Source organism: Myxococcales bacterium, assembly GCA_016712525.1.
In the GTDB taxonomy this organism is placed as follows: domain Bacteria; phylum Myxococcota_A; class Polyangia; order Polyangiales; family Polyangiaceae; genus JAAFHV01.
In genome coordinates, this window is sequence record JADJQX010000008.1 from 1082963 (window position 1) to 1313648 (window position 230686).

The following is a 230686-nucleotide window of genomic DNA, read 5'->3' on the forward strand; positions in this document are numbered from 1 at the left end:
GAGCTCCACGAGCCCGCGGCGGTCGCCGAGGCCGAGAGCTACGGCGCCGACGTGCCCGAGGACATGCTCGCGGGTCGCGAGGATCTCACCGGGTTTCCGCTCCCCACGATCGACCCGAAGGACGCGCGGGATCACGACGACGCGGTGTGGGTCGAGCGCACCCCGAGCGGCGGCTACCGCGCCATCGTCGCCATCGCCGACGTGTCGAGCTACGTGCGGCCCGGCATGGTGCTCGACGAAGAGGCGAAGCTCCGGGGGTGCAGCGTGTACCTGCCCGATCGCGCGGTGCCCATGCTCCCGCGCGCGCTCTCGTCGAACCTCTGCTCGCTCTTGCCCGACGTGCTCCGCCTCTGCCTCGCGGTCGACGCGACGCTCTCGGCGAGCGGCGAGGTGGAGTCGTTCCGGGTGGTGCGTGGCTACATGAAGAGCCAGGCCAAGCTCGCCTACGAGGACGTCGCTCAGGTGCTCGGCTTCATCGAGGTCGAGACGCCTCCTCACCCCGAAGCCGTGCGGCTCCTCCCGGGCCTCGAGGTGGCGTACGAGCTGTCGCGCATGCTCCGCGGGCGGCGCATGAAGCGCGGGGCGCTCGATTTCGAGCTGCCCGAGCCGAAGATCACGATCGGCGAAGGCGGCCTCCCCGAGGCGATCGCGAAGCGATCTCAGAACCCCGGCATCAAGAAGGCCTACTCGCTCATCGAGGAGCTCATGCTCCTCGCGAACGAGGTCGTCGCGCAGTGGCTCGTCGAGAAGAAGCTCCCGTCGGTGTTCCGTGTGCACCTCCCACCGGACGAGAAGAAGCTCGAGAAGCTCGCGGCGATGTGCGCGCTCCTCGGGGTCGACTTCGACGTCGAGGTCACCAAAGACCCGAAGACCCTCGCGGATCTCTTGAAGGGGTTCGCGAAGCACCCGCTCGCCCAGGTGCTGAACTCCCTCTTGCTCCGCTCGATGAAGCAGGCCACGTACGACGTCGAGAACCTCGGGCACTTCGGGCTCGCGTCGAAGGCCTACCTCCACTTTACGTCGCCCATCCGGAGGTACCCCGACGTGTGCGTCCATCGCACCGTGCACGCGCTCTTGAAGCACGAAAAGCCCGAGCGCGACCGGGACAAGCTCGCCGACGCCGCGCTCACGTCCTCGCAGAACGAGCGGAAGGCCATGGAGGTCGAGCGGAACATCGTCGACCTTTATCGTGCATTCTACATGAAAGACAAAATCGGCGACCGCTTCGTCGGCCGTGTGGCGGCGGTGGTCGGGAGCGGCATCTTCGTCTCGATCGACGACCCGTTCGTCGAGATCTTGGTGAAGCTCGAGGACCTCGGCGGCACCGACTACGAGGTCGACGACGTCGGCCTCCGGGTCGTGGGCAAACGCTCGGGGGAGGTCATCTCGCTCGGAGACCAGATGCTCGTCGAGGTCGCCGACGTGTCGATCCAGCGGCGCACCGTGCTCGGGCGACGGGTCATGGGAGCCCGCGCGGCGCGCGAGAAGCTCGGCAAGCTCGGCACGGAGCTCACCACGGTCGTGGACGATACCGGCCCGCGTCGTCGGCCCCGGGTCAAAGAGGGCAAACCGAAGAAGGGCTCGAAGAACCGCGTCGTCGGCTCGCGCACCCCGAAGAGCCCCAAGGCCAAGACGTTCGGGAAAAAGAAGGCGAAGAAGCGCTGACGGGGCCCGAGGCTCAGAGGCTTGGGACCGCTCGTCGATCGCTCAGAACGCGACCTTCACGGGGGTGAGCCGCTCGACCTTGGTGCCGTCGCCGAGCTGACCTGCCGCGTTCGCGCCCCAGCAGTACATCTCGTCGTCGTTCGTCTGCACGCAGGCGTGCCCCGAGCCGAAACACATGTCTTTGACCGAGGGGAGCGCCGTCGCCTTCGTGGGTAGCTCGGACGCGCTCTTTCGCCCGAGGCCGAGCTCGCCCGAGGCGTTCGAGCCCCAGCACGTGACCCCGCCGCCCTCGAGGATGGCGCAGACGCTCGCCTCGCCGACCGCGAGCCACTCCGCGTTCGTGATGCCGGGCACGGCCTCGGGCTTCTCGTGGGCGTCGTAGTCGGGGGCCTTTCCGAGCTGACCGAGATCGTTGGCCCCCCAACAGTAAATCTTCTTGTCTTTTCCGATCACGCAGGCGAAGGCGTCGCCCGTTCCGAGCCCGGTGGCGGGGCTCGGCAAGACCGGCCGGTTCATCGCGTCGGAGCCCGAGTTCGCCCAGCGCTCGGCGTCCCAGCATTGGACCTGGCCGTCGTCTTTCATGACGCAGCCGTGGGTGGACGCGACCTGGACGTCGATGGGCTTCCCTCCGAGGTTCGGGTCCGGGGCCTTCTCGGTGCCCCAACAGTGCACCTTGCCGCTGTCGAGGCGCGCGCACATGAGGAGCCCGCTGCCCGACACGTCGTTCACTTGCATGTTGGGGATCCGCTGCGGACGCGCACGCTCCAGCGAGCGGCCGTCGGGGCTCCGGCCCGTGCCCCAACAGCGCGCCGCGCGGTCACTCCCGAGGATGCAGCCGTAGGTGCTCGCGAGCCCGATGTGCTTGGCGTCGGAGATGCCCTCGACCTTGACGGGCTTTGGCTGATCGGGGCCGCCGCCGTTGCCGAGCTGCCCTTGGCTTCCGGCGCCCCAGCACGAGAGCGAGCCGCCCTTCAGGATCGCGCAGGTGAAGTGATCGCCGCACTCGAGGATCGCGACCGGCCCACGACCACCCGAGACCGGCTTGGGCGCGCTCGCCCCACCGCCTTCGGTGGCCGCACCCCCACACGCCACGACGGCGACGACGACGACGACCCCAACGAAGCGACGCATGATCGCGAACCTACCCGACTTCCTGAGCGCGCCACGGCCGAGGTGCACGCCGGGTCAGGAAATACCCGAGGCGCGAGCGCCGTGGCTTTACCTTCGCGCAAGCTCGCGCTCCACCTCAGAACGAGATGCCGTCGCGGACAGGGGCCTCGAAGTGGCTCTCGACACGCGCGAGGAGGTCGGCGAGCTCGGCGGACTCGTGGGTAGGCACCTGCACGACGAAGCGCACATAGAGATCGCCGGGCTCGTGGCCCTTGCGCACGACGCCCTTGCCTCGAACACGCAGCACCGTGCCGCTCTGGGTCCGCGGGGGGATCTTCACGGTGATGTGGCCGTCGACCGTGGGCACCTTCACCTTGGCGCCCTCGTAGGCCTCGAGCGGCGTCACCGGCAAATCGAGCTTCAAATCGTGGCCTTCGCGCGTGAAGTGCTTGTGCGGCGCGACGTGGATGACGAGCGTGAGATCGCCCGGTGGTCCGCCGTTCGGAGACGGGCCCCCTTGGCCCGCGAGGCGGAGGCGACTGCCCTCGGCCGCGCCCGGCGGGATGCGCACCTGCACCGAGGCCCCTTGCGCCGAGCGCATCTCGACCTGCCCGCCACGCACGGCGAGGGTGAAGTCGATCGTGACCTCCTGTTCGTAGTCTTGCCCCTTCGCGGGGCCGCGCCGCCGTGCCCCACCGAAGAAGTCGTGACCGCCGGCACCGAACAAATCTTCGAGGTTCACGGCGCCGCCGCCGAACGGGTTGCCCCCGGCGAACGGGTTGCCCGCCGCGCCGCCGCGCCCGCCCCGCGACTGCCACTGCGCGTAGGCGCGGGCCTTCTCCGGGTCGAAGCCTTCGCGGAGGCCCTCTTCGCCGAACTCGTCGTAGAGCTTGCGCTTCTGCGGATCGCCGAGCGTGTCGAACGCGCGGTTCACGGCCTTGAACTTGGCCTCGGCCTGGGCGTTCCCCGGGTTCTTGTCGGGGTGAAGGTCCTTCGCGAGGCGCCGGTAGGCTTTTTTGATGGTGTCTGCGTCGGCGGTCTTGGGGACGCCGAGCAGCCCGTAGAGGTCTTGCGCCATGATCGTGCTCGACGGCCGAAGGTATGTCGTCGATGGAAGGACGGCAACGGCCTCCGGCACGAATCGTGCGGTGAGCCCGTGGACGCACCTCGCACCGTTCTCACCTCGGCGCGGTACGCCGACCGCTACCCGCGCTCACCGTGGGCCGGCGTCGGGCCTGTGCTGCTGGATCGAGAGTGGGGGCATCTCGGGCTCGACGCGCCAGAGGCCCCCTTCGCGGACGCACACGACCTCGGCGCGCTCTTGCGGATCGGTGCCCAAGACTTCGACCGTAGCGATATCGCCGTCGATCTTGGCCGTCATCGATTTGGGCCTGAACCTCAGGCCGAAGTAGCCGGTCGCGAGCATGTCGCGCGGGGGGACGCGTTTGCCTTCGACGAGGCTCGCGCGTTCGGCGCGCTCCTCGAGGTTCTTCTTGGCGCTCTTGCCTAGCAGATCGTAGGCCTCGGCCATGGCGCGGGGGTCGTCGGTCGCGACCTCCATGCGGTCGAGGAAGAGCCGAAGGGCGCCGTCGGGGGTGCCATCAGGAGCCGTGCGCGAGCACGCCGCGACCACGAACGCGACGAGCAGCACGAGCGGCCACGCCACGCCCGCGCTCCGCGCCTTCGCGCCATGGAGCGCGCGGGAGGGAGGTCGACCGGGCTCGGCGGCGGCGTTCGGCATCTCCGGGTTCGTGTAGCAAAGGGCGGCCATTTTTGCCGGATATTTGGCCATACCTACATTGTATCCATAGTGTGGCCGTGTGCCCGACCGTCGCCCCGTCACCTTGTCCTGGTCAAGCCGGCCCACGTTGGCCTCTCCCGCGCGCCGCTCGTTCGACGGGGGCGTTCGCCGGTACCGCACCGAGTGCGGCGCAGGCGACTTCTTCTTCGGGGACAACGTCGCCGGCCTCGACGTGCTCCGCGAGGAGCGGCCCGAGAGCGTCACACTCGCGTACATGGATCCGCCCTTCTTGACGAACCGCGTGCACGAGCTCGTCCTACCCGACGATCGCTCGGCGCCGAAGTCGGAGCGCGCGAAACGAACGGCCTTCGACGATCGCTGGGACGATCGCGCGAGCTACCTCGAGTCGCTCGCCGAGCGCATCACGCGCGTCCGCGATCTCCTCGCGCCGCACGGCTCCCTCGTCGTGCACGTGGATCCGAAGACGAGCCACTACGTGAAGGTGATGTGCGACGAGATCTTCGGCGACGACGCCTTCGCGAGCGAGATCGTGTGGCGCTACCGCCGCTGGCCGAGCAAGACCCCGAACTTTCAGCGGGTGCACGACGTGCTCCTCCGCTACCGCAAGGACCCTCGCCACGCGCCACGCTGGAATACGACCTACGAGCCGCTCGCGCCGTCGACCCGCGCGGTGTGGGGAGACACGAAGCAGCGCGCGGTGTTCGCCGACAACGGCCACCGAAAGAAGTCGAGCGTGACCGAGGAGAAGTCGCTCGGCGTGCCGATGGGGGACGTGTGGGAGATCGGGGTGCTCGCGCCCATGGCCAAGGAGCGAACCGGCTACCCTTCGCAGAAGCCCCTCGCGCTGCTCGACAGGCTCGTCGAGGCCCTCTCGAGCCCCGGGGACGTCGTGCTCGATCCGTACGCCGGGAGCGGGACGACCTTGGTCTCGGCCGCGAAGCTCGGGCGCAGGTTCGTCGGACTCGACGCGAGCACGCTGTCGCTCGAGACGTCGATGGCGAGGCTCGCACGCGAAGGGTTCACCCTGTCTACCGAGGAGACCCCGAGCCCCGAGCGCGCCCCGGCCTCCGCGCCACGGCTCACGGCCGACGCGAGCTCGCCGCCGAGGTCGATCCGCAAGAAGAGGAGCGCGTGATGCCCGCCGGGATCCGTCGTAGGGTGGCCTCGTGAACCCGAGCCAAAAACAGGTGGCGCTCGTCCTCGTCCTGGCCTCGATCGCGGGGGCCGCGTTCGGCGCGTTCACCGTGAGGGAAGCTGCCCCGTACTTCGCGCTCGTCGCGCTCGCCGGCGCGGTCGCCGCGTACCTCGCCGGCACCGGGACATCTGGCACCGAGGGCGCCATCGAAGACGCCGTCCGGCGCGCGCGACGCGGAAAGCGCGTCGAGGCTCCCCCGGGCACACCCGCGCCGCTCGCCCGCGTGTACGAAGAGCTGTCCGAGCTCGGCGCCGCCCACGCGCGCCTCGAGGCCGAACGCGAGACGCGCACCAAAGAGACCGAAGCTTCGGTGAAGGCGCTCGAGGGCGCGACCGACCGCCTGAAGCGTGGCGTGGCCGAGCAGAGCCGCGCCGCCTCCGAGACCGCCGAGGTGCTCGGGCGCCTCACCGGGGCGCTCGGCGACATGTCGGGGAAGGTAGACGACGCGGCCAAAGGCGCGAAGCTCTCGAGCGACTCGCTCGTGTCGATCGTGCGCCGCAGCGCCGAGGCGACCGACAACCTCGGCGAGCTCGCCGACAGCGTGCGCGCCACGGTGAAATCGATCGAGGACATGACGTTCTCGATCAAAGAGGTCGCGAAGAACGCCGACGCCCTCTCGCTCACGGCCGAGGAGACGAGCTCGTCGGTGAACGAGATGGACGGGTCGATCGACCAGGTGCGCTCGAACGCGAACGAGACCGCGAGGCTCAGCGAGGAGATGGCCCAAGACGCCGACAAGGGCGCCGAGGCCATTTTGAAGACGATCGGCGAGATTTACCGCATCAAAGAGTCGTCCCAGGAGGCGGTGGCCGTCATCTCGAACCTCGGCTTCCGCATCGACGCCATCGGCCAAATCGTGAACGTCATCGACGACGTGGCCGAGCAGACGAACCTGCTCGCCCTGAACGCCGCGATCATCGCCGCTCAAGCCGGCGAGCAGGGCAAAGGCTTCGCCGTCGTGGCCGACGAGATCAAGGAGCTCGCTCAACGTGCGGGCGCGAGCACGCGCGAGATCACGGACCTCATCAAGACGGTCCAGGCCGAGTCGAAGAACGCGATCTCGGCCGTGGAGCGCGGCGCGTACAACGTCGACCGGGGCGTCGAGGTCTCGAACGAGGCCGAGCGCGCGCTCAAGAAGATCCTCGAGTCGACCCAGAAGTCGACCGGAATGGTGCGCGAGATCGCACACGCCACGGTGCTCCAGGCGAAGGGCTCGCGCCAAGTGACCGACGCCATCTCGCGCATCGCGCAGACCGTGCAGCAGATCGCGACGGCCACGGCCCAGCAGGCCCGCGGCGCCGAGCTCATCATGAAGGGCGCCGAGCGTATGCGCGTCATCACGCAGGACGTGGAGCGCAGCGCGAACGATCAGACGGCCGACGAAGAGAAGGTCTCCAACATCATCCGCAGCATCGCGACCACGCTCGACCAGATGAGCCAGGTGCACAAGGCCCAGACCGAGAGCGTGCGGAGGCTGCTCGCGTCCGTGGAGAGCATGGAGAGCCGCGCGCGCGCCGACGCTGCCGTGCTCGGGGATCTCGAGCGGGCCAGCGAAAAGATCAAGCGCGCCGGCTGACGTTGAAAGCTCGTCGGAGGCACGGCGCGCTCGGCGCCCTCGGGCTCGTCGCGGCGCTCGTGCTGCTCGCCTCGGTGCTCCGAGCGGCGCTCCACGACGTGTCGCAGGCGTTCGACTCGCTCTACTACCACGTGCCCTTCGCGGCGCGTTTCGCCGGCATCTCGAGCCCCGAAGCTTACGTTTTTTCGCCCGACAACCAGGAGCGCCTGAAGGGCTACGCGCTCTTCGCCGAGAAGCTCCAGGGCCTGCTCTACCTCGCCACGGGCCGGCCCGAGGGGGCGAACCTGCTCTCCTTCGCGAGCGCGCCGCTCCTCGCCATGTACATGGCGCGCCGCTACCGGGTGCCGTTCGGGCTCACGGTCTTCGCGCTCTTCGCGCTGCCGCTCGTGATGACCCACGCCACGAGCGCGTACGTCGATTTGCCGGCCAACGCCTGCGCTGCGGCGTTCGTGCTCGAGGCCTACGCGCTCGCCTCGAGGAGGGTGCCTGCGCGCGCGAAGGCCCTCGTGCGCGTGCTCGTCCTCGGCGCGGTCACCGCCGCGATGCGCTTCCAGCTCGCCCCCACGGTCGTCCTCGGCCTCGGGCTCGTCGCCTTCGCGGCCGTGCGCGCGAGGAAGGGCCGCGCGTCGCGCCTCGCGGTCGTCGTGCTCGGGGCGCCGTTCGTGTTCGCGAAGCCGCTGTCGAACCTCGTGCTCTACGGCAACCCCGTCTATCCCGTGGAGCTCACGGTCTTGGGGCGAAGCTTGCCGTTCCACGAGACCCGCTACGTCGCCTCGCCGGACTACCTCGCCAACTCGCCGCAACCTTTACGTTTTTTGTGTTCGCTCGCCGAGATCGGGCTGCCGCCGCTGGGGACGCCGTCGCGCTGGACCGTGGATCAGTACGCGCCGCCCGGCACCGACGCGAGCCGCATGGGAGGGACCTTCGCGCCCTACCTCTTCGCGATGCTCGCGCTCTTCGTGGCGCTCGCGCTCGTCCGCGGGAAGAAGGCGCGCGGGCTCGTGGCGCTGGTCGTGGGGCTCACGGCGATCGTCGCCCCGTCTCCTCAGTCGCACGACCTCCGCTACTACATGGTGTGGCCCATCGTGCTCGTATGCGCGACGCTCGTGCTCGCGGTCGAGACGTCACGCGACGGCCGCCTCGTCGCGCGGGCGCTCCGCGTGGCCGTGCCGATCGTCGTCATGGGTGCGTTCGCGGTCGTCGCCCACACGACGTCGTACGAGTGGATCGCGCCCAGCGGGAGCACGTTCGAGGAGATGCTCGCGAAGCGCGTCGACAAAGCCACCATCGACGGGATCAAAGAAGGTGAGACGGTGTGCCTCTGGAGGCCACCGCTCACCTTCTACTATTCGGCCCAATTCCACGGGCGCAGGTACCGCGTGATCGAGGGGGAGACCCCTGCCGCCTGCGGCACCGCGCGCGTCGTTCCGTGAGCTACTCGACGGTGACCGTCTTCGCGAGGTTTCGCGGCTGGTCGACGTCCGTGCCCTTGAGATCGGCCATGTAGTACGAGAGGAGCTGCAGCGGGATCACCGTGAGCAGCGGGAGGACCTCGGGCTCGGCGTGCGGCACCTCGACGATGTCCGACTCGGACGACGCGGACGAGCCTCCGCGCATGCTCTTCGGCGAGCTGCCCTCGGCGCACAGGCGCGCGACGTCCGTGTCGCCCTTGGTGCACACGGCGATGACCTGGCCCTCGCGCGCCTTCACCTCTTGGAGGTTCGAGATCGTCTTCTCGTAGTGGGCGTCCTTCGGGCACACGACGACGACGGGCATCTCCTCGTCGATGAGGGCGATGGGCCCGTGCTTCATCTCCCCGGCGGCGTAGCCCTCCGCGTGGATGTAGCTGATTTCTTTCAGCTTTAGCGCGCCCTCCAGGGCGATCGGGAAGCCCGTGCCGCGCCCGAGGAAGAGCATGTCGCGGGCGCGGAGGTGGCGCTTCGCGATGGCCTTGATGTCGTCGGCCGAGCCGAGCACCTCGCGCATCTGCGCCGGCACGTGCCAGAGGGCGTCGAGCACGCGGCGGGCCTCGTCTTGCGAGAGCGTGCCGCGGCGGCGCCCGAGGTAGACGGCGAGCATGAGCAGCGCCGCGAGCTGCGTCGTGAAGCACTTGGTCGACGCGACGCCGATCTCGGGGCCCGCGTGGGTGTAGAGCGAGCCGTCCGACGCGCGCGGGATGGCGCTGTCGAGCACGTTCGCGACCGCGACGACGTGGGCGCCTTGGGCCTTCGCGGCCTTCACGGCGGCCATCGTGTCGAGCGTCTCGCCGCTCTGGCTGACGGCCACCACGAGGTCGGTGGGGAGGAAGACCGGATCGCGGTAGCGGACCTCGCTGCCGATCTCGACCGTGGCCGGTACCCGCGCGAGCTGCTCGATCCAGTAGCGGCCGGCCATGGCCGCGTGCGCGCTCGTGCCGCACGCGACGAAGTAGACGCGGCCGATCTTCTTCGCGAGCTCCTCGGTGACGCCGATCTCGGAGGCGATGACGTCCGCGTTTTTCACGTCGACCCGGCCGCGGAGCGTGTCCTCGATCGCGCGGGGCTGCTCGTGGATCTCCTTGAGCATGAAGTGCTTGTAGCCGCCCTTCTCGGCCTGGGTGGGCGACCAGTCGATGCGCTTCGGGGCGCGCGTGACCTTGGAGCCGTCGGCGATCTTGGTGATCGCGATCTCGCCCTTGGTGAGGCGGGCCATCTCGCCGTCGTCGAGCAAAATGACGTCGCGCGTGTGGGCGAGCAGCGCGGGGATGTCGCTCGCGGCGAACATCTCGCCGTCCCCGAGGCCGAGCACGAGGGGCGAGTCTTGTTTGGCCACGACGATCTCCTCGGGGGAGTCGCCCGTGACCACCGCGATGGCGTACGCGCCGCGGACGCGGGAGAGCGCCTCACGGACGGCATCTTCGAGCTTGGTCTTGCCCGAGCGCTGCGCCTCGTCGACGAGATGGGCCACGATCTCGGTGTCCGTGTCGCTCGAGAAGCGGACGCCCTTGCCCTCGAGCTCACGGCGGAGCTCGACGTGGTTCTCGATGATGCCGTTGTGCACGACGGCGACCTTGCCGGCCACGTGCGGGTGCGCGTTCGCCTCGCTCGGGCGACCGTGGGTGGCCCAGCGGGTGTGCCCGATGCCCACGGTGCCGGCGAGCGGCGACTTGCGAAGGGCCGCGTCGAGGTTCGCGAGCTTGCCGACGGCGCGCACGATCTCGACGCCCTTGCCCGTGTGCACCGCGAGGCCCGCCGAGTCGTACCCGCGGTACTCGAGGCGCCGCAGGCCCTCGACGAGGATGGGCGCCGTGTCTTTGGTTCCGGTGTAGGCAACGATTCCGCACATAGGAGAGCTCCGTTCGACCGATCGACGCCGGTCACTTGGGTCCGTGCCACGTCTCGAGGCACGGCGACCGCGAGCGTAGCTTTCCTTTCCCTCGACGCGAAACCAAGAAAAGCGGCTCACGCCTCGGCGCGGGGCCGGGCCCGAACGGCGAGCCCGAACAGGCGCCTACCCATCGAAACCATTGGATTTTTCGCCCCGGCACCGGGCTCGCTCGTGTCAGTCGACGCGGCGACCGGTCACCTGGCCGATGCTCTCGGTGGCCGTGAGCTTCGAGCGGCCCGGCGCCGAGCTCCCGGAGGCCGCGCGGGTGAGCCCGGCGAAGAACGCCCGCGAAGGTGCCGCGGCCTTGCCCGTCGCCGCGACGCCCTGGAGCGCCAGGCGGACCGCGAAGGTGCGCTCGTCGAGCGTCACCCATCGCACACCGTCCACGGAGCCCTCGCCCTTCACACGCGAGCCCGCGCCTTGGGGAGTCACCGTGAGCCTCGCGAAGAACGTGCTCTCGGACGAATAGATGCCATCGGTCGGGTAGCTGGCGGTCGCCGTCGCCACGTTCGCGCTCGCCGTCTCTCGGCGAAACACGCGCACGGTGTCGACGTCGGCGGGGCGGCACACGGCGAAGAACGGCGCCCCCTGATCGATCGACGCGCGGGCCATGAGGCACCCCTCCGCGCCGCGATCCACGTGCGAGCTCGCGACCGAGATGCCCGCGGTCCACGTGACGGCGTCGGTGACGTTCGGCTCGTGCACGAAATAGACGCCGTCGGCCGCGCCGACGAGATCGCCCGAGCGCGCCTCGAGGCCGAGCACGTCGCCGAGCTCACGCCGACCCGGGCAGCCACCGAGGCACGTGAACGGGTAGCCGTCGGCCGAGGCCGTCGTCGCCCACGGGTCCTCGAGGGCGTTCACGTTGTTCGTCCCGAGGAAGTGCGCACCGGCGGCCTTCGCTCTTCCGAACGATGCGGAATCGTTCAGATTGTAGACACGTGTGAGGTACCGCGCCCTGGCCGCCTCGGACGCGGTCGCGGTGGCGCCGGCCTCGAAGTTCAAGAAGACCACGTGCTTCTTGTTCGCCTCGTACTCGGCGAGCGAGCACTCTTGCGACGTCTCCGGAGCGATGAAGCCGAGCCGCTTCTCGGCGCCGCCGGCCACGTACGCCTCGAGCTTCGCGCCAGCCCCGCACGACGTGCCCCCGGTGAGCGCGAACACGACCTTGCCGCGCAGCTCGTCGAGCTTCGGCATCGTGCACGGCGGCGTGATCGCGCCTCGCAAGGAGGGCGCGCCCGGGCACCGCGCGAGCCAATCGGCCGGGGTGAAGATGGTGGACCTCCCGAGCTTGAGGAGCTGGGCGTCGAGATCGTCGGGCGAGTGGAACGCTTCGAAGTCGTCTTTGACGTCGACGAAGACGGTGACCACATCATGCTCGGGGACGGCACGATGGTACGCCGCGAGCGCGCCGATGCAGTCGGAGAGCTTGGTGCAGCTCGTCCCGTCGAAGCCGGGCGCGTCGAAATGGTACACGTAGAAGTCGTTCGCGAGGCTCGGCTGGAAGCGCTTTCCGTTGTGGATGTCGAGCTCCAGCGCGCGGACCTTGTGGTGAACGAGCTGATCGAAGAGCGGCTCGTCGCGCTCGTACGAGTTGTGCGAGGCCTTGGCTTGAACGCCGTCGTAGGGCGGAGAAGGCGCGCCACCATCACCCCCGTCGGGTGCGGCGCCGTCGACGTCGGGAGGCACCGAGCCCGTGGGGGACGTCGTGCCCGTGGGGGAGCTCGTCGTGGACGGAGCCGCGTCTCCGCTGTCGGGCTGCGCCGAGGCTCCACACGCGACGGCCGCGGGGACCAAGAGCCCGATCGCGGCGAAGAGCCTTGTCAGTCGGTGCGCCATCTCTCGGATCTTTTTCCGTTTTCCGGACGCGCGCAAGCGATGGGCTCCCGGGCGCCGCATTTCCTTGTACCTTCGCGACCGTGAAGCACGCATCGCTCGCCGTCTCGTTCGTCGCGCTCCTCTCCGTCATGGCCCCCGCCCGATCCGCGCTCGCCGTCGAGGCCCCGACCGACTGCCCCCCGGTTCGAACGGCAAGGTGAAGGACGGCTTCGCGTGGTGCGAGCCCTCGGTGTGCCTGCACGACGGCAACTGCGCTCCGAACGAGGTCTGCCGCACCGTGCCTTTGTGTGTCGAGGTAGGCACGCTGGCCGACGCGGGCGGCAAGGGCGAGGAGCGCCTCGTCGCTACCCAAAGGTGCGGCGCAGGCGGCGCGTGCCCGTCGACCCAGACGTGCTCGACGAAGGACCGCTGCCTCTCGCGCGACAAAGCGCAGAAGCTCGGGCTCCTTGCCCCGGCCGCGGCGCCGAGCGCGAGCGCGGGACCTGCGAGCTCCGCTCCCGAAGCGAAGAAGTCGGCCTGTGGCTGCGAGGTCGCAGGCGCCCCCACGTCGAGCGGGCTCGGGCTCCTCGCGGCGGCCAGCGGCCTCGCGCTCGTCTTCGCACGACGCCGCCACCGCGCCGACGACTGACCTCTCCGCGGCTACGGCGCGGGCTCGATGCGGAAGACGTCGGAGCGGAACACCTTGCCGTCGATGGCGTTGCCCGACCCGACGAAGAGCGCCCCGCGGTGCGCCCACACGCACGCCGCGTGTCGCTCGACGAAGCCGGGGACCTTCTGGTCGTACCAATTCTCGCCGTCGGCCGTGTACCAGAAATCGCCTAGATTTCCCGAGGGCTCGTACCCCGCGATGACCCAGAGGCGGCCGTCGAAGGCGACCACGTTGTGCGACTGACGAGGCGCGAACGGCGGGGCCTCGCGGGCCTTCGTCCACGCCGCGCCGTCGGCCGTGCTCCACGCGTCGGCGCGAAACTCCCGCGCGTTGCGGCCCGCGGGAGGGTCCTCGTAGCTCCCGCCACCGACGACCCAGAGGCGACCGGCGTGCACGGCGGTGTTGCCCACGAACGAACGGGGCTCCCACGAGGGCCCGACGGGCTCGACCCGCTGCCACGCGGCCCCGTCGCGCGACGACCACACGTCACCGAAGAGCGCGGCCGAGAAGTCCTCGCCCGGGCGGGGCACGACGAACTGCTCGATGCGTTGGCCCCCCATGACCCAGAGGCGCCCGCCGAAGTGCGCGCTCATGTGGAGGGCGCGCGCGCCGAACCCGGCCGCGTCGGTGACACGCGTCCAGCGCTTGCCGTCGCTCGACCTCCATACGTCGCGTTGGTAGCGGCCCTGGAGGGGATCGCCGCCCAGGATCCACATCGCGTCGTCCATCACCTCGTAGCCGGCGAGGTGCCGCCCTTCCCAGTCGGCGGTGGCGTCGAAGTCGGCCGTGAGGAACGTGTTCGGCTTCTCCTCGCGCCAGGCGACGCCGTCCGCGCTGCTCCACACATCGTTCGCCGTAGACCGTGGGAATCGTTCAGGATTCCATCCTCCGATGAGCCACATACGGTCCCTGTGGACGAGCGCGCCGGCCCCGTCGCGCGGGCCGAACGGGGCCTCGGCGAGCAAACGGGTCGCGCGGTACGCACGCCGTTGGGAGGCCACGAGCGCGACGTCCCGCGTCTCGCGGGAGACCTTGCCCACGGTGAGGCGCAGGCGTAGGCGCGGCTCTCCGTCGGCGGGCACCGTGTAGAGGTACCGCCCGGCCCGCGCCTGAACGAAGGCGACCTCCGCGTAGGTCGCGCCGCCGTCCCGGCTCACCGCGAAAGAGCCTGTCTCTTCGGGCGGGAACGGCGCGCCGTCCCACGCGATCGCGTGCACGCTCTCGCGCGCCCACACGACGCCGTCGGGCACGGGCGACACCTCGAACGGGACGGCGCTCTCGCTCGCCGTGAAGAAGTTCGAGCGGTAGCCGCACCCCGGCGCGAGGCCCGAGACGAGCGCGAAGACGACGGCCCCGACGGCGCGCGCCTGGAACGTCGATTTCCGAAGGCTGTGCCCCATCGCACCGACCAGGGTACCCGAGGGCGCCCAAATCGCCCGAACCATCGACGTTTCGGGCTTGAAGACCGGGCGGGCTCGACTACACCTCGGGCGGTCACTTCCCGGGCGGCATGCCCGCCGGCGCCGGGTGAGCGGAGGGCACGTGCAATACAATCTGTCGACAGAGGACTACATCCACGGGGGTCTCCAGAAGGACTTCTACGGCCAGGACGACGTCGAGGCGTGCAAGTGCCCGCTGTGCGACGACTTCGTCCCGTCGACGGTGGTGTACCGCGAGCGAGGGAACCTCGCCGTCGTGCGTTGCGACCGCTGCGACCTCTTCTACGTGAACCCCCGCGCCAAGGCGTCGTCCGAGAACTACCACGGGGATCCGGCGGTCTACTTCGAGGAGGCGCGCCTCATCTTCGCGGGCAAAAAAGCGCACCACCGCGACAAGAACTACGAGTGGGAGATCCGCGAGATCCAGAAGCTCAAGCCGAAGGGGCGCCTGCTCGACATCGCACGAACATGGGCTTTTTCCTGCGAAAGTGCGTCGAGGCCGGGTACGCGGCCGAGGGCGTCGAGCCTTCGCCGTCGCTCTCGAAGATCGCGCGTGAGCAGTTCGGGCTCACCATCACGAACAGCTATTTCGAGGCCGCGGGCTTCGCGAAGGGCTCGTTCGACGTCATCACGATGATCGACGTGTTCGAGCACGTCGCGAACCCGATCGAGCTGCTCGGTACGGCGCGCCAAGTCTTGGCCGACGACGGCGTGCTCGCGATCAAGGTCCCGAACGGGAACTACAACCTCTTGAAGCAGCGCATCGCGGAGCGCACGAAGCGCGAGGCCCAGTACGACATCTGGGACTCGTACGAGCACATCGTGCACTACACGCCCGAGACCATGGAAAAGATGGCCAAAAAGGGCGGGTTCCGCGTCGAGAAGCTCCTGCTCCCGATCCCCATCCACTCGCCCGTGTGGGCCAACATGGTGGGCCACTACTACCAGTACGCGTCGCCGTTCTGGATGGACTGGAAGCGCATCACGCTTCGGAACCTGTTCTACGCGGCCGGCAGGCTCGAGCAGGCGGCCCAGAGGTCGCCCCACTTCGCCCCCGACCTCATGTTCATGCTCAAAAAGGCCTGAAATAACGCCTCCCGAGGGCCCGCGAAGGCGCGGGTCCTCGAGGCCTTTCACACGAGAGGAGAGCCACGTATGCTGGCTCGAATGCGCGCGCGTGCACTCTGCCTCGGTTTCGCCTTCGCCCTCGCTCTGGTCGCGCCGCTCGGCTGCTCGGCCGCGCTCGAGGAGGACGACGTCGCGCTCGACGAAGAAGAGAACGCCGTGAAGGTCGACACTCGGAGCCCCGCCGCGCGCGCCCAGTACGACGCCAACGTCGCGTTCGCGAACAGCTACCGGCCTCGGTGCACGGGCGCCGCCACGCCGGGTCGAAAGCGCGTGCTCGTGACGGGCTACGGTCGCTTCCAGAGCATCACGAACAACGCGACGGGGCGCATGGTCGCCTCGCTCGTGCCGGGCATGGCTTACCCGGAGACTGTGCCCGCACCCTCGGGGCAGGTCGATCCGCCAGCGCCGCAGCTCTCGGTCGCGCTCGGGAAAATGCAGCTCCCGAACGCGGGCGAGGTCGACGTGTGCGCCATGGTGTTGCCCGTCTTTTGGGACCTCGCCGCCATCCTCGTGGCCAAAGAGGCCGAGGCGTTCGGGCCGGATCTCGTGCTCATGAACGGCGTCGCGGGCTCGCGGCAAGACGTGTGGATCGAGCTCGGCGCGGTCAACCGTGCCGTGGCCCTCGAGGACGGCTCCGAGAACCTCCGCCCCCTCCCCGACGATCCCTCGCGCCTCGCGCCGATCCTGACGTCGGGCCCCTCCGAGCGCGCGAACCTCATGTCGTGGCGCACCGTGCTCTCGGCCGCCCAGCAGGAGCGCGACGCGTTGGCGCGCGAGACCTCCGACGACACGTCCTTCGGCGACGTCGTGCGTGGTGCGAAGCTCGCGGGCTTCCCTCGAAGCTCGAACACGTACCTGTGCAACAACGTCACGTACGCCATGGGCCACTTGATGGACAACCCCGGGCTCACGGTGAGCCTCCTCCGCGCGAGCCCGCGCGTGGCCGGAAAGCCCAACGACGTGCGCGTCCGCATCACGCGTGACCTTCGCAATGTGCCGCGCGCGTTCATGCACTGGCCGAGCGAGCTCGCGCGGGTGCACACGGCGTCCGGAGCGCGGGTCATGCGGGCCGTGATCGACGCCCAGCTCTCGCGCACGACGACCGACGCCCCGACCCGAGGCGACAAACGCGACGCCGCGCCCGACCTCGCCGGCGGCCCGACGTTCTAGCGACCGCACGCACCACGGTCCCACCTGCCCGCCCCCTGCGTACGGTCGCTGGGGGCGTTTTTTCGTGCCGCGTGCCCGATGGGAGACGCGTCATTTCCTTTTTCTTTCATGTACCTACGTGCAAAAGCGCAAAGTGTCGTGTGTCACTTGACACTTTTCACTAACGCGGTACGTTGAAGGCATGCTGAACGATGCGCTCTCGCAGCTCGGCCGCGACGTTCGAACCGTCGTCTCGTCGTTCCTCGGTCAGAAGCCCTCGCCGCTCGTGACGCGGCGATCGCGGCGCGCGCCTCCGCTCGTGACGAGCCCTTCGCTCGGGCGCCCCATGCGCATCGCCGAGAAGATCCACGAGACGGCCGAGACCGTGTCCCTCGTGCTCGAGGCCGTCGGCGGTGAGCCGATCGACTTTCGCCCGGGGCAGTTCTTCACGCTCGTCGTGCCGGTCGGAGGCACGCTCCACAAGCGGGCCTACTCGGCCTCGTCGCGCCCCGGTGAGCTCGGTGGGCGCGTGCGTGTCACGGTGAAGCGCGTGGGCGGGGGCCTCGTGAGCGGGCGCCTCGTCTCGGACGAGACCCGCGTGGGCGACGTGCTCTCGGTGCTGGGTCCCTCGGGCAGCTTCGGGCCAAGCGCCGCGAGCGGCCCGCGCGCCCTCGTGCTCCTCGCCGGGGGCAGCGGCATCACGCCCATGATGTCCATCGCGCGCACCCTGCTCTCCCTCGAGCCCGAGACCACGATCCACCTCGTCTACGGCAACCGCTCCAAGGCCGACATCCCCTTCCTCGGCGAGCTCGGGGACCTCGCGCGTGAGCACGGCGGGCGCTTCTCGGTGCGGCACGTGCTCTCCGAGCCGGCGGAGGGCTTCGAGCACACGCGCGGTGCCCTCACGAGGGACGTGGTCGAGCGCGAGGTTCGGCCGCTCCTCACCCCGAGCTCCGAGGTGCTCGTGTGCGGTCCCGAGGGCATGATGTCCGAGGCGCGCGCGGCCCTCGACGGCCTCGGCGTGCCGCGCGACCGGGTGCACGAAGAGGCGTTCGTGTCGCCGCGCGAGGACACGAGATCCCCCACGGCTCCCGTGGCCGTCACGGTGACCCGAAACGGCGCAAAAAAGCACGCGGTGCAGATGGTGGGACAGACCTTGCTCGAGGCCGGGCTCGCGGCCACGATCGACATGCCCTTCTCGTGCGCCATGGGCGGCTGCGGGGCCTGCAAGGTGAAGCTCGTCGCCGGAGAGACGACCCACGAGGGCTCGGCCCTCACGCCCCTCGAGCGGGAGCGCGGCTACGTGCTCGCCTGCGTCGACCGCGCGCTCGGCCCGTGCGAGCTCGAGGTCGACCCGTGACACTCCGCGAGAGGCCGGAGCCGAAGCCCAAGGGCGAGCGCGCCGTCGAGGCCCCGCGCGCCGAGAAGAAGCGCGCGCCGAAGCCGCACGACGTCCCCCTCAAGATGAAAGACCTCGTCGCGCGCACGGGCGTGCCACGCCAGGTCATTCACTTCTACATCCAACAAGGGCTCCTGCCCGAGGGCAAGAAGACCGGCCGCAACATGGCCTTCTACGACCAGTCGCACGTGGAGCGCATCGAGCTCGTTCGCAAGCTCCAGCACGAGCGCTTCTTGCCACTCAAGGTCATCAAGGCCATGCTCGACCAAACGGACGAGTCGTTCAGCCCCGCGCAGAAGAGGCTGCTCTCCGAGGTGAAGGGGCACCTCTCGGGCGCGTCGGCCCTGCTCCCGGACGAGGCCACGGTCGACGCGGACGCCCTCGCCAAGGCCCGCGGCATCACCGAGGTCGATCTCGAAGAGCTCGCGAAGAGCGGCTTCATCGTGCTCAATCGCGCCCCGAGCGGAGAGCGCACGATCGCCTCGCGTGACGCGTGGATCATCGATCTTTGGGGCGAGTTCCGCGCCGCCGGGCTCACGAAGGAGCTCGGGTTCACTCCCCAGGATCTCGCCATCTTCGAGGACTTCGTGTCGCAGCTCTTCCGCGCCGAGGTCCGCATGCTCACCGACCGCGTCTCGCACCTCCCCCCACAAGTCCTCGCTACGATGGTCGAGCGCGCCATGCCGCTCGTGAACACGCTGATCACCCGGTGGCACATGGGCAAAGCCCACGCCATCTTCGCCACTCTCGGAGAGCCCACATGACGGTACTTCAGCGCATCGCCGACCTCCTCCCGCTCAAAGTTCGCAATCAGCTCGAGGCGTACGGAGACGCGATCGACGTGCTCACCGAGGTCAAGGACCCGCGGGTGGCGCGGTCGCTCGGCCCCTCGGGCGTGCGGGGGCTCCTGCTCCAGCGCGGCAAACAGGGAGTGCCCACGAAGATGGCCGCGCGCCACGAGGCCCACTTCGACTGGACGTATCCGGCGGACAACCAAGAAATGGCCGACCTCTACCAGCGGGCGAAGGCCGGCCAGTGGAACGGCGATATGCTGCCTTGGCACATCGACGTCGACCCGCTCGACCCGAACGTGCCTATCGTCCCCGAGGACTTCGTCGACCTCGACAAGCTCCGTGGATACGGCGTGAAGCTCGACGCCGTCGAGAAGCAGAGGGTGTTTCACAGCCTCGGCGCGTGGATGCTCTCTCAGTTCCTCCACGGCGAGCAGGGCGCGCTCTTCGCCGCGGCGCAGGTCACCGAGGCCGTGCAATTCTTCGACGGAAAGCTCTACGGCGCGACCCAGGTGATGGACGAGGGCCGGCACGTCGAGGTGTTCCACCGCTACCTCGACACCAAGCTCGACAAGCTCTACCAGGTGAACGATAACCTCTTCGTGATCATGCAGATCATGGTCGAGGGGCTCGCCCTCGGCGCGTTCGGTGTCTTGCACAAGCGCACCAAAGAGCCCCTCTTGAAAGAGCTCTTGAAGAACGTGATTCAAGACGAAGCGCGCCACGTGCACTACGGCGTCGTCGCCCTTCGTGAGCACTTCACCAAGGCGATCACCGAGAGCGAGCGCCGCGAGCGCGAGGACTGGGCCTTCGAGGTGTCGCTCCTCATGCGCAATCGCTTCATGGCCTTCGAGGTCTACGAAGAGTGGTTCGAGGGGCGGCTCACCCGCGATCAGTGGAAAGACCTCGTCTCGACCTCTCCCGGAATGAAGGACTTTCGCCGCATGATGTTCTCGCGCATCGTGCCCAATCTGCGTGAGATCGGCCTGCTCTCGCCGCGCATTCTCCCGCACTACGCCGACGCGGGCCTCTCGCAGTACATGAACGGCAAGGCCGCCGACGCGCTCACCGCCGCCGACCTGCTCGCCGAAGCCTGACACCGAACGCCCACGAACGACGAGGCCGCCCCGGCGACGAGGCGGCCTCGGTGTTTTCGAGCCCGAACGTGCCCGCTATTTGCCGAGCAGCGCGACGCGGAACGGGTGCAGCACGGCGGTCATCACGCCGTCGCGCACCGCAGGATCGGCCTGCATGATGGCGAACGCCGCCGACTCGCTCGGCGCGCGCAGGATGGCGAGGCCCATGGTGGAGGCGTCGTTCTGGAGGGTGCGGCCCGCGAGCACCAGCGTGCCCGCGGCGACGAGCCCCTCGAGGTACACGAAATGCTCGGCCAAAACGGCGCCTTCACGCGCGTCGGGGCCCTCGGTGAGCATGGCCGGGCGCGTCACCGTGAGGACGTAGAGCCACTCCGGCAGGGGCGCTCCGTTCATGTGCGGGCGACCACGCGGCCGACGAAGAACGGCCCCATATGGGCGATGAACTCGCTCGTCTGGCGCGTCTTGCGCATGGCCTGGACGAGGTGCGAGAGCGGGTGCAGATCGTGGCCCACGAGCCCGATGACGAACTCGTTGTCGGCCGCGTCGATGCCGTGGCACGCGAGGCGGATGTCGTGGGCGAGCTCGCTCTGCCCGTAGGCCATGCCGAGCGCCGCGTGCTCCCTCATGATGTGGCTCTGCTCGATACCCTCGAGCTTCGCGAAGGTGCCCTTGCGGCGCAGCGGGTACCACACGTGCCAGCCGTAGTCGGCGTGCTGGACGTTCTTGATCGAGCGCTCGAGCAGCACGAACTCGAGGTCGGGCTCGTGGCCGGTGGAGTACGTGCGACCGAGCATGGCCCAGCCCGGGCGGTGCTCGACCTTCGAGAGCTCGGGGCCGTAGAAGAGCGGCCGCACGTTCGCGACGAAATGCGCCGGATCCTCGTTCCACGTGAGGAGGCCGAGCCCACGCGGGGCGTTGGCGTCGGCGTACACGACCGCGGGCACGCCGGCCTTCTTGGCGGCCGCGACGAGCTCCGTCTGGGCGGCCTCGACGCTCGCCCCGGCGGGGACGTCGAACACGAGGAGCTGCATGAAGAGGCGGCGGTTCAACGCCTGACGGACGCCGTCTTTTTTGCCGCCGTACTCGTTCATGTCGACCTCGGGGAGGCCGGGCTTCTTTTCTTCGGTCGTGGGGTGCTCGCTCATGGTGCCGAAGGTGTACCAAAAAAAGCCGCGCGCGCGGGCGCGGTGGGCACACGAAAAGCACGCGCAGAGGGCCGCGCCGGGCGCAGTCGTTGCGCGCACAACCCTTCGAATCTGCTCACGAATCGGCGAAACGAGGGAGGCTCAGACCAGGAGCTCGAGCGCGCCCCGCAGAAAGTCGCGGGCCACCACCACGTCGTGCACGGCGTCGGGCCCGTCCGCGATGCGGGCGGCGCGGGCGTACCGGTAGAAGAGGGCGAAGGGCGCGTCGTCCGAGTAGCCGAGCCCGCCGTGGAGCTGGATGGCGTCGTCGAGCACCTGGCAGAGGGCGTTCGCGACGTGGTTCTTCGCCATCGACGAGTAGGGCCGGGCCTCTTTGTCGCGCCCTTTCTCGAGGAGCGTCGCGCAGTGCCAGGTCATGAGGTTGCCCTGGTGGATGCGCGTGGCGTTGTCGGCGAAGGTCTTCTGCACGAGCTGGTGGTGCACGAGCTCCTTGCCGAAGCTCCGCCGCGTCATTGCCTGCATCTTGCACATATGCAGCACACGATCGGCGAGGCCGAGCCACCGCATGCAGTGCGTGAGGCGCGCGGGGACGAGCCTCGCCTGCGCGAGGGAGAAGCCGTCGCCCACCTCACCGAGCACGGCGCTCTTCGGCACACGCACGCCGTGGAGCTTCACCTCGCCCTCGCGGTGCGACAAGAGCGGCGGCGCGAGCACCGGGATGTCGCGGACGTACTCCACGCCCGGGGCGTGCCGATCGACGACGAACATGGTGGCGCCGCGCCTCGGATCGTCGCTCGTGCGGGCCATCACGATGAAGAACGCCGCGTCGTGCGCGCCCGTCGAGTACCACTTGTGCGCGTCGATGACGAAGCCGTCCCCCTCCTCGACGGCCGTGCTCCGGAGGTTCGACGGGTCGGCCCCCGCGCCCGGGGCGGGCTCGGTCATCAAGAAGGCGCTCGTGGTCTCGCCCCGCGCGAGCGGCCCGAAGTAGCGCTCGCGGATCTCCGGGCTCGCGACCCGCAGCAAGAGGTCCATGTTGCCCTGGTCGGGCGCGTCGCAGTTGAACACGTACGCGCCGAGGAGCGAGCGCCCCATCTCGCGGAAGAGCGCGCACATGCCGAGCACGCCGAGGCCGAGGCCGCCGTGCTCACGCGGAAGGTGCGGCACGAAGAGCCCTTGGGCGCGCGCCTCGTCGCGGAGGGCGTGGAGGCCCATTTTTTCGCCGCGGAGGGCCTCGTCGAGGAGGGTCTTCTCGTTCGGCAGGATGCGCTCGTCGACGAACGCGCGCACGCGGGAGCGGAGGGTCGAGAGCTCGGGAGAGAGATCGAAATCCATGGGGCCTCTTTCAGGTGGGCTCTTGGCTCGTGTCGAAGCGGGGCGAGGCCACGCGGAGCTTCGCGACGAGCGATTTTCGAAGGTGCGGGCGCATGCGATCGAGGGCGTCCCGCGAGGTCTTTGGGTCGTCGATGATCGAGACGAGGCGCTCCTCGAGGGCGAGCACCTTGGCCTTCTTCTCGCGGAGCGACGTGGGCAAGGGCGACGTGTCCAGGGTGAGCTCACGGAGGCGCGCGAGCTCCTCGTCGACGTCGGACTCTTCGTCCGCCGACTCCATGGCGCACGTGAACGCGAGGTACGCGCCGACGAGCACGCGGAACGACGCGCGCGCGTCGCCCTTCACGAGCGGCCTCACCTCACGGTCGAGGAACTTGGCGAGGCCGAATAGGATCGCCTCGCGGTCGGGGGCATCTTGCATGTTACACCGATCCCTTCTCGACGAGCCGTAGGGCCTCGTACTCCATCTCGGCGGCGCGCCGGCCGATGGCGAGCAGCTCGAGGTCCTCTTCGCCGTGGCGTGTGTACCGCTCCGACTGGCACGCGGCCCCGAGGGCCCACGACACGTTGCCCAAGATCTCCCAGTAGTGGACCTTGGCGAGGTCCACGGTCCGCCCGCTCGCCTCGGCGTACGCGGCGTAGAACGGCTCCCGCGCGGCGAATCCCCCGATCGGGAGGCCGAGCTGACCGAAACGCCAGTCGCGCACGCTCACCCAGGTGAGGTCCTCGTAGGGCGAGCCGAAGTGGGAAAATTCCCAGTCGAGGATGGCGGTGAGGCCGTCGGGGGCGACCATGAAATTGCCGGTGCGAAAGTCCCCGTGGACGAGCACGTCGCCGTCGTCGTCCGGGGGCTCGTTCTCGGAGAGCCAGCGCACGAGCCACGCGAGCGTCGGCCGCTTCCGCGCGAGGCCGTCCATGAACGAGCGCATCGCCGCGAGCCTTCGCTTCGCCGGAGAGACACGCGGGCCGGGCGAAGACGCCGCGCCCCCGAAGAGGTGTGGCGCGGACGCGGGCGTCACCGCGTGGATGCGCGCGAGCTCCTTGGCGAGCACGAGGTGCAGGGTCTCGCGGGCCTTGGCGAGCTCGGGCGCCTTCACGATCTTGCGCCCGATCGCGTCGCCCTCCACGAAGGGGACGAGGTACGCCGAGGTGCGAGGCCCGAAGAGCTCGGGGAGCAAGTCGAGCGGGCGCGGCGTGCGAACCCCCGCGTCGGCCGCGGCGCGCATGACCGCGTGCTCCGCGGCCCTGTCGATCGAGCCCGGGAGCGACGAGCGCGCGTCGCTCCTCAGGACCCACGACGTCGTCTCTCCCGAGGGCATCGTGCACGCGACGAGGTAGTTCTCTTGGCAGGCGCCGCCCGCGAGGCGCGTGACACGGGTGACGTCGCCGCCGACGACCTCTCGCACACGACCCTGGGCCTCTTCGGTGAGCGCAGTCATGCCCGTAGGGTACGGAAAAGCTGGCCGGCCGGAGCCCCGAAAGAGACGCCCCCGTTTCACCGCGGTTTTGGGCCAAAACGCCCCTATTTTCGTCAGTTCCTATGGATGGGCGCCGGGAATGGAGCAAGATGGGGAGTGATGGACAAGCCGGAGTACAATCCGAACGCGACGATCCAGCTCGACCGTCCCTCGCTCTTGAACACGGTGGTGCTCGACGACGACGACGACGCTGCGGCGCTCGTCGAATCGAGCCGTCCGGGGCCCCCTCCCCTGCCGCCCGGCGAGGCGCTGAAGAGCTCCGCCCCCGCGGCTCCCGCGCCCATGGCCGTCGCTCCGTCGGTCGCCCCTGCCCCCGCGAAGAGCCGCACCGGCCTCGCGATCGCCGCCATCGCCGTCGCCGCCGTCGTGGGTGTGCTCGCGGCGGTCACGCTCCTTGGCGGGAAAAAGAAGCCCGCCGAGGCCTCCCCCGCGGCGCCGCAAGCCGCCACGGTCGCCGCGCCCGCCACGTCCGGTGCGCCCGCGGGCTCGGCATCGGCCGCCCCGGTCATCATGCCGGTCGTCGAGATGAACGACCCGAAGTGAGCGCGCTCAGCGGCCCGAGGGGCCACGCGCTCGTCCCCTAGCCGAAAGGCTGGGAAGCCTGGTTCGGGCGCGCGGACCGTGGGTGCGGGCCCGCCCTCGACGAACGCCCGAGGAGAGTGGGCGCCGCACCGCGTAAAGGCCACGAAGACGGCCGAAAACCCGGTATGGTGCGCGCATGGACGAGAGCGCGTTCCAGGCCTTCCGCCCGGTCCCCAAGACGGGCGTCATCTACGTCACGAGCGAGGCCACGAAGCGTGGGTTTTCGCCCCAGAGCACCGACTGGTGCAACCTCGGCCAAGGCCAACCCGAGACGGGCGAGCTGCCCGGCGCACCGAAGCGCATCGAGTCGGTGACCATCCACATGGACGACCAGGAGTACGCCCCGGTCGCCGGCCTGTGGGAGCTCCGCGAGGCCATCGCGAACCTCTACAACACGCTCTACCGCAAGGGCATGGGCTCCAAGTACACGGCCGAGAACGTGTGCATCTCGGGCGGTGGGCGCGCGGCCCTCACGCGCGCCGCGGCGAGCCTCGGGCAGGTGAACCTCGGGCACTTCTTGCCCGACTACACCGCCTACGAAGAGCTGCTCGACATCTTCCACCTCTTCACGGCCATCCCGATCATGCTCGAGGGCGAGCGCGGGTACAGCTTCACGGCCGAGGATCTCCGGCGCGAGGTGCTCGGGCGCGGCCTCTCGGCGGTGCTGCTCTCGAACCCCTGCAACCCCACGGGCAAGCTCGTCGGAGGCGAGGAGCTCGACAAGTGGGTCGGCGTCGCGCGGGACCTCGACTGCACCCTCCTGCTCGACGAGTTCTACTCGCACTACATCTACCGCGGGCGGCCCGGGCAGCTCCCCATCGAGAGCGCGGCGCGCTACGTGCGCGACGTCGACAAGGATCCGGTCGTCATCTTCGACGGCTTCACCAAGAACTGGCGCTATCCCGGCTGGCGCATCACGTGGGCCATCGGCCCGAAGAGCGTCATGGAAGGCTTCGCGAGCGCGGGCTCGTTCCTCGACGGCGGAGGCTCGAAGCCCCTCCAGCGCGCAGCCGTGCCCCTCCTCGCCGAGGAGTACGTCGTCAAAGAGACGATGGCGATCCAAGAGACCTTCCGAAAGAAGCGCGACTACCTGCTCTCGAGCCTCGAGCGCATCGGCGTACGCATCGACCGCGCCCCCGACGGCACGTTCTACGTGTGGGGCAACGTCTCGGGCCTGCCGGCCTCGATCTCCGAGGGCATGAGCTTCTTCCGCGCCGCCCTCGAAGAGAAGGTCATCACGGTGCCGGGCGAGTTCTTCGACATCAACCCGGGCAAGCGCCGCTCGGGCCGCGCCTCACGCTTCCGCGACTACGTCCGCTTCTCGTTCGGGCCCTCCATGGAGACCCTCGAGCGCGCCATGGGCCGCATCGAAGCGCTCGTCGCCCGCTCGACGTGACCCACACGACACGCCCAAGGCACGCCCGAGCTCGCTGAGCGTAGTCAGCCGCCGAGCTGCTTCTTGCAGAGCGCCACGCACATCTTGTCGTTCTGCGTGGTGCAGATCTGGAGGAGCAGCTTGGTCTCTTCGGGGGCGGCCTTGCCGTCGATCACGCGGGGCTCGAGGATGGCGCGCGCCTCTTTGAGCTTCTTCTTGAGGTGGAGATCACGCGCCTTGGAGAACGGGGTCTCTTGAGGGTGCTCGTTCGAGATGGCCGGGCCCGGGGCCACGCCGCCGTCGAACGTGATCTTTCGCCCGAGCTTGTGCGCGCACTCTTGGACACACGGCGCGTCGCCTTGCGCCTTGCAGATCTCGAGCAGGAGCTCGGCCTCGTCTTTCGTTCCGGCGGGGGAGAGCGCCTGCTTCTCGACGAGGAGGCGCGCGACCCAGTTCTGGCCGCGCGCGTGGTACTCCTTGGCCTGCTCGTAGGGCGACTTGTCGTCGGGGGCGCCCGCGTCGCTGAACGCAGTCACCGGGACGGCCTTGACCATCACCTTGGGCGCGGCGTCGGGGCCCGTCTGCGCGCTCTCGATGGGCACCTTGGACGGATCGGCGTCGCCGTCTTTCGACGAGCACATGGGGGGCAGCGCGAGGAGGCCGACAGTGGCGAGGACGTACGATTTCACGGTTTTTTGATCCACAGCTCGACGTTGCGATCGTCTTTCTTGCCGACGCCCCCGGGCGTCCAACCGGCCTCGAGATCGACGACCCCGCGCCTCCGCCCTTCGGCCGCGACCGCGTCGCCCTCGGCGGCGTAGTCGACCGCGGTGCCGCGGAGCATGAGGTAGCCGTTGTCCTGGTCGAAGATCTCGACGACCCGGAACTGGTGAGGGAAGTCGGCGATGGCCGCGGTCATGACCTCCCAATAGCCTCGGCCGCCCGGGGTCTTGATCTCGCGCACTTTGTGCTCGTGCGAGTGCCCCACCATGCTGAACACTACGTTGGGGTAACCGCCGAGGAACGTGGCCCAATCTTCGGGGAGCACCGGGTCGGGCGCGTCGGTCCCGAAGGTGCCGCCGTTCTTCGTGAGGCTCGTCTGCGCGTGGTGCGACGCGAGCACGACGAGCTTCTGCTCGGCCTTGGCCTTGTCGAGCGCGGGCTTGATGACACGGTCGATCTCGCTCCGGCGAAGGAGACCATCGGCCCCGCCCGAGTCGGCCGCGGTGTCGATCACGAGGAACCGGAGGGGCGTCCCGTCGACGTCGAACGTGTACGTCGCCCGCCCCGACTCGCGCTCCGCGGGGCCGAGGCCGTGGCCGTCGCCGTGGCTCGCGACCTTGCTCATGAGGGCCTTGCGATCGAGGAGCGCGCGCCGCTCGTCGGCCACCACGTCCTCGCGGCTCACCGCGCCGAGGAGCCCATTTTCGTAGTGCCTCGTGCCGCCGTTCGGCGTGACCCCGAGGGCCTCGCGGCGCTTCACGTCGCCCACGCCGAGGTTGCCCTGGACGAGCACGTCGTGGTTGCCCGTGACCCATTTCCACGGCATCGCGAGCCCGTCGGCCTTGAAGGGATCTTTGCCGTCGTTGTTCGGGCCGGCGACCGGGTCGTCGTCGGCGCCCGAGTCGCACTCGATGCGGTCGGCGCCCGAGAGCACGCCGAGCACCCAGTCGACCTCGTTCGTCTGCGCGCTGTCGGCGTTGTCGCCCCCGAGCAGCGTGAACGCGATGGGATCGGCCTTGTGCAGCACGTTCACGGTGCGCACGGCGGCGTTGGCCATGCGGCACAGATAGCCGTCTTGAGGGCGGAGCGCGGCGTCGGTGAGCTCGGGGGCGTCGAAGTTGCCGAGCCTCGTGGGGGACTCGTCGTCGAGGATTTGCAGGTCGGGCATGTGCACGAACCGCACGAGGCGCTTCGGGTTCGGGCCCGGCGTCGGCACCATCTCCCCGCCGAGCGTGCGCATGACGTACGGCTCTCCCGCGCCCTCGACGAGCTCGCCGAAGCCCTCCGAGAGGTAGGCCGCGTACGCGTCCGGATGCGACGGGTTCTTTCCCGAGACGGCCTTCTGGGGCGCGCGTTTCGGTGAGTACGTTCGGTCGAACGTGGTCTTCACGGGGCCGAGCGGGGCGAGCGGGACCACCTCGGTCGGCTGCGGACCTCCCCCTCCTTCGGGATCGGCGACCGACGAGCACGCCACGACGAGAGCACCCAAAGACGACACGATCGCGCGTTTCACCGAGGACCTGACCCTTCCGAACGTAAGCTCTTCGAGCCAATTCTACACGTCTTCGGAGGCGACGCGAGCGGCTGCGACGTCAGCGGTAGACCGCGTACCCTTGCGCCCGATACACCGCCCGCCCGAAGAGCTCGCGGAGCATCTCGGTCGAGCGCGCGAGGTACTCGGCGCGAGGCAGGTAGGTCGCCGGGAACGCCGAGGGTGTGTAGGAGCGAAAGTCGACCGCGTACGGCTCGGGGTCGGCGCCGACCGCGCGAAAGCACCCGAGCGCGCGCACCATGTGGGTGGCCGACGTGACGAGCAAGAGCGTCTTGTACCCACGGGCCTCGGCGAGCTTCATCGAGAGCACGGCGTTCTCGCGTGTATTGAGGGACTTGTCCTCGAGCACGATGCGCTCGCGCGCGATGCCCCAGTCGGCGAGCTGATCGGCCAGGACGACGGCCTCGACGGTGCCGGGGCGCGCGGTGGGGGAGCTGCCCGACACGATGACGTCGCGGGCGACGCCGCGGCGCAAGAGATCGTAGGTGGCGAGCAGGCGCTCGACGTTGCCGTTGTAGGCGCGCTGGCCGCTCGAGAACATGGCGCGATCCTCGAGCACGCCGCCGAGCAAGATCACGGCGTCGTAGTGTTTGTCGCCCGTGTCTCCGCGCACCGTGTCGCCCTCGCACGCGCGGGTGAGCGCGTTCGCCGTCGGGTCGAGCGAGAACACGAGCACGACGACGAGCCCCGCGAAGGCCGCGGCGCGCCGACGTGGACCGAGCGGCCGCTTGGCCCGACGAAACGGGAGCGCGAGCGCCATGAGGCCGATGCCCCACGAGTACGGGCTGAGGAGGACGTCGAGGATCTTGGACAGGAGGAAGAACATGGGGCGATCGCGCCGCGACTTTGGCACCCTTTCGCGCCCAAGGCGATCCCACTCGGCGGCCGCGTCGGCTACCCTCGGTCCATGCAGCACGAGCGCCCCGTCGTCGTCCGAACCCTGCCCGAAAAAAAGCTCGAGAACGCCGTCACGTGCGGCCCGCACACGCTCGTGGCCGACGAGCCCGTCGCGCTCGGGGGCGAAGATCACGGTCCCATGCCGTTCGAGCTCGTCGCGGCCGCCCTCGGCGCCTGCACCAACATGACCCTCCGGCTCTACGCCGACCGCAAGGGCTACTCTCTCACCGGCGTGAACGTCGAGCTCACACAAACCGTCTCGGGCACCGACCGCCTCATGGAGCGGGTCATCACGCTCACAGGCGAGCTCGACGAGGACGCCCGCCAGCGCCTCCTCGAGATCGCCAACAAGTGCCCCGTGCACCGCGCCCTCGAGGGCTCCAAGATCAAGGTCTCGACGCGCCTCGCCGACTGACCACGCTCATCGAGGGGAGCGCCCGGCGCGCTTCTTGGGCGCCTTCTTCTTGGGCGCCTCGGCCGGGCCGAGCCCTCGCACGAGCAGCGTGAGCAGATCGCGGAGCGACGCGATGGCGCCCTCGGTCGACGAGAACCCCTGGAGCCACGCCGACAGAACGCTGAAGTAGAGCGCGAAGGCGGCCTGGGCGGCGAGCAGCGAGCCTACGTCCTCGCGCACGTCGCCGCGTGTCTTCGCCTGCTCGACGAGCCCCGCGAGCACGCCGAGGAAACGCATGGTCACCTCGAGCGCGTAGCCCGAGTGCATGGCGTCGAGCGCCGGCGCCATCGTCACCGAGAGGAAGGCCTCCGACACCTTGCGGTTTTGCCCGTAAAACACGAGGAGCCGCGAGAAGAGCCGCAGCCACTCGTCGACGAGGGCGCCCTTGCCGACCTCTTGGGTCCCCTCCTCGACGATGCGCTCGAGCTCCGTGTACACGACCGAGCGCAGGAGATCGGCCTTGTCGGTCGCGTGCACGAACACGGTGCCCGTGGCGACGCCCGCGCGCTCCGCGATCGACTTGGTGGTGGTCGCCTCGTATCCCACGTCCGAGAAGAGCTCCCACGCGGCCTTGCGCACCCGGTCTCGGGTCTCGTCCTTTCCCTTCTTCCGGCTCATCGGCGCCGACGGTACCCGAGCGGCGGGCGTTCGCGAACGTCAGGCGTGCACAAAATTATGACTACAGTCATTGACTATAGTCATTATTGCCCTAGGCTCTGGTCAGGAGGACGCCATGACCACGACGATGCGCGACGCGCTCGCGACCTACTTTCGGGACAACGGCTTCGGGGACGACGGCGGCTACGGGGACGCGTGGGTCGACTTCGAGCTCGGCCCGATCCCGATGCCCTTCCCCAACACGTCCGGCAGGAAGTGGGCGGTGAGGTTCCACGATCTGCACCACATCCTCACGGGGTACCGGACGAACACCGTCGGCGAGCTCGAGATCTCGGCCTGGGAGATCGGGGCCGGGTGCCCGAACGCGAAGACGGCGTTCGTCATCAACCTGTCGGGGCTCGCCTCGGGCATGTTCTTCGCCCATTCGCGCACGTTCGCGGCCTTCCGGCGCGGGCTCCGTTCGCGCACGCTCTACGCCGAAGACTACGAGCGGACCCTCGGGGAGGACGTCGAGGCCGTACGCGCACGGCACGTGGGGGAGCCTTCGAGCGCGGCCACCTTGGGCGAGCGCGCCCGCTTCGTGGCCCTCGGGCTCGCGGGCACGATCATCGGGCTCACCTTCTTCGCGCTGTGTCTGCCGCTCTTGCCCTTGGGGCTCGTGAACGTCTTCCGCAAGCGCGCCCGGATGGCCCGTGAGGCGAACGGGACTGCCTGACGTCCGCTGAGCGTGGTCAGTCGGAGGCGGCGGCGTCGGCCGGGCCGCCGTCGGAGGGCGAGGCGTCGCTCGCGCCGGCATCGGGCGCGCACGTGCCCTTGGGCCGGCCCCCCGTGACCCACGCGCGGAACGCGTCGACCTCGGCCTCGGTGGGGCGTGGGCGCGGCGGGGGCGGCATGAACCCGCGCTCGGCGGTGATGCGCCCGAGGGCCACCTCGGCGAGGGTCCTCGTGCCGCCGGCCGGGTAAGGCGCCGTGAGGTCTTCGTGGGTGACGAGCCTCGGGAGCGCGAGCTGCCCGTCGTGGCAGGCGTGGCAACGCGACGAGAGCAGCGCGTCGATCTCGCACGGCAGCTCGCGGGGCCCTGCGGGCGGCAAAGGAGGGCGTGACGTGTCACGCGCGGCGTCGCTCGGCGTCGAGGCGTCCGCGAGAGCGACATCGGGATCGGAGCTGCACGCCGCGGCGGAGACCGTCACGCTCGCCACGAGCGCGGCGACGAGGAGCGGAGCACGGAGCGCACGTCGGACCATGGGGGCAGTCGGAGGGATCAACGCCCCTACGATGCCGCTCGCGGCCTCCGCATGCAAAAGGTTGGCGCCGACCCCGCGATTTTCACGGGCGCGCCCACGGTGGAGAAGCCGAAGCGCTCGTACAGCGCCACGTTCGACGGCCGCGTCGTCTCGAGGTGCGTGTCGACCGCGAGCGCATCGGCGCGGGCGAGGACGGCCTCGAGGAGCCCCTTGCCTACCCCGCGGCCGCGCGCCGCCTCGTCGACCGCGAAGAGCTCGACCACCATCGCGCCCCTCGGGCGACGGGCGAGCACCGACGCGTACACGGCGCCCGCGGCGAGCGTGCGCAGGGGATGCGAGAGCACCGCGGAGGCGACGGCCGAGAGCGACCGCGGCGCCCCCGAGGCCGGGAGCTGCGGATCGTGGAACGCGATCACGCCGAGCACGTCGTCGCCGCTCGTCGCGACGCGGACCGTCGCGCCCGACATCGCGAACGAGAGGAGCCCTCGCGCGAGCTCGGCCCGAAGCGACGCTCGCGGCTCGAGCCACACGTAGAAGGGGTCGTCGTCGAACGCGCGAACGAGGAGCGCGAGCGCCGCGTCGAGCTCCTGCATGTCGGGCTCGCGTTCGATGAGCGTAGTCATCGCCTCCTCGCGCGAGGCGCGCCGACCGTTCACGGATCCTGGTACGGAACGGGCAGCTCGAAGCTCACGCCCCAGTTGTAGAGCGGGAGACCGCCCGTGACGCTCGTCGCCGGGTCGGAGTCTCGGAGGTTGCCGCGCACGCCCTGCGTAGGCCCGGGGCAGCCCGGGCGCGGCGGGGTGAGGCCCGCCTGGGCGTAGTAGTTCGCGTACTCGAGGCGCTGGTTCGCGCCGGTGGGCGTGGCCGCCAAGGTGATGGTCACCGTGTCGGGCGCGGTCACTTGGACGCTCGAGATCGCCTGCGCCGTGCCGCTCGCGACCTTGCCCGCCGTACCTCCGACGAGGTAACGGAAGCCGAAATTCCCTGGGTTCGAGACGTTGGCCGTGTCGAGCACGAGCGGCGGGACGGGCACGTGGAACTTGACGGTGACCACGTTGCCCGCGCGCGTGACCTGCGTCGGGCTCGTGGGCTGCCACTTCTGCCCCTCGAACACCCACTTGGAGTACGCCTTCGCGATGTACTCGCCGAGCCGCCGCTGGCCGAAGCCGTTGAAGTGGAGGCAGTCGTTGAAAAGGAGCATGTACCCGGGCGCGACGAGCACCACCTTCGGGTAGGCCTTGTGCGCCTGAAACTGCTGGATCGGGATCGGGCTCGACGTGGGCGGCACGTAGTCGGGATCGGACGTCGCGACGTTGGTGTTCGTCCAGCCCTGCATCTGGATGACGAAGAGGGGCACGCTCTCGGCCTGGCCGGTTTTGGCCTTGATGTCGGTCTCGTAGTCGGTCTGGAGCTCGTTCAGCGCCTCGCCGTAGTTCGCGAGGTTCCCGCCGCCGGCGCGCTTCGGCCAGGGCCAGAGATCGCCGTAGTTGTAGTGGTCGTCCTCGCCGTGCATGAACGTGACGCCGCGGACCACGTAGCTTCGGCCGGCCGCCGCCGCGAGCGCCATGCCCGAGTCGACCTGGCGCATGCCGTCGGAGTACGAGGGGTTGCCCTCGATCTGCCAGCCGCACCCGCCCTTACGGAGGCACGCGTAGTTGAACCCGCTGCGGCCGTGTTGGCTCACGAGCACGTCGTGTTTGGTGAACCCCGTCCCGGGGAAATACGTGCCGATCGCGAGATCGGAGATGCGGTTCGCCATGGCGCTCGAGATCGTCTCGACGCCGTACCCGAGGAACGGATCTCCCTCGCGGATGGGCATGAAGGACGCCGGCGTCCGCACGGTGCTCGCGTTGCATCCGCCGCCCGAGCACCCCTGCGACACGAAGACGCCCGTGTCGAACGTGAGGTTCGTGTGCGTGGGGTGGGGAGCCGTGAACTGGAACTGCGGCGCGCCCTGGTTGAGATCGTTGCGCGTGCCTCCGTTCGCCGTGGAGTTGCTCTGGCCCGAGCAGAGGATGTGGTTGATCGAGTAGTCGACGTAGCCGGGCAGCGGATCGTCGTCGTTCGTGAGCGCGACCTGCGCGGTGAGGGCCGCGAAGGGCGTGTCGACGCTCGTGGTGGGTCCGAGCCGAACGGTGTACGCGATGGCCCCGTCGCGGAGGGCGTCGGGTTGACCGGTCACGGTCACCGTCTGCGGTGTGCTCCAGTCGTTCGTGGTGAAGGTGAGCTGCGCCGGCGACACGGCGCCCTCGGTCGTGTCGGACGAGACGATGGGCACCACCACGTTGGCCGTGGGGCGCGCCGCCAGGGTCACGTCGAAGGTGACCGCGCCGCCGCGCTCGTTCGTCTTGGTGCCCGAAGGGGGCGACAGGACGAGGGCCGCGGTGTCGTCGTCGGTCGTGGTGACCATGGGCGACGCGGGCGATTTGCCCTGGTAGCTCGCGTCGGAGCTCGTCGCCGCGCCGAGCGTGACGGGGTACGTCACGTTGCCGTCGTCGTAGGCGTCGTCCACGCCGGTCACGGTCACGGTCTGCGGCGTGGCCCAGTTCGCGGTCGTGAACACGAGCTGGGTCACGTCGGTCGTGCCCTCGGTGAGGTCGGAGCTCACGACCGGGATCGTCACGTCGGCCGTGGGTTGCGTGCGGAGGCGCACCGTGAACGTCGCGGTGCCGCCGGCCTCGGTGGCCATGCCGGACACGTTGCCCACGAAGAACCCGGGGGTGTCGTCATCCTCGTTTTTGAGGGAGATCGGCGACGCGGAGACGCCGTCGTATCCGGCGCCCGAAGCGGGCCCGACGCTCACGGTGTACGCCTGATCCCCGTCGGCGACGGAGTCGTCGAGGCCCGTCACGGTGACGGTCTTCGGGACGTTCCACGTGGCCTTGTCGAAGGAGAGCTCGGTCGTGTCGAGCTTGGCCTCGGTGGGCCGCGACACCGCGAGCGGGACCTTAACCGTTCCGGTGGGCTCGGTCGCGAGGGCCACGGTGAACGTGACGGTGCCGCCGGCCTCGTTCGTCGCGGGCCCCGAGGGCGCGGACACCACGAGCTTCGCGACCGGAGGCGCGACGGAGTCGGGGACGTTGGCGTCCGCAGGAGGCCGTCCGCCATCGTTCGTGGGAACGATCACCCCGCCGTCGCCAGCGTCGCTGCCCGCGTCGATTTCTTCGGCGGGCCCCGGGTCGATCGACATGCCACACGCCGAGACCAGGAAGACCAAGAAGAGCGCGCGCGACGGTTTCATCGGACCTCATCGTGGGCCGTTCTCGGCCAAAATGCACGCGAGTTTCGCGTTATCCGAGCGTCAAGCGCACCTCCCCCGACACCTCGCCGCGCACGTCGTAGCTGCGCTCGACGAGCTCGACGCAAGACCTGCGCACCCGGACGACGGTCGAGGCGCGCGTGCCGTACCCGGCGCCCGCGAGCGCGTGGATGAAGACCGACGAGAGCGCCCTCTCGACCTCGAGCCCGACGCCGGTCGAAGGGAGCGAGTCGTCCTCGGCGATCGTGCGGTCGGCCAGGATGGCGAAGGCGTCGTCGAGCGAGCGGGGGCCTGCGAGCCACGCGGCGAGGTCACGTTTGCCACGCTCGACCTTGGGCCACGGCGTGTCGAGGCGCGCGTTCGAGAGCCCGAAGATGCCCGGCTCGAGCGCGCGCACGTGGCCCTCGTCGTTCGTGTACACGAGCGACGCGCCGTCGAAGTAGAGCGCGTTGTGGGCCGGGTACTCGCCCACGGGGACCGCGCGCGCGTGCTCCTCCGCCGAGACCTGGGCCGTGACCCCGCGCACGACGAGCTCCCCGCGTGAGCGCCCATCCTTCTGGGCGCCGGGCGCGCGCACGTTGGTGACACACGCGAGCCTCCGAGACCGCGAGACGAGCAGCCATCCCCCACCCTTCTCGAGGTCACGACCGCCATGGACGTCGTCGTGATCGGGCCACGAGGCCGCGGCGGCCGCGGGGCGCGCGAAGGTCTCGTCGCGGTTCGCGAGCACGACGAGCGGACAGTCCGGATCGAGACCGTACGCGACGAGCACGATGCACATGACGCGCATGGTGCCACGCCGCGCTCCTCGGCGCGCGCTCTGGTAGTCTTCGAGGCGACGATGCGCCGCACCGAACGCACGACGCCCCGCCTCTCGCCGAGGACGAGCTCGCGATGACGATGCTCTCTCCCGAGGCCGATCCGGAGGCGCTCGCGCCGCGCGACGAGCTCTCGATCGGGGTGCCCCCGCTGCTCACCGGAAAGCCGCTCGTCGTGATCTTCGGCGCGGGCCTCGCGGTCACGCTCGGGCTCGCGCCACTCTTCGGCGCGGGGGCGCTCTTCGCGCTCGTGGTCGCGTTCGTGGTGGCCTTCGCGGTGACGTCCGTCCCCGCGAAGCTCGTGCTCGGGTACGACGGGCTCGCCGTGGTCTGGCTCGGACGCCGCCTGTTCGTGCCCTACGACGCCCTCGAGGGCGAGGTGCGCACGGTCGAAGGCGCGGAGCTCCGCGTACGAGGAGGGCGCACCCTCGAGCTCCGAACCCAGCGCCCCGAGGAGATCCTCGGGCGGGTGGCGTGGCGAAAGAACGCGACGCTGTCGGTGGTCGCGCTCGGCGCCGAGGCCGATCTCGCGCACGACGCGAGCCTGCTCGGCCCTTCGGGGGACGCACACGACTGGACACGCCGCCTCGAGTCCCTCGCCCGCGCCGACTACCGCGCCGCGAGCCTCCCCCGGGATCGCCTGCTGGCCATCGTCGCGTGCCCGAGGCTCGGACCCGAGCTTCGCGCGGCGGCGGCGGTCGTGCTCGGCCCCCCACGCGACGACCACGAGGCGCACGTGCTCTCGAGGGCCCTCGCGTCGACGGCCTCGAAGCTCTTCGAGCGGGCGCTCTGGTACGCCACGAGCGAGGTGCCCGCGGAGAGGGAGCCCGCGCTGCTCCGTGTGCTCGCCGCGGCGCGACGCGAGGCGCGCGACCAAGCGCGGACGTAACCCCTCTTAACGCTTGGGTTTTCCGGCTCCCCGCGCGCCCTTGGGCGCCCCGATCTCGCGCGCGTTGGCGTACGCGACCTGAGCCTCACGAACGCTCGCGACCAGCACCGGGCGGCCCCCCGACATCGCGGGCTTCACGCTCACGAACCCCTCGCGCGCGGCGAACCCGGCGAGGTCTCCCTTGTGCTCGTCCATCCACGCGGAGAAACGCGCCCACATCGCGCGCGCCTCCTCGTCGGGGAGCTTCACACCATCGACCACGACCTCGAGCGCACCGGAGGACACAGGTCGAGCCTACCACACGACCGCACACGTGCGCATCGCAGAGCTCGAGCGTCGCCGCGACCGAAGCGTTCCTCCACGTGCCACGGTCACCATCGGCGGACCCGACCGACGGCCGATTCGGGCGCGCCGAAGACTCGGGGCGGGCCCGTGTTCCGCGCTATGGTGCGCGGATGGCACGTGGTCGCCCCGTGGGCGCGCTCTTGGCTCTCGTCCTCTTCTCGGCCTCCGCACCGGCGACCGCCGACGTGCCCAACGGAGCTGCGCTCTTGCGCGTGCTCGGCTCGCGCGCCGAGAGCGTGCTCGCGCCGAGCAAGGGTCACGTGTCCGCGCTCGTCGAGCTCCCTCGAGGGCAGACGCCGGCCTCCCTCGGGCTCCGTGAGGCCGCGCCGGGCTTCGCGTGGGTCGACGGGAGCACCAAGGCGCTCGCGTTCGCCAAGGCACACCCGAACATTCCGCTCGAGGTGGGCTCGCCTCTCCACCTCCTGAACGAGCGCGTCGGCCAGGTCGTTCGGTCGCGCATCGCGAACGCCTCGGGGGCCGACGGCGCGGGCACCCTCGTCGGTGTCGCCGACACGGGAGCCGACGTCACCCACCCGGATTTTCTCGACGAAAATGGCAAGGTTCGGGTCGCTTGGGTGCTCGATCTCTCGCGCCCGCCGCGTGGAACGCACCCGGACCTCGAGGCCGCGTTCGGCGTCAAAGACGACTCGGGCGTCCTCGTCTCGGGGGCCGTCTACTCGAAGGCCGATCTTCAGGCGCTCGTCGATCAGGGAAAGACCTCGGAGCTTCCCACCGACGAGGTCGGTCATGGCTCGCACGTGAGCGGCTCGGCCGTGGGCGGCGGTGGCGGCGGGCCCCACGCCGGGGTCGCCCCTCGCGCCGAGCTCGTCGTGGCGCGCATCACGCGCCCGGGCACCGACTCGATCGACAACGACGACCTCGTGCGCGCGGTGGGGTTCATGTTCGCCGTGGCCGACCGCATGAAGCGGCCCATGTCCGTGAACCTCTCGCTCGGCAGCGATTTCGGGCCTCATGACGGCTCGATGATGTGGGAGCGCGCGATCGCGTCGTTCGTCGGGCCGAGCCACCCGGGCCGGGCGATCGTCGCCGCGGCGGGCAACAGCGGCTCGGTGGCCGAGCAGGCGATCCACCAGAGCGTGCACGTCCCTCGGGGCGCGACGGTGCGCGTGCCCATCCGGTCGAAGACCGTGACGAGCGGCGCGGTCCAAGTGTGGGCGACGTTCCGCGGCGCGACCCGCATCGGCCTCGGGGTCGACTCTCCGCTCGGCGAGTGGGTTCCACCCGTCGCCGAAGGCGCGGAGGACGGCGAGCGCGGCGAGAGCGTCACCGTCGGCGTCGTGAACGGCTCGCTCGAGCCGCGGCGCCTCGTGCCCGAGGGCCACCGCGGCGCGGTCGCGGTGTGGTCGGGCGCGTTCCGCGAGGGCACGTACGCGATCACCCTCGAGAACCAAGGGGACAGCCCGGGCGACGTCGACCTCTACCTCCAAGCGCTCGGCGGCGCCGCGGGAATCACGCCCGTCGCGTTCACCAACGGCGTCCGCGAGGGCACGATCAACTTGCCGGCCGCGCATCCGTCGATCATCGGCGTCGGGTGCTCGGTCAATCGGGTGCGATGGCGGAGCGCGGCGGGCTCGGACGTCGCCCTCACGGTCCCCGAGACCGACGCCCTCGGGCTCGTCGGCACGGGAGTCGCCCGGGATCTCGTGGACGGCGAGGTGTGTTGGTTCTCGAGCGCCGGCCCCAACGTCGACGGCGTCCAGAAGCCCGAGATCGCCGCGCCCGGGGGCATCGTCGCGTCGACCGCGTCTCGCCAGGCCCCCCCGAGCTCGCTCCGCAGCATCTTCACGTCCGCGGCGTGCCCGAAGCGCGCCAAGGCCGACCCGAGCTGCCTCCTCGTCGATCGCGATCACGGCATCAGCGCAGGCACGAGCATGGCGTCCCCCATCGTCGCGGGCGTCGTCGCGCTGCTCTTCCAGCGCGACCCGACGTTGACCCAAGACAAGGTGGCCGCACTCCTTCAAGCGGGCGCGCATCCTTTCCGGGGGCCGGCCCCCTTCGACGACCAGAACGGGCCCGGCGAGGTCGACGTGCTCGGCTCGCTCGATGCCCTCGAAAGGCTAAGAGATCCGAAGCTTTACCTGCCGAACGCGGCCCAGAGTTGGATCGCGCTGAGCTCGTCGTACGTGCCGGCCGACGGCTCGCGTGCGGTAACCGCGCTGCTCGAGCTCCGCACCGAGGACGGAGAGCACCGCGCCGATCTCTTCGACGTCGCGCGGCTCGTCCCCACGGTCCGCATCGGCGGCGTCGAGAGGCAGGTCGGGCCCGTCACGCGCAAGGCGCCGGGGCTCTACACCTACACGTTCCGCGTCGGCGACGAGGGCCTCGGCCTCGAGCGCGCTACGTTCGGGGCGACGTTCGACGGGGTCCCCATCGTCGCCCCGCGCACCATTCCGGTCGCGACCGATCCGTGGAACGCAGGCTACTCGAGCCGCGTCGGAGGGGGCTGCGCGGAGCTCCCCCTCGCGCGTGACACGACCTGGGCCGGCTTCGCGGTGAGCGCGCTCGGCCTCGTGGTCGTGGCCGCGATCCGCCGGCGCTCCCGAGGCTAGTCTTGGCCCGCCTCACTCGGGGGCGATGGTGAGCGCGTACCCGTGAGGCTCGTGGACCACGTCGTCGGGATCGAAATGGAACGACGGATCCCCGAGCGCGACCACCGCCACGACCAGGCGATCGGTGCCCGCGAGGTCCGCGATGGTCATCTGCGCCTCGTGGGCCATCGGAGGCGCCGCGACGCGGGCGCGGCCGAGCTCGTTCGACGCCGCGTCGAGGCGGACGAACGCGACGCGCATGCGGGCATGCTCCTCCCATGACGCCTCGATGCGGAGCCGCGCGCCTTCGCGTAGGCCGGCCGTGCGCACGACCACGTACGAGACCCCCGTAGGCTCGACGGGGTAGGCCGGAGCGAGCCTCCGCGGGGCCGACGGGTACGGCACGTCCCAATCGACACGCGCACGAGGCACGCCGGACAGCGCCGCGGCCGCGCCCCCCTCGCCTGCTCCGAAGCGCGCGCGAGAGAGCGAGAAGTCGACCAGCAGATCGTCGAGCGTCGAGCCGTCGAAGAGCTTGTCGCGGAAGCTCTTGCCGAGCACGTCGAACGCGTCGGGCTCGTTGACGAAGCGGATCGCGCCCGGGGGTGTCTTGGCGGCGCGCAGCGCGAAGAGGCCACGGAGCAGGCTCCCGGGCTCGCGGGCGAACCCGCGCTCGAGCCAGCGGTAGAAGAGCGCCGTGCCGATGGCTTGCGTCGCCTCGCGGGACTCGTCGAACGGAGGGTCGCGGAGCGCCTCGAAGCGGTGACCGACCTCGAAGGCCGTGCGCGAGACCAGGGCTCGCTCGGGGTGCTCTTGGAAGCTCGTGTAGGCCGCGCTCGCGCGGATCGGCGCGCAAGGCTCGACGAGCTCGGCGACCGCTTGGGCCTCGGCTTGCGCGGAGCCTTCGTCCGTTCCCGGCGCGGTCCGGAGGAGCACGCCGCGGGTCACGGCGCGCGCCACCGCCACGTCGAGCGCGCACCCGGGGCGGAGCCTCCGCGACAGCACCACGTAGCCCGACGCCCGGTCGAGCGGCGATCGGGGATCGAGGTCACCCAAGACGACCTCGGCCTCGACCTCGTTCGTGTCCGTGAGCACCAGATCGAACGTGCCCTCGTCGAGGCTGCCATCGGGGGGCGCCATACGCAGCGGGCCACGGAGGACCGCGAGGGCGCGCTCGGCGGATCGGAGGGTGGCGAGGACCAGGGGCTCATCTCCCACATGGCCCCACACGCACACCGGCTCCGCGAACGAGCAGGCGTGGGTCGCGCGCGGCGGCCTCCTCGGGCCAAACCGGACGATTCGGCCCGTCGGCGCGTCCTCCGGGACCTTGGCCGAGAGGCCCGCGTCGTCCGCGGCCCGCGCTTCCCGCGTGAAACCGGCGCTCGCCAAGGCAAGACCGACGAGGGCGGCGCGCGCGCACGAGGCGCGCTTCGGGGGGAGGTCCATCACGCGCATTTGACACGAAGTTTTCGGCCCCTCTATAACGAAAGCCGGCCTTTTTTGCGGACCTCGCCCGAGTCGATTGCGTCGACCCGGTCTTCGGCCCCGGCCCCCGAAACGAGCCCTATGGTCTCCACCTTCGACCCCTCCCGCGCCGTCCGCCTCGACTTTCCGCGCGGAGCCGCGCTCGCCTCGAACGACGAGCGCCTCGTGTTGGTCCCGGCTGCCGCGCTCATCGAGCTCACCCTCGAGGCCCCCTCCGAGCTGCGTGTGACGCTCGGGAAGGCGGTCGGCGCGTCCCTCGGCGCGCGCGTCGCCAAGCGCCTCGGCGGGAGCGACGGCACCACCAAGGCCACGCTCGAAGCGTTCCTGAACGACCTCGCCGCCGAGGTGGCAGCGGCCGGCCTCGGGACCCTCGGGCTCGAGCGTTGGGGCAAGGCGCTCGTCGCCACGGTGGGCAACGCCGCGGTCGACGACGACGCGTTCCTCGCGGGAATGGTCGGCGCCGCCCTCGCGACGGCGACGGGCAAAGACACCCACGCCGTGCACATCGGCTCGGCCGACGGGAAGGCCCGGCTCCTCATCGCGAGCCGCGGCACGGCCGAGCGTGTTCGTGGGTACGTCGCGGCCGGAGAGAGCTTTGGCTCCATCCTCGAGAAGCTCCACGGGGGTGCGGCATGAGCCAGCTCGATCCGCGTGTCCCGAAGCTCGAAGCGCTGCTTCAGAAGGTGATGGCCCGCGCCGCCGAGCCCCGCGCTCGGCTCACCCCGGCGGTGTCCGCGCCTCCCGTCGTCGCACAGCCCGCGCCCCCCGCCCCCATGGCCGCCGAGCCCGCGAAGGTCGAGGCGCGATCCCCCGCCCAGACCCTCGTCGGTCCGCCGAGCCGCCGAAGCCACGGCGCCCTGCCCGCCGTGAGCGCGCCTTCGAAGACCCCGTCGTCGATCCCGGCGCCCGCGCCGGCCGACGCCGAGCCCGTCACCCCGGTGCCCGAGGCCGCCGCCGTGTCGAGCGGCATGGGTGGCCTCTCGTCGGTGCGCATCGACGCCGATCCCTCGGTCGACGCGCTGCTCGCGCACCCCGAGGACCACGACGATCCGACCATTCAGGCGAGCGTCCCGATCCGGGCGCCCGCGCCGGTGGTGGCGGCTCCCCCGCGTGCGCCGAGCGCCCCGCCCGTCGCAGCGGCCCCCCCCGCCCCGCGCTCGGCCCCGCGCGCCATCGAAGCCGCTCCCGAGCCCGAAGAGGACCGCCACCTCACGCCGCCCCCCGAGTCGGGCAAACAGCGGGCCTCGGTCGCTCCGCTCAGCGCGCGCAAGGCCGACATTCCGAGCCTCGCGCCCGATGGGGACGGCGACGAGGGCGACGGCGCGACCCTCGTCGGGGTCGGTCGTGGCGCGGCGGCGGTCGCGGCCAAAGTCACGGGCTCGGTCGTGCCCGAGGCCGGAGCCCAAAAGGCGCCGACCGGTCCGTCCGTCTACACGCCCAGTCTACCGACCGCGACGGTGAGCGCGGCCATCGAGGGGTCGACCACCTCCGCGGCTCCCCAGACGCTCGGCGGCGTGCTCGACGATACCCTCGGCCTCTGAGGCCAACGTTCACAAACGCCTGTTATCGTTGGATTTTTTGCCTCGCCCCGGCGAGACGCGGGGCACGGGGGCGAAGAGGACAGGTGCTCTCCTAAAAAATCGACGGGGTCGGGGGGAAGCCCTCCCGGCCCCCGGCGTATGCCCTCGTCGGAAGGGGCGTACCCATGGCGAGCGTGTCGAAGGTTCCCGTGTGGCTCGAGGTTCGCGGCGGCGCGATCTATCTGGACGGCTCGGGCACCTGCGCCGACGTCATCCCCCGTGATGCGGCCGAGCTCGTCGAGCTCCTCGGCGCAAGGTACGTCGCGTCGGTGGACCCGGGCTCGCCGACCGGCCTCGGCGACGCGCCGCTCGTCGGTACGCGTCCGCTCTTCGTCGCGAAGGATCGTCGAGGCGCGCAGACCATGCTCCGCGCGCCCGAGGTCCTGGGCCTCATGGAGCCCGCGTCGGCGCTCGCCACGGGAGAGCATGCGCTCCCCGACCTCGACGACGACGTGACCGCGCCGTTCGCCTACGACGCGGTGCCCGAGGACGACCGTCCGACGGTCAAGAACCTCGACGCGGTCCGATGACCCTCGTGCCCGGTCTCAGGAGCAGACGCCGAGGGCGATGAAGACGCCGACGAGGTACACGAGCGACACGAGGAAGAGGCCTCGCGCCCAGCGCCGGTCGGACGTCTTCCCGAGGCCGGCGACGCCCGCCGCGAAGAACATGAACCCGAGCAGCGAGACCGCGACGACATAGCCGAGGCCGTGCACGAGGCCGAGCGGCACCACGAGGAGCGAGCAGGCCACGACGGGCACGAGCCAACGCGCGATGGCGTGTTTGACGGCCACGTCGCCCGTCACGTTTGGCATGACCACGAGCCCGGCGCGCGCGTACTCTCCCTTGCGAAAGAGCGCGATCGCGAGCGAGTGCGGCACTTGCCAGGTGAAGAGGAGCCCGAAGAGCACGAGCCCGGCGGCGTCGATGCGGCCCGTGACCGCCGTCCACCCGAGGAGCGGCGGGATCGCCCCGGGGATGGCGCCCACGAGGAGGGCGTGGTGCGAGCGCTGCTTGAGCGGCGTGTACGCGAGCACGTAGCTCAGGTTCGCGAGCACCGCGAGAAGGGCCGTGAGCGGGTTCACGCCGATGGCCAAGATCGGCACCGAGAGCGAGGACGTGACGACGCCGAACCAGAGGGCGGCCCGGGGCGCGAGACGGCCCTTCGGGAGCGGACGGTTCTTCGTGCGCTCCATTTTGCGGTCGAAGTCGCGCTCGATGTACATGTTGAGCGCGTTCGCGCCCGCCACGACGAGGGACGTCCCGAGGAGGGTGGCCAAGACGAGCGCCCAGCCGACCGAGCTCGAGCCCGTAGTCGTGAGGTTCGTGCGGTGCGCGAGCCAGAGGCCGCCCGCCGTGGTCACGACCACCATGAACGTGATGCGCGGCTTCGCGAGCGCGACGTAGTCGGCGAGCCGGAACGAGGGAGCGAGAGACGGGGTCTCGTCGACCTTCTCGGACGGGGCGGCGGGCGGGGCGGGGGCGCTCATGGCTCGGGGAGGGGCGCGGGGCGCTCCAAGCGGGGCGTATAGGTACATGCCGGGCGTGCGTCAAGGAAAACGGGGTTCGACCCGGCGGGCCGCGGAGCGCGCGAAACCGTTCCGCATTTCCCCGTCTCCGCGCGGGAACGGATAACCTGTAGCCCCCTCGCACGCAGGCCTGCACGGAACACCATGGCGACCGATTTTCTCGCGCAGCTGAGCTCCCCCCTCGTCGACGAGGAGGCCCTCCTCGACCAAATGCTCCTCGCCCTCTCGCGGGGCGAGCTCCCTCCCGAGTCGTGGCGCGCGCTGAACGAGGCTGCCCTCCGGGACGATCGGGTCTCGGAGCTGGCGTTCGCGTTCGAGATCGTCATGCAGGGCAAGCGGCTGAAGAGCGTCGCGAACGCCGTCGCGGCCGAGTTTTTGTCCCACGCAGCCGACTTCTTCCACGAGAGCCTCGGGGACGAGCTCGGCGCGATCGGGTACCTCGAACGTGCCCTCGCCACCGCCCCCGCGTTCGCCCCCGCGTTCGACCGCCTCGACTTTCTCCTCACGAAGGCCGGCGACGCCAAGAAGCTCGCCGACCTGTGCCTCGCGCAGGTCCACTATCGCGTCGAAGTGTCCGATAAAATTGATCTTTTAAGGCGAGCCGCGACCCTGTACGAGCCGCTGGGAGGCCAAGAGGACCGCGGCATCGAGGCCCTTCAGCAGATCCTGAAGCTCTCCCCGAACGACTCGGACGCGCGCCACGCCCTCGAGGGCCGCTACGTCCGAGGCAACCGTCACCGGGACGTGACGAAGCTCCTCGAGGCGGCGCTCTCGGCGGCCACTCCCCCGCCCCCGGACGAGGTCGACGCGATTCGCCTCCGCCTCATCGACCTCTACACGAACCACCTGCAGGAGCCCGAGCGCGCGCTCCCCCACGCGGAGGCGGTGCTCGAGCTCCACCCCGCCCACGACGACGCGAAGCGGGTGGCGGCGAAGCTCCTCGTGAACAAGACCCACGCGGCGAGGGCTGCGTCGGCGCTCTCGCGCGCGGCGTTCGCGACGGGCGATCTCGCGGAGATGGAGAAATTCCTGGGCATCGAGCTCGAGCACACGCGAGGCGCGAAGCGCTTCGGCGTCCTGAAGCGCCTCGGTGTGCTCCGGCAAGACGCGCTCGCGCAGCCGGCCCTCGCCTTCGAGGCCTTCGACGCCGCCCTCGCGATCGACCCGACCGACGACGACCTCCGAGCGCGCTACGTCGAGCTCGCGGTCGCGCTCGAGAACCCGCTCGACGCCGCGAGGAGCCTCACGCGCGTGTCGAGCGCCGCGAAAGAGCCGGGGATTCGCTCGCGGATCGCGGCCGAGTCGGGGGCGCTCCTAAGGGTCGGCGGAGACATGCGCCGCGCGCGCGCCACCTTCGTGAGCGTGCTCGCCATGCCCCAAGCCGACGACGCCGCGATCGTGCGGGCGGCGAGGGAGCTCGTCGACATCTTCGGGGCCGAGGGAGACACGAAGGCCCTCATCGAGGTCCTCGACAAGCTCGGCGAGCTCGATCCCGATCCCGATCTCCGCGCGGCCGCCAACGAGAAGCTCGCCGAGATCGCGCTCTCCCGAGGCGACGACGCCCGAGCGATCGTCGCCTACACGCGCCTCGTCGACTCCAAGGCCCGCGCGAAGGCGCTCACGGAGCTCGAGCTCCTGCACGAGCGGGCCGGCAACCACGTGGAGCTCGCGGGCATCTTGCTCGAGCGAGAGAAGGAGACCTCGTCACGCTCCGAAGCGAGGCAGCTCGCCTTCCGAGCCGCCGAGATCCTCACGACCCGCACGGACGACGCGGCCCGCGCGGCCGCCGCGTGGAAGGGCATCGCCGACCGCTACGGAGCGACGCGAAACGTGCATCTTGCATGGATTCCGCTCCTCGAGACCCTCCGCGACTACGCCGGCCTCGCGGAGGTGCTCGCCGCCGACGCCGACATCGCCCCCGAGGCGGAGCGCGCGGCGATCCTGGCGCGGCTCGGGCACGTGTACCTCACGAAGCTGTCGGACGAGCCCCAGGCGTTCGACACGTTCTCGCGCGTGCTCGAGTTCGATCCCCAAGAGCCTCAGACGCGGGGGACGCTGGAGAAGCTCCTCTCGAGCAAGCCGCACCGCGCGAGGGCCGCCGAGGTGCTCGAGCCCGTGTACCGCAACGAGCGCAACACGGCGGGTATCTTGCGGGTCCTCGAGGTCCGGGTGGAGGACGCGGAGGGCACCGAGGCGCGGCTCGGGCTCCTGCTCGAGGCGTCGCGGGTGGCCGAAGAGGTGTCTCCCGATCGCGCGCTCGAGACGTCGAGCCGAGGCCTCTTCGAGGCGGCCCACGAGAGGCGCGACGTGTCTCCGTGGCTCGAGCGCGTGGAGCGGCTCTCGACCGGGCTCGACGCAAAGAGGCGGGCCTCTCTCTTCGCGCGCGCACTCGGAGATCTCGAGATCGCCGACGCGGGCATGCTGGCCCTCGCGCGCCGAGCCGGCGACGCGCTGGCCCTCGCCGGGGACGTCGCGAACGCCCTCTCGGTGTACAAACGAGCGCTCGCGTACGACCCGTCGGCCGAAGATCTCATGTCGCGCGTGGACGAGCTCTTGAAGGAGCAGGGGAACGCCGAGGAGCGCGTCGCGCTCTACCGCGCGGCGCTGGAACAGGGCACGCAGGATCGAGAGCGCCGGAGGCAGCTCCTCCACGGCATCGGCTCGATCGAGCGCTACGAGCTCCACAACCCGCAGGCCGCCATTTTGGCCTACCGCGCCGCCCTCCGGGACGACGTGCAGGACCGCGAGGCCTTCGCCGCGCTCGTGTCCCTCTACGGAGAGACGGCGCAGTGGGCCGAGCTATGCGACGTGCTCGACGGGAGCCTCGAGGTCGTGAGCCCCGAAGAGTCGAGGCGCCTCCGCGCGCAGCTCGCCGAGGTCGCCTCCGCCCACGGAGAGCCGGACCGCGCCCGCGGGCACGTCGAGATCCTGCTGGCCGACGCGGCCCTCTCGGGGGCCGAGCTCGACACGGTCGAGCGGGTCGCCACGGCGCTCGGGGACGTGACCCTCGCCGAGGCCGTGCTCGAACGTCGCCTCCGAGAGACCCCCGACGTCCGCGAGCACGTGCGCCTGCTGGAGCGGCTCGGGACGCTCGCGCTCGAGAGGAAGAGCGCGCCCGACGAAGCACGCGAACGCCTCCGCGCGGCCGCCGATCTCGCGAAAGCGCTCGGCGAGCACGACGACGCCGCGCGCCTCTACGACGCCGTCCTGGCGCTCTTCCCGAACGACGCAGGGGCAGCCGCCGAGCTCGCCGAAATCGCCGAAGAGTCGAGCAATTTCGAAAGGTTACCCGCGCTCATCGACGTCCTCCTCGCGGCCGAGCCCGATCCGCGCGCTCGGGTCGCCCTCATGCTCAAGAAGGGGCGCGTGCTCTCCCAGAACCTGGGGGATCACACGAAGGCCCTCGACGCGGTCGCCGAGGCCTTCACCCTCGCGCCCGAGGATCGCACGGTGCTCGCCGTCTTCGGGGAGCTCGCGGGCCGCACGGGGCAGATCGACCGATTCTGCGAGGCCCTCGACGAGAAGCTCACCGAGAGCCTCGACGGCCGAGACGGCGGCTACCGGCTCGACCTCGTGCTCGCGAAGGCGCGCCTCCTCGGACGGGACCCCGAGCGCTACGAAGAGGCGGCGCTCGCCTACCGCAGCGTCCTAAGGTCCGCCGGGACGGACGACACCCGCGCGACCGTGGCCGCGAGCGAGCTCGAGGAGCTCGTGCTCTCGTCCGTCGCGCCGACCACGGTCGCCGACGGGAGCGGAGACGGCGGCGACACACGGCACACCGACCTCCGGTGGCTCTGGACCTTCCGCGTCGAGCGCGCCACGGCAGAAGAGCGCATCCCGCTGCTCGTCAAATGGGCCGAGGCCGAGGAGAAGATCCTCACCGACCCGGGGCGTGCGCTCCTCCTCTACCGCCGCGTCCTCGAGCTCGATCCGGAGGACCTCCACGCCCTCGAGGGTGCGGCCCGCCTCGCCCTCGCCGTGGGTGACGTCGAAGCTGCGGTCGACGCGCTCTCGGCACGTCGTGACCGCTCGAACGGCGACGCGAGGAACCAGCTCGATCTGGAGATCGGAGAGCTCCTCCTCTCGCGCACCACGCGGCTCTCCGAGGCGCTCACGTCGGTCGCCGCCGTGCTCGAGAGCAGCCCCGGGGACGCCCGCGCCCTCGCGCTCGGGGCTCGTCTCCTGCGCTCGCCAGCGGTCCGAGCCCGGGCGATCGACGCGTTCGAGAAGGCCCTCGAGGCCGCGGAGGACTCCGACGCCAAGATCGCCATCTTGAACGAGCTCATCACGAGCGCCGACGACGTCGGCGAGGAGCACTCGTCCCTCTTCCGATGGTACGGCGACATCGCGCAGCTCCACGACGAGCGAGGCCAGAAGGGCGACGCGCTCGCGGCCGTGCTGCGCGCCGCTTCACGGCTACCGACGAGCCACACCCTCTGGGATCGCGCCGAAGCGCTGTCGCGTGAGCTCGAGACCCCGGGACCGGTCGCGGAGCTCTACGAGTCGACGCTCGACGGGTCCCTCTCGCGCGAGGACGCCGTCGAGCTCGGGAAGCGAGCCGTGTCGTTCTTCGAAGAGTGGTACGACGACTCGAACCGGAGCGCGCGCGTGCTCGAGCGCATCCTCGAGACCGACCCGAACGAGCCCTGGGCCTTCGATCGCCTGAAGCTCCTCTTCGACGCGGAAGAGCGCTGGACCGATCTCTTCGGTCTCTTCGACAGGGCCATCATCGCGGCCCCGACCGACAAGAAGGTCGAGCTCTTGGACGAGGCCGCGCAGATCGCGAAGGACTTCGCGAGCGACGCGATCAAGGCCATCGAGTACCTCGAACAGCTCCGGCAGCTCCGGCCGGGCACCCACCGCATCGAGGCCGCGCTCGAGCGACTCTACGAGCGCACCGGGCGCTTCCGCGAGCTCGTCGCGCTCTACGCCGGCCAAATCCCCGGGCAGCCCCCGCGCGACGCCCAAGATACACGCGCGCGCATCGCCAAGATCCTCATCGACGAGCTCAAGGACGCCCCGGCCGCGATCGCCACGGTCGAGGAGCTCATCGCACAAGAGCCTACAGTAGGCCCACGGAGGGACGTGGAGTCGCTGCTCGAGCGAGTCCTCGACGCGACGGCCCACGCGCCCGAGACCCGCGAAGAGGGCAAGTCGACGCGACCGCAGAGCGGAAAGCGTGCGCAGACGAGGCAACGCGCCGCGGCCATCCTGAAGGAGAGGTACACGAACGGGGGGCGCGAGGCCGACCTCGTGCGGGTGCTCGAGGTGGAGCTCGAGGCCGTGAAGAGCGCGAAGGATCGCGCGCGACGCCACGAGCAGATCGCCGTCCTCCACGAGACGCTGGGCGGCACGGGCGACGCGCTCGAGCACGTGGTGCAGCTCGTGCTCCTCGAGCCCCACGTGAAAGAGCACCGAGATCGCCTCGAAGAGCTGGCGGGGAAGGTCTCGGCATACCCACGCCTCGCCGACGTGCTGGTGGCTGCGGCGGACAAGGCCGACGACGACGCGCTCCGCGCCGAGCTGTGCCTCCACGCGGGCAAGGTCGCCGCGGGGCCCCTTCACGACGACGAGCGTGCGATCGAGCTCTTCTCGCGCGTGCTGCTCGGGCCGAACGCCCAAGACGAGGTGGTGCTCGCGGCGTGCCGCTGCACGGAGCCGCTCCTCGAGAAGGCGAGGCGCGCCCCCGAGCACCTCGACGTGCTCGAGCGCCAGGCGAGCCTCGAACAAGATCCCGAGGTCCGCTTCGCCGTGCTCGCGAAGGCCGCGAGGCTAGCGACCGAGCTGTTCGAGCTCGATCGGGCCATTTGGGCGTGGGAGTCGTGCCGCGACATCGACCCGACCGACGCCGAGGCGGTCGACGGGCTCGTCGGGCTCTTCGAGCGTACCAAGCGAGGCAAGGAGCTCGTCGGTGTGCTGCGCGCGCGCGCCAAGCTCGAGGGGCGACCGAGAGAGGCACGGCGCGCCGATCGGGTCCGCATCGCCGATATCCTGGGCGAGACGCTCGGCGAGGTCGAAGAGGCCATCGCCGCTTGGGACGAGGAGGAGCGGGAGTTCGGAGAGTCGGACGAGAACGTCCGCGCGCGCCTCTCGCTCTACCGTGCGTCGCGCCAATGGGAGAAGCTCGCGTCGCTGCTCGAGCGTGCGGCGGAGCGCCCCGGCTCGAACGAGGTCTCGGCGGCGTACCTCTGCGAGCTCGGCGACGTGGCCCGCGAGTACCTCGAGACCGGCCCGACGGCCATCCAGTCGTACGAGGCCGCGCTCGCGCGAGACCCGCGCAACGAAGGGTCTCGAGCAGGGCTTCGTGCGCTCCTCCGGAGGCCGGAGCTCCGCGCCGAGGCCGTGCGCGTGCTGCTCGCGGCGCACGTCACGACCGACGAGTGGCGAGCCATCCTCGAGCTGACCGAGCACCGCATCGCCACCGCCAAGGACGGCACGGCGCGCATCGCGATCTTCCACGAGGCGGCGTCGATCTCGGAGAAGCGCGGGGACGACCGCGAGGCGGCGTTCTCCCTCGTTCGGCGCGCGTTCCTCCTCGACCCGGGCCGCGCGGACTCGGAGGCCGAGCTCTTCCGATTGGCCGAGCTCACGAAGAGCTGGCGCTCGGTCGCCGACGCGCAGCGCGAGGCGATCGACGCCAAAGAGAGCATCGACGCCGACCCACCGTGGCTCTCCGGCCTTCGTTTCCGCATGGGCGAAGTCCTCGAGGGGCGCCTCGACGACCCGCGCGCGGCCCTCTCGGCGTTCTCGCGCGTCGCGGCCGACGACCCTAGCGATCTCCAGGCAGCCCGCGCCACGATCCGGACGGGCGGCAAGACCATGCGCTGGGACGCGGCCTCGCGCGCGTTCGTCGACGCATGCCGAGCACGCGGCGAGGTCGTCTCGGTGCTCGAGTCTACCTTCGAGGAGGCCGCGAGCTCGAGCGGAGCGTGGGACGCGGCGACGTTCGCGCTGGCCGCGTGCCTCGCCGATCGACACGAGGAGGGGCGCATCGCGCGGGATCTCGAGACCCTCGTGGCGAGGTGGCACCTCGAACGCCGCGGCGACGCCGAGTCGGCCGAAACGGCCTATTTGCGCGCGCTCTCGCACGACCGCGACGACGCTGCCTTGCTGCTCGAGCTGACGCAGCTCCAGCGGCGCGAGAAGGGTAGGCCGCTCGTCGAGAGCCTCCTGCGCCTCTCCGACGCCACGGGCGGAGATCTCGACCTGCTCCGCGAGGCGGCCGACGTCGCGAAGAACAACGTCGCCGATCGCGCGCTCGCCAAGAGCATCCTGAACAAGCTCCTCAAGCTCTCGACCGATCGGTGGATCGGGGAAGAGGCGGACACCTCGGTCTCTTCGGGCATGCCCGCCGAGCCCGCCGGCTACGTGCGACGTGCGATCGCGGACCTCGCCGACATCCACCGCGCCGAGGGCGAGCTCGACCGGGTCGCCGAGATGATGCTCGACGCGGCGACGCTCCCGTTCCCACGCGCAGAGCAACGCGGCCTCCGGCACAATGCAGCAGCCATCTACTCGGAAGAACTGAAGAATTCGGCGAAGGCCGTGGCCCTCTACGACGCGCTCTTCACCGAGGACCCGCACGACGAGGCCGCGGTGCGCGCGCTCGTCGCCATCTTCGAGCGCGAGGGACGCACCCACGACCGCCTCTCCCTCGCGAAGCGCCGCGTCGCCGCGGCGGGAGGCACCACCGCGCGCCTCGCGCTCCGGATCGAGACGGCGCGCATCGAGACCGAGCTCGGCGAGGCCGCGAAGGCGACGGAGACGTTGCTCGAGAACCTCTCGGAGTCGCCGCGACACGCCGAGACGATCGCGGCCCTCGTCGCCTCCCTCGAGTCCCAGAAGAAGTACCGCGAGCTCGAGGCGCTCTACGCGAAGCAAGCCGAGGCCGCGGAAGCCGACGTCGACGTGCTCGACGCCGCCGACCTCTTCGAACGGGCAGCGACGGTCGCGAGGGAGCGCCTCTCTCGGCCGGATCTGGCGATGAGCCACCTCAGGCGGGTCGTCGCCCTCGAGCCCCGTGCGAGCGCGCTCGACGTGCTCGCGCGCCTCTCCGGCGACGCCGCGGAGCACGCCGAAGCTGGCGAGTACCTGGAGCGACTTCGCCACGTGGTGCCCGAACGCGAGCGCACCGACGTCGTCCTTCGAATGGTCGCAGCCCTCGAGAAGGCCGGCCGCGCCGACGTCGCCGTGGAGCGGCTGGAAGAGGAGGTCTCGGCGCGACCCGAGTCCGAGCCGCTCCGCGTGAGGCTCATCGGGCTCCACCGCGATCGGGAGGACCACGCGAGCCTCGCCCGGACGCTCACCGTGGGCGCGCAGTACGCCCCGGACAAGGCGACACGGCTCGCACGGCTCCGAGAGGCTTCGGCGCTCTACGCGACCGAGGTGCGAGAGCCGGCGCGCGCCATCCCGCTCCTCGAGATGGCGTGCGATCTCGCGCCCGACGAGCGCGCCATCCGCCTCTCGCTCGCGGATGCGCTGGGTCTCAGCGGCCGGATCGACGAGGCCCGGACCATGCTTCGAACGATCATCGACGACTTCGCAGGGCGCCGGCCCAAGGAGCGCGCCCCGGTCCACTACCACCTGGCGCGGCTCGACCTCGTCGTCGGAGATCGGCCGCGGGCGCTCGTCGAGCTCGACGCCGCCACCCGAATCGATCCCGCCAACCCCGAGATCTTGAAGACCTTGGCCGAGCTCTCCCGAGACGATGGCCAGCTCGATCGCGCCGAGCGCTCGTACCGCGCGTTGCTCACCGTGCTCCGCCGTCAGGACGACCCCCTCGCCTCGGGTGTGACACGCGCGGAGGTGCTGCTCGAGCTCGCCGGCGTCGCGGAGCGCCAGGAGCAACACGAGCGGGCCACGGAGCTTTTCGAGTCGGCCCTCGAGGTCGCCGCCGAGAGCGACGCCGAGAGCCGACGCCTCGAACGCGCGCTCCGCGACCGAGGGAGCTTCTCGGGGCTCGCCCGGGCCCTCTCCCAGCGCCTCCAGCGCAGCAAGGGCGCCGAGGAGCGCGACTTCGACGCGACGGTGGAGCTCGCGAGGACGCTCGACGAGCACCTCGCCACACCGGAAGCCGCGCTCGACGCGTGGCTCGACGCCCTTCGGCTCCGCCCGGGCTCGACGATGGCGCACGAGGCCTGCCTGTCGCTCGCAGAACGGCTCGGCCTCGTCTCTCGGTACGTCGAGGAGCTCCGCGCGCTCTGCCGCACCACGGAGAAGCCCGCCAAGCTCGCGAGCGAGCTGCATCAGCGGCTCGGGGCGACCTTGCTCCGTTTCGGGGGCGACGTCCGGGCCGCGGTCGCGGCGTACGAGAGGGCCATCGAGATCGAGCCGACGTCGAACGAGACCCTCGAGGCCCTCGACGTGATCTACGAGCGCCTCGGCGACGACGCCGGTCAAGCACGAACCCTCGCGGCGCGCATCTCGCTCGGGAAAGAGTCGAGCGACGCGCTCTATCGCCTCGCGCAGCTTCGGTACAAATCGAAGGTCACGGTGGACGACGCGTGCGACGCCCTCGAGGAGGCCCTCGAGCGGGAGCCGATCCTCGACCGGGCCGAGTCGATCCTCCGTCAGGCTGCCGAGGCCCACCCCACCGAGGAGCGGGTGCTCGCCCTCTACGAGCGTATCGGCCGGCAGGGCTACCCACGCGCGCTCGTCGACGCCCTCACGCGTCGCTGGGCCACGGCGCCCACCGAGGTCTACATCGCGCGCGAAGCGATCGACACGGCGCGGAGCCTACCCGACGCCGACCTCGCCGAGTTCTGGCTGCGGCGCCTGCTCGAGCGCGACATCGGGGCCGAGGATCGCTCGTGGGCGCTGCTCGAGCTCTCGTCGATTCGTGAAGAGAAACGGGACTTTAGCGAGGCCGTGCTCCTCAAGAAGGAGGCCGCGGAGGCGAGCTCCGGCGACGAGGCGCGCGCCCTCTACCTCGAGGTCGCACGGCTGGCGACGGGGGAGCTCGGAGACCTCCCGCTCGCCGCGCAGACCTACGAAGAGCTTCGCTACCAAGACCCGGCCGAGCGCACGTTCTGGGGGCCCTTGCTCGACGTCTACGAGCGCATGGGCGAATACGAGAAGATGTCGCAGCTCCTCGGACAGATCGTCGAGTTCGTCGACGACCGCGCCGAGCGCTCGCGCCTCCGACTCCGTCGCGTCGAGATCGGGCTCGAGAAGCTCGGCGTCGGTGACGAGGCGGCCACTCAGCTCAAGGAGATCCTCGACGACGACCCGAGCCAAGCCAACGCGGCCATTTTGCTCGGCAGCATCCTCGAGCGGAACGGCCGCGAAGACGAGCTCGTCGAGCTTCTGTCGAGCCAGCTCGAGGCGGCGCGCGACCGCGAGGACGAGGGAGCGATCGTCTCGCTCTCGAAGCGCCTCGGCGCGCTCCTCGAGGCTCGCTCGCCCGAAGGAGCCAAAGACGTCTACCGCCGCATGCTCGATTTCAAGCCGGACGACCGTGACGTACTCGAGGCGCTCGCGCGGCTCTGCGCGGCCAGCGGCGACACCCGGGAGCAGGCCGAGGCGCTCGAGAGGGTGCTCCATAGCGCGACCGATCGCGAGGCCGAGCGACTCGCCCTCGAGGTCGGAGGGCTCTTCAAGGAGCTCGAGGACTCGGAGCGAGCGCGTGCGGCCTTCGAGCGTGGCTTCGCCGCCTATCCGCAGAGCCACAAGCTGCGAACCGAGCTCGAGACGAGCTACCGCGAGACCCACGCGTGGGAGAAGCTCGCGAACATGTACGAGATCGAGGCCGGCGCGCAGACGAGCGCCGAGCGAAAGGTCGCCGTGCTTAGGCTCGCGGCGGCCGTCTACCGTGACGAGCTCCGGAGGCCGGACGCAGGCGCACGGGTCATGCGGGACGCGCTCACGTCGGCCCCGGACGACCTCGTGGTCGTGCGTGAGCTCACCGAGCTGCTCGTCGCCTCCGGTGACATGGCGAGCGCCGCCGACGAGCTCGGCCGCGCGCTCGGCACCCTGCCTCGAGACAACCCCGAGCGGGGCAGCCTCTTCTCCGAGCGTGCCGCCATGCTCGCGGCGCTCGGGCGCGACGAGGAGGCGCTCTCGGACTGGGAAGAGGCCCTCCTCGCGGGTGACGTCATGGTCGTCGAGCCGCTCTCTCAGCATCTCGTCCGTATCGCGACGAAGGCCGCGGGCGCCGGCGACACCAAGACGTGGCGGAAGCACCGAAAGCGCCTCGCCGAGCTGAGACACGAGGCGGGTCAGTCCGAAGAGGCTCGCGCGATCCTCACGGAGCTCATCAAGTCCGACGGCCGTGACCGCGACGCGATGCGCACGCTCGCCCGCATGGAAGAGCAGCTCGAACGATGGGACGCCGCGAGCGCGACCTACCGCAGGCTCGTCGCGCTCGAAGAGGGAGACGCGATCGTCGACGTGGCGCTCCGCCTCGCCAACGCGTGCGAGCGCGCCGGGAGGCTAGCCGACGCGCGCGGTGGCCTCGAGCGGGCGCGAGTCGCCGAGCCGCAGAACGAGGCCCTCCGTGGCGTCCTCGAGCGGATCTACCAAGAGACGTTCGCGCTACGAGAGCTCGCCGAGCTCTACCTCGAGGATGCGCGCGCCGCGATGGACGTCGCTGGGCGTTTCTCGGCGCTCATTCGCGCAGGCTCGCTCCTCGTTCAGCACGCCCAAGACCCCGACCTCGCGATAGGTCCGCTCGAAGAGGCGAAGACCCTGCGCCCGAACGACCTCGACTGCGTGGCGCTCCTCGCCGACGCCTACACGGCCGGGGGAAGGTACCAAGAAGCGAGCGACGTGCTCGTCGCGGCCGTCTCGGCGCATAAGGGCCGGCGGAGCCGCGAGCTCTCGACCCTCTACCATCGCCTCGCCCGCGTGGCTCAGGCCACGGACAACCGCACCGCCGAGCTCCAACACCTCACGACCGCGCTCGACATCGACGCCCAGAACGGCCACGTCGCGTCGGAGCTCTCGTACTTGTCCATGGAGCTCGGCGAGTGGGACATCGCGAACCGCGCGCTCCGCGCGATCACGATGCTAAAGACCCAGGCTCCCCTCCCCCGCTCGCTCGCCTACCAGCACCTGGGAGAGATCGCGCAGGCCCAGGGAGACGTACGGCGGGCCGTGGGCTACCTCAAACGTGCGCTCGACGAGGACCCGAACCTCGAGAGCGCGCGAGCCCTGCTCGATCAACTTTCTTAATCATTTCGAACAGATGGGCCCGGAGCACCGGGCCCCGTTCACGCGACCCGGGCCGAGAGGCTCGCGCGGAGGAACGCGTCCACGCCGCGCGCCACGCGACGACCATCCGCGATGGCCCACACGACGAGCGACTGCCCTCGGGACACGTCGCCCGCGGCGAAGAACCCGGTCCGTGACGTGCGCCCCTGCGCGTCGCTCTGGGCGTTGCCGCGGGCATCCTTGGCGACGCCGAGCGCGTCGAGGAGGGCGGGCTCGGGCCCCGTGAAGCCCATCGCGAGGAACACGCGCTCGGCCGGGATCTCGAGGTCGCTCCCGGCCTCGGCGACGAGGCTCCCTCCGCGGAGCGCGACGCGCTCGACGAGCAAGGCGCGAACGTTGCCCGCCTCGTCACCCAGGAAGGCCTTGGTGCGGACGCCGAAGTCCCTCGCGCAACCCTCTTCGTGCGACGACGAGGTGCGCAATACGAGCGGCCACTCGGGCCAGGGGTTCTCGCGTGCGCGGACGAGCGGTGGCTTGGGCATGAGCTCGAGCTGCACGACGGCCGACGCCCCCTGACGGTTCGACGTGCCGACGCAGTCGGACCCCGTGTCGCCTCCGCCGATGACCACGACCGACTTGCCCGCCGTCGAGATGAGGTCGGGCACGGCGTCGCCCGCGACCACGCGGTTCTGGCGCTCGAGAAAATCCATGGCGAAGTGCACGCCGTGGAGCCCTCGGCCCGGAATGTCGAGATCGCGCGGCACGCGCGCGCCCATGGCGAGCACGACCGCGTCGAAGGGGGCGAGCAGGGCTTCGTGCGTCGATGGCTCGACCGCGACGCCCGTCCGAAACACGACGCCCTCGGCCTCGAGCTGCCGAGCGCGACGATCGAGGATCTCCTTCTCGAGCTTGAAGTCGGGGATTCCGTACCGGAGGAGCCCACCGATACGGTCGTCGCGTTCGAGCACGGTCACGTCGTGGCCGCGGCGCGCGAGCTCTTGGGCGCACGCGAGGCCCGCCGGGCCCGAGCCGATCACCGCGACCGATTTGCCCGTGCGCACCGGCGCGACCACGGGCTCGAGGTGCTCCATCGCGTGGTGCGCGAGGTTCCGCTCGATGTCCTTGATGGTGACCGGCGCGTTCGTGAGGTTCAGCACGCACGAGGCTTCGCAGGGCGCAGGGCACACCCGCCCCGTGACCTCGGGGAAGTTGTTCGTGCCGTAGAGGACACGCACGCCTTCGTCGAGCTTCCCCCGGTAGACGAGATCGTTGAACTCCGGGATGACGTTCCCGAGCGGGCACCCCTCGTGGCAGAACGGAATGCCGCAGTCCATGCACCGCGAAGCCTGCTTGCGGAGCGCCTCGGGCCCGGGCTCCACCACGAACTCGTGGTAGTGCCGCGTGCGCTCGGCGGCGGGCGCGTCGACCGCCTTTTCGCGCGGGACCTCGAGAAATCCACGGGGATCAGCCACGGGCCACCTCCTCGAGGTTGCGCCGCGAGGGGGAGTCGCCTTGGGCCTTCTTCTTCTCGAGGATGCGCTTGTACTCGGTGGGCATGACCTTCACGAACCTGGACGCCATGCCGAAGAACCCCTCGAGCACGGCCTTCGCCTTCGCGCTGTCCGTGCGCTCGACGTGGCGCTCGAGGAGAGCTCGCACCCGCGCGCGATCTTCTTCGGTGAGCGTCTCGAGCTCGATCATCTGCATATTGCACATTTCCCGAAACCGCCCGTCCTCGTCGAGCACGTACGCGAGACCGCCGCTCATGCCCGCGCCGAAGTTTCGCCCGCAGGTACCGAGCACGAGCACGGTGCCGCCGGTCATGTACTCGCACCCGTGATCACCCACGCCCTCGACCACCGCCGTCGCGCCGCTGTTGCGCACCGCGAAGCGCTCGCCCGCGCGGCCCGCGAAATACGCCTCCCCGGACGTCGCACCGTAGAGCACCGTGTTGCCGACGATGACGTTGTCGCTCGCGACGAACGGGCTCTCGGCGGGCGGCGCGACCGCGATGACACCCCCCGACAGGCCCTTGCCCACGTAGTCGTTCGCGTCCCCCACGAGGGAGAGCGTGAGGCCGCTCGGGGCGAACGCGCCGAAGCTCTGACCCGCCGTGCCGTGCGCCGCGACGACGACGGTGTCCCGCGGGAGGCCGTCTTTCCCATGTCGCCGCGAGATTTCGCCCCCGAGCATCGCGCCCACGGTGCGGTCGGCGTTCTTGATGCGCGTCTGGATGAGCACCGGCTCGGAGCGCGTGAGGGCACGCTCGGCACGCGAGAGGAGCCTCACGTCGAGCACGTTCGAGAGCCCGTGGTCTTGCGCCTCCGTGTGGCGGAGGCCCTGCCCCTCGGCGCGAGGGGAGAGCACCCGCGAGAAGTCGAGCGTCCTCGCCTTCGGGTGCGACGTCTCGCGGACGGTGAGGAGCTCTTTCCGGCCGACGATCTCGTCGAACGTGCGCGCGCCGAGGCTCGCCAAGATCTCGCGGACCTCCTCGGCGACGTAGAAGAAGTAGCGCACGACGTGCTCGGGCGTGCCCTGGAAGCGCGCGCGCAGCACGGGATCCTGCGTGGCGACCCCCACCGGGCACGTGTTGAGGTGGCACTTGCGCATCATGATGCAGCCCGAGGCGACGAGCGGCGCGGTCGCGAACCCGAGCTCCTCGGCGCCGAGCAGCCCCGCCATGACCACGTCGCGGCCCGTCTTCATTTGCCCGTCGGCCTGAAGGACGACCCGCGAGCGGAGGCCGTTCATCACGAGCACCTCTTGAGCCTCGGCGAGACCGATTTCCCAAGGAGTTCCGGCGTGTTGAATCGACGAGAGCGGGCTCGCTCCCGTGCCCCCGTCGTGCCCCGCGATGAGGATCGAGTCGGCGTGGGCCTTGGCGACGCCGGCCGCGACCGTGCCTACCCCCGACTCGCTCACGAGCTTCACGCTGATGCGCGCGCGCGGGTTCACGTTCTTGAGATCGAAGATGAGCTGCGCGAGATCCTCGATCGAGTAGATGTCGTGGTGCGGCGGCGGCGAGATGAGCGTCACCCCAGGGGTCGAGTGGCGCACGCGCGCGATGACCGCGTCGACCTTGTGGCCGGGGAGCTGCCCACCTTCGCCGGGCTTGGCGCCCTGGGCCATCTTGATCTGAATCTCGTCGGCGTTCACGAGGTAGTGGCTCGTGACGCCGAAGCGCCCCGAGGCCACCTGCTTTATCGCGCTCCGTTTGAGATCGCCGTTCGCCTCGGGCAAAAAGCGCGCTTCGTCTTCGCCACCTTCGCCCGTGTTGCTCTTCCCGCCGATGCGGTTCATGGCCACGGCGAGCGTCTCGTGGGCCTCCTTCGAGATGCTCCCGAACGACATCGCGCCCGTCGAGAACCGCCGCACGATCGACGCCGCGGGCTCGACCTCGTCGATAGGAATAGGCGCATCGGACCGCTTGAAATCCCAAAGGTGTCGAAGCGTTACGGGCGCCTCGGGATGGTTTATCGCGTCCCTGTAGGCGGCGTACGAGTGGGCGTCGTCGAGGCGCACGGCGCGCTGGAGGCTCGCGACCGAGGTGGGCGTCCAGAGGTGACGCTCGCCGCCCTTGCGGAACGCGTACACCCCACCCACGTCGAGGTCCGCGAACGAGTCGTGCCCCGCGGCGAGCGGCGCGGGGCCGGCCGAGGCGCGATGACGGGCGAGCACCTCTTCGCCGATCTCGGAGAGGCCGATGCCCGAGACCGGGCTCTTCGTGTGCACGAGCCAGCGGTCGCACACCTCGCGGGACACGCCGAGGGCCTCGAAGATCTGCGCGCCTTGGTACGACGCGATCGTCGAGATCCCCATCTTCGAGAGGACCTTGTAGAGCCCCTTCTCGTACGCCTTCACGAGGTTCTTCTGGGCCTTGTCGGCCGGGAGGGCGACCTCGTTCGTGGCGGAGAGCTCGCGGACGACCTCGAAGGCGAGGTACGGGCACACGGCGCCCGCGCCGTACCCGACCAGCAACGCGACGTCGGCCACCTCGCGTGCGTCGCCCGTCTCGACGACGATGCCCACCTTCGCGCGCTTGCCCTCGCGGACGAGGTGGTGGTGCACGGCGGCCGTGGCGAGCAGCGCGGGCACCGGGGCCGTATTCGCGTCGGCGCCGACGTCGCTCACGACGAGCAGCGCGAACCCCTCGTCGACCGCCCGGCTCGCCTCGGCCTCGAGACGCCAGAGCGCCTCTTCGAGCGCGGCGCCCGGGTCACCGTCGGCGGAGAAGAGCGCGGAGAGCCGCTTGGCGCGAAAGTCGGCGTAAGGGTTCTCGAGGATTTTTCGGAGCTCGTACGGGGTGAGGATCGGGTGAGGGAGCTCGAGGAGACGGCACTGGTTCGGCGTGTCGGAGAGCAGGTTGCCCTCCCCCCCGAGCGACGTCACGAGCGACATCACGAGGTCTTCGCGGATCGGGTCGATGGGCGGGTTCGTGACCTGCGCGAACTGCTGCCTGAAATACCGGAAGAAGGACACCGGTCGCTCGCTCAGCACGGCGAGGGCCCCGTCGTTCCCCATGCTGCCGACGGGCTCCTCGCCCTTCTCCGCCATGGGCGCGAGGAGCACGCGGACGTCCTCCCGCGTGAAGCCGAAGACCCGAAGGAGGCGGTCGCGCTCGGCGGGCGCGAGGGGCGTCGGCGCGTCCACGTCCGGCAGCCGCGAGAGCTCCAACTTGTGCTCGGAGAGCCACTCGGCGTACGGGTGACGAGTGCACACCTCACGCTTTATCTCGTCGTCGGGGACGATGCGCCGCTCCTTGAGATCGACGAGGAACATGTGCCCCGGGCGGAGGCGCCCCTTCTCGACCACGTCGGCGTCGTCGATGTCGGCCACGCCGAGCTCGCTCGCCAGGACCACGAGGCCCTGCTTCGTGACGACGTATTTGGCGGGGCGGAGCCCGTTGCGATCGAGCATGGCGCCGATGCGGACACCGTCGGTGAAGACGAGCGCGGCGGGGCCGTCCCACGGCTCGACGAGCGAGGCGTGGTACTCGTAGAAGGCCCGCTTCTCGGGCGCCATCCGGGCGTCCTTCGTGTAGGCCTCGGGCACGAGCATCATCATCACGTGCGGGATCGAGCGCCCGCTCGCGACGAGGAAATCGACCACGTTGTCGAGCGAAGCCGAGTCGCTCCCGCCCTCGCGGATGATGGGCTTGAAGTCGTCGAGGTGCTCGCCGAACGTGTCCGACGCGAGCAGCGCTTCCCGCGCGCGCATCCAGCTCTGGTTGCCGCGGAGCGTGTTGATCTCGCCGTTGTGGGCGATGCGGCGGTACGGGTGCGCGCGCTCCCACGTGGGGAAGGTGTTCGTGCTGAAGCGCGAGTGCACGAGGGCGAAGCGGCTCGCGGTCTCTCCCTCGGCGAGGTCCTCGTAGAACGCCCCGAGGAGCTCGGGCAGCATGAGGCCCTTGTAGACGATGGTGCGCGACGAGAAGCTCGGCACGTAGACGTCGTCCCCGAAGCCGCCCTTCGAGCACATTTTGCCGGCGCGCTTCCGGATGAGGAAGAGCACCTCTTCGAACACGTGCGACTCGCACATGCGGGCGACGAAGAGCTGACGCATGACGGGCATCGAGCCCTGCGCGAGCGGACCGAGCTTCGACTCGTCGACGGGCACGTCGCGCCAGCCGATGACCTTCTGGTTGTGGTACCGCACCACCGCCTCGAACGTGCGCATCTGGGCGCGGCGGCGATCGGCGTCTCGCGAGAGGAAGATCTGAGCGACGCCGTAGTCGCCCGGGAGAGGGAGCTCCTTGCCTTCGCGCGAGAGCTCGCGATCGAAGTGCGCGTGGGGCACGTCGAGCATGATGCCGGCGCCGTCGCCCGTGAGCGGATCGGCCCCCGAGGCCCCGCGGTGCGCGAGGCGCGCGAGCACGAGGAGGCCGCGCTCGACCACGTCGTGGTTCGCGCGACGCCCGAGGTCGGCGACGAACCCGAGGCCGCACGCGTCGTGCTCGTCCCGCGGGTCATAGAGGCCAAGACGCTCTTTTTGTGGCATTTTCACTCGCTATACACGCCTTTAACGCGCCGTGCCAGAAGGGCCGCCAATAGTAACTCTTTAATGAGTTACGCATACCTCAGAGCTCGGGGCCGCGCAAACCCCCGTCCGAGCGCGGGCGGGCACGGCGAGAGAACTTCGGATACGTTCGCTGGCGAATGTCCGAGCTCAAAGAGAAGGCCCTCGTCGCCGCCGGCGCCGTCGGGATCGCGGCCGTCGTCGTGTGGGCGCTGTCGAAGAAGGACGCCCCTCCGCCCGACGTCGCGCCGCTCTCGCTCGATGCGTCCCCCGCGGCCGTCGCCCCCGTCGAGGCGTCCGTAGCCGATGCCGCGCGTGACGCCTCACAGGACCGCGCGAAGTCGACCTTCGATCCTCTGCCACACGAGCACGAGGTGGCGATCGAGCTCGGCATCGTAGCGCCCAAGGTACAGGCCGAGAAGCTCGCGGCGCTCGCGCAGGCGACGCCGGACAAATGGCCCCTCTCGAGCGCCGACTGCGGGGGCGACTGCGCCAAGGTTCGGCAGTTCTTGGCCGACACGAAGGCCACGGTCGAGACGATGGCCGCGGCCGACTGGATCTTGCCCCCGCGCGAGACCATGCCGACCGTCGCGCGGACGGTTCCCGAGGGCGAGCGCGCGTCGCTCTACGAGGCCAAGCAGGTCCTCGTGGTGCACGTGCAGGGAGAAGACGGGCCCGATCACATGCCGCTGCGCGCGAGCTTCGGCCTCACGGCGGCCCCCGCGCGCGAGCTCCGCGGCTACGTCCACGACGAGGCGACGCATAGGATCGACACGGCGCAGTCCTTCGCCGAGCGCCTCCCGAAGGTGCCGGTCGGTACGCCCTTCTTCGTGCCGGAGTCGCTCTTGGTCGAGCTCCACCCGCTCGACGAAGACGACCTCGCCGGTCCGTACCGCCTGCTCACGCTGGGAATGTCCCGCTACGGCATGCCCGATCTCGAGATGCGCGGGTTCCACGAGAGCGACGGAGGGCGCCTCGCGGCCGTCGTGAACGCGGTCGCGAGCAAGCTCGCGCGCGGGGAGCGTGGCCCCGAGGTCACGGTGTCGTTGGCCGACGTCGCCGCGGTGGCCCGAAAGAAGCCGGAGGAGCTCACCCGCGCGCCGGAGAAGGCCAAAGAAGCCAAGGTGCGGCTCTCGCTCTCGGAGCGCATGGCGGCCGACCCCGACAACGACGTGTACCGCATCGAGGCCCCGGGCGAGGGCGACGAGGACGCGCACGCGGCGCTCCTCGCGACCCTCTACGGCGAGGCTCGCGTGCTCGGCCGTGGCTCGAGCGATCCGGCGTTGCTCGCGGCCGAGGCGCGCGCCAAGAAGCTCGCCCCCGCGGCCGCCGAGAAGCACAAAAAGTCGGGCGGGAAGCTCTCGCTCCGGGTCCCGTTCGCGGTCCCCGGCGAGAAGGGGAAGACCGAGGTCATGTGGATGACCGTCGACTCGTGCGACGCCCAGGGGGTGTGCAAGGGCAAGCTCGCGAGCCGCCCCGTGTTCATCCGCACGCTCACCGCCGGGGCCGAGGTGTCGGGCAAGCTCGCCGAGGTGTCGGACTACCTGCTCGAGCTCCCCGACGGGAACAAAGAGGGCGGCGAGACGATCCCGATCGTGGAGCGCGGCGGGCGCTGAAGGAGCGCCTCACGCGGCCTCGGCCTCGGACCGCGCCTCCGCGAAGAGCGCCTTGGCCGACGCCCAGAGGGTGTCCTCGAAGGACGGGCGAAGGAGCGCGAAGTGACCGATGCGCTTCTTGCGTACGTCCTTCGGGTCGATGTGGAGGTGCTCGACCGACGCACGCGAATACGCCTTGCGGAGCGCCGAAACGGCTCGCTTCGGCGCGTACGGGTCGTCCGAGAACGAATAGAGCTTCATGCGCCCCTCGAACGAGAAGTAGCGCGATTGGTCGGCCTTCGCGTCGACGAAACGCCCGAAGTAGCGAGGATCCCTGCCCCAGCTCGCCCACTCGAGCGCCACCCCACGGGGGACGTCCTCGCCGCGGCCCAGCGCGCCCATCGGGAGGTACCCGAAGGTGCCGGTGAGGCCCGGCACGAGCACGTGCCAAATCGCCGCCATCGCGGCCCGGCCCGGCCCGCCCCAGTGGCCGAAGTACCCGCTCTGGCTCGCGAAGAGGGCCGCCGCGCGCACGCGCCCCGGAGGCACGAGGCCGAAGAGCTGACCGCCGACGCTGTGCCCGATGAAGAAGAGCGGGAGCTCCGGAAACCTCGCGTCGGCGTGCGCGAGCACGGCCGCGAGATCGCGCTCGCCCCACTCGTGCAGCTTGGCCCGAACGCGCCGGACGGAGCCCTCGAGCGAGTCCCCCACGCCGCGGTAGTCGAACGTGAGGACGTGATACCCGGAGCGCGCGAACGACGACGCGAGCTTCTGGTACCGGTTCGCGCGGACGGCCATCGCGCCGGCCACGACCACGACCCCGATCGGGGTGGCCGTCGTGGCGAACGTGAGCGTCGCACCGAGGGGCACGCCGTCGCTCGCGGCGAGCCGCACGGGCGTCGAGCGGGGGCGCTCCTGGGGGCCAAGGTTCTCGTCTTCCCACCGGCGATCCAGCATGTCGGGCCTCGTTCTTTTGGTCTTCGGCACCACGTGCCATGTCTCCACCGGAGACATCTGAGATGGACCTTGTGGTCCGACCAGCCCTTGGTCAAGGGTGACGGGTCGATTTTGTCTCCAGTGGAGACATCGGTGTCTCCGGTGGAGACATAAGTGTCCCCACGGGTGACATAGTGCGACACCGGCGACCGCGAGGTCCGCTCAGCGCTTCTTGGCGAGCCCCGAGAGCAAATCGCCGAGGAGGCGCTCGGTGAGCTCGCCGACGAGGGCCGGCCGCACCTTCACTCGCCGCGTGAGGACGAGCGTGGACAGCCCGTGCGTGGCCGCCCAGAGCGCCAACGTGGTGTCGAGCGGGTCGACCTTCCGGAGCTTGCCCCGCGCGATGCCCTGCTCGATCTCGTGCCGGACGAGATCGAGGTTCTTGCCGATGGCGGCCTCGAGGGCGGGGAAGCGATCCTCGATGTTCAGGCGCGGGCCCGCCATGACGCGGTAGGCCCCTCGGTTCTGCGAGGCGAACTCGACGTAGGCGCGCGCGATGGCCATGAGCCGGCGAGAGCTCGCACCCTCGGGCTCCCGAGCGAGCGCGGCCTCGATGCGCGACGAGAGCTCGACGAACCCCTCTTCGGCGACGGCGGCGAGCAGGGCCGATTTGTCCTCGAAATGGCGGTACGCGGCGCGATGATTCACTCCGGCCCGGCGGGCGGCCTCGCGGAGGGTGAAGGACTCGGCGCCGCTCTCCTCCACGATCGCCTTCGTGGCCACGATGAGAGCGCGACGGAGATCTCCGTGGTGGTAGGCGCGAGGCTCGGTCTTCGGGGGCCGCGTGGTCACGCGAAGGCCTCCGCGATCGCAGGGTGCTCGGCGACCCGCGCGAGGGCGCGCACGAGCAGCTCTTTGCCCGGGGAGGTGCGGTGCCACGTGGACGCGCCGCTCGGGTGGGGCAACGGGACGACGTCGCAGGGGACGCCGTGGTAGCGCCCCTCGAGCTTGTGCCCGACGACCTCGGCGAGCTTCCGCTCTTCGCCGAGCACCTGCGCGATCGCGAGCCCCCCGACGGGCAGCACGAGCTTCGGGCGCAAGATGTCGACCTCTCCCGCGAGGAAACGCGCGCACGCCGAGATCTCGGCGCGGTCGGGCTTTCGGTCCCCACCGCCCTTGGCTTTCCCGGGGAAACAGCGCGCGACCGCGGCGAAATAGATGCGCTCCCTCACGCGCGCCTCACCATCGCCGAGCGCGTCTTCGAACCAGCGGAAGAGCGTCTTCCCGGCGGTCCACGCGAACGGCCGACCGAAGCTTCCCTCCCGAGGCCCAGGCGCTTGACCGAGCAAGAAGACGGGAGACATCACGGGCGCGCCGTGCACCACGGGGCCCACCATGTTCGGGCAGGCTTTGCACCCGTCGAGCTCGGCGTGGAGCGCGATCAGGCGATCTTTCGGCCGTACCATCGTCGGCTCGCGAGCCTAGTCGACCCCGGAGGGCGAAAGAAGCTTTCCCGTTCGTGACTTTTGCATGCGCCGCGACGGAGGCTACGCTCTCGCCATGAGCTACGGCGGGCCCCCTCCTCAGAACCCCTACACCCCTCCCCCCTATGGCGGCTACGGCGGCCCCACGCCGCCCGGTGGCCAAGGGCCGTACGGCGCTGGTCCCACGGCCCCGTTCGGGCAAGGGGGCTTCACGCCTCCGCCGCAGCAGAGCTTCTTCGCGCGGCACCCGTTCTTGGCGATCCGCCTCGGGATCGCCGCTGTCGTCATCCCGATCGCGATCGGCGTGGGTGTGTTCGCGGCCTACCAGGGCTCGAAGAACAAGGTCTTGCTCGACTGCGGGCCCACGGCGGCCCACGTCTTCGTCGACGGCAAGGACGTGGCCGAGGTCGCGGCGGGGTCCCACAAGGTGGTCGAGGTGCCCTCGGGCTCGCACACGATCGAAGCGAAAGACGCCTCCGGCAAGACGCTCGAGAAGGCCACGATGAACGTCTCGTCGAGCCATTTTCGCGGCATTTTCCGCTTCGGGAAGGCGAAGCCCATCGTGCTCGTCTCCGAGATCTACGGGCACGCCCCCGACCCGATCGTGAAGGCCACGCCCATCATCAAAGAGATCCCCGATGGCGCCTTCTCGGTGCCCGGCAGCGAGGCCGACCTCGACACGCTCGACACGGCGTTCGTCGACTCGATCCAAATGGGGCAGCACGAGCAGTACCGGATCGTGTGGAAGCTTTGCCACGAGAACCGCGGAAAACGCGGGCCGGCGAGGGTCGCCTGCGCCCACGCGCCCATCCCCGACGACGACTGAGCGCTCCCCCGCGAGGACCCGTCCCGAAGGTGCCCGGGGCGGGCCCGTTGGCGCCCCGCGAGGCCACTTTTCCTGCTAGAAGCCGCGGTGGCCATGTACTTCCAAGACCTCGTCCTCGCTCTCCAAGACTTCTGGGTGAAGCGCGGCTGCATGATCGTGCAGCCCTACAACTCGGAGGTCGGCGCCGGCACGTACAACCCGCACACGTTCCTCCGCGCGATCGGGCCGGAGCCCTACGCGGTGGCCTACGTCGAGCCCTCGCGCCGTCCGACCGACGGCCGCTACGGCGACAACCCGAACCGCCTCCAGCAGTTCCACCAGTTCCAAGTCATCTTGAAGCCGGCCCCGATCGACATTCAAGATCAGTACGTCGAGTCGCTGGTAGCGCTCGGGACGAAGGCCCTCGACCACGACGTGCGCTTCGTCGAGGACGACTGGGAGTCACCGACGCTCGGCGCCTGGGGCCTCGGCTGGCAGGTGTGGCTCGACGGCCAGGAAATCAGCCAGTTTACGTACTTTCAGCAGATCGGCGGGCTCGACTGCAAACCCGTCTGCGGCGAGCTCACCTACGGGCTCGAGCGCATCTGCATGTACCTCCAAGACGTCGACTCGATCTACGACGCCATGTACGCGCCGGGCATCTCCTACGGCGAGCTCATGAAGCGCAGCGAGTGGGAGTGGAGCACGTACAACTTCGAAGAGGCCGACACGCAGGCGCACTTCGCCGCGTTCGACACCTACGAAAAAGAGGCCAAGCGCCTGCTCGCGCGCTCGGACGATCCGCTGAAGAAGCTCGTGCTCCCGGCCTACGACTTCGTCGCGAAGGCGGCCCACCAGTTCAACGTGCTCGACGCGCGTGGAGCCATCGGCGTGACCGAGCGCGCGCGCTTCATCGGCCGCGTGCGTGGCCTCGCGAAGGCCGTCGCCGAGGCGTACTACGCGCAGCGCGAGGCCATGGGGTTCCCTCTGCTGAAGGGCGAGAGCGCGAAGGCCGCCGAGTAGGCGCCGCACGCACCTCGCCCTACGTACACGCGTTCATTTCGCGGCAGGAAAGGGCTTCCACACGACCGTGTCGCTCCCCTCGGTGAGCTCGAGGAGGGCGTTCGCGCGGAGGCCCTTCGTGAACGACTGCGTGGTCTTCTGCCCGTTCGGCCAGCGCACGACGATCTCGTCGATGGTGCACGCCGCGCCGAGACCGAAGGTGAGCGTCGTGTCGTTCTGGAGGCCGAAGTGCCCGAAGCCTCCGGAGACCTCTTGCACCGACGTGCCCGCCGAGGTCCTCACCGTGACGCGCGCGCCGATACCAGCGCGGTTGCTCTTGCCCGCGCCACCGCCGACGAGCCTTATTTTCACGAGGTTCCGTGTGTGGCCGATCTCGTTTCGGTACACCTTCACGAAGCCCTTCTCGGGGCACTTCTTGTCGCCGCTGCATCGCGCCGTGCTCGTCGCGACGACGAGGTCGAGATCGCCGTCGCCGTCGAGGTCGGCGGCCGACACTCCGACCGCGTGGTAGTGGTCGATGCCGACCGAGCGCGCGACCTCGCGGAAGGTTCCGTTCGCCTCTTGGTGGAAGAGGAGGCCGTACGTCTCGGGGTAGTCGGACGAGCCCACGAAGACGTCGTTCTTGCCGTCGCCGTCGTAGTCGAACGCCGACGCGACGATGTCTCCCTCGTTCCAGTCCGAGATCGTGTGCTCGCGCGCAAGGCCGCTCTCCGCGTTCGGGATCCGGGAAAACACGCCTTTTCCGTCGTTCTTGAGGAGCTGCGACGCGTCGGACGACTCACCGATGTGCCAGTGTTTGATCTCGGCGTTGAAGGCGTCGAGATCACCGTCGCCGTCGAGGTCGGCGCACACCGTGGTGAACGTGTTGCCGGCGTTGCGCGCGGGCGCGTCGTCGAACCCGGGCGTCCAGGAGGAGTTGTCGCACCCGACGCGCGGGGCCTTCACGGTGGAGGGGCACGTGCCGGGGTTCTTCTGGCAGTAGCAGCGATAGAACTCGTTGTCCTCGTAGCGCGTCTCGGCGTCGGCCGCGAAAGGCGTCCCTTGGCCGATCTCTTCGAACGTGCCGTCGCCGCGGTTTCGCCAGAGCTCGTTCCACTGGCGGCCGTAGGCGCTCACCATCACGTCCGCGTCGCCGTCGCCGTCGATGTCGCACGAGGTCACACCGTACGTCGCGCGGCGGGTCTTTCCTGCGAGGAAGGCCTCGCGATCGGGCCCGCCGGCCTGGAAGCGCTCGCGGAGGACGCCGCTCTCCTGCGCCACGTTCGTGAACGTGCCGTCGCCCTGGCCCTTGTAGAGGAAGTTGCCGGCGCCCTGCACTCCGGACGCGTAGAACGTGCCCGCGAACACGTCGAGCCGGCCGTCGCCGTCGGCGTCGAGGAAGGTGGCCGAGGTCGTGGGGAGGCGTTCGGCCGACACGTCGCTCTCGGGAGCGAAGGTGAAGTGGCCCTTGCCGTCGTTGAGGCGCACCTCGCTGCGGTCGTTCTTGGCGGCGGCCTCTTCCTTCCCGTCGAGGTAGGTGCCCTCGAACGCGTCGAGATCACCGTCGTTGTCGACGTCCCCGAAGACGGTGAGGTGCGCGAGCCTGCCCGTGCCCGAGCCCTCGCGCGAGTCCGTGAGACCGCTCTTTCCCGTCTCGTCGACGAGCTTGCCCCCGCGGTTCATGAAGACCTTCACGAGCCCCTCGCGCTTGCCGCCGAAGTCGTGGATGACGAGATCGGGCAGACCGTCACCGTCGAGATCGGCCGTCGTCACACGCCCGCCCGTCACCCCCGCGAGGCCCATCTCGGCGGTCGCGTCGACGAAGTGGCCCCCCGCAGGCAGAGGAGGCGGCACCTTGCAGACGGCGGGCGGCTCCACCGCGCCCGAGGGCTCGACGGTGGACGCACATCCGGCGACGAAGGCCGGCGCGAGCGAAAGAACGGGCACCAGCACGACCAAGGCAGACCGACGGACACGGGCACGGCGAGACATGGGCCTACCGTAGCGCGGAGGGAGCCCCGCGCCCTCGATTGGTGCTTTCGTAACGCCCGCGAGACGGTACTCTGAGCCCATGGACCATCGAAATCTCCCGCAGTTCCGGAATGTTACGTGCGCGCTCGTGGCCCTCGCGGCGCTCGCGACGCTCGCTTCGGCGGCGGGCTGTGGGGCCTCCGGGCCGCCGTCGAAGTTCCCGGCGCGGGCCGAGGGGTGCGAGGTGACCACGTACGCGGACGCGCCCAAGGGGCAGACCGAGAACATCGGTGGCGTGACGGCCGTGTGCACCGAGACCCTGTCCGACGAGGAGTGCCTGCGCCAGCTCAAGGACGAGGTCTGCAAGCTCGGAGGCGACGTCGCCTGGGGCGTGCCCGCGAAGCCCACGCTCGAGGGCGGAAAGAAGCGCCTCTCGGCGCGCGCGGCCCACACGATCGAAGGAAAGAAGAAGTAGCCCCCTCTTAGGTCGTCGGCGCGGAGGGAGCCTCGGGCAAGGGTGCGTCGAGCCAGCGCCAGAGCTCGTCGAAAGCCTCTCGGGACGCCGAGGCGGACTCGGCGAGCTCGAACGGCCGGACACGCGTGCCTCCGAGATCGACGGCGAGCCCTCTCCCGACCTCGTGAACGAAGCGCCCTCCGCGCTCTTCGACGAGCGCCATCGCGACGACGGACCCGAGCGATACGCCCAGCACGACCGGAGCGAGCGCATGCCACGTCGGGCCGTTCACCTGGAGAAGCTCGGGCTCGGCCACCCCCACGAGGCGGTACGGCCCCTCCGCGAAGAGGCACCGCATGGCGCCCTTCGCCGCCTCTCCCCATCCGCCACCGATGGAGAGCGCCGCGTACGCGCGGTGGGTCTCCGAGGCGGTCTCGAACACACGCTTGCCCCGAATGTGTGGCACGTCGGCCCAAGCGCAGCGCTCTAGACTCGGGCCGAGGGCCTCTTCGAGGCACGCCCAGGGCGCATGCGGGTCGGCCAAGAGATCGAGCGCGGAACGTGTATCTTCCACGGGATCGTCGCCGGCGACGCCCTCGGCGAACCTCACGCGCTCCTCGGGCGAGGGGTGCGTGTCGTAAGGGTCGGCCTGCCGCCCGCGGACCTTGTGCGCGATCTCTTCGTGGGTCGCACGCGCGAAGGCGTCGTACCCTTCCCAGAAGGCGTTCGGCCAGAACCCGGCGTGCGCGAGGGGCGCGATCTCGCGATCGAGGAACGCGTTCAACGTGACGATGTCGACGCCGATCCGGGCCAGCAAGCGAACGTGCGGGGTCCGCCCCGCGAGGCGAATCGCCACTCGGTCGGCCTCGAGCTCTTGCCGGCGCGCGACCCCGAGGGAGACGCGGAGCGAGAGCTTGGCGTACGCGGTGAGGGCCGCCGTGAGCACGGCGCGCGCGGCCTCGACGCCGTAGAGGTGGTCCGTCCCGCCCTGTTCGAGGAGCACGATCGATCGCACGAGGACCGTGTGGGCGCGGCGCACGAGCGGGCCGAGCGCCGTGTCGCCCGCGACGAAGTGACCGAGCTCGTGGGCGATCGTCGCGACGAGCTCCGACCGGTTGGACTTCCGCAGGATCAAGTAGCCGAGGGCGAGCACGCGCCTGCGCCCGAAGCCGAAGGTTCCGCCGACCTCGGTGACGAAGGCGTTCGCGTTGGGGATGAGACGGATCTCGTCCGGCGGGCGCGTGCCGACCTCGCGGGCGACGTCCGCGACGAGGGAGAAGAGCGCGGGCTCGGCGGCGGGGTCGAGGACGATCCCGGGGAGGTCGCCGTCCTGCTTTCCACGCTCGAAGAGGACACGCCCGGCCGTCCATAGGCTGAGGACCGCGAGCGCGCCGAGCATGACGAGCGCGATGGTCGGGCCGTGCCAGCGGACCACCACCACGATGAGCACGACCGAGCCTGCTGCCACCACGAGCGACAGCGCGTAGTACCCCGCGACCATCGCCAGGGCCAGGAGGGCCCGCGCGAGGAACCTCACCCACCTCAAGAAGCGAGACATTCGCTCAGAATACCCGGCCACGCTGCTCGAGAGTAGGCCTTTGCCGTGCCGTCGCGGTCAACGCTCGAGGCACCCGAGGATCGCCTCGGTCGTCGTGGCCGAGAGGGCGCATCGGACCTGGCGCACCTCGAGCTCGCTCGAGCACGCGAGGGCGTCGGGGTCGTCTTTGGCGGAGAGCACCACCTTGCGGACCTCGGGGGAGGCCGGGTCGAGCCCGCTCTCCTTCGCCGACACCTCGGCGAAATGGCGCACGAGGGCGTCGCAGTCGGCCGGCGTCGCCCGCGCCTTGCACCCGAGCGAAGCTACGAGCCCCGCGATCACGATCGCGAAGGGCTCCCTCAACGAAAACACTCGTCGAGCTCCTTCACCGACTGCGCGGCCTTCACGCAGCCTAGCTTCTTGTCGGTGATGCGCCGGCCGACACACGCCTTCAGCATGGGGTCCATCTCGGCGCGCACGCGGGCCTTCTCCTTCTCGACGTCCCCCGGGGGGGCCGACATGGCCTTGATTTGGAGCTCGACGTTGCGATCGACCACGAGCTGGCACTCGGCCTCGGTCGCGGGGTGCCCGCACGCGGTGGCCAAGAAGGCGAGAGGCAGCGCCGCGGCCCGAACGAGGCGCAGCGCGGCGTGGGAGGGCGGGAGCGCACGGAGGTCTTGGGATTCGAGGGTCATGGGGAGCATCGTCGGGTCCGGCGCGGGCACGCCCGTTCACCCCGGCTTCTTAGGAGAAATGCGCGCGACGCGCGACCCGGCGCGTAACGGCCTTCACGCGTCGCGTCCAACGTGGGGCGGAATCTCTCGATATTCATCAAAAATCGCACGTAGGCCGCTGGCGGAAAGATACGTGAATGCTACACATGTAGGAATGCTCCGAACCGCGAGCCCCGAGGAGTACCTGCAGAAAGCGATGGCGGCGAAGTCCGCTCGCTCTCGGGGTCTCTTCGCTCGTCGGGGCCTCGCGTCGCGGTCGCGCCTCGACAAGACCACCCACGCCATGTTGCTCCGCCAGCTCTACCTCGCCCACTTCGAGGCCGAGCGGTTCGAAGAGGCGCTGGACGTGGCGAAACAGGCCCTCACCCTCGAGGTGCTATCGGACGTGATCGCCCAAGACGCGGCGCGCGCCGCCTCGCTCGCGGGCCACTCGGACGAGGCCCTCCAGCACCTCCGCGCCGCGGCTCGAAAGGGGCCCGCGTCGCGTCGCGCCTTCCACCACTGGACGCTCGGGAGCATGCTCTACCTGCTCGGCCGCCACGCGGAGGCCGAGCGGGCGCTCGAACGGGCCGCCCGCTGGGGGACGAACGAAAAACCTCTCTTCCGTGGGCACCTCGCGCTCGTGCGCCTCGCACAGAGACTCCCGGTCCCCGACCTCGACGCCATCGTCCAAGAGCTATCCGAGGCCCCGTGCGGGCAAGGGTACGGGCGCTTCGTGCTCGGTCAGCTCGCCTACGCCTCGAACGACTGGGAGACCGCGCGAGCCTACCTCTCGGCCTTCGTGCGGCGGAGCGAGTCGGGCCGCGCGAGCCTCGCCTTGGCCCTCCGGGGGGAGCTCACGATGGCCCGTTCGACGCTCGCGAAGATGGCCGCGAACTAAATCGGCGGTCATGATCTTCGATCAAGACCGCTGATTTAGGCTGACCTGTCATCGGGGGACGCTGTCCTCCGCCGCCGCCGTTCGCGCAAAGCCCGCCGATTTGGAGCGGCCGTCGCGATCCTCGGCGCTGCGTTTCGTGCACGGACATCCTGTGCATCCTGCACCTTCGCAGGGGCTCGTCCGTGATCTATGCAGTCTACATGCATAGGGGTGCGCGGCCCTCCCTCACCTGACGCGAGCGGTGGATCCTACGGATCCCAGGAGGTCGGAACGCCCAGCCCGCATGTCCCGCGGCCCGACGACACGCGACGAGGTGGACGTGCGAAACACCTATTTTTCTCGAGCGGCGCGCGAACGTCTTACATCTCCCGACGTTCTCTCCTCGTAGGCGCACGCGCCGCGTGTCGTGCCATCGCTCGCAGCACGAACTTTGCGTGAGACTCTTCGTTGCCGCGCGCCACGTTTGCTATCGTTTCGGAAGTGATGCACCGAAGGAGGCCAGACCCCGTGAATCGCCGTTATCCCGTGAGGCTCGTCATGGTCGCCACGTTGATCGCGCTCTTCCTCCTGCCGAGCCTCGCGCTCGCGGCGGACGGGTCCGACACGTCGGCGTTCGAGCGCTACGCCTCGCAAAGCCCCATCGTCGCCGCGGGCATGTCGTTCGCCTTCGGTTTCATCAGCGCGCTCACGCCGTGCGTCTTCCCCATGGTGCCCATCACGGTGGCCATCTTCGGCGCGACCGAGTCGCAGTCGCGTCTGCGCGGCGCAGCGCTGTCGGCCACGTTCGTGCTCGGCATCGCGTGCCTCTTCACGCCGCTCGGCATCGGCGCGGCGCTCTCGGGCAAGCTCATGGGCTCGGCCCTGTCGAACCCGTGGGTCGTCGGCGTGCTCGCCCTCGTCTTCCTCGCGCTCGCGTCGTCCATGTTCGGCGCGTTCGAGATGGCCCTCCCCTCGAGCATGAACAACCGACTCTCGAGCGTCGGTGGCGTCGGCTTCCGGGGCGCGTTCGTGCTCGGCCTCGTCATGGGCCTCGTCGCCGCGCCCTGCACCGGCCCGTTCATGACGGGCATGGTCACCTGGATCGCCACGACCAAGAACGTCGCGCTCGGCGCGATCTGCATGTTCTCGTTCGCGCTCGGCCTCGGCATCCTCTTCTTCATCGCCGGCACGTTCGCGGTGAACATGCCGAAGGGTGGCGCGTGGATGATGGGCATCAAGTGGGCGAGCGGCGTCGGCCTCGCCTACATGGCCTTCGCCTACATCCGGGACTCGAACCCGGCCATCGCCAAGAAGATCATCATGCCGTCGACCATCTTCGGCGTCGGCGTCGGCGTGCTCTTCTTGATCGGCATCGCGCTCGGCACGGTGCACGTGCTCGCCGAGCGACGCAAGTCGCCCATCGCGCACCTGTCGAAGCCGATGAAGCTCGCGTCGATCGTGCCGGCCGTCGCGGGCGCGTTCCTCTTCATCTCGTGGCTGAACGCCCCCAAGGAGATCGCGGTCGACCCGAACGCGCCCAAGATCGCTTGGGCCCAGAAGGAAGACGCCGAGAAGGTCATCGCGCAGGCGGCGACCGACAAAAAGCCCGTGCTCGTGGACTTCGGCGCCACGTGGTGCAAGGCCTGCATGGAGCTCGAGGAGCAGACCTTCCCCGACGCGCGCGTCCGGAGCGAGGCCTCGCGCTACTCCACCGTGCACGTCGACGCGACCGACGACGAGGACGAGACCGTGAAGAAGCTCTCGGCCAAGTACAAGATCGTCGGGCTCCCCGTGCTCATCCTCATCGACAGCACCGGCAAGGAGGTCACGCGCTTCAACGAGTTCGTGCCCCCCGAGAAGTTCGTCGAGGCCCTCAAGAAGGTGCAGTGACGGGCGTCCGTTCGCGCTGAACGTCGCGTCGATGCGGGCGGACCTCTCGGGGTTCGCCCGTGTTCGTTTCGGGCCGCCTTCGCACGGGCATCCTGTGCCACGAGGGCGGATCCGCGCGCCATGCCCCCCGCAGCGCGCCCTACGACAAACCCATGAAACAACATGCGATTTTAGCTTCGGCACCCTACGGCACACGGAATGCAACGGAAGGTGGCATGCCTCGCTCGGCCCCCCTCCGCTCGCTCGTCCGCTTCGCGCTCGCCGTCACGCCCGTGGGGCTCGCGCTCGCGTGCAGCCCGGACGCCGATCCGCCCGCCGCATCGTCGCTCGTCGTAGGCCTCCAGGGCGACGAGCTCCGCACCTTGCTCTCGGAAGTGACCGTGTCGACCAAGGTCGACGGCAAGGTCGCCAAAGAAGAGCGCATCACGCGCGACGCGAACGGGATCATCCCTTTCCCGCGCGAGCTCGTGCTCGAGGGCGCTCCCGGCGCGAAGGTCGAGGTCGAGGTGGTCGGCACGGGGACGACGTTCGGCTCGACGGCCAGCGCGGAGCTCGTGAGGCGGCGCGCCGTCACCGTGATCCCGCGCGAGAAGCGGCTGCTCCGGCTCGCGCTCGAGGGCGCGTGTGTCGTCGCCCCGGGCACCTCCGCGGCGGTGTGCACGGGCGACACGTGCCGGGGCGGGCGCTGCGTCTCGCCCGACGTGCCCGAGGCCGCGCTCGAGCCCTACGCGACCGACTGGCCGGTGAACCAGCCGGACATCTGCCGCCCGGCCAACGCCGGCGCCCCCGAGGTCGTGCTCGGAAAGGGCCAGACCGACTACGGTAACCTCACCGACGGCGAGACCCTCCGCCTCGAGCGCGGGCCGCAGGGTGGGCACCACCTGTGGGTGGCGCTCCGCATGAAGAACATCAAGCAGGCCGGCACGCGGACGCTCATCACCGCGGTGCAGCCCGGCACCGGCCTCAAGGCCACGCCGGCCGCGTTCGTGTTCGGCTTCGAGCCCGACGAGGGCGGGTACTGCAAGCTCTACGGCCTACGTTTCCAGGTCGACGCGGGCGGCGCGCTCGGCGAGGCGCACAAGCCCTTTTTGGGCAAAGACCTCGACATCACCATCGAGGTCACCGACGTGGCAGGCCGCACGGCGCGCGCGACGAAGCGTGTGCACGTGGCCGACAAGCTCCTCTGCCCGGACGGCACCGAGGCATGCAACGGCTCGTGACGGCGCGCGCCCCCGAGCACTTCAGGGCGTGAAGTCCTCGCCGCTCGGCTTGGGCGGCGGCTTCGGCGCGGGCTTCGGATCGCCCGCGGGCTTCGGATCACCTGCAGGCTTCGGATCACCTGCGGGCTTCGGCGCGGGCTTGGGGGCGGCCTTCGGCGGCGGTTTTTTCGCGGGAGCGGCGCTCGCCGACGCTTGGGCCGAGGCCGAGGGCGCGGGCTCCGGGGTAGGCGCCTGTTTGGGGAGGTATTGCGCGCCGACCGTCTGGCCGAGGTCTTCGGCGAACTTGCGAGCTTCGCGCGCGTGCTCCTCGGCTTCCTTCACGAGCTCTCGCATTTTGTAGGCCGAGGCCGCGAGCTCGTTCTCCGCGTCGCGCCGCTTGGAGGCGTCGGTCGGGTAGTCTTTCGGCACGCCGGGGCGCAGCGCGTCGGCCTCTTTGGCGAGCTCTTCGTACTTTCCCACCCGAGAGAGCACCTTGTCGGCGCGCTCGAGCTCGCCTTTGGCGCACGTGTCGACCTCGGGTACGGCGGCCACGCTCGACGACTTCACGCGCGCGCGAATGGCCGAAAGAATGGTCTCCTTCGTGGCGTGCGGCAAGAGGCCGAGGCTCGCGACGAGCGCCTTGCGGTTGTCGCGGCGTTGTTCGTTCCACCCCTCGGCGCCCACCTGCTCGGCGTGCACCTTCTTCAAGAGCTCGTCGTACGTCGGGTTGCCGACGGTGGCGAGCTGGCCGCGCCCGACGCGTGTGTTTTGGTAGGGCTCGCAGCCGACGACCGCGAGCCCACCGAGGCCGAGGCACACCGCGAGAGCCACAGCTCGCATCCGCATCATGTTCCGCACCATCTCCGACGAGACCTACCTTGGGTTAGTTGCCGCAGGTGATGGGCACGGCGACCAGCCGGTAGCCCTCTTCTTTGGACGAGAAATAGGCCAAAATCCCCTTGCCGCTCGCGTCGACGGCGCCCCTCGCCTGCCCCGCGTTCACGCCGCTCGGAGACACCTCGATGGGCGCACCCGACGAGTCTCCGGAGGCGTCGACCACGTGCGCGCGTACGACGCGACCGTTCTCCGGACCTTCGGTCCACGTGAGGAGGTACGCGCCACCGGCGAGGCCGAGGAGCGACGGGGAGATCACGCTGCCCCCGGGCCCACCCTTCGGCAACACGAAGGGCTTCGGCTCGAACGCGGCCCCACCGACCTTGCCCCCGAAGAGACGGAGCGTCCACGGACCGTCTCCCGAGCGCTCCGCGAACGCCGAGAGCCACGTCCCCTCGCTCACCGCGAGCGCGGGCGCGCCGATCTTGTCGCCCACGCCCTTGGCCTTCTGCACCTCGCCGAGCGGGGCGAGATCGGCGGACGTGAACCCCACGTGCACGGAGCCCGAATGACGAAACGCGACGCCCACGCCCTTGTCGGAGGTGGTGACGACCCGGAGGCCCTCGACGGGCCCTTCCCCCACGGCGAACAGGTCCTTCGCGCCCGTGCGGAGATGCGGCGCGTAGGCGATGGACGAGCCGCCGACACCCACGTCGATCGGGGGGTCGAGCGGGGCCACGCGACGCGAGGACAACCCTAGGATTTTCTTGTCGATTTCGACCGAGAGCTCCAACTTGCCCTTGCGCAAGAACGGCAGCACTCGCCGGACGGGCTCGCCCATCGTGAGCTTGCCGGCCGCCGTCGGAGCGAGCCCCTCGCCGACCTTCACGAGGTGCCCCTCCTTGGGACTCGACGCGTAGCCCACGGCGAGCACACCGCCCTCGGCGAGCACCTCGACGCCCGCACCGAGCGAGGTCTTCTCGGCGAGCGTCACGGCGTCCCCCGTGAGCTTGCACGTGACGCTCGGGGCAGCAGGAGGAGGTGGTGGCACCGAGGCCGAGGCCGGAGGCGGCGCGGACGCGGAAGCGAGGGCCACGGCGCTCGCGCTCCCCCCCGACGCGACGCTCGACGACGCCGATGGAGAGGGCTTCGCCTTCGTGGCCGACGGGTCGTCTCCGCCGGAGCACGCCTTCACGAGCCCCGCGAGCACGAGGACGCCGAACGCCGCCGCCGACACCCCGACCACGGGCAAAAAGAAGCGATTTTCCTTCGACTTCGCCTCGGCGAACGCGCGCGCCTTGGCCACCACGGGGCCGAGTGTCTTTCGGAGCTGGTCGATGGGCGAAGGCGCGACGACCCCGGAGAGATCGACCTCGGAGCCGGCGGCGTCGCGTGAGCCTTCGGGGCGAGATGGGCTCGGCTCCTTCGGCGGCTCGTCCCGGTCGGCGCGCTGGAAGTACGCCGCCGCGTCGGAGGTGGGTTGGCTCGCCGGGGGAGGCACGACGACGGGGTGTGGAGAGATCTCGCCCACGGGGAGCCCGATGCCGATCGCCGTCGGCACCGAGATGCCCGAGCGCGGAGGAGCGTCGACCGAGCCCGAGCCCGACTCGACGGGCGCAAACGGCGTGACGGGCGCTGCGGCGGGCGCCACCACGGGGGCCACGGGCGTGCCGTCGGGGCCAACCGGGGAAGGCGTCCCGAAGAGGGACGTCGGGACGGGCGCGGCTTTCGGTGCATCTTGCACGGGAGTGCCGAAAAGCGACGTAGGTACGGGCTTTTGGGCGTCGGCTTGGTCGGCCTTCGGTGGGCCTTCGGGCGCGATCGGGGAGGGCGTCCCGAAGAGCGAGGTCGGCACGCTGACCGAGGACCCGGCCGCAGGCGCGGGATCGGCCGCGACCTTCGCGGGCTCTCGAGCGGCGGCGACCGTGGCCGCGAAAGGGAGCGCCGCGGGGATCGCACCCGTGCTGTCGGCCGAGAGGAGCAGAGAGGAGGAGAGCTCCTCGGCGGCGAGCGGTACGGAGGGCGCGACGGGCGCGACGGGAGGCGGAGGGCGCGACGCGAGCGGCTTCGGCGCCGGTGGCGGTTGGCTCCGAACGGGGCGCGCGAGCTCGAACGCACCACTCTCGGCCGACTCGAGCAGCGAAGACGAGAGCTCCTCGGCGGCGAGCGGAACGGAAGGAACGACCGGCGGAGGAGGGCGCGACGCGAGCGGCTTCGTCGCCGGTGGCGGCATCGACGGGCCCTTGGGTGCCGGCGGCGGCATCGACGGGGCCTTGGGCGCCGGTGGCGGCATCGACGGACCGCGAGGCCCCGACTTGGGCTTCGACGACCGCGGCTCGACGTAGCTGTACGAGGAGCTCGACTCGTCAAGGAGGGAGCTCGACGAGAGCTCTTCGGCCGAAGCGGGTGCGGCTGGGACGTTCGGCGCCGGGAGCAGATCTTTCGACGGCGCAGCCGGCGCGGGTTTGGGCGTGTGCATCGCCGCGGGCACGGCGGGGGCCGTCGGGCGGAGGAGAGGACCGACCGGGGCGGCCGACCACGAGAGCTCGTCGGTCATCGCGGGCGGGGGCGCGGGCGAGAGCGCGGGCGCGGGTGGAGGCGCGGGCGACGCGAGAGGCGTGGTCACGGGGCGCTGCACGGCGGGCATCCCGAGCTGCGTGGCGAGCTTCGAGGGGAGCGCCTTCGGGACCGGCGCGACCTCGGGGGGCTTCGCCGAAGCCGACGGAGCCGACGGTGGCTCGGGCTTGGGGCCCGACGCAGGCGGCTCGGGCAACTTCGGGCCCGAAGGCGCGGCTTTGGGAGCGCTCGCGGGGGGCGCAGGGACCGGCGCGGAAGGGCGCGAGTGGCCGGGCGGCGCTGCCTGCGGCGCGGCGAGGGGGACGTAGGGAGGGGGCGGCGGAGGCTCGGCGTGCGTCGCCGTGGCAAGCCCGCCAGAGGCCTGCGCCTCGTACTGCGATTGAGCGGCGACGACGGCGAGAGGAGGCGGTGGGATGTTCGGCAGGAGCCCATGCTCGGCCGAGAGCGCGCTCGACGACAGCTCGGGAACCTCGCGGGCTTCGCGCCACGCGACCCAACCGGCGCACCACACGGGCGCGTTCGGGGCCACGAGCCCCGAGGCGAGCGCGGCACGAAGCTCATCGAGGCGGATGCGTCGTTGCTGGCCTGAAGGATCGGCCCAGCGCCACTCGGTGTCGTGCATGCCGTCGTGGAGAATACATGGCCCGAGGGCACGAAAACGACTTCGTCGCACGTCCGACGGCGAACGTGCGCACATGCCACCACATCGCTCCCGCGCCGGCGAGACCTCGGCCCTGCGCACCTACGGGCCGGGAGCGGCCTCGGCGAACGCGACGACGGCCTCCACGACGACCTCGGCGCCTGCGTGCGTGAGGGCTTCACGGCACGCGGCGAGCGTGGCCCCCGTCGTGCGCACGTCGTCCACGAGCAGGACCCGCACACCCCGGAGCCGAGCCGCTCGCGACGCGGGCACGACGAACGCGCCCTCGAGATTCGTAAGGCGCCCTTCCTTTCCGAGGCTGGCCTGCGCGAGCGTCGGGCGCACCTTCGCGAGGCCGTCGACGACGAGGGGGAGCTCGAGCCCACGCGCGAGCTCCCGCGCGATCAACGCCGCCGGGTCGAACCCACGCTCCGCGAGGCGCTTCGGATGAACGGGCACCGGGACGACGGCCTCGGGGACGTGCGCGAGGATGGCTCGACGACCGCGGAGGAGGAGCGCGCCGAGGGGCCGCGCGAGGTCGTCGCGTTTTCCGTACTTGAACCGGATGATGCCGTCGCGGACGGCGCCGCCGTAGACGAAGGGAGAGATCAGCGGCACCACCGACTCGCCCCGAGGGAGCGCGACACGGGCGCCGGGGACCTTCTCGATCGATGCGCCGCACGCGCCACAGAAGACGGTCTCGAGCGGCACGGGACCGTCGCATCCTGTGCATCGAGGCTCGGCGATGGCGGCCACGGCGTTCGCGAAGAGCCAGCGAAAGAAGGGGAGCATGCCGCCCTCTTCGGCAGGACCGCCTGGTTCGTTGCGTGGAAAATGAACGGCCGACGAGTGAGCGAGCTCCGGGGGGAGCGCGACGACGCCCGCCGGATCACCGCGAGAAGAGCCAGTCTTCGGCCGAGAGCGACAAGACGCGGTGGGGGACCTCCCGTCCCGGCGGTCCGAGGTGCCGGACCTCGGAGGTCGGCTCGAACCCGCAGCGTTCGGCGAGGCGCACGCTGCGTGTGTTCGAGGGCGTGATCACGGCCTCGAGCGCGTGGACCTCGGCGCATTCGAACGCGAATCGTACGACCGCGAGCACCGCCTCGCGCGCGAGCCCCTTGCCTTCCTCGCCGACGTCGACCCAGTAGCCGAGCTGGCCGACACGAGGGCCGCCCGGCGCGAGCCCCGAGACCACGACCTTCGCCAGCACGGGCGCCGAGGGAGCCCCGCCGCTCTCTCGAGGGAACGCGTAGAACGCGAACGCCGTCCCTCGGCGGAACGCCGCGCGCTCGGCCGCGACACGCGCCGCGACGGCGACGAGCGAGGCCGAGGGGACGTCGGGGCCGACGGTCGCGAGGTGCCGCGCGTTCTTCGCGAGGGCGCGAGAGATGGTACCGACATGGTCCTCGGACGCGGGACGGAGGACGAGGCGATCGGTGGAAATCCGCGTTCCCAATCCGTTTTTCGTCGCTCTTCGTCCGCGCGTCGCCATGGCCTCAGAGCATATGGACGGGGTCGACGTCGACGTGGGCACGCACGGCGTGGGGGAGCGTCGGGAGGGCGCGCGAGACGGCGAGCGCCGCGGCCCGAAGGGTGGCTCGGTCCGAACCGCGGAGCATGACCCTGAACCTGTGACGGTTGCGGAGGCGCGCGAGCGGCGCAGGGGACGGACCGAGCACGTCGAGCTTCCCGGTGTCGCCGGCGACCGCGCGGGCCACCTCGGCCAGCACCCTCGCCCCCTCGAGGGCCACGTCGGGATCGACGGCGTCGACGCGCACGAGCACCATGCGTGAGTACGGCGGGTACCCGAGCTCCCGCCGGTTCGCGAGCTCGGCTTCGACGAACCCGTTCGTGTCGTGCGACACACCGAACCTCACGGAGGGGTGCTTCGGATCGTACGTCTGCACGATGACCTGCCCGGGAGACTCCCCTCGCCCGGCCCGCCCCGCGACCTGGACCAGCAGCTGGAAGGCGCGCTCGCTCGCCCTGAAATCGGGCATCGAGAGCGCGGCGTCGGCGGCGATCACCCCCACGAGCGTGACCTCCGGGAGATCGTGGCCTTTCGTGACCATCTGCGTGCCCACGAGGATATCGATCTCGCGGGATCGCATCTTCTCCAGGATTTTTTCGGCGTCCTTTCCGCTCGCGACGTCGCGGTCGAGGCGAGCGACCTTCGCGGTGGGGAACGCCGCGGCGAGGGTCTCTTCGAGGCGCTCGGTCCCTACGCCTTCGAGGGCCACGTCGGGAGATTTGCACGCGGCGCACGCGGTACGCACGGGCTCTTCGTGATCGCAGGTGTGGCACCGGAGCACGTTCTTCGTCTTGTGGAACGTGAGCGCGACCGAGCAGTTCGGGCACGACGCGACGGCGCCGCACGTCTCGCACCGAAGCGCGGGCGAGAAGCCTCGGCGGTTCAAGAAGAGGATGGTCTGCCCCTTGGCCTCGAGGTTCTTCTCGAGCGCACGATAGAGCGGGAGGCTGAGGCGCTTGTCGCCCGTGGGCCCGGCGCCGATGCGCTTCAGGTCGACCACGGTCACCTTGGGGAGCTCTTGGGCGCGCGCCCGCTCGGGCAGCGCGAGGCGCGTGATTTTTCCCGTGCGAGCGAGGTACTCGCTCTCGAGCGAGGGCGTGGCGGTGCCGAGCACGCACACCGCGCCGGCGCGTTGGGCACGGAGGAGCGCCATGTCGCGCGCGTGGTAGCGCACGCCCTCTTCCTGTTTGAACGACGGATCGTGCTCCTCGTCGACGATGACGAGGCCCAAGCTCGGCGTGGGCGCGAACAAGGCCGACCGCGCGCCGATGGCTACGTCGACCCCGCCGCTCCGCAGCGAGTGCCACATCTTGTGGCGCTCCTTCGGGGTGAGACCGGAGTGGAGCACGGCCACCCCGTCGCCGAAACGAGCACGGAAACGGGACACGAGCTGCGGGGTCAGCGCGATCTCCGGGACGAGCACGATCGCGCCCTTCCCGAGGCGCTTGGCCTCGCCGATCGCGCGGAGGTACACCTCGGTCTTGCCGGACCCGGTGACGCCGTGGAGCAAGAAGGCGGAGGGGGCCTTCGCCTCGAGCGCCCGCGTGATCGCGAGACGCGCGGCCTCTTGCGCGGCCGTGGGCGCCTTCTCCACGTCGCGGGGCACCTCCACGTCGAAGAACGGGTCGTCGGGCGCCTCGGCCTCGAACACCCTCACGACCTCGAGCGCCTCGAGCCGCTTCACCATCGTGCGCGCGGAGGCCCACTCGTCGGCGAGCCTCGCGAGGGGCATTTTCCCTGCTGCGCGCAGCTTCGCCAGCATCGCCTTCGCGCTCGCGGAGAGCTTCTGCTCTCGCTCGGCGTCGACGGTCTGTGTGGGCTCGGCGAACGTGACGATGCGCCCGCCGATGCCCTTCTTGGTCGAGAAGAGCGTCGGGCGCATCTCGACGGCCTTGAGCGTCTTGTGCTCCTCGGGAGGCAGCGCGAGCTTCGTCACCTCTCCGATGGGTGCGAGGTAGTATGCCGAGAGCTCCCGCAGGAACGAGAGCAGCTCCTCGGGGAGCCCGAGCCCGTCGACCACCTCGGCCACCGCGCGCATGCGCTTTCCCGGCGGCGCCTCTTCGTCGACCACGTCGAGCACCACACCAAGCTCGCGACGCGCCCCGAGCGGGCACACCACACGCGCGCCCCTCACGCACACCGAGGCGAGCTCTTCGGGCACCACGTACGAGAGCGAGTGCGGCAACGGCACGGGCAGCGCCACCTTCGCGATCCTCACGCGCGCTCCTCACGCATCGGGGGCGTGTGCGAGAACGAGTGCGGTGCCGCGCTGACCGTCGTCATGCGCCGAGACCTCTAGCCCGATTTCGCCTCGAGGTCAGCCGCACCAGCAGCAAAACCCTTACATATCGAGCACTTACAAAGTACGGGCTCAGCCCTTGAGGAGGGCGATAGCCACGAGCACGGCGACGAGGGCGGCGACCGCCACCGCGATCAGGGGGCCCTTGGACTTCGGGGCGTCGACCGCGCGGTCGATCTTCTGCGAGACGGGGGCGTCCAGCACCGCGGCCGAGAGGGAGCTCGGAGCCTCCGGCACGTGCGGCGGAGACGCGGCGAGGTCGGCGCGGAAGGCGCGCATGGCCCGGTGCGACACCGGGTTTTTCATGAGCGGGGGGACGGAGTCGGGCGGGAGCTCCGGATCGGAGGGCTCGGCGTCGCGGATCGCGACGTCGCTGCTCGAGGGCGGCGGAGGCGCGGCCATGACGGGGGGCGCGGGGCTCTTCTCGTCGGACGAGGTTCCGAGCGGCGACGAGCGAGCCACGTCGCGTTCGAGGGCCTTTCGGCGCGTGACGGTCTCGGTCCCGAAGCTCGTGACGAGGAAGTCCCCGAGGCGGAGCGGGCTCACCGTGAACTTCGCGGCGACCATGTAGTCTTCGAGGTCCCGCAGCATCGCCGAGGCCGACGCGTAGCGGTTCGTCCGATCCTTCGCGAGCGCCTTCGCGACGATGGCGTGGAGGCGCTCCTCGTCTGGGAGGCCGTGTTTCTCGAGCGGAGGGATGTCGGCGGCCTTGGCCTGCTCGAGGAGCGAAGCTTCTCTTCCTTTGGTCGTGTAGAGGCGCCGACCCGAGAGCAGCTCCCAGAGCAAGATACCCGTCGCGAAGACGTCGGCGCGGGCGTCGAGCTTCTCGCCGTTCGCGTGTTCGGGGCTCATGTACCCGGCCTTGCCCTTGATGGCCTCGTCCATGTTGGCGTCGCTCGACGCGGCCTGGAGGAGGTTGTTCGCGTGGGCGATGCCGAAGTCGCACAGCTTGACCTCGCCCTCGTACGAGACGAGGACGTTCGACGGGGAGACGTCGCGGTGCACGATGCCGAGGGGGTCGCCGTCGTCGCTCATGCGGCGGTGCGCGTAGTCGAGGCCGCGCAGCACGTCGCACACGATCCCGAGCGCGAACTCGACCGGGAGCGCGACCTTGGCCTGCGAGCACTTGCGGAGGAGGGCGTTCAGATCGAACCCCTCGACGTACTCCATCGCGATGTAGAGCTTGTCGCCCTCGCGCCCGAGGTCGAACACCTGGACGATGTGGGCGTGGCTGAGGCGCGCGGCGAGCTTCGCCTCGTGGATGAGCATCTCCGCGAACTCGGACGAGCCGGCGAACTGCGGGAGGATCTCCTTGACCACCGCGAGGCGCGAGGCCCCGAGCTCGGTCTCGGCGCGCGCGAGGAAGATCTCGGCCATGCCGCCCTTGCCGATCGCGTCGAACAGCGTGTACCGGCCGAACCTCCGGGGGAGGCCGGCGCGGGAATCTCGCTCGACGGCGGGCTTGTCGGTCACGGGGCGACTCTTGCGGGAGGCACGTCCGAACGTCAAGAAAACCGCGCTCGAGAGGCCACGAAAGCCGCGTTTTTCGGCATCCGGGCCGACGCCGGGGCTCCTTCGATCGGCGCAAAGGTCCCGGCGAGGCCGAGTCGTGCGAAGCTCGTGCCGTGCGAACCGCCCCCGACCTCGCTCGCCACCCCCTCGCCGCCGCGGCGGACCTCTCGCGCGAGCGTGTGCGAGGGCCCGCTCGACTCGAGGTGACGCGAGTGGGCTCGGCTCTGGGCGTAGCGCTCCTCCTCTCCGCCTGCGAGCCTCCGGCTACGCCCGAAACGCCCAAGTCCGCGGTGAGGGCCGCGCCGCTCTCGCTCGTACCTTTCCTCGTGGACGATCCCCGCGGGGCCGTGCCCATCGAGGCCGACCTCCGCCGGAGCACCGTGGTCGTGGGGTACGACGGCTCCGGGCTCCGGCTCCTCCGTGACTGCACGACGGATGCAACCTACACCTTCACGGGGAGCGCGCCCGAGCCCGTCCGCAAGATCTTCTCGGGGTACCTGCCGGCGGAGCTTCCGCTAACGGGACGCGCGCTCGCCGACCGGCTCGGGCCCGAGCTCGAACGCGGGGCGCTCTTGACCCTCGACGCCGTGCTCTCGGGGACGTTCACCCTCACGCGTGTGCCCCAGCGGGGCGAGCTCCGCGGAGCATGTGCGGGGGCGACCCACATCGTCGTATCGGCCGGTGTGGGGGCGTTTCGGTTCGGTCTCGACCGGCGCGGCGTTCGAGACACCATCGCCGCCTCCGTGGGCGCGGCCGCCATCGAGCGCGGCCCCGTCCTGACCGTGGGCGAATCGGGAGAAGCCGCCGCGTGCGAGGTCGCTTCTCCCGAGGCGAAAGCCCCCCCGAAGCGCTGCGACGGCCTCGTCCGCCTGGCGCTCGATCCGCTGGATCCCTGACGCTTCCACGGGATCCTAGGGGACGGTGCGAGGCGGCTCGGGGCCCCGAGCCGCGGCGGGATGCGTCACTTCTGCCCGAGGAAACGCGACTCGAAGTACCGATGCGAGAGCGTCGCCAGCGCGACCGAGAGCGGCAAGGCGATCGCGAAGACCGCCGCCCCGCTCGCCACCTCCGAGGAGACGACCCTCTTCGCGACGAAGATGGCCGCGAGGTGGAGCATGTAGATGCCGTAGCTCACCTCGCCCACGTGGCGGACGGGCCGAAGGCGCAAGACCTCGGCGAGCCCCGAGTCCTCCCTGACGACGCACGCGACCACGAGCAAGACCAAGAGCCCCTGCGTCGCGAGCAGCGACACGTGGCTCGTGGCGAGCGAGAAGACCACGGCGCCGAGCACGACCGGCGCGGCGACGCGGCTCCCCACGAGGCGAACCGCCCACGCGAAGCCGCGTTCCGTGTGGAGTACACATGCCGCGAAGGCGCCGAGCACGAGCGGCGGCCTCAAGCTCGACACGATGGCGAGGGGGAGCCCGGACAGCACGCGCCCGCCGGCCAAATCGACGCCCAAGAAACCGAGCGCGACCACCGCGGCCACGAGCGGCCCGCGCCGAGCCACGTGCGGCCACACGGCGTAGAACTGCTCCTCGACGGCGAGCGACCACGCGTAGGCGAACAGGATCGGGTGCGCGACGCTCGTGTCGACGAACCACGTGCTCGTGAACGTGGCGTAGAAGGGCACGCTCGCGAAGAAGTGCGCGCGAACCGGCGAGGCCGCATCGAGAGAGAGTGCGCGCACGCACGTGAGGGCGAGCACGGCGTAGTAGAGCGGCAAGATGCGCCGCGCGCGCCGGCCGTAGAAGCCCGCGATGCCCACCGTGCCGGTTCGCGCTCGCTCGCGGAGGAGCAGCGTAGTGATGAGGAATCCGGAGATCGCGAAGAAGAGGTCGACGCCGAGCGGGCCCTTCCCCAAGATCCCCTCGAGGACCCGAGGCGTCGCGTGGTGGTACACGACGGGCACGACCGCGAGGAAGCGGAGGCCGTCGAGCGAACCGAACCTCCGCACCTCGAGGTAAGCCGCATGCGCGCGTCTCGGGTCCACGAGCGCGGTCTATACCTTCGATCGCGCGCGTTGGCGTGAGCGGCGTGGGCCCCCGCGCTTTTCGAGGCGAAACGTGGGCTCGCTTCTGGTAGAGCGCCTCGCCCGTGTCCCTCTTCCGTGGCTCCCTCACCTACGTCCGCTTCTTCGTCGCCGGCGAAACCCCCGACGACCTCGAGAGCAAAGGCCTCACCCAGATCCGGCGCAAGATGCAGCGGCCGCTCCTCGCCGAGGACGACGAGTCCGAGCGCTCCGGTTGGTGCAAGGTCGCGAGCGCCTTCGATCTGGAGGTCGACCATATGGATGTATTTTACAACGAGTTCGTGAACCTCGGGTTCCGCACGGACAAGTGGGCCATCCCGGGGGCGCTCCTCCGCGCCAAGCTCGGCGAGGCCGAAAAGGCCTACCTCGAGAAGAAGGGCCGCGAGCGGCTCTCCAAGAAGGAGAAGCTCGAGCTCAAGGACCTCGTCTCGCGAAAGCTGCGAAAGAGCCTCACCCCGCAGGTGCGCGTGAACGACGTCTCGTGGGACACGACCTCGGGGCTCGTACGTTTCTTCGGCACCTCCCCGAAGGCGCACCTCGCCTTCACGGAGCTCTTCGAGAAGACCTTCGGCGTGAAGCTCGTGCGCGAGGCCCCTTTCACGCTCGGCACACGCCTCGGGCTCACCAAGGCCGAAGAGGCCTCCCTCGGGGACTCGGAGCCCCTCACGATCGCCTCGAGCGACGACGAAGGCTAAAACGTCATGGATCTTTACCAAAGCGTCGAACGCACCCGTTTTCTCGGGCGGGAGCTGCTCCTCTTCTTGTGGTTCGAGAGCGAGATCTTCGAGGCCACCCTCTCGACGAGCGCCCACGGCTCGTTCGGGTTCTGGGTCGAGAAGGAGCTGTCGCTGGGCGTCGAAAAAGAGACGACGCGCATCAAGGGATCTCTGCCCGGCAAGGCGCGCGAGGCCAAAGAGTCGCTGCTCCTCGGCAAGACCCCGGAGAAGATGGGCTTCCGCCTCGTCCTCGGCGAGCGCGAGGCGAGCTTCGCCCTCCGCGGAGACACGCTCGCGCTGTCGGCCGTGTCGCTTCCCACGGTGCTCGATCAGGGCGACGACGACCCGCTCCTCGAGGCGCGCCCGATGGTGAAGAAGCGCCGCGAGCGCGACGCGGACCGAGAAGCCGAGCGTGTGGCCGTCGAGGAACAAGAGGCGTTCTTCGAGCGCATGCGGCTCCTCCGCGAGGTCGAAGAGATCGTCGAGGCGCTCTACCGCGATTTCCTCGCGCTGAGGCTCGGCCCCGCCTACCGCGGGTTCGTCGCCGACACGCTGCTCGCGTGGGCCCGCGGAGAAGAGATCGACGCCGAAGCCTACGAAAAGCGTCGAAAGGCCGCGCTCGGTACCGGCGGCAAGCGGCGCTGAGGCCCGCTCTCGGGTCGGCTTTGCTTGACGCGAGCGCAAAGGCGGGCTCCCATCCGCCCCGATGAGTGGCAAGCGCGACGACGACGAGGCGAACGACAAGCGCCCCGACGCGCCTCCGACCTCCCGCCTCGGGCGCCTCATGAAGCTCGGCGCGCTCGCGCCCAAGGCGATCCCGTTCGCGACGAACGCCATGAAGAAGGCCGTCGGCATGGGGCAAACTCCCGCCGACGTCGAGCGTGAGCGCGAGGCCCTGCGCGCCAACGCGAAGGCGGCCGCCGAGGCCATGCTGAAGACGCTCGGCGAGATGAAGGGCCTCCCGCTCAAGCTCGGGCAGATGGCCTCGTACATCGACGGCCTCGCCCCGCCCGGCTACGAAGAGAAATTCCAGGAGGTGCTGAAGGGCCTCCAAGCGAAGGCACCGCCTCTCTCGCGCGAGGCCGCGCGCAAGGTGGTCTCCGCCGAGCTCGGCACGCCCGAGGAGGTCTTCGCCGCGTGGGACGACGACCCCTTCGCGGCCGCGAGCGTGGGCCAGGTCCATCGCGCGACGACACGAGGGGGCGACCGGGTGGCGGTCAAGGTGCAGTACCCCGGCATCGACAAGGCCATCGAGAACGACCTGAAGAGCCTCTCGCTCCTCGAGCAGATGATCGCGCCGGTGGGCCGCCGCTACCACACGAAGGAGACCCTCGACGAGATCAAGGGCGTCTTCCTCGCCGAGCTCGACTACGGCAAAGAGGCCGACGCGACCGAGCTTTTTCGGGCGATGCACGAGGGCGACCACGACATCGTCATCCCGCGCGTCCATCACTCGCTGTCCACGCGGCGCGTGCTCACGACCGAGCTCATCGGCGGCGTCGACTACAAAACGTTCTGCGCCGAGGCCTCGCACGAGGACCGCTGCAAGGCCGGAGAGACGATCTGGCGCTTCATGATGCGCCCGCTCTTCAAACACGGCGTGCTCTACGCCGATCCGCACCCCGGGAACTACCGCTTCCTCGGCGGCGGCAAGGTCGCGTTCCTCGATTTCGGCTGCCACAAAATCCTCTCGCCCGAGCTCATCGCCGGCGAAAAACGCTACGTGACCGCGGCGATGGACGAAGACTGGGACACCTTCTACCGAGCGTGTGTCGAGTTCCTCGGCTTCGACCCGACGGACGAGCCCGCCTTCGCGCTCTACACCGAGTACACGAAGTTCGTGCTCATTCCGCTCACGAAGGACGCCCACTACGTGCACTCGCACGAGGCCGCCCGGGAGACCGTGGCGTTCCTCGCGCGTGGCGTGAAGAAGCTCGTCAAAGAGGCCGACGCGACCATCCCGGCGCTGCCGAAGCCCATTCACATGCCCACCGAGCACACGTTCATGAACCGCCTGCAGTGGGGGCTCGCCAGCGTGATGGCCGGGCTCGGCGCCGAGGGCAACTACCATAGGATCACGGAAGCGTGGATTCGCGGACCGTACGTCCCCCCGCCGCGCTGATCGGTGGGGCCGGAGGGCGTCGTCGCGTGAGCACGCGCGCGCCCGCTCCATCGCCGTCCACGCACGAGCACACACGGCGCGATCGCTCTACGAAGCTCTCCCCCGGACCTTTCGTCGAGGGAGAGAACCGCCTCTACCTCGGGGACAACCTGCCCGTGCTCGGCGCCCTCGCTCGCGAGCTCGGGCCGGTCTTCGCGCTCGCGTACCTGGACCCACCTTTCAACACCGGGCGTACCTTCGACGAGTACGACGATACCCGCTCGCGCGAGGCTTGGCTCGCGATGATGGAGCCCCGCGTGGAGCAGGCGCGCGATCTCCTCCGCGACGACGGCGCGCTCGTCGCCGAGATCGACGACACCGAGCTCGGGCCACTTCAGTGCCTGCTCGATCGGGTCCTCGGCGCGAAGAACCGCGTCGCGACGATCACCGTCGTGCGGAGCGCCGCCACGGGGCACAAGGCCTCCAACGTGGGCCCCGTGAACGTGGCCGACTACCTGCTCGTGTACGCCAAGAGCCGCGCGTCGTTCCGCCCCACGCCCCTCTACCGTCGACGCGCGGGAATCGACGGCGCCTACAGGTCGTTCCTCGAGAATCCGGACGCCGCCCCCGAACACTACCGGTTCTCCCCGCTCGCCGCGGTCGTCGCGCACGAGCACGGCTACCCGAGCGCGCGCGCGGCTCGGACCGCGCTCGGGGCCGAGTGGGACGTGCGTGTCGCCACGTTCGCCGAGCGCAACGCGAGGCAGGTCGTGAGGTTCGCGCAGGTGCGCGTGGAGGCCGTGTCGAAGGCGGCCCGGATGCTCGTCGCGCGGTCGAAGGCGTCCCCGGAGAAGGTCTACAGGCTCGAGCGGCCGGGGCTGCCCGACCTCGTGCTCAAGGGCGGGAACCGCATGCTCACGCTCGCTCAGAAGCTACGCAGCCTCGCCGCCCACGGCGCGATCGATCCCACGGGAGCGTGCGCGCGGGTTCCCTGCGAACGACTCACCAACGTTTGGGACGACGTCCCGTTCCAGGGCCTCGCGCGTGAAGGCCATGTCACGTTCTCTCGCAACAAGAAGCCCGAGCGTCTGCTCGCGCGCGTGCTCGCGTCGACGACCCGAGAGGGCGACTGGGTGCTCGACCCGTTCCTCGGGAGCGGCACCACGGCGGCCGTCGCGTCGACCATGGGGCGCCGGTGGATCGGCATCGAGAGCGGCGCGCACGGCGAGACCCTCGCCATCCCGCGAATCACGCGGGTCGTTCGCGGAATGGACCAGACCGGTCTGCGCCGAGGTCAGGTCGCGCGCCTCCTCCCGAGCTTCGGGGTGTACCGTGCGTAGGACGGCCATCGCGCTCGGCGTGCTCGGGCTCGCCGCTGCCCTCGCGGCGGGCTGCAAGTCCCCGAGGACGGCCGAGGCCGACGCGGACGCCACGAACGCCTCGAGCGCCGTTTCCGCGAGCCCGAGGCCGAGCCTGGACGCCGACGTTCTCCCCGGCGACGCCGGCACGAGCGACGCGGCCGAGGCCCGTTCCCCTCGCGAGGTCCTCCACGACGACGTGCGCCGCGCGCGCTGGGAGAACGTCGAGACCGACGCCGCTCGCCTCCCCCCGAACGAACGAGACGCCCCTATCGTCAGGCTCGCACGCGCGCGCGCCGCGCTCGAGCGAAACGACGGGAAGCTCGCCGTGTCGCTCCTCGGGAAGCTCGAAGACGAGCTGCCTCTGCTCGAGGCGCGTGTAAAGCGCATGCGTCGCGCGGCGATGGCGGAGGTCGGGCCGTACGAAGTGGCCGCGGAAGGGTACTTCGCGGAGGGGACCCCGAAGGCCTACCTCTCGGCGGCGCGTGCGTACGAGCGCGCGGGCAACGCGGCGCGCGCCAGGCTCGCCTGTGACAGGGCCATCCAGGCCGACAAAAAGCCCAAGTCCGTCGAGCTCGAAGCGAGGAAGCTTCGGCTCGAGCTCCCCCACGACGACACCGCGACCGATCGCGACGACGCGCGCTGGATCGCCGTGAACGGCCCGACGAAGGACGCCGAACGAGCGCTCCAGAAGCTCGGTCACGCGCTCCCGTCCGAGGACTGGCTCCGCCGCGCGCACGTGCTCGCCGAGGCGGGAGACGTCGACGAGGCGCTCAAGTGCGTCGAGCGCGCCGCGAGCTCCAAGGGGCGCGCCACGGCCGACGACCTCTGCCACGCCAAGGCCGAGGCCCTCTACAAGTCGCGCTCCCGTTACGTCGAGGCGAGCCAGGCCTACACGACGTGCGAGCGCCGCGGAGGGCCCAAGGCCGCCGAGGACGCCTTCCTGTCCGCGAGGGCCCTCTCGCGCGCCGACAAGGATCGCGAAGCGCAGACCGCGATGAAGCGCGTGCGCGACCACTACGCCAAGTCTCCCTTCGCAGCGCAAGCCAAGTTCCACATCGCGCGCATCGCGTACTTCCACGGCGACTACAAAGAGGCGAGCACCGCGTTCGACGAGCTCACGAGCTCGCGAGACCACGGCGAGCGGGACGTGCCCCGCTACCGCGCGCTCTCCCACTTCATGGCCAAGGACTACGCCGGCGCGCGGCGCCTCTTCGAGGCCCTGGCCGACTCGGCCGACGAGAGCCGGAACCGCGCTCGCTACATCGACCTCGCCGCCCTCGCCGCCCTCCGAGACGGCGATCGCACACACGCGGTCGCGAGGTGGTCCGAGGTCGTGCGCACACACACCTTGACGTTCGCCGCGCTCGTCGCCCAGGGCCGCCTCGACGAAGCGAAGGCGCCGGCCGTCCCTTGGACCGAGCCTTCGGCGAGCCCGGCCGTGCCGATCGTCGTCAAGCTCCCCGCGCCGGTCGACGCCCTCCACGCCGTGGGCCTCGACGACGACGCCGAGGAGGAGCTGCGCACGCGGGAGGCGTTCGTCGAAGGCGAGAGCGCGGGGCGCGGCGTCGAGGCCTTGTGCGCCGCGTACGGCCAGCTCGAGCGCGCCAAGCGCCGCCACCAAATCGCGCTACGGGCGCCACAGAGCATGCTCTCCGAGTCACCCGAGGGGCGCGCGAGGTGGGTCTGGGATTGTGCGTTCCCACGCCCGTACGCCGGCGCCGTCACCGACGCCGAGTCATCCCTCGGCCTGCCCGTCGGCCTCGTGTTCGGAGTGATGCGCCAAGAGAGCGGCTTCGACGCCGAGGTCGTCTCCCCTGCGCGGGCCGTGGGCCTCCTCCAGCTCCTCCCCGAGACGGCCAAGGCGGTGGCCGAGCGCGCGGGTACGCCGTTCGATCCGGCGGAGCTCACGCGCCCCGAGGCCAACGTTCGGCTCGGCGCGCGCTACCTCCGCGAGCTCTCCGACAAGCTCGACGCGGACCCCCTCCGCGTAGCCGCCGCCTACAACGCCGGCCCCGACGCGGTCGTCAAGTGGCACGCCCGGAGCGCAGGCGTCGACGTCGAGGTGTTCGTCGAGTCCATCCCTTACGGAGAGACACGCGGCTACGTCGTGCGCGTGCTCGAGAACATGGCGCGCTACGCTCTCCTGACCAAGGGCGCCGCGGCCGTGCCTCGAGTGAAGCTCACGCTCTGAGGCACGCGCGGCCGCCCTCGGGACACGTCGGCTTCGGCCGCGCGAAATCCGTGCTAGTACGGGTAGCCCGTGTTGGGTCTCCTCGCTGCCGTCTTGTTCATCGCGCTCAACGGCTTCTTCGTGGCCGCCGAGTTCGCGCTCGTCAAGGTCGGCACTACGAACCTCAGCGCCAAGTCCAAGCGCGACCCGAAGTTTCAGCGCGCCGAGCTCGTGGTGTCGAACCTCGAGCGTTACCTCTCGGTCACGCAGCTCGGCATCACGCTCGCGAGCCTCGGCCTCGGCTGGGTCGGCGAGCCGGCGATCGAGCACCTCTTCGTGGCCGCGGTCGCCAAGGCCACGGGGCACGAGCCGAACCAGGCGCTCACCATCGCGGCGACGGCCATCGCCCTCACGTTGCTCACGTTCGGGCACGTGCTCTTCGGCGAGCTCATCCCCAAGCTCATCGCGATCCAGAAGTCCGAAGAGACCGCCCTCTCGGCCGCGGGGCCGCTCCACCTCATCTTCGTCGTCTTCCGCCCGCTCCTCTTCGTGCTCGAGGCCTCCACCAAGGTCCTGCTGCGCGCGCTCGGCATGAGCGCCGACGCGGCGAGCGAAGGCAAGCTCTCGGAGGAAGAGGTCATCGGCATCCTCGTCGCGAGCGCGCAGAAGGCCCCCGAGGGCAAGCACAAGGCCGAGCTCGTCGAGCGTGTCATCCGCTTCTCCCAGCGGGCCGCGCGCCACGCCATGGTCCCCCGGGTCGACGTCAAGTCGATCCCGATCGAGACGACGGGCAAAGAGGCCGTCAAAATCCTTAGGGATCTCCAATACTCCCGCATCGTGCTCACCAAGGGGCGCTCGCTCGACGAGGTGGCCGGCTACCTCTACGCGAAGGACGTCTTCCTGAGCGAGTCGGGCATCGAGAACGTGCACCTCGACACGCTCCGCCGCGACGTGCTCTTCGTCCCCGAGCAGAAGGGCCTCCTCGACCTGCTGCGCGAGATGCAAAAGACCCAGATCCCGATCGCCGTTGTGGTCGACGAGTACGGGGGGTCGAGCGGCATCGTCACCTTGGAGGATCTCCTCGAGGAGATCGTCGGCGAGATCCGTGACGAGTTCGACGAAGAGCCCGCGCGCATCTCGCGCGTCGGAGAGACGAACGCGTGGGACGTCGACGCGCGCGCCGCGATGGAGGAGCTTCGCGCCATCGGCATCGAGGTCAAGGCCGACGTGGCCGCCGAAGCCGTGGGCAGCATCGTGCAGGAGCGCATCGGGCGCATCCCCCACACCGGCGACAAGACCGACCTCTGCCCCGGCGTGACCGCCGAGGTGAGCGGCATGAGCCGAAGGCGCATCACGAGCGTCCGCATCCGCGTGCTCCCCGAGGGCGGGGCGTGACCCAAGAGCCTGCGCCTCGGCCAAGCTGGCTCCGGGTGCTCCAAGTGCTCGCCCTCGTGCTCGGCGTCGTGTCGCTCGTCGTGAGCTCGCGCCTCAGGCTCTCGGGAGACCTCACGGACCTCTTCCCGAAGGGCCCCGAGGCCGAGGCGCTCGCGACCTTCACGCGCGCGTTCGGGGGCGGCGACGTGGGCCTCGTGCTCGTGCGCGGCACGTCCGCCGACGAGGTGACACTCGTCGCCAAGGAGGTCTCGAAGCGCCTCGAAGGCAAAAAGACGGTCGCCCGCGTCGTGGCGAACATGCCGGAGGCGAAGCCCGTCGACCCGACCCTCGCGTGGCTCCACGCCGGGCCGAGCGCACGCGCGGAGCTCGAGCGCGCCCTCTCCGACGAGGGCATGCGAAAACGCCTGCAGGATACACGTTCTCTCCTGCTCGCCCCGGCGGGCTCGGGCGACGCCGCGGAGCTCGTCCGAAAGGATCCGCTACGGCTCTCGATGATCCCGTGGGAGGGACGGGCCGAGCTCGCGGCGGGCGTCGTGGCCGACTCCGACGGCAGCTTCGTGGCCGACGGAGGCAAGGCACGGCTCGTGGTCCTCGAGCCCGTGGGTCGCGTCTTCGATCCGGACGCCGCCGAGGGGTTCGTGAAGGAGGTCGAGGGCGAGCTCGCTGCGGTGAGGGCCGCGCACCCGGGCACGACGCTCGATCTCACGGGGGGGCACGCCGTCGCGTACGCGACCGAGCGCATGATTCGTGAGGATCTCTACCTCAGCACGGCGCTCTCGTTCGTGCTCTCCGCGGTGATGTTCCTGGTCACGTTCCGCCGCGCGAGGGCGCTCGTGGCGGTGCTCCCTCCCCTCATGCTCGGCACGGCGTGGACCACGGCGGTGGCCGCCCTCGTCTACCCGAGGCTCTCGTCGCTCTCGGTCGCGTTCACGTCCGTCGTCGTCGGCGTCGGCGTCGATACCGGCGTGCACGTCTACGGCGCCCTCCTCGACGCGCGCAAGAAGGGGCACTCTCCGGCCGAGGCGGCGGAGATCGCGCGGAGATCGTCGGCGCGCCCCACGTTGACGGCGGCGCTCGTGGCGGCCCTCGCGTTCGGAGCGCTCGGCATCTCCGACATCGCCGCCCTCGGTCAGCTCGGCGTGCTCTCGGCCGTCGGTGAGGTCCTCACGGCGATCGCGATTTTGCTCTTTTCTCCCGACGTGGGCGCCTACCTCGAGAGACATCCCCCGAAGCTCCCCAAGGCGCCGGCCTGGATCGGAGTGGCATCTTCACTCACACGCGGCCGCACCCGCGCGCGCGTCGCCATGGCGGCCCTCCCGGCCCTCGTTCTGGTGCTCGGCGTCGTGGGGTTGCCGCGTACGGGAGAGGCCGTCGTCGCGCTCCGCCCTTCGGCCCTCGCTCCGCTCCGCACGTCCGACGCCATCTACGGGCTCTTCGGGGGTAGGCCCAACCAGTGGGTGCTGCTCGCCCACGACCCGGACCTCCAGAAGGCCGCCGCCGAGGTCGACGCGGTCGCCGAGGCGCTCGAGCCGCTCGCGAAAGACGGGACGATCGACGGCTTCGACGCGATGACCACCTACGTGCCCTCGACGGCGACGCAGCGCGCGCGGCTCGCCGCACGTGACGCCTTGAACCTGCCCGAACGGGCAAAGAAGCTCCGCGCCGCGCTCGACGCCGAGGGCTTCGACGCCGAGGCCTTCGGCGAGGCCATCGCGTCTTTCGAGCACCCCAAGAACGACACGATCACGATCCCCGAGGGCGACCGCGGGCCGCTCTCCATGGTCGTCGCGCGGCACGTCCAGAAGTACCAGGGCGAATACTACGTCGCGGCGTACGTGCGCCCGAAGCCCGACGCGGAGAAGGAGCGGCGCCTCCGCGAGACCCTTCGCGGCGCATCGTCGCGCGTGGTCGTCACGGGGTTCGCGGCGCTCGAGGTCTCCCTCAAGAAGACCCTCGTGCACGATCTCCCCCGGATCGCCCTGCTCGCGACGGTGTTCGTCGGCCTCGCGCTCTTCGCGACCTTGAAGAGCGTTAAGGGCGTCACCCTCGCGCTGCTCGCCCTCGTGACCGAGATCGTCATGGTGGGCGTGGCGATGCGCGCCCTCCACATCGGGTGGCACGTCTACGACGCCCTCGTCCTCCCCGTGTTGCTCGGCATCACGCTCGACGAGGTGCTCTTCTTGCTCCACGCCGCCGAAGAGCGCGAAGGGACCGACGCCGGCGCAGGCCGCGACTTCGTCGACGAGGCCCTCGAGAAGCAGGCGCCGCTCTCGACGGCCACGGCGCTCACGACGGCCGCCGGGTTCGGGGCGCTCGTGGCGTGTCGCTTCGACGGGCTCTTCGATCTCGGCGCGGTCGGCGCGATCGGATCGGTCGCCGGCCTCGTGGCATCGCTCGTCATCGTGCCCGCGGGCCTCCGCTTGTGGCCGACACGGCCTGCGAAGCGCACCTGAGCACACACGCCGATTTCGCATTCGTATCGAGCACTTGACCGTCTTCCGAGTGCGGCTCGAGGGACCTCGCTGGCTCGTCGATTTTTTTGCGCAACGAACGGCGCGCACCTGCCGACGAGGGGGCATGCGTCGCACCGCGCGGCGCCTCCCACGAGGTTCGTCATGCCGCGCTCGTCCAGAAACAAGGAACACTGCCCCACTCCGAGCATCGCCGCGCACGCGCGCTCCGTCTCGCTCCGCGCCATCGTCGGCACCCTGATGCTCGCCGGGGCGGTGCACTGCGCGGGCAGCCCTCGCGTCGTCGAGGACGAACCGCCTCCGAGCCCTCGCTTCGAGGTCGTGGAGGCCGACGCCGCTCCACCCGAGACATGCCAGGGTCTCGCGTGCGACGTCGCGACGTGCCCCGAGGGCGAGGAGACGCGTGTCTCCGGGAAGGTCTACGCGCCGAACGGCACACTCCCCCTCGCCGGGGCGACCGTCTACGTCCCGAGCGGCGCGATCCCCGAGCTCCACGCCGGCGCGACGTGCGAGACGTGCGCGGACTGGTTGCCCGAGCGCCCCGTCGCGGTCGCCACCACGGCCGCCGACGGGTCCTTCGAGCTCCGCGGTGTGCCGGTCGGCACGGACGTCCCGCTGGTCGTCCAGGTCGGGAAATGGCGCCGCAAAGTGACCCTGCCCAAGGTCGAAGCGTGCACGGCCCACGTGCTCCCCCGAGAAGCCACACGTTTGCCGCGGAGCCGCGCCGAGGGAGACATGCCACGGATCGCCCTGACGACGGGCGTGTGCGACGACATCGGCTGCCTCTTGCCGAAGCTCGGGATCGATCCGAGCGAGATCGGTGTCCCGAACGACGGGGACCAGAAGCGCGTGCACGTGTACCGGGGCGCGATGGACGCGGCCGATGCCCCGCGCGGGTCGGCCCCATCGTCGACCCTCTGGAGCAGCGCGGCCTCGCTCTCGCGCTACGACATGCTGCTCCTCTCGTGCGAGTGCGGGGAGCGCACCGAGAACAAGGGGCCCGCGGCCAACGAGGCCATGACCCGCTACCTCGAGGGGGGCGGCCGCATCTTCACGACCGACTTCATGTACACCTTCTACCGAGACTCCCCCTCCGCCGAGCTGCGCCGCGCGATCGACGTACGCGGCGGAGGCCACGAGGGAGGCCGCCCGATGAGCATCGTGCCCGGGTCAGGCGGGGGAAAGGAGCTGTCGTCGTGGCTCAGGGCCGCCACCCCCCAGAGCCCCGAGACCGTCGAGGGCCGCGTCGACTTCGAGAGCGTCTTCGAGAACATCGCCTCGGTCGATCCGAGCCGCGCCCGCGTATGGGCGGTCTCGCCGCGCCCGCTCGCGCCCACCTCTCCCCCGGGGCCGCGCATCGTCTCCGTCGACTTCCCGATCGGCAGGTCGGCCGGTGAGCAGTGCGGTCGCGCGGTGCACATCGACGCGCACGTGCACCAACCCAAGGCTGGAGATCGCGTGGGACCCGACTACCCGAAGACGTGCGGTTCGACGATGAGCACGAGCGAGGCGGCCCTCGCCTTCTTCCTCTTCCACCTCGCCGACTGCGTGGTGCCCCCTACGGCGAGGCCCGGCGTGCCTCCGCAGCGATGAAAATGAAACGAGGCCCCCGAGCGATTGCCGGGGGCCTCTCGTGCGAAGGCGCGCGCCGCGGGGGTTCGGCTCAGGGCACGAAGCGCCGGCGACCGATTTTGTTCTTCTCGGCCTCGACCTTCGCGCGCGCCACCACGTCGTCCACGCGGAAGGCGAGGTCCACCGTCTGGTTTTTCACATAAAGATCATAGAGATCCGAGTAGTGCGGCGAAGCCGGGTCGAACACCTGGCCCCCGGGGATCACGTTGCGCGCGACGGGCCCCTTCTCGGGATCCATCATGGCGACGAAGCGGATCGTCGCGCCGGAGCCGTACGAGTAGTCGTCGTCCTCGATGCCGTGGCTCGCGACGTCGACCGTGCCGTCCCCGCCGTGGCGCCCTACCTTCTTCAAGGAGAGCGACTCGAGCGGGAGGAAGAACTGCGGAGAGAGCGTGTGCATCTTGCCCCAGCGCCACGTCGAGGGATCTCCCTGGCCCATCATGACGGCGATGGCGTCGATGGCCGACTGCGCAAGAGTCATCTGCTTCGTCTCGACGGGCACCGTCTTCAGGTTGTCGAACGCGGCCTCCTTCGTCTTGAGCGTCGCCGGGCTCGTGAGGATCGTGGCGAGGAGCTTCAGCGTCGGCGCGCGCGACAGGGTCACGCCGAGCTCGGCCGCCTCGTCACCGAAGGTGTTCTGCGCGAGCTTCGTGGCGAAGACGGCCATGAGCGCGGTGGCCTTGGAGTCTTCGATTTGTTTCGGCGTCGCGCCCTCCTCGGTGCCGGCGGCCGTGTCGAGAGACCACGCCTCGACGAGGCGTTTCGCGTCGGCGAGGTACGCCTTCACGGCCGGCGAGGCCGACGTGAGCATGGGCGCGAGATCGGGGTGCGTGCCCGGAGTGGCGGCCTCGGCCGCGAGCGCGTCGATCGCCGAGACGAACGCGGGGCGGAACGCCTTGCCCCAGTCGGAGATCGCGTCGGCCTGGATTTGCGCCATTTGGTCGCGATCGAGCTTCTTCCCGTCGGCGAGGGCGTCCTTGATGCGCGTCGTGATGCGGCTCACGCGCGTACCGGGATCGTAGTCGGAGCCCATGTAGAGCGGGAACCCACCGACCTCGGGCTCGTTGCCGGGGTCGTTGTCCTTCGTGACGCCCACCGGGTCGGCGTTCGCCGTCACCAGGTAGCCCTTCGCGGGGTTCTTCGCGTGCGGCAAGACCTTCGGATCGAAGAAGCCGTCCCACTCGGCCGAGCCGTCGCCAGGAAGGATTTTCCAGGCCTTCGTGCCCTTCGGCCGGCGGGGCACACGAATGGTCTGCGTCCACGCGATGTTGCCCGTGTCGTCGGCGAGGACCCAGTTCTGACCACCGTGGGTGAAGTTCGCCTCGAGGGCCTTCTGCGCCTCGTCCACGTTCTTCGCGCGGTTCAAGAGCAAGATCGCCTTGAGCAGCGGCCCGGGCTGGTGGCCCGTGTAGCGCACCGACAGCTCCTCCGATTTCAGCGGATCGAGCACACGCGAGCCGATGCGCGGAAGGATCGGGCCGTGGTGAGGCACGTCGTAGAAAGTGACCTTCACGTCGGTGCCCGGCCGGCCCATCGACGAGACCTTGAACGTCTCTTCGCGGGGAGTGAGCTTCACCTGGCCGCCCTTGAAGGTCACGCACTGCCCGCCGCCCGCGGTGCATGGCACCACCGCCTCGCGGTACACGTCGGTCACGTCGATGTAGCTGACGGTGCTACCCCACCCCACGTTGCGGTTCATCCCGAGCGTGACGAGCGGGATGCCCGGGAACTGCGCTCCCATGACGTCGAGGCCGTCTTTCGTGGACAGGTGCGACAGGTAGAAGATCGCCGGGTTCGAAAGCGAGAGGTGCGTGTCGTTGGCGACCATCGCGCGCCCCGTGGTCGACGCCTTGCCGGAGACGACCCAGTTGTTCGAGCCACGATCGGGGTCGTTCTTCTTGTCGATGCCGACGCCCTCGAGCGCCGCGAGCGCGCCCTTCATGGTGCTCATCTTGGGTCGCGCGGCCTTGGATTTCATGGGCTTTCCGAGCGCCGTCGCGCCGGGCACCTCGTTCCACCCGTCGACCGTGGTGGTCGGGTCGAACGGCAATGACCGCCAGTAGTCCTCGGCGAAGCCGACACGTGCCGCCTTCTGCGGGTCGGCGTTGCCGACGAGCTTGTCGGCCTCGGCCTTGTCCCACGTGCTGCGCTCGATGTCGCTCGTCGCGTTGAACGAGAGCTGGAACGCTTGGAGCTCGCCGAGCACGAGCGAGTCGACCTCGGTCCAGGCCTTCACGCTGGGGACGAGGTAGTACGTCTCGAGGCCACCCTTCGGCAGCGCGTACTTCCCCTGACGGAGCGCGTTTTGCCACGCGTTCACGCCCGCCGAGAAGCTCGTCAAGATGGCCTTGAGGCGCTTGTCCTCCGGGTCGGTCGACTCGCTGATCTGCTTCCACGCGGCCTCGGCCGTGGCGCGGAGGTGGTGCGTGCGGTAGCGCATGTCGCTCACGAGGGCGAGCTCGTTGAAGTCGCCCACGATCTCGGCGAGCGTGCCCGAGGCCTGCCGCCGCCCGAAGTCCATCTCGAGCCAGCGATCTTGCGCCATCATGAAGCCCTGGGCGTAGGCCGCGTCGGGGATGTTGTCGGCGTAGATGTGCGGGATGCCCGCGTCGTCGCGGACTACGTCGACAGGGGCCGAGAGCCCCTCGCCCTTCAGCTCTTCGGCGATGGGCAGGGCGGCGAGCGGGTCGACCGGCGTGGGCACGGCGTTGTCGCCGACGGACGCGTCGACCGGAGGCACCGGGTTCGCGGGGTTGTCGTCGCCCGTGCAGGCGGCGAGGATCGCAAGGGCAAAGACAGGCAAGAGGGCTCTTCGCATGCGAGGACCATATCGGGCACGCCGGGTTCGTCAATCACGCGACGCGTCGGCGGAGAACGCACGTTTGCCTGGTGGGCAGGCGCCGCGAGCCGAGCCGTTCGCGATCCTTGCCGCACCGCGTCCGGCGGGCTTGCTCGGGGCCCCGACCCGCGCGAAAAGGGGGCGTGATTTCCCGCGAGAGCGACGACGGCGACCTCGACCTCCTGACCGCACCGATGCGCGACGCCTTCGGCGACGATCCCGAGGCCCTCCTTCGCCGCGATCCGAACCTCGACGATCCGCTGCCGTCGCTGGTGCCGGAGACGGGCATGACGTCGCTCGCGGCCATCGCGCGGGCCTCCGCGTCCCTGCCTCGGGTCGACGTCACGCTCGCCCGAGGCTCGTCGGCGGCGGCCATCGCCGTGACGCTGCTCGAGGCCACGAAGCGGCCCGTCGTGGTGGTCTCCCAAGGCGCTGACGAGTCGCGTCAAATGCGCGACGACATTGAGTTTTTTTCGAGCGGTGGCGAGCCGGTGAGCGTGCTCGTGCTCACGCCGCCGGAGGTCTCGCCGTACGCCGAGGTGAGCCCCGATCGCCGAGGCGAGACGGCCCGAGTGGCGACCCTCGCGCACCTCGCGCGCACGACCGCACGCACCATCGTGTGTGTCGCTGCGCCTCAGCTCGTGCGCAAGGTCGTCCCTCGCGACGCGCTCCGCGCGCACACGCAGCGGGTCGTCTACGGGGAGGTGCTCGACCGCGAGGCCCTCCTGCGCGCCCTGTCCGAGGCGGGGTACCTCCGCGTGCCGCTCGTCGAGGATCCGGGCACGTTCGCGGTCCGAGGCTCCCTCGTCGACGTGTGGCCGCCGGTGGCCCAAGGCGGAGATTTTTCGCGCGACGAGCCCGTTCGCATCGAGCTCGACGACGAGCTCGTCGTCGGCCTCAAGCGCTTCGATCCCCACGACCAGCGCACGAGCAAGGACGCGGACCTCGATGAGCTCTGGCTCCCCCCGGCGCGCGAGGCGATCTTCACGCCGGCGAACGTCGCGCGCGCGAAGGCCCGTATCCTCGACCTCGCCGACACCCATGACGTGCCCACGGTGAAGGCTCGTGGCCTCGCCGACGACGTCGCCACGGGGCGCGCGTTCTTCGGGGCCGACGGCTACCTCCCCACCTACTACGCCTCGCTCGACGACCCGCTCGGCCATCTCCCGGCGGACGCGACCGTGGTGCTCGACGACCCCGAGGCGGTCGTCGCCAGCGTACGAGACGCCCTCTTTCGCGCCACCGAGGACGAGCGGGCCTGCGCGAGCCCCATCAAGCTGCCCCTCGACGCCTTCTTCACGAGCGACGCCCACCTCGCGACCGAGCTCGGGGCCCGCCGCATCGTCACCGTCGGAAAGACCCTCGTGCGCGGCACCGAGGCGCCGGGGCTCTCGGCCTACGAGGTGACCCAGGAGCCCTTCGCCCACGGCTCCCTCGACCTCGACGACCTCAAGTCGGCCATGCAGCGGGCGCGCGCCGCGAAGGGCAAAGGCGCGGGCCTTGTGCCGCTCACCCGGCGAATCGCCCACTTTCGCGAGGCCGGGCTCCGCGTGTTGCTCTCGGCGCGCACGCTCACCCAAGCCGAGCGCATCGCGAGCCTCCTCTCGCACAAGTCGATAACATGCAAACTGCATACGTCTCCCGTGGAGGTGCTCGGGGCCCAGGCCCCGGGTCGCGGCGAGACCGACGTCGAGATCGTGCCGAGCCCGCTCACGCGCGGGGTGATCCTCCCGGCCGACGGGCTCGCCGTGATCACCGAAGAGGAGGTGTTCGGAGGGCGCGCGCACAAAAAGCGGGAGCGGAAGAACAAGGACACGACGCGCCCCTTCCTGGAGGACCTTCGGAGCCTCTCGGTCGGCGATCTCGTGGTCCACGTGGAGCACGGCGTCGGGCGCTACCTCGGCCTCGTGCACAAGCCCGTGGGCGGACACCTCGTCGATCTCCTCGTCGTCGAGTACGCCGGCAAGGACAAGCTCTATCTCCCCGTCTACCGCCTGAACCAGGTGCAGAAGCTCTCCGGCGGCGAGGGCGAGTCGACCAAGCTCGACAGGCTCGGCGGCTCCACGTTCTCGAAGACGAAGGCCCGCGTGCGCAAAGAGGTGCGCCAAATGGCCGACGAGCTCCTCCGCCTCTACGCCGAACGGAAGGCCCAGCTCGGCACCGCGCTCGCCCCGGTCGACGACGAGTACCGCGCGTTCGAGGCGACGTTCCCGTTCGAGGAGACCCCGGACCAGGCGCGCGCGATCGACGACGTGAACCGCGATCTCGAGGCGCCGCGCCCCATGGATCGCCTCGTGTGTGGAGACGTAGGTTTCGGGAAGACCGAGGTGGCCATCCGCGCTGCCTTCCGCGTGGCCATGTCGGGCCGCCAGGTGTGCGTGCTCTGCCCCACGACGGTGCTCGCGCAGCAGCACTTCCGCACCTTCGAGGCGCGCCTCTCGGGCTACCCCATCACCGTCAAATGCCTGTCGCGGTTCCAGTCGAAGCGCGAGCAGGACGAGATCCTCAAGGCGACCAAAGAGGGGAAGGTCGACGTGCTCGTCGGCACCCATCGCCTCCTCTCGAAAGACCTTCATTTCAAGGCTCTCGGCCTCCTCGTGGTGGACGAGGAGCAGCGCTTCGGGGTCACCCACAAAGAGCGCATCAAGCAGATGCGCTCCACGGTCGACGTGCTCACGCTGAGCGCGACGCCGATCCCGCGCACGCTCCAGATGGCCGTGGGAGGTCTCCGCGATCTGTCGCTCATCGCCACGCCCCCCGCCGACCGCCGGAGCGTGCGCACGATCGTGACCCGGTTCGATCCGCAGGTGCTGCGCGAGGCCGTGACCCGCGAGCTGTCGCGCGGAGGCCAGGTCTTCTTCGTGCACAACCGCATCGAGGGCCTCTACGAGCGAGCGCAACGGCTCACCGAGCTCGTCCCGAACGCACGCATCGCCGTCGCTCACGGGCAGCTCGCGAAGACGAAGCGCCGCACCGAGACGGGCGAGAGCGAGGCCGAGACGAACCTCGAGCGCACCATGCTCGACTTCGTCGACGGCCGGTACGACGTGCTCTGCGCCACGGCCATCGTCGAGAGCGGGCTCGACATCCCGCGCGCCAACACGATCATCATCGACCGCGCCGACATGTTCGGGCTCTCGCAGCTCTACCAGCTCCGAGGCCGCGTGGGCCGGTCCCGCGAGCGCGCGTACTGCTACCTCGTCGTGCCTCCGCAAGACGCCATGACCGACGATGCCCGCGCGCGGGTCGAGGCGATCGAGCGTTTCTCCGAGCTCGGCTCCGGCTTCAAGGTGGCCTCGCTCGACCTCGAGCTGCGAGGCGCGGGAGACCTCTTGGGTGGCGAGCAGTCGGGCACGGTGGCGAGCGTCGGGTTCGATCTCTTCTGCCAGATGCTCGAAGAGGCGGTGCACGAGCTCCGCGGCGAAGAGGTCGTCTTCGAGGTCGATCCCGAGCTCTCGTACGACGTCGAGGCCCTCGTCCCCGAGAGCTACGTCGCCGAGGTGGGCGTCCGCTTGTCGCTCTACAAACGCCTGGCCGGCGCGGTCGACGAGGCCCACGTCGAGGACATCGCCGACGAGATGGAGAACCGCTTCGGCCCCCCGCCCGAGGAGGTGCGTCGGCTCTTTCGCCTGATGGCCCAGAAGACCCACCTAAGGCGCCTACGTGTGCTCGGGTGCGAGGCCACGAGCCGCCTCGTGACGTTGCATCTGCGCGAGGACACCCCGCTCGACTCCCGCAAGATCACCGAGCTTCTGCGCGACAAAAAGAGCCCGTGGAAGCTCACGCCCGACATGCGCCTCTCGCGCCGCTTCGAGGGTACGGCCTCGTGCCTCGACAACGTCGACGCCATGCTCGCCGACCTCGCGCGCCTCGAGAAATGACCCGAGTCCCCGAGGCGTCTCGGGCGACGTGGTGACGCGCGCGACTAGCCGAGGTGGCGAATACTCCTCTCCATGAGGCTCCGTTCGATCTTCGCGTTCTCGACCGCCGTGGTGCTCGCCGCGGCCTGTGGCTCGACGACCCGCCCCGAGGTCGCGCCCGAGCCCGACACCGACGCGAGCCCCCCGCCTCCCCTCGAGGATGCGGCGCGCCCCGTCACTCCCCCGCTGTTCGCCGACGCGGGCCAAGGCGAAGGAGGCACGATCGAGCCGATGACCGACGTCGACGTGGTGCTCACGGCCGACAACGCCTACGCGTTCGGCTGGGGCGACGCCGCGCGGGTCGCCACGTACCGCAACGTGACCCCGGCGCGCCTCGCGAGCGAGATCTTCAACTGCCCCATCGGGAACGGCCCCGAGGCGTACGTCGTTCCCGCCGCCGAGGCCCCGCGCGGCGCGTACCTCTACATCGTCGCGTGGGCCGACAGAGCCACGTCGCAGGGCGTGATTGGCCAGTTCCGAAGGCGCGGCGGCGATCCCATCTTCACCGGCGACGGCGCGTGGGAGGCGTGCGCCACCGGCAAAGAGTACAACCCCCAGACGACCGACTTCCCGACCCAAGAGGTCGTCAACACGGAGCTCGCGCTCTGCAACGCCGGGACCGGAGATCGCACGACGACGAGCGCCGGCTGGGTCTCGACGACCGCCGCCATCACCCCGAACGCGGTGGGGCGCGTCGCGTTCGGAGAGGACAACTCCGCGAGCGACGGCGTCTTCCCGATCGTCTGCCAGAAGGACGCGATGGGCAAAGACGGCGTCGACGCGAAGGCCCGCTGGATGTGGTACTCGCCCGACGCGTCCGACCCGTTCCGCTACGTGGGCCCAGGCAACTCGACCCGCACGTTCTTGATCTTCCGCCTGCCCGCCAAGGCCCTCCCCGACCCGCCCAAGTAACCACCGCGCGCCGAATAGGCGTGCAACATCAGGCACTTACCTGCAGTAGGTCTGAATGAGCAGGGGCTTCCTCGGATCACTCGCGGGGAGGTCTTGAGCCTGCTTGCACTTGATCGACACGGTCGGAGGGATGGGCGTCGTCGGCTTCGGCGTCGGCGTGGGAGTCGGCGTCGGCGTGGGGGTCGGGATCGGCCAGAACGTGGGGGTGGGCGTCGGCGTCGGCGTGGGGGTCGGCGTCGGCGTGGGGGTCGGCGTCGGCGCCGGCTTGGTGCTGGGCGCCGTCGGCTTGGTCGTCGGCGTGGGGCTCGTGGGAAGCGCCGTAGGGACCGGCGTCGTCGGGCCGAGCGGAGGAGGCTCGGCGGTGGGCGTGCTGGTCGCGGGCGTGGTGGACGTCGGGGTCGTGTCGGGGGTCGTCGGGGTCGTCGGCAGGACGAGCCCCGTGCTCGCAGGGACCTTCGAGTCGCTCGAGACGTCGATCACACCGGCGCCGATGAGAACGGCGCCGACGCTCACGAAACCGACGACGGCGAGCAGCCCGATGAGCAGCCCTCGTTTGCCGCCCGCCCCCGAAGGAGGCGCGCCGTGATGCGGCGGCGCGTACACTTGGCCGCCCGCCGACGGGGTTCCGAAGTGGGGCGGAGGAGCGCCCTGGGGACCGCCGTAGGGCCCACCGTACGCAGGCTGCGGCGGAGGGGCCGCGGGAGGGACGTACGTGCTCGGCCCCGCGGGAGGCCCGTACGCGGCGGCCGCGGCGGCCACGAAAGGAGGAGCTGCGTCGCCGGCCATGGTCCCGCTCGACACGCGAGGCGCGGCCGGAGAGGCCACGTTCATCTGCGGCGACATCGCCAAGGGCTCGCCCATGAGCGTGCCCCCGGGCCGCGCGGCGGGAGGCGCGGGCGTGGGCGCAGGATCGGGCGCAGGATCGGTCTCGTCGGCGCCGGAGAACGCGGCGAAGAACGCATCGACGGTGGGGAACCGGTCGTCGGGTGATTTGGAGAGCGCCTTCGAGATCGCGCGGCGCATCGGACGAGGCACCGCGGTGCCGTGGGGAGCGCCCTCGATGGGCCTCGGCGCCTCGCGCATGTGCTGCGTCGCCCACTCCCACGCCGTGCTCGCGCGAAAGGGCATCTCGCCCGTGAGCATCTCGTAGGTCATCACGCCGAGCGCGTAGATGTCGCTGCGCGCGTCGACCGCACGGCCCGTGAACTGCTCGGGGCTCATGTACGGCGGCGTGCCGAGCACGGTGCCCTGCTGCGTGAGCTGCTTTTCGTTGATTTGGCTGTCGTTCCGGCGCTTCGCGATGCCGAAATCGAGGAGCTTCACGTAGTCGGTCTGACCGGCCCGCTTGGTCAAGATGACGTTGTCGGGCTTGAGGTCGCGGTGAACGATGCCGCGCTGGTGCGCTTCGGAGAGCGCGCCCACGATCTGCGCGAGGATCTTCTTCGTGCGCTCGGGGTCGAAGAAGCCCGCCTTCGAGAGGGCGTCGCTCAGGCTCTCGCCCTGCACGAGCTCCATCACGATGAAGAGCTGGCCGTCGGGCGAGGTGCCGAAGTCGAACACTTGGATGGTGTGCGGGTGCTCGAGCTCGGCGACCGTGCTCACCTCACGCTGGAACCGCTCGCGAATGGCCTCGTCGTTCGTGAGGTGCCGGTGGAGCGTCTTCAGGGCGACCTTGCGGACGTTCGAGCCGAGGGTCTGCTCGGCGACGTACACGGAGCCCATGCCGCCCTCACCGAGCAGCTTGACGATTTTGTACCGCCCCGCGAACACCTGCCCCACGAGCGGATCCGGCGCGCCGGTCTTCGGCAGGGCCGCGCCGCAGCGGATGCAGTACGGCTGCGAGTCGACGACGGGCGCGTGGCAGGAGGGGCAGTTCACGGCAGGCTCGCTAGGATAGACGACGCAAAGCGCCGTTTCGATCTCGGCTCACCCCGGGGTTTACGAAACTTCGGGCAAGGCGGGAAGCGGCGCGCCCCAAAAACCCGAGAGCCGAGCCGAAGCGGCAACCTCTGCACGACGCGAGCGTGCCCCGACCTACTCAGCCAAAAGCTCGAAATCGTTCTACTTTCCGCAGAACTTTTTGATCATGGTCGCGTTGCCGGACTTCTTGGCGTTCTGGCACATGGGGCTCTCGGTCTGGCCGGGAGCGGGCGTGGGAATGGGCTTCGTCGTGCCGGTGGTCGTGGGCTTCGTCGGCGTGCCCGGGGTGCCCGGTTTGATGGCCGCCTGCGCCGTGCCACCGAGCGTCGGCGTCGTGCCTCCGAGCGGAGGGTGATCGCCGCCCGCCGTGTCCGTCGGGGCTGTGTTCTCGGCCTGGGCCGTGCCGGTGTCGGCCGCGGAGGGCGTGGCCGTCGCCGTGGGGACCACGGTGACCGGCGTTTTGTTGCCGCCCGGCTTCAGCGCGATCACCAAGATGATGATGACCACCACGGCGAGGCCGCCCGCGATGCCCAGCAGCATGCCCGTGTTGCTCTTCTTCTCGGGCTCGCCGCGCGGCGGTGCCATAGGAACGGCCGCGACGGGCGGGGCACCCATCGGCGGCGCGCCCATCGGGGGGCCCATCGGCGCGGCGCCCATCGGAGCACCGGGCGGTGGCCCCATCGGCGCCCCCATCGCGCCCGGCGCCACCATCGGAGCGCCCATTTCGGTCTTCACGGGCGCGCGCCCGCCGCTCGACGGATCGCTCGCCGACACGGGCGCAGGCGCCGCCGCGTTCTGCCCCGTGACCACCTGGCCACCGCCCGTCGTCAGAGCCTCCACGAACTCCTTCGCCGACGCGAACCGGGCCTGCGGCGCCTTCTCGAGGGCGCGCATGATCGTCTGCCGCACCTTCTCGGGGAGGAGCTGGCCGTTCGGCGCGGCCTCGATCGGCTTCGGCTGCGCGGTCATGTGCTTGGTCGCCCACTCCCACGCGGTGTTCGCCTCGAACGGGAGCTGGCCCGTGAGCATCTCGTACGTCATCACGCCGAGCGCGTAGATGTCGCTGCGCGCGTCGATGGGCTGCCCGGTGAACTGCTCGGGGCTCATATACGGCGGCGTTCCGAGCACCATGCCTTGCTGCGTGAGCTTGGCTTCGTTCGGGTCGTTCTCGGAGCTGCGCTTGGCGATGCCGAAGTCGAGCACCTCGACCCAGTCGGTCTGGCCGGCCCTGTCGCAGAGGACCACGTTGTCGGGCTTGAGGTCGCGGTGCACGATGCCGTGCTCGTGCGCTTCCTGAAGCGATCCGCACACTTGCGTGAGGATCTTCTCGACGCGGGCGAGGGGCATCGGGCCCGTCTTCTCGAGCACCGAGGCCACGCTCTGGCCCTTGATGAACTCCATCACGATGTAGAGCAGGCCCTCGGGCGTGGTGCCGAAGTCGAAGACCTGGATCGTGTTCGGGTGATGAAGCTCGGAGACCGTCCCGCACTCGCGGGCGAAGCGCTCTTTGATCTTCTGGTCTTGGGAGAGGTGCTTGTGGAGCGTCTTGACCGCCACCTTGCGCACCGACGTGCCCATCTGCTGCTCGCCGACGTACACGCACCCCATGCCGCCTTCGCCGAGCAGCTCGGTGATCTTGTACTTGCCGGCAATGATCGTCCCGAGCAGCTGTTGCGAGTCTCCGCCTTCGGCTTCCATCGCCCGCTAGAGTCGCACAGATCGTGGGGTCATTTCCATTTCTGCAAGGACCTTGCGCAGACTTCGCCCTCGCCGACCCATCACGCGGCTTTTGCGCGCCTTTTCGCGCGCTGCCTCAGGGCGAGCCGGTGCCGAGCAGACGCGCGAGGGCCTGGGCGTCGACCTCGCGCCCCGGGATGTCCTCGACGCGTGTGAAGGACTGGTCGTGCTCGAGGCGGTACGAGCCCACGAACCCGTGAGGCGCGCCGGTGCGCCATTCGTCGGGCCCGAAGAGCGAGAACCAGCGGCTCCCGTCCTCGTCCTCGTACACGTGGTAGATGCCCCCGGGCTTCTTCTCGAAGTTGCATTTCGCGCGGTGGAGGGCGGCGTCCACGCGGGCCTTCTCGAGCAGCTCCTTCGCCTTCTCTTGCAGCGCGCGGATCTGCTCGGCGAGCACGACGAGCTTGCCCGTGGTCATCGTGGCGATCGTGTCGTCGGCCTTTTGGATCTCCTTGGCGACGTCGACCAGGTCGAACGCCGGGGCCATGCGCGAGAGCGGGTACGGCGCCGAAGCCTGCGACCCCTCCCAGCGCCCCTTCACGAGCGCCGTAGGCGCCTCGGCCTTCGGGTCGAGCTTGGGCTCGTAGGTGGGGATTTTGCTCGCGTCGTCGTCGCGGTTCATCGTCTGCACCCTCTCTCCGATGCCAGGGCAGGCTCAGGGGTTCTTGCCGGCTTCGTTCGCGCCGCCGTCTTCCGTACGGGGGAGCGTAGCCGGAGGCCACGGGACGCTCCACCGGGTGTCCGTCGCGCGGTCCCAGAGGTCGAGGTGCGTGCCCCGCGAGGTGGCCGGGAACGTGACGCCGATGCGCGTCGAGAGCTTGCGCGAGAGCTTGACCCCCTCGAGGTCGGGCGCGCCCAACAGGGGAAAATCGAACCGGACGCGCTCGAGGAGCGTCTTGCCTTCGTAGAGCTCGAGCGCGAAGCGCCCCATCACGCGGGGCGACTCTTGCGGCGTGGAGAACGAGCTCCGGGTCATCGCGACGAGGTACACGTCTCCCCTCACCCACCGGAGATCCACGAGGTACTGGTCCTTCTCGCGGAGCGGCGGGGGATCGGGGAGCGTCGACGTGATGACGGTCTCCGTGCGCGCGTCGGTCCCGGCATCGGCGGGAGGGCCGAACGTCCACACGGGAGACGACGCGCCGAGCGTGCCCGCGGCCGCAGAGGCCGTGAGCGCCACGACCGCGAGCCCTTGCCACGAGCGACGAGACGAAACCACGGCCGCACCCTTCCACGGCGACACGAAATCGCCAAGCCCCGAGGTGCCGTCAGGAGCGCGCGCCCGTAGAGAAGACGGTCCACGCGAGGGCCTCTTCCCACGCGCCTTCGCCGCCCCCGAGGGACGCCCACGTCGACAGGAGCGCCGCGGGGACGGGGCTCTCGAGCGCGAGCGCCTCGCCTCCCACGACGAAGCGCACCTTGGCGCAGTGGAGCATCACCCGAGAAAAACCGAGGATTTTGCCGTTCGCGAGCGCGAGGCGCGACGGACCTCCGTACGTCGGATCGCCGAGCAGCGGGGCCCCCATGTGGCTCGTGTGCACGCGGAGCTGGTGGGTGCGTCCGGTCTCGGGTCCGAGCGCGAGCAGCGCGGCGCGGGCCCCGCCGGTTCCCGAGGGCGCCTCGGCGATCACCGCGTACTTGGACCGCGACGGCTCGCCCTTGGGGTCGACGCGTCGATGGCGCGGGTCCCGTCCGGGGCCTAGGGGGGCGTCGCACATGCCCTCTTTGGGGCTCGGCGCGCGGGCCGCGAGCGCCACGTACCTCCGGTCGTACGCGCCTTCTTCGCGCGCCCGGGCGAGCTCTTCGCGGGCGAGCGGCGTGAGCGCGAACGTGACCACGCCGCTCACGTCGCGGTCGAGCCGTGACGTCGGGTGGAGGCGCCCCTCGGGGAGCCCTACGGCCCGCGCCGCCTCGGAGAGCAGCGAGCCCGCGCGCGCGCGCCCGTCGGCGATCGTGGGGATGCCCGCGGGTTTGTCGACCACGACGAGGTGCTCGCTCCGGTGCAAGACGACCACGTCGAGCCCCGACCGCGGCGCCTCGCGGGTGAGGCGGACCGTGACGCCCGCGCCCAGGGGCACATCGCCGCGTGATGCCCTGTTTTTACCAACGAATACGCGACCTTCCGAGACACAGCGGGCATCGGCACCGAGGCGCCCGAGCACGGCGTCGAGGGTGGTCGTTTCGGTCGTCACGAACACGACGACCTTTGGAGCTTCGCGGGCCACGCTCACCCAGAGCTCGTCGCGCCGGCCTCGGGTAGCACCTCGATGCGCCCTCGGTCGCCGTCGACGCGGAGGAGATCGCCGGTCTTCACGGCCAAGGTCGCGCGCTCCACGTTGACGACGCTCGGCACGCCGAACTCCCGCGCGACGACCGCGGCGTGCGAGAGCGGGCCACCGAGCTCGGTCACCACACCGGCGGCCAAGAGGAAGAGCGGCGTCCAGCCGACGTCGGTCGTGTGGACGACCAGGATCTCTCCGGGCTGCAGCAGGGACATCTCGGCCGGGCTCATGAGCACACGCGCGCGGCCCTCGACGACGCCCGAGCTCGCGGCGATGCCCGAGAGCACCTTGCCTCCCGCGGGTGGCAGCATGACCGCCGGGGGCAACCCGACGAACGTGGGAGGCGGATCGGGGCGCGAGAGATCACGGGCGAGCTCGGCTCGACGCGCACGCACGAGCGGCGCGAGATCCCGACGCGACGTGCGGAGCGCAGTCACGAGCTCGTCGGCCGTGAGCATGAAGACCGACTGGACCTGCGCGAGCGGCGAGCCCTCGCGGAGGAGGCGCTCGTAGTCGTCGGCGAGCTCGGGGACGAGCCGGAGGAGGCGGCGATCGGCGTCGAGGGCCACGTCGCGTACCATGCCGAGCACGCGGGTCACCCACGCACGCATGCGCTCGCGGAGCCGCGCCGCCTTCTGGGCGCGGGCCACGAGGTGCCTCACCAAGGTGACCTCGGCCACGTTGAGCTTCGATTTCAGCCGCTGCATCTCGGCGTCGGCCTCGGCGCGCGACCGCGCGAGCGTCGCCTCGATCTCACGAGACTCGCCGCGCAGCGCCACGCGGAGCATGGTGAGCACGACCCGCGGGTCCTCTCGCCAGCGCGGCGTCGAGAGCTCGGCCTCGCGCACCGCGCGCTCTCCGTAGAGCTCGAGGAACGAGACGAGGGCGCGCCGCGTGGGCCCCTCGGGGAGGGCGTCGAGCGTGACCGTGCTCTCCCGGAGGAGCGCGTCGCGGGCCGCGGGCTCGGTGCGCGCGATCGCGGCGACGCGCAGCATGCCGATGCCGGGGCGAGCGCTCTCGAGATCGTGGATGCCCCGAACGAGCTCTTGCGCGAGCCGGTCCGCGTCTTCCCGCGCGACACGCGAGAGCAGCATGCGGAGCGCGACGTGGGTCGCGAGCGAGCTCGACGCGCACGTGAGCATCACGGTGCCGGTCCGCTCGAGGAACGCTTGCACGTCCCGGAGGCGGGTCGCGAGGCCCTCGTCGGGCAGGATGGCCAAGTCGAGCGCGGCGTGGGCGCGGCGCAGCTTGTCGGCGTGGGCCTCGAAGGCCTCGACGTCCGCGTCGAGCCGCACCTGCTCCTTGAAGAGGCGCGCGGCCGTCATGGGGAGGCGCGCGTAGAAGCCGGTGCGCGACACGTCGCTCACCTCGCGCTCGAGCCGCTCGGCGCCCGCGCCCCCGCCGAGCTGCATGAGCGTGCGCGGATCGAGCCCCGGGACCTGCGCCGCGATGCGCATGAACTGCGACAAATTCAGGTAAAATCGGCCAAAAACGTTGCCGACGAGCTTCGCGTTCTTGGGCACGGCGCACCCGAGCGCGCCGAACGCCCGGCGGAACCCGGCCTCGCTGAACGCGCCCGCGATCGACCACGTGAACGGGGTCGCCACGCCGGGCAGCGCCTCGCCGACGTTCACGTTGCTCCACACGGTCTCGGCGTCGCCCCCTTCGGGGAAACCACGGCTCGTCACCGGGCGGGCCTGGACCACGACGAGCTCGTCGCCCTCGCACGCGAACTCGACATCCCAGGCGACGTCCTCGATGGCCTCGAGATTTCGCGCGAGCTCGGAGAGCTTACGCACGTGCACGTCGCGCAGCGCCGGCGAGTCGGGGCTCTGCGCGTCCCGCTCTTCGACGCCGTTCGGACCGACCACGGTGGCCTTGGGCTTCCGCGCGATCGTCTCGGAGACCTTCTGCCCGTCCCGCGAGAGGCGAAGCAGGTCGGGAGACGTGACCCCGTCGACCACGGGCGCACCGAGCCCGAACCCCACGTTGATCACGCGCTCTCCACGCACCGCGCCCGGCGCGACCACACGCGTGAACATCACCCCCGCGGCCTCGGCGCGCACCATGACCTGCACCACCACGGCCATGCCCACGTCCCGCACACCATGTGCGGCGAGGTAGGCGAGCGCGCGCCCCGACGCGATGCTGGCCCACACCTCACGCACGACGCGGGCGAGCGCCGCACCCCCACGCACCCCGAGCTTCGTCTCGGCGAGGCCGGCCATGGACACGAGCGCGCCATCTTCGCACGTGGCCGACGAGCGCACCGCGAAGCCCCAAGGGGCCTGGGACTCGTGCTTCGCCCAGAGCGCCTCGAGCTCTTCTTCGAGGCCGTCGGGCAGACGCGCGTCGAGCATCTCGTGCCGCGCCTCGGCCGCTCGCGCGTACACGTTGCGCCCGGACGCGACCCGCAGGAGCGAGCGCGGCTCGCAGAACGGAGAGAGCCCTCGGATGGCCGTCGCGAACGCGGCCTCGGGAAGCACCCAGGTCGCCGGCACGGAGAACCCGTTCCTGTGCAGCCACGCGAGGCGCGCCGCTTTTCCGCCGACCGTCCTCGGGCTCTCGCCGTCACGCGCGAGCGTCTCCAGCGGAACGAGCCACCCCCCTGCGCCCGCGCGCGCCTTCGACCTTCGCTCGTCTTTCGCCATTCGGCGACGATGCTAGTTCCACTCGCGGGCCCGCACAATCGCCCGGGCGGCGAGCGGACACGAGCCCCCCACGAGCGGTCAGGACCTCGCGAGCCCGGCCTCGTGCCAGAGCAACATCTCGAGCGCTCCAGGACCACGGTTGAACGGGTAGTCGTGGGGGCCAGGCACCAAGAGGTACTCGTGGTCGAGCCCGGCCGAGCGCATCGCCTGCGAGGTGGCCGTGACGACGCGACGAAAGTAGTCCTTGTCGCTCGTGAGGAGGCGGAGCTTGAGCCCGGGGCGCGCGACACGTGCCAAGCGGAGCGCCTCGACGAGCTCGGGGATCTGGGGATCGTCGATGGCCGCCTGGAGCGAGCCCACCATGCCGAAGGTCTGCGGGCTCTCGAGCCCCACGCGCAGCGCCACGGCGCCCCCGAGGGACACGCCGTCGATCCCGGTGGCCTCGGCCTTGTCGACGACGGGCAGCTCGCGCCTCACACGCGGGAGCAGCACGCTCTTCACGAAGTCGCCGTAGTCGCGCAGGGCGAGCGGGCTCTTGAGCTCGAGATCCGGCAGGTACGGGCACACGACGACGAGGCCACGGTACGGCGCGGTCGCGAGGCGCGCGTTGTGCAGATCGAGGCGCTTTTTCTCGACGAATCCTTCGAAATCTTCGGACGTGAGCGGCGGGGCTCCGAGCCTCCGGATGGCACGCACGAGGGCGTAGTCGCGCGGCCAACCGAGCGCGCCGAGCTCGGGCCCTTTGCGGGCCTCTCCACGACCATGGAGCGCCACGAGCACGGGGAAACGTTCGCCGGGGCGCGACGCCGGGAGCACCACCGCGGCGCGCGTGGCCTCGGAGGCGTCCGAGGAGAACGACCACTCGACGACCCGAGCGGGAGAGGCTCCGCCGTCGATCGTCGATGGGGGCTCGGCGGCCGAGGCCTCGTTGAGGGCGGCGTACGCGTGCGTCGACTCGGCCCTCGGATCGCTCTTTTTGCAGGCCTGAACGGCCGCCGCGGCTGCCCCGAGCACGAGCCCACGCCGGCCGATACGCAGGCCGCTCACGGGGAGGCCTCCGACGGGCCCTCGTGGGTCGAGGCGCTCACGTCACTCTTCCGGCGCCGAAGGCACATGCCCCGTGGCCGACCGCACGAGCTCGGAGAGGCCCGGGTCGGTCACGATCTGCTCGCGGAGCACCGCACGGATCGCGCCGAGCTGCTTCTCCCCGAGGCCCGAGAGCCCGCGCGTCGCCTCGTCGATGCGGGCGTCCACGTACCCGTTCACGTCGAGCTCGCCGGCCTTGAGCCGCTCGAGCGGAGATGCACCCGCGACGGCGGCGGTGCCCTCGGCTTGCGCGCTCTTCTCGGCGTGAACCGAGGCGAACGACTTCTCCACGTTCTTGGTCGCGTCGGCCTCGGCCGGGCCTTCGGGGCCCTGGACGCCCGCGTTTTTGCCGATCTTGTCGATCCCCATGGGAGCCTCTTCGGAGCGTACCATCTTTCGCCGGCACGCAGGCGCTTCGAGCTTTCGAGGCCGAAGCGGCGACCGTCGCCTGCCTTTGCCTCGAGGGGGTGTCGGCTCCCCGGGCCGAGCCGTTGCGTAAAAAAACGCGGCGCCCGAAAAAAGGCAAAAACGTCAGCAGTTACTTACACTTGAGGCGACAGGTCGCGTTGGCTTGGTAGGCGCACCGTTGGCTCCTCAAGGTCGGGAGGATGCTCGTGCGGGCCTTCGGGACGAAATGGCACACGCCCCCGGCGGAGGTGGCCTCGATGCGAGCCTCGGCCTTCTCACAGCCCTCCTCGTTGGAGGTGCCGCAGGCCTCGGCGACGTAGTCGTTCGGGCAGGTGACGTCGCCCTTGGCGAGGAGCCAGTCTTGGGTGTGGCTCGCGCCCGAGTCGATGCGCGCCGTGCGGGTGACCTCGGGCGCGCCGCTCCGGTACGTGACCTCGACCTTCATCGTGTGCGACTTGGGCGTGACCGGGGCCTCGTCGCGCGGCTGGAAGACGATGACCTCCTCGCGCGTGACGGTGTCGCACGCGGGCTCGTCGCCCCGAGGTTTCACGACGATGGGCACCTCCGCCGTGCCGAGGGCGGGCACCGCGAACGTCCCGCCTTGCACGAGCGCGCGGAGCTCGAGAGACGAGCGGTTCACGACCCGCACGAGCCGCGTCGCCTCACGACCGTACGGCACGTCCCCGAGATCGAGTTTTTGCGGGGAAATATCGGGCTCGGGGAGCGTGAACCGGCACACGTCGGCCAGCGGATAGAGCGCGTACGCCACCGGGACCGGGTTCTTCACCTTGAAGGTGAGGGGCTTGCCGTGGCTCCCCTTCGAGATGGCCTCGTCGAGGTTCTCGACCTCGAGGCCACCGACGACCGTCTGCTTGACGCTCGCGTCCTCGGCGCGGAGCTTCGCCTTCACGAGCTCGAGCGCCTTGCCGGTCACCTCGCCGTGGCGCACCGTGATCTCGTAGGCGAGGAGCCCGCCCATCTTCACCGAGCCGATGAAGTCGGTCGCGCCGGCGCACGCGCACTTCTCGGACTCGTACGTCATGGCCGGGCTCGGCGAGAAAAACTGCGGATCTTTGTCGCGCACGAAGGCCACGGCGACGAGCTTCACCGTGTGCGTCGCGCCCGCCGCGCCCGCGGCCAAGAAGGGCACGAGGTCGGCTTCGGCGCTCACGACCACGTCGTCGACCGCGAGCCCCACGTACGCGTAGTCGATCGTGGCGCGCTCGACCTCGGCCTGCGACGCCTTCGGGACGGCGCACGCCTCGGTCAGCAGCCGCGTGCCCGAGGGCGACTTCACGACGCCCCGCCCCGGCGCGTAGCTGCCCGTCGCGTCGAGCAAGAAGTCGTGGCTCACGTTGGAGTACGAGCCCATGGCCGCGAGCAGCCCGTCGGCGTCTTTGCAGGCCGCGCCGCCGAGCGCCGCGCACCCTCCACCTTTGCCCGACGAAGGCAGCCGCGGGGAACCGAGGCACCCACCAAGGACGACCGCAAGGCCCCCGAAGGCCACGAGACCGGGCACCACACGACGGACGCTCATGGCCGTGCACCTCCGAAGCCGACGCGACCGCGCCGAAGCCTCCGCTCTTGGGGCGACGCGCCGTCCTCTCCGAAGTAGAGCCACTCCCCGAACGTGAGGAGGGCCACGTCGCTCGTGCGCGGCGTGGCGATGCTGCCCACGGGGAACGCGCGGAACGCCCCGAAATTGCCCACGAATCCGTCGATCGTGACGCCCTCTCCGCTGGCGCGCGCGAGCACCCCACGGAAGCCTTGGCCCATGGGCTCGACCGAGATCGACGTCGGGTACCCGGGCCCCGCGGTGGGCACGGTGACCGCAGGACCGACGGGCTTCCCCATCGCGTCGATGCGCTGCGCGAGAGCGCGGTAGGCACCGTCCCGCGAGGGATCCGCGCCGTCCGGCGCCTCCTCGATCCACACGACCATCGCCCCGTCGCCCCACGGCACGATCTCCGGAGACCGCGAGTGCGGCAGGCTCGGGAGGAGCCGCGTCTCTTCGGCCATCTTGGTGGCGTCGTGCGAGCGGATCGGGCAGACGTAGATGTCGGCGAACCCTTCGCGCGCCGCCTCGCGCGGGTCGGACCACACCGCGAGCACACGATCGCGCCCGGCCGGCACGAGGCGAAGGCCCGTGGCGTCCCCCGGGGCGTTCGTGATGCGCTCCTCGCGGACGATGCGCTTGAGGTCGAGCCCGATCTTGGTCGTGTAGATCTCGCCGTTGCCGTTGCGGGTGTCGACCCAGCCCACGACGAAGCCGTTGCCTACCCACGCGAGCGCCACGTCTTGGGCGTCCCCGCGGGCGTTCGTGAGGACGACGTCGTTCGTTCGGCGACCGCGCGCGTCGATCCGCGTGACGTGCACCTCGGGATCTCCGCCTTCGCGCGCCACCCAGGCGACGGCCCCACCGTCCTCCGGTTTGCCGGCCGCGGCGATGGCCACTCCGCCCACGGCGAGCGCCCGATTCGTGAGCAATGTCGGGTCTTTGGCCTTGGTGGCCGGTTCGTCGAGGGCCTTGCCCTGGTCGTCGTAGGAGCGGATGCGCAACGTCGCCGCGCGGGCCTTGTTCCCGGGCACGTCGAGGTCCGACGAGAGCGTCGCGACGAGGGTGCGGTCGCCCATGCGCACGTGGGCGAGGTGCGCGACGGCCTCCCCCGTGGCGAGGGTCTCGACGTCGAGGAAGCGGGTCGCCTCGATGGCGGGTGTCGGCGGCATGACCTGGGCCGTGCGCTGGGCCTCGGGGGACCTCGGAGGGACGAACACGGACCTCACGTGAGACGGAGTCTCGGCGGACGCGGAGAGCGTCACGCAGCCGACGTCGCACCCGAGGGCCCACCCGAACCCCGGAGGATCCTCGCCGAACTCGAGGGGAGAGATGTCGAGCGGCTGGAGCTCCGAGTCGGTGCGGAGCAGGCTCGGGACGAAGGGCTTCGCGGCGCACTCGGGCCCCACTTTCGGCTCGAACGCGCACGGGCGAAGGGAGGCGAGCAGCGCGAAACCCTCGGGGGAGCTCGCGAGCTCGAGCCGCGATTTCGGCGCGACCTCGACGCGCGTGACCCGCTTCGGGGGCCCCTCGCCGAGCCTCGCCACGTGGACGAAGCGCTTGCCCTGGGCCTCGGCCACGTCACGCTCCCACACGACGGCCGTGCCCTGGCCGTGCGTACCGGTCGAGAGGCCGAGGAGCGTCGTCCCGTCTCGGGTGTCGGCGGCGGGGTGAGGCGGCACCACGAGCCCACGCGTGTCGTCGATCGTGGCGGCGAGGACCTCGGTCTCGGCCGAGCTCGCGTCGGTCCAGGCGACGTGGGTGCGCCCGCGATCGCGCGCGACCTCGAGCGTGCCTTTCACTGTGGCCGTGGCGGCGATCGCAACGGCCCGCGTGACGCGCGCGTCGGCGTCGAGGGTGTAGAGCGAGACGGCCGGGATCGGGGGCGCGCTCTTCTCCGGTTTCTTGTTGGGATCCGCGGTCTTATCGACCTTCTCGGCCACGCGCGACTGGACCACGGCGAGCTGCACGTCGCCGTCCGTCGGGACGACCTGCCACCCCACCACCCCGCGCATCACCCGAACGGGCACGCCGCGCAGCTTGCCGAGCGGGTCGAGCGAGGCGGCGAGCAAGGAGCCCTCGCCGTCGACGGTCTGCTCGACCCACAAAAGCAGCGCTCCTCGCGGGCTCGGCACGAGCTCGGTCCACACGATGTCGTTCGTGGAGCGCGTGATCTCGGCCGCGGGAGCCCGCAGGACGCCGTCGTCGGTGACCCCGAAGGCCCAGAGGCCCTTGCCGCGCTCGGTGAGCGCCGAGAAGCTCACGGCATACCCACGATCGGGGCCCCGCGTGGCCGTGACGGCCAAATCGGTCGAGTCGAACGGGGTCGGCACGAGGGCCTTCATGCCCGACTTCATCTCGCCCTTCGGCGTGAGCGGGACGACCGACACCCGCCGCACCCCGTCGTCTCCGAAGGCGAGCAGCGCGGCGAGGAGCCCCGTCTCGCTCCGCGCGAGGAAAGGCCCTATCGCGCGATCCCCTACGGTCGCGATGACACTCGCCTTCATCTTCGGCGACCGGAGCACGGCGCCCGGGGCCCTGCCCGAGGGCGCGCTCGGCGTCGTACCGACCGGGGTCGCGGGCGGTTTGGCGCGGCAGCCGACGGCCACCGCGGCGGAGGCCAGGGCCACCGCGACGAGCTTGGAATAGCGAGAAAGTCTCATGGAACGCGCGCACCGGGACATAGCACAGCGGAGGCAGCACGCCGCCTCTGGCCGGCATTCCCGGTCGTCGCGAGAGCCGCGCTCAGGAGGCGCGAAGGAGGCGCGCGATGTTGCGCTTTTCCCACGTGAGCGCGCGATCGTGGGCCCGGAAGAGGCGCTCGCGCTCGCGGAACTCGGGCGAGTGGAGGTCGCGCCGACCGCCGAGGCGCCGCGCGGGCAGGGCGTGGTGGAGCATCTCGTGGTAGAGCACGAAGGCCACGAAGTATCGAGGCACCCAGGCCTTGTCGAGCACCGGGTGGATGCGCACGAGCCGGTCGAGGTCCGAGTAGCTCCCGAGCTTGATGCTCTTTCGGGGCGAAGAGCGCTTCGTGCGCGAGCCGGTGCCCCAGGTGACGAGCGCGTTGCAGGTGCCGTCGAAGTACTTCTCGTTGAGCTCGCGCGCGATCCCCAAGAGATCGTGGTGGGAGCCACGCGTGACGAGCGGGATCGACCGCGGCTTTCGCCGGGCGAGGCGCGCGTTCTGGGCCTCGATGTAGGCGCTCACCTTGAGGCTCGCGTCGCGGTCGGCGCGCAGCATGTAGTGGACGAGGGCGTCCACCACGGGGGCCGGCGCGTCCAGGAACATGTGGTGGATGCGCACCTGCAAGACGCCCGCGTGCGTCGAGTGGGAGACGATGCGGTGGCGGTTGTCCGTGACCGAGAGGCTCACCGGGCCGGCGTACGCGGAGCGCAGCTTGCGCTCGAGGGCCTGACGGGCGCCTTCGTGGACGAAGAGCCTGGGCGAAGGTGTGGGGAACACGAGCGAGAGCTGCGCGCTCACCCGGTCGGGGATGCGGATGGCCGCCGTCCCCACGGGGCCCGTGGCGAGGACGAGACCCGCCCGCGCGAGCCTCGGCCCGGGAAGGATCTTCTGTGCTGCCGCCGACTGCCGAGCCATGGGGTGATGCTCCCTCCCCTTCGGCGTAGAAGAGGGGTCCATGGCTGTCAAGGAAGGGTCTTTTTACCTGAAATTTCAGACACTTGGACACGAGGGCAGCCGCCCCCACCTCGAGCTTTCCACAGCCCCTGTGCGAAACTTTTGCGCGTTTTTCGATGCCGCTTGACCGCCGGCGGGCGCGGGGGCAGCCGGCTCAGCGGTGGAGGACGAGGGTCTTCGGGTCGAGCACGAACCGCGAGACCGACGCGAAGCCACGCCCGTGCCGCGAGGTGGTGTCGGCCGTGAGCTCGATCGACACGACCATGGCCTTGAGCATGCCTTGAGGGGGGTGGGCGCCCACGAGCGCGGCCACGACGTCCGACAGATCCGGCTCGTGACCGACAAGGACGGCGTTCTCGCGGCCCTCGGCGAAGAGGTCGGTGACGAGGCCGAGCACGTCGCGCCCCGGCTCGAGGCCCCGGGCGATCTCGAGGGGGCGCTCGCCGAAGATCTCGAGCAGCTCGGCCGCGGTCTCGCGCGCACGGACGAGGGGGCTCGTGACGATCTCGGCGGGGGCCTCGCCGGCGGACAGCAGGGCTCGGGCGACCTCACGGACGCGCTCGCGGCCCTTCGGGGTGAGCGCGCGGTCGAAATCGCGGCCCGAAGCGGCGTAGTCCTCGGCGGGGCCGTGCCGCATGATGGCGATCCTCATGGCCGGAGACTACGGGAGCCCGTGCCTCCCGCGGAAGCCCGAAAACCCTGTACCCTCGCCTCCATGGAACACGAGGTCACGCTCTACTCCGGCGGCCTGCGGCTCTCGGGGGTCCTCCGCCTGCCCGAGGGCGCTTCGGCCGGCAAGAAGGTCCCCGCCGTGGTGTGCTGCCAGGGCTTCTCGCTCGTCAAAGAGGTGTGGCTGCCCAAGAGCGCCGAGGCCCTGAACCGCGAGGGCTACGCGACGCTCAACGTCGACTACCGCTTCTTCGGCGCGAGCGAAGGCGAGCCTCGCTGCCGCCTCGTGCCCTCGATGCAGGTCGAGGACGTGCGCGCGGCCCTCACGTTCCTCGAGACCGTGCCCGAGGTCGACCCGATGCGCCTCGGCCTCTTCGGCATCAGCTTGGGCGCGAGCGTAGCCGCGGGCGCCGCCGGCAAAGACCCACGCGTGCGCGCGCTCGTGGCCGTGGCGGGCCCCGGGGACCTCGGCCGCGTGTGGTCCCAATTCCCTGATTTTCCTAAGTTTTACGAGAAGGTGCGCGAGGCGCGCCGGCACTACACGGCGACCGGCGAGGTCCGCTACGTGGCCGTGCCCAAGCTGCTCTCGTCCGACCCGGACACGTGCGCCCTGCTCGTGGCCGACGCCCCCAACTACCCTCGCTGGAGGCTCGAGATCACGTTCGAGTCGCTCATGGACCTCTTCGAGTTCGCCCCCGAGGACGACCTCCCGAAGACCCGCGCGGCCTGCCTCTTCGTGCACCCGGGCGACGACACGCTCATCGCGGGCGGCGAGATGGCGAGCATGTACGCGAAGGCCCGAGGCCCGAAGAAGCTCGTGAAGCTCCCCGGCGTGAAGCACCACGAGATCTACGGCGAGGGCAAGGGCTTCGGCCCGCTCATGGCCGAGACCCTGGCCTTCTTCGCGAGCCACCTTTGACGGCGGCTCTCTCCCGATCAGGTGTGGTCGTGGCAGAAGTAGGAGTGGAACCCGAGCGGGATCCGCTGCGGGAGCCGTAGCCGTGCGACCTCGCGCATGGTGCGGGCGTCGAGCACGAACGCGTGCGAATCGTCGGCCTCGTGGCTCGTCCCGTAGGTGACGAGGTAGCCGTCGTCCTCGCCGGTGAGGGAGCCTGCGCGGGCGAACGCCGCTTCGCCCACGAACGTGCCGGCGGGCGCGTCCCACACGAGCTTCGCGCCGGTCTCGAGGTCGTATTTCACGAGGCCGTCGAACTTGAGGGCCTCGTCGGGGGCGACGCGCGGGTTGTACGAGTAGCGGGCCTTTTTGCCCTGGATCGCGTCGTTGATGCGAGGGAACTCGGTCGCGAGATCGTCGAGCTGGCGCTCCTTGGTCTTGCCCGTGTCGAGGTCGAAGCGCCACTCGTAGAGGTGGGGCACGAGCTCGATCGAGTCGAGCCGCGCGACCTTGCCCGTCGCGTCGCGCTTCTCGGGGATCGGGTCGCGCACACGGCAGCCCACGAGCACGATCTCGCGGCCCTCCTCGTAGGCGTTGATGGTATGATACATGTAACAGGGCTCGGCCTCGAACCAGCGCACGTCGCTCGCGTAGCCGAGGCGGGGGAGCACACCGAAGCGGCTCGGGGTGCCGCGATCGAAGGCGATGCGCATCTTGCCCTGGGCGAGGCGGGCCTGGTCCCACCCCATCGGAAAATCGAGGAGAATCGAGTAGTTCTCCGTGATCGCCATGTCGTGCAGCACGTGGGGCGTGGGGATCTCGATCGCCTCGTAGCGCACGAGCTCGCCCTCGGCCGAGACGAGGCCGTACCGGAGATGCGGGCTCTTCACCATGGAGTAGTCGAAGAACACGAGCTCGTTCGTGCGCGGATCGACCTTGGGGTGCGCCGAGAAGCCGCCGGTGAGCTTCTTGCCGAAGCGCTCGGGGCCGAGGGTCGAGAGGTCGCGCGTGGACAGCTCGTACGGTGTGCCCGAGAGCCACCAGAGGGCGAAGAGGCGCCCGCGGTGGAACACGAGGTCGGTGTTCGCGGTGTCCTTGATGGGGCCGCCGGGGAGGCCCATGGCCTCGGGGCGAACGGGCTCCAAGATGCCCGTGTAGAGGGCCTTGCCCGCCTCGCGCTCGGCCTTGAAGCCGCGCGTCTCGACCCAGCGGTTTCGGTAGGTGGCGCGCCCGTTCTCGAACCGCAGGCCGTGCACCATGCCGTCGCCGTCGAACCAGTGGTACTTGCCGATGGGCGAAAATTGCGGGCTCGGCGAGTTGCGGACGTAGAGGCCGCGGAGGTCCTTCGGGAGCTCGCCCGAGACGACGATGGCCTCGCCGGAGAGCTCACGGTGGATGGGCGTGTGCTCGAGCTCGAGGTATCCGGTGGTCGGCGCGGCCTGGGTCATGCGGAGAGGCTACGCGCCCGACGCGCCGAAAAAAAGCCCCGACGGACGTCCGGGCGGCCACCGATAGCCGAGCCGTGGCCAAGCGACCACGACGAGCCCGAGGCGCGGTAGCTTCGTCTCATGCGCGACGTCTTCGTCCTCGGCTCGTTCACCACCCCCTTCCGGCGCGCGCCGGAGAAGACCCACCACGATCTCACGCGCGAGGCGCTCGAGGGCGTGCTCGCCGACGCGGGCATCGAGGCCTCGCGCATCGACGCGACCTACTTCGGGAGCGCCGCGCTCCACGTGTTCGGTCAGCCCAACATCGGCGGCCAGGTGCTGCTGCTCCCCCTCGCGCGCGAGGGGAAATACCCTCACGCGGCGCCCATCACGAACGTCGAGGGTGGCTGCGCCACGGGAGGGCTCGCGCTCATGGCGGCGCGCGCGGCGGTCGCGGCGGGCGACTGCGAGGTGGCCCTGGTCCTCGGGGTCGAGAAGGTGTTCTTGCCCGAGGCGCCGCAGAAGATGTGGGAGCTCTTCGAGGGGGGCACGGATCGCCTCCACGCGGCCGAGGCGCGCGCGCTCTACGCCGGGAAGGCCGCGTTCTGCGGAGGGGTGTTCGAGCCGCACCCCGCGCGCATCACCATCCTCGACGCCGTCGCGCTCGAGGCCTCGTGGCACATGGCGCGCTACGGGACGACGAAGGCCCAGCTCGCCCACGTCGCGTCGAAGAACCACGCGCACGGCGTGAAGAACCCGAACGCGCAGTACCGCGAGGCCATGAGCGTCGAGGCCGTGCTCGCCGACAAAGGCGTCGTGGGCCCGTTCACGCGGAGCATGTGCGCGCCCATCAGCGACGGCGCCGCGGCGGTGCTCGTCGGGAGCCGCGAGGCCCTGCTCTCGCTCGGCAGCACGCGCCCTCGGGTGCGCCTCGCCGCGATCGCCGCGGCCAACGGCACGCGCACCTCTCCCGACATGCCCTCGGTCACCACGTTCGCCGCGAAAAAAGCCTTCGCGAAGGCCAAGCTCACCGCGAGCGAAGTGCACCTCGCCGAGGTCCACGACGCCACCGCGTTCGCCGAGATCGCCGCCACGGAGGACCTCGGTCTGTGCGCTGCGGGTGAGGGTGGCGCGTTCGCGGTCTCGGGCGCGACGAGCCACGGAGGGCGCGTGCCGGTGAACCTCTCGGGAGGGCTCGAATCGAAGGGGCACCCGCTCGCCGCGTCGGGGCTCGCAATGGCGCACGAGCTCGCGCTGCACCTCACGGGGCGGGCCGAGGCGAGGCAGTCGGGCTCACCCGGCGTGGGCCTCTTTCACAACGCGGGCGGGCTCGTCGGGTTCGACGAAGCGACCGCGGTCGTCGGCCTGCTCGTGCGCGAAGGCTAGTTTCGACGGGGATTTGGAGCGCTCCGGAGAAAAACGACCCGACCGAAAAAAACGACGCAACGACCACGACCGACCTGCCGACGAGAGGGGCGAAAGGCAGGTACGTCATGAAGTTTTTTTCTCGTAAGGCTCGTTTCTCGTCGTCGGCTCTCGTTCGCTCGCGTGGCGCTTCGCTCGTCGAGTACACGCTGCTCCTCGTGGGGGTGCTCCTCCTCGCGGCCGGCGCGGTCAAGTCCCTCGGGCCGAAGATCAGGAGCTCGATGGATGCCACGGGGGGCCACTTCTGAGCGCGAGCGGCTGCCGCGAGCGCTTTGGGTGTGTTGGGTGGGAGAGAGTCCGACGATGCGTCGTCGGACTCTCCCGCGCGGGGAGGAAGATCCGACCGACGTTGGGAGGAAGATCCGACCGACGTTGGCGCTAAGTGGCTGAAATCACATTGACGCCCAGCTCGCGAAAGAGGGAAGATCCGACCGACGTTGGCGCTAAGTGGCTGACGGGAAGATCCCGTGACGGGAAGATCCGACCGACGTTGGCGCTAAGTGGCTGAAATCACATTGACGCCCAGCTCGCGAAAGAGGCGCCAGGTCCCCTCGGGAAAGAACACATCCCGCACGGCGCTCCTCATCTTCGCAAACGCCTCCCGGTACGCCCCCAAGAACGCGGCCCGCTCCTTCAAGGCCCGCACCGCCATCTCCACGTTCCCACCCGCCGCAAAGCTCGGATTCCTCGCCCCCTCCTTCTCGAACGACGACGCGCGAGTCGTATGAGGCACAGCGAAAATCCACTCGAGCGAGCGCACGAACTTCCCCGCCTTGCGCGCCACGATGCGCGCCTTCTCGACCGCCGCGTTCACCGCGGACACGATGCGCTCCCGCGCCCCCTCGTGCCCCGAGCTCGCCTCGAGCGACCGCGGCACCGTGATCGAAATCTCCGCAGCCGCTGGCCAGCGCGTGTTTTCCGGGTCGATGTACAGCTCGGGCCGCGAGACACGAATGGTGCGCGTCCCAATGTCCGTCGCAGCGAGCGTGACACCCGGCCAATCCTCGGGGCTCGCGACGAGCCCGGCCTCGACCACGTTCGCGAGCGTATACCCGATCTTCTGCAGCACCGCGTCCTCACCATAGAGCGCGACGACGCTCGTGCCCTCGCGCGAAAAGACCTCCCCGGGCCACCCACGCAGCACCTTGATGGCGTTCGCGAGCAGGCGATTTCGCTGCGAAAGGAAGTCGGGGAGCCTTCCTCGCGTGTCCGTGAGCACCTCGTGAAGGTGATTCGAGAGCATCTGCGCCGCGTGGACCTCTATGCCAAATTCCGCCGCGAGCACGGCCGTGACGTACCAATAGAACGCGAGCAGGAGCCGCCTCTTGTCCGGGTTCAGGAGGAAATAGCGGCGGATGGTCCTGCGCGTGACGAGGTAGGTGGTGCCCGGAACGATACGGCGAGGGTTGGACATGCCTCCCCTTATTCACGTCGCGGGCCAACACGAAGTGGCTGAATTTAAGGGAGATCGTGTGTGGCCAAGGTGGCCCGGCCAGGCCCAACGGGTGGCCCGGCCAGGCCCTAGCTTCCTTTCGCGGACTTGCCGTCATCGTCGGTCGGATCTCATCCGGCCAGGCCCAACGGGTGGCCCGGCCAGGCCGTAGCTTCCTTTCGCGGACTTGCCGTCATCGTCGGTCGGATCTCCTCGGTGGTCGGTCGGATCTCCTCGGTGAGCCACAGTGGCCCGGTGAGGCCCAACGGGTGGCCCGGCCAGGCCGTAACGTCCTTTCGCGGACTTGCCGTCATCGTCGGTCGGATCTCCCCCCCCTGGATCTCCCCCCTACGGGTGGCCCGGCCAGGCCGTAACGTCCTTTCGCGGACTTGCCGTCATCGTCGGTCGGATCTCCGTCGGTCGGATCTCCGCGTCGGTCGGATCTCCGCGAAGAGCGCGGAAGCCCCGGACGAACAAGACCACGTCGGACGAAGAAGACCCGACCGACGCTCGCACGACGTGCTCGAAAGACTCGACCGACGTTGCCCGAAAGCTCCAATCGACCTCGCCAGCAGCAGACGCTCGCGTCTCTGCATTCGTAGAATGCGTTTCATGCGCCCGGCGACGATTCGCTGCCACCGACCGCATGCTCACTTCTCCTCGGGAATACGCGCCTCGATCGCCGGGTTCGCGCCTCCGTGCCCCGCTCCGTCGCTCCCCTCGCCGCGCTCGTTTTCCTCGTCGCCTCCTCCGGCTGCGCGTCGCCTCCCGTCGCGTCGGCACCTCGGCCATGGGCGCGCGATCCCGGCGGGCTCGCGAGCCTTCGTTCGGTCGTGGAGGGGAGCTGGGAAGGCGCGACGGACGAAGGTCGAAGAGCCCAGGTCGACTACCACGCCATCTCCAGTGGAAGCGCCGTCGCGGAGACGTTCGGCGCACGGCCCCGCTCCACCATGACGCTCTTTCACGCCGACCACGGCGAGCTCGTCGCGACGCACTACTGCGCCCAAGGGAACCAGCCGCGGCTCCGCGCCGTCGCGATCGCGCCCCGACGGTTCCGCTTCGTGGTGGAGAGCGTGACCGATCTCGATCCGGGCGAGGCGCACCTCGTCGAGCTCGAGCTCGCGGCGGAAGGCGAGGCGCTCGAGCGCGTCGAGGTGTACCGCGACCCCACCGGGCACCTCGAGCGCACCCACTTCCGGTTCGTCCGCACGGGGACGTAGCGCTCCTCCCGCATCTTTTCGGCTCCCAACGGAGCCTGCTCGCGAGCCTCCCCCGGGACGTCCGCTCGTCGCGAGGCAGGGCCGGTGCTCCGCCGGCGGGTGGTTCAGGCTGCCCGTGCAGCAGGACGAAGACCTCCCTCCCCGACTCGCGCGGTTTCGGAGAAAACGCGCCCCGGCCGAAAAAAGGACGAAACGACCGCGACCGACCTGCCGACGAGAGGGGCGAAAGGCAGGTACGTCATGAAGTTTTTCTCTCGTCAGGTTCGTGTTTCGTCGTCGGCTCTCGTTCGCGCGCGTGGCGCTTCGCTCGTGGAGTACACGCTCCTCCTCGTGGGGGTGCTCCTCCTCGCGGCCGGCGCGGTCAAGTCCCTCGGGCCCAAGATCCGGAGCTCGATGGACGCGACGGGCGGCCACTTCTGAGCGCGCTCTCGTTCCTCCTCGTCCCGGGGTGGCCTACGCCCCGCGACGACGCCCCTCGGCGGGGCGCGTGCCCTTTGCGGCCGCAGCCCCGCTCACGTACATCTCGAGCATGACGTCGCGCGCGCTCGTGGCTCCTCTCCTCCTCGTCGTCGCATGCTCCGGCGCAGAGCCTACGATCGAGCCACAACCACCCGCGCCCACCCCCACGGGGTCGGGCTCGAGCGCTCCCCTTCCCTCTGCGCAGCCTACGACCGACGCGGGCTCCGTCGACTCTGGCGGCTCGGGCGACGCGAGCAAGCCCGCACGACCCGGGTACATGCTCCCCCTCGAGTGCGGGAAAAAGTCGACCGTGGTGCAAGGCCCGGGAGGTGCGTTCAGCCACAACACGGCCCAGTCCCGCGACGCGTACGACTTCGACCTCGCGAACGACACGCCACTCGTAGCCGCCAACGACGGCACGGTCACCCACGTGCGAGGGGACGTGCGCCCCGGAAACCCGTGTTACTCGGGCGGCGGCTCGTCGTGCGCGAACACGGTGAACTACGTGACGATCGCCCACGCGGACGGCACGAGCACCCTCTACCTCCACGTGAACCAGCCGCTCGTTGCCGTCGGCCAGACCGTGAGGCGCGGTGAGCGCATCGCCCTCTCGGGCGGCACGGGCTGGTCGACCGGGCCGCACGCGCACGTTCAGCGGCAAGAGAAGTGCGGCATTTGGATCTGCAACTCGACACCGCTCACGTTCGTCGAGGCCGGCATCCCCAAGACGGGCACGGCGGTCACATCGGCCAACTGCCCGTAACTACCCACAAAAAAGCTCGCCCCAGGGCCGCGCGCACGGACCTGGGGCAAGCACCGGTTGCTTCTTGCAGGAGGGACAGCCGGTCGTGAACGAATCGCGGCTCACTCGACGAGCGAGCCGCGTGACTCTCAGTTGGCGGGCTTGGGCGCGGGGCGCTTGGCCTCGGGCTCGGCCGTGCCGTTCTTGGCCGCAGGCGCGCCGCCCTTGGGCGCAGGCGCCGCGGCGACGGGCTCGGGCCCCGTGGGCTTGATGTTGTTCTTCTGGAGGATCATGCGCTCGAGCTTTTCCATGAGCTCGGGGTGCTGCTCGAGGTACGCCTTGGCGTTCTCGCGGCCCTGGCCGATGCGCTCGCCCTGGAACGAGAACCACGCGCCGCTCTTCTCGACGATGCCCAAGTCGGACGCGAGGTCGACGATGTCGCCTGCGCGGCTGATGCCCTGGCCGTAGAGGATGTCGAACTCGACCTCGCGGAAGGGCGGGGCCATCTTGTTCTTCACGACCTTCACGCGCGTACGGTTGCCGACCACGGTCGGGTCTTTTTTGTCGCTCGTGGCGGCCTCTTTGATCGAGCCGATGCGGCGCACGTCGAGGCGAACCGACGAGTAGAACTTGAGCGCGTTGCCGCCCGTCGTGGTCTCGGGGGAGCCGAACATGACGCCGATCTTCATGCGGATCTGGTTGATGAAGACGAGCAGGCAGTTCGACCGGGCGACCGTGCCGGTGAGCTTGCGGAGCGCCTGGCTCATGAGGCGCGCCTGGAGGCCGACGTGGCTGTCGCCCATGTCGCCCTCGATCTCGGCCTTGGGCACGAGCGCCGCGACCGAGTCGACCACGACGATGTCGACCGCGTTGGAGCGCACGAGCATGTCGGCGATCTCGAGGGCTTGCTCGCCGAAGTCGGGCTGGGAGATGAGGAGCTCGTCGGTCTTGACGCCGAGCTTGCGGGCGTACGACGGGTCGAGCGCGTGCTCGGCGTCGATGAAGGCGGCGACACCGCCGGCCTTTTGGACGCTGGCGATCGCGTGGAGGGTGAGCGTGGTCTTTCCGCTCGACTCGGGACCGTAGATCTCGATGATGCGGCCGCGCGGGTAACCGCCGATGCCGAGGGCGATGTCGAGGCCGATGCTGCCCGACGGGACCACCGCCACGTCACCGCCGAGGGACTCGCCCTCCTTGAGGCGCATGATGGAGCCCTTGCCGTACTCTTTTTCGATGCTGGCGAACGCGAGCTCGATGGCCTTCGCGCGGTTCTTGTCTTCCATCGTTCGGGGCTCCTTCAGACCTTTGGCCCGGCATAGCGCCGGGACCCGTGTGGCGGTAGCGTGTTCTTGAGGACCACAGAGATACTGCGCACCCGTTCAGATGTCAAGGGCCGTTCGGTGCGAAGGGGGCAGGCGCCGAGTGACTCACGAGATTTCGCGTACTTGGCGCGAACGTCGGTCGCCCTCGGGGCAAACGGCGGCCGTCCTCGGGCTCGTGGCGAGGCGGGCGTCCGCGTGTCTCGCTGGAGTCGTTGTGGTGCGAGATTCGCACCTCAGACATGAGGCACGAAACAGCCATGTTTTGTTTAAAATCATAGTGTTGCGGCCAACGTCGGTCGGATCTTCTGCCCCCCCGCCGCCGACGTCGGTCGGATCTTCTCCGCCGCCGTCCCCCGTCCGCCTCGGCCGCCACCGAATTCGCCCCACTCCCCCCCCCACCCTGACCAAACCCTGACGGCACACCCCCGACCCCGCCGCTAGGTTCTGCGAATGTCCGTCGCCGTCCTCGTCAACGTCAAGTCGCGCCATGGCTCGGCCGCCGTGGGCCAGCACATCCGTAGCCTCATGCCCCACGCCCGCGTGGCCGTGACGAGCTCCCTCGACGAGGCCCGCGCCTGGGTACGTGACGAGCTCGTCCCGAACCGCCCCGACGTCCTCCTGTCCGCCGGCGGAGACGGCACCGCGGTCGCCCTCTTGAACGAGCTCCGCGAGCACGACGTCCACGTCCCGACCTTCGGCCTCCTCGGCCTCGGCACCGGCAACGGCTGGGCCCGCGCCACCGGCGGCGTCGGCCGTCGCGCCGTCATGCGCGACATCGCGAGGCTCGGCGCCACCACCAAGCGCACCACCGAGCACGTCCCCGTCCGCACCTTCCGCCTCGTCGAGACCGAAGGCCGCGTCACCCCCTTCGCCGGCACCGGCTGGGACGCCGAGATCCTCTCCGACTACAAAGACAGCCTCGGCGGCAAGGCCAAGCTCGTCGACAAGCTCGGCGGCTCCACCGTGGGCTACGCGAAGAGCCTCCTCACCCGCACCATCCCGCGTCAGCTCTTCGGCTCCCGCCCGCGCGTACGCATCGTGAACCTCGGCGAGCCCGCCCTCACGATCGACGCCCACGGCAAGGCCACCCCGCTCTCCGGCGGCGAGACCGGCAAGGTGCTCTACGAAGGCCCCCTCGGCGTGGGCGGCGCGTCCACCACCGAGGAGCTTGGCCTCGGCTTCCGCGCGTTCAAGTTCGCTCACCTCGTCCCCGGCCGCATGCAGGTTCGCGTGTATGGTGCAGGTACCGCCGAGGCGGTCATGAACCTCCCGAAGATCCTCGGCGCCGTGCACCCGCTCGCGAAGGACCACCACTTCTTCGTGACCAAGGTCCGCTTCGAGCTCGACCGCGAGGTCCCCTTCGAGATCGGCGGCGACGTGGTCGGCAAGCGCCGCGCGTTCGAGCTCGCCCTCCACGAGAAGCCCATCTCGCTCGTCGACTTCCGCAAAGTGCACTGACCCGCAAGAGCCCGGTTCTCTGCGCGATTTCGTGCCTCGAGCCCGCGTCTCGGGGCATTCGCCGCTCCGTGTGAATCGGACCTCGGGGCGCACCGTCTCGCCTTGACCGTGTACCGAAACGAAAAGGTCACCGTGCTCGACAGGCTCGCGAGGCTCGAAGAGCAAGCGCGAGGCGCGGGGGGGTCGGGCCAGGGCCCACGCCGCTCGAAGCTGGCCTTTGCCATCGCGGGCGTGCTCGCGCTCGCGGGGATCGCCGCGGCGCTCGTGTACCTCGGCCGGGTCGAAGGGCAGACCGTGATGCGCTCGAGCTCGGGCCACATGATCACGGTGCGCTTCGGCACGACCGTGCGCGACGTGCATTGGTTCGACGCGAAGGGCATCGAGAGGCCGCCCCTCACCTTCCCCGACTCTCTCCGCACCGGTGGCGATCCGGTGCAGGCGAGCACCACGCTCATCGTGCCCGAGGAGGACGTGTCCCGCAGTGGGCCCACGTCGTTCGTCGTGCGCTACCGAGCGTTCGGCATCCCGAGGCGCACCACGGTCTCGTTCGACGCGAACAAGACCGACGTCGAGACCACGAAGCACCTGCTCGCGGGCATCCCGCAGTGGGTCTCGTTCTCGACCCACGAGCACCCGCTCCTCTATTTTTCCGCGCTGCTCGCCTACAAATACGCGCTCACGTCGATCACGTGGGGCCTCGACGACGGGCCCCTCGACCGAAACGTGCACTTTACACCCACGACCGCCGTCACCATCGACCGGACCGACCAGGTCTACGTCGTCTTGCCTCCCGGCTCACGCTCCGTCCGCGTGAAGCTCCGCTACAAAGACGGCACCGAGAGCGACGTACGCACCTTCACGCGTGAGCACCACACCCTGCGCTGATCTCGTGCATGTTGCACGTTTTGTAGCTCACCACGTGGCGGGTGGGCCCGCGACGAGCTCGAGGCCGGCGTTCACGTACGCGGTCACGTCGGACGGGGCGCCCGTGCCTTGGTCGAGAATTTCCATGGTGCGTGTGTCGACGAGGGCGTTCCACGGGAAGCCATCGATCCCGAACACGCCGAGGCGCTTCGCGTTCGCGTCGAAGAGCACGGGGTGCTTCGGCTCGTACACGTTGCACCAGGTCTCGAGGTCGGCCAGCGAGGGGCCTGTCGAGCGGTCTTTTCCCTGAAAAAGCACCTGCACGATGACCACGCCCTTCGCGCGGAGCGCGTCTTGTGCGGCGGCCGTTTGGCGCGCCTCTTGGGCGCAGATCGGGCACCACGAGGCGACGCCTTGGATGTGGAGGAGCTTGTAGCGCTTCTGCTCCGGATCGTAGAAATCGGAGAGAGAGACCGTCGTGAGGCCCTTCTCGGGGTCGCCGTCGACGTACCCCTGGAACGAGAAGGCCGCGATGCGATCGCCAGGCCGGAGCTTCGTGCGATCGCGGGTGCCGATGTGATCGGTGGGGTACGTGGCGCCGTCGGCGTTCTTGGTCTGGACGGGCAGATCCGGATCCGCGAGCGGGGTCGTGTCGGTGGTCGCACACGCGACGAGGAACGCCGCCGCAGCCAGCCGACCCCATCGAACGATGCGCATGCCCGAAGTCTTGCGAAAGAACGCCCCGACGACAAGGGCTTGAGCAAAATCACCGTGGGCCGCGCTCGGGGGAGAACGCAGCCCGGGGTCGTCTGCGGCATCACGCCGTCGGACAAAAAGAGCCTCGGGCCGCGCTCGGGGGTGAACGCGGCCCTGGGTCGTCTGCGACGGCGGCATCACGTCGTAGGGCAAAAATAGCCTCGGGCCGCGCTCGGGGTGAACGCGGCCCGTGGAAGGAGAGACGACCGAGGCCTATTGCGTGCAGACGGCGAAGTTGCCGAGGTAGTCCTGGTACTTGCCGCGGAACGTGCCGCCCTGGGCCGGGCGGAGCTCTTGGCCGTTGACCGTGAAGTAGAGCTCGAGCTCGGCCTCGGCGTAGTTGCCGGTGGCGTCCCGCGTGATGCGGAAGGTGGGGCAGTCGGCCTTGGTGCGGATGTTCGCGCCGTTCGGCCACTGGAACGGGTCGAGCGCGCGGAGGTCGATGGCGTAGTGGGCGTTATTGCCCCAGCGGCCGTCGAAGCTCACGTACTCGGTGCGGAAGGCCTGCTCGCCCACGTAGCGGCGGTGCACTTGCACGTCGAGCTGGCGCCAGAGCTCGGGGTTGTCGAAGTCGGTCACGCCGGCCTTCCACACCTCGAATCCGGCCTGGCGCACGGCCGCGCGCTGGCGGGCCCACGTCTCGTAGAGGAAGCCGTTCTCGAGGCTCTTCCACGAGCCCGCGCACGGCATGCCGTTGCAGGTCTGGCGCTCGATGGCGTAGCTCGCGTTGCCGACCCAGCCGGGGGCCGAGGCGTTCTCGCCGATGGTGAACTTGTAGTTCTTGCCGTAGGCCGAGTCCCACTGCATGCAGCCGTAGCGGTCGGTGTTCTGGAACCACATCTCGAGCTCGCCGGTGCGGTCGAGGTCGATGCCCGGCTCGGGCGCGGTCGGATCGCTGCGGAAGCCCGCGACCTGCACCGTGCGCACGTCGCCGCCATTCCAGCGGTAGTACGCGAGCACCGACCAGGCCGGGTTGCCGTAGGCCGTGGCCGTGCACTTCGCGCGGTCGGCCGAGTAGAGCACGCGGAGACGCCGGCCGCGCTCGAGCGTGCCTCGCACCTCGGTCGTCCAGTTGCCGTGGAACACCACGGTCGCTTCGGCGGTCGCCGCCGACTCCGTCTCCCCCGTCTCGATCCCGGGCGAAACCGAGCAGCCCATCGCGGCCGCCCCGAGCATCGACGTCAGAACCCAAGCCCCCACTCGAAGTGCGTAACTCATGGGCGAGTGACTAGCGCCATTCTGGGCCCAGTCAAGCGACAATTGCCTACCTTGTGGGGAAGCCCCCCAAAGACTAGAAAAAGCCCATGCGCATCGTGGGCTCATCGGCCCTTTTCTTAGGGCTCGTGCTCGTCTCGGGGTGCGACAAAAGCAAGGACGGGCCCGACGCCGGGCCGAGCTCCGGGGAGGTGGCCCAGAGGCTCGGGATCGACGCGAGCGAGCTCTCGGTCGACCCTTCGGACCCGATCGCGCCGGCCGGGAACCTGCGTGAGGAGTCCGAGCGGTTCACCACGCTCGAGGCGTGTGTGGCCGAACGCGCGAAGGTCGACCCGCTCCTCGGGGACGCGATCCGCGCCATCGGGTACGACACGCTTTTTTACGACGGGTGCCGCGTGCTCCACGCCACGAAAGACCGCGACGTGCACGCGTGCGAGCCGATCGTGTCGAGCGCGCTCCGGGCGCGATGCGAGACGCTCGTGGCCATCGCGAGGGCCGACGGAGAGGGTTGCCCGCGTGTGCGAGAGACGTCGGTCGTGAGGGGCCGAAGCCCGACGTGCCTCGCCGCCGCCACGGGAGACGCGCGCCTCTGCCAAGGCGAGCCCCCGCTCCAGCGCATTCACTGCGAGGCCCTCGTGATGCGCGACGAGCGCCGCTGCGAGTGGCTCCCCGACGACCAAAAACGCCCCGGAATGGGCAAACGCTCGTGCCTCCGAGAGCTCACGAGGCTCCGCGCGATACTGCCCGAAGCGAAGACCGCGCTCCCTCCCCTCGTGACGCCGAAGGCCGAGCTCGAGGTCTCTCTAGGCACGGGCGAAATGCGCCCCGACGACGCCGGCACACCCGACCCCGGGGACGCGGGACTCACAAGGCAGCGCTTCGACGCGACCCCCGAGGTCGCCCAAGGACTCGTGATTTTCCCCGCCTACGCGCGCCGCGAGGTGTTCGACCGCTCGCGCCTCGGCATGGAAATAGGCTCCGTGAGCGACACGCAGCCCGTCTTCGTCGCCTCGGCCCCCACCCGAGCGCCAAGGCTCGCGGTGTTCGTGTCGTTCGCCAAAGGAGGCACCGACGCCCGCATCGAGCGCCTCGAGCTCGACCTCCCCGGAACCCGCTCCCACACGTATCCCGGAGAGCGGTTTCGGGGACAAGTCACCATTACGAAGATCGGGGACGTGCGTGGCGCCGAAGTGAGCTTCACGGTTCGAGGGGAGCTTTATGAGAATCGGATCGCCGTGAGCCTCGCGGGGACCACGTTTTTGAGGGATGTGGTCACGGAGGTGCCCACGACGCTTCCGAGCCCGATTTTGGCGGCTCCGGCGATGCGGGAGGACGCGGGGGTGAAGGGGAACCCGTGGTTCTCTCGGGATGGGGGGTTGTTGGGGCGTGATGGGGGGCCATGAGGCGGCGGGCAGCTGCCTCGGTATCCGCACACGCGTTGGAGCAGGAGCAAACTCCTTGTCACTCAAACAGGCGAGGACGCACGGCATTATAGACAAGTTCGCCCGATTCGTTTCTCTCAAAAATCCGAACGTACCGGTCCTGAGACACCACGACCGCCATCCGCGAGCGCCCTGCGGCCGCCCACGCCGCCGCCGAACTATGACGAGTCCCCTTAAGCCTGAGGTCTAGCGATGGACCACCCGAAGCATGCGGCACGACAAAGGACTTCAAACGAGGAGCCTTAAGCTTGACACCCATTGCCAACAACCTCATCCGATTGTCGAACACCAGCGCCCCATCGATTGCCGAAGCACGTATCGTGGCTCCAAGATTTCGCCAATACTCCTGAAACGAAGCCCCGCCATAGTCGCTGCCGCAGTCCGGAAAATGCTTCATGCGAGAGGACATGGCCTCGACATAGAGATCAAGAAGAGGAAGCCCCACATCAAGCCATCGGCCGGTCGTACGGAGACCTCTGCCGATGACCCCAGCGAATGCAAAGAGCGCCCCGCGTTCGGAGAACCACGCTCCCCTAACGAGTCGTTCAAGAACGGTCGCCCCCATTGTAGGAAGAAACACTTCAGCGGGAATCTTCCTTTGGCCCCCAACATCGATAGCGGACGCGCTCGATTTGAGATCACTCAAAAAGCGTGCACTTCGGCACGAAAGTAGCTCGCCCTCGTCTTGAATCCTACCTTCGCAAACGAACGCAAGCTCAGTGCTCATACCTTCGAACAAGACAGAGCCAGGACCGAGCACGGTCGCTGAGACGAACATGTACCCATGGTCGGCCCCCAATTTCGCGGCGAGGTCAGAATCCAGCCTTAACCCCAAGCCCTGAGGCGGACTTCCAACGCCAACAACAACCAGGCGGCCCTCAACGAGACGCGCAATTAGGTACGTTTCACCGACCTTCGTCAGAGCAGCGTATTTTAGAACGCTCACCGGTGTACAATCAACACTCTCCTCAAATGTGTACCCATCCCATCGGTACTCCATGGGAAAGTCTACGACCGCAAGACTAAAGACTGCCCTGGCAGACTCTTCAGTCTTCAGGCTCGCCTCTAGTGCCACCGGCACAAGCGCACTGAGAATACAGTGCGCCCACTTCGCACGCGCCTCCGATATCAACGGAAGACGAGAGCAGGCGGCAGCAACGATCTTGTCAGTTGAGTCCATCGAGACACCCCCGTCGCCGCACTCATCGAGCGACCGACAATGAACAACCACCCCTACGCTCAAGCGAACCTATAACAAGACACCTTCCGCATTCAAACTCGAGCACGCGTCCGGCCCGAGATCGGGACTTAACCCAAAGCAATAGTCTGGTACTAGGCGCTCGCCCAGGCTGGTCGTCGACTAGAGTCAACCCATTCGTCAGCCGACCTCTGGCGGATCCTCCCGATCCGCTTGTACCTGCAGATCCTCGGGCCAATCGACGAACTCGCATATCTTAGACGAACGATCGTGCCACTCCGAAATCCACCACGGCCACTGCGCCTTACTCTGGAGACCGCTGATCCACATCCGGGAGACAAACGTCAGGAGCGCTTCTCCTTCCGTGTGCGAACCACCGCCAACCCGAAGTACCCGGAGCGGCGGCGTCCTCCGACGTCCATCGTAGTTAGGAAAAATCAAGTACCGACCACGCACATAGATTACGTCCGGCACCACAGTCACAGCAAGATCGCGAGCGGCCCTATATTGCTCCCAAAGATACTCGAGCAGGGTATCAAGAGTCAACCCGTCCCACACGAACAGCGCCGAAAATCCTGCGTCGACACGGCCCTCCAAAACCTGACGAATCGCTTCACCGAATACGGCCATTGAGTCGAGACGCGTCTTCACCTCTATGGTTCCAGCGACTGCCGATGCGTCGACCACGAGGCAGTCACCGACTTCAAACAGAAGAGGCAAACTGCCAGGATCGAAGACAATGATATCCTGCTGTCGACTCACCCCGTCAGCGCTCGCAACGAACCCCGTCCCACATCGAAGTCTCTTGGGAAGAAAGCGTTCCAGCACGGCACGAAGAAACACCTCATGAGCACGACCTATCTCCCCTGCGTTCTGAGCGAACAGGTTGAGTGTTTGAAACTGCGCCGTCAGCTCAACTGCATAACGCTCCGCGAGCTGCTTCATCGGGAATCGATCAAAGTCTTGTTCGCTCACAGTTCCCTCACGCAAATATCCAGCCAACTTTCGGGGGCCAGCCTTCAGTGCTTCGCAAGCGCGGGGGCGAGGTGGTCCATGCCGCCGGCAGTCCATTAGTGCGAGGACCCAGTGTATGGAAGTAAGTTTTGCCTAGCTCACCGAAGGTCCCTACCTACCCTGCGAAGCGCTGCCCGACCTCATTCTTTGCCTCGCAAAATCCTTGTCGAAACTTTGCGACCGAGATATCCATGCTCCACCCATTGGAGCGTACCGCATGCGCCTCACCGCATTGTGGCGGACGGCCGCGCGGCTACTCTTCCGTGACTGAACGAGCAGGCTCAACAAAGTTGCCTACAACTTTCTCTTTTGCCTTTTCGCGCCAACCTTTCGCCTTACTCTTTGCGCTTTCACCTTCGAGTTCGACCGCATTCTCGAACAGCGCCAAAGCGATCTCATATCTACCAACTATGTACTGGCAAATACCAAGATGCAGCTTGACTGTGTACCTCATTTTTTCCAATTCGTTGGCTTCGGCAACCAGCTTTTCAAGATGAGCCCATACTCGGATAGCGTCGTGAACGCGTCGTGACTTCATGTAGGCAAGGGCTAGCGCCTTGAGCTCGTCGGGCAGTTTCATCGTATCCGCGCGACGAATGATTTGCTCGTAGTCCCCCTTCCGATATTGGTTCCAAATGTCAGCTGTCTGACCTTGTGCTGTAGCTGCGCCGCTCGTTCCTCCGCCCTCGGGGTCGGCCTCCGTAGCGACTGTCGCTCGCGGGACGCCTCCTCGCTCGAGGTCACGTCTAAAGTACGCGAGAAACCAGTCGCGCACGGTATGAATAATTTGATGCCGATCGTATCTATGGACGAATAGTCCCGAAATGTCCGAAAAGTGTCGACTGATGTCGAGAGGCGGGTTTATCACCCCAACATCGGGTCCGGCCAATGTAGGCGCACGCGTAGGTAGTTCGAAGTAGTTTCGGACTAGGACGGTCGCGTCAGTGGCGTGCAGGCCCAGAACTCTCGAAAGCGCCTCCCCCTTAGCTTCGATCATGCCGAGTACCAGCCCGTACTCAAATACGACGTTCGGTCGAAGGCCGTCCAATAGGACCACGGTCAGATCGCACGCCTGCAGTGCGACGTATAGCTGCTGAAGAATAGTAGAGCCAGGCTGCATAGTCGTTTCGTCGAAGACGATTTCGACTTGGAAACGACCTTGCTCATTGTGTAGCTTCGCCGCATCTTGAATTGCCGCGAGGACTCCGTTTACGTGCTCGACGCCGTCGTCAAGGTGTCGATGGATCTTCGAAGCTTGCGCATGCCATGGGCGAACTATGAACACTCGGTAAGCCGGATACTTCTCGCTCATCGGTCTCCCTTGCACCTCTGACTAGGGCGAGGTGCGCGCCCCTACTATGTGCCGATGCGACGTGGACAGATGTGAGTCGAACGAGCCCAAAGGGATGAGTTCTCGACCGTCAGCCTCGTGGGGAATTTACCGCTGAGGCTTGGCTCGGTCCGGGGCCCCCATCCTGTTCCCCAATGGATCTCGTCGAATGCATCCCCCATCGGTTCCGAGTGGTCCTGCCATGCCCGCCACGCTACGCAGAGGTACGCTGGCTGCATATTCCTGTCAGCGAGTCAACAGGGGCGCATCCTCGGTGTCAACGGACTTTGGGGCCCCTCGTCGTTTTTTCCTTCCACATATCTCGTGAATGATTGAGGCACTGCGTCACATCGCGCGCCCGCGACCCGGCCGTGCCGGCCACCAGGACCTCTTCCGGATCCTGAAGTGGCTCGTTTTCTGACGACAACCTGGCTGCCGCATGGCGCATTGTCGTGGCGTCGTGGGGATCGTGCCCGCCGCGCTCGCCAGCCCGAACGCCCCGCAGAGCGCACACCCAAGGACCATGCGACTCAGGGCAGCACGATCGTCTGTGGCCTTCGCAGGCCCCCCACCTCATCCTCACGGTTGAGAATCCCCACGCCTCCTTTAGGATGCCCCGCAAGCCGAGGCGCCACCGGGACCGCATGAGCGAATCTCAAACAAATTCAACCACTTCCCGCACCACGTCGGATCCCCCTGCCCGCTTCCCCGATGTGCGGCGGCTCGTGGCGCAGCACCCGGCGGAGGCGCTCGTGGCGGTCGTGGCGGTGCTCGCTTTTGCCGACTACGTGAGCCGTTGCGCGCGGGTCATCACGCGGGACGATCCGGCGGAGCTCCAGGTCGTGGCGCTCGCGGGCGGCATTCCCCACGGGACGAGCTACCCGCTCTACGTGTGGCTCACGCGCGCGTTCGCGCATGTGCCCGTGGGCACGCTCTCGTTTCGCTTCAACCTCTTCTCGTCCGTGTGCGCGGCTATCACGCTCGTCGCGCTCGCGGCCACCGTCGCGCACATCGATCAGAAAGAGCGGCGTGGGTGGATCGCGGGGGCGTTCGCCGCCGTGGTGTTCGCTCCGAGCTACAGCTTCACGCAGGTGGCTTCGTTCACCGGCATGTACACGCTCCACACCGCGATGACGTTCGTGGGGGTCGGGCTCTTCGTGCGGTGGATGGAGCAGAAACGGCCCGCCGATCTCGAGCGCTCGCTCGTCGTGCTCGCGGCCATGCTCGCGAACCACGTCATGACCGTGGCCATCTACCCGGCCATCTTCGTCGCGCTCGTGGGCACGCTCATCGCCGATCGCGCGAGGTTCTCCGTGCACCGTGGGCCGCTCTTGCGCGGCGTGCTGGGCGGCATCGCGGCCGTGCTCGTTCTCGATCTCTTCTTCTTTTACCTGCTCTGGAAAAACCACGTCACCTTCGACCACTGGGCGAGCATCGTGCGCGCGCCCAAGTTCTTCGACGTTCGCCCCGACCAGGCCAAGAGCTTCGCGTACGCGTTCTATTACGAGATCACGTGCCGCCAATTCCGGTTCGACGTGGTCGGCGCCACGTGGGACCAACGCATGCAGCAGCTCGGGTTCGTGCTGCCGCGCCTCGCTTCGGAGCTCTCGCCGCTCGTGGTCGCGCTCGCGTTCGTGGGCCTCGGTCGGCTCGCACGCCGCGCTCCGCTTCGTTTTGCCCTCGTCGCGACGTTCGTGTTCGCGCACCTCTGGCTCGCGTCGGGGTACACGGCCACCGTCAAGACGCACATCTACCTCTTGCCGGTCACCGCCCTCACCGCGGGCCTCGCAGGCTACGGTGGGCTCGCCGTCGCCGACGTCCTCCGCAAGCTCTTTGTCGCGCACCCTCCGCGCGCCCTCTTCGCGTTCGGCACCCTCGCGACGTTCGTGCTCCTCCACGAGGCGAACCGCACCTATTGGGAACGCGAGCTCCGCGACCACCCGCCGCGCGAAGGCTACGGCCCGCTCGCCCTGAGAAACCTAGGCCCCAGGCCCGACGAGCACCTCGAGCACACGACCCTCGACGAGGCCCGCAAGTCCGTCGCCGTGCTCCCCCCGAAGGCGCTCGTGTTCGCCGACTGGTCGATCATCTTCGCCATGCAGTGGGTCGGCCGCTACGAACGCGGCGGCTACGATCTCGAGATCCACGATCCGTATCCGTACGGCAGCGGCAAACGCGAGTTCCCCATCGACCACCTCGAGCGCATCGTCGATCCGAACCGCACCGTGCGCGTCTTCTTCCAAGGCGGCAGCCGCCCCCCCGAGATCCCCGGCTACCGCGTGGTGACCGTCTCGAACGAGATCGTCGAGGTCGTCAAAGACGCCCCCCAAGCCACCAAGCTCCCCGAAACCTCGGGCGACCCCGGCTCTCTCTAAAGCCTCGGAATCGCTTCGGTTTTTGGCGTTCCCGAGCACACGCACGAGGCCTCGCGCGGGCGCACGGTCGTCGTGCTCGGCGCTCGATCGCGATCACCACGCGCGCCCTCAACGAAGGCGATCGCGGACACGCGCGCTTCGGTCAGACGCCGATGAAGAGGCGGTGCGCGAAGTTGCGCTCGAGGCGGGCGCGGAGGACCTTGTCGGCCGCGAGCTCGATGTCGTACTCGATGCGCTTGAACTCGAAGCGCTTCTTCTCCGTGTCGAACACGGTGAAGCTCGCGCGGTTGTCGAAGTCACGGGGCTGGCCCACGCTGCCGACCGACACGATGTACTTCTTGTCGGGCTCGAGGTCGAAGTCGGCGCTGGGGAGCTCTTCGACCGAGTTTCGCGTGAGCGCGAACACCTTGCAGAGGTGCGAGTGCCCGATGAGCGTGATGTGACCGAGCTTTTCCCAGATCGGGAGGCACTCGCGCGCCTGCTCGGGCGCGAAGATGTACTCGAACTCTTCGAGGCGCACGGGCGAGCCGTGGCAGAGGAGCACGTCGCCCTCGTCGACCTTGTGCTGGTACGGCAGGCCCTTGAGCCACGCCATGTTCTCGGGCGAGACCATGGCCGCGTGCACGTCGAGCGCGTGGCGAGCGGCCTCGTAGTAGTACGAGTAGTCCATGCGCCCGGCGACGGCGGCGTCATGGTTGCCGAGGATGGTGACCTTGGCGAGGTTCCGCACGAGGTCGGCGCACTCGTTCGGCGAGCCGCCGTAGCCGACCGTATCTCCCAGGCAGAAGTACGTGTCGATGCGCTCGTCCCGGTAGGCTTCGAGCACCGCGGAGAGCGCCTCGATGTTCGCGTGGGTGTCGCTGAAGATGCCGTAGCGCATGGGCCAGACATTGACCGTAGAGGGTTTTTCCGCGGGATGGAACTTTATCTCGACGGAATCGTGGGCGAGCCCCCTCGCACCTTGCGCCGGGTACGCGTGTGTGACATCTGCGCCCCTCCCATGAGCAGCGGCGATTCTCCCACGAACGGCAAAACCAACGGCGCCCACGTCGACCCGGTCGCGCCCGACGAACCGGACGACCTCGAGGCCAGCACCACCGACGACGAGCCCCTCCCCGAGGATGAGCTCGGCCCGCCCCCCGCCGTCATCGCCGAGGGCGTCTCGGCGTGCGTCCGCTACGTGCACGCGAAGTACGGCGTCCTCCTCGACGGCACCCAAGACACCCTGAGCCTGCTCGACCAATACGTGAGGGATGCACGCGCCGAGATCACGGCCAAACCCGCCGCGCTCGACCTGCTCGCCCTCTCGGCCGGGGCCTACCTCGGCGAGGTCATGCGCCGCGAGATGGGCGGCACCTGGTTCGCCGAGGGCGACGCCTCGGGCTTCCGGCTCTATTTTTCCCGCGTGTTTCTCTCGTTCAACCCGGTCGGCATGGTGCGCGAGGCGCTCACGCTCGAGCCCGACGACGGCTTCGGCGCCGGCATCGAGACCGACCCGGCCGAGCGCGAAGAGGTCATGGCGAGGCTCCGCTCCCTGCCCGACGTCGACGACGACGAGTTCCTCTTGCCCACCACGCGCTTCGACGTCGTCTCGATCGTGTACGACCACCTCCGCGCAAAACAGATCGCCGCAGGCACGGGCGACGTCCGCTTCACGCCGGACGACTACTGACCGAGCGCGGCTTCCGCGAGGCCGCTCACTTCCCCGCGTCGGCCCCGCCGCCGAGCTGCGCGCGCCCCGGCACGACCACGGCCTCCTGCGAGGTCATGGCGTCGCCGAGCACCGAGCGCCACGCGACCTGGTATTTTCCAGGCGCGAGCCCGAAGAGCGACAGCTGCGCGCCCGGCCCGACCCACCCCGCGGCCACCCCGTCGATCCACACGACGCCGAGGGTGGTCGACGGGTTCGTGAGCTCGAGCTCGGCCATGCTCGTCGGGTCCCCGTGGCGCATCGCCCGGAGCTCGGGCGGGCTCAGCATGCGGCCCGACTTGTCCCGGGCGAAGAGCTCGTCGGTGCGGACCGCGCCCGCGGGGGGCACGAGCATCTGCGCGGACGTCACGTCGGTGCGCCGCGCGTAGGCCACGCCCTCGACCGTGAACGACCCACGCGACGTCCACCGGTACTCGGCGAACACCGGGATCTCGTCGAGCGCGCACACCGGAACACGGGGTGCGACACTTGCCAAGTCCATGAAAAATCTACACAAAAGCAGGCCGCTCTCGCCCGCGTCGGCCACGTGGGCGAGGTCGATCACGACCTTCGAGGAGCGCGCGCCGATCTCGACCCGCCTCGTGCGCATGCCGAGGCGCCTCGGCCCTTCACCCCGCGGGACGACCTCGGTCCGATCGATCGGCGCGACGTCGTAGCGGCGCTCGGCGAAGAACGCGCGGAGCGTGCCGAGCGGGAGCGACCTGTATTTTCCCGGGGTGACCGCGACGTGGCCCAGGCGATCGTGGCGCGCGCGGATCTCGAGATCGGCCGGGAGCACCGTGCCCATGCCCTCGAACGCGAGCCGCATGCGCGTGGGCGAGAGGTCGACCTTCGCGCGGACCTCGGTCTTCCTGCGGGCGGCGTCGAGGCCCGCGCCGTTCACGTCGGGGCCCTTCGCGAGGGGCGGAGGCTCGCCCTGACGGAAGACGAGCTCGAGGGCGTGGGTCGGCGGATCTTTGGCGAGCGGCGCGTCGAAGAGGTCGTCGTTCACCCGGAGGGGGACGGCGGGGGGACCTGCGTCGATCAGGCGATCGACCTCGATTTTGCCGCTGTCGGCCACTTGGGCCGGGGCGAGCGGGGCCGGCATGACCTGCGCTTGGGGGCTCGGAGGGCGATCTTGCGGCTCTCCCGGCGCGGGGCGTGAGCAGGCCGCGAGCACGACGGAGGCCGAGAGGGCGAGCACGGCGACGCGCCTCGGGGCCCAGGCGCTCATGGCTCCATCGAGAAGTCGGCCACGACGTGCACACGCGGATCGAGCGGCGGCGCACCGGGAAAATGCTGGGTGTCGACGAAGACGCTCTCGGTGCCCGGGTGCTGCGCGAGCAGCGTGTTGCAGTTGCCCGGCTCGTTGTCGAACACGGCCACGACCTCACCCAAGCGCGAGAGGCGCGGGCCGAACTCGGCCTTGAACTCGGCGTCCGGCATCTCGAACACGGGCTTCAAGACGAGCTCGGTGCCCGGCACGCCGATAGGAAATCCCAAGTCGCGGAGGCTCTTCCAGCTCCCGACGCTCATCGCCGGGAGGTCGCGCCCGGTGAAATACGCGAGGATGGCGCCGCTCTCGTAGCAGGCCCGCGCGAACTCGACCGCGCCGGGCAAGGGCACGTCGTAGCGGATGTGATCGTCGGCGAAGAAGCGTGATTTCCAGAACGAAACGGCCTCGGCCACGCGCTCGGCCGCAAAGCCGAGGCGCTCGAGCGTGTCGCGCACGAGGTAGTCGAGATCGTCGGCCCCGACGGTGCGGAGGCGCGCGGCCTCTTCGGGGTGCGTGCTCTGCCACACGTCGGCGAGCTCGTGGAGGATCACCGTGGTGCGCGGGCGGTTGTCGAGCAGCGTGCCGTCGAGATCGAACACGACGACCTTGGTGCGGGTCATGTCCTCGGCGCGGCGCGAGGCGTTCACGATGCGGCGGAGGAGCGCGCTTTGGGCTTCGAGGGCGAGGCGTTCGTAAGGCATGGGGCAGCGCGGGCACGCGGCCCGAAGGCGCGGGGGGTAGCATAGGTTCCACGCTGGCGCACGGCCGGGACGCGGGAAGCTCCACTTCCGCCCGGCGTGTGCTAGGTCGGGGGCGCCATGTCGCAGCGGGATCACTACGAGGTGCTCGGTGTTTCGAGGGGGGCCTCGCCCGAGGAGATCAAGGCGGCCTTCCGCAAGCTCGCCTCCCAGCACCACCCCGACAAAAACCCCGACGATCCGTCGGCTGCGGTGCGCTTCAAAGAAGTAAACCAAGCTTACCAAGTGCTGTCCGACCCGCAGCGCCGCTCGCTCTACGACCGGCTCGGGCACAGGGCCGAGGACCCGGGCTCGCCGTTCGGCGCGGGGGGCCCGTTCGCCGGCGGCGTGGTCGACATCAACGACCTCAACATCGACGGCTTCCTCGGCGATTTGCTCGGCGTCTTCGGCGTGGGCAAGGCCGATCGCGGCGACCTGAAGCGGGACCTCGAGGTCACCTTCGAAGAGGCCGCGTTCGGCTGCGAAAAAGAGCTCTCGTACGAGCGTGTCGTGCCCTGCGCCGACTGCGACGCCACGGGCTCGGCCCCGGGCACCAAGCCCGACGCGTGCTCCATGTGCCAGGGTCGCGGGCGCATCCGCATCCAGCAGGGGCTCATCCCCATCGCGGTCGAGCGCACGTGCTCGCGCTGCAAGGGCTCGGGGCGCATCGTCGTCACGCCCTGCAAAACGTGCCGCGGCGCCGCGTGCGTGGCCACGCGCCACACGCTCAAGGTCACGCTCCCGCCCGGCGTCGAGCACGGCGCGACGAAGCTCGTCGGAGGCGCGGGCAACAAACCCAGGCCCGATCGCGGCGCGGGCGATCTCGAGATCACGATCCTCGTCGCGCAGCACCCCTTCTTTCGCCGCGTGGGGGACGACGTGGTCTGCCAAGTGCCCATCACGTTCGTGCAGGCCGCGCTCGGCGGCGAGGTCGAGGTGCCCACGCTCGACGGCAAAGGTAAGCTGCGCGTGCCCGCGGGGACGCAGCCCGGCGCCGTGCTGCGTATCAAGGGCAAGGGCATCCCGTACCGCGCGGGCATGGGCCGCGGTGATCAGCGCGTCGAGGTCGCCCTCGAGGTGCCCACGCAGCTCACCGATCGCCAACGCGAGCTTCTCTTGGAGCTCGCCAAAGAGAGCGGCGAAGAGGCCCAGCCGCAGCAGAAGACGTTCATGGACAAGCTCCGCGACTTCTTCGGCTGAAGCGCAAAGCCGTCACGCGGGGCGCAGATCTCGCGCAAAGAGCTCGATTTTCCGCGTGGCGCGACCCGGTTCGGTGTGGTGCGTACCTTGCGTGAGGTGACCGCATGACACGTCGACTCGCGCTCGTGGTGATGGCCTTCGGCGTCGCGCTCGCTCCGTTCGCCTGCTCGTCGACCGAGCCCCCGGCGCCCCCGACGGACGCCTCGCCCGACGCCAAAGATCCGAACGACGCGACCGAGCCCCTCGACGCGAGCGACGCCACCTCGCCCGACGCGAGCGACGCAGGCGACGCGACCGTACGCACCGTGTGGCGCGACGTGGCCGCGACAGCGGGGCACGCGTGCGCGATCCGCGACGATCGCGCGCTTTTTTGCTGGGGATCGGCGATCGCACGCGGGGGCGTATCGGCCTTCACGTGGAGCCCGCGCACCCGCGTGGGCACCGACACCGACTGGACCGAGGTGAAGGTCGGTCGCGACTTCACGTGCGCCCGAAAGACCACGGGCTCCCTGCTCTGCTGGGGCTCCAACACCGACGGAAAGCTCGGTCGCGACACGATGGTGGGAGATCCACGCACTCCGGCGCTCGTGGGCACCGACACCGACTGGGCCAAGCTCTCTCTCGGCACCGACCACGCGTGCGCCATCAAGACGAGCGGCGCGCTCTACTGTTGGGGCAGCAACGCAGGCGGGAGGCTCGGCGTCGGCAGCCCCGTCCCCTTCGCCCTGGCGCCGAGGCGCGTCGGCACCGACACCGACTGGACCGACGTCGCAGCGGGAGGCTCTCACACGTGCGCGCGAAAGACCTCGGGGCAGCTCTTTTGTTGGGGTTTCGGGGCCATCGGCGATGGCGCCCCTCCCGCGTCGGCGCGCAACTCGCCCGTGCGCATCGGCACCGGGACGGACTGGGTGAAAGTGAGCGCAGGGAGAAACCACACCTGCGCGACGACCACGGCCGGCGCGCTCTTCTGCTGGGGAGACAACGGCGAAGGCCAGGTCGGAGATGGCACTCTCGACACACGCCTCGCCCCGACCCGCATCGGCAGCGGCACGACGTGGGCCGAGCTCGCGGCCGGACAGGACATGACGTGCGCCCGCACGACGACCGGCGAGCTCTCGTGCTGGGGACGCAACGACCTCGGCCAGCTCGGCGACGGCACGATCGTCGCGCGCCTCGCCCCGACGCGTGTCGGCGCGGCCACCGACTGGACCCAGCTCTCGGCGGGCCGCGGCGCGTGTGCCCGAAAGACGGACGGCTCGATTCACTGCTGGGGCGAAGGGGCCATCGCCGACGGCACGCTCATGGGGAGCTCGTCGCCCGTGCAGGTCGGGATGGCCACCGATTGGGCCCGCATCACGGCCGGCGCAAGCCACACGTGTGCGCTGAAATCCTCAGGAGAATCCTACTGTTGGGGGTTCAATGCGAACGGCCAAGTGGGCGACGGCACCCTCGTGACGCGCATCGCGCCGACCCGGATCGGGAGCCTTACGATCGCCGAGCTCTCGGCCGGCGCGGACCACACGTGCGCGCGCACCACGACCGGCACGCTCCACTGTTGGGGAGCAGGCGGCTTCGGGCAGCTCGGGAATGGCGACGTCGTCGACGCGACGAGCCCAGTCCGCGTCGGCACCGAGACCACCTGGAGCCGTATCTCGTCCGGGTTCCAGCACACGTGCGCCACACGTACCGACGGGAGCCTCTACTGCTGGGGCGACAACGGGACCGGTCAGCTCGGCCTCGGGACGACAGGCACCACCGAGCCTTCGCCCGTGCGCGTAGGCACAGAGACCACGTGGGCGCGCGTCGCGAGCGGAAATACCTTCACGTGCGCCACACGCACCGACGGGAGCCTCTACTGCTGGGGCGACAACCAGAGCGGCTCGGTCGGCGACGGGACGAACGACGCCCGCTCGGCGCCCACACGCGTCGGCACACGCACCGACTGGGCCGACGTGCGGGCCGGGTATTTCCACGCCTGCGCGATCACCACGGGTGGCGCGCTCTACTGCTGGGGACAGGGCAATACGGGCGAGCTCGGTGACGGCACGTCCACGTCGAAGAACGTGCCCACACGCGTCGGCACCGCGACCGACTGGGCGACGGTCACGGCCTCGCAGCGCTCGACGTGCGCCACGACCACGGGCGGCGCGCTCTTCTGCTGGGGCGACAACGGCACGGGGCAGCTCGGGCAAGACGCGCCGGCGACGCTCACCGTGCCCACGCGCGTCGGCACCGCGACCGACTGGGACCACGCGACCGCCGCCGCCGATCACACCTGCGCCCGCAAGCGCACCGGCACGATCTTCTGCTGGGGCGACAACGCGTGGAGCCAGCTCGGCACGGGCCTCCCGCTCTACCGCACCACGCCGACCGAAGTCCGCTGAGCGGCGCGCGCTCTCGCTCGAGGCGAAGAAGCGGAGCTCGGATCGCCATCCCTCTCCGCTCCTTTTCCCGTCTTTTTGCGCACCGTTATTGAAAACGATTTTCATTTTCATAAAACGGAGCTACCCAAAGAGGAGACGAAAGCGCGGGCCATGCGGCCTTCGCGAGCCCTTCGCCGAGGAGATCGAACGATGGAGACCGAGGACATCACCGTGGAGCGTGAGGTGGTCGAGCCGCTCGTGGCGTCGGCGTGTGCGAGGTGCCGTTTCCCCGATCTCGCGCTGGCCGATCCGATCGCGGAGCGTGTGGTGCGAGGGCTCGAGGTGCCCGAGTCGGTGACATGGTCGCCCACGCTGAGGGCCACGGCCACACGCGAGCTCGCCCTCGACGCGGTGGTGCGAGGGTTCATCGCGCGAAGCCCGGGCGGCCTCGTGATCTCCCTCTACGGGGGCCTCAGCACGCGCTTTTTCCGCACCGACGACGGCCTCGTGCACACGATCGAGATCGACGCCGCGGCGACGTGCGCGTTGAAACGCGACCTCTTCCCGAAGAGCGAGCGGCTCGTGCTCACGGAGGGCTGCGCGCCGACCTGCCTCGGGTTCGTGAGGCACCTCCGAGAGCTCCGCGGCCTGCCGGTGCTCGTCGTCTCGGGGGCGCCGTTCGTTCGAGCCAGCGCGCCCGCGATCGAGCGCTTCGTGACGGCGCTCTCGCTGCACGCGCCCGTGGGTGCGGAGTGGGTCTTCCCGCTCGACGACGCACGAGGGCTGTTCTCGACGGAGCGAGGGTGCCTCGTGCTCACCGCAGAGGGCACGCCGCCCATCGCCTTCCCACGCGCACGCTTCACGAGCACGGCCGCCGCGAACCCGCCGTGCGTCGAGTCGGTGCTCGCGCGAGCCTTCAAACGCCCACTCGCGCCGCTCGTCGCCCACGTGCGCTTCGCCTGAGCCACACCAAGCTTGAAGGCCTCGCGCTTCCCTCCAAGGGCGCGAGGTCTTCCGGAATGCCGGTCGTCACCTCCCCTCGAGACGCCCGGCCTTCCTCCTATTTTTGCCGACTTTTCGCCCGTTGCGCGTGTCAGTCGCAGGTGGTCTCGCCTTGGCGGAAGTGCGTGAGCATGCCGGCCATGCGCCCGTTCCAGTAGAGCCAATCGTGAGGGGCGTTCGCCTCCTTCACGCGCGTCACGTCGTACCCCTTCGACTTGAGCGTGGTCTCCATCTGATCCGTGACGACGCAGTTGTCGTCGGGGCAGCCCGAGTCGAGGTAGAAGCGCGCCGGCGTCTTCGGATCTTGGCCCGCGCGCGTGATCATGGCGTTGTCGGCCCAGAAGTACGAGGCGCTCTGCGCGCCGACCCAGCCGAACACGCCGGGCTTCTCGAACGCGATGTAGGTGGAGATGAGCCCGCCAAGCGACGCGCCCGACACGCCGCGCGCCTTGGAGCTCCCGCACACGCGAAAATCCTTGGTGAGGCGCGGCAAGAGCTCGTCGGTGATGGTCTTTGCGTACTCGCTCCCGCGCGCGCCGCCCGTCGCGAACGTGTACTCGCTCATGCGCACGTTCTGGTTCGGGAGCGCGACGAACGCGAGGATCGACGAGAGCTCGGGTTTTTGGCGGTAGAGCGCCTCGGCGGGGCTCACGAAATCGCCCCGCGTGAGGGACTCGTTGCCGTCGTGGAAGACCACGATCGGGAGCTTCTTGCACGTGGCGCCGTCGTACGCGGGGGGCAGCCACACGAACACGTCGCGCGCGTTGCCCATGGTGGGCGAGGGCACGGCGCGGAAGGCCACCATGCGAGGTTTGTCCTTCGGGATCGCGTCGGCGTGCACGATGCCGTTCATCTCGCCGACGGTCTGTTTGTTGATGCCGTCCCACACCACGTTGCGCGCGGTCAGATCCTCGCGAAAGCCCGTGTCCGACGTGCCCGAGAGCAGCTTGTACGTGTGCGCGGTGCCGCGCGGGATGCGAAGGTCGAGCACGAAGAGGTCGGTGCCGACGACGCGGGTCATGGCCTGCGCGCGGGCCTTGTCCCACCCGACGAAGCTCCCGACGACGGACCACGTTCCCGCCGGAGGCTCGCCGGACGCGAGGAACACGACGCGGTCACTCGCGGGATCTTCGAGCGGACCGCCCCCTTTGGCCGCGACGTCGGCGAGGAACGCGGCGGCCTTGGCCTTGCGTGCGGGCTCGGCCGAGATGGCGGCGATGTCGGTCACGAAGGCGTCGTAGAGGGACGTGGGCGCCGTGCGCGCGCGCGTCTCGCGGGTGCAGTCCTCGGGGGCCGCGCCGTCGGGGCCGGGGCCGCCGTCGGACGGGGGCTGCGCGGCGTCGGGCGAGGTGGCGTCGGGCGAGGTGACCGGGGGGATGACCGTGGGGGCCGTTCCGGCGTCGGACTCGGGCGACGTGGGGCTATCGCCGCACGCCGAGGCAGACACACCGACAAAGAGCGCGACGAGGGAGGCGGCGACGTATCTCACGGGCGAGTGACTGACACCGAAGCCGCCCCGAGTCAAAGGCCGCGAAGGTCTCATTTCCGCGCTCTTTCGACCGCGCCCCTCGCACAACACAACGCGTCATGCTGCGTCAGAAAATTCCATCGAAAGTTTCTCGAACGTCACTACAAAATGCGTTACGCCCAAGCCCACTCGCGGACCGACGCTCGGGGGCGAGGCGGAAAAAACGTTCCTGACCGAGTGGAGTGAGATGGAGCAGGTCGAGACCACGCGCGCGACCAAGGGTAGTCTCGCGTCTTCCATGGAGACCCCGCTGCCTTTGCCCGCCGACAAACCCGTCCGCTGCGAGGCGCGTGGCATCAAGAAGGCGTTCGCGGGCAACGCCATCTTGAAAGGGGTCGACGTGTCGATCCCCGAAGGTGGCTTCGCCGTGCTCGTCGGGCCCTCGGGGTGCGGCAAGTCCACGTTGCTCCGCCTCGTCGCGGGCCTCGAGGAGGCCGACGAGGGCAGCCTCTTCATCAAGGGCAAGGACGTGACGAAGCTCCCCCCGCGCGATCGCGACATCGCGATGGTGTTCCAGAGCTACGCGCTCTACCCGCACCTCACCGTGCGCGACAACCTCGCCTTCGGCCTCAAGCTAAGGAACACCCCCGAGGCCGAGGTCGAGTCGCGCATCCGCGAGGCGTCGGCCATGCTCGGCCTCGACAAGCTCCTCGATCGCCTCCCGAAAGCGCTCTCGGGTGGGCAGCGCCAGCGCGTCGCCATGGGCCGCGCGATCGTGCGCCGCGCGAACCTCTACCTCTTCGACGAGCCGCTCTCGAACCTCGACACCGCGCTGCGCGCCGAGGTGCGCGTCGACATCCGCAAGCTCCACGACAAGCTCGGCGCCACGTCGTTGTATGTTACACACGATCAGGTCGAGGCCATGACCTTGGCCGACACGCTCTGGGTCTTGAACGGCGGGCTCGTCGAGCAAAGCGGCCCCCCCCTCGAGGTGTACGAGAGCCCGAAGAGCGTCTTCGTGGCGAAGTTCCTCGGCTCGCCGCCCATGAACCTCTTCGAGGGCAAGATCGAGGAGCGCGGCGGAGAGATCTGGGCCACGGGCCAGGGCATCGCCGTGCGTGACGGCCGCGCGCGCAAGGTGGCCCCCGCGGCCGGGCGCGCCGTGAGGATCGGCGTGCGGCCCCACGATCTCGTGGTCGCAGGCGACACGAAGGAGGCCTCCGGAGAGCTCCACGTCGAGCTCGTCGAGGCCCTCGGGTTCGAGGCCTACGCGTACGGGTGGCTCACCTCGTCGGGCCCGCGGGTCATCGCGCGGCTCGAGCCCGAGCACGCCCGCAAGGCCCGCGTGGGCGACGTCATTCCGGTGCGCGCCCTGCCCGAGCACGTGCACCTCTTCGACCACAAAACCGAGCTCGCCCTGTGAGCCGACGACGCGAGCGCCTGGGGGGGCCCATCGCCGCGCTCGTGCGCGTGGCCTTCGTGTTCCTCGCGCTCGCGCTCGCGTTCGTTTTGCCGGGGTGCGGAGGCGCCGACAAGCCACGCCTCGTCCTCTGGCACGCGTACCGCGGCGAAGAAGAGACGGCGCTCAAGACCGTGCTCTCGGCGTTCGAGAAGGAGCGCGGCGTCTCGGTCGAGGTGCTCGCCCTGCCCTTCGACGCGTACGCGACCAAGCTCGAGTCGGCCATCCCGCACGCGCACGGGCCCGACGTGTTCGTCGACGCCCACGAGCGCCTCGGGTCCTACAAAAAGAACGATCTCGTCGCGCCCGCGGGGGCTGCCCTCCCTCCCGAGGATCGTGCCCTCTTCGACGACGCCGCGCTCGCTGCGGCCACGCTCGACGGCACCACGTACGGCGTGCCGCTCGCGCAGAAGTCGCTCGCGCTCTTCGTGAACGACGCGCTCGTGCCGAACGAGCCCACGTCGCTCGAGGCCCTCGCCAAACGTGACGGCCTCCCTGACGGCAGCTTCCCCCTCGCGTACGAGGCCGAGAGCGCCTACTTCCACGCACCGCTCCTCCACGCGTTCGGCGGCCGCATGGTCGACCCCGACGGCACCTTCGCCGCCGCGAGCCCCGAGGGAGAGGCGTCGATCGCGTTCCTCCTCGAGCTCAAGAAGCAGAAGGCCCTGCCCGACGAGCCCAACGGCGCGCTCGTCACCGAGCTCTTCGCGAGCGGCAAGACCAAGGCCGTCATCAGCGGCCCGTGGTTCTTGGCGGACGCCAAAAAGAGCAAGAGTTACAAGGTCTTCCCGCTGCCCAAGCTGCGCGACCAAGGCGACGCACGGCTCCGCGCGTTCCTCACGGTCGACGTGGCGCTGCTCTCGCCCGACGGCGCCAAGAACCCCAACGCCGTCGCCCTCGCGCGGTACCTCGGGAGCCTCCCCTCGGCACGGACGCGCGCCCTCGTGGGCAAGCAGGTCGTCGCCACGAAGGCCGTGTGGAACGATCCGGAGGTCGCGAAAGACAGGGATCTCTCGGCCTTCCACGCCGCCGCCGAGACGGGCATCCCCATGCCGACCACGCCCGCGATGCGCGCCGCGTGGGTGCCGCTCGAGCAGGCCATCAAGAAGGCCGTGCGCGGCGACGCGACGCCCAAGGTCGCCCTCGACGAGGCGCGCGCCCGCTTCCTCGACGCGATGAAGCCCCCACCGCCGAGCCCGTCGCCCACGCCCCTCTTCGTGGCCGTGTCGCTCGTGCTCGTGGGGCTCGCCATGGTGGCCGTCAAGAACGCGCGGGAGCCCGGTTTTTCCAGCCGATTCCGCGCTTCGGTGCCCGCGTACAAATACGTCACGCACGCGGCCGTCGTGGTCTTCGTGCTCGTCGTGTTGCCGCTCGTGGCCGGCACGCTCACGTCGTTCTTCGCGGGCACACGCAACGAGCCGCAGTACGTGGGCCTCTCGAACTACGTGCAGATCCTCACCGCGCGCGGCGGCCCGCTCCTCGGGCACGGGTCGTTCTGGCTCACGCTGCTCGTGACGGTGCTCTGGACGCTCGTCAACGTGACGTTCCACGTGGGCATCGGGCTCGTGCTCGGGGTCATCTTGTCGCGGCCGCTGCTCAAGCTGAAGGCCGTCTACCGCGTGCTGCTCATCTTGCCGTGGGCCGTGCCCTCGTACGTGACGGCGCTCGCGTGGAAGGGCATGTTTCATAGGCAATACGGGGCCGTGAACGCGCTCTTGGGGCTCTTCGGGGCCGAGCCGATCTCGTGGTTCTCGAAGTTCTCCACGGCGTTCGCCGCGAACGTGGCCACGAACGTGTGGCTCGGGTTCCCGTTCATGATGGTCGTCACGGTGGGCGCGCTCACGGCCGTCCCGAAGGACGTGCTCGAGGCCGCCGAGGTCGACGGCGCGACCCGCTGGCAGCGCTTCCGCCTCGTGGTGATGCCGCTCGTCGCGCCCGCGCTCTTGCCCTCGGTCGTGCTCGGCAGCGTGTGGACCTTCAACATGTTCAACGTCGTGTTCCTCGTCTCGGGCGGCGAGCCCGACGGGCAGACCGACATCCTCGTCTCCGAGGCGTACCGCTGGGCCTTCACGCGGAACGCGCAGTACGGCTACGCCGCGGCCTACGCCGTGCTCATCTTCGGGCTCCTCTTGCTCATGTCGCGCACGATGCAGCGGCTCACCGCGCCGAAAGAAGACAAGGGGCGCGCCTGATGGACAAAAAGCCTTCGCTCCTCGAGTCGATCCTCGTGCACACGGTGCTGCTCACCGCGGTGGGCTTCGCGATCTATCCCATCTTGTGGGTGGTCACGCTGGCGTTCTCGGCAGGGGGTCTCTCGTCGACCACGGGCGCGCTCCCCTTCCCGCGTGATCCGTCGCTCGAGAACTTCCGCATCGTGACCGGCGGCGGGTCGGGGCTCTTCTTCGCGCAGCTCGGAAATAGCCTCGTCGTGTCGCTCGCGACCGCGATCGTCGCCGTGGCCATCGCGACGCCGGCGGCCTACGCGCTCGCGCGGTTCGAGTTCGTCGGCAAGAAGGCCGGCATGGGCACCTTGCTCGCGACGCAGATGTTCCCCACCGTCGCGAGCGCCGTGCCGCTCTACCTCCTGCTCGAGGCGCTGCACCTCCTCGACTCGCGCGCGGGCCTCGTGCTCGTGTACGCGACCACCTCGGTGCCGTTCGCGATTTTCCAGCTCCGCGGCTCGTTCGAAACGATCCCCGTCGAGCTCGAAGAGGCCGCCATGGTCGACGGGGCGACTCGCACGCAGGCGTTCCTCATGGTGGTGCTCCCGGCGGCGCGGCCGGCCATCGCGGTCACGGCGCTCTTCGCGTTCATGAGCGCGTGGAACGAGTTCATCTTGGCGGCGACGCTGCTCTCGCGCGAGACGGCCTTCACGCTGCCCGTGGTGCTCCAGCGGTTCGTGGGCGAGCACGACGCCGCCTGGGGCCCGTTCGCGGCCGGCGCGATGCTCGTCAGCATCCCCGTGATGGCGCTCTTCTACCTCGCCCAGCGGCAGCTCGTCGGGGGGCTCACCGCCGGCGGCGTGAAGGGCTAAAAGCCTCGGGGCTGCGAGTCGTTATGTTCCGAGGAGCCCGATCGATCGGGGGCTAGGTCTCCCCGTCCGGCGAAGCGCCGTCGAGGTCTTGGGGGGGCTCGGCGTCGGGGGCTTGGGCGTCGGGGGCTTGGGCGTCGGGGGCTTGGGCGTCGGGGGCTTGGGCGTCGGAGGCTTGGGCGTCGGAGCTCGCGTCTCCCGCGGGTGGTGGTGGCGACGGGGCGGCGACCGCTGGAGACGCGGGAGAGGGTGCCGAGCCGCCGTCGCACGCCGCGATGGCGCCTCCACCGAGCGCGAGGGTGACGCCGAGAACGAGGAGCCGCGACGACGAGCGCATGACCTTCGTGCGTACGTGGCCCGTCTCCGCCCGTCAACTTCACGAGGCGCGGGCGCGTCGGGCCCGAAGCCCGGACGGTCGCCCCACGCGGAACGGCGAGAGGGTGGAGCTCCGCGCGGAGCTGGCCGAGCTGAGCCGGGGTGGAAATTCACGCCTCGTCGATGAGGCGGGAAAATGGCGTGTCTCCTTTAAAATCATAGCCTTGCGGCCAACGTCGGTCGGATCTTTCCGCGAGGCCGCTCGAGATTCCGCGTACTTGGCGCGAACGCCTGCCGCTCTTGCGGGAGCGGGCTCGTCCATGGCGGGAAGTCACGCCTCAGAAATGAGGCACGAAAAGGGCATGTTTCCTTTAAAATCATACACTTGCCGCCAACGTCGGTCGGATCTTCCCCGCGCCCGGCCCTCCGACAGAATCGGCGCGAAAAATTTGGCCTTCTCTCGCGACCCTGTTTCTCCTCGAGGCATGCCCAAGAACGCCACCCCGTCTCCCCCGAAGACGACCCCCGAACGCCGCAAGCGTGACGACCGTCGCACGGGAGAGGACCGCCGCGACTTCCCTCGCCCCGAGGGCCGGCGGCGTGGTGGCGGACGACGCGCGACCGACCCGAAGGAGGCCTGACCATGAAGCTCTCGCTCAAGCACCCGATCCACCCGCCGCCCCGCCGATAGGACGGCGTGGCCCCTCCGCTCGCCGAGCCTGGCGCGTGCGAAGGGGCCGAGAATGCCACCCCCACTTCCGACCGAAGCGCTACGCGGCGCGGAGCCAGCGAGCGTCGAGCTCGGCCAGGAGATGCGCGGCCACGTTGGCGTCGGGCATCCCGGCCTCGAGGACGACGTCCGGAGAGGGCGCCTCGCGCACCGCGATCGCAAGCTCGTCGATCGCCTCACGCTTGACCGCTTCGAGCGCCGCGTTCTCCGCGTCGCCGAGGCGAGCGCGATAGAACGAAGCCAAATCCCACGAGAGCTCCGCGTGCGCCGCCTCGTCGAGGGCTACGGCACGCATCACCTCGCGCACCTCGGGATCGCGCGCGCACAAGGCCTGGTAGCTCGCGAGGAGCGCGCCGTAGGTCTCACGGACACACCCCTCTCGCATGTTCTCGACGGCGAGCTCGAAGAGCGATCGCTCCCCCACGGGCGTGATCACGGGCGCCCTCACGGCGCCACCGAAGCGTGTGGCCAAGCGGGACATGGCCTCCGTGTGGCGGACCTCGTCCGCCTCGGCGCGCGCGAGCCGCTCGAGCAGCTCGGCGGGCGCACCGAGCGCCGAGAGACGCTCACGCAGGTCGGCGAACGTATGGACGCTCGCAGCCTCGAGGTGCGCGATCTCGGAAAAGAGCGCCCCGAGCGACGCCGACCAGCGCGCGCCCCCTTCGGCGCACGACACGAGCCCCTCGGGCCTTCGCCCCACGGCGCACGGCTGGTCTTTCGGGTACTCGCGCACGATCACGCTCTTCACGATCGTGAAGCTGCCGTCGGCGCCGACCCGCACGAGGTGCTCGACGAGATCGGAGCACGCGCCGCCGGTCTGGGTGATGAGCTCGTAGCCCCCCTCGGGCAGAGGGCGAGCGTTCGGTTTCGTGCAGCCGATCCCGTGTTTGTTTTGCTTCGCGACGAGTACGGCTTCGGAGCGTGTGTCGATGGGCCGGATGACGTCGAGCAGCGCGGCCAAGGACTCGTGCACCGTCACGGTCGAGCCTTTCGTGGACACGGCGTACGCGCGACCGATCCGCGAAGGCCCGACGTCGTCGGTGTAGGGGTTCCACCCACCGGTCGCGCTCGCGGCCTTCACCGCGGCGAGACACGCAGGTTTGTCGGCCGCGCTCTTGCACAGCTCACCCGACGTCCCGAGGACCGTGAACGACGCTCCCGCGTCCTCGCTCGTCTGCGAGGCGAGGCGGATCTCGAGCCCCTCGGCCTTGTCCGAGAGAGTGTGCCCACGGTACTCGTCGACGACCTGGCCGTTCTCGCACAGTGACTCGGCGAGCGGCGGGATGCCGTCCTCGTCGACGTCCGTTTCACCTGGGCTCGTGGTGCCACCGCACGCGGCCATGGCCGTTGCCGTAGCGGAGGCCAACGCGATCGACTGAAGAAGTGAAATAAGAGATAGGCGCATTCGTAGAGCGTACGACGAGCCGCGACGAAATCGACCGCCGACGTAGTCCCCGCCTCGACACCATGTTCGCTCATCTGCGCTTCGAGGCGAAGGTCGACGATTCTTCGTCAGATCGGCGGCGCGCGCGGCGTACCTCCTCGTGCGATGGCGAAGGAGCCACGCAAGTCCAACAAGGAGGCTCGGTCATGAACATTCGGTCGTTCGGTCAGGTCGTGTGGGCGCTCGCAGGAGCCATCACCCTCAGCGGGCTCGTCGCGGGGTGTGCGGGCGCACCCGACGACGGAGACGCGCCCTACGAGGTAGAGCTTGCGACGGGCCCCGAGCTGTCGATCTCGAGAGACGACACGATCTGGACGACGACCAACGTCTGCACGGCGTGCGGTTGCACGGTGAGCGGATTCGCCTGCGATTGCGGCCTCAGGCCGACCCAAAAGAAGATCGACTGCATCAAGAACGGCGGGCCCTCGAAGGTGCTCTCGTCGACCTTCATCGCCTCTCCGTGAGGCCCGCAGCGTCAGGGCGAACGCGCGTGCCTCCTTCGATCCCGAATGCTACCGTCTCTCTCGGTGAGACCTCACTCCGCGCCACTCGTGGTCGGAGGGCTCGTGGCCCTCGCGGCGGCATGCACGGAGTTCTCCACGGTCACCACCGGCGGAGACGCGGGCGAGGAGTTGCGCGAGGCGTCCGTGCCGGACAACGCGACCTCCCCGAGCGTGGAGGCCTCGGCGCCCGAGGCTGGCGCGGACACCTCGACGCCCCGTTGCGACGAGCAGGATCTCGTCGGACGATGGCGCCTCGACGAGGGCAGCGGGACACGCATCTCCGACTGCACCTCGAGCGCGCTCGTGGGCACCCTCTACGGGGGGACGTGGGTCGAAGGTCGGAAGGGCCGCAAGGCTCTGTCGTTCGTCGGAGGCGACACGGGAGCCCGCATCGATCTCGGCGATCCGGCCGCGCTCAAGCTCGAAGGTGGCATGACGCTGTCGGCGTGGATCAACGTGAGGACCGTGGCCTCGTACGGCCGCATCTTCGCGAAGAGCGCGAGCGACGGCGACCGCGGTTGGGATCTGTTCGTCGACGTCGACGGCTCGCTCGACTTTCGCGTCGCTTCGGGGCCGAACGACTACGTCTTCACGAGCCTGCGCACGTTCCCCTTGGGGCAATGGAAGCACGTCGCGGCCGTGTTCGATCCGGGGATCGCCGTCCGGCTCTACGTCGACGGCAAGGTGGTCGCCTCGACCACGGTGGGGATCCCGGCCGCGCAACGCAACAGCACCCGCCCCGCCTACATCGGCGCGCGCGCCGATTGCTGCACGGTCGACGGCGCGCTCGAGGACGTTCGAATCTACCGACGCGCCTTGACCGCGACCGAGCTCGACCTGCTCTTCAAGGCGAACGGTCCGTAGCCGCCCGTCGCGCGCCTCGCCCGAGAATCGGTCCCGTCGGCTGGCGCTGCGCGCGAGGAAGGCGCTCAGCCGCGGCTTGCCACGAGCGTGTGCGCGAGCTCGCAGAACCCCGTGCCCCGCTCGCCGCTCGTGACGAACCTCGGGGGGACAGGAAGCCGACCGAGGGCCGTGCGCACGTTCGCCACCCCGACGGTGACACGAAACGCCGAAAAACAAGGGGCGTCGTTGCCGCTGTCGCCCACGTAGGCGTACCGCGAGAGCGCGCGCCCGGCGTCTTCCCCGAACCTGTGCGCGAGGAACGCCACGACGCCGCTCGCCTTGTCGTGAGGGTCGAACGAGGCGTGCACGTGGACGCTCGAGCGCGTGGTGCGGGCGCCGTTCGCGCGGATCTCGTCGACGAGGAGGGCCACCCTGTCTTCGGGCAGCTTCACGCGCTCGCCCACGTCCCACGTGACGTCGGAGACACGCGCGTCGACGTCGTCCGAGAGGCGCACCTCGGGGACGACCGAGCGCACGGATTCGACGATGCGCCCGAGCCGCACGCGGCGCGATCGACGCTCTTCGGGCGAACAAACGTCGACCCTAACCACATGATTTCCCTCACGAAAGACGGATATGCCGCCGTTCTCCGTGACCACCCCGTCGACCGGCCACTGGCGCGCGAGCACCTCGCCCCAGCCCGAAGGCCGCCCGGTGACCGCGACCAAGCGGAGGCCCGCGCGTTTCATGGCGAAGAGGCTCGCGTAGGCGGCCTCCTCGAGGCGGCCGTGCGAGAGCAGCGTGTCGTCGAGATCGAAGAGGAGCCCGTCGATGCGCGAGGCCTCCTCGCGCGTAAGCTTCGCGAGCGGGATCATCGGTGCAGCACCTCGGCGACGAGCGCCTTCAAGTAGAGCCCCTCGGGGAAGGCCGCGCCGACGGGGTGATCGAAGCCCTGGAAGTGGCGCTCGAGCACGACGGCCGTGGTGTTGGAGCGCTGGGCCCCGACCGCGAGGGCGCGGGTGAGCGCGTTCATGTCGACCGCGGCCGAGCACGAGCAGAACACGAGCAGGCCACCGGGTTTCACCGCGCTCGTCGCGAGCTTCGCGAGCTCCGCGTAGGCCTTCTGAGCCTGATCGCGGGACGCCTTCGAGGGCGCCAGACGAGGCGGATCGCACACCACGAGGTCGTACGAGGAGTGGGCCTCGCGGAGGGCGGCGCGGGCGTCGTGTTTGGCGAAGGCCATCACGTCGGGGAGCTTGTTTTCTCGGGCGAGCGTAGCGCCGACCTCGACGGCGATCGCGCTGTCGTCGACGCACACGACGTCCCTAGCGCCACCGCGCGCCGCCGCGAGCCCGAACGCGCCGACGTAGCTGTACGCATCGAGGACGCGCTTGCCCCGCGCGAGCTGCTCGACGCGGGCGCGGAGGCCTCGCTGATCGAAGTAGTAGCCCGTCTTCTGGCCGAGCTCCTTCGGGAGGCGGAAGTCGAACCCTCGCTCACGGAAGCGGAGCTCGCCGTCGAACGTGCCGCGCACCACGCCCTCGCCGCGCGCGAACCCCTCGGCCTTCGCCGAGTGCTCGGGGGTGCGATCGACGATGGCCTTGGGCTCGATCACGTCGGAGAGGGCCTCGAGCACCATCGCCTCGCGGAGCTTCATGCCGATCGTGAGGAGCTGCACGACGAGCACGTCACGGAAGCGATCGACGATGAGGCCGGGGAGCCCGTCGCCCTCGGAGTGGACGAGCCGGTACCCGTCGGTCGCCTCGTCCCCGAGGCCGAGCGAGAGCCTGCGGGTGAGCGCCGCGTGGATGCGCGTGCGGAAGAAGGCCGCGTCGATGGGGAGCTCGGCCTCGCGCGTGACGACACGCACGGCGATGGCGCTCTTCGGCGAGTAGAAGCCACGGCCCAAGAACCCTCCGCGAGGGTCTTCGACGCGGACCACGTCGCCCGGGGTGGCGCCGCCACGGACGTCGTCGATGGCCTGGGCGAAGACCCATGGGTGGCCCGTCCACACCGGCTGGACGTGACCGGGCTTCAGGCGAACGATGGGCTCGGGGGGATGCACGTTTGCGCAGCTCTTTCGCGAAAATGGGGTCGGGCGGACGGGACCGTGGCCCCTTTTGCCCGACTTTCGGGGCCTGGGGCAAGTCTGCACGGGGCCCGACGCTCGGCGACACCCGTTGTCGTCGCCTTGTGAACCGCGGTCAACAGCGCCAGGGGACGAACGATGGAAAATCGGCCACAATCCTCTTCGAGCGCGTGGCACTCGTGTTGCTAGGACCCTACCGTTCCGTCAGGTAGGTTCTTCTCGGTACGAGGAGCCGCCCGTCGGCAGGAGCGCCCGCCCATGAACGTCCCGTCTACTCGCTCTCGTTTGGTCGCCTCGGTCCTCGCGTTCGGCGCGCTCTCCGCGGTGCCGAGCCTCGCGCACGCGCAGGACGCCAACTGTCCCCCTGGGAGCTGGTTCTGCGCCGATGCCCCGCCCGCGACGGCGCCCGCCGCACCCGCAGCTCCGGCCGCGGGGTCGACCACGACGACCACCACCACGACGACCACCACGCCCGCGGCGGCCCCTGCGCCCCCCCCGCCCGTCGTCGTGTACCAGCCCCCTCCCCCCGTGGTCGTGGTCTCGCCCCGCGAGGCCCCCACGGTCTATCAGTACACGCCGCGCCCGCCGGGTCGCATCACCCCGCACCGTGAGTGGGGTCTGAACCTCCACCTCGCCGGCATCGCGCTCGGCTCGGGGCGATCGGGCGACGCGGGGATGGGGCTCATCGGCCTCGGCCTCCGCTTCCGTCCGGTGCCCGCGTTCGCGCTCGAGGCCAACATCGACGTCGCCGGCGGCACCGACTACAACGGCTACCGCCGCGTGGAGACCATGGGCACGGCGAACGGCATCCTCTTCTTGAACCCGAAGAGCCGCGCCCAGTTCTACCTGCTCGGCGGCATCGGCATCTCGAGCGCGCGGGTATCGGCCGAGGACTCGTACTACCCGACCTACGCGAGCTTCGACCGCAAATACACGTACTTCGGCGGCCAGGGTGGCATCGGTATCGAGATCCGCCTCTCGCGCGTCGTGGCCCTCAACTTCGACGTGCGCGGCTTCGTCCGCTCCCGCATGGACAAAAACGGCGGCCCCGAGTTCATGGACGCGTCGGGCCGCACCACGAACACCTCCGGTGGCGCGCTCGTGAACGGCGGCATCACCTTCTACTTCTGACGGCGGAATACCCGGGCAAGGTTCCGGGTATCTTGCCTGCATGAGCCCCCTCGAGCGCCATCCCCGCACGGTCGGATCGGCGCTCGCGCTCGTTTGTGGGGCGATCTTCGCGCTCACCGCTCCCCCGACGAACCTCACGGGGAGCGTGCTCGTGGGCCTCGTGGGCCTCGCGCTCGTCGCGGCGAGGGCACGATCGTGGCGTGAGGGGGCCCTGTTCGGGCTCGCGTTCGGGGCGGGCGCGAACCTCGTCGCGCTGCGCTTCGTGCCCGAGGTGATCGTGCGGTTCACGCCGCTCCCCTACGCCGTGGCGCTGCTCGCGTGGGTGCTCCTGTCGCTCGCGCAGGGGCTCGCGTGGGGCATCGGGGCCGGGCTCGCGAAGCGCCTGCATCTCCTTGGTATTCCTTGGTTTTTGGCGTTCCCAGCGGGCACGTTCGTGGGCTTCTTCGTGCCCGCCCTCTTCCCGTGGACGCCGGCGGGAGGCCTCTCGCCGTGGCCCGTGGTCGTGCAGGCCGCGGAGCTCGTGGGAGAGCGGGGGGTGAGCTTCCTCGTCGCCGCGGGGTGCGCGCTCGTGGCCGAGGGCGTGACGACGAAGATCGCGAGACGGAGGCTCGTCACGCTTGGGCTCGCGGGTCTCGTGGGCGCGACGCTGCTCGGGTACGGGGCCCTCGCCATGGCGCGGGTCGAGCGCACACGACAGCTCGCCCCGAAGGCCACGCTCGCGCTCGTGCAGCCGGGGACGGAGGCGAAGACGCGGTGGGACCCGGCCGCGGCCGAGATCATCGCGGGGCGGCTCCACGCGCTCACGCGAGCCGCCGAGAGCCGCGGGGTGGATCTCGTGGTGTGGCCCGAGGCCGCGTACCCGTACACGTTGCCGCACTCGGCGCGGGCGTTTCCGCCTTCGTACATGCGACGCGACGTGCTCCCCCACGACGTGCACGGCCCGGTGATCGTGGGCCTCGTCATGGCCAAGACCTCGACCGATCAGACGAACTCGGCCCTCGTGGCGCGCGGCGATCGCACGCTCTCCGTGCCGTACGACAAGCGGCACCTGCTCGCGTTCGGGGAGCACGTGCCCTTCGCGGAGGAGCTCCCGTGGATGAAGAAGACCTTCGCGCGGGGCACGGGGCTCGTGCCCGGAGAAGAGAGCGTCGCGCTCGAGGCCAGCAAGGTGCGGGCCGGGGTGCTCGTCTGTTACGAGGACAACCTGCCCGAAGCGGGGCGCGAAGCCATGCAGACGCGGCCCAACGTGCTCGTGAACCTCACGAACGACGCGTGGTTTGCCGGGAGCGCCGAGGGCGAGCTCCACCTGCGCCTCGCGGTGCTGCGCGCGATCGAGACGCGGCGTGATTTGGCGCGCGCCGTGAACCTCGGGCCTACGGGGCTCGTCGACGCGACGGGCCGCGTGCGCTCGCGCTACGACGCGCCGCTGCCGAAGGCGCTCGACGTCGAGGTGGCCCTGCTCGACACGGCTCCCACGCCGTACACGCGGTTCGGTGACGTGCCGCTGGCCTTGGCGATCGCGGCGGCGTGCGCGGCGCGGGCTTTGGCCTCGCGGCGGGCGCAGGGCGCCAAGGGTGCCGAGATTCCCTTGTCGTGACGGGGGGTTATGGGTGACGTGGGACCTCCCCCTCGCGCGGCTTCCGCGCGTTTGGGGGAGGTGCCGGGCGCGCAGGCCGTTAGGCCGAGCACCCGGCGGTGGGGGCACCCCTGCTCGCTCTCGCGCTCGGAGGGGCCCCCTAGCAGCCCGTTGATCTACTCCCGTCGGCCCGTCGCCGCCGCATCCCGCCCGCCTTCGTTGCGCTCCTACGGTGCCTGCTCACCTAGAAAACTAGGCTCCGCGGGCTCCTCGGAGCGCGCCTCGGCGGCGCGGGCGCGGGCGACGACGGGCCTCGGTCCCTAAATCAACGGGCTGCCAGGCCACGTGGGTCGTGAACGCACCTCGAGGGGATCGAGGTAGTTGCAGATTACATGCGCTCGATGAGGACGGCGAGGCCCTGGCCTCCGCCGATGCACGCGGAGCCCACGGCGTACTTCGCGTTGCGGCGGCGGAGCTCGTACGTGAGGTGCGTGGTGATGCGGGCGCCCGAGGCGCCGAGCGGGTGACCGAGGGCGATGGCGCCGCCGTCGACGTTGGTGCGCTCGCGGTCGAGGCCGAGCTCTTTTTCGCACGCGAGGTACTGCGCGGCGAAGGCCTCGTTGACCTCGACGAGGTCCATGTCCTTGAGGGCGAGCTCGGCGCGCGCGAGGGCGTGACGGATCGCCGGGACCGGGCCGATGCCCATGATGTTCGGCTCGACGCCGGCGACGCCCCACGAGACGAGGCGCGCGAGCGGGGTGAGGCCCTTCGCCTTGGCGTACTCTTCGGTGGTGAGGACGAGGCAGGCCGCGCCGTCGTTGATGCCGGAGGCGTTGGCGGCGGTGACGACGCCGTCCTTCTTGAAGACGGGCGGGAGCTTCGCGTACTGCTCGGGCGTGCTCGCGCGCGGGTGCTCGTCCTTCTCGAAGGTGACCGAGCCCTTCTTCTGGGCGATCTCGAGCGGGGCGATCTCGTCCTTGAAGAGGCCCTTCTCGTGGGCGGCGGCGTAGCGCTTCTGGCTCGACATGGCGAGCTCGTCGCACATCTCGCGCGTGATGCCGTGCTTCTGCGCGAGGTTCTCGGCCGTGATGGCCATCGGGGTCTGGCAGTAGCTGTCGGTGAGGCCGTCCCAGAGGGAGTCGCCCACCTGCGGGGCCTTGCCGAACGCCCAGCCGTCACGCGCGCCGCGGAGGACGTGCGGGGCCTGGGTCATGTTCTCGGTGCCGCCGACGAGCACGGCCTCGGTCTCGCCGAGGAGGATCTGCTCGGCGCCGTTGATGATGGCCTGGAAGCCCGAGCCGCAGAGGCGGTTCACGGTGAGCGCGGGCGTCGTGATGGGGAGACCGGCCTTGAGGCCGACGTGGCGCGCGCAGTAGATGGCGTCGGCGCTCGTCTGCATGACGTTGCCGATGATGACGTGGCCGATGTCCGCGGCGGCGATGCCGGACTGCGCGAGGGCGGCCTTGGCGGCGTGCACGGCGAGATCGTTCGCGGACACGCCCTTGAGGGTGCCCGAGAGGGTGCCGAACGCGGTGCGCTTGGCGCCGACGATGACGATGGACTTGGACAGCTTGGCCATGGGGAGCTCTCGTTCGTTGAGGGGTGCTGAGACGCTGAAAACGCCGTGCTCCATAGCAAAAAGCGAGCGCCCGCGGGAGGCCGGGCGCCCGAGCTCGGCGCGACCCGTTTTTCGGGTGCAAAAGCCGCGGTCGACTCACACCTCTCAAATGAGTGACGCATGCGCGCGAATGGTGGCGACGTGGCTCCGTCCAACGCTATCCTCGAGGACGAGGGAGCCAAGGGAGGTTTTTCATGTCGATGTCCGGTCCTGCGTGCCCGAAGTGCGGCGCGGCCTCTCAGAGCCCTGGGGCCACCGCGTGCGCCTATTGCGGCACCCCCATGCCCGCCGCGGCGCCGCCCGGGTTCGGTGCCCAGCCGTACGGCGCGCCTCCCCAAGCCTACGGCCAACCGCCCGCTCCCTACGGCGCGCCCCCTCAGGGCTACGGCCAACCGCCCGCTCCCTACGGCGCCCCCCCTCAGGGCTACGGCGGACCTCAGCCACCGCCTCAGGCTCACGTGCAGCCCTTCGGCGCGACGTACGGGCAGCCGCACGTCCACTACCAGCGACCGAACGGCTTCTTCTCGGCGATGACCTCGTTCGGGAACGCGCTCTTCTGGATCCGCCTCGCCATCGCCGTGATCGTGCTGAGCATCGTGGGCATCGCTTCGTGCGTGAACGCGCTGACGCACGGGTATTGAAGAACACACGACCCGCGGCCCCTCAGGATGAGCTTCCGGGGCCGGAGCGCCCTTTTGGAGGAGCGGTGCGATCCTCGTGATCGCGCGTAGGATCAGGCCGATCCTCCGAGAAAATACGGGCCACTTCGGCTTGCGTGGCGGCGAGAGACCTCTATCGTGTCGGCCATGAAGGCGCCCCGAACGGTCATCTCTACGGCTCTCACGCTCGCCGCGATCACGCACGCTTCGGCGTCGTTCGCGGCCACCGACTTCGGCGCCAAGGGCCCCGAAGCGACGACCACCTCGAACCTGCCGGCCGGCGCGGCCACGGGCGGAAAGCTCGTCGTGCCGAACGGCGCGGGTCCGTACCCGATCCTCGTCGCGAGCCACGGGTTCTCGGCGTCGTCGGCGAATCAGCTCGGGTGGGCCGAGCACTTCGCGAGCTACGGGTTCGTGGTCGCGGTGCCCGATTTCCCGGGCGGGCTCTCGCCGGACCACGTGAAGAACGGCGACACGATCGTCACCCTCGTGAACGACGTCGCGACCGCCGTGCCCAAGGCCGACAAGACGCGCGTCGGCTTCGAGGGTCACTCGGCCGGCGGGCTCGCGACGACGCTGGCCGCCGCCAAGGTGAAGCCGGGGGCCGTGGTGCTCTTCGACCCGGTGGACAACGGCGGGCGCGGAAAAACCGCCTTTGCGACGCTCTGCAGCCCCACTCTCGTGCTCTTCGCGAACCCGGGGCAGTGCAACGTCAACGCCGAGTGGAAGGGCTTCGGCCCTGCGACGACCGGTCCGCTCACGCTCGCGACCGTGGTTGGCGCCTCGCACTGCGACGGTGAGAACGCCGCGAGGGGGCTCTGCGGGACGCCTGTCGTCGGATGTGGCACCGCGGCGAACCCCGCCCGTCAGACCGTGCACGCGAAATACGCGACGGCTCACTTCATGGCCGTGCTCAAGAACGACGCCGACGCGAAGGCGCTGCTCGCCGATACGGCCCTCGCGGGCGACACCGCGTTGAGCGACACGAGCGTGAAGGCTGGCGCGCCGTGCTCGGGCACCACCCCGGGGAGCGACGCAGGCCCCACGACCGACGGCGGCTCGACCCCCAAGCCCACGCCCACCGGCACGACGCCCGGCACTCCCGGCACTCCCGGCACGCCGAACAACCCCGGAGGTAGCCCGAGCGCCCAACCCGAGGACGGCGCGGCGACCGAGAGCGGCTGCAGCGCGGGCCCCGGTGTGGCGTCGGGCTCGATCGGCGCCGTGGCCTTGGGCCTCGCGGTGGGGCTCGTGGCCGTCGGGCGCGCGCGTCGACGCACACGCTGAGGCTCACCCCGAACGACACGACGAAGGCCTCGCGTTCACCCGCGGGGCCTTCGTCATTTCCAGGGAGGATACACGCTATTCTACGCGTTCACCGCGACGATTCGCCCCGCGGGGCTCGCCATTCGCGTGCAGGACACACGCGCCATTCGCGTGCGCTCTACATGTTACTCGGCGACGCGCGCCCAGGCGTTCGTGAGCACGGACTCGTCGCGCTCCTTGACCGTGACCTTGAGGGCGAAGAGCCCCTTGTCGACGCGGTAGCCGGCGGTGACGATCGTATCGCCGGGCCACACGGGCTTGCGGAACTGAGCGTCGAACGCGAGCACGTTCTCGCCCTTTCCGCCGCACGCACCTTTGACCACGTGACGAACCATGTGCCCGTACGTGCAGAGGCCGTGGAGGATGGGGCCCTGGGTGAAGCCCACCTTCTCGGCGAAGACCGGATCGGCGTGGAGCGGGTTGATGTCGCCCGAGAGGCGGTAGAGGAGGGCCTGCTCGGGGCTCGTCTTCTCTTCGATCACGAAGTCGGGCTCGCGGTCCTTCGGGACCTCGGCCACCTTGGGCTCCTTCGGCGGCGGATCACCGCCCCAGTTGCCCTCGCCGCGGAAGATGATGCTCGCCGTGGTCTCGGCGAGGAGCTCACCCTTCTCGCAGTGGGTCACCGTGTCGATGAGGACGTTCGCGAACCTGCGCATGTCGTACATGGCGCGGACCGTGGCGACGGTGGACACCGTGCCCGAGGCCGCGAAGGGCTTGTGGAGCTTCACGCTCTGGCCGCCGTGCACCACCATGGAGAGATCGCCGCCCGTCTTGGCGACGCGCTCGAACATCGGGTCGAACATGGGGACGACCGCGAAGCTCGGGAGCACCTTGGGCCCGTGCCCCTCGTAGAGGTAGTCGAGCTCGTCTTTGCGGGCGCCGACGCCGAGCGCGTAGAGCACCGTGTCCTTCCATGCGTACGTGAACGAGACCGGTTCCGAGGACTTGCCAACGAGGGTGAGGTCGAGCGCCATGGCGCGCAGCATGGAGAGACGCGCGCCGCTCGTCAACACCACGGGAGGGCCGGAGCCGTTGCCGAGCGCGCGCTACGCGAAACGCGTTATGCACCTCGCCGCGGGGGCGTGCTATCCGCGACCGTGGTGGAAGGCCTGTTCGAAGAGGTCGCGCGCGCGTTTTCCCTGGGCGAAACGGCCCTCGGGCTGTCGCGTGGCTTCTTCCGGATCTTGCCTACGGTGATCGTGGTGCCGGCGTTCGGGCTACGCGGCGTCTCTCCCCAGGTCCGCGCGTCGATGGCGCTCGTGCTCGCGTTCGCCGTGGCGCCCACGGCGTCGCTGTCGGTGCTCGAGCCCGGAGGCGTCGTCGTCTCGTGGGCCGTCGACGTGCTCGTGGGGCTCCCGCTCGCGCTCGCCGCGGCGCTCCCGCTGTGGGCGGCGACGATGGCCGGGGGTCTCGTCGAGGACCTCGGTGGCCCGCGTGTGGATGCTCAGCTCGCCGTCTCTCGCGACGCGAGCACGCCCGTCGCCACGCTGCTCTCGCTGCTTTCGGGCGCGCTCTTCTTCGCCGCGGGGGGCCCGAAGGCGATCGCGCTCGCGGTCGGGCGCACGACGCTCGCGACCGACGTGCTCTCGCGCACCGTGAGCACCCTCGCTGCCGGAGCGACCGTGGCCCTCGTGGTGGCTGGCCCGATCCTCGCGGCTCACGTCGTGTCGACCGCGTCGTCGGTCGTGCTCGTGCGCGCGCCGTTCGCCGCGGCGCGAGGCCTCGTGCCCACCTTGAGGAGCGTCGCGCTGCTCGCCTTCCTCGCCCTGTCGCTCGAGCGAATCGCCGTGCTCGTCGCGCTGTTCACGGCCGACGCCACACGAGCTCCGTGAAGCGGCGCGCCCCTGACCGCGCGAACGGACAGGGGCGACTTTGTTCAACGAATACGAGCTATTACACCATCGTCACGGGAACGTGACCTCGGCCGAGCCGCTGTAGGATTGGCCGGCCACGCTGTAGGTGGCCGAGACCTTGACGCTCCCGCTCGTGGGCTTGCCGTTCGCGTATTTCACGTCGTTGAAGGTGGTGTCGCTCGACCACTTCAGCTCGCCCGCGTTGGCGCCGGCCTGCGCGGCGCTGAGGGTGGTCGCGCCCGTGCTCTTGATGGTGCCCTTCAGGCTCGAGGACGTCGCCGTCACGTCGCAGTCGAGCGTGATCGTGGTCTTCGTTCCGCCCATCTGGGTGATCGCGTACGTGAGGCCGACGCACTTCAGGTTGCCGCCCGTCCACGAGAGGGTGCCGTCGATGACGATGCTGTTCCCGCCCTCGTCCGAGCCGCAGCTCTTGAAGGTGCACGTCGTGCCCGTGCAGGCGTCGTCGCACGAGGTGATGGCCTGAGACACCTGGCCGATCGCGTCGGCGAGGCGCACGTTCGCGGTGCGCGGCGCCGTGCCTCCCCCGGCCGAGGGCGTCACGATGCCTTGCGCCTGTTGCGCGCCGGCGATGAGCTGACCGAGCGCGGACTGCCCGTCGTTCTTGTCGACGGCCTGCGACACACCGCCCACGTAGGTCGTGGAGCTCGCCTTCGCGTTCTGCGTGTTGACCGTGCCGGGCTGCGCGGCGGGGCCGGCGTCGGCGGTGGTCGTGTCGTCGGAGCTGCAGGCGACGAGGTTGGCCGAGAGCGTGAGCGCCGAGACCGCCGCGAAGATACCCATCCGTACGATGTTCATGTCACCCTCCAAAAGCTTCGAAACGTCCAGCCTTGCACGATATCGCCCGAGTCGATCCGCGAGCAAGCGCTCGCGCCGCGCGGGATGAGGCGCGCAAGGCGGCGCACGTCGAAGGGCCCGGCGTCGCAAATCGTGCGCGCCAAACGCGCTCAGAGGCCGCGGATGACGGCGAACGCGACGCCGAGCTCGAACGCCGGGTAGAGGCCGTTCATGGTCGGGCAATCGCCGCCGGGGAGGCACGCCGCGCCGACCGGTACGGCGAGCGCGCCCGCGCGGAGATCGAGGCCGAGAGAGAAGATGCGACCGAAGCGCCATGCGCCGCCGACGGCAGCCATGGCGACGACCCCCTCGGACCGCACGGAGACCGTCTTGACGCCGTAGTTCGACGGCACCCGAAGGCTCGACACGTTCGCGTACCGATCGGCCACCATGACGAGCCCGGCCTTGCCTCCGACGGACACCTCGAACGGACCGCTGTCGTGGACGAAGACACGGAGCTCCGGGGCGAGCTGAAAATAGCCTCGCTCGTGCGTTCGTGGGAGCTCGGGCGTGCCCGAATAGGCCGAGTTCGTGAGCGCGAAGAGCGCGAGAGACGCGGTGACCCCGAGGGCGAGCCGGCCCTGCCGATAGAGGAAATGGAAGCCTACGGGCATCGCGACGTCGGCGCCCGTCGTGACCGCCTTGTTCGCGTCGAGGAGGCCCGCCGTGGGGAGCACGAGGCTCGCGACCTCGAGCGCCGCGGACAGCTCGGGCCCGCGTTTCGTGTCGGCCCGAGCCTCACGGAGTGCCACGACGGAGACGAGGAGCGCGACCGAGAGCCCGATGGCCCCCCGTGAAAACCTGCAACCTACAGCCATCGCGAACCGGAGGCCGACGGGGCGGGCGCCGTGGGAGGTGCCGTGGGGGGCGTGGTGGGAGGCGCCGTGGGTGCGGCACCGGCGGCCTGCGAGACGACCCTTCGCTCGGCGCGTGCTGGCGCCCCGTCGACCGTAGCCGTGAAGGTGACGTCGAACGTGCCCGCTTCGAGGAACGCGAACCCGCCGCGAAACACGCCCCCCTGCCCTCCGACGGCGGGCATCGTGGCCGAAGCGAGCGTCGCCCCGGAGACCGTGAACGTCGCGGCCTCGACCTTGGCTTTTCCAGGCGAGATCCGCGCGACGAACGTGACCTGCTGGCCGACGCGCGGTTTGTCGGGCGAGATGTCGAGCACACACGCCGAGGCCTTGGCCGACGACGCCGACGGCGCGGGTGCGCCACCTTGGCCCGCGGGCTTCGTGGTGAGCGGAATCACGGGCGGGGCCTCGGGCACGAGCTTGGCGAGGTCGCCCTCCAGGTCTTCGACGAGGCGCTTGGCGGCGAGATCGGTCGGATCGAGATCGAGGGCGATCTTGGCGATCCGCAGGGCCTCGGGCACGTTCCGCTCGACCCGCGCGAGGCTCACGAGCTCGTCCGCGGCCTGCTTCCGGAGGTCGAGGAGGCGCGCCTCGTGGGGCCACCTTTGCAGCGCGAGCGCCGTGATTTCGCGCACGTTGTCGCCCGGGGGCTCGTAGAGCCTATGGCTCGAGAACGCGGCGTTGGCGCGCGTGACCTCGGCCTCGAGGGCGTGATCGGGGCCGAGGCGTCCCATCTTGTAGGCGACGCCGACGGCGAGCAGCACGCCGAGCACGAAGCACACGAGCACGAGCATGGCCACCGACGAGCGCCCGTGACGCTTCTCGGGCAGGGGCTCGTCTTCGGGCGGGGTGGTCGGGTGGGAATCACGCGGGCTCGACGGCCTGTCGGCGGACGGCTGCGCCGACACGACGCGCGCGGACGCGGGCGGACGGGGCACCGAGGGCGACGCCGGAGAGAGCGCCGTGGGAGGCGGAGGCGTGACGCGCGGAGCGGGCGCGGGCTCGTCGTCGAGGGTGGCCTCGACGGCCTGCGGGAGGGCATCGGGGGGCGTCCAACGCACCGTCGCGCTCCCTGGCAGAGACGCGATCTCGGTGCCCGTGGGGCGCGAGGGAGCCGCCGGCACCCTGGCCATACGGTCTTGATCTTCTTGAGTAATTTCGTGTTTGCGCGTGCGCTCGAGGCTCGCCAGCTTGAGCACCCCGCTCGGCCTGCGTCCGAGCCCCGCGAGCGGCCCGATGTCCTCCGGCGCGAGCCCTCCGCGGAGCGCCGCCTCGGCGAGAGAGCGGCCGAAGGCGCGTGCGTCGGGGAGGCGCTGGGCCGGGCTCTTCGCGAGGTTCGCCATGATGACGTCGGCGATGGGCTCGGGCACGTAGGCGGCGCGTGCGTGCGACCTCAGCGGCGGCGGCGTGTCGTGGATCTGAGAGAGCAACATGGCGACGGCCTGATCGCCCTCGAACGGCGTTCGGCCCGCGAGCATTTGGTAGAGGAGCGTCGCGATCGAGTACACGTCGCCCGAGGGGTTGACCTGCTCGCCTTGCGCGCCCTCGGGGGAGATGTAGCGGGCCGTCCCGAAGATGAGCCCGGCCGCCGTGGCCATCGACTGCTCGCCCCAGTTGATGCGCGCGATGCCGAAATCGAGCACCTTCACGAAGTCGAGGTCCTCGCCACGGCGCACGAGCATCACGTTCTCGGGCTTGAGATCGCGGTGCACGATGCCTTGCGCGTGAGCCTCTCCGACCGCGTCGCAGAGCTGGAGACCGATGTGCAGCACGCGACCGAGCGGCATGGCGCCCGACGACGCGGCGAGCGCGCTCTGGAGCGACATGCCGTCGAGGAACTCCATGACGATGTACATGGCGCCGTCGGGGAGCTGACCTGCGAGCAGCACCTGCACCACGTTCGGGTGATGGAGGCGAGAGGCGACCTTGGCCTCGCGGGTGAACCGCGCCACGAGCTGCGTGTTGGCGGAGAGCTCGCGGTGGAGGACCTTGACGGCCACGTCGCGGTCGATGCCCTTCTGGAACGCGCGGTAGACGCGCCCCATGGCGCCGACGCCGGCGAGCTGCTTCACCTCGATGTGGCCGGAGATCTCGCGCCCGAGGTACGGATCGGGGCCCTCGCCCGAGCGCGCCTGGCTCGTGCTGCTCTGGAGCGGCGCGCCGTCGTTCGGGCAAAAGAGGGCGTCTTGCGGGTACTTGGCGCTGCACGCGGGGCAGACCTTCGTCGCGAGCGCCGGGGCGGGATCCACGGGCGAGATGCTACCCGAAAGGGCGAAAGATTTCCGCCTCGGCGACGCATCGTGCCACGAAGCCCCGAGAATTCCCCCCTCGGGGCCGCGTTGACCCCGGGGCCGCGGCCCGACTAGCGTACGGCCTCCATGTCGAAACCCGTCGTCCTCGTCACCGGCGCCAACGGCGAAATCGGTCGTTCGCTCCTCCAGCGCCTCCACACCGAAGGCCGCTACCGCGCCGTCACGGTGGACCTCACGCCGCTCCCCGAGCGCTACCGCCCGCTCTGCCTGGAGACGTACGCGGGCAACATCATGGACAAGTACCTGCTCGATCAGGTGGCCGCGCACCACGAGATCGAGGTCGTGTTCCACCTCGCGGCGCTCCTCTCCACGCGCGGCGAGCGTGATCCCGAGCTCGCCCACCAGGTGAACGTCGAGGGTACGCTCCACCTCTTGCGCGTCGCGCAGAACCAGTCGGGCCGCCTCGGGCGCCCGGTGCGCTTCGTGTTCCCGAGCAGCATCGCCGTCTACGGCCTGCCCGACGTGCCCACGAAGCACCAAGCGGGGCGCGTGGCCGAGGGCGACTTCAACGTGCCCATCACCATGTACGGCTGCAACAAGCTCTACTGCGAGCACCTCGGCCGGTACTTCACGCAGCACTTCCGCCAGCTCGGCGCCCTCGCGAACGCCGCGCGCCTCGATTTCCGCAGCCTGCGATTCCCGGGGCTCATCTCGGCCGAGACCGTGCCCACCGGCGGCACGAGCGACTTCGGCCCCGAGATGCTCCATGCCGCCGCGAAGGGCGAGCCGTACGCGTGCTTCGTCCGCAAGGACACGCGCATCCCGTTCATGGCCATGCCCGACGCGGTGAACGCGCTCATGGGCATGCTCGAGGCCGACCGCGCGAAGCTCACCGACAGCGTCTACAACGTGGGCAGCTTCAGCCTCTCGGCCGAAGAGATCGAGGAGCGCGTGAAGCGGCACTTCCCGAAGGCCGAGGTGACGTACGCCCCCGACGCCGTGCGGAACAAAATCTGCGACTCCTGGCCCGAGGACGTCGACGACACCCGCGCCCGCCGCGACTGGGGCTGGAAGCCCAACTGGGACGTGGAGCGCGCGTTCGAGGAGTACCTCCTGCCGACGATCAAGAAGCGCTACGCCGACCACTGAGGCGGAGGCCCGAGGCCCTTTCGCGCGCGCAGCCGAGGCCCCGAGGGGCCCGAACGAAGCGGCTCACGATCCGACGAGATCGTGAGCCGTTTCGGCTATTTGCGCTGCCTGCGGAACGCGATCACCCCGCCCATGGGCTGGGGCTCGGGGTCGAGCGGAGGCAGCGCCGCCACGAGCCGCTCGATGCGCGAGAGGGCCTCGTGGGTGGCGCGCTCGGCGCGGAGCTCGTCGAACACGCCCTCGTAGACGAGCACGAGCACGTAGATGCCCCCGAACGAGATCGCGAAGTGGCCCTCGCCTTCTCCCGACTCGGCGTGCCGGAAGTGGCGGCCCTTGTGGACCTCGGCGTGCGTGGCGAGCTCGCGCACACGCTCGGCCACGGCGCTCGAGAGCACGAGCAGACGTGCGTCCTCGGCGGGCGTCTCGAGGGAGGGACCGGAGCCGCGGTCTTGTCCGCCGTCGAAGTACGGGTCGGGGGCCTCGCTCGACCACTCGGGCACGTCGATGAGCTTCTGGTGCGAGAGCTCGGCGGGCGGCGCGACGCGGGCCACGGGCCGCCGGAGAACGCTGCCCCAGACGATGGGCGAGTGCGCGTCGACCACGAGGGCGTCGAAGGCCTGCGCGCGTTGGGCGAGGGCGCGGAGCTCCTCGTGGAGGCTCGTGGCCGGAGAGAGGCGCAGGTGGCCCGTCTCGGCGCCCCCCAAGGCGCTCGCGAAGGTGGCGGCGAGCATCTCGAGGCGGCGCGCGAGCGCGTCGTGGTCGGCGGGCACGTCGACGAAGCTTGCCACGAGGTGCCGACCGTCCGCGAGGCGCGCGACGAGGGTGTTCGGCGTGGAGGCGGGCGCGGAGTCGACGACCCGCACGTCCTCGGCACCGAGATCACGACGAACGAGAGCGACGAGACGTTCGAGCGCGGCATCCATGATCGTGCCCCACCGGTACCACAGGCCCGGCGACCCGGGCGGATCACGTGCGTACGCGGCCCCAAGCCCCCTCGCAACACCCGAAAACCATTCACGAATTTTGCCACTCGCCCCGAGCCGGGGTGGCCCTACGATGGCACCATGAGCCGAGACCCGTATTCGAAAATTCCGGAGTCGCGCCTCGGTCGGTTGGCCCGGCTCGCGAAGCTCGGGGTCCAGGCGGGCGCGAGCGCCCTCACCCGCTCCGATGGGCACGCGGCCGCGGAGAAGGCCGCCGAGGTCCTCGGGAACCTGAGGGGCCTCGCCGCGAAGGTCGGTCAGATGGCGAGCTACGTGGACGGGATCGTGCCCGAGGGTCAGCGTGAGGCGTACGAGGCCTCTCTGCGCGCGCTCCTCTCGCAAGCCCCGCGTTCGTCTCCTGCCGCCATCCGCGCCCTCGTCGAAGAAGAGCTCGGGGCGCCGATCGGGGAGCTCTTCGCGGAGTTCGTCGACGAGCCCATCGCGAGCGCGTCGATCGGTCAAGTGCACAAGGCGACGCTGCACGATGGCCGTGTCGTGGCCGTGAAGGTGCAGCACCCCAACATCCGCGGCGCCGTCGAGAGCGACCTCGCGAGCGCCGGCATCCTCGAGAGCTTCGCGGCCTTGGGCGGGGCACGCAGGCTCGACTCGAAGGGTCTCCTCGAGACCTTGAGGCAGCGCTTCCGCGAGGAGCTCGACTACGAGCTCGAGGCGCGCCGCATGGAGCATTTCGCTGGCGTCCACGAGGGAGATCCGCAGGTCCGCGTGACCCGGCTCGTGCGCGAGCGTTCGTCGCGCAGCGTGCTCACCACCGAGCTCGTCACGGGCAAGACGTTCGACGAGGCGTGCGCCGCGAGCGAGGCCGAGCGCGTGGCCTGGGCCGAGACCATGTGGCGCTACGTGTTCAAGGGCAACCTCGTCGGCGGCATGTTCAACGCCGACCCGCACCCGGGAAATTACCTCTTCCACGACGGCGGCGCCGTGACCTTCATGGACTACGGGTGCGTGCAGGAGATCCCCGAGGCGACACGCGCCCACGCGACCGACCTTCACCGCGCCGCGTGCCGGGGGGACGAGAAGGCCTTCGCGACGTACGTGCGCAAGGTGCTCGGGTCGAGGCCCGGGAAGCAGGAAGATCTCTCGATCGCGTACTCACGCAAGTGCTTCGAGCCGCTGTTCGCGTCGCCCTACCGCATCACGCGGGACTACGCGGCGAGCCTCGTCAAGGACATGCACGCGATGGGCGCCGAGGTGCGCGCCCTGGACGATCACGAGGTGTTCGCGATGCCGAGGGAGATGCTCTTCATGAACCGTCTCCAGTTCGGCTTCTACTCGGTGCTCGCGCGGCTCGACGTGGAGCTCGACTACCGGAGGGTCGAAGAGTCGTTCATGCCCGCGCCGTAGGTCGGCGGCGCGGGGGCTCCACGGAGAAGCTCAGTCGGTGCAGGGCGCGGCGTCGTAAAAGTCGGAGGCCTCGGCGAGCTCGTCGGACGAGAGGAGACGCACGACGTCATCGTGCGTTTTTGCATCGCGTTGATTTTCTTGGCGAAGGTCGCGTTTCGAGGACGGGGCTTCAGCAGCTTGAGTCATGAACGGTCTCTCATACAAGGGGCGTGCCGCGCGTGATTCCGCGGGGGTACGACCCACATGGGGTCCATACGCGCAGCCCTCTACGCGGCGTGAGCGTGTAAAGTCGGAAGCGTTACGCAGCCCGGAGGCGTGACGCAGTGCACGCGTCGGATGGCGCACCGCCACGAAACATGAACGACTCGTCAGAGGAATGCCGAAGCCGCGCGCGACGTACGAAGAGAAGAGAGACGCGGAGGTCACGAACGAGCCCTTCGGCGAAGGCGCACGTGAGGGCGCGCGCACGCTCGTGGGTGCGTTCGTCGTTCACCTCCACGACGCCACGCGCAGCCACTACGACCTGCGCGTCGAGGCCAACGGCGTGCTCGCGAGCTTCGCCGTGCCACGCGGCCCTTCGCTCGATCCCGAGGAGAAACGCCTCGCCGTTCACACCGAGGATCACCCGATCGAGTACCTCGATTTCGAGGACGTGATCCCCGAGGGCGAGTACGGAGGTGGCCCGATGATCGTGTGGGATCGCGGCGCCGTGAGGTACCTCGAAGGGCCGAGCGAGGACGGGCTCCGCACGGGCAAGCTCGACATGATGCTCTCGGGGAGGAAGCTCCGAGGGCGCTGGGCGCTCGTGCGCTTGAAGAACGATCCGAAGGCGTGGCTGCTCTTCAAGAAGCGCGATCCGTACGCGATCCCAGGGGTCGCCAAGGAAGACGACGTGACGCGGCTCGAGCGCTCCGTGCTCTCGGGGCTGACGGTGTCGGAGCTCGAGACGAGGCGCGCGCTCGGCGAGGCGTGCGAGCACGCGCTGCTCGCGCGAGGGGCGGCAGAGGGTGAGGCGCGGGCCTCGGCGTTCTGGGAGAGCGACGCGCTCCCCCCGTCGGAGACCCACGTGTACGAGGTCGTGCTCGAAGGGCTGCGGGTGCGCGCCGAGAAGGACGAGCTCGTCGTGCGGATCACGGTCGCCGAAGAGCCTCGCGGCGAGGACGTGGCCGAGTTCTACCCGGAGATCGTGCGATCGCTGCGCGCCCTCGCGCCCGAGCGCGTGACCCTCGAGGGCACGATCGTGGCGTTCGACGCGGCGGGGAAACCGAGCGTCTCGGTGTTGGCGGAGAGGGCTCGACGTGTGGCGACCGGCGCGAGCCACGAGGCCTTGGTCACGGCACCGGTCACGTTCGTCGTCGACGAGGTCTCGAGCATCGGACGGGCGACGTGCGTCGGCTTGCCCTTCGACGCACGACGCGCGACCCTCGATGCGCTCTTGCGCGGAGATGGGTTCGTGCAAAAGAGCGTGCTGCTCCCGGGTGACGAGCGGCTCGCACGCGCCTTGGCGCTCGATCACGGGCTCCGCGCGCTCGCGGCCAAACCGAGGCAGGGGGACGGCACCTTCGTGCGTGTGCTCTTCGGGCCGAAGGTCGTCGCGCCGCCGATCGCCCACGGGGTGACACGAGACGCGCTGCGTGTCGTGAGGGTGACGAACCCGGGAAAGATCTACTTCCCCGAGCGCGGCTACGAGAAGGCGCGCGTCGTCGGGTACTACCGCGCCGTCGCCGAGGCGCTCTTGCCTCACGTGCGTGGGCGCCCCGTCACGCTCGTGCGCTACCCCGACGGCATCCACGGCAAGAATTTCTTCCAGTGGAACGTGCCGCCGCAGATGCCCTCGTGGGTGCGCACCGTGGCCTTCTCGGACGAAGAGTCGCCCGAGCGCACGAAGCGCGGCTTCTTGGTCGACGACACGGAGACGCTCCTCTACATCGCGAACCTCGGGGCCATCCCGGTGCACGTGTTCTCGTGCAAGGCCACGAGCCTCGCGAGGTGCGACTACGTCGCCATCGACTTCGACGTGAAGCTGTCGAGCCTCGCGGTGGCGACGCGCCTCGCACACACGTTGAAGGGCATTTTGAGCGAGATCGGGCTCGTCGGGTTCCCGAAGACCTCGGGCCAGACGGGGCTCCACGTGCTCGTCCCGCTCGGGCCCGGCCAGAGCTACGACACGGCCCGCGCGCTCGTGCAGCTCCTCGGGAGGCTCGTGGTCGACGCCCACCCCGACCTCGCGACGATGGAGCGAGCACCCCAGAAGCGGGGCGCGAAGGTGTACGTGGACACGGGGCAAACCGGCCCGACACGCACGCTCGTGTGCGCGTACTCGCTGCGCGCGGTGCCCGACGCGACGGTCTCGTTTCCGCTCGCCTGGGACGACGTGCACGAAGGGCTCGACCCCACGGCCTACACGCTCGAGACCGTGCCGAAGCTCATCGCCGCGCGCACGTGCCCGATGGCCGGCTTCGACGACGAACGCCCCGACGTGCCGCTCGCGGTCGCCAAGATCGCCGCGCGGCTCGGCCGGAAATAACCTAAAAAAACCGAACAGTATCGATAGGTTACGGCGCTATCAGCTCGCCCGTTTGGCCACGTCGAGGCGGATCGTGGGCCAGCCGTAGGCTTGCGCGAGGCGCTCGAGCTTGTTGTCGGGGTTCACCACGGCGGGGTGCCCGACCACGCTGAGCATGGGGACGTCGGAGTAGCTGTCGGAGTAGGCGTAGCACTCGCCGAGATCGAGGTTCTTCGACTTGGCGTGCTCGCGAATGAGGCGCGCCTTCTCGGGGCCGGCGACGACCGGACGGAGCAGCCGCCCCGTGGCGAAGCCATCCTTGATCTCGAGGCGGTTCGCGATGACGTGCGTCGCGCCGAGGTGCTTCGCGAGTCGCTCCATGAGGAAGTCGAGCGCGCCCGACACGATGACCACCTCGTGCCCTTCGTCGCGGCAGCGCGAGACGAGGTCCTTCGCGGCGGGGAAGAGCGCGGGCTTCACGACGGTGTCGAACGCGTCGTCGGCGAGGAGCATGAGGCGATCCTCGGACATGCCTTCGTAGCTCGAGAAGAGCGCCTCGTTGAAGAGGCGGCGGTCTTTCCACTCGGCGAACGCCATCTCGGGCGCGCGCACGACGGCCTTCGCGACCTTGAGGAAGCTGCGGAAGGGCGTCCTCTGGTTGAGGAGGTAGTAGACCGTGGGGTGGATGAGGTTCGTCCGGAGGAGCGTCCCGTCCACGTCGAAGTAGCTGGCAGAAGGCACGGCCGCTTTCTTCGGGATTTCGGGGCAGATGTCAACCGGGGCCGCCGTCCGAGAGGCCGGCGTCGCCGTTCGGGGCCTCTTTCGGGAAGCCCTCCATGGGTACGGCCACGAAGCGCTTCGGCGTGGTAGCTCCCGGAGGGGCGTCGAAGAGGAGGAACACGTAGGGGCCTTCGGCCGCGAAGTAGGCTGCGAGCGGACGACGCGGGTCGGACGACTCGTGGATCGTCGAGAGGAGCTCGGAGTGGGCTCCGTACGTGATCCGGAGCGATGTCCAATCCGGGTTCGTGAGATCGAGGGAGGTCGGGTGTTTGCCGGCGGGCCCCGAGAGCCGGAGCTCCGGGTCCTTCTCGGGAGGGAGAGACAGATCCCGTACGGCCACGTCGAGGTCGCCGACGTGCCCCGGGGGCGGAGCCACGATGTGGGAGGCCTCGAGCCGCAGGCCCGAGCCGTCGTCGCGGAGCACGAGCAGCGTGCCCTGTGTGGTGAACGGGCGATCGATCGGGGCCTCGCCTGCGCGGGTGGCGACGCGCACCCGCCGCACACGCTCGGGACCGAGGCATTGGCCCCCGGACTGCACGCAGGCGAGCTGCCGACACGCGCTCGTCTCGAGGCCGGGCTCCGTCTTCGTCGTCTCGTCGATCTTGAGCACGATGACCTCGGTGTCGGAGTCGAGCTCGAGGAGGGGATCGACCGTGACCGCCGACGCGACGTCGACACCCGACACGTTCGCGCGCGGCATGAGGGTCGTCGGGATGGGCTGCGAGGCGCTCAGGCTGAGCGCCGTGGCAGTGCCAGGGCGCGCTTTGCAGAGACGAAAGGCGGCGAAGCTCCGGGTCGCGTTGGCGAGCACGATCCCTCGGGGAGCGAGGCTCAGGCCCTTGTTCTCTGGCGCGGGTCCACCGTCGGCGTCGCTCGATCCCGTGGGCGTGGTGGGAGGTGCCGCATCGCGGGTGCCGCCGTCGGAACCGGGACGGGGATCGATCATGTCGGCGGGAGAGCACGCCGCGAAACCCGAGAGCGTCGCAGCGGACAGCGACAGCGACATGAACCAGGACAGAGCACGCATGGGGCACCTCGAAGGAAAGGACCTACGGGTCGCCGAGCCCGGAGTGGCTCGGTCGGGAGATCAACGAGCGTCAGGAGAAGCGTCGGACGGCGAGCCCGCGTCGAGCGCAGCAGCGTCGAGCCCCGCGTCGTCGATGCCGGCGTCGGGAGGGGCGGAGGACGACGCGGGGGGCAGCGGGAACGCGACCAAGCGGAGCGCGCGCCCTTCTTCGCCGACCTTCGGAGCGGTGAGGCCCAGGAGAAACAGGCCGTAGTAGACACGGCGGGCGTAGAACGCGTCGATGTCGGTGCCGACGTCGCTCGCGCGGTGGACGTCGACGAGGCTCGCCTCGAGGGGCCCGGCCTTGAACGTGATCGCCTCCCACACGGGGCCTCGGACCGAGACCTCCGAGCCCGAGGTCAACGCCTGGCTGCCCCCTCCCCCGGCGAAGGTGACGGTCTCTCCAAAGTCGGAAAAATTATCGAACAAAAACGAGACCTTGTCCTGCGGCGGAGTCTCTTGTTGGCCGCGGGGGACCGGCCTCGATTCGAAGTACACGGCGCCGGGCGCGGAGGGGTCGTCGCGGAGGACGAGGACGGTGCTCGGGCGGCTGAAGGCGCGCTCGTCGGGCTCGCCGCTGACCTTGCGCGCCGCGACGCGACGAAGCTTGGAGGGAGGGATGCATCGACCGCCCGAGCCGCCGCATACGAGCGATCGGCAGCTGCCGCGCTCGAGCAAAGGGTTCGACTTCGTGTCGGCGTCGAGCGGGATGAGGACGACCTCGGAGACGTCCCCGACGAGCGGCGGCAGGGCGACGGCTCCGGCGACGTCGACCCCGGCGAGGCTCGACCCGGGCATGCGCGCCGTGGGATACGGAGGCTCGACGGCCTTGCTGACCAACGCGTCCGCCTCGCCCCCCGCCGGGCAGAGCCGGAACGCAGGGAAGGTACGCGACGCGTGCACGAGCACCATCGGGAGGCTCGGAGGGGGAGCGGTGGGGGGCCGGCCCCCGTCGATGCCGAGCTCGCCCGTCTCCGGACCGCCGTCGGCAGCCGCGGGACCGTCTTGCCGGTCGGGCGACGGCAAGGCACCACATCCCGACACCAGGACGGCGAGCACGAGGGCACGCTCGAACGTCGTTCGCATAGGAACCTCCAAAGCTCGAGGCTACCCGAAAAGCTGCGCTTCAGTCCGCTTTGGCGTCGGCTGCGCCATCCGTCGCCCCATCTCCAGCGCCGGCGTCGGGCAGGGGTGCGGGCACGCGCTTCGGGGCCGTCACGGGGACCGCGAGGAAGCGGAGGCCACGCTCCGGCTCACTCGCAGGCGGCGTGGACACACCGACCAGGATGAGCGCAAACGAGCCCGGCGAAGCGAAGAAAGACTCGATGGCCACGCGCGGATCGGACGACTGGTGGATGTCGAAGAGCGACGCCTTGTACGCCCCGGCCGTGAACGTCTCTTTGGTGAAGTCGTTGCCGATGTCGACGATCACGCTCCGGGCCGGCTCGACGGCGATGGTATTGCCGTTGGGCCCCGTGAACGTGACCTCGCCCTTGAACTCGGAGAGGTTGCGGTAGTCGACGGCCATGCGCTTGCCCTGGGAGAGGGCTTGGCTCTGGATGGGGATCGCCTCGAAGCGGAGACCTCGCGGGCCGTCATCGCGGAGGGCGAGGATGCGCCCGGGGCTCGAGAAGGCCGAGGAGACGGGCTGGCCCAGCGAGTCGACGACGGGGACACGCGCGACCTTGCCAGCGCCGAGGCACTTTCCGCCGCTCTGGACGCAGGCGACCTTCGAGCATGGGAGCCCCTCGGCGAGGCGCTCTTTCGTCTCGCCGTCGACGCGGAGGACGAGCATCGTGTCGAGGTTGGCGAGCTCGGGGACGGGATCGAGCGCCACGGCTCCCCCGACATCGACGCCAGCGAGGTTCGAGCGAGGCATGAGCGAGGTCGGGACCGGCGCGATGGGGCTACGGCTGAGCGTGTCCTCCCCGCTCGGTGGGCAGACGCGGAAGGCCGAGTGGCTGCGCGTCGCGTTCACGAGGAGGATGCCGCTCTCGAGGGAGTTGGGAGGAGCGGCGGCTCCGGCGCCGGAGTCTGCAAACTCGGGCTTCTGATCGGCGTTGGGCGCGCGGGCAGCCTCGGCGTCGGCATTGGTAGAGCCCGGCGCCGACTCGAAGGACAAGCTCTCGCTGGCCGCCGAGCAGGCCAGACCGGCCGAGGCCAGCACGACCGAGGACGCAGCGCCGAGGGCGAATGTGCGGGACATCATGGGGAAAGCTCCTTCGCGGAAGGCCGCACCTCGAGGTTAAGCACGACCCGTGCCGACGGGAAATGGGACATCGCCTCGCGGGAAGCGCCGAGAATCGCATGGACTTTCGGCACCTCACGACAATCCGATCCGGCCGCGGGATGTGCCACGTGGCACAGGAGGCCTTTCTCCTCGTGCCGCTCGGATCGGCGTGCGGCAAAGAAGTTGCAGCGGCCCGAGCAGTCCCGCATTCTTTCCGAGAGGCTGTGGTAGCCTCGAGAGGCCCCGTGTCCCAGCCCGAACCCGGCATGATGGTCACCCCGAACGTTCGGCTCACCCGCCCCTTGGGCGAGGGTGGGATGGGAACGGTGTGGGTTGCGGAGCACCTGGCGCTGCGCACCGACGTGGTCGTCAAGTTCATCACGGGCGACCTGGCGACGAACCCCGAGGCCATGGCCCGGTTCGAGCGCGAGGCGGCCGCGGCGTCGCAGGTGAAGAGCCCCCACGTGGTGCAGACGTTCGACCATGGCACGTCGAACGGCATGCCCTACATCGTCATGGAGCTCCTCGAGGGCGAGGACCTCGGCGACTACCTGCACCACCACGGGCGAATGGCCCCGAAGGCCGTGGTTCAGCTCGTGACGCAGCTCGGCCGTGCGCTCGACAAGGCCCACGCCAAGGGCATCGTCCACCGCGACATCAAGCCCAACAACATCTTCCTGACCGAGGGCGAGGGCGGCGAGTTCTTCGTCAAGCTGCTCGACTTCGGCATCGCCAAAGGCGTCGATTCGCCCAAGATCGACAGCGCGACCCGCACGGGCGCCGTGATGGGCTCACCGTACTACATGAGCCCCGAGCAGATCGTGGGCGCGAAGGACATCGGGCCCAAGTCGGATCTTTGGGCGGTCGGCGTGGTGGCGTTCGAAGCGCTCACCGGAGTGCGCCCCTTCGAGGCCGAGACCATGGGCGCGCTCGCCATCTTGATCCACGGCGCCCCGCTCCCGAAGCCCACCGAGAAGGTTCCGGAGCTGCCGCCCTCGCTCGACGCGTGGTTCGAGCGCGCGTGCTCGAGGGACGTCGCGGGGCGGTTCTCGTCGGCGAAAGAGATGGCCGATGCGCTCTCGCGCGCGTTCGCCGAGGCGGGTCACTCGATCGTCCCGGGCTCGCAGGTGCCACCTTCGGCTCCCGTGTCGGACGCGGCCATGTTCGCGAAGACGGCCGAGATGGACACCCCGTTCGCGGTGGCGCCGGCGAAGAGAGCCGAAGGGGTCGAGTCGTCGACGCAGGGGCTCGCCACGAGCACCTCGATGGAGCCGGCGCGATCGAAGAAGGTCGGGCCGCTCGTCGCCGCGGCCGTGGGTGTCGCGGCGATCGTGGGTGTCGCCGCGTTCGCGATGCGTGCCCCGAGCCCCTCGACCGCCGGTAGGCCAGACCCGAGCGCGACGAGCTCGGCGACCACCACCACCTCGAGCGCGACGGCCGCGCTGCCCAGCGCTTCGGGCTCCGCCGCGTTGCCCCCCGTAGGCCTCGCGCCGATGCCGTCGGTGAGCGTTACAGCCGCGCCCTCCGCTCGCCCCACGGGTCACGGCGGAACGAAGCCCCACGCGTCGGCGTCGGCGAGCGCCCAAGCTGCCCCCAAGCCCCCTCCGCCCCCCCCGAATGACCCTCTTTATTAAATATATCAGGCACTTAGCTTTCCCGGCCGCCCTCCTCTCGGCGTCCATGCTCGCGGCCCCGCGTGTGGCTTGGGCCCAGCCTGCGGCGAGCGCGGCCGACCTCGAGACGGCGCGCGAGCTCATCGTCAAAGGGCGCGAGCTCCGCGACAAGGGCGACCTCGCCGGAGCGCTCGAGAAGCTCCGGGCGGCGCACGCGCTGGCGCACACGCCCATCACGGGCATCGAGCTCGCGAGGACACACGTGGCGTTGAAGCAGCCCCTCGAAGCCCGCGACGTGTGCCTCGGGATCGGTCGCATGCCCGTGACGCGCGAAGAGACCACCCGCTCCAAAGAAGCGCGCGACGAGGCCTCGAAAATCGCCGAGGAGATGCGACCCAAGATCGCCTCCATCACCGTGAAGGTGAAGGCCCCGGCCGACCGCACTGTGGTGATCAAGGTCGACGACGTGGTGGTGCCGGTCGCCGGTCTCGAGGGGCGCAAGGTCAACCCTGGCAAACACGTGGTGACCGCCCGCATCGACGAGGGCACCGAGGCTCGCGCGACCCTCGAGGTGCCCGAGGGAGGCGCCAAAGAGATCGCGCTCGAGCCCGAGGTGCCGAAGGCCGTCGCCAAGAGGCCCGACGAGGGCCCGATCGTGGCGAAGCCCGACGAGTGGGTCGAAGAGAAGCGGATCTCGCCGCTCGTCCCCATCGGCTTCGCGGTGGGCGCGGCGGGCGTGGCCGTGGGCTCGGTGGCCGGAATTTTGGCCATCTCGAAGAAGGCGGACCTCAAGTGCGAGAACAACGAATGCAGCGCCACCGCGGCGAGCGACCTCACGACGGCGCGCGCGATGGCCGACGTGAGCACCGTCGCGTTCGTGGTGGGTGGCGTGGGCGTGGTGGTCGGAGTGGCGGGCCTCTTGTCGCCGAGCACCGTGCGCGTGCGAAAAGGCAGCCTGACGCTCGAGCCGTACGTCGCCGGAGCCGGTGGGGGATTTCATGGCACGTTCTAAGCCGCTCTTCGGCCTGGCTACGGGGGCATTCGTGCTGCTCTCGCTCGCCGCGTGCCAGCAGCTCCTCGGCCTCGACAAGCTGAAGAACTGCGACGACGGGGACCCGTGCACCGACGCGTCGACGATCCCCGACGCGTCCGACGGCAGCCTCCCCGACGGCGCCCCCGACGCGAGGGACGACGGAGAGGCGCCCGACACGTCGATCCCCTTCCCCGATGGCTCCACGCCGTCGGACTGGGTGAACTTCCGCATGCCCGCGACGACCGGCGGCCTCGTCGACGCGGCCAGCTTCCCGGACGGCTCCCCCGTGAGGAGCTTGCTCGTCTACGATCCTCTCCCGAGCGACACGCAGATGTTCGTCACCGTGCCCGACGCGGGCTCGCCCCTCGTCACGGGCACGTTCGAGACGGTGTCCAGGCGCGTCTGGATCGCCTTCAACTCGGAGCGAGCCCCATCGAGCTTCGAGGGGGCGCGGGCCGAGTGCGCGGCCGTCGGCGCTCGCGTGCCGACGCGTATCGAGCTCGTCAGCTTGCTCGAGCCGTCGAAGCCGCGGGACGCCGGCTACGTGCGCGACGACGCGTTCGGAGGGCAGACGGTCTCGAACCTCGCGTTCTGGTCGTCGACCGCATCCCGCGAGACCGATGGCGGATTTTCCTTGTGGATCATGGACTTCGCTACGGGCACGACGTTCCGTCAGGCGGCGAGCGGCGGAGCGAAACGGGGTGTCCTATGCGTCAAATGACCTGGCTACGCTCCGCGGCCTTGGCCTCGGCGGTGCTCGTGCTCCCTGCGGTGCTGCACGCGGACGCTCCGCCCGGGCAGTACGGGGCCTACCTCTCGACGGACGACTTCATCGACGACACGAACACGGGCTTTAGCTGGCAGCGTGGCATGCCGAGCAAGGTGGTTACTCCGACCCCAGTCGCCCTCGCAGACGCCCGCTGCCCGGCGTCGAGCGGAGCGTCGCTCCCCACGGTGCGCGAGCTCGCGACCCTGCTCGACAACCAGCCGACCACGGTGCTCGGCAAGCCGGTGCATATCGACCTGAACGCGTTCCCCCGCACCCCCGGCGGCCTCTTCTGGACGATGAGCCGGACCCCGGAGGGCAAGGTGTTCGTGGTCGACTTCGGCACGGGCGAGATCAAGACCGTCGACCCCGCGACGACCACGGCGTACGTGCGCTGCGTCTCGCGAAACTGAGCGCGAGCGGCTGCCGGGAGCGCCTTGGGTCGGAAAGAGGCTGGCGACGATCCGTCGTCCGCCTCGGAGGCTCCGGGAGGGCTCCAGGAGCGTTCTGCTCCTGCGAAATCCCCTCCGCATCGCCACGCGCGAAAAGGCGTGGTAGGACGCGGCGCCATGAGCCACCCCTTGTGCGTCACGCTCGATCGGCGCAGCGCCCCGCGGACCATTTTCTCCGGCGACCGCCTCGTCGAGGTCGACATGCCCGCGGGCACGCGCGTGCTCTACCCGAAGCCGCCGCTCGCCGGCCTGAAGGACGTCGACGCGGCCATTCGCTACGCCATCAGCCACCCGTACAACTCGGACCCGCTCCACGCGAAGCTCCGCCCGGGCATGAAGGTCGTCATCGCGATCGACGACATCTCGCTCCCGCTCCCGCCGATGCGCGCCCCCGACGTTCGCCAGCGCGTGCTCACGGTCGTGCTCGATCTCCTCGCCGATCACGGCGTCGAGGACATCGAGATGATCATCGCGACGAGCGTGCATCGCCGCATGACGGGCCCGGAGATCCGCCACATCGTCGGCGACAAGATCTTCAACGCGTACTACCCGGACCGCCTCTACAACCACGACGCCGAAGATCCGAAGGGGATGGTCGAGCTCGGCGAGACGGAGCTCGGCGAGGTGGTCGAGCTCAATCGCAAGGCCGTCGAGAGCGATCTGCTCATCTACGTGAACCTGAACCTCGTCCCCATGGACGGCGGGCACAAGTCGGTCGCGGTCGGCCTCTGCGGGTACAAGAGCCTCCGCGCGCATCACAACCCGAAGACGATGCGCAACTGCCACTCGTACATGGATCCGTCGTCGTCGGCGCTGGCCACGAGCGTCGAGCGGATGGGGCGGCTCGCGAACAAAAAGCTCAATGTTTTCACCATCGAGACGACGATCAACAACCGCATGTTCGATCGGCCGCTCGAGTTCCTCGCCAAGAACGAGGACGATCTCACGACGAGCGAGCGCGCCGCGCTGAAGGCGCTCACGTTCACGCTGTCGAAGGTGCCTCAGCCCGCGCGCGAGGCCATCTTCCAGCGTGTGCCGTCGCCGTACGAGGTCACGGGCGTGTTCGCGGGCGAGACCGAGGCCGTGCACGTGCACACGCTCCGCAAGGCCTACGAGCAGTACCTGGTGCCCATCAAGGGGCAGGCGGACATCCTCGTGTCGGGCATTCCGTACATCAGCCCGTACAACGTGAACTCGTTCTTGAACCCGCTGCTCGTGCAGGTCATGGCCCAGGGGTACCTCTTCAACCTCTACAAGGGCTCGCCGCTCGTCAAAAAGGGAGGGACGATGATCATCACCCACCCGTGCACCGACCAGTTCGACAAGGAGCACCACGCTCCGTACATCGAGTTCGTGCACAACTTGCTCCCCGAGACGCGCGACGCGATGGAGCTCCACAAGCGCTACGAGAAGAAGTTCTCGCAGAACCCGGCGTACATCCAGATGTACCGCACGGGGCACGCCTACCACCCGACCCACCCGTTCTTCATGTGGTACTGGGGCGAGGCGGGGCGCCAGCACTTGGGTCGCGTCATCGTGGTCGGGGCCGACAACGAGTACATCCCGAAGCTCCTCGGCTACGAGACGGCGCGTTCGATGCCCGAGGCGCTCGAGATGGCGCGAGACACGTCGCCCGCGTCGCCCGAGATCACGATGCTGCATTCGCCGCCGATCATGATGGCCGAGTGCTCGGCGTAGTGCGCTGACGCCACGCTCGAACGGCGAGGTCTCTCGAGGACCTCGCCGTTTTCGTTTGGACGAAGGGAGGCGAGGCCGCGAACGGCTGGCCTACACGTACCGGCGATGTGCGCTTCGTGTCAGCGGGCGCGACGGCGCACGAACGAAGGCACGCGCGCGCGGCGTTTCCGTGTAACGTGCGTGCATGCCGAAGGCTCTTGCCAAGACGTCTGCGAAGAAGACGAAGACCCCGACGACCTCCAAGGCCAAAGCCTCCGCGAATGAGCCGGCAACGAAGAAGCCGAGCCCCGCGCGGGCGAAGGCCGCTCCGAAGAAGGCCGCTCCGAAGAAGGTCGCTCCGAAGAAGGTCGCTCCGAAGAAGGTCGCTCCGAAGAAGGCCGCTCCGAAGAAGGCTGCTCCGAAGAAGGCCGCTCCGAAGAAGGCTGCTCCGAAGAAGGCCGCTCCGAAGAAGGCCGCTCCGAAGAAGGCCGCTCCAAAGAAGGCTGCTCCGAAGAAGGCTGCTCCGAAGAAGGCCGCTCCGTCGCTCGCAAAGACCCGCGGCAAGGCCACGAGCGCGCTCGCTACGCCGACGACGTTGGCGACCGAGCTCCGCGCGCTGCTCCAGGGCGAAGACGGGGTGGCCATTCACCAGAAGGGCGTCGAGCTCTTCTCGGCGATCACGGAAGGTACGCGCGCCGAGTCGCATCTCGGCCTCGTGGCGCTCGCGTTTCGTCGAGCGGGTGAGCTCGGGCACGCCGAGGCGTGGGTCGATTTCGGCCGTTGCCTCGACAACGGTTGGGGCGTGGAGACGGACCACGAAGCGGCCCTCGCCGCTTACGAAGAGGCCGCTCGGCTCGGCTCCGATCAGGGAGCGTTCGCGCTCGCGATGAACGCGTACTGGAACGACGAGGACTACGCGGCCGCCCAAAAATGGGCAAAAAAGGCCCTTAAGGGCGGCGATCCGGTGGGCGCCGTTCGGTACCTGCTCGGGCTCATGGCGTTCCACGGGCGAGGAACGAAGCGCGACAAGAAGGCGAGCTACGCGTTTCATTCGGCCGCGGCGAGCGCCGGAAACGCCGACGCCATGTTCGAGATCTTCGCGCTCGCGTCGACCGGCCAAGGCACCGAGAAGGACGAGCCGAGCGCCGTCGTGTGGCTCATGGAGGCCGCGAAGCGGAACCACCCGCGCGCCCTCTACAACCTCGGAGCGTTCCACGCGATGGGCACGTTCGGGTTCGCCCAGGACTTCGAGGTGAGCGCGAAGTTCTACGAGGCGGCGAGCGAGGTCGGTCATGGGCGCGCCAGCGCGACGCTCGGGACGATGTACCTCGGAGGCCAGGGGGTGCCCCGCAGCGAGAAGAAGGCGAGTGAGTTCTTCTCGCGCGCCGAGGCGCAAGGCTTCGACGTACGCGGGTTCCTCGAAGGCCTCGGCTGAGCGCACGACCGCGCTCGCAGAGACGACGAGAGGGCACCCCGGGTAACTCCGCGGTGCCCTCTTCGTTTTGGTCGATGCTCCGCGCGCTATTTGGCGACGCCGACTCCGACCGCGCCCACGTCCACCCGCTGCCCCGAGAGCTGCGCGGCCTTCGCGACCAGCCCGACGAGCTCCAAGCGCTCGGCTTTTCCGTCGCTCGCGTTCGAGGCGATCCGCGCGAGGGTGTCGAAGCGTGTCTCGGCGGCGTGAGGGCTCTTGCGGAGCACCTCGGCGAACCCGACCACCGCCGCGGCGAAACGGAAGTCCGAGGAGGCAGCCTCGAACGAGGGCGCGATGCTCGAGGTCGACATCGGGAAGACGCTCTCCTCGGCCTGCTCGCCACCGCGCGGGGCTTTGTGCCGCACACGAACCGTGACCGGAGATTTGTCGGTGCGAGTGAGCACCACGTCGTAGACGGCCGTCACGGTGTGGCCCGCCCCGACCTCACCGGCGTCGACCTTGTCGTTGCGGAAGTCGCGGTCCTTGATGTCGCGGTTCTCGTAGCCGACGAGCCGGTAGGTGCGAACCACGCTCGGGTCGAGCTCGACCTGGATTTTCACGTCGCGCGCGATCACCTGGAGGAGCCCGTTCGTCTGCTCGCCGAAGACCCGGCGCGCCTGCTCTTCGGAGTCGATGTAGGTGTAGTTTCCGTCGCCCGAGTCGGCGAGGGCCTCCATCAGCGCGTCCTTGTAGTTGCCGGAGCCGTAGCCCACCGTCGAGAGCGTGATGCCCTCGCCGCGGTGACCGGCGATGATCTTCTTGAGCTCCTGCTGGGAGGTGCGCCCCACGTTGGCGTCGCCGTCCGACAGGACGACCACGCGGCTGACGTGACCTCGAACGAGCGTCTTCTTCGCGAGGTCGTAGGCGAGCGCGAGGCCATCGCCCATGGCCGTCGAGCCGCCCGCGCGGAGGCGGTCGATCGCCGACATGATGGCATCTTTGTTCTCGGCTCCGGTCGGATCGAGGAGCTTCTGGACGCCGCCGGCGTAGGTGCAAATGGCGACCGTGTCACCCTTGACGAGCTTGTCGGTGAGGATCTTGAGGCTCTTTTTGGCAAGCTCCATGCGATCCTGCCCCTGCATCGAGCCGCTCGTGTCGACGAGGTACACGAGGTGCACGGGGACGCGCTCTTGGGCCGAGATCTTCTTGCCTTGGAGCCCGACGCGCAGGAGGTGATGCCCCGCCGCGAAGGGAGAAGGCGCCGCGTCCGTGTAGACTGCAAACGGTTTCTGGGCCGGCGGCGCATAGCCGTACCGGAAGTAGTTCACGTACTCCTCGACACGAACCGAAGCGAACGGCGGCAGCGTCCCTCCGTTGAGCATACGTCGGCCGATGCTGTACGAGGCGGTGTCGACGTCGACGGCGAACGTGCTGAGGCGATCACGCGAGGTGTCGACCACGGGGTTCACGCCGTGATCCTGGTAGTGCTCGGTCCCCTGCGGCTCGGCGGGCTGGGTCGCGACGGGCGCAGGAGCGACGGGCGAGACCACGGGATTCACGGGCATCGGCCCCCCGGCGGGCGGAGGGGGCGGAGCGGAGGGCTGGTCGCGCGGGGCCGCGGGGTAGGCCTGGGGAGCCTGCTCGCTCGCGGGGTAGGCCTGACCTGCCATGGCGGACTCGCGGGCCGCCCCGGGCTCCATGGCCTTCGGCGCGCCAGCCGAGGCGCAGCCCGCGAGGACGTGGGCCAGGGTCATGACGACGATCGACGCACGAAACGTGGAAGCGGGGGCGAAAGACCAACGCATCGGCTCTCCTCTCGGTGGGGCGCCTTGCGCCACCGGGCAACGGGTTCGAGGGGCCGAACGGAGGGGACCGACCGCGCCTTACAGCGGTTCCAAACATTTCGTTTTCACGAAAAACGGTGCGTTGCGGCGTACGCACTCCCGATGCGGGAATTGCGGGGCCTCGGTTGAACGGAGGGGGTGCGTGTTGTAGGAACGCACCTCGCCCGAGCCGCCTCGATCTGCTGAGGACCGAGCCGCAGAGGCCTCTCCCAAGCCATGCACCAGAACGGTACTTCCCACGGAACGAACGGCACGCTCGCCCACGACGTGCCCCCCCCCGCCCCGGCCCTCGCGCCTCTCGAGGTCGGGAAGCTGCTCTCGGGCTCGAAGCTCCTCATCCTCGGGGGGACGGGCTTCCTGGGGAAGATCTTCTGGATCATGATGCTCGACCGCTACCCGAGCATCGGCAAGATCTACCTGCTCGTGCGGAGCTCGAAGAAGGCGACGAGCGAAGAGCGCTTCTGGAGCGACATCGCGACGAGCGAAGCGATGCTCCCGCTCAAGGAGAAATACGGCGACGGGCTCGACGCGTTCCTCCGCGAGAAGATCGTGCCGATCGACGGCGACGTCGGCCGAGAGAACTGCGGCATCGACGCTGCGTGGATCCGCGAGCACAAGGGCGCCCTGCACGCGGTCGTCAACGTGGCGGGTGTGGTGGACTTCAACCCGCCGCTCGACGAGGCCCTCGACACGAACGCCTTCGGGGCGCAAAACCTCGTCTCGCTGTGCCGCGCGCTCGGCGACGCGCCGCTCTTCCACACGAGCACCTGCTACGTCGTCGGCAACCGCTCCGGCCTCATCCACGAGGACGTGCCGGGCACCAAGTACCCGTTCCCGCGCGCCGACGAGCTCGGTCGCGAGCTGTGGGATCCGCAGCGCGAGATCACCGACTGCCTCGACATCGTGGCGCAAGCGAAGAGCCGCTGCGAGGACGCGTTCCGCCAGAGCGAGTTCCTCGAGAAGGCCACGAAGAACCTGCTCGCGAAGGGGGAGCCCACGAGCGGCCCCGCGCTCGCCACCGAGCTCAAGAACGTGAAGCGCAAGTGGGTGAGCGACAAGCTCGTCGAGGCGGGCGTCGAGCGCGCGACCCACTGGGGTTGGCCGAACGTGTACACGTACACGAAGAGCATCGGCGAGCAGATCATCGTGAACGCCGGGATCCGCTACGTCATCGCGCGGCCGGCGTGCTGCGAGAGCACGACGGCGTTCCCGTTCCCCGGCTGGAACGAGGGGATCGGCACGTCGGCGCCGCTCGCGTTCCTCATCATGAAGGGCCATCACCAGGTGGTCGGACGTGACACGACGCTCGACTTCATCCCCGCCGACACCGTGTGCGCGGGCATGATCCTGACGCTCGCGGAGCTCATCGAGGGCACGAACAAGGCCGTCTACCAATACGGAACGAGCGACCTCAACCCGGCGTCGACGCGGCGCCTCGGGGAGCTCATGGGCCTCTACCGGAGGCGCTCGTTCCAGCGCACCGGGAAGGGCAACGCGCTCGCGAACTTCCTCCAGGCGCACTACGAGCCGGCGATCGTCGATCTCGACCGGTACAACGCCTTCGGCCCCGGGCAAATGGCGCGCGCGGCGAGGGGCATGGCTTCGGCGTTGAAGGCCGCCCCCGGGCCCACGGCACGCTTCGCGAAGCCGATCGCCAAGTCGCTCGACGGCTTCGCGTACCAAGAAGAGAAGATCGACATGATCATCCGCCTCTTCTTGCCCTTCACGAGCGAGCAGAAGGGGCCGTTTTCGTGCGCCAACACGCGCGAGGCGTACGCCCGCACGGCGCCGGCCGACCGCGAGAAGCTGCCGTGGTCGCCCGAGACGCTCGACTGGGCCGACTACATGATGAACCAGCACATGCCGGCGCTCGAGAAGCGGGTCATCCCGTGGATGGAAGAGCGGTACCGGAAGGAGCTCAAGCCCCTCAAGGCGCACGAGACGCTGGTCACGCTCACAGACCAGATGGCCGAACGCCACGGGCACGCTGTGGCCCTCGGGCGCTACGAGGGCGACGATGGGTTCACGCGCATCACCTACGAGGACGTGCTCGCGCGGGCCGAGGACGTCGCGGCGCGCCTGTTCGCCGCCGGTGTCGCGAAGGGAGACCGCGTGGTCCTCGCGGGGAAGAACACGCCGGAGTGGGCGATCGCGTACTTCGGCATCATGCGCGCCGGGGCCACGTGCGTCCCGATGGATCCGGACATGGACGCGGCGGCCTTCGTCAACGTCGTGCGCGAGAGCCACGCCAAGGTGGCGATCCTCGACGCGCACGTCGAGAAGAAGGTCGGGGCACACCTCACGGCGGAGCTCGCCGAGGTCGTCCACGTGGCTCTCGTGGCCGTGACCGAGCTCGACCCGCAGCTCTCTCGCCCGCGCGTCGAGGTGCGGGGGGACGACGTAGCGAGCCTCATCTTCACGAGCGGCACGACGGGCAAGCCCAAGGGCGTCATGCTCACGCACGAGAACTTCACGTCGCTCATCGCGTCGCTCGCGCCGCTCTTCCCGCTGTCGTCCAACGACCGGGTGCTCTCGGTCCTGCCGCTGCACCACACGTTCGAGTTCACGGCCGGCCTCCTCTTGCCCTTCTCGCGCGGCACGAAGGTCTTCTATCCTGGCGAAATCACTGGGGATCGCATCACTCGGGCGCTCAAGCAGGGGCGCATCACGGGCATGGTGGGCGTGCCCGCGGTGTGGCAGCTCCTCGAGCGACGCATCCTCTCGCGCGTGCACGCCAAGGGGCGCACGGTGGAGGCGGTGTTCGACGTGGGCGCCGAGGTGTCGCGGTGGCTCTCGAGGACCGCGGGGATCGACGTGGGGCGCTCGCTCTTCGGACCGGTCCACGAGGAGCTCGGCGGCCACGTGAAGTGGCTCATCTCGGGCGGCGCGGCCCTCCCGAAGGACACGCAGAAGCTCTTCTCGGGGCTCGGCTTGAAGCTCACCGAGGGGTACGGCCTCACCGAGGCGGCGCCCGTGCTGGCCGTGGCCAAGGCCGGCTCGCCCGCCGGGCAGGTCGGAAAGGCGATCCCCGGCGTGGAGCTCAAGATCGACTCCCCCGACGCCGACGGAGTGGGCGAGGTGCTCGCGCGCGGCAAGAACGTGATGCGCGGGTACACCGACGAAGAGGCCACCAAAGCCACCATCGACGCGGACGGCTGGCTCCACACGGGGGATCTCGGCAAATTCGACAAGAAGGGCCGGCTCCAGATCGTGGGCCGCTCGAAGGACGTCGTGGTCACGTCGAACGGAGAGAACCTCTACCCGGACGACCTCGAGCGCCTGCTCGGGCACGTGGCCCACATCGAGGAGCTCGCGTTCGTGGGCGTCGAGAGCCCCTCGGGCGGCGAGCGGCTCGCGTGCATCGCGGTGCCCAAGGCCGACGATGGCGTGTCGCGCCACGAGCGCATGTCGCGGGCCGAACGCTCGCTCCGCGACGCCCTCGCGAAGCTGCCCTACGGGAAACAGCCGTCCGTCGTTCATTTGTATGATGCACCTTTGCCGCGCACCTCGACGCGGAAGGTGAAGCGCATCGAGGTCCGTCAGATCCTGCACCGCACGATCGCCGCGACCCAGCGCTCGAAGGACGAGCCGCACGCGACGCCGGTGCGCGCCGCGATCGCGGGGCTGAAGGGCATGAAGCCCGCCGACGTCGCCGGGGACATGACGATCGCGGGAGACCTCGGGCTCGACTCGCTCGCGCTCACGGAGCTGCTCGCGGCGCTCGAAGCGAAAGTGGGCACGATCGAGCCGGACGAGCTCCAGGCCTGCCGCACGGTGGCCGACGTCGAAGTGCTCGTGGGTACGGAGCGACAGAGCCTGCGCCCCCCGAAGGTGGAGCCCGCCGCGCGCTACCGCATCGAGGGGCGCGGGAAGCCCGCCGAGAAGACGGACGACGAGGTCGCGTTCACGCTCCCGCCCGAGCTCCAGTCCGCCGGGAAGAAGCTCATCGGCAAGCTCCAGGACGTCTTCTACGACGGGGTCATGACGTCGCGGGTGTCGGGGCGGGCGTTCATTCCGCACAACCGCAACGTGCTCGTCGTCGCGAACCACGCGAGCCACCTCGACATGGGCTTCGTGCGGCACGCGCTCGGCCACTACGGCGAGGACATCGTGACGCTCGCCGCGCAGGACTACTTCTTCGACAAAAACAGCTTCAAGCGGGCCTTCTTCGAGAACCTGACGAACCTCAAGGCGATCGACAGGAAGAGCGGGCTCCGCGCGAGCGAGCGCCAAGCCGGCGAGGTGCTCTCGCAGGGCAAGACGGTCCTCATCTTCCCCGAGGGGACGCGAAGCCCCGACGGCCAGATTCAAGAGTTCAAGTCGTTCCTCGGGCACCTCGTGCTCACCTACGGCGTGGACGTGCTTCCGGTGTACGTCGGTGGCACACATCAGGCGATGGGCAAGGGCTCGCGGATCCCGACGAAGCGCGACATCTTCGCGCGTATCGGGCCGGCGCTCACCCTCGCCGATCTGAAGCGCCTCACCGAGGGGCTCTCGTACGGAGATGCCTCGCGTGAGGTCGCGAAGCTCGCGCGGGCGGCCGTGGTGGCGCTCCGCGACGGCGACGTGCTCGACCTCGCTCGTGTCGACTCGCTCGACGGCTCGAGGAAGAAGAAGGAGCATCCGCTCGTCACCCTCTTCACGGAGCTCGGGCAGAAGTTCCGCAAGGATCGCGTCGAGAAGCCGGTGTCGTTCTATTTCACGCTGGGGGGCGAGGACCAGGCCAAGTGGACCGTCCGCGTGAACGAGGCGGGCTGCGAGATCAAGCAGGGGAAGCCCGAGGGCGGCACGGCCGACTGCGTGCTGAAGACGAGCCCGGAGATCTTCACGAAGATCGTGAACGGGTACATGCCGAGCCCGGCCGAGTTCATCTCGGGGGCCATCAAGTCGAACGACGTGAGCCTGCTCATGGAGTTCCAGAAGGTGTTCGAGCTCGGCTGAGCGAGCACGACGCGGAGGATCGAAGCGAATGGCACGAATGCTTGTCACCGGAGCGACCGGGTTCCTCGGCGCCCACCTCGTCGCGCAGCTCCTCGAGCGAGGGGACACCGTGGTCGCGCTCTGCCGAGGCGCGGGGCCCGACGTCGCCGTGCGCGGAAAAACCGCGGAGATCGCGCGAGGCGACGTGCTCGATGCCGCGAGCGTCGAGGCGGCGGCCCGCGGGTGCGATGGGGTCTTCCACTGCGCCGGGAAGGTCTCGCGCGACCCCCGCGACGCCGAGGAGCTCCACCTCCTGCACGTCGAGGGGACGAAGCGCACCCTCGACGCGTGCAAGGCGGCCGGTGTGCGGCGCGCCGTCGTCGCGTCGACGAGCGGCACCGTGGCCGTGTCGGCCGAAGAGGACAAGGTCTCGACCGAGGCCGACGAGGCGCCCGTCGGACTCCTCAACCGCTGGCCGTACTACCGCACGAAGCTCTTCGCGGAGCGGGCAGCGCTCGAGCGAAACGCGGCCGATTTCGAGGTCGTGTGCGTGAACCCGACGCTCCTCCTCGGGCCCGGCGATCTGCGCGGTTCGTCGACGGAGGACGTTCGCCTCTTCCTCGAGCGGCGGATCCCCGCGGTGCCTCCCGGTGGCCTCTCGTACGTCGACGTGCGCGACGCGGCGCTCGGGATGATGCTCGCCATGGAGCGTGGTCGGCCCGGCGCGCGGTACCTCCTCGGCGCGAGCAACGTCACGATCCGCGAGTTTTTCGCGCGGCTCGAGCGCATCTCGGGGATCGCGGCGCCCGTGCTCCCGCTGCCTCGTGCTCCCGAGCTCTCCAAGGTGGGCACCGAGCTCGTCGAGAAGATGCTGGGGCGCTTCGGCATGTCTCTCCCGGTCGACCCGGTGAGCTTCGACATGGCGCAGTACACCTGGTACCTCGACGCTTCGCTCGCGGAGGCGGAGCTCGGGTGGTCGCCACGTGACGCGGTGGAAACGTTGGCCGACACGGTGCGCGATCTCCAGGACCGCGGGGTCGTCTGGCCCGAGCCCGATTTCGTGCGGAAAGGGAGCCTCTCGTCGTACCTTCGAGGTGAAGAAGGATCGGCATGAAGAAGCCCGTGCTCGTGGTGAACCCGAAGTCCGGCGGGGGGAAGACCGGCAAGACCTTCGGAGCCATGCGCGCGACGATCGAGAGCCGCATCGGCCCGTGCGACGTCCGTGAGACCGAGCGCTCGGGCCACGCGATCGCCCTCGCCGAGGAGGCCGCTCGTGATGGGCACCCCCTCGTCGTAGCGGTCGGCGGAGACGGGACGTTCAACGAGGTCGTGAACGGGCTCATGCGGGCGAAGACTGCCGGTCACGAAGCGGAGCTCGGCCTCATCGCTCAGGGGACGGGCGGCGACTTCCGCAGGTCCCTCGGCATCGAGCACCGGCTCGACGTGTACCTCGACGCGCTCGCGGGCACGAAGACGCGCCGCATCGACGTGGGGCTCCTCGAGCACGACGGCGGAAAGACACGCTATTTCGTGAACATCCTCTCGGCCGGCATGGGCGGCCTCGTCGATCAGTACGTCGCCGAGGGCAGCCGCGCGATGGGCGGCGGCGCGGCCTACTATTTCGCGTCGCTGAAGGCGCTCGTGAACGCCAAGGTCGGCCACGTGCGCTGCAAGATCACCAAGGGCGGCGAGGTGACCGAGAGGACGGTGCCCACGCTCATGATCGCCATCTGCAACGGTCGGTTTTTCGGCTCCGGCATGAAGGTCGGCCCGATGGCCGAGATCGACGACGGCATCTTCGAGGTCGTCGCGCTCGGGCAGACGTCGAAGCTCGGCTTCGCCGTCACGTCGAACGCGATCTACTCGGGCGGGCACATGCGGGACGCGCGCACGGTGCACATGCGCGGCGACACCATCGAGATGTCGCTCGAGAACGCCGACGCGTCGCCGCACTTCTTGCTCGACCTCGACGGCGAGCCGCTCGGGGGACTGCCCATCAAGGTGACCGTGGTCCCGAAGGCCCTCGCGCTGCGCGTGGCCTGAACGCTCAACCGGCGACGCGTCGGTAGGCCGAGTCTGAATAGGTTGATTGACCTATTGTTCGACGCACACCAGGCGACGGAAGAGACCGCACTGGGCGCCCGCGAACGAGAGCGCGGCGGTCGTCGTGGCGCTCGGCCTGCCCGCCATGCCCACGGAGCCCGAGCCGATGGTCCACCCGCCGCAGGTGGAGGCGTGGGTCGCCGCGGTGCCCGTGAGGCCCGTCCACGTGTCCTCTCCGGCTGGGAGCGACGGGCCCCACGCGCCCGCGAGCGGGAAGACCAGGGCGCCTGTCGCGTCTGTGGTCGTCACCGTCGTTCGCCCGTCGGTGAGGGCGTAGCGCGTGCTCGGGGCGAACGGCCAGTCGATCGTCGAGCTGCGGTTCGTGCCGTCGGCGAGGAGGGCCTTGTAGGTGCCCGTCGCGGGCTTCGCCGCGGACTGCATGCAGAACGCATCGGCCTTCGCGATGGCGTTCGCGCCGGGGAGCGCCCCGTCCCCCGCGAGGTCACCGCTGTGCTTCTCGCTCGTGACGAAGATGCGCTTCGGCGTCGGCACGCAGAGGTGCGCCGTCTCCGCGGACGAGACCTCGCCCACCGGGCACGCGAGACACGCCGCCGAGGTCGGGCTCCCGGAGGCGGCGGTCGAGGTCCCGTCCGGGCACGGCATGCAGCGGGTCGCACCGGAGGCGTCGGTGTAGGTACCACGCGGACAGGCCTCGCACACGTTGGGCTCGTACGCAGGGACGGATCCGGCCGCGCACGCCACGCACAGCCCGCCGGCCGAGCGGCCCTCGCCAGGAGGGCACGAGAGCGCGGTCGACCTCGGCAAGGAGAGCACGTCGGTGCCGCTCTTCCACACCACGTCGGGGCCTCGAAGGAGGAGCGGGGCCTCGACGAGCACGTCCTTCAGCATGCGGTTCGGGGTACACGTCCCGCGTGTCGCGATCTCGGAGAGCGCACACTTGGAGAGGCCGCGGGCGTCCCCGAAGTAGAGGCTCTCGGCGTCGAGCGTGAAGACGTCTCCGAGCGCGCCGAGGTCGATCCACGTGAGGCAGTCGGCCGCGGCGGGGCAAGCGAAGAGCTTCGCCCCGATCCGAGCGACGATCGTCGGGTACGTGACGGCGGGGCCTCGCTCGCTCGTGCCGATAGCCACGGGGACTCCGGGAGGGAGCGCGACGTTCACGTCGGTCACCGTGAGCACCGGGGGCGTCACGGCGCCGGTCGTGTTGCCCTCGACCAGGAATTTCTGCTGCTCCGGGAGGTAGAAGACGTGCGCGCCCACGTTCTCGTGCGCAGACGCCGTGGTGCGCCCGACGCGGTGGGGATTGCCGAGCGGGAGCGTCGCGAAGAGCGTGCGTCGCCCCGCGTCCGCCGGACGCACCCACGTGCCTCCGTACGTCGTGCTCGTGAGGCCGAGCGCGAGGTGCGAGGCGAACACCATGTTCTGCACACCCACGGTCTGGAGGTTCGAGACCTGGGTGCGCGCGGTGCCGTCGAACGCGATGGTGAACGCGTTGTCGATCTGGGAGGCGGGCCCGGGGGGGACGGGAGTGGTCGTTCGCTCGTAGTAGACGACGCGATCGCTCGTCATCCCGAAGAGCCCCGCCTTGCCGGTCGCGGTCGGGACGGGCACACGTGCCGCGCACCCCGGGAGATCGCAGATCGAGATCGTCGTGCCGACGAGCGTCGCAAGCTTCCCGTCGGTGATGTCGAAGTCGAGGAGGCCGGCCACGGTGGCGAGCACCGTGGGGGGAACGGCCGGAATGGGCGGGCCCGCGTCGCTCGCGTCCGCGACGTCATCCGCGGCGTCGACGGACGCGTCTTGGAGAGCCCCCGCGTCGCCGGCTTCGCCATCGGTCGTCGTGGCGTCGGCGCGGGATACGTCGGGCGAGGCATCGACGGAGACGGCACCGTCGATCTTCGGCCCCGCCTCCGAGGGAGCACCGGCCTCGGGGGTAGGCGCCGAGGCATCGTCGACGTCCACGGCGACACCGCTCACGACGTTGCAGCCGACGACCGCGACCACGACCGCCCCACCCACGATTCCAAGCCGCCCTGCACGCATGGTTACCGCCCCTTCTTGGATCTCGACCAGTCGCCCAATTCTGACGCCACGCGCGGGCCTCTCGCAAGGCCCCTCTCGGGCGGGGTGTCCGAAAATGCGAGCTACCGCCTACGAAACGCGCTGTTAGCTTCGACGTCATGAGAGCTTCTCGCGTCCCTTGTCTCGGTCTCTCCGTGATCGCGCTCGCCTCCTTCGCGGCAGTATCCGTTGGTGCGTGCTCCGAGTCCGTGGTCGACGGCTCGGTGGACGGGTCGGCGCCCATTCCCACCGTGACGGCCCCCGACGGTGGAGCGACGAGCCAACCCGACGGCGCGCCCCTGCCCGTCGTGACGGCGTGCGCGGCGCCCACCGGAGCGGGCACCGAGCACAAGAACGACATCATCGCCGACGAGACCTGGACGGCCGCGGCGAGCCCCCACCGCATCACGTTCAACACGCGGATCCTCGCGAACGTGACGATCGAGCCCTGCGCGGTGGTGACCGTCGACGAGGGCTACACGATCACGGTCGGCTCCTCCGACAAGGTGGGTGTGCTTCGGGCGAAGGGGGAGCGCGGCGTCGACGGCGCGGGCAAACCCGTGCGGCGCGAGGTGCTCGTTCGTGCGTCCGACCCTGCAAAACCCTGGGGGAGCATCTCCATCGCCACGAAGGGCTCGGTCGACCTCGAGACGGTCACGCTCGCCGACGCGGCGAACCCACGCTCGGATCAGAACGGCGGCGGGGCGATCGTCGCGTACGGCGAGGGTCTCACCGAGTCGATCGTGAAGAAGAGCGTGCGCGCGAAGGACCTCGTCATTCAAGGTGCGCGCGGCTACGGCATCAACATGCTCGCACTCACGGGCTTCACGGACGACTCGGGCGAGATCACCGTGAAGGGCAGCGGCCGCGCCGAGGCGCCCTACCCCGTCCGAGTCGTACCCGGCGCGATGGGCTCGGTGCCTACGCTCACCCTCGAGGGGAACCACGCGAACGAGGTCGAGATCGACGCCTCCTACGGCGGCATGCCGAGCGACACGATCCGTGCGCGCGGCGTGCCCTACCACGTCCGCGGGAGGCTCCGCGTCGCGCCGCACGCAGACGGCGCGCCCTCGACGCTCACGATCGAGCCCGGGGTGACGCTCCGCTTCGACGACGTGACGAACGACAGCGGCCTTCAGCTCGGCACGTCCGACGTGCGGCAGGGCATTTTGGTGGCGGCGGGCACGGCCGCGCAGAAGATCACGTTCACCTCCGCGAAGGCGACGCCCGCCGCCGCGAACTGGAAGAACATTTACTTTTCGTACTCGCCCGCGACCGGCAACCGCATCGAGCACGCGATCATCGAGTACGCGGGGGCGCCGAGCGGGGCGCAGGGGTACGGCTGCGGGCCCGCCGAGAACGACGCGTCGGTGCTCATCCTGTCGGGGCGCCCGTCGAGCGCGTTCATCCAGAACACGACGTTCCGCAACGGCGGTGGCGACACGGGGCTCCTCCTCGGGTGGAGCTCGGACATGGACGGCCCCGACTTCTTGCCGACCAACACGTTCACGCAGGTGCCCGCGTGCCGCGTGAGCCGTTGGCGAAACGCGACGGGCAACGCGTGCCCGGGCTCGGTCGGCGGCTCTCCCGTGTGCTTCTGAGCGGGAGCTTCAGGGCCGACCGCGACGTGTGCGCGCGAGGGCCGGGACGTCGGTTTTTTGGCGGGTCCCGGACACCGCGGGGGGCGCGCTCGGACGGGCGTCACCCCCCTCGGGGGTGCTGCGCACCACGGTCGTGAGGCCATCGAGAGACTCGGGGGGGCCCGTGACCTCGGTCGTGTCGGGATCGACGAAGGGCGCGGGGCGGAGCGTGCGGAGGTCGAACCCGGCGACGCCGTTCGCGATCTCCCACGCTGCGACCTCTCCATCGACCGAGGCGAGGGCGTCGAGCATCTCGGTCGCCGAGGCGAACCTCGCGTTTCGATCGAAGCTCACCGCGCGGTCGAGCACGGCGAGGAGCCTCGGAGGCCCCTCGAGCCCGAGGTCGTTCGAACGTGGGAGAGGCATGATGGCGGCGAGCACGAGCTCGTTGCCCTTCCGGAGCTGGCGGCCGTGGAGGAGCATGAGCCCCGACGCCCCTACCGCGAAGACGTCCGTCGGCGGACCGAAGGCCTCTTTTTGCCCGATGGCTTGCTCGGGCGCCATGAACGCCGGCGTGCCGAGCACGGCCCCGGTCGCCGTGAGCGCCGAGAGGCTGACCGACCGCGCGATGCCGAAATCGAGCACCTTGATGACGCCGTCGTCGCACACGAAGAGGTTCGACGGTTTCACGTCACGGTGGAGGATGCCCGCAGAGTGGGCCTTCTCGAGCACGGAGAGCGCACCGCGCAGCACGGCGAGCACCGCCGACGGCGCGGGCTTCGGATTGCGCCCGAGCCAGGCGCCGACACACTCCCCGGAGAGCTTCTCCATGACGAAGTAGGGCATGCCGTTCGGGTCGATGCCGTCGTCGTAGATGCGCACGACCCCCGGGTGGTCGATCGTGTTCGCCATGTAGGGCTCACGGCGGAAGCGCTCGACGTCCGCCTCCTGGAGCTTGTAGCTCGTGTGGAGCACCTTGAGGGCGCACACATGCCCGTTGCGGTGGCGCGCTTCGTACACCGCGGCGCTCCCTCCCACGCCGAGCAGGCTCACGAGCGTGTACCGCCCGATCGCCTCCCCCACACGAGCCTCGAGCTGCGCGCCCAGTCGGGACATCGACTTGAACGTACCATGCACGTTCCCCGCATGGCGATGGACCTCGCTCACGTCGCAACCCCTCGAACACGCGAGCGAATCGGCTACGCGGGCTGGGTTTCGCACGAAAGCCGGGGGAGGTGACCGGTTCGGTGCTCTAGTGGGCCCATGGCGAAGCCCAGCAGTACCCTGCGTGCGCGGCTCGGCAGCTCGCTCGGCCTCTTGGTCGTGGCGCTGCTCGTCGTCGGCATCTTCGTGGCTCGAGGGCAGCGCGACGAAGCGAAGGTCGTGCCTTACAGCGAGCTCGTCACGGCGATCGACGAAGGGCGAGCGAAGGAGGTGACGCTCGGAGCGACGGAGATCCAAGCCAAGTTGGCCGGCAAGGACGGGAAGGCCGACGAGACCATCGTGGTGGTGCGCATCCCCGAGATGGACGAACGGCCCCTGCTCGACGCCATGCTCAAGGCGCGCGGCGTCTCCGTGAGCGGCAAGCACGAGGAGCGTGGATTTTTCACGACCGCCTTGCTCGGCGTGCTCCCGTTCATCGTGATCCCGCTCCTCTTCCTCGGGCTCAGCACGTTCGCCGCGCGCGGCCAAGGCAAGGCGATGACGTTCGGCAAGAGCCGCGCGAAGATCTACGACCAGAGCCCCGAGAACGTCACGCGCTTCTCGGACGTGGCCGGCATCGACGAGGCCAAGGCCGAGCTCACCGAGGTGGTGAAGTTCTTGAAGGAGCCCGCGAAGTACCGCGCCGTAGGTGCGCGCGTGCCGAAGGGCGTCTTGCTCGTGGGCGCGCCGGGCACGGGGAAGACGCTGCTCGCCAAGGCCGTGGCGGGAGAGTCGGGCGTGCCGTTCTTCTCCATGTCGGGCTCCGAGTTCGTGGAGATGTTCGTCGGGGTGGGGGCCTCGCGCGTCAGGGATCTGTTCGAGCAGGCGAAGAGCCACGCGCCTTGCATCGTGTTCATCGACGAGCTCGACGCGATCGGCAAGGCGCGCTCGGGGGCCCAAGGCTTCGCCGCCAACGAGGAGCGCGAGCAGACCCTGAACCAGCTCCTCGTCGAGATGGACGGGTTCGACTCGGGGAGCGGGCTCGTCATGATGGCGGCGACGAACCGGCCCGAAATCTTGGATCGCGCGCTCTCTCGGGCCGGGAGGTTCGACCGTCAGGTGCTCGTCGATCGCCCCGACGTGCGCGGGCGCGAGGCCATCTTGAAGGTCCACGCGAAGAAGGTGCAGCTCGGCGTCGACGTGGACCTCACGCACGTGGCGCAGCGAACCCCCGGCATGGTGGGGGCCGACCTCGCGAACGTCGTGAACGAGGCGGCGCTCGCGTCGGTGCGCAGGGAGGCCGCCATCGTCGAGGCCCAAGACTTCGAGGAGGCCATCGATCGCCTCCAGCTCGGCCTCAAGAAGGGGGGGCGCGTGATGACCGACGACGAGAAGCGCCGCGTGGCCTTCCACGAGTCGGGCCACGCGCTCGTCGCCCTCTCGATGAAACACGCCGATCCCGTACACCGGGTCACCATCATCCCGCGATCGATCGGGGCGCTCGGCGCCACGCTGCAGCTCCCCACGGAGGAGCGTTACCTCGTCACGCGCGAGGAGCTGCTCGACCGCATCTGCACGTTGCTCGGGGGCCGCGCCGCCGAGGAGGTCGCGTGCGAGGACGTGTCGACGGGGGCCGAGGACGACCTCGCGCGCGCCACGGAGCTGTCGCGCCTCATGGTGTCGCGCTTCGGCATGAGCGAGGCGTTGGGGCCCGCGGCGACGTCACGCTCGGCCGACGACGCGCCCGCGTGGATGGGGCGCGCGGATGGGCCGAGCGAAGCGACCCGGCAGCTCGTCGACACCGAGATCCGGGCCATCCTCGATCGTGAGCTCGCACGAGCGCGCGACGTGCTCTCCCGCGAGCGCGCGAAGCTCGACGCCATCGCCTCGGCGCTGCTCGAGAGAGAGACGCTCCAGCGCGGCGAGCTCGAGGCCCTCGTCGCCGCGCCGCCCGCGCCGCCCGCGCCTACCTCGGCGACGTAGCGGCCCTCACGAGAGGCCGTACTTGGCGTTGTAGATCTGCGTGAGGCGCGTGTGCTCGTTGAAGAGGCGCATGTCGTCTCGCATGGCGTTCGTGGCGAAGTGCGCGGACCACCACGCGCCGAGCTGGCTGTACTCGGTGATCGACACGCCGAGCTTCGCGAGCGCGGCCTGCGGATCTTGGCCACGTTGTGACGCAGCGGCCATCGCGGCGCCCATCTCGATCCACTTCTCCATCGAGCACGGCTCGCCGCCGAGGCTCTGCCCCGCCCCGCCCACCTGCATGTGCGCGACGCCCGCCTTGGCCGCCCCCGAGTAGCGCCCCGTGCTGCCGTTGACGAACGCGTTGCCGTACTCGGTCGCGATCGTGGCCGTCGTGTCGCGCGACATGCGCGCGTTCCACTCGGCGCTCACGCGCTCCCAGGTGCCCGCGTCGATGCGGAGCTCGCGGGTCACGTTCTCTAGCGTGCCTCCTTGGGCGACGTAGGCCATGGCCGAGGCCCACGTGGGGAGATCGACGCCCTCGACCGGCGCCATCTCACCGTGGAGCGCGCCCCCCGGCTGGAGCTGCGCCTGCCTGCCCTGCGTGAGGTAGTCCTGCGTGACGCGCATCTTGAGGTGCATCATGTCGTGGATCGTGCCGTAGCGCTGTGCCGCCTGGGGAGACTGCATGAAGCGCTCGACCGTGGCCTTCACCTGGCGGTAGTGCGGCAGGCTCCGGAAGCCGTAGTGCTGGAGGAGCTGGCGGCGCTCTTGGCGATCGTCCCAGGCGCGCTCGACGAGGAACTCGGCGAGGAAGTAGGACGACAAATCGTTGAACAGGTCGAAGGCGCCGACGTCGTTCGTGCCCTCGAGGCGGTAGTCGCGGGTCTCGTCGTCGAAGGGATCGACACCACGCGAAGGGACCTGACCGAAACCACCACCGTAGACGTTGTTCATGATCGGCTCTCCTTGGAGGAGGGCCTTTGCAGCGCGCGTGCCGAGGGGTTTTCTCGGGGATTCGTGGGGGGATTGGAGCCGTCGGCGCGCGCGTTGCCGGCAAACGAGCGGCGGCCGGCAAGGCGTTGCCGTGCGCGAGCTCGGGGCGGCTAAGGCGCGGACTTGAGGATCCGCTCGATCCGACGGGGGCCCTGGTTCTGCCGGTGGTGATGATCGAAGTAGACGTACTTGTTCGTCACGGCGATGGACCACACGTCACCAGAGACGAGCTGCCGCGGAGCCTCGGTGAAGGACCCTCGGAAGAGCCCCGGACCATCCGAATGGGCGAGGTAGACGTGGGTCCTGTCGGCGACCATGTCGAACGTCTCCCTCGTGAAATACGATGCGACGGAGGGGGCCGCCCCGTCGGGCTTCGTGGCGACGAGCGCGTGCGCCCCCGCCCCGAAGGGTTGAAGCGCCCAAAGCCTCTCGCAATCGGAGGACACCAGGAAGGCACCCCGGCTCGTGCCCCCGTCGCTCGGGTCCGCGAGCGGGAACGTCCTCCCCGAGGGGAGCAGGGTACCCGAGCTCACCGTGAGGTCCGCGCTGCCCTCGCGGACGACCGCGACCTCACCGCCAAAGACGTCGGCTCCTGCGCGGTTCGGAGAGGGGAGCGCGAAGAAGCTCCCGCCGATGCGAGCTCCCGCGGACTCGATCGTCACCGGATCCTTGCGCTGGCTCGTGATGGCCCGCACGCGCTGGGACCCCGAGATCGCGGTCGGGGTGCACGTGGTGTCGCAGGACTTGGGCAAGCGCACCGCCTCGACGGCTTGATTGGGGGGGAAGGCGACCAGTACCTCGTCGTCGAGGAGGGCGAGCTTGGTCGGGGTCGCTGTCAGCGTGAACCAGACGAGCTCGGGGGTCGGCTCACCACCGTCTCCTCCGCGAATGGAAATGCGCTTGATCGCGCCACCCAAGGCGTTGCCGTCTCGGTCCGCGTTCTCGATCCAGTAGAGGTGGTTGGGGTCGGCCGCGAGCGAGAACGCCCATTGTCCGATGGTGACGTCCGTCACCTTCGACACCTCGCACGGGGCGCATGGGCTGGCGGTCCCTTCCGGGACACGGCATGCCCCGGCGTCCTGGGTGGCGGGGTCGGGCCCGGCCTCGACGCTCGCCTCGGCGCCGGACGAGCCGTCGAGTCCCGTAGTGCCATCGGGGCCATCGGGGCCATGGGCGGCGTCGGGTGGGTCGCCTCCCTCTGCGCCGAACGTGGTGCACGCCTCGACGATACCCAAGGCCACACCGAGCGCCATCATGCCTGCCCAAACGAAGGTCGAGGAGCGCATCTCGGACGAGAGTATCAGCTCTTCGGATTGCCGCTATCGTGGGCGCATGAAGGTCCTCTCCTCGTCTCTCGCTGCCGTCATCCCCTTCGCCCTCGTCGCCATGGCGGCCGCGTGTGGCAACGCTCCGACGCCCTCCGCCCCGAGCCCTGCCCACGTGCCCGCGGCACCGGCGCCCGCGCCGCCCACCATGGATGCGACGAGCGTGGTCGATGCGGCCGACCGGAGCCCCGACGACCGCGCGCTCGACGCGGGGCGGAAGCCGAAGGAGCTGCTCGCGTTCCTCGGCGTCACACGAGGCATGAAGGTCGGCGAGATCGCCGCGGGCACGGGCTACACGACCGAGCTGCTCGCGCGCGCGGTGGGCCCCGAGGGCAAGGTGTACGCTGAGAACAACCGCTTCGTCGTCGAGAAGTTCGCCGACAAACCCTGGGCCGCGCGCCTCGCGAAGCCCGTGAACGCGAACGTCGTGCGGGTGGACCGCGAGCTCGACGCGCCCTTCCCGCCCGAGGTGAAGGACCTCGACGTCGTCGTCGACGTGCTCTTCTACCACGACACCGTGTGGATGAAGACCGACCGCGCCGCGATGAACCGCGCCATCTTCGCGGCCCTCAAGCCCGGCGGCGCCTACGTGATCGTCGACCACTCGGGGCGCGCGGGCACCGGCACCACCGAGACCGACACGCTCCACCGCATCGAGGAGAAGGTCGTGCGGGACGAGGTGCTCTCTGCGGGCTTCGTCTTCGAGCGCGAGGGGACCTTCCTCAAGAACGACAAGGACTCCCGCGACTGGAACGCGTCGCCCCGCGCCGCGGCCGACAAACGCGGGACGAGCGACAGGTTCGTGCTCCGCTTCACGAAGCCTCGCTGAGCCTCGCCGAGCACCGCGGCGCGCTCAGCCTCGCGGCGGGATCCCGTAGCGCTTCATCTTCTCGAGCAGGGTCATGCGAGAGACCGCGAGGAGGCGGGCGGCGGCGCTCTGGTTCCCACCCGTCTCGGCGAGGGCGCGACGGATGGCCTCGGCCTCGAACGCCGCGACCTGCTCGCGGAGCGGACCTCCGCCCGGTGCGGACGACTCCGAAGGCGCCGAGGGGCCGGTGATCCGCGCGAGCGCTGTCTCGTCGAGCTCCGTGTCGGGCTCGGCGCGGGCGAGCAGGGACGCGCAGAGGTTCTCGAGCTCGCGCACGTTGCCCGGGTAGTCGCGGCGTGCGAGGGCGGCGACGAGCCCCTCCGTGAAGCGCACGGCGCCGAGGTCGAAGCGCTCGGCGTACCGCGCGCGGAACGTCTCGACGAGGAGCGGCACGTCCTCGCGGCGCTCGCGGAGGGGCGGCACGACGATCTCGACGACCGCGACGCGGAAGTAGAGGTCCTCGCGGAAGCGCCCCTCGGCGACGCGCCTCCGGAGGTCCTCGTGGGTCGACGCGACGAGGCGCATGTCGACCGGCACGGGCCGCTGCGCGCCGAGGGGCAGCACCTCGCGCTCTTGGAGCACGCGGAGGAGCTTCGCTTGTGTGCCCGGGGTGAGCTCGGCGATCTCGTCGAGCACGAGGGTGCCTCCGTGCGCGCGCTGCACGTGGCCGACCCGCGCCGACGTGGCCCCCGTGAACGCGCCCTTCTCGTGCCCGAAGAGCTCCGACTCGACGAGCGACTCGGTGAGCGCCGCCGCGTTGAGGCGCACGCACGGCCCGTCGCGACGAGGGGAGGCCGCGTGCAGCACCGAGGCGAAGAGCTCCTTGCCCGTGCCGGTCTCGCCGCGGAGGAGCACCGTCACGTCGCGCGCGCCGATGCGCTTCGCGTCGCCGAGGGCCCGGAGGAGCGCCGGGGACTCGCCCACGATGCGCTTGCCGGAGACCCGCTCGACGCGGCTCGTGAAGGCCTGGGCGCGGAGGGCGCGGGCCTCGAGGGCGCGCGTCACGACGAGCCTGAGCTCCTCGACGGCGAAGGGCTTGCGCACGTAGCCGTACGCGCCCTCGCGCCACGCGCGCACCGCGGTGGCCTCGCTGCCCTGCGCCGTGAGCATCACCACGGGGCGCTCGGGATCGTCGGCGCGTGACGCGGCGAGCACGCCGAACCCGTCGACCCCGGGCATCACCAGATCGGTGAGCACGAGATCGGCGCCGGAGAGATCCTCGTTGGCCTCGTCGAACGAGGCGCGCGCGACCACGTGGATCCCCATGGGCTCGAGGGCGTCCTCCAGCGCGAAGCGCACCGCCGCGTCGTCCTCGACCACGAGCACCTTGGGCATCACGACTCTCCCTTCGTCACGCCCGGCCCCAGGCGCAGCACGGCCCGTGTCCCGCCGCCCTCGCGCGGGAGGACCTCCAGGGTGCCTCCGTGGAGCTCGGCGACACGTCGCGCGTGCGCGAGCCCGAGCCCCGTGCCGCCCGTTTTGTTCGTCACGAACGGATCGCCGAGGTGCGCGCGGATCTCGGAGGCGACGCCGTGCCCACGGTCGCACACGGTGACGACGGGCTCGGGCCCATGCGTGAGCGTGACCTCGACGTGGGCGCCGCGCGGAGAGGCCTCGATCGCGTTCTGCACGAGGTTCTGCGCGGCCTCGTGCACGCGCCGCGGGTCGACCGTGAAGGTGCGCGAGGCCTCGTCGGGGAGGGTGAGGCCCACGGTCGCTCCGGCGCGCGTCGCGCGGCCCTCGAGCGTCGCGACGACCGCCGTGAGCACCGCGCCGAGGTCGCACGGGCGCGCGTCGACGGACTCGAGCGGGCGCGCGAGCGCGGCGTACCCTTCGACGATCTCTTGGATGCGCGAGACCTCGGCGAGCACGACCTCGAGGCGCTCGGCGTCGCGCGAGGTACCCTGCCCTCTCGCGCGGGCGCGCTCGGCCATGCCCTCGGCGAGGGCGCGCACGGCGGTGAGCGGGTTCTTCACCTCGTGAGCGAGGCGCGAGCCTACGAGCTCGAGCTCCTTCGTGCGCGCGGCGCTCGCGGCGGCCAGGGCGGACATCGCGGCGTCTCGGTCGTGGACGGCGCGGACGTGCGCGCCCGTGAGCCCCGAGACGCCGACGCGGAGCAAGAGGGCCGACGCCGCCACGGCGAGCCCGAGCACCGGCGCGGCCGCATGCCTGGGCAGCGCGAGGTCGGGGACGAACGCCGTCACGAGCGCCGAGGAGAGCACGACGAGCGCGAGCATCACGAGCAGCCGGCGCTCCTCGCGCGAGGGCCCGAACGCGGCGAACCCGATGCCGAGCGGCGCGAACAGCATGGGGACGAGTGGGCTCACGATGCCGCCCGTGAGGCTCATGGCGCCCCCGATGCCGAGCACGGTGAGCGCGAGCGACCGCGCGAGGTCCGCGGGCGTGACGGGGCCCTTGGCGGCGCGCGCGCGCTCCACGAAGAAGACGCCCAAGAGAAGCGACGCGCCGACGCCGAGGGGCGCGAGGCGCTCCTTCGGGACACCCGAGAGCGCGAGCACCGCGGCCGTCACGGCGAAGAACGGGCCGAGCACGAGGGGACGTGTGCGGAGGAAGGCCGTCGCGGCGAGGCGGAGCCGCTCGGTGCCCGCGTGGGCCGAGACGCCCTCGTGTCGGGCTTCGCCGAGCTCGGCGCGCGTGTCGTGCATGAGTCTTGGAGTACCGCACTTCGGCGACGGGCGGATCTCCGACCCACGCCGCTCGGCGGCTGTACGGATTCCCTTACAGGTGCACGGACGACGAGGCAGCGGCGGGAGGCGCGGAGCCCTGTTTTCTCGGCGTCGCGCGTGGCATGGCGCGCGCAATGGGGCGGCCATGAACACCCTCGCCGCCGTCGTCGTCGCGCTCGCCGTCACAGAAATCTTCCTGCTCACGAGGGGAGCCCACGAGGCCGCCCGCCTCGCCGAGCTCCCCGAGGCCGAGCGGCGCGCCGTGACGGTGCGTGTGCCGCTCGTGCTCGCGGGGTGGCTCGCGGTGGTGCTCGCTCTCGCCGCGGCGGGGGTGCTCGCGAGGTTCGACGCGAAGCCTCCTCCCATGATGCTCGTGCTCGCGGGCAGCATGGGGCTCTTCGCGTTCGGCACGAGCCGGCCCGTCGTGGGCGCGATGCTCCGCGCGGCGCCGCTCACGTTCCCGGTGCTGGTGCAGGCCATGCGAGTCCCCATCGAGCTCTTCTTGCACGGTCTCTACCGCGAGGGCCGCTTCCCGGTGCACCTCACGTTCGAGGGTCGGAACCTCGACATCCTCGTGGGCCTCACGGCGCCCGTCGTCGCCTACCTCGTGCACACCGGGAGGCTCGGCGCGCGCGGGCTCGCGGCGTGGAACGTGATGGGTCTCGGGCTGCTCGCGAACATCGTGGGCATGGCGCTCACGACGATGCCCGGTCCGCTCCACCTCGACTGGCCGGGGGTGTCGAACACGGTGGTAGCCGAGGCGCCGTTCGTGCTGCTGCCGGCGTTGCTCGTGCCGGTCGCGCTCGTCGCGCATCTGGCGTCGCTGCGGCAGTGCGCCTCGGCGGTGAGAGCCGAGTCACCACGCGAGGCGTGAAGCTCTCCGGCTCTCTCTCCCCGCTCCCCGCTCCCCGCTCGCCCGTGCCCGTGCCCGCCTCTCCCCCTCTCCCCCGTGCCCGTGCCCGTGCCCGTGCCCGCCTCTCCCCGCTCCCCTCTCCCCCGTGCCCGTGCCCGTGCCCGTGCCCGTGCCCGCCTCTCCCCGCTCTCCCCTCTCCCCTCTCGCCCGCGCCCCAAGCTCCCAGGCGCAGACGGACTTCACGCACATCGCCCATCGCCGCTCCCCCACGAGCCCCTTCCCACGCGCGACTTCACTGGTACCCTCCTCGGCGCGCGTGACCGCGCACTTCCCCGGAGGGGTCCCATGGCTGCCAAGAAGACGAAGAAGACCGCGACGACGACCGCCACGAAAAAGGCCCCCGCCAAATCGAAGAAGGCCGGCACGAAGGCCGCCACGAAGCCCAAGGCCGCCACGAAACCCAAGGCCGCCACCAAGGCGAAGAAAGCCAAGCCCCCGAAGGCCCCGAAGCCGAAGAAGCTCCCGAAGGCCACGCGGCGTGTCGTGGAGGATCTCGGGCTCTTGCTCGAGGGCAGCACGGTCACGCTGGTGGAGCCGAAGGTGTCGGCGGCGACGAAGGCTGCGACCTCGTCGGCCATGGCGACGCCACCCGCCATCCCGACGAAGGCCATGCGCGCCGAGTGCGCTGCGCTCCTCAAGGCCGCCAAAGCCGACTTCGACGCGCTCTCGAGCCGAGGCATCACCAAGGCCGATCTCACCCAGCTCAAGGAGTCCATCGAGCTCACGCGCTTCTACGACGCGAAGGTGCGCATCGAGTCGTCGAAGAGCCGCTCGGCCGAAGAGATCGCCCTCGAGGAGCGCGCCAAGGACCTCCGCAGCGAAGCGCTCGCGATCCTCACGTTCGCTCTCGTGCCCGAGGAGGCCACGCCCGAGGGAGAGAAAGCCGCCGAGCGCATCGACGGCATTCGCGAGGGGGAGGGAATCGACGACCTCGTCGCCGACACGACCGACACGGCGACCTTTCTCATCGAAGAGAAGCGCGCCATCGCCGCCATCGGCGAAGATCCGGTCGCCTTGGCAGCCGAGCTCACCGACGTGGGCAAGCGCCTCGAAGACCTCGTCGCCACGAGGCGCGGCGCAAAGGGCGCTTCCCCCGACGTGACCCTCCGCGACCGCGCGGCGAACGCCCTGTGGGCCGTCGCGAACAAGATCCGCCGGGCGGGCCGGTTCCACTTCCGCAACGACGCGAAGCGCGCCAAGAGCTACGCGAGCACATACAACCGCGTCCGCCGCGCCGTTGCCAAGGCCAAGGCAACCCGCGCCGCGAGGAAGAGTACGCCGAGCTCGGCCGAGGGCTGAGCTCGCGCCTCGATCTCAAGCGGCTAGCTCCTCACGATGGCCACGCCCTTTGGACCGCATGGCCCGTGCGTGGCCTTCGTACATCCGACCATGCGGTTGCCCGGCCCGAACCCGCTCGGTGCCACGCCGATCGTGTCGATGGGGGCGAAGTTGCGATCGGACATGCCTTCCCCCCCGATCGGACATGCCTTCCCCCCCGATCGGACATGCCTTCCCCCCCGATCGGACGTGCCTTCCCCCCCGATCGGACGTGCCTTCCCCCCCGATCGGGCAGCCTTCCCTCGCGATCGGAGGCCTCTCCCCCGCGATCGCAGGGCTCTCCTTCGCGGTCGCGGAGGGCGTGGTCGTGGCCAACGCGTCTGTCGAAGCTCGCGACCGCGCCAATGCGCGCGCCCGGGTCAGGGCTGCTCGAAGCAGTAGATGCGGCGCTTCTGGTTGCAGGTGTCCTCGCCCGCGCTCTGCCACTCGGCGTTCCCGCGCTGCGCGAGGCCCACACGGCCCTGGAGGTTGAACGTCCCGTTTTGCCACCTCCCGCAGTGCTGGCCCGAGGCGATGTTCCCGTTCATGCCCGTCCACACGAAGTCCTGCGCCGTCATCGGGAGCTGCGACTTCGTCTCGGTCATCGTGATCGGGCGCAGGATGGCCCCCGTGCGAAGGAGCGCCTTGCTCGCGACCACGAGCGCCACCTCGTTCGCGAGGAACCAGCCCCCCGGCACGTCTTGGAGTCGGTCGGCGGGGTGGGTCTCGGAGGCGGGGTCGGCCACGTAGGCGAGCCATCGGCGCGATCCGAGCAGGCTCCCACCGAGCCCCGTGCACTGGCTGTCCATCGCCCCGCGCCCGCCCATCCCCGGCGCGCCGTCGTAGGTCATGCTCGAGACGAACACGCGGAACGGGGCGACGGCCGCGTCCGATGGAGGCGCGGCGTCCACGGCGAGACCTGCGTCGGCGGGCGCGGCGTCCACCGCGAGACCTGCGTCGGCGGGCGCGGCGTCCGCGGTCGCGGGGGGAGCCCCTGCGTCTTCGGCCCGGACCGGCTCGTCGCCGACACACGCGGCGAGCGCGGCTCCTCCCAGGACGAGGGCCAGGGCCATCCACGGCTTGCGAGAGGACGCCCGCGCGGTGGGCGCGTTGGGCACGCACGATCGACGCATCGTAGGAGAATAGGCGGAGAGCCCGCTCGCGACAGGGGTTTTCGAGAAGGGCGTTCGCGGGGTGTGGGCGGGCAGGTGGGCGCGGCGCGCGAGAGCCGACCGACGTTGGCGCTAAGTCGCTGAAACCACGGTGACGCCCCCTACCCCAGCGCCTTCGCCGCGGCCCGCGCGCCCTCGGCGAGGTCCTTCAAGAAATTCCTGTCCTCGGCGTCCTTCGTGAGCGACGCGGCCTTCGCGAACGCCTTCGCGGCGGCCGCGAACAGCGCACGCGCCCGCCGTGGCGCGCGCTCCGTGTCGACCTTCGACGCGTAGAGCTCGCACGTCTTGCCGAGCGCCGTGTGCGCCGCCTTCTCTTCCGGAGCGAGCCGCGCCGCGAGCCGCGCGAAGTGGAGCGCCTTCGCCCGCGAGCGCCGAAGGTACACGCGCGCGAGGTGCTCGCACACGACCGACGTGTCGTCGTCCACCGCGGCCTCACGCGCCACCGAGAGCGCCTCGTGGAGCTTCGTGAGCGCCGCCTCGGGATCGGGCTTGGCGAGCTTCGTGGCCTCCCCGAGGAGCTTCGCGATCGTGGCGCGCGAGCTCACGAGGCGCCCCCCGTCCGAGGTCGCCGAGGGTCCTTGGGCATGGCCACGCGCGTTCGTCGCATGAGACCGAGCATACCCAAGCGCGAGCCCCGGGCGGAGCCCCCTTCGTTCGCCTACTTTACGAAGAAGCAGTGGTTGCACGCGGTGCTCGCGCACTCGACCACGACGGTCTTGCCGTCGAACGCCTTGGGGCTCACCGCGCCGAGCTCGAGGTTGCACGACCGGCTCGCCGTGGGCGACGCCTCGTCCGTGAGCAGGAACGACGCCCCGCTCGACTCGGCGGGGCGCGGCCTGCTCAGCACGCCGCGGACGCGGACCGCCTGATCGCTCGGCTTGCTCGCGACGAGCTCGGCCACGGTCATGGTCTTGCCGGTGTACTCACGACGCTTCGGCGAGACCCCGGCTTCGAGGAGGCAGATCTTCCCCCACTGCTCCCCGAAGGCGGCGGCCTTGACCTCCGGCGCGCTCGACGCGCTCGTCACCGACGCCCCCGAGAGACGGATCGAGAACGACCGGCACGTCGTGTCGTCCGCGGCGGCCCACGCGACCTTCCCCTCGTCCTGGGCCGTCGGCTTGCCGAGCTTCGCCGAGACGGCCGCGATGGCGGCGTCGGCGGTCATCCCGAAGAGCCCGGGCGGGCTCGTGTACGCCCCGACCATCGCGGGGGTGAGCTTGCCCGCGAACACGGGCCCGGCCGCCGCGCCGGAAGCGGACGTGGCAGGGCTCGCGGCCTTCGCCGAGGCCGACGCCGCCCCGGAGCCCGAAGTGGCCTGCGCGTCGGAGCCTTGGCCCGCGGGGGCGTTGTCGGAGCCTTTGCACGCGGGGACGGTGGAGAGCAGCAGCCCAAGCACGAGGAACGACGCGACCTTCATGCCGACCGCCTACCAGGATCGGTGTTCACCGCAACCTCCATCGCCCCGAAGCGGCAGGCAAAGCCGGCCGTCAGCGCGCGTCGCAGGCGAGGTTCACGTCGGCGAGGATGCGGGTGATCTCGGCCGACTGGTGGGCCTCCTCGCCCATGGCCGTCGAGAGCTCCTGGCTCGTCCCCGCGGCGCAGGCCTTTTCCGCGGCGCGGGACGCCCTCGACCACGCCTCGACCGCGGCGCCATAGGCACGCACCCGCTTCGCGACGCCCGGATCTTGGACGCGCGCGGCGAGCTCGTTCGCCTTCGGCGCGATGGCCTCGAGGCGCGCGGCGACGACCCCGAACTGCGCCGCGTCGTCGGGGCTCCTGAGGCGCGGGTTCTTCGGCTCGATCGCCACCACGGCGTCGACGTCCCTCGTGAGGGTCGCGAGCCCCTCGAGGGCCACCTCGCACGACCGCGCCTTCGTCCGGCAACCGAGCACCGAGACCCCGAGGGCGGCGAAGCAGGCGAGGGTGAGAGAGCGCGGCGGCACGGCCGAAGGGTGGCAGAAGACGAAACGAACGAGAAGCCCCGCGTCGCTTGCGGGGAGCCGCACGCCTTGCGGCACGGCGAGGTGGCCTTCGGCGACGGCGAGGACGAATCCCACGCTGGCACACCCGATGCTCTCCGGCACGCATGACGCTCGTGCGCTCCACGCTCCCGCTCGCCCTCGTCGCCGTGGCCTCCGCCTGCGCGAGCGCGCCTCCCCCCGAGCCTCCGAAGGCCCCCGTCGCGAGCGCCGCGACCCTCCCGAAAGAGAGCTCGTGGGGCCCGCAGTCGCCCCAGCCCAAGTGGTGGGAAGAGAAGCCCCCCTGCCCCGACGGCGCGACGGTGCGCGGCAAGCTCCCGCCCGAGGGCAACGTGCTCGAGTGCGTGAACGACAAGGGCACCCCTCACGGGCCGTCGAGCGTGTGGTTCCCCAACGGGCACGAGGGCACCCTCACCGAGTACAAAAACGGCGTGCGGCACGGTCGCTTCATGCACTGGCTCCACAACCACCCGCTCGTCGAGGGCACCTACTTCGAGGGCCGCAAAGACGGCGACCTCACCTACTGGTTCGACGAGGGCTCGGGGTTCGACGCCGAGTCGCGCGGCGACCGCGAGTACAACCAGAAGAACTACGTCGTCGAGAAGTACGTACGCGGCCTCCTCGTGAAGACGACGCACTACAAAGACGGCAAGCCCATCGACTGACACGCGCGGCCCTGGTCAGCGCGTGTTCCACGGGCTCGTGCGCCATCCGAACACCTGGAGCGGCTCTCCGAGGCGCACCGTCTGCGGCGAGACGCACGGCCCTCGCCCACGACGCGCGCGCCAGCTCCGCACGGCACGCCGGTTGCGTCAGGGGAGCGCATGAAGCTCCGCTCTGCCGCCCTCGTCCTCGCTCTCCTCGCCGTCCCTGCCGCGGCGACCGCGGCCCTCGTCGGGATGCCTACGGCGCGCCTCACGCTCACGCGCAGCGGTGCGACCCCCGAGGTCTCCGAGCCGAAGGGCTTCTCGGGCGGCGGGGTGAAGATCCTGTCGACCACCAGCGCGACGGTCGGGCCCAACCAATTCAAGACCTCGGGACCCCCGGCATTCGAGATCCAGCCCGTCGCGTGGAAGAACACCTTCACCACGAAGTCCTTCACGACCGATCTCTCTCCCGCCGTCGAGAAGGTCGGCCCCATCGAGGTGCGTGTCACGAAGATCCCGACCTCCACGCCGACGGAGCAGTCGTTCCGACCGGGCCAGGTCACCTTCGCGCCCGTGCGCTTCACGCTCGTGCACCGTAAGGCCGACACGTCGATGGCCGAGTGGATGCGCGCGACCCTCGCGGGGAAGGGCCCGCGGCGCACCGTGACGCTCACGATCGGGGCCCCGGCGCAGCGAAGGATCGTGCTCCGGGAAGCGCTCCCGGTCGCCTACACCGCCATCGACTTCGATCTCGGGGCCTTCCGCGAGATCATCGAGGTTGCCCCCGCGCGCGTCGAGGTGCTCGGGCCCGGCGAGACGTTCGGCCTGTCTCTCCTCGACGCGACGTTCCGCGGCCAAGCGCCGACGGCCCAGCTCTCTGCGTCGGTGCTCGAGGGAGGCGCCGTGGTACGCACCGTGACGTTCACGAACAGCTTCGTCACGGCCTACCGCGGCGAAGGTTTCGACGTCACCGCCGGGACCTACGTGGAGACGGTCGAGCTCCAGCCGGGCCCGGGCAGCACCGCGCTCTGAGTCCGACGACGAGTCGTCGGACTCTTTCCTACCCAAGGCGCTCGCGGCAGCCGCTCGCGCTCTGAGCGCAAGGCGGCGAGGCTGCGAGGGGCGCGCGATCGCCGCGCCTCACTTCACCTGCGTGAAGACGCCGTCGTGACCGGTCTGGCCGTTCTTGCCAGCGCCGTCGTGGCAGCCCGTGCACACCGATTTGGCGCTGCCCGAGTCGCCTTGGCCGTTCGCGATGACGCTCGCGCCGATGTTCTCGTACCAGTAGAACGACTCCACCCCGCCGGGCTTCGTCTTGAGGAGCATCGCGTAGCCCGTGAGGGTGCCGTTCGCGTCGAAGAGCTCCTTCACCGAAGCAGCGCCCACCGGGTACTCGCCCGCGCCGTGGCGGGACAAGAGCCCGTTCGAACAGATGCGGTTCGCCGAGTGGCCCGTCCCCGCGCGCCCCGGGTGCGGCGCGGGCTCGCACGCCCACTTGGTGTAGGCCTTGCTCTCGAGCCATGCTTTCACGGTTGCGGCGTCTCCCGTGGGAGGGGTCTCCGCGTCTCCGCCCGTGGCGGGAGGGGGAGCGGACGCGTCGCCAGCGGGTGAGGTGGTGGGCGTCGCCGTGGCCGTGGGGCTCGTGGGGCTCGTGCCCGACGGTGTGGGGTTCGTGCCCGGAGCGGGAGATTCGGCGTCGCTCGAGCACCCCGAGACGAGGCTGACGATGGCCGAGAGCGCGACGAGGGAGCCGAGGGCGACGAGGCGATAGGTCATGTCCCCGCTACGCGCGGCGAGAGGCGTGGTTTCGCACGATCACGAAAGCCGTGCGCGAGAGCGCAAGATCGGCGACCGAACACGGACGAGCTCGGGGAAAGGTCGGCGCAGGCCGCGGCACGGGGCTTGCGACCGCAGCGGGCATGCTCACCGCCCGTCGTCTCGTCGCGGCCTGCCTCGTCGTCAGTGTGCCCTGGATCGCCCACGCGGCCGCCACCCGCTCCGACAGCGTCTCGGTCCAAGTCGCACGCGGCACCACCACGCAGACGACATCGGCGACCGTCTCGGGCGGTGGCGTCAAATTCCTCTACGCGAGCCAGGCCGTGGGAACCGATCGTTTCCGTACGACCGTGGTCTCGGCCCGCGAAGCCGCACCTCTCGTGGCCGAGATCTCGCAGACCGGCATGAACACGACCGTCACCTGCGATCTCCCGGGCGTCACCAAGGTGAGCCCGATCGAGATCCGCATCGCCCCCCGCGTGACGAGCTCGGGAGGCGCCGTCGAGACGACCTTCGCACCCGGCGCACCGACGTACGCCAACGTGACCTTCTCGGCCCCGCGCGCGAAGGGCGAGAGCGCCCTCGGCACATGGGCCCGCACCGCAGCGACGAGCCCGGGCACCGCGCGGCGAGACGTCACCGTGGCGCTCAAGGGCACGGCGGGAGACGTTCGCACGATCGTCCTGCGCGGCGCCATGCCCGTCCTCTACTCCCCCCTCGAGACGAGCTGGCAAGGGGCGACGGTGCTCACCGCGCTCGAGACCTTGGAGGTCAAGGTCGAGCGCGTCGACGTGGGCGGGGCGGCCTCCACGTTCGGCGGCGAGTGGCTCGGAGCGACGCTGCGTGGGCAGGACGCTCGCGCCGACGTCACGGTCACCTACTTCGTCGCCGAGAGCGCGGCGCGCACGACGAGGTACACCGGGAGCTTCCTCGCGGGCTACAAGACGACCGAGATCACCGTGGGCGCGCGGGGCTTCACGGAGCGCTGGGAGATCCAGCCCGGGCCGGGCGCGCAGCCGTACTGACACGCCCGATCGCCGTCGCCGGAGCTCACTTCGGCGCGCGAACGCGAACCGGAGCCGCGCGCACACGGAGGAGCTCCGGGGGCGCACCAGGATAGCCCGCGTCGACGTCGAGGCCGTCGCCGAGCTGCCCGCTCTGGTTCTGTCCCCAGCACGCCACTTGGCCCTTCTGGCCCGCGGCCGTGCCGAGCACCGCGCACACGTGCTCGCGCCCCACGGCGAGCGCGCTGGCCGAGGGCGGCAGAGAGACCACGTTCGCGAACGCGCCGTTCGTCTTCGTGTCGAGCGCGCCGCGCCCGAGCTGACCGACGTCGTTGGCGCCCACGCACTGCACTTGGCCCTGGGTGACGACACACGTCGTCTGACCGCCCGCCGAGAGGGCCGTCACGTTCGTGGCGTCGAAGCCCGCGACCCCTTCTGCGGGGCGGTATCCCGTGGTAGCCGAGCCCGTCTGCCCGCGCGTGTTGTTGCCCCAGCAGCGAAGGCCCGTCGGCGTGACGCCGGCCTGTTCGAGCCGGATGCACGCGTGCCCGGCCCCCGCGGCGACGAGTCCATCCTTGAAGAGCCCGAAGACGGGCGCCTGACCGCCGTCGCTCGCCGTGCTCGGGAAGCGCATGGAGATGTCGAACCCACCGGGCTGCGGAGGCGCGCCGATCTGCCCGTTCACGCGGCTGCCCCAGCACGCGATGGCGCTGAAGAAGGCCGCGCCCGCCGCCCCGTAGAACCCGGAGCAGGCGAAGTCGTCGCCGGCGGCCACCGTGAAGCCCTCCTGCGGGCTCCCGGCCTCGGTGCCGTTCTGGGTCACGAGGATGGGCGTGGTCGCGGGTTGACCGTTGGTCGACTCGGTGCCGACTTGCCGCGCGATGTTCTCGCCCCAGCAGAAGAAGCGACGCGCGGGGAGCCCACCGAGATCGCCACCCTTCATGCCCGCGCAGGTGAACGCCGCGCCAGCGGTGAGGGTCTCGGCGGTCGTCCAGAACGAGGCGTTCTTCGCCGGCGGCGACACGGGCCCCACGGTGCCCGTCGCGACGAGGCTGCCTCGACCGAGCTGCCCGCGCTCGTTGCTGCCCCAGCACCGGAGCTGGCCGTCGGTGAGGATGGCGCACGTGTGGTTCCCGCCCGCGGCGACCTGCACGGCCTTGCCACCGAGCTCGACCTTCACGGGGAACGAGCTCCGCGCCACCTGCGCCGTGGGCACGCCGAGCTGACCCGCGCCGTTCGCGCCCCAACAGAGCACGTCCTGCCCCGCCGTCACGACGCACGTGTGCGCGCGGCCCGCCGAGATCTGCACGGCGTCCTCGAGGAGGGGCCCGGTGCTCGCGTCGAGCCCCGCGTCGTTTCCGGGCTGCGCACCATCGGGAGCGACGGACGTGTCGGGGGCGGTGCCGTCACTACCTTGGCCTGCGTCGCTCGCACCCACGGGCTCGTCACCCACGCAGTGGATCGTCGTCGCCGCCGCCATGACCGCACCGAGGGCCACGCCCCACCCACGCCGAAAGCTCTTCATGACCATCCTCCGTACCCAAGGGTAGTGAATGGTAGCCCGAATATCGAGCGGCCGCAGCGAACGCGCCTCAGCGCCACTTCGCGACGTACGCGTCGACCATCTCGGCGACCCGGTCGATGCGCGTGTAGCCCTCACGGGTGCGCTCGACGCCCACGTTCGATGCGTCGGCGCTGCCGCGCACCGTGCCGATGATTTTCCCGTCGCAGAGGAGCGGCCCACCCGAGTCGCCGCTCGTGGCGATACCGGTGACCCATTTCACGACGACCTCGTTCGTCGTCACGTCGGCGACTTGGCTCTTCGCCGAGCGGCGCGAGCCGGCGGTGTAGGCGTTCGGGTTCTGGGCCGTCGGCGTGAGGTGGGCGCCGAAGCCCACGGCCGTGCACACGTCCCCGACGAACGGGTTGTAGAGGCCCCAGAAGAGGCGGATGTCCCCCGTGTAGCGAGGGATCGGCGCGACGTCCGTGATGGGCGTCGCGAGGTGCACCACGGCGACGTCGAGCTTCCCGGTGCAGCCCGGACCATCGGGTTTCTCGTAACACGGGTGCACGACCCACTCTTTCACGCCGACCGAGCGGAGGTTCGCGGGGACGGGCTCCTTCCCCGCGGGCACCGTGCCGAAGAAGAACGCCGTGGGCTTGCCGAGGGCGACGTGCGCGGCGGTCAGCACGACGTCGGGGGCCACGAGCGCGCCGCTCCCGAAGCTGCCGGACGCGAAACGAAGCATGCCGACCGCGGGGTACGATCGCTCGACCTTCCCCCCATTGATGGCCTCCTCCGAGCTCGCCCCACCCGTGTCCACGGGCGCATCGTCGGCCTGGGCAGAGCACGCGAAGAGCGACGCGAGCGCGAAGAGGAGGGCAGCGCGAGACGAGACGGAGGACATCGTTTCTACCGTATCACGGCCTTTCGTGTGCTCGCCCGCGAGACCGGAACGAGACCTTCGAAAGGACGAACGGCGCCTCGCACGGGTGCGGAGCGCCGTCGTGGTCGGCCCGAAGGGACCGAGGCTCAGCCCTTCTTCTTCTTCTCGACGAACGCGGCGATGCGGGCGATCGAGTCGAGGTTCTCCGGGAGGAGCTCGGCGTCGTCCACCTTGATGCCGTAGGTCGACTCGAGGTGCGCGACGACCTCGAGCACGCCGGTCGAGTCGATGACGCCCTTGTCGAGGAGCGAGGCGTCGTCCGGGAGCCCGGCAGGATCCGCCACGTAGAAGTTTTTGACGATGAACTGACGGACGTCGGCCTGAATGCTCATGAGTCTCTTCCCTCACCCCGTGATCGCCACGGCCTCCGGAGTCTCTCAGGTTCGGAGGGCCACGACAAGCGTATCCCGCCCTCGCGCCGCATCCGACCTCAGACCTTCTCGACCACCGTCGTGAGGGGCACGTCGCGCGGAGCCGCGGGCCTCGCGAGGATGTGCTCGTGCACGAGCTGGGTCGACAAGATGCCGACGACCGCCATGTTGTCGGCGTTCGAGAACTGACCGCTCGCGGCGCGTGCGCGGCACTTCTCCCAGAGCGTGCGAGCCTGGGAGACGCCGAACACCCCGGCCTCGGCGAGCGCCTTCTCGCTCATGACGTGCTCGGTCCACTCGGGCACGCCCTCCCCCACGAACGAGAGCGCGTCGGGGGCGCGGTACGGCTGCTTCTTTCGCGCGAGAATATCGTCCGGGACGAGATCCCGGCTCGCGCGTTTCAAGACGTGCTTTTCGTCGAGGACGTGCAGCTTGTAGCTCGCGGGCAACGTATCGGCGAGGGCCATCACGTCCTTGTCGAGGAAGGGGAAGCGCCCCTCGACCGAGTTGCCCATGAGCATGCGATCGCCCTGCGACGAGAGCAGGTACCCCGTGAGGAGCGTGCGGATCTCGACGTACTGATCCTGGGCGAGCGACGACCACCGCGAAAACTCGGGAGGGAGCGTCGCGAGGAACCCGGCGACCACGTCCACGGACGCGGTGGCCTTGGTGATCTCGGGCGAAAAGAGGCGCTTCAGCGCCGCGGTCGAGCGCCACCGGGCCTCGTGGGCGAAGCCGGGTTGCCCCGCGTTCTCGAGGTTCTTGCCGAAGAACTGCACGGCCATGGCCTTCTGCGCCACGGGGGACCGCGCGAGGTACGGGTAGAGACGATCGAGGAGGAGCGGCCGCCGCTTGGAGCCCGGCTCCTTCGCCCAGAACCTCCGGACCTTTCCCTCGCGGAACAGATCGTAGCCGGCGAACATCTCGTCGGCGCCCTCGCCCGTGAGGACGACCTTGATGCCATGATCGCGCACGAGGCGAGAGAGCAAAAAGAGCGGCGCGGGAGCGGTGCGGAGCACGGGGCGCTCGGCGAAGCGTACGACGTCGGGGAAGACGCGGGCGATGTCTCCGCGTTTCACGGTGATGGAGTGGTGCTCGGTACCGAGGCGCTCGGCCATCTGCCTTTGGTACTGGGTCTCGTCGTACTCGGCGTCCTCGAAGCCGACGGAGAACGTCGAGAACTTCTCGCCCTTCGCGCGGAGCCCGAGAGCGGCCACGAACGACGAGTCGAGGCCGCCCGAGAGGTAGCTCCCGACCTGCACGTCGGCGCGGAGCATACGGAGGGCCGTGGCCTTCTCGAGCGCTTCGCGTACGGCAACGGTCGCGTCCTCGAGCGTGCCCTTGAACGTGTGCGCGCCGCCGGGCTCACAATAGTGGGGCTGCCAGTACGGAGCCTCGCGCACCCCGCCGTTCTCGTAGGTGCGCACGAAGCCCGGGCGGAGCTCCTCGACGCCGGCGAACACGGACCGTGGCGGCACGATGCTCCAGAACGTGAACGTCTCTTCGATGCCCAGCGGATCGAAGGCGCGCGGGATGCTCGCGTCGGCCGCGAAAATAGCCTTCACCTCGCTGCCGAAATAGACGCGGCCCGCGTGCTCGGTCACGTAGAGCGGTCGCACGCCGACCCGGTCGCGCGAGAGGACGAGGCGCTTCTTCGTCTCGTCCCAGAGCGCCACGGCCCACTGGCCGTTCATCTTGGCGAAGGCGGCGTCGCCCCAGGCCTCGTACGCGTGCACGATGACCTCGGTGTCGCTCTTCGTGCGGAAGGTGTGCCCGAGGGCGAGGAGCTCTTCGCGGAGCTCGACGTAGTTGAAGATCTCGCCGTTGAAGGCGATCCACAGGGTGTGGTCCTCGTTGGCGAGGGGCTGCTGCCCCGTGGAGAGGTCGATGATCGAGAGGCGGGCGTGGGCGAGACCTGCGCGCCCGTCGCGGTAGATGCCGAGCTCGTCGGGTCCGCGGTGGAGCATGGCCCCACACATCCGCTGAAGCTCCTCCCGAGTAGGGCTCTTGGCCGCGCCCGTTCGGGCAAAAATACCCGCAATTCCGCACATCGTTCGCTCTCCCGCGTGGCCCCGGCGCCCGAGGCCCCACGAAGCTAACGGAAAAGCTCACGCCCGTCGCGGCCCTCTTCGAGGCCCCTCTGCCCTCGAGAAGGTTCGGGGACAGGCGGACGCACACCTTCACGGCATCCCAAGGTACGACCTCCCGACCCAAGGTAGGGCCAAGCCTCTCGGGGCCGTGCCGACGAGGACGCCCTTCTCGTGCGCGCGAGACCACGATAGCGTGGGGAATCGTGGGAAGCGTCGCACCGGGGGGAACCATGGCGGCGATCGAGGGCGTCAGCCTCGGCCGGAAGGCCTCGATCATGAACGGCGTCGCACGCGCCACGGAGTGCCTCGTGGGCGCGCCGGAGTGGCGAGGTGCGATGAACGAGGTCTTGGCGACGTTGGGGGCGTCGGCCGGGGTGAGCCGCGTCTACCTCTTCGAGCGCCTCACGGTCCCGGGCGACCACATGCGGGTATCGCAGACCTTCGAGTGGGCCGCGCCGGGCATCGCGCCGCAGATCGACCACCCCGAGCTCCGCGATTTCGATCTCGGGCTCTTCCCGCGCTGGACGAGGTTGCTCCGCGAGGGCGAGCCCGTGTTCGGAGACGTCACCGACTTCCCCGACGAGGAGCGGCCCATCCTCGAAGATCAGAACATCGTCTCCATCCTCGTGCAGCCCGTCTCGATCGGAGGCGCGCTGTGGGGATTTCTCGGCTTCGACGCGTGCGTCGGCCCGCAGCGCTGGGAGCCCGTCGAGATCGACGCGCTCCGTATCGCCTCGCTGGTGCTCGGATCGAAGGTCGAGGCGGAGCGTCGCGAGCACGAGGCGCGGAACAGCCACAAGATGGAGGCCCTCGGCCGCATGGCCGGAGGCGTCGCGCACGACTTCAACAACATCTTGGCGGTCGTGATGGGGAGCCTCGATCTCGTTCGTCGCACCGTCGGTGATCCCGACAAAGCCGACACGGCGCGGCGTCACCTCGGCGTGCTCGACCAAGTGACCGAGCAAGGCGCGCGGCTCACCCGCCAGCTCCTCGACTTCGCACGGCAGAGCGCGCCGACGGCGAGAGCGACCGATCCGCGGGCGGTCGTCGGGTGCATGGCCGACGTGCTGACGCGGGTCGCCGGGGCTTCCGTGGCGGTCGAGATCGACGGTCTCGACCACGCCTCGCCGGTGAGCCTCGACGCCGCGTCTCTCGAGCGTGTCGTCATGAACCTCGTCGCCAACGCACGCGACGCCATGCCGAACGGCGGAGTCATCCAGGTTCGCCTCCGGACCCTCGACGCGACGGACGCGAAGGTCTTCGGCGACGTCCTCCCGCCCGGGACGTACACCTTGCTCAGCGTCCGAGACACGGGAGAGGGCATCCCAGGCGAGCTCCGCGACAAGATCTTCGAGCCCTTCGTCACCACGAAAGACACGGGGCACGGGCTCGGGCTGTCGACCGTGTACGGCGCCGTCATGGGCGCCAAGGGGCACATCGCCATCACGAGCGAGCGAGGCGAAGGCACCGAGATGCGGGTCTATCTGCCCATCGCGTGCGCCCCGCCCGAAAGAACATCTTCCGCCCGCGTCGCGAGCGTCGTCCCCGCGCGGAGACCGAGCCGTCGAATCGCCGTTTGCGACGACAACGCGGTATTCCGCGCATGGGTGGCGGACGTGCTCACGGAAGCAGGCTACGACGTGATCGTCCCCGACGACGCGCGCGCCTACCTGGCCTCCCCGAAAGAGATCCCCGAGATCGATCTGCTCGTGACGGACGTGAGAATGCCAGGCGTCGACGGCCCGACGCTCCGCAAGCGCCTCCGCGAGCTCCTACCTGGCACGCCAACGGTCTACATGTCGGGCTTCTCGGAGGGGCTACTCGCCCAGGCCGACAAGGAGAACCAAGGGAGCGGGCGCGCCGAGGCCTTCCTCGACAAGCCCTTCTCCCGTGAAGAGCTCCTCGCCACCGTCGACGGCGTACTCAAGGCCCGGGGCTGAAGCCCGACTCGACTACTTCGGTATCCATACCCGCGACGAGAACGGATCGAAGACCACGGAGAACGCGTCGACCAAGAACGACGCGCCGAGCTGCGCCGCGGGGACGGTCCACGTGTCGATGCCGCCGCATTTCTCGGCCTCCGGAATCTTGTCCTTCACGAAGAC

At 69.9% G+C, this 230686-nt stretch carries 178 protein-coding genes and 1 pseudogene (2 of these 179 cut by a window edge); 84 read left to right on the forward strand and 95 right to left on the reverse strand.

Going from position 1 to position 230686, the window contains the following annotated elements:
- Nucleotides 1-1665 carry the 3' portion of a VacB/RNase II family 3'-5' exoribonuclease gene (locus IPK71_34225; GenBank protein MBK8218814.1) on the forward strand. It extends 807 nt beyond the left edge of the window, so only the last 1665 of its 2472 coding nucleotides appear in the window; the start codon falls outside the window, past its left edge; its stop codon occupies nucleotides 1663-1665.
- A 42-nt stretch (nucleotides 1666-1707) separates the two neighbouring features.
- Here the strand turns inward: IPK71_34225 and IPK71_34230 are convergent, their stop codons facing one another.
- The 3 genes from IPK71_34230 to IPK71_34240 form a co-directional block, all read right to left on the reverse strand.
- Nucleotides 1708-2796, reverse strand: coding sequence for a hypothetical protein (locus IPK71_34230; protein ID MBK8218815.1), 1089 nt, complete (start codon nucleotides 2794-2796; stop codon nucleotides 1708-1710).
- Between the two features lie 115 nt (nucleotides 2797-2911).
- Nucleotides 2912-3853, reverse strand: a complete 942-nt coding sequence (locus IPK71_34235; GenBank protein MBK8218816.1) for a J domain-containing protein — start codon at nucleotides 3851-3853, stop codon at nucleotides 2912-2914.
- 135 nt (nucleotides 3854-3988) lie between these two features.
- On the reverse strand, nucleotides 3989-4567 hold the full coding sequence (locus IPK71_34240) for a hypothetical protein (protein MBK8218817.1): 579 nt from the start codon (nucleotides 4565-4567) through the stop codon (nucleotides 3989-3991).
- A gap of 28 nt (nucleotides 4568-4595) precedes the next feature.
- Here IPK71_34240 and IPK71_34245 point away from each other — a divergent pair, with 28 nt between their 5' ends.
- The 3 genes from IPK71_34245 to IPK71_34255 are packed head-to-tail and all read left to right on the forward strand — an operon-like array spanning nucleotide 4596 to nucleotide 8741.
- A complete protein-coding gene (locus IPK71_34245) occupies nucleotides 4596-5672 on the forward strand; it encodes a site-specific DNA-methyltransferase (protein MBK8218818.1) in 1077 nt (358 codons plus the stop codon).
- A gap of 31 nt (nucleotides 5673-5703) precedes the next feature.
- Nucleotides 5704-7308 (forward strand): chemotaxis protein, encoded by a 1605-nt coding sequence (locus IPK71_34250; protein ID MBK8218819.1) that lies wholly within the window; start codon nucleotides 5704-5706, stop codon nucleotides 7306-7308.
- 2 nt (nucleotides 7309-7310) lie between these two features.
- Nucleotides 7311-8741 carry a hypothetical protein gene (locus IPK71_34255; protein ID MBK8218820.1) on the forward strand — a complete coding sequence of 477 codons (1431 nt, stop codon included), beginning with the start codon at nucleotides 7311-7313 and terminating at the stop codon, nucleotides 8739-8741.
- A gap of 1 nt (nucleotide 8742) precedes the next feature.
- Here the strand turns inward: IPK71_34255 and glmS are convergent, their stop codons facing one another.
- Both glmS and IPK71_34265 read right to left on the reverse strand, forming a co-directional pair.
- On the reverse strand, nucleotides 8743-10632 hold the full coding sequence (gene glmS, locus IPK71_34260; protein MBK8218821.1) for a glutamine--fructose-6-phosphate transaminase (isomerizing): 1890 nt from the start codon (nucleotides 10630-10632) through the stop codon (nucleotides 8743-8745).
- A gap of 216 nt (nucleotides 10633-10848) precedes the next feature.
- Nucleotides 10849-12513 (reverse strand): hypothetical protein, encoded by a 1665-nt coding sequence (locus IPK71_34265; GenBank protein ID MBK8218822.1) that lies wholly within the window; start codon nucleotides 12511-12513, stop codon nucleotides 10849-10851.
- 196 nt (nucleotides 12514-12709) lie between these two features.
- On the opposite strand from IPK71_34265, the gene IPK71_34270 reads away from it, so the two are divergent.
- Complete coding sequence (locus tag IPK71_34270; protein MBK8218823.1) at nucleotides 12710-13141, forward strand: hypothetical protein; 432 nt, start codon at nucleotides 12710-12712, stop codon at nucleotides 13139-13141.
- A gap of 11 nt (nucleotides 13142-13152) precedes the next feature.
- Here IPK71_34270 and IPK71_34275 read toward each other — a convergent pair whose 3' ends face one another.
- The gene (locus IPK71_34275; protein ID MBK8218824.1) at nucleotides 13153-14562 is read right to left on the reverse strand and encodes a hypothetical protein; all 1410 of its coding nucleotides are present in this window, start codon (nucleotides 14560-14562) and stop codon (nucleotides 13153-13155) included.
- A gap of 507 nt (nucleotides 14563-15069) precedes the next feature.
- Here IPK71_34275 and IPK71_34280 point away from each other — a divergent pair.
- From IPK71_34280 to IPK71_34300, 5 genes are all read left to right on the forward strand, one after another.
- The gene (locus IPK71_34280) at nucleotides 15070-15687 is read left to right on the forward strand and encodes a class I SAM-dependent methyltransferase (protein MBK8218825.1); all 618 of its coding nucleotides are present in this window, start codon (nucleotides 15070-15072) and stop codon (nucleotides 15685-15687) included.
- An 81-nt stretch (nucleotides 15688-15768) separates the two neighbouring features.
- Nucleotides 15769-16899 carry a hypothetical protein gene (locus IPK71_34285; GenBank protein ID MBK8218826.1) on the forward strand — a complete coding sequence of 377 codons (1131 nt, stop codon included), beginning with the start codon at nucleotides 15769-15771 and terminating at the stop codon, nucleotides 16897-16899.
- 181 nt (nucleotides 16900-17080) lie between these two features.
- On the forward strand, nucleotides 17081-18238 hold the full coding sequence (locus IPK71_34290; protein MBK8218827.1) for a ferredoxin--NADP reductase: 1158 nt from the start codon (nucleotides 17081-17083) through the stop codon (nucleotides 18236-18238).
- The gene (locus IPK71_34295; protein ID MBK8218828.1) at nucleotides 18235-19041 is read left to right on the forward strand and encodes a MerR family transcriptional regulator; all 807 of its coding nucleotides are present in this window, start codon (nucleotides 18235-18237) and stop codon (nucleotides 19039-19041) included. The genes IPK71_34290 and IPK71_34295 overlap by 4 nt, the downstream gene beginning before the upstream one ends.
- Nucleotides 19038-20165, forward strand: coding sequence for a ferritin-like domain-containing protein (locus tag IPK71_34300; GenBank protein ID MBK8218829.1), 1128 nt, complete (start codon nucleotides 19038-19040; stop codon nucleotides 20163-20165). Before IPK71_34295 ends, IPK71_34300 begins: the two co-directional genes overlap by 4 nt.
- A gap of 75 nt (nucleotides 20166-20240) precedes the next feature.
- Here IPK71_34300 and IPK71_34305 read toward each other — a convergent pair whose 3' ends face one another.
- From IPK71_34305 to IPK71_34325, 5 genes are all read right to left on the reverse strand, one after another.
- Entirely contained in the window at nucleotides 20241-20543 is a 303-nt protein-coding gene (locus tag IPK71_34305) for a hypothetical protein (GenBank protein MBK8218830.1), read from the reverse strand.
- Between the two features lie 11 nt (nucleotides 20544-20554).
- Nucleotides 20555-21310 carry a chlorite dismutase family protein gene (locus IPK71_34310; protein MBK8218831.1) on the reverse strand — a complete coding sequence of 252 codons (756 nt, stop codon included), beginning with the start codon at nucleotides 21308-21310 and terminating at the stop codon, nucleotides 20555-20557.
- A 141-nt stretch (nucleotides 21311-21451) separates the two neighbouring features.
- Nucleotides 21452-22645, reverse strand: a complete 1194-nt coding sequence (locus IPK71_34315; protein ID MBK8218832.1) for an acyl-CoA dehydrogenase family protein — start codon at nucleotides 22643-22645, stop codon at nucleotides 21452-21454.
- Nucleotides 22646-22655: 10 nt separating this feature from the next.
- Complete coding sequence (locus IPK71_34320) at nucleotides 22656-23063, reverse strand: hypothetical protein (protein ID MBK8218833.1); 408 nt, start codon at nucleotides 23061-23063, stop codon at nucleotides 22656-22658.
- Nucleotide 23064: 1 nt separating this feature from the next.
- On the reverse strand, nucleotides 23065-24081 hold the full coding sequence (locus IPK71_34325) for a phosphotransferase family protein (GenBank protein MBK8218834.1): 1017 nt from the start codon (nucleotides 24079-24081) through the stop codon (nucleotides 23065-23067).
- A 138-nt stretch (nucleotides 24082-24219) separates the two neighbouring features.
- Here IPK71_34325 and IPK71_34330 point away from each other — a divergent pair, with 138 nt between their 5' ends.
- Complete coding sequence (locus IPK71_34330) at nucleotides 24220-24663, forward strand: hypothetical protein (GenBank protein MBK8218835.1); 444 nt, start codon at nucleotides 24220-24222, stop codon at nucleotides 24661-24663.
- Between the two features lie 175 nt (nucleotides 24664-24838).
- Nucleotides 24839-26098 (forward strand): pyridoxal phosphate-dependent aminotransferase, encoded by a 1260-nt coding sequence (locus IPK71_34335; protein ID MBK8218836.1) that lies wholly within the window; start codon nucleotides 24839-24841, stop codon nucleotides 26096-26098.
- A gap of 44 nt (nucleotides 26099-26142) precedes the next feature.
- Here the strand turns inward: IPK71_34335 and IPK71_34340 are convergent, their stop codons facing one another.
- The 3 genes from IPK71_34340 to IPK71_34350 all read right to left on the reverse strand — a co-directional run bounded on the left by IPK71_34340 (nucleotide 26143) and on the right by IPK71_34350 (nucleotide 29178).
- Complete coding sequence (locus tag IPK71_34340; protein ID MBK8218837.1) at nucleotides 26143-26766, reverse strand: hypothetical protein; 624 nt, start codon at nucleotides 26764-26766, stop codon at nucleotides 26143-26145.
- Nucleotides 26763-28313 carry a hypothetical protein gene (locus IPK71_34345; GenBank protein ID MBK8218838.1) on the reverse strand — a complete coding sequence of 517 codons (1551 nt, stop codon included), beginning with the start codon at nucleotides 28311-28313 and terminating at the stop codon, nucleotides 26763-26765. Before IPK71_34345 ends, IPK71_34340 begins: the two co-directional genes overlap by 4 nt.
- A 79-nt stretch (nucleotides 28314-28392) precedes the next feature.
- On the reverse strand, nucleotides 28393-29178 hold the full coding sequence (locus IPK71_34350; GenBank protein ID MBK8218839.1) for a YdcF family protein: 786 nt from the start codon (nucleotides 29176-29178) through the stop codon (nucleotides 28393-28395).
- A gap of 81 nt (nucleotides 29179-29259) precedes the next feature.
- On the opposite strand from IPK71_34350, the gene IPK71_34355 reads away from it, so the two are divergent.
- Nucleotides 29260-29664 (forward strand): OsmC family protein, encoded by a 405-nt coding sequence (locus IPK71_34355; GenBank protein ID MBK8218840.1) that lies wholly within the window; start codon nucleotides 29260-29262, stop codon nucleotides 29662-29664.
- Nucleotides 29665-29670: 6 nt separating this feature from the next.
- On the opposite strand, the gene IPK71_34360 is transcribed toward IPK71_34355, so the two are convergent.
- A complete protein-coding gene (locus IPK71_34360) occupies nucleotides 29671-30321 on the reverse strand; it encodes a TetR/AcrR family transcriptional regulator (GenBank protein ID MBK8218841.1) in 651 nt (216 codons plus the stop codon).
- Between the two features lie 115 nt (nucleotides 30322-30436).
- Here IPK71_34360 and IPK71_34365 point away from each other — a divergent pair, with 115 nt between their 5' ends.
- Nucleotides 30437-31036, forward strand: a complete 600-nt coding sequence (locus IPK71_34365) for a hypothetical protein (protein MBK8218842.1) — start codon at nucleotides 30437-30439, stop codon at nucleotides 31034-31036.
- Nucleotides 31037-31052: 16 nt separating this feature from the next.
- Here IPK71_34365 and IPK71_34370 read toward each other — a convergent pair whose 3' ends face one another.
- The 4 genes from IPK71_34370 to IPK71_34385 are packed head-to-tail and all read right to left on the reverse strand — an operon-like array spanning nucleotide 31053 to nucleotide 35614.
- Nucleotides 31053-31565, reverse strand: coding sequence for a hypothetical protein (locus tag IPK71_34370; GenBank protein MBK8218843.1), 513 nt, complete (start codon nucleotides 31563-31565; stop codon nucleotides 31053-31055).
- Nucleotides 31566-31591: 26 nt separating this feature from the next.
- Nucleotides 31592-32188 carry a GNAT family N-acetyltransferase gene (locus IPK71_34375; protein ID MBK8218844.1) on the reverse strand — a complete coding sequence of 199 codons (597 nt, stop codon included), beginning with the start codon at nucleotides 32186-32188 and terminating at the stop codon, nucleotides 31592-31594.
- A gap of 29 nt (nucleotides 32189-32217) precedes the next feature.
- Entirely contained in the window at nucleotides 32218-34806 is a 2589-nt protein-coding gene (locus IPK71_34380) for a hypothetical protein (GenBank protein ID MBK8218845.1), read from the reverse strand.
- Nucleotides 34807-34855: 49 nt separating this feature from the next.
- The gene (locus IPK71_34385; protein MBK8218846.1) at nucleotides 34856-35614 is read right to left on the reverse strand and encodes an NRDE family protein; all 759 of its coding nucleotides are present in this window, start codon (nucleotides 35612-35614) and stop codon (nucleotides 34856-34858) included.
- A gap of 104 nt (nucleotides 35615-35718) precedes the next feature.
- Between IPK71_34385 and IPK71_34390 the strand changes: the two genes are divergently transcribed.
- On the forward strand, nucleotides 35719-36531 hold the full coding sequence (locus IPK71_34390; GenBank protein MBK8218847.1) for a hypothetical protein: 813 nt from the start codon (nucleotides 35719-35721) through the stop codon (nucleotides 36529-36531).
- A gap of 6 nt (nucleotides 36532-36537) precedes the next feature.
- Here the strand turns inward: IPK71_34390 and IPK71_34395 are convergent, their stop codons facing one another.
- Nucleotides 36538-36816: a hypothetical protein gene (locus tag IPK71_34395; protein ID MBK8218848.1), complete on the reverse strand. Its 279-nt coding sequence runs from the start codon at nucleotides 36814-36816 to the stop codon at nucleotides 36538-36540.
- 170 nt (nucleotides 36817-36986) lie between these two features.
- Here IPK71_34395 and IPK71_34400 point away from each other — a divergent pair, with 170 nt between their 5' ends.
- Nucleotides 36987-39446, forward strand: coding sequence for a S8 family serine peptidase (locus IPK71_34400; GenBank protein ID MBK8218849.1), 2460 nt, complete (start codon nucleotides 36987-36989; stop codon nucleotides 39444-39446).
- Nucleotides 39447-39458: 12 nt separating this feature from the next.
- On the opposite strand, the gene IPK71_34405 is transcribed toward IPK71_34400, so the two are convergent.
- Nucleotides 39459-40880 carry a hypothetical protein gene (locus IPK71_34405; GenBank protein MBK8218850.1) on the reverse strand — a complete coding sequence of 474 codons (1422 nt, stop codon included), beginning with the start codon at nucleotides 40878-40880 and terminating at the stop codon, nucleotides 39459-39461.
- 111 nt (nucleotides 40881-40991) lie between these two features.
- Here IPK71_34405 and IPK71_34410 point away from each other — a divergent pair, with 111 nt between their 5' ends.
- The 3 genes from IPK71_34410 to IPK71_34420 all read left to right on the forward strand — a co-directional run bounded on the left by IPK71_34410 (nucleotide 40992) and on the right by IPK71_34420 (nucleotide 43020).
- Nucleotides 40992-41546: a hypothetical protein gene (locus IPK71_34410; protein ID MBK8218851.1), complete on the forward strand. Its 555-nt coding sequence runs from the start codon at nucleotides 40992-40994 to the stop codon at nucleotides 41544-41546.
- Nucleotides 41543-42451 carry a hypothetical protein gene (locus IPK71_34415; GenBank protein MBK8218852.1) on the forward strand — a complete coding sequence of 303 codons (909 nt, stop codon included), beginning with the start codon at nucleotides 41543-41545 and terminating at the stop codon, nucleotides 42449-42451. Before IPK71_34410 ends, IPK71_34415 begins: the two co-directional genes overlap by 4 nt.
- Before the next feature lie 173 nt (nucleotides 42452-42624).
- Nucleotides 42625-43020 carry a hypothetical protein gene (locus IPK71_34420; protein ID MBK8218853.1) on the forward strand — a complete coding sequence of 132 codons (396 nt, stop codon included), beginning with the start codon at nucleotides 42625-42627 and terminating at the stop codon, nucleotides 43018-43020.
- Between the two features lie 15 nt (nucleotides 43021-43035).
- Here the strand turns inward: IPK71_34420 and cyoE are convergent, their stop codons facing one another.
- Nucleotides 43036-43980: a protoheme IX farnesyltransferase gene (gene cyoE, locus IPK71_34425; GenBank protein ID MBK8218854.1), complete on the reverse strand. Its 945-nt coding sequence runs from the start codon at nucleotides 43978-43980 to the stop codon at nucleotides 43036-43038.
- Nucleotides 43981-44163: 183 nt separating this feature from the next.
- Here cyoE and IPK71_34430 point away from each other — a divergent pair, with 183 nt between their 5' ends.
- Complete coding sequence (locus tag IPK71_34430; GenBank protein ID MBK8218855.1) at nucleotides 44164-56190, forward strand: tetratricopeptide repeat protein; 12027 nt, start codon at nucleotides 44164-44166, stop codon at nucleotides 56188-56190.
- Between the two features lie 38 nt (nucleotides 56191-56228).
- On the opposite strand, the gene IPK71_34435 is transcribed toward IPK71_34430, so the two are convergent.
- Nucleotides 56229-57641 carry a glutamate synthase subunit beta gene (locus IPK71_34435; GenBank protein ID MBK8218856.1) on the reverse strand — a complete coding sequence of 471 codons (1413 nt, stop codon included), beginning with the start codon at nucleotides 57639-57641 and terminating at the stop codon, nucleotides 56229-56231.
- Entirely contained in the window at nucleotides 57634-62166 is a 4533-nt protein-coding gene (gene gltB / locus IPK71_34440) for a glutamate synthase large subunit (GenBank protein MBK8218857.1), read from the reverse strand. Before gltB ends, IPK71_34435 begins: the two co-directional genes overlap by 8 nt.
- 158 nt (nucleotides 62167-62324) lie before the next feature.
- Here gltB and IPK71_34445 point away from each other — a divergent pair, with 158 nt between their 5' ends.
- The gene (locus tag IPK71_34445; GenBank protein ID MBK8218858.1) at nucleotides 62325-63800 is read left to right on the forward strand and encodes a DUF2314 domain-containing protein; all 1476 of its coding nucleotides are present in this window, start codon (nucleotides 62325-62327) and stop codon (nucleotides 63798-63800) included.
- 9 nt (nucleotides 63801-63809) lie between these two features.
- On the opposite strand, the gene IPK71_34450 is transcribed toward IPK71_34445, so the two are convergent.
- From IPK71_34450 to IPK71_34460, 3 genes are all read right to left on the reverse strand, one after another.
- Nucleotides 63810-64736, reverse strand: coding sequence for an alpha/beta fold hydrolase (locus IPK71_34450; protein MBK8218859.1), 927 nt, complete (start codon nucleotides 64734-64736; stop codon nucleotides 63810-63812).
- A 201-nt stretch (nucleotides 64737-64937) separates the two neighbouring features.
- Nucleotides 64938-65567 (reverse strand): TetR/AcrR family transcriptional regulator, encoded by a 630-nt coding sequence (locus IPK71_34455; protein MBK8218860.1) that lies wholly within the window; start codon nucleotides 65565-65567, stop codon nucleotides 64938-64940.
- The gene (locus tag IPK71_34460) at nucleotides 65564-66181 is read right to left on the reverse strand and encodes a uracil-DNA glycosylase (GenBank protein MBK8218861.1); all 618 of its coding nucleotides are present in this window, start codon (nucleotides 66179-66181) and stop codon (nucleotides 65564-65566) included. Before IPK71_34460 ends, IPK71_34455 begins: the two co-directional genes overlap by 4 nt.
- A 94-nt stretch (nucleotides 66182-66275) precedes the next feature.
- Between IPK71_34460 and IPK71_34465 the strand changes: the two genes are divergently transcribed.
- A complete protein-coding gene (locus IPK71_34465; GenBank protein ID MBK8218862.1) occupies nucleotides 66276-67025 on the forward strand; it encodes a hypothetical protein in 750 nt (249 codons plus the stop codon).
- A 93-nt stretch (nucleotides 67026-67118) separates the two neighbouring features.
- Entirely contained in the window at nucleotides 67119-68027 is a 909-nt protein-coding gene (gene glyQ, locus IPK71_34470; GenBank protein ID MBK8218863.1) for a glycine--tRNA ligase subunit alpha, read from the forward strand.
- A gap of 33 nt (nucleotides 68028-68060) precedes the next feature.
- Here glyQ and IPK71_34475 read toward each other — a convergent pair whose 3' ends face one another.
- Complete coding sequence (locus tag IPK71_34475; GenBank protein ID MBK8218864.1) at nucleotides 68061-69998, reverse strand: CRTAC1 family protein; 1938 nt, start codon at nucleotides 69996-69998, stop codon at nucleotides 68061-68063.
- Between the two features lie 79 nt (nucleotides 69999-70077).
- Between IPK71_34475 and IPK71_34480 the strand changes: the two genes are divergently transcribed.
- Complete coding sequence (locus IPK71_34480) at nucleotides 70078-70452, forward strand: hypothetical protein (protein ID MBK8218865.1); 375 nt, start codon at nucleotides 70078-70080, stop codon at nucleotides 70450-70452.
- Nucleotides 70453-70459: 7 nt separating this feature from the next.
- Here IPK71_34480 and IPK71_34485 read toward each other — a convergent pair whose 3' ends face one another.
- The 3 genes from IPK71_34485 to IPK71_34495 are packed head-to-tail and all read right to left on the reverse strand — an operon-like array spanning nucleotide 70460 to nucleotide 72663.
- On the reverse strand, nucleotides 70460-71989 hold the full coding sequence (locus tag IPK71_34485) for a M48 family metalloprotease (GenBank protein ID MBK8218866.1): 1530 nt from the start codon (nucleotides 71987-71989) through the stop codon (nucleotides 70460-70462).
- A gap of 57 nt (nucleotides 71990-72046) precedes the next feature.
- Nucleotides 72047-72340, reverse strand: coding sequence for a hypothetical protein (locus IPK71_34490; protein ID MBK8218867.1), 294 nt, complete (start codon nucleotides 72338-72340; stop codon nucleotides 72047-72049).
- A complete protein-coding gene (locus IPK71_34495) occupies nucleotides 72328-72663 on the reverse strand; it encodes a hypothetical protein (protein MBK8218868.1) in 336 nt (111 codons plus the stop codon). The genes IPK71_34490 and IPK71_34495 overlap by 13 nt, the downstream gene beginning before the upstream one ends.
- A gap of 235 nt (nucleotides 72664-72898) precedes the next feature.
- Between IPK71_34495 and IPK71_34500 the strand changes: the two genes are divergently transcribed.
- The 3 genes from IPK71_34500 to IPK71_34510 all read left to right on the forward strand — a co-directional run bounded on the left by IPK71_34500 (nucleotide 72899) and on the right by IPK71_34510 (nucleotide 76671).
- Nucleotides 72899-73582 (forward strand): tetratricopeptide repeat protein, encoded by a 684-nt coding sequence (locus IPK71_34500; protein ID MBK8218869.1) that lies wholly within the window; start codon nucleotides 72899-72901, stop codon nucleotides 73580-73582.
- 507 nt (nucleotides 73583-74089) lie between these two features.
- The gene (locus IPK71_34505; GenBank protein MBK8218870.1) at nucleotides 74090-75451 is read left to right on the forward strand and encodes a thioredoxin fold domain-containing protein; all 1362 of its coding nucleotides are present in this window, start codon (nucleotides 74090-74092) and stop codon (nucleotides 75449-75451) included.
- A 215-nt stretch (nucleotides 75452-75666) separates the two neighbouring features.
- Nucleotides 75667-76671, forward strand: coding sequence for a hypothetical protein (locus tag IPK71_34510; protein MBK8218871.1), 1005 nt, complete (start codon nucleotides 75667-75669; stop codon nucleotides 76669-76671).
- Between the two features lie 21 nt (nucleotides 76672-76692).
- On the opposite strand, the gene IPK71_34515 is transcribed toward IPK71_34510, so the two are convergent.
- The 6 genes from IPK71_34515 to IPK71_34540 form a co-directional block, all read right to left on the reverse strand.
- A complete protein-coding gene (locus IPK71_34515; protein MBK8218872.1) occupies nucleotides 76693-77490 on the reverse strand; it encodes a hypothetical protein in 798 nt (265 codons plus the stop codon).
- 43 nt (nucleotides 77491-77533) lie between these two features.
- On the reverse strand, nucleotides 77534-80683 hold the full coding sequence (locus IPK71_34520; GenBank protein MBK8218873.1) for a DUF4339 domain-containing protein: 3150 nt from the start codon (nucleotides 80681-80683) through the stop codon (nucleotides 77534-77536).
- 120 nt (nucleotides 80684-80803) lie between these two features.
- A complete protein-coding gene (locus IPK71_34525; protein ID MBK8218874.1) occupies nucleotides 80804-81493 on the reverse strand; it encodes a ComF family protein in 690 nt (229 codons plus the stop codon).
- A 97-nt stretch (nucleotides 81494-81590) separates the two neighbouring features.
- Nucleotides 81591-82157 (reverse strand): GNAT family N-acetyltransferase, encoded by a 567-nt coding sequence (locus IPK71_34530; GenBank protein MBK8218875.1) that lies wholly within the window; start codon nucleotides 82155-82157, stop codon nucleotides 81591-81593.
- A gap of 40 nt (nucleotides 82158-82197) precedes the next feature.
- Nucleotides 82198-84450 carry a primosomal protein N' gene (gene priA, locus IPK71_34535; protein ID MBK8218876.1) on the reverse strand — a complete coding sequence of 751 codons (2253 nt, stop codon included), beginning with the start codon at nucleotides 84448-84450 and terminating at the stop codon, nucleotides 82198-82200.
- Between the two features lie 153 nt (nucleotides 84451-84603).
- Nucleotides 84604-86004: a serine/threonine protein kinase gene (locus IPK71_34540; protein ID MBK8218877.1), complete on the reverse strand. Its 1401-nt coding sequence runs from the start codon at nucleotides 86002-86004 to the stop codon at nucleotides 84604-84606.
- A 152-nt stretch (nucleotides 86005-86156) separates the two neighbouring features.
- Here IPK71_34540 and IPK71_34545 point away from each other — a divergent pair, with 152 nt between their 5' ends.
- Nucleotides 86157-86939 carry a hypothetical protein gene (locus IPK71_34545; protein MBK8218878.1) on the forward strand — a complete coding sequence of 261 codons (783 nt, stop codon included), beginning with the start codon at nucleotides 86157-86159 and terminating at the stop codon, nucleotides 86937-86939.
- A gap of 65 nt (nucleotides 86940-87004) precedes the next feature.
- Here IPK71_34545 and IPK71_34550 read toward each other — a convergent pair whose 3' ends face one another.
- Entirely contained in the window at nucleotides 87005-88036 is a 1032-nt protein-coding gene (locus IPK71_34550; GenBank protein ID MBK8218879.1) for an acyltransferase, read from the reverse strand.
- A 104-nt stretch (nucleotides 88037-88140) separates the two neighbouring features.
- On the opposite strand from IPK71_34550, the gene IPK71_34555 reads away from it, so the two are divergent.
- The 8 genes from IPK71_34555 to IPK71_34590 all read left to right on the forward strand — a co-directional run bounded on the left by IPK71_34555 (nucleotide 88141) and on the right by IPK71_34590 (nucleotide 99882).
- Entirely contained in the window at nucleotides 88141-88770 is a 630-nt protein-coding gene (locus IPK71_34555; protein MBK8218880.1) for a hypothetical protein, read from the forward strand.
- A 6-nt stretch (nucleotides 88771-88776) separates the two neighbouring features.
- Nucleotides 88777-89436, forward strand: a complete 660-nt coding sequence (locus IPK71_34560) for a hypothetical protein (protein MBK8218881.1) — start codon at nucleotides 88777-88779, stop codon at nucleotides 89434-89436.
- Between the two features lie 61 nt (nucleotides 89437-89497).
- Nucleotides 89498-90913: an AarF/ABC1/UbiB kinase family protein gene (locus IPK71_34565; GenBank protein ID MBK8218882.1), complete on the forward strand. Its 1416-nt coding sequence runs from the start codon at nucleotides 89498-89500 to the stop codon at nucleotides 90911-90913.
- A gap of 26 nt (nucleotides 90914-90939) precedes the next feature.
- The gene (locus IPK71_34570) at nucleotides 90940-92232 is read left to right on the forward strand and encodes a site-specific DNA-methyltransferase (GenBank protein ID MBK8218883.1); all 1293 of its coding nucleotides are present in this window, start codon (nucleotides 90940-90942) and stop codon (nucleotides 92230-92232) included.
- Nucleotides 92225-94444 (forward strand): transglycosylase SLT domain-containing protein, encoded by a 2220-nt coding sequence (locus tag IPK71_34575; GenBank protein ID MBK8218884.1) that lies wholly within the window; start codon nucleotides 92225-92227, stop codon nucleotides 94442-94444. The genes IPK71_34570 and IPK71_34575 overlap by 8 nt, the downstream gene beginning before the upstream one ends.
- Nucleotides 94445-94513: 69 nt before the next feature.
- Nucleotides 94514-95818 carry an HlyC/CorC family transporter gene (locus tag IPK71_34580; GenBank protein ID MBK8218885.1) on the forward strand — a complete coding sequence of 435 codons (1305 nt, stop codon included), beginning with the start codon at nucleotides 94514-94516 and terminating at the stop codon, nucleotides 95816-95818.
- Entirely contained in the window at nucleotides 95815-98271 is a 2457-nt protein-coding gene (locus IPK71_34585) for an MMPL family transporter (protein MBK8218886.1), read from the forward strand. Before IPK71_34580 ends, IPK71_34585 begins: the two co-directional genes overlap by 4 nt.
- 162 nt (nucleotides 98272-98433) lie before the next feature.
- Nucleotides 98434-99882: a hypothetical protein gene (locus tag IPK71_34590; protein ID MBK8218887.1), complete on the forward strand. Its 1449-nt coding sequence runs from the start codon at nucleotides 98434-98436 to the stop codon at nucleotides 99880-99882.
- 70 nt (nucleotides 99883-99952) lie between these two features.
- On the opposite strand, the gene IPK71_34595 is transcribed toward IPK71_34590, so the two are convergent.
- Entirely contained in the window at nucleotides 99953-102739 is a 2787-nt protein-coding gene (locus tag IPK71_34595; GenBank protein ID MBK8218888.1) for a penicillin acylase family protein, read from the reverse strand.
- A 215-nt stretch (nucleotides 102740-102954) separates the two neighbouring features.
- On the opposite strand from IPK71_34595, the gene mfd reads away from it, so the two are divergent.
- Together mfd and IPK71_34605 are read left to right on the forward strand one after the other, a co-directional pair.
- The gene (gene mfd / locus IPK71_34600; GenBank protein MBK8218889.1) at nucleotides 102955-106641 is read left to right on the forward strand and encodes a transcription-repair coupling factor; all 3687 of its coding nucleotides are present in this window, start codon (nucleotides 102955-102957) and stop codon (nucleotides 106639-106641) included.
- A 72-nt stretch (nucleotides 106642-106713) separates the two neighbouring features.
- Nucleotides 106714-107592, forward strand: a complete 879-nt coding sequence (locus IPK71_34605) for a hypothetical protein (GenBank protein MBK8218890.1) — start codon at nucleotides 106714-106716, stop codon at nucleotides 107590-107592.
- A 36-nt stretch (nucleotides 107593-107628) separates the two neighbouring features.
- Here the strand turns inward: IPK71_34605 and IPK71_34610 are convergent, their stop codons facing one another.
- The 12 genes and pseudogenes from IPK71_34610 to sixA all read right to left on the reverse strand — a co-directional run bounded on the left by IPK71_34610 (nucleotide 107629) and on the right by sixA (nucleotide 123522).
- Entirely contained in the window at nucleotides 107629-109470 is a 1842-nt protein-coding gene (locus IPK71_34610; protein ID MBK8218891.1) for a protein kinase, read from the reverse strand.
- Between the two features lie 855 nt (nucleotides 109471-110325).
- Nucleotides 110326-111210, reverse strand: a pseudogene (locus IPK71_34615) (serine/threonine protein kinase).
- A gap of 115 nt (nucleotides 111211-111325) precedes the next feature.
- Nucleotides 111326-111871 (reverse strand): DUF2452 domain-containing protein, encoded by a 546-nt coding sequence (locus IPK71_34620; protein MBK8218892.1) that lies wholly within the window; start codon nucleotides 111869-111871, stop codon nucleotides 111326-111328.
- A gap of 33 nt (nucleotides 111872-111904) precedes the next feature.
- Entirely contained in the window at nucleotides 111905-112468 is a 564-nt protein-coding gene (locus IPK71_34625; protein MBK8218893.1) for a hypothetical protein, read from the reverse strand.
- A gap of 49 nt (nucleotides 112469-112517) precedes the next feature.
- Nucleotides 112518-113327: an RluA family pseudouridine synthase gene (locus IPK71_34630; protein ID MBK8218894.1), complete on the reverse strand. Its 810-nt coding sequence runs from the start codon at nucleotides 113325-113327 to the stop codon at nucleotides 112518-112520.
- A 149-nt stretch (nucleotides 113328-113476) separates the two neighbouring features.
- The gene (locus tag IPK71_34635) at nucleotides 113477-116182 is read right to left on the reverse strand and encodes a phosphoenolpyruvate synthase (protein MBK8218895.1); all 2706 of its coding nucleotides are present in this window, start codon (nucleotides 116180-116182) and stop codon (nucleotides 113477-113479) included.
- Between the two features lie 78 nt (nucleotides 116183-116260).
- Complete coding sequence (locus IPK71_34640) at nucleotides 116261-117229, reverse strand: esterase (GenBank protein MBK8218896.1); 969 nt, start codon at nucleotides 117227-117229, stop codon at nucleotides 116261-116263.
- Nucleotides 117230-117271: 42 nt separating this feature from the next.
- On the reverse strand, nucleotides 117272-117637 hold the full coding sequence (locus tag IPK71_34645) for a hypothetical protein (protein MBK8218897.1): 366 nt from the start codon (nucleotides 117635-117637) through the stop codon (nucleotides 117272-117274).
- A gap of 169 nt (nucleotides 117638-117806) precedes the next feature.
- Entirely contained in the window at nucleotides 117807-119213 is a 1407-nt protein-coding gene (locus IPK71_34650) for a hypothetical protein (GenBank protein ID MBK8218898.1), read from the reverse strand.
- The gene (locus IPK71_34655) at nucleotides 119210-121894 is read right to left on the reverse strand and encodes a hypothetical protein (protein ID MBK8218899.1); all 2685 of its coding nucleotides are present in this window, start codon (nucleotides 121892-121894) and stop codon (nucleotides 119210-119212) included. Before IPK71_34655 ends, IPK71_34650 begins: the two co-directional genes overlap by 4 nt.
- Nucleotides 121895-121976: 82 nt before the next feature.
- Nucleotides 121977-122873, reverse strand: coding sequence for a hypothetical protein (locus IPK71_34660; protein ID MBK8218900.1), 897 nt, complete (start codon nucleotides 122871-122873; stop codon nucleotides 121977-121979).
- Nucleotides 122874-123024: 151 nt separating this feature from the next.
- Complete coding sequence (gene sixA / locus IPK71_34665) at nucleotides 123025-123522, reverse strand: phosphohistidine phosphatase SixA (GenBank protein MBK8218901.1); 498 nt, start codon at nucleotides 123520-123522, stop codon at nucleotides 123025-123027.
- Nucleotides 123523-123585: 63 nt separating this feature from the next.
- On the opposite strand from sixA, the gene IPK71_34670 reads away from it, so the two are divergent.
- Nucleotides 123586-124458, forward strand: a complete 873-nt coding sequence (locus tag IPK71_34670; protein ID MBK8218902.1) for an alpha/beta fold hydrolase — start codon at nucleotides 123586-123588, stop codon at nucleotides 124456-124458.
- A 17-nt stretch (nucleotides 124459-124475) separates the two neighbouring features.
- Here the strand turns inward: IPK71_34670 and IPK71_34675 are convergent, their stop codons facing one another.
- Nucleotides 124476-125882 (reverse strand): carotenoid oxygenase family protein, encoded by a 1407-nt coding sequence (locus IPK71_34675; protein MBK8218903.1) that lies wholly within the window; start codon nucleotides 125880-125882, stop codon nucleotides 124476-124478.
- 120 nt (nucleotides 125883-126002) lie between these two features.
- Here IPK71_34675 and IPK71_34680 point away from each other — a divergent pair, with 120 nt between their 5' ends.
- Both IPK71_34680 and IPK71_34685 read left to right on the forward strand, forming a co-directional pair.
- The gene (locus IPK71_34680; GenBank protein MBK8218904.1) at nucleotides 126003-127247 is read left to right on the forward strand and encodes a thiolase family protein; all 1245 of its coding nucleotides are present in this window, start codon (nucleotides 126003-126005) and stop codon (nucleotides 127245-127247) included.
- Between the two features lie 107 nt (nucleotides 127248-127354).
- The gene (locus IPK71_34685) at nucleotides 127355-127534 is read left to right on the forward strand and encodes a hypothetical protein (protein MBK8218905.1); all 180 of its coding nucleotides are present in this window, start codon (nucleotides 127355-127357) and stop codon (nucleotides 127532-127534) included.
- A 248-nt stretch (nucleotides 127535-127782) separates the two neighbouring features.
- Here IPK71_34685 and IPK71_34690 read toward each other — a convergent pair whose 3' ends face one another.
- Nucleotides 127783-128700 (reverse strand): transposase, encoded by a 918-nt coding sequence (locus IPK71_34690; GenBank protein ID MBK8218906.1) that lies wholly within the window; start codon nucleotides 128698-128700, stop codon nucleotides 127783-127785.
- 716 nt (nucleotides 128701-129416) lie between these two features.
- Between IPK71_34690 and IPK71_34695 the strand changes: the two genes are divergently transcribed.
- From IPK71_34695 to IPK71_34705, 3 genes are all read left to right on the forward strand, one after another.
- A complete protein-coding gene (locus tag IPK71_34695; protein ID MBK8218907.1) occupies nucleotides 129417-129938 on the forward strand; it encodes a hypothetical protein in 522 nt (173 codons plus the stop codon).
- 240 nt (nucleotides 129939-130178) lie between these two features.
- Nucleotides 130179-130358 carry a hypothetical protein gene (locus IPK71_34700; GenBank protein MBK8218908.1) on the forward strand — a complete coding sequence of 60 codons (180 nt, stop codon included), beginning with the start codon at nucleotides 130179-130181 and terminating at the stop codon, nucleotides 130356-130358.
- A gap of 109 nt (nucleotides 130359-130467) precedes the next feature.
- Nucleotides 130468-131160 (forward strand): M23 family metallopeptidase, encoded by a 693-nt coding sequence (locus tag IPK71_34705; GenBank protein ID MBK8218909.1) that lies wholly within the window; start codon nucleotides 130468-130470, stop codon nucleotides 131158-131160.
- 128 nt (nucleotides 131161-131288) lie between these two features.
- Here IPK71_34705 and recA read toward each other — a convergent pair whose 3' ends face one another.
- Nucleotides 131289-132422: a recombinase RecA gene (gene recA, locus IPK71_34710; GenBank protein ID MBK8218910.1), complete on the reverse strand. Its 1134-nt coding sequence runs from the start codon at nucleotides 132420-132422 to the stop codon at nucleotides 131289-131291.
- Between the two features lie 489 nt (nucleotides 132423-132911).
- On the opposite strand from recA, the gene IPK71_34715 reads away from it, so the two are divergent.
- On the forward strand, nucleotides 132912-133919 hold the full coding sequence (locus IPK71_34715; protein ID MBK8218911.1) for a diacylglycerol kinase: 1008 nt from the start codon (nucleotides 132912-132914) through the stop codon (nucleotides 133917-133919).
- A 108-nt stretch (nucleotides 133920-134027) separates the two neighbouring features.
- Entirely contained in the window at nucleotides 134028-134804 is a 777-nt protein-coding gene (locus IPK71_34720; GenBank protein MBK8218912.1) for a hypothetical protein, read from the forward strand.
- A gap of 27 nt (nucleotides 134805-134831) precedes the next feature.
- On the opposite strand, the gene IPK71_34725 is transcribed toward IPK71_34720, so the two are convergent.
- Both IPK71_34725 and IPK71_34730 read right to left on the reverse strand, forming a co-directional pair.
- A complete protein-coding gene (locus tag IPK71_34725; GenBank protein MBK8218913.1) occupies nucleotides 134832-135500 on the reverse strand; it encodes a redoxin domain-containing protein in 669 nt (222 codons plus the stop codon).
- Nucleotides 135501-135752: 252 nt separating this feature from the next.
- On the reverse strand, nucleotides 135753-136757 hold the full coding sequence (locus IPK71_34730; GenBank protein ID MBK8218914.1) for a hypothetical protein: 1005 nt from the start codon (nucleotides 136755-136757) through the stop codon (nucleotides 135753-135755).
- Nucleotides 136758-136843: 86 nt separating this feature from the next.
- On the opposite strand from IPK71_34730, the gene IPK71_34735 reads away from it, so the two are divergent.
- On the forward strand, nucleotides 136844-138157 hold the full coding sequence (locus IPK71_34735; protein MBK8218915.1) for a hypothetical protein: 1314 nt from the start codon (nucleotides 136844-136846) through the stop codon (nucleotides 138155-138157).
- A 58-nt stretch (nucleotides 138158-138215) separates the two neighbouring features.
- Here the strand turns inward: IPK71_34735 and IPK71_34740 are convergent, their stop codons facing one another.
- The 3 genes from IPK71_34740 to IPK71_34750 form a co-directional block, all read right to left on the reverse strand.
- Nucleotides 138216-139439 carry a hypothetical protein gene (locus IPK71_34740; protein ID MBK8218916.1) on the reverse strand — a complete coding sequence of 408 codons (1224 nt, stop codon included), beginning with the start codon at nucleotides 139437-139439 and terminating at the stop codon, nucleotides 138216-138218.
- A gap of 135 nt (nucleotides 139440-139574) precedes the next feature.
- Nucleotides 139575-140369: a hypothetical protein gene (locus IPK71_34745; protein MBK8218917.1), complete on the reverse strand. Its 795-nt coding sequence runs from the start codon at nucleotides 140367-140369 to the stop codon at nucleotides 139575-139577.
- A gap of 292 nt (nucleotides 140370-140661) precedes the next feature.
- Nucleotides 140662-141720 carry a hypothetical protein gene (locus IPK71_34750; protein ID MBK8218918.1) on the reverse strand — a complete coding sequence of 353 codons (1059 nt, stop codon included), beginning with the start codon at nucleotides 141718-141720 and terminating at the stop codon, nucleotides 140662-140664.
- A gap of 662 nt (nucleotides 141721-142382) precedes the next feature.
- Between IPK71_34750 and IPK71_34755 the strand changes: the two genes are divergently transcribed.
- A complete protein-coding gene (locus tag IPK71_34755) occupies nucleotides 142383-144113 on the forward strand; it encodes a DUF2723 domain-containing protein (protein ID MBK8218919.1) in 1731 nt (576 codons plus the stop codon).
- A gap of 142 nt (nucleotides 144114-144255) precedes the next feature.
- Here IPK71_34755 and IPK71_34760 read toward each other — a convergent pair whose 3' ends face one another.
- Nucleotides 144256-144993 (reverse strand): metallophosphoesterase family protein, encoded by a 738-nt coding sequence (locus tag IPK71_34760; GenBank protein MBK8218920.1) that lies wholly within the window; start codon nucleotides 144991-144993, stop codon nucleotides 144256-144258.
- Between the two features lie 36 nt (nucleotides 144994-145029).
- Here IPK71_34760 and IPK71_34765 point away from each other — a divergent pair, with 36 nt between their 5' ends.
- Nucleotides 145030-145785 (forward strand): hypothetical protein, encoded by a 756-nt coding sequence (locus IPK71_34765; GenBank protein ID MBK8218921.1) that lies wholly within the window; start codon nucleotides 145030-145032, stop codon nucleotides 145783-145785.
- 25 nt (nucleotides 145786-145810) lie between these two features.
- Here the strand turns inward: IPK71_34765 and IPK71_34770 are convergent, their stop codons facing one another.
- Nucleotides 145811-147037 (reverse strand): hypothetical protein, encoded by a 1227-nt coding sequence (locus IPK71_34770; protein MBK8218922.1) that lies wholly within the window; start codon nucleotides 147035-147037, stop codon nucleotides 145811-145813.
- Complete coding sequence (locus IPK71_34775) at nucleotides 147034-147780, reverse strand: HAD family hydrolase (protein ID MBK8218923.1); 747 nt, start codon at nucleotides 147778-147780, stop codon at nucleotides 147034-147036. The genes IPK71_34770 and IPK71_34775 overlap by 4 nt, the downstream gene beginning before the upstream one ends.
- Nucleotides 147781-147897: 117 nt before the next feature.
- On the opposite strand from IPK71_34775, the gene dnaJ reads away from it, so the two are divergent.
- From dnaJ to IPK71_34790, 3 genes are all read left to right on the forward strand, one after another.
- Entirely contained in the window at nucleotides 147898-149016 is a 1119-nt protein-coding gene (dnaJ, locus tag IPK71_34780; protein MBK8218924.1) for a molecular chaperone DnaJ, read from the forward strand.
- 104 nt (nucleotides 149017-149120) lie between these two features.
- Nucleotides 149121-151400 carry an RCC1 repeat-containing protein gene (locus tag IPK71_34785; GenBank protein MBK8218925.1) on the forward strand — a complete coding sequence of 760 codons (2280 nt, stop codon included), beginning with the start codon at nucleotides 149121-149123 and terminating at the stop codon, nucleotides 151398-151400.
- Nucleotides 151401-151589: 189 nt separating this feature from the next.
- Complete coding sequence (locus IPK71_34790; GenBank protein ID MBK8218926.1) at nucleotides 151590-152342, forward strand: hypothetical protein; 753 nt, start codon at nucleotides 151590-151592, stop codon at nucleotides 152340-152342.
- A 130-nt stretch (nucleotides 152343-152472) separates the two neighbouring features.
- On the opposite strand, the gene IPK71_34795 is transcribed toward IPK71_34790, so the two are convergent.
- Nucleotides 152473-153870 (reverse strand): hypothetical protein, encoded by a 1398-nt coding sequence (locus IPK71_34795; GenBank protein ID MBK8218927.1) that lies wholly within the window; start codon nucleotides 153868-153870, stop codon nucleotides 152473-152475.
- Between the two features lie 277 nt (nucleotides 153871-154147).
- Between IPK71_34795 and ugpC the strand changes: the two genes are divergently transcribed.
- The 3 genes from ugpC to IPK71_34810 are packed head-to-tail and all read left to right on the forward strand — an operon-like array spanning nucleotide 154148 to nucleotide 158342.
- Nucleotides 154148-155272, forward strand: coding sequence for a sn-glycerol-3-phosphate ABC transporter ATP-binding protein UgpC (gene ugpC, locus IPK71_34800; GenBank protein MBK8218928.1), 1125 nt, complete (start codon nucleotides 154148-154150; stop codon nucleotides 155270-155272).
- A gap of 29 nt (nucleotides 155273-155301) precedes the next feature.
- Entirely contained in the window at nucleotides 155302-157500 is a 2199-nt protein-coding gene (locus tag IPK71_34805) for an extracellular solute-binding protein (GenBank protein ID MBK8218929.1), read from the forward strand.
- Nucleotides 157500-158342 (forward strand): ABC transporter permease subunit, encoded by an 843-nt coding sequence (locus tag IPK71_34810; GenBank protein MBK8218930.1) that lies wholly within the window; start codon nucleotides 157500-157502, stop codon nucleotides 158340-158342. The genes IPK71_34805 and IPK71_34810 overlap by 1 nt, the downstream gene beginning before the upstream one ends.
- A 52-nt stretch (nucleotides 158343-158394) precedes the next feature.
- Here the strand turns inward: IPK71_34810 and IPK71_34815 are convergent, their stop codons facing one another.
- Nucleotides 158395-158676 carry a hypothetical protein gene (locus tag IPK71_34815; protein MBK8218931.1) on the reverse strand — a complete coding sequence of 94 codons (282 nt, stop codon included), beginning with the start codon at nucleotides 158674-158676 and terminating at the stop codon, nucleotides 158395-158397.
- Between the two features lie 463 nt (nucleotides 158677-159139).
- On the opposite strand from IPK71_34815, the gene IPK71_34820 reads away from it, so the two are divergent.
- Complete coding sequence (locus IPK71_34820; protein MBK8218932.1) at nucleotides 159140-159295, forward strand: hypothetical protein; 156 nt, start codon at nucleotides 159140-159142, stop codon at nucleotides 159293-159295.
- Between the two features lie 129 nt (nucleotides 159296-159424).
- Here IPK71_34820 and IPK71_34825 read toward each other — a convergent pair whose 3' ends face one another.
- Nucleotides 159425-160789, reverse strand: coding sequence for a ferritin-like domain-containing protein (locus IPK71_34825; GenBank protein MBK8218933.1), 1365 nt, complete (start codon nucleotides 160787-160789; stop codon nucleotides 159425-159427).
- 185 nt (nucleotides 160790-160974) lie between these two features.
- Between IPK71_34825 and IPK71_34830 the strand changes: the two genes are divergently transcribed.
- Together IPK71_34830 and IPK71_34835 are read left to right on the forward strand one after the other, a co-directional pair.
- Nucleotides 160975-161292, forward strand: coding sequence for a hypothetical protein (locus IPK71_34830; GenBank protein MBK8218934.1), 318 nt, complete (start codon nucleotides 160975-160977; stop codon nucleotides 161290-161292).
- 63 nt (nucleotides 161293-161355) lie between these two features.
- Nucleotides 161356-162195 carry a LamG domain-containing protein gene (locus IPK71_34835; GenBank protein ID MBK8218935.1) on the forward strand — a complete coding sequence of 280 codons (840 nt, stop codon included), beginning with the start codon at nucleotides 161356-161358 and terminating at the stop codon, nucleotides 162193-162195.
- Between the two features lie 65 nt (nucleotides 162196-162260).
- Here IPK71_34835 and IPK71_34840 read toward each other — a convergent pair whose 3' ends face one another.
- Both IPK71_34840 and IPK71_34845 read right to left on the reverse strand, forming a co-directional pair.
- Nucleotides 162261-163049, reverse strand: a complete 789-nt coding sequence (locus IPK71_34840; protein ID MBK8218936.1) for an HAD-IIB family hydrolase — start codon at nucleotides 163047-163049, stop codon at nucleotides 162261-162263.
- A complete protein-coding gene (locus IPK71_34845; GenBank protein ID MBK8218937.1) occupies nucleotides 163046-164212 on the reverse strand; it encodes a class I SAM-dependent rRNA methyltransferase in 1167 nt (388 codons plus the stop codon). The genes IPK71_34840 and IPK71_34845 overlap by 4 nt, the downstream gene beginning before the upstream one ends.
- Nucleotides 164213-164521: 309 nt before the next feature.
- Here IPK71_34845 and IPK71_34850 point away from each other — a divergent pair, with 309 nt between their 5' ends.
- Entirely contained in the window at nucleotides 164522-165394 is an 873-nt protein-coding gene (locus IPK71_34850) for a hypothetical protein (GenBank protein ID MBK8218938.1), read from the forward strand.
- A gap of 40 nt (nucleotides 165395-165434) precedes the next feature.
- A complete protein-coding gene (lnt, locus tag IPK71_34855) occupies nucleotides 165435-166991 on the forward strand; it encodes an apolipoprotein N-acyltransferase (protein MBK8218939.1) in 1557 nt (518 codons plus the stop codon).
- A 367-nt stretch (nucleotides 166992-167358) separates the two neighbouring features.
- On the opposite strand, the gene IPK71_34860 is transcribed toward lnt, so the two are convergent.
- A complete protein-coding gene (locus IPK71_34860) occupies nucleotides 167359-168549 on the reverse strand; it encodes an acetyl-CoA C-acetyltransferase (GenBank protein ID MBK8218940.1) in 1191 nt (396 codons plus the stop codon).
- A 233-nt stretch (nucleotides 168550-168782) separates the two neighbouring features.
- Here IPK71_34860 and IPK71_34865 point away from each other — a divergent pair, with 233 nt between their 5' ends.
- A complete protein-coding gene (locus IPK71_34865; protein ID MBK8218941.1) occupies nucleotides 168783-169229 on the forward strand; it encodes a zinc-ribbon domain-containing protein in 447 nt (148 codons plus the stop codon).
- 165 nt (nucleotides 169230-169394) lie between these two features.
- Nucleotides 169395-170534, forward strand: a complete 1140-nt coding sequence (locus IPK71_34870; protein MBK8218942.1) for a hypothetical protein — start codon at nucleotides 169395-169397, stop codon at nucleotides 170532-170534.
- 164 nt (nucleotides 170535-170698) lie between these two features.
- On the opposite strand, the gene IPK71_34875 is transcribed toward IPK71_34870, so the two are convergent.
- Entirely contained in the window at nucleotides 170699-171547 is an 849-nt protein-coding gene (locus tag IPK71_34875) for a MaoC family dehydratase N-terminal domain-containing protein (protein ID MBK8218943.1), read from the reverse strand.
- A gap of 126 nt (nucleotides 171548-171673) precedes the next feature.
- Here IPK71_34875 and IPK71_34880 point away from each other — a divergent pair, with 126 nt between their 5' ends.
- Nucleotides 171674-172405: a flagellar biosynthetic protein FliR gene (locus tag IPK71_34880; GenBank protein MBK8218944.1), complete on the forward strand. Its 732-nt coding sequence runs from the start codon at nucleotides 171674-171676 to the stop codon at nucleotides 172403-172405.
- Between the two features lie 72 nt (nucleotides 172406-172477).
- Here IPK71_34880 and IPK71_34885 read toward each other — a convergent pair whose 3' ends face one another.
- From IPK71_34885 to IPK71_34895, 3 genes are all read right to left on the reverse strand, one after another.
- A complete protein-coding gene (locus IPK71_34885; GenBank protein ID MBK8218945.1) occupies nucleotides 172478-173242 on the reverse strand; it encodes a hypothetical protein in 765 nt (254 codons plus the stop codon).
- 149 nt (nucleotides 173243-173391) lie between these two features.
- Nucleotides 173392-174033 (reverse strand): hypothetical protein, encoded by a 642-nt coding sequence (locus IPK71_34890; GenBank protein MBK8218946.1) that lies wholly within the window; start codon nucleotides 174031-174033, stop codon nucleotides 173392-173394.
- 56 nt (nucleotides 174034-174089) lie between these two features.
- Entirely contained in the window at nucleotides 174090-176384 is a 2295-nt protein-coding gene (locus tag IPK71_34895) for a protein kinase (GenBank protein ID MBK8218947.1), read from the reverse strand.
- A gap of 129 nt (nucleotides 176385-176513) precedes the next feature.
- On the opposite strand from IPK71_34895, the gene IPK71_34900 reads away from it, so the two are divergent.
- Nucleotides 176514-177536, forward strand: a complete 1023-nt coding sequence (locus tag IPK71_34900; GenBank protein ID MBK8218948.1) for an NAD-dependent epimerase/dehydratase family protein — start codon at nucleotides 176514-176516, stop codon at nucleotides 177534-177536.
- A gap of 95 nt (nucleotides 177537-177631) precedes the next feature.
- Here IPK71_34900 and IPK71_34905 read toward each other — a convergent pair whose 3' ends face one another.
- Nucleotides 177632-178459 (reverse strand): hypothetical protein, encoded by an 828-nt coding sequence (locus IPK71_34905; protein ID MBK8218949.1) that lies wholly within the window; start codon nucleotides 178457-178459, stop codon nucleotides 177632-177634.
- A gap of 141 nt (nucleotides 178460-178600) precedes the next feature.
- Here IPK71_34905 and IPK71_34910 point away from each other — a divergent pair, with 141 nt between their 5' ends.
- Nucleotides 178601-179881, forward strand: a complete 1281-nt coding sequence (locus IPK71_34910; GenBank protein MBK8218950.1) for an AarF/ABC1/UbiB kinase family protein — start codon at nucleotides 178601-178603, stop codon at nucleotides 179879-179881.
- A 30-nt stretch (nucleotides 179882-179911) separates the two neighbouring features.
- Here IPK71_34910 and IPK71_34915 read toward each other — a convergent pair whose 3' ends face one another.
- Nucleotides 179912-180067, reverse strand: coding sequence for a hypothetical protein (locus tag IPK71_34915; protein ID MBK8218951.1), 156 nt, complete (start codon nucleotides 180065-180067; stop codon nucleotides 179912-179914).
- Nucleotides 180068-180257: 190 nt separating this feature from the next.
- Between IPK71_34915 and IPK71_34920 the strand changes: the two genes are divergently transcribed.
- Nucleotides 180258-182408, forward strand: coding sequence for a hypothetical protein (locus IPK71_34920; protein ID MBK8218952.1), 2151 nt, complete (start codon nucleotides 180258-180260; stop codon nucleotides 182406-182408).
- Nucleotides 182409-182447: 39 nt separating this feature from the next.
- Here the strand turns inward: IPK71_34920 and IPK71_34925 are convergent, their stop codons facing one another.
- Genes IPK71_34925 through IPK71_34940 form a run of 4 tightly spaced genes read right to left on the reverse strand, consistent with a single transcriptional unit; the run spans nucleotide 182448 to nucleotide 186442 of the window.
- Nucleotides 182448-183128, reverse strand: a complete 681-nt coding sequence (locus tag IPK71_34925) for an HAD family hydrolase (protein MBK8218953.1) — start codon at nucleotides 183126-183128, stop codon at nucleotides 182448-182450.
- 31 nt (nucleotides 183129-183159) lie between these two features.
- The gene (locus IPK71_34930) at nucleotides 183160-184194 is read right to left on the reverse strand and encodes a hypothetical protein (GenBank protein MBK8218954.1); all 1035 of its coding nucleotides are present in this window, start codon (nucleotides 184192-184194) and stop codon (nucleotides 183160-183162) included.
- A 60-nt stretch (nucleotides 184195-184254) separates the two neighbouring features.
- Nucleotides 184255-185319 carry a hypothetical protein gene (locus IPK71_34935; protein ID MBK8218955.1) on the reverse strand — a complete coding sequence of 355 codons (1065 nt, stop codon included), beginning with the start codon at nucleotides 185317-185319 and terminating at the stop codon, nucleotides 184255-184257.
- A gap of 40 nt (nucleotides 185320-185359) precedes the next feature.
- Complete coding sequence (locus tag IPK71_34940) at nucleotides 185360-186442, reverse strand: hypothetical protein (protein MBK8218956.1); 1083 nt, start codon at nucleotides 186440-186442, stop codon at nucleotides 185360-185362.
- A 266-nt stretch (nucleotides 186443-186708) separates the two neighbouring features.
- Here IPK71_34940 and IPK71_34945 point away from each other — a divergent pair, with 266 nt between their 5' ends.
- The 6 genes from IPK71_34945 (at nucleotide 186709) to IPK71_34970 (ending at nucleotide 193439) form a co-directional block, all read left to right on the forward strand.
- Nucleotides 186709-188097, forward strand: coding sequence for a serine/threonine protein kinase (locus IPK71_34945; GenBank protein ID MBK8218957.1), 1389 nt, complete (start codon nucleotides 186709-186711; stop codon nucleotides 188095-188097).
- Between the two features lie 46 nt (nucleotides 188098-188143).
- The gene (locus tag IPK71_34950; GenBank protein ID MBK8218958.1) at nucleotides 188144-189088 is read left to right on the forward strand and encodes a hypothetical protein; all 945 of its coding nucleotides are present in this window, start codon (nucleotides 188144-188146) and stop codon (nucleotides 189086-189088) included.
- Entirely contained in the window at nucleotides 189075-189830 is a 756-nt protein-coding gene (locus IPK71_34955; GenBank protein MBK8218959.1) for a DUF1566 domain-containing protein, read from the forward strand. The genes IPK71_34950 and IPK71_34955 overlap by 14 nt, the downstream gene beginning before the upstream one ends.
- On the forward strand, nucleotides 189827-190288 hold the full coding sequence (locus tag IPK71_34960; GenBank protein MBK8218960.1) for a DUF1566 domain-containing protein: 462 nt from the start codon (nucleotides 189827-189829) through the stop codon (nucleotides 190286-190288). The genes IPK71_34955 and IPK71_34960 overlap by 4 nt, the downstream gene beginning before the upstream one ends.
- 156 nt (nucleotides 190289-190444) lie before the next feature.
- A complete protein-coding gene (locus IPK71_34965; protein MBK8218961.1) occupies nucleotides 190445-192025 on the forward strand; it encodes a DUF2088 domain-containing protein in 1581 nt (526 codons plus the stop codon).
- Nucleotides 192026-192209: 184 nt separating this feature from the next.
- Nucleotides 192210-193439 carry a sel1 repeat family protein gene (locus IPK71_34970; GenBank protein MBK8218962.1) on the forward strand — a complete coding sequence of 410 codons (1230 nt, stop codon included), beginning with the start codon at nucleotides 192210-192212 and terminating at the stop codon, nucleotides 193437-193439.
- 86 nt (nucleotides 193440-193525) lie between these two features.
- On the opposite strand, the gene IPK71_34975 is transcribed toward IPK71_34970, so the two are convergent.
- On the reverse strand, nucleotides 193526-195223 hold the full coding sequence (locus tag IPK71_34975; protein ID MBK8218963.1) for a von Willebrand factor type A domain-containing protein: 1698 nt from the start codon (nucleotides 195221-195223) through the stop codon (nucleotides 193526-193528).
- Between the two features lie 255 nt (nucleotides 195224-195478).
- Between IPK71_34975 and IPK71_34980 the strand changes: the two genes are divergently transcribed.
- The 3 genes from IPK71_34980 to IPK71_34990 are packed head-to-tail and all read left to right on the forward strand — an operon-like array spanning nucleotide 195479 to nucleotide 202225.
- The gene (locus IPK71_34980) at nucleotides 195479-200203 is read left to right on the forward strand and encodes an AMP-binding protein (protein MBK8218964.1); all 4725 of its coding nucleotides are present in this window, start codon (nucleotides 195479-195481) and stop codon (nucleotides 200201-200203) included.
- A 28-nt stretch (nucleotides 200204-200231) separates the two neighbouring features.
- On the forward strand, nucleotides 200232-201296 hold the full coding sequence (locus tag IPK71_34985; protein ID MBK8218965.1) for an NAD-dependent epimerase/dehydratase family protein: 1065 nt from the start codon (nucleotides 200232-200234) through the stop codon (nucleotides 201294-201296).
- Nucleotides 201293-202225: a diacylglycerol kinase family lipid kinase gene (locus IPK71_34990; protein ID MBK8218966.1), complete on the forward strand. Its 933-nt coding sequence runs from the start codon at nucleotides 201293-201295 to the stop codon at nucleotides 202223-202225. Before IPK71_34985 ends, IPK71_34990 begins: the two co-directional genes overlap by 4 nt.
- Nucleotides 202226-202276: 51 nt before the next feature.
- Here IPK71_34990 and IPK71_34995 read toward each other — a convergent pair whose 3' ends face one another.
- On the reverse strand, nucleotides 202277-204286 hold the full coding sequence (locus IPK71_34995; protein MBK8218967.1) for a DUF1554 domain-containing protein: 2010 nt from the start codon (nucleotides 204284-204286) through the stop codon (nucleotides 202277-202279).
- Nucleotides 204287-204423: 137 nt separating this feature from the next.
- Here IPK71_34995 and IPK71_35000 point away from each other — a divergent pair, with 137 nt between their 5' ends.
- The gene (locus tag IPK71_35000) at nucleotides 204424-205905 is read left to right on the forward strand and encodes a hypothetical protein (GenBank protein ID MBK8218968.1); all 1482 of its coding nucleotides are present in this window, start codon (nucleotides 204424-204426) and stop codon (nucleotides 205903-205905) included.
- A 9-nt stretch (nucleotides 205906-205914) separates the two neighbouring features.
- On the opposite strand, the gene IPK71_35005 is transcribed toward IPK71_35000, so the two are convergent.
- Complete coding sequence (locus tag IPK71_35005; protein MBK8218969.1) at nucleotides 205915-207000, reverse strand: serine/threonine protein kinase; 1086 nt, start codon at nucleotides 206998-207000, stop codon at nucleotides 205915-205917.
- Between the two features lie 147 nt (nucleotides 207001-207147).
- Here IPK71_35005 and ftsH point away from each other — a divergent pair, with 147 nt between their 5' ends.
- Complete coding sequence (gene ftsH / locus IPK71_35010; protein MBK8218970.1) at nucleotides 207148-209010, forward strand: ATP-dependent zinc metalloprotease FtsH; 1863 nt, start codon at nucleotides 207148-207150, stop codon at nucleotides 209008-209010.
- Between the two features lie 6 nt (nucleotides 209011-209016).
- On the opposite strand, the gene IPK71_35015 is transcribed toward ftsH, so the two are convergent.
- Together IPK71_35015 and IPK71_35020 are read right to left on the reverse strand one after the other, a co-directional pair.
- Nucleotides 209017-209946 carry a hypothetical protein gene (locus IPK71_35015; protein MBK8218971.1) on the reverse strand — a complete coding sequence of 310 codons (930 nt, stop codon included), beginning with the start codon at nucleotides 209944-209946 and terminating at the stop codon, nucleotides 209017-209019.
- Between the two features lie 149 nt (nucleotides 209947-210095).
- Nucleotides 210096-211271 (reverse strand): hypothetical protein, encoded by a 1176-nt coding sequence (locus tag IPK71_35020; GenBank protein MBK8218972.1) that lies wholly within the window; start codon nucleotides 211269-211271, stop codon nucleotides 210096-210098.
- A 187-nt stretch (nucleotides 211272-211458) separates the two neighbouring features.
- On the opposite strand from IPK71_35020, the gene IPK71_35025 reads away from it, so the two are divergent.
- A complete protein-coding gene (locus IPK71_35025) occupies nucleotides 211459-212139 on the forward strand; it encodes a class I SAM-dependent methyltransferase (protein ID MBK8218973.1) in 681 nt (226 codons plus the stop codon).
- 24 nt (nucleotides 212140-212163) lie between these two features.
- On the opposite strand, the gene IPK71_35030 is transcribed toward IPK71_35025, so the two are convergent.
- Both IPK71_35030 and IPK71_35035 read right to left on the reverse strand, forming a co-directional pair.
- A complete protein-coding gene (locus IPK71_35030) occupies nucleotides 212164-213513 on the reverse strand; it encodes a sigma-54-dependent Fis family transcriptional regulator (protein MBK8218974.1) in 1350 nt (449 codons plus the stop codon).
- Complete coding sequence (locus IPK71_35035) at nucleotides 213513-214844, reverse strand: HAMP domain-containing histidine kinase (protein MBK8218975.1); 1332 nt, start codon at nucleotides 214842-214844, stop codon at nucleotides 213513-213515. Before IPK71_35035 ends, IPK71_35030 begins: the two co-directional genes overlap by 1 nt.
- Before the next feature lie 166 nt (nucleotides 214845-215010).
- On the opposite strand from IPK71_35035, the gene IPK71_35040 reads away from it, so the two are divergent.
- Both IPK71_35040 and IPK71_35045 read left to right on the forward strand, forming a co-directional pair.
- The gene (locus IPK71_35040; GenBank protein ID MBK8218976.1) at nucleotides 215011-215739 is read left to right on the forward strand and encodes a hypothetical protein; all 729 of its coding nucleotides are present in this window, start codon (nucleotides 215011-215013) and stop codon (nucleotides 215737-215739) included.
- A gap of 324 nt (nucleotides 215740-216063) precedes the next feature.
- A complete protein-coding gene (locus IPK71_35045; protein MBK8218977.1) occupies nucleotides 216064-217077 on the forward strand; it encodes a hypothetical protein in 1014 nt (337 codons plus the stop codon).
- A gap of 398 nt (nucleotides 217078-217475) precedes the next feature.
- Here IPK71_35045 and IPK71_35050 read toward each other — a convergent pair whose 3' ends face one another.
- From IPK71_35050 to IPK71_35065, 4 genes are all read right to left on the reverse strand, one after another.
- The gene (locus IPK71_35050; protein MBK8218978.1) at nucleotides 217476-218228 is read right to left on the reverse strand and encodes a hypothetical protein; all 753 of its coding nucleotides are present in this window, start codon (nucleotides 218226-218228) and stop codon (nucleotides 217476-217478) included.
- 140 nt (nucleotides 218229-218368) lie between these two features.
- Nucleotides 218369-218812 carry a hypothetical protein gene (locus IPK71_35055; GenBank protein ID MBK8218979.1) on the reverse strand — a complete coding sequence of 148 codons (444 nt, stop codon included), beginning with the start codon at nucleotides 218810-218812 and terminating at the stop codon, nucleotides 218369-218371.
- Between the two features lie 113 nt (nucleotides 218813-218925).
- Entirely contained in the window at nucleotides 218926-219684 is a 759-nt protein-coding gene (locus IPK71_35060; protein MBK8218980.1) for a hypothetical protein, read from the reverse strand.
- A gap of 70 nt (nucleotides 219685-219754) precedes the next feature.
- Nucleotides 219755-220324: a hypothetical protein gene (locus tag IPK71_35065; GenBank protein ID MBK8218981.1), complete on the reverse strand. Its 570-nt coding sequence runs from the start codon at nucleotides 220322-220324 to the stop codon at nucleotides 219755-219757.
- A gap of 29 nt (nucleotides 220325-220353) precedes the next feature.
- Between IPK71_35065 and IPK71_35070 the strand changes: the two genes are divergently transcribed.
- Both IPK71_35070 and IPK71_35075 read left to right on the forward strand, forming a co-directional pair.
- Nucleotides 220354-220911 (forward strand): hypothetical protein, encoded by a 558-nt coding sequence (locus IPK71_35070; protein MBK8218982.1) that lies wholly within the window; start codon nucleotides 220354-220356, stop codon nucleotides 220909-220911.
- A 159-nt stretch (nucleotides 220912-221070) separates the two neighbouring features.
- On the forward strand, nucleotides 221071-221925 hold the full coding sequence (locus IPK71_35075) for a hypothetical protein (GenBank protein ID MBK8218983.1): 855 nt from the start codon (nucleotides 221071-221073) through the stop codon (nucleotides 221923-221925).
- A gap of 108 nt (nucleotides 221926-222033) precedes the next feature.
- Here IPK71_35075 and IPK71_35080 read toward each other — a convergent pair whose 3' ends face one another.
- Nucleotides 222034-222669 (reverse strand): hypothetical protein, encoded by a 636-nt coding sequence (locus IPK71_35080; GenBank protein ID MBK8218984.1) that lies wholly within the window; start codon nucleotides 222667-222669, stop codon nucleotides 222034-222036.
- A gap of 143 nt (nucleotides 222670-222812) precedes the next feature.
- Between IPK71_35080 and IPK71_35085 the strand changes: the two genes are divergently transcribed.
- A complete protein-coding gene (locus IPK71_35085; protein ID MBK8218985.1) occupies nucleotides 222813-223694 on the forward strand; it encodes a hypothetical protein in 882 nt (293 codons plus the stop codon).
- A 25-nt stretch (nucleotides 223695-223719) separates the two neighbouring features.
- Here IPK71_35085 and IPK71_35090 read toward each other — a convergent pair whose 3' ends face one another.
- From IPK71_35090 to asnB, 4 genes are all read right to left on the reverse strand, one after another.
- Entirely contained in the window at nucleotides 223720-225198 is a 1479-nt protein-coding gene (locus IPK71_35090) for a hypothetical protein (protein ID MBK8218986.1), read from the reverse strand.
- Nucleotides 225199-225265: 67 nt separating this feature from the next.
- On the reverse strand, nucleotides 225266-226081 hold the full coding sequence (locus IPK71_35095) for a trypsin-like serine protease (protein MBK8218987.1): 816 nt from the start codon (nucleotides 226079-226081) through the stop codon (nucleotides 225266-225268).
- A gap of 125 nt (nucleotides 226082-226206) precedes the next feature.
- Nucleotides 226207-226452 (reverse strand): acyl carrier protein, encoded by a 246-nt coding sequence (locus tag IPK71_35100; protein MBK8218988.1) that lies wholly within the window; start codon nucleotides 226450-226452, stop codon nucleotides 226207-226209.
- A gap of 98 nt (nucleotides 226453-226550) precedes the next feature.
- Nucleotides 226551-228542 (reverse strand): asparagine synthase (glutamine-hydrolyzing), encoded by a 1992-nt coding sequence (asnB, locus tag IPK71_35105; GenBank protein ID MBK8218989.1) that lies wholly within the window; start codon nucleotides 228540-228542, stop codon nucleotides 226551-226553.
- A 242-nt stretch (nucleotides 228543-228784) separates the two neighbouring features.
- On the opposite strand from asnB, the gene IPK71_35110 reads away from it, so the two are divergent.
- Nucleotides 228785-230521, forward strand: coding sequence for a response regulator (locus IPK71_35110; GenBank protein MBK8218990.1), 1737 nt, complete (start codon nucleotides 228785-228787; stop codon nucleotides 230519-230521).
- A 12-nt stretch (nucleotides 230522-230533) separates the two neighbouring features.
- On the opposite strand, the gene IPK71_35115 is transcribed toward IPK71_35110, so the two are convergent.
- A protein-coding gene (locus IPK71_35115) for a hypothetical protein (protein ID MBK8218991.1) crosses the window boundary here: on the reverse strand, nucleotides 230534-230686 show its final stretch. The gene runs 1098 nt beyond the window's last position; only the last 153 of its 1251 coding nucleotides appear in the window; the start codon falls outside the window, past its right edge; it ends in the stop codon at nucleotides 230534-230536.

Bases quoted from the DNA above. Each gene is read 5' to 3' on its own strand.
- IPK71_34230 (MBK8218815.1), bottom strand. From the start codon at position 2,796: ATGCGTCGCTTCGTTGGGGTCGTCGTCGTCGTCGCCGTCGTGGCGTGT.
- IPK71_34235 (MBK8218816.1), bottom strand. From the start codon at position 3,853: ATGGCGCAAGACCTCTACGGGCTGCTCGGCGTCCCCAAGACCGCCGAC.
- IPK71_34240 (MBK8218817.1), bottom strand. From the start codon at position 4,567: ATGGCCAAATATCCGGCAAAAATGGCCGCCCTTTGCTACACGAACCCG.
- glmS (MBK8218821.1), bottom strand. From the start codon at position 10,632: ATGTGCGGAATCGTTGCCTACACCGGAACCAAAGACACGGCGCCCATC.
- IPK71_34265 (MBK8218822.1), bottom strand. From the start codon at position 12,513: ATGGCGCACCGACTGACAAGGCTCTTCGCCGCGATCGGGCTCTTGGTC.
- IPK71_34275 (MBK8218824.1), bottom strand. From the start codon at position 14,562: ATGGGGCACAGCCTTCGGAAATCGACGTTCCAGGCGCGCGCCGTCGGG.
- IPK71_34280 (MBK8218825.1), top strand. From the start codon at position 15,070: ATGGGCTTTTTCCTGCGAAAGTGCGTCGAGGCCGGGTACGCGGCCGAG.
- IPK71_34285 (MBK8218826.1), top strand. From the start codon at position 15,769: ATGCGCGCGCGTGCACTCTGCCTCGGTTTCGCCTTCGCCCTCGCTCTG.
- IPK71_34290 (MBK8218827.1), top strand. From the start codon at position 17,081: ATGCTGAACGATGCGCTCTCGCAGCTCGGCCGCGACGTTCGAACCGTC.
- IPK71_34300 (MBK8218829.1), top strand. From the start codon at position 19,038: ATGACGGTACTTCAGCGCATCGCCGACCTCCTCCCGCTCAAAGTTCGC.
- IPK71_34310 (MBK8218831.1), bottom strand. From the start codon at position 21,310: ATGAGCGAGCACCCCACGACCGAAGAAAAGAAGCCCGGCCTCCCCGAG.
- IPK71_34315 (MBK8218832.1), bottom strand. From the start codon at position 22,645: ATGGATTTCGATCTCTCTCCCGAGCTCTCGACCCTCCGCTCCCGCGTG.
- IPK71_34320 (MBK8218833.1), bottom strand. From the start codon at position 23,063: ATGCAAGATGCCCCCGACCGCGAGGCGATCCTATTCGGCCTCGCCAAG.
- IPK71_34325 (MBK8218834.1), bottom strand. From the start codon at position 24,081: ATGACTGCGCTCACCGAAGAGGCCCAGGGTCGTGTGCGAGAGGTCGTC.
- IPK71_34330 (MBK8218835.1), top strand. From the start codon at position 24,220: ATGGACAAGCCGGAGTACAATCCGAACGCGACGATCCAGCTCGACCGT.
- IPK71_34335 (MBK8218836.1), top strand. From the start codon at position 24,839: ATGGACGAGAGCGCGTTCCAGGCCTTCCGCCCGGTCCCCAAGACGGGC.
- IPK71_34350 (MBK8218839.1), bottom strand. From the start codon at position 29,178: ATGTTCTTCCTCCTGTCCAAGATCCTCGACGTCCTCCTCAGCCCGTAC.
- IPK71_34355 (MBK8218840.1), top strand. From the start codon at position 29,260: ATGCAGCACGAGCGCCCCGTCGTCGTCCGAACCCTGCCCGAAAAAAAG.
- IPK71_34360 (MBK8218841.1), bottom strand. From the start codon at position 30,321: ATGAGCCGGAAGAAGGGAAAGGACGAGACCCGAGACCGGGTGCGCAAG.
- IPK71_34365 (MBK8218842.1), top strand. From the start codon at position 30,437: ATGACCACGACGATGCGCGACGCGCTCGCGACCTACTTTCGGGACAAC.
- IPK71_34370 (MBK8218843.1), bottom strand. From the start codon at position 31,565: ATGGTCCGACGTGCGCTCCGTGCTCCGCTCCTCGTCGCCGCGCTCGTG.
- IPK71_34375 (MBK8218844.1), bottom strand. From the start codon at position 32,188: ATGACTACGCTCATCGAACGCGAGCCCGACATGCAGGAGCTCGACGCG.
- IPK71_34380 (MBK8218845.1), bottom strand. From the start codon at position 34,806: ATGAAACCGTCGCGCGCGCTCTTCTTGGTCTTCCTGGTCTCGGCGTGT.
- IPK71_34385 (MBK8218846.1), bottom strand. From the start codon at position 35,614: ATGCGCGTCATGTGCATCGTGCTCGTCGCGTACGGTCTCGATCCGGAC.
- IPK71_34390 (MBK8218847.1), top strand. From the start codon at position 35,719: ATGACGATGCTCTCTCCCGAGGCCGATCCGGAGGCGCTCGCGCCGCGC.
- IPK71_34400 (MBK8218849.1), top strand. From the start codon at position 36,987: ATGGCACGTGGTCGCCCCGTGGGCGCGCTCTTGGCTCTCGTCCTCTTC.
- IPK71_34405 (MBK8218850.1), bottom strand. From the start codon at position 40,880: ATGCGCGTGATGGACCTCCCCCCGAAGCGCGCCTCGTGCGCGCGCGCC.
- IPK71_34410 (MBK8218851.1), top strand. From the start codon at position 40,992: ATGGTCTCCACCTTCGACCCCTCCCGCGCCGTCCGCCTCGACTTTCCG.
- IPK71_34415 (MBK8218852.1), top strand. From the start codon at position 41,543: ATGAGCCAGCTCGATCCGCGTGTCCCGAAGCTCGAAGCGCTGCTTCAG.
- cyoE (MBK8218854.1), bottom strand. From the start codon at position 43,980: ATGAGCGCCCCCGCCCCGCCCGCCGCCCCGTCCGAGAAGGTCGACGAG.
- IPK71_34430 (MBK8218855.1), top strand. From the start codon at position 44,164: ATGGCGACCGATTTTCTCGCGCAGCTGAGCTCCCCCCTCGTCGACGAG.
- gltB (MBK8218857.1), bottom strand. From the start codon at position 62,166: ATGCCACAAAAAGAGCGTCTTGGCCTCTATGACCCGCGGGACGAGCAC.
- IPK71_34445 (MBK8218858.1), top strand. From the start codon at position 62,325: ATGTCCGAGCTCAAAGAGAAGGCCCTCGTCGCCGCCGGCGCCGTCGGG.
- IPK71_34450 (MBK8218859.1), bottom strand. From the start codon at position 64,736: ATGCTGGATCGCCGGTGGGAAGACGAGAACCTTGGCCCCCAGGAGCGC.
- IPK71_34460 (MBK8218861.1), bottom strand. From the start codon at position 66,181: ATGGTACGGCCGAAAGATCGCCTGATCGCGCTCCACGCCGAGCTCGAC.
- IPK71_34465 (MBK8218862.1), top strand. From the start codon at position 66,276: ATGAGCTACGGCGGGCCCCCTCCTCAGAACCCCTACACCCCTCCCCCC.
- glyQ (MBK8218863.1), top strand. From the start codon at position 67,119: ATGTACTTCCAAGACCTCGTCCTCGCTCTCCAAGACTTCTGGGTGAAG.
- IPK71_34475 (MBK8218864.1), bottom strand. From the start codon at position 69,998: ATGTCTCGCCGTGCCCGTGTCCGTCGGTCTGCCTTGGTCGTGCTGGTG.
- IPK71_34480 (MBK8218865.1), top strand. From the start codon at position 70,078: ATGGACCATCGAAATCTCCCGCAGTTCCGGAATGTTACGTGCGCGCTC.
- IPK71_34485 (MBK8218866.1), bottom strand. From the start codon at position 71,989: ATGTCTCGCTTCTTGAGGTGGGTGAGGTTCCTCGCGCGGGCCCTCCTG.
- IPK71_34495 (MBK8218868.1), bottom strand. From the start codon at position 72,663: ATGACCCTCGAATCCCAAGACCTCCGTGCGCTCCCGCCCTCCCACGCC.
- IPK71_34500 (MBK8218869.1), top strand. From the start codon at position 72,899: ATGGCGGCGAAGTCCGCTCGCTCTCGGGGTCTCTTCGCTCGTCGGGGC.
- IPK71_34510 (MBK8218871.1), top strand. From the start codon at position 75,667: ATGCCTCGCTCGGCCCCCCTCCGCTCGCTCGTCCGCTTCGCGCTCGCC.
- IPK71_34515 (MBK8218872.1), bottom strand. From the start codon at position 77,490: ATGCGAGCTGTGGCTCTCGCGGTGTGCCTCGGCCTCGGTGGGCTCGCG.
- IPK71_34520 (MBK8218873.1), bottom strand. From the start codon at position 80,683: ATGCACGACACCGAGTGGCGCTGGGCCGATCCTTCAGGCCAGCAACGA.
- IPK71_34525 (MBK8218874.1), bottom strand. From the start codon at position 81,493: ATGCTCCCCTTCTTTCGCTGGCTCTTCGCGAACGCCGTGGCCGCCATC.
- IPK71_34560 (MBK8218881.1), top strand. From the start codon at position 88,777: ATGGATCTTTACCAAAGCGTCGAACGCACCCGTTTTCTCGGGCGGGAG.
- IPK71_34565 (MBK8218882.1), top strand. From the start codon at position 89,498: ATGAGTGGCAAGCGCGACGACGACGAGGCGAACGACAAGCGCCCCGAC.
- IPK71_34590 (MBK8218887.1), top strand. From the start codon at position 98,434: ATGCCGCGCTCGTCCAGAAACAAGGAACACTGCCCCACTCCGAGCATC.
- IPK71_34595 (MBK8218888.1), bottom strand. From the start codon at position 102,739: ATGCGAAGAGCCCTCTTGCCTGTCTTTGCCCTTGCGATCCTCGCCGCC.
- mfd (MBK8218889.1), top strand. From the start codon at position 102,955: ATGCGCGACGCCTTCGGCGACGATCCCGAGGCCCTCCTTCGCCGCGAT.
- IPK71_34605 (MBK8218890.1), top strand. From the start codon at position 106,714: ATGAGGCTCCGTTCGATCTTCGCGTTCTCGACCGCCGTGGTGCTCGCC.
- IPK71_34620 (MBK8218892.1), bottom strand. From the start codon at position 111,871: ATGAACCGCGACGACGACGCGAGCAAAATCCCCACCTACGAGCCCAAG.
- IPK71_34635 (MBK8218895.1), bottom strand. From the start codon at position 116,182: ATGGCGAAAGACGAGCGAAGGTCGAAGGCGCGCGCGGGCGCAGGGGGG.
- IPK71_34645 (MBK8218897.1), bottom strand. From the start codon at position 117,637: ATGGGGATCGACAAGATCGGCAAAAACGCGGGCGTCCAGGGCCCCGAA.
- IPK71_34650 (MBK8218898.1), bottom strand. From the start codon at position 119,213: ATGAGCGTCCGTCGTGTGGTGCCCGGTCTCGTGGCCTTCGGGGGCCTT.
- IPK71_34655 (MBK8218899.1), bottom strand. From the start codon at position 121,894: ATGAGACTTTCTCGCTATTCCAAGCTCGTCGCGGTGGCCCTGGCCTCC.
- IPK71_34660 (MBK8218900.1), bottom strand. From the start codon at position 122,873: ATGGACCCCTCTTCTACGCCGAAGGGGAGGGAGCATCACCCCATGGCT.
- sixA (MBK8218901.1), bottom strand. From the start codon at position 123,522: ATGAGGATCGCCATCATGCGGCACGGCCCCGCCGAGGACTACGCCGCT.
- IPK71_34670 (MBK8218902.1), top strand. From the start codon at position 123,586: ATGGAACACGAGGTCACGCTCTACTCCGGCGGCCTGCGGCTCTCGGGG.
- IPK71_34675 (MBK8218903.1), bottom strand. From the start codon at position 125,882: ATGACCCAGGCCGCGCCGACCACCGGATACCTCGAGCTCGAGCACACG.
- IPK71_34680 (MBK8218904.1), top strand. From the start codon at position 126,003: ATGCGCGACGTCTTCGTCCTCGGCTCGTTCACCACCCCCTTCCGGCGC.
- IPK71_34685 (MBK8218905.1), top strand. From the start codon at position 127,355: ATGAAGTTTTTTTCTCGTAAGGCTCGTTTCTCGTCGTCGGCTCTCGTT.
- IPK71_34690 (MBK8218906.1), bottom strand. From the start codon at position 128,700: ATGTCCAACCCTCGCCGTATCGTTCCGGGCACCACCTACCTCGTCACG.
- IPK71_34700 (MBK8218908.1), top strand. From the start codon at position 130,179: ATGAAGTTTTTCTCTCGTCAGGTTCGTGTTTCGTCGTCGGCTCTCGTT.
- IPK71_34705 (MBK8218909.1), top strand. From the start codon at position 130,468: ATGACGTCGCGCGCGCTCGTGGCTCCTCTCCTCCTCGTCGTCGCATGC.
- recA (MBK8218910.1), bottom strand. From the start codon at position 132,422: ATGGAAGACAAGAACCGCGCGAAGGCCATCGAGCTCGCGTTCGCCAGC.
- IPK71_34715 (MBK8218911.1), top strand. From the start codon at position 132,912: ATGTCCGTCGCCGTCCTCGTCAACGTCAAGTCGCGCCATGGCTCGGCC.
- IPK71_34725 (MBK8218913.1), bottom strand. From the start codon at position 135,500: ATGCGCATCGTTCGATGGGGTCGGCTGGCTGCGGCGGCGTTCCTCGTC.
- IPK71_34730 (MBK8218914.1), bottom strand. From the start codon at position 136,757: ATGAGTTACGCACTTCGAGTGGGGGCTTGGGTTCTGACGTCGATGCTC.
- IPK71_34735 (MBK8218915.1), top strand. From the start codon at position 136,844: ATGCGCATCGTGGGCTCATCGGCCCTTTTCTTAGGGCTCGTGCTCGTC.
- IPK71_34750 (MBK8218918.1), bottom strand. From the start codon at position 141,720: ATGAGCGAGAAGTATCCGGCTTACCGAGTGTTCATAGTTCGCCCATGG.
- IPK71_34755 (MBK8218919.1), top strand. From the start codon at position 142,383: ATGAGCGAATCTCAAACAAATTCAACCACTTCCCGCACCACGTCGGAT.
- IPK71_34760 (MBK8218920.1), bottom strand. From the start codon at position 144,993: ATGCGCTACGGCATCTTCAGCGACACCCACGCGAACATCGAGGCGCTC.
- IPK71_34765 (MBK8218921.1), top strand. From the start codon at position 145,030: ATGGAACTTTATCTCGACGGAATCGTGGGCGAGCCCCCTCGCACCTTG.
- IPK71_34770 (MBK8218922.1), bottom strand. From the start codon at position 147,037: ATGAGCGCCTGGGCCCCGAGGCGCGTCGCCGTGCTCGCCCTCTCGGCC.
- IPK71_34775 (MBK8218923.1), bottom strand. From the start codon at position 147,780: ATGCCTTACGAACGCCTCGCCCTCGAAGCCCAAAGCGCGCTCCTCCGC.
- dnaJ (MBK8218924.1), top strand. From the start codon at position 147,898: ATGTCGCAGCGGGATCACTACGAGGTGCTCGGTGTTTCGAGGGGGGCC.
- IPK71_34785 (MBK8218925.1), top strand. From the start codon at position 149,121: ATGACACGTCGACTCGCGCTCGTGGTGATGGCCTTCGGCGTCGCGCTC.
- IPK71_34790 (MBK8218926.1), top strand. From the start codon at position 151,590: ATGGAGACCGAGGACATCACCGTGGAGCGTGAGGTGGTCGAGCCGCTC.
- ugpC (MBK8218928.1), top strand. From the start codon at position 154,148: ATGGAGACCCCGCTGCCTTTGCCCGCCGACAAACCCGTCCGCTGCGAG.
- IPK71_34810 (MBK8218930.1), top strand. From the start codon at position 157,500: ATGGACAAAAAGCCTTCGCTCCTCGAGTCGATCCTCGTGCACACGGTG.
- IPK71_34815 (MBK8218931.1), bottom strand. From the start codon at position 158,676: ATGCGCTCGTCGTCGCGGCTCCTCGTTCTCGGCGTCACCCTCGCGCTC.
- IPK71_34820 (MBK8218932.1), top strand. From the start codon at position 159,140: ATGCCCAAGAACGCCACCCCGTCTCCCCCGAAGACGACCCCCGAACGC.
- IPK71_34825 (MBK8218933.1), bottom strand. From the start codon at position 160,789: ATGCGCCTATCTCTTATTTCACTTCTTCAGTCGATCGCGTTGGCCTCC.
- IPK71_34830 (MBK8218934.1), top strand. From the start codon at position 160,975: ATGAACATTCGGTCGTTCGGTCAGGTCGTGTGGGCGCTCGCAGGAGCC.
- IPK71_34840 (MBK8218936.1), bottom strand. From the start codon at position 163,049: ATGATCCCGCTCGCGAAGCTTACGCGCGAGGAGGCCTCGCGCATCGAC.
- IPK71_34850 (MBK8218938.1), top strand. From the start codon at position 164,522: ATGAACGTCCCGTCTACTCGCTCTCGTTTGGTCGCCTCGGTCCTCGCG.
- lnt (MBK8218939.1), top strand. From the start codon at position 165,435: ATGAGCCCCCTCGAGCGCCATCCCCGCACGGTCGGATCGGCGCTCGCG.
- IPK71_34860 (MBK8218940.1), bottom strand. From the start codon at position 168,549: ATGGCCAAGCTGTCCAAGTCCATCGTCATCGTCGGCGCCAAGCGCACC.
- IPK71_34865 (MBK8218941.1), top strand. From the start codon at position 168,783: ATGTCGATGTCCGGTCCTGCGTGCCCGAAGTGCGGCGCGGCCTCTCAG.
- IPK71_34870 (MBK8218942.1), top strand. From the start codon at position 169,395: ATGAAGGCGCCCCGAACGGTCATCTCTACGGCTCTCACGCTCGCCGCG.
- IPK71_34875 (MBK8218943.1), bottom strand. From the start codon at position 171,547: ATGGCGCTCGACCTCACCCTCGTTGGCAAGTCCTCGGAACCGGTCTCG.
- IPK71_34885 (MBK8218945.1), bottom strand. From the start codon at position 173,242: ATGAACATCGTACGGATGGGTATCTTCGCGGCGGTCTCGGCGCTCACG.
- IPK71_34900 (MBK8218948.1), top strand. From the start codon at position 176,514: ATGTCGAAACCCGTCGTCCTCGTCACCGGCGCCAACGGCGAAATCGGT.
- IPK71_34905 (MBK8218949.1), bottom strand. From the start codon at position 178,459: ATGGATGCCGCGCTCGAACGTCTCGTCGCTCTCGTTCGTCGTGATCTC.
- IPK71_34910 (MBK8218950.1), top strand. From the start codon at position 178,601: ATGAGCCGAGACCCGTATTCGAAAATTCCGGAGTCGCGCCTCGGTCGG.
- IPK71_34915 (MBK8218951.1), bottom strand. From the start codon at position 180,067: ATGACTCAAGCTGCTGAAGCCCCGTCCTCGAAACGCGACCTTCGCCAA.
- IPK71_34920 (MBK8218952.1), top strand. From the start codon at position 180,258: ATGCCGAAGCCGCGCGCGACGTACGAAGAGAAGAGAGACGCGGAGGTC.
- IPK71_34930 (MBK8218954.1), bottom strand. From the start codon at position 184,194: ATGCGTGCTCTGTCCTGGTTCATGTCGCTGTCGCTGTCCGCTGCGACG.
- IPK71_34935 (MBK8218955.1), bottom strand. From the start codon at position 185,319: ATGCGAACGACGTTCGAGCGTGCCCTCGTGCTCGCCGTCCTGGTGTCG.
- IPK71_34940 (MBK8218956.1), bottom strand. From the start codon at position 186,442: ATGATGTCCCGCACATTCGCCCTCGGCGCTGCGTCCTCGGTCGTGCTG.
- IPK71_34950 (MBK8218958.1), top strand. From the start codon at position 188,144: ATGCTCGCGGCCCCGCGTGTGGCTTGGGCCCAGCCTGCGGCGAGCGCG.
- IPK71_34955 (MBK8218959.1), top strand. From the start codon at position 189,075: ATGGCACGTTCTAAGCCGCTCTTCGGCCTGGCTACGGGGGCATTCGTG.
- IPK71_34960 (MBK8218960.1), top strand. From the start codon at position 189,827: ATGACCTGGCTACGCTCCGCGGCCTTGGCCTCGGCGGTGCTCGTGCTC.
- IPK71_34965 (MBK8218961.1), top strand. From the start codon at position 190,445: ATGAGCCACCCCTTGTGCGTCACGCTCGATCGGCGCAGCGCCCCGCGG.
- IPK71_34970 (MBK8218962.1), top strand. From the start codon at position 192,210: ATGCCGAAGGCTCTTGCCAAGACGTCTGCGAAGAAGACGAAGACCCCG.
- IPK71_34975 (MBK8218963.1), bottom strand. From the start codon at position 195,223: ATGCGTTGGTCTTTCGCCCCCGCTTCCACGTTTCGTGCGTCGATCGTC.
- IPK71_34980 (MBK8218964.1), top strand. From the start codon at position 195,479: ATGCACCAGAACGGTACTTCCCACGGAACGAACGGCACGCTCGCCCAC.
- IPK71_34985 (MBK8218965.1), top strand. From the start codon at position 200,232: ATGGCACGAATGCTTGTCACCGGAGCGACCGGGTTCCTCGGCGCCCAC.
- IPK71_34990 (MBK8218966.1), top strand. From the start codon at position 201,293: ATGAAGAAGCCCGTGCTCGTGGTGAACCCGAAGTCCGGCGGGGGGAAG.
- IPK71_34995 (MBK8218967.1), bottom strand. From the start codon at position 204,286: ATGCGTGCAGGGCGGCTTGGAATCGTGGGTGGGGCGGTCGTGGTCGCG.
- IPK71_35000 (MBK8218968.1), top strand. From the start codon at position 204,424: ATGAGAGCTTCTCGCGTCCCTTGTCTCGGTCTCTCCGTGATCGCGCTC.
- IPK71_35005 (MBK8218969.1), bottom strand. From the start codon at position 207,000: ATGTCCCGACTGGGCGCGCAGCTCGAGGCTCGTGTGGGGGAGGCGATC.
- ftsH (MBK8218970.1), top strand. From the start codon at position 207,148: ATGGCGAAGCCCAGCAGTACCCTGCGTGCGCGGCTCGGCAGCTCGCTC.
- IPK71_35015 (MBK8218971.1), bottom strand. From the start codon at position 209,946: ATGAACAACGTCTACGGTGGTGGTTTCGGTCAGGTCCCTTCGCGTGGT.
- IPK71_35020 (MBK8218972.1), bottom strand. From the start codon at position 211,271: ATGCGCTCCTCGACCTTCGTTTGGGCAGGCATGATGGCGCTCGGTGTG.
- IPK71_35025 (MBK8218973.1), top strand. From the start codon at position 211,459: ATGGATGCGACGAGCGTGGTCGATGCGGCCGACCGGAGCCCCGACGAC.
- IPK71_35030 (MBK8218974.1), bottom strand. From the start codon at position 213,513: ATGCCCAAGGTGCTCGTGGTCGAGGACGACGCGGCGGTGCGCTTCGCG.
- IPK71_35035 (MBK8218975.1), bottom strand. From the start codon at position 214,844: ATGCACGACACGCGCGCCGAGCTCGGCGAAGCCCGACACGAGGGCGTC.
- IPK71_35040 (MBK8218976.1), top strand. From the start codon at position 215,011: ATGAACACCCTCGCCGCCGTCGTCGTCGCGCTCGCCGTCACAGAAATC.
- IPK71_35045 (MBK8218977.1), top strand. From the start codon at position 216,064: ATGGCTGCCAAGAAGACGAAGAAGACCGCGACGACGACCGCCACGAAA.
- IPK71_35050 (MBK8218978.1), bottom strand. From the start codon at position 218,228: ATGCGTCGATCGTGCGTGCCCAACGCGCCCACCGCGCGGGCGTCCTCT.
- IPK71_35060 (MBK8218980.1), bottom strand. From the start codon at position 219,684: ATGAAGGTCGCGTCGTTCCTCGTGCTTGGGCTGCTGCTCTCCACCGTC.
- IPK71_35070 (MBK8218982.1), top strand. From the start codon at position 220,354: ATGACGCTCGTGCGCTCCACGCTCCCGCTCGCCCTCGTCGCCGTGGCC.
- IPK71_35075 (MBK8218983.1), top strand. From the start codon at position 221,071: ATGAAGCTCCGCTCTGCCGCCCTCGTCCTCGCTCTCCTCGCCGTCCCT.
- IPK71_35080 (MBK8218984.1), bottom strand. From the start codon at position 222,669: ATGACCTATCGCCTCGTCGCCCTCGGCTCCCTCGTCGCGCTCTCGGCC.
- IPK71_35085 (MBK8218985.1), top strand. From the start codon at position 222,813: ATGCTCACCGCCCGTCGTCTCGTCGCGGCCTGCCTCGTCGTCAGTGTG.
- IPK71_35090 (MBK8218986.1), bottom strand. From the start codon at position 225,198: ATGAAGAGCTTTCGGCGTGGGTGGGGCGTGGCCCTCGGTGCGGTCATG.
- IPK71_35095 (MBK8218987.1), bottom strand. From the start codon at position 226,081: ATGTCCTCCGTCTCGTCTCGCGCTGCCCTCCTCTTCGCGCTCGCGTCG.
- IPK71_35100 (MBK8218988.1), bottom strand. From the start codon at position 226,452: ATGAGCATTCAGGCCGACGTCCGTCAGTTCATCGTCAAAAACTTCTAC.
- asnB (MBK8218989.1), bottom strand. From the start codon at position 228,542: ATGTGCGGAATTGCGGGTATTTTTGCCCGAACGGGCGCGGCCAAGAGC.